The organism is Thiocapsa rosea (assembly GCF_003634315.1).
GTDB classification, from domain to species: Bacteria; Pseudomonadota; Gammaproteobacteria; order Chromatiales; family Chromatiaceae; genus Thiocapsa; species Thiocapsa rosea.
This window is the reverse complement of sequence record NZ_RBXL01000001.1, coordinates 2,904,423-3,134,017: the sequence shown is the minus strand read 5'-3', so window position 1 is coordinate 3,134,017 and position 229,595 is coordinate 2,904,423. Positions and strand designations below refer to the sequence as shown.

General features: G+C 63.4%; 215 protein-coding genes, 5 tRNA genes, 1 other RNA gene, 8 pseudogenes and 1 riboswitch (1 of these 230 only partly in view). Of the genes and pseudogenes, 68 read left to right on the top strand and 161 right to left on the bottom strand.

Annotation, left to right across the window (positions count from 1 at the left end; translation table 11 throughout):
* From BDD21_RS14045 to BDD21_RS14035, 3 genes are all read left to right on the top strand, one after another.
* A protein-coding gene (locus BDD21_RS14045) for a phosphoketolase family protein (protein ID WP_120797676.1) crosses the window boundary here: on the top strand, positions 1–1,545 show its 3' portion. 852 nt of this gene lie to the left of the window's left edge; only the last 1,545 of its 2,397 coding nucleotides appear in the window; its start codon lies beyond the left edge, outside the window; the stop codon is at positions 1,543–1,545.
* 224 nt (positions 1,546–1,769) lie between these two features.
* Positions 1,770–4,298: a glycogen/starch/alpha-glucan phosphorylase gene (locus tag BDD21_RS14040; protein WP_425470250.1), complete on the top strand. Its 2,529-nt coding sequence runs from the start codon at positions 1,770–1,772 to the stop codon at positions 4,296–4,298.
* An 829-nt stretch (positions 4,299–5,127) separates the two neighbouring features.
* Entirely contained in the window at positions 5,128–5,559 is a 432-nt protein-coding gene (locus BDD21_RS14035; protein ID WP_120797675.1) for a PIN domain-containing protein, read from the top strand.
* A gap of 133 nt (positions 5,560–5,692) precedes the next feature.
* On the opposite strand, the gene BDD21_RS14030 is transcribed toward BDD21_RS14035, so the two are convergent.
* Positions 5,693–6,478 carry a hypothetical protein gene (locus BDD21_RS14030; protein ID WP_120797674.1) on the bottom strand — a complete coding sequence of 262 codons (786 nt, stop codon included), beginning with the start codon at positions 6,476–6,478 and terminating at the stop codon, positions 5,693–5,695.
* Between the two features lie 452 nt (positions 6,479–6,930).
* Here BDD21_RS14030 and BDD21_RS14020 point away from each other — a divergent pair, with 452 nt between their 5' ends.
* The 4 genes from BDD21_RS14020 to BDD21_RS14005 are packed head-to-tail and all read left to right on the top strand — an operon-like array spanning position 6,931 to position 11,754.
* Positions 6,931–7,131, top strand: coding sequence for a hypothetical protein (locus tag BDD21_RS14020; RefSeq protein WP_120797672.1), 201 nt, complete (start codon positions 6,931–6,933; stop codon positions 7,129–7,131).
* A gap of 20 nt (positions 7,132–7,151) precedes the next feature.
* Positions 7,152–9,899, top strand: a complete 2,748-nt coding sequence (locus BDD21_RS14015; RefSeq protein ID WP_120799927.1) for a sensor histidine kinase — start codon at positions 7,152–7,154, stop codon at positions 9,897–9,899.
* The gene (locus tag BDD21_RS14010; protein ID WP_120797671.1) at positions 9,892–10,263 is read left to right on the top strand and encodes a response regulator transcription factor; all 372 of its coding nucleotides are present in this window, start codon (positions 9,892–9,894) and stop codon (positions 10,261–10,263) included. Before BDD21_RS14015 ends, BDD21_RS14010 begins: the two co-directional genes overlap by 8 nt.
* Positions 10,264–10,281: 18 nt before the next feature.
* Entirely contained in the window at positions 10,282–11,754 is a 1,473-nt protein-coding gene (locus tag BDD21_RS14005) for a DUF294 nucleotidyltransferase-like domain-containing protein (RefSeq protein WP_120797670.1), read from the top strand.
* 177 nt (positions 11,755–11,931) lie between these two features.
* Here the strand turns inward: BDD21_RS14005 and BDD21_RS14000 are convergent, their stop codons facing one another.
* The 8 genes from BDD21_RS14000 to BDD21_RS13965 form a co-directional block, all read right to left on the bottom strand.
* A complete protein-coding gene (locus BDD21_RS14000; protein WP_120797669.1) occupies positions 11,932–12,687 on the bottom strand; it encodes an adenosylcobinamide-GDP ribazoletransferase in 756 nt (251 codons plus the stop codon).
* On the bottom strand, positions 12,688–13,269 hold the full coding sequence (locus BDD21_RS13995) for a histidine phosphatase family protein (protein WP_120797668.1): 582 nt from the start codon (positions 13,267–13,269) through the stop codon (positions 12,688–12,690).
* A complete protein-coding gene (cobT, locus tag BDD21_RS13990; protein WP_120797667.1) occupies positions 13,269–14,324 on the bottom strand; it encodes a nicotinate-nucleotide--dimethylbenzimidazole phosphoribosyltransferase in 1,056 nt (351 codons plus the stop codon). Before cobT ends, BDD21_RS13995 begins: the two co-directional genes overlap by 1 nt.
* On the bottom strand, positions 14,321–14,866 hold the full coding sequence (cobU, locus tag BDD21_RS13985) for a bifunctional adenosylcobinamide kinase/adenosylcobinamide-phosphate guanylyltransferase (RefSeq protein ID WP_245969598.1): 546 nt from the start codon (positions 14,864–14,866) through the stop codon (positions 14,321–14,323). Before cobU ends, cobT begins: the two co-directional genes overlap by 4 nt.
* 14 nt (positions 14,867–14,880) lie before the next feature.
* Positions 14,881–15,486, bottom strand: coding sequence for a cob(I)yrinic acid a,c-diamide adenosyltransferase (cobO, locus tag BDD21_RS13980; protein WP_120797666.1), 606 nt, complete (start codon positions 15,484–15,486; stop codon positions 14,881–14,883).
* The gene (locus BDD21_RS13975; RefSeq protein ID WP_120797665.1) at positions 15,483–16,070 is read right to left on the bottom strand and encodes a hypothetical protein; all 588 of its coding nucleotides are present in this window, start codon (positions 16,068–16,070) and stop codon (positions 15,483–15,485) included. Before BDD21_RS13975 ends, cobO begins: the two co-directional genes overlap by 4 nt.
* 371 nt (positions 16,071–16,441) lie before the next feature.
* On the bottom strand, positions 16,442–18,292 hold the full coding sequence (gene btuB / locus BDD21_RS13970; RefSeq protein ID WP_211335056.1) for a TonB-dependent vitamin B12 receptor: 1,851 nt from the start codon (positions 18,290–18,292) through the stop codon (positions 16,442–16,444).
* A 219-nt stretch (positions 18,293–18,511) separates the two neighbouring features.
* A riboswitch (cobalamin riboswitch) is annotated at positions 18,512–18,734 on the bottom strand.
* A 328-nt stretch (positions 18,735–19,062) separates the two neighbouring features.
* Positions 19,063–20,034, bottom strand: a complete 972-nt coding sequence (locus BDD21_RS13965; RefSeq protein ID WP_120797663.1) for a calcium/sodium antiporter — start codon at positions 20,032–20,034, stop codon at positions 19,063–19,065.
* Positions 20,035–20,367: 333 nt separating this feature from the next.
* On the opposite strand from BDD21_RS13965, the gene BDD21_RS13960 reads away from it, so the two are divergent.
* The 5 genes from BDD21_RS13960 (at position 20,368) to BDD21_RS13940 (ending at position 25,088) form a co-directional block, all read left to right on the top strand.
* Complete coding sequence (locus BDD21_RS13960) at positions 20,368–21,423, top strand: 4Fe-4S dicluster domain-containing protein (RefSeq protein WP_170164756.1); 1,056 nt, start codon at positions 20,368–20,370, stop codon at positions 21,421–21,423.
* On the top strand, positions 21,420–22,274 hold the full coding sequence (locus BDD21_RS13955; protein ID WP_120797661.1) for an FAD/NAD(P)-binding protein: 855 nt from the start codon (positions 21,420–21,422) through the stop codon (positions 22,272–22,274). The genes BDD21_RS13960 and BDD21_RS13955 overlap by 4 nt, the downstream gene beginning before the upstream one ends.
* Entirely contained in the window at positions 22,271–23,026 is a 756-nt protein-coding gene (locus BDD21_RS13950) for an NADH-quinone oxidoreductase subunit B family protein (protein WP_120797660.1), read from the top strand. Before BDD21_RS13955 ends, BDD21_RS13950 begins: the two co-directional genes overlap by 4 nt.
* Positions 23,023–24,309, top strand: coding sequence for a Ni/Fe hydrogenase subunit alpha (locus BDD21_RS13945; protein WP_120797659.1), 1,287 nt, complete (start codon positions 23,023–23,025; stop codon positions 24,307–24,309). Before BDD21_RS13950 ends, BDD21_RS13945 begins: the two co-directional genes overlap by 4 nt.
* A 269-nt stretch (positions 24,310–24,578) precedes the next feature.
* Positions 24,579–25,088 (top strand): hydrogenase maturation protease, encoded by a 510-nt coding sequence (locus BDD21_RS13940; RefSeq protein ID WP_170164755.1) that lies wholly within the window; start codon positions 24,579–24,581, stop codon positions 25,086–25,088.
* On the opposite strand, the gene BDD21_RS13935 is transcribed toward BDD21_RS13940, so the two are convergent.
* Positions 25,049–25,285, bottom strand: coding sequence for a thioredoxin family protein (locus BDD21_RS13935; RefSeq protein ID WP_120797657.1), 237 nt, complete (start codon positions 25,283–25,285; stop codon positions 25,049–25,051). The genes BDD21_RS13940 and BDD21_RS13935 overlap by 40 nt on opposite strands.
* Positions 25,286–25,508: 223 nt before the next feature.
* Between BDD21_RS13935 and BDD21_RS13930 the strand changes: the two genes are divergently transcribed.
* Positions 25,509–25,853 (top strand): winged helix-turn-helix transcriptional regulator, encoded by a 345-nt coding sequence (locus tag BDD21_RS13930; protein ID WP_120797656.1) that lies wholly within the window; start codon positions 25,509–25,511, stop codon positions 25,851–25,853.
* A gap of 39 nt (positions 25,854–25,892) precedes the next feature.
* The gene (locus BDD21_RS13925; protein ID WP_120797655.1) at positions 25,893–26,495 is read left to right on the top strand and encodes a MarC family protein; all 603 of its coding nucleotides are present in this window, start codon (positions 25,893–25,895) and stop codon (positions 26,493–26,495) included.
* On the opposite strand, the gene BDD21_RS13920 is transcribed toward BDD21_RS13925, so the two are convergent.
* The 9 genes from BDD21_RS13920 to BDD21_RS28290 form a co-directional block, all read right to left on the bottom strand.
* Positions 26,425–26,946 (bottom strand): type II toxin-antitoxin system RelE/ParE family toxin, encoded by a 522-nt coding sequence (locus BDD21_RS13920; protein WP_245969596.1) that lies wholly within the window; start codon positions 26,944–26,946, stop codon positions 26,425–26,427. The two genes, BDD21_RS13925 and BDD21_RS13920, sit on opposite strands and share 71 nt — an antisense overlap.
* A gap of 10 nt (positions 26,947–26,956) precedes the next feature.
* Positions 26,957–27,292 carry a type II toxin-antitoxin system HicB family antitoxin gene (locus BDD21_RS13915; RefSeq protein WP_211335055.1) on the bottom strand — a complete coding sequence of 112 codons (336 nt, stop codon included), beginning with the start codon at positions 27,290–27,292 and terminating at the stop codon, positions 26,957–26,959.
* A 509-nt stretch (positions 27,293–27,801) separates the two neighbouring features.
* Entirely contained in the window at positions 27,802–28,569 is a 768-nt protein-coding gene (locus BDD21_RS13910; RefSeq protein WP_120797654.1) for a YqaJ viral recombinase family nuclease, read from the bottom strand.
* 74 nt (positions 28,570–28,643) lie between these two features.
* On the bottom strand, positions 28,644–29,429 hold the full coding sequence (locus BDD21_RS13905) for a recombinase RecT (RefSeq protein WP_425470249.1): 786 nt from the start codon (positions 29,427–29,429) through the stop codon (positions 28,644–28,646).
* A gap of 262 nt (positions 29,430–29,691) precedes the next feature.
* Entirely contained in the window at positions 29,692–29,931 is a 240-nt protein-coding gene (locus tag BDD21_RS13900; protein ID WP_120796898.1) for a hypothetical protein, read from the bottom strand.
* Entirely contained in the window at positions 29,928–30,728 is an 801-nt protein-coding gene (locus tag BDD21_RS13895; RefSeq protein WP_120796897.1) for an ExeA family protein, read from the bottom strand. Before BDD21_RS13895 ends, BDD21_RS13900 begins: the two co-directional genes overlap by 4 nt.
* On the bottom strand, positions 30,728–32,086 hold the full coding sequence (locus BDD21_RS13890) for a DDE-type integrase/transposase/recombinase (protein ID WP_120796896.1): 1,359 nt from the start codon (positions 32,084–32,086) through the stop codon (positions 30,728–30,730). Before BDD21_RS13890 ends, BDD21_RS13895 begins: the two co-directional genes overlap by 1 nt.
* Positions 32,087–32,133: 47 nt before the next feature.
* Positions 32,134–32,754: a hypothetical protein gene (locus tag BDD21_RS13885; RefSeq protein ID WP_120796895.1), complete on the bottom strand. Its 621-nt coding sequence runs from the start codon at positions 32,752–32,754 to the stop codon at positions 32,134–32,136.
* A 139-nt stretch (positions 32,755–32,893) separates the two neighbouring features.
* Positions 32,894–33,115 carry a hypothetical protein gene (locus tag BDD21_RS28290; protein WP_211335054.1) on the bottom strand — a complete coding sequence of 74 codons (222 nt, stop codon included), beginning with the start codon at positions 33,113–33,115 and terminating at the stop codon, positions 32,894–32,896.
* A gap of 227 nt (positions 33,116–33,342) precedes the next feature.
* On the opposite strand from BDD21_RS28290, the gene BDD21_RS29225 reads away from it, so the two are divergent.
* Both BDD21_RS29225 and BDD21_RS13870 read left to right on the top strand, forming a co-directional pair.
* Positions 33,343–33,618, top strand: a complete 276-nt coding sequence (locus BDD21_RS29225; RefSeq protein WP_120797653.1) for a PBPRA1643 family SWIM/SEC-C metal-binding motif protein — start codon at positions 33,343–33,345, stop codon at positions 33,616–33,618.
* A gap of 71 nt (positions 33,619–33,689) precedes the next feature.
* Positions 33,690–34,940, top strand: a complete 1,251-nt coding sequence (locus BDD21_RS13870) for an ISL3 family transposase (RefSeq protein ID WP_120795416.1) — start codon at positions 33,690–33,692, stop codon at positions 34,938–34,940.
* A gap of 82 nt (positions 34,941–35,022) precedes the next feature.
* Here BDD21_RS13870 and BDD21_RS13865 read toward each other — a convergent pair whose 3' ends face one another.
* The 7 genes from BDD21_RS13865 to amrS all read right to left on the bottom strand — a co-directional run bounded on the left by BDD21_RS13865 (position 35,023) and on the right by amrS (position 43,787).
* Entirely contained in the window at positions 35,023–36,198 is a 1,176-nt protein-coding gene (locus BDD21_RS13865) for a DNA methyltransferase (RefSeq protein ID WP_120797652.1), read from the bottom strand.
* Between the two features lies 1 nt (position 36,199).
* Positions 36,200–36,337 (bottom strand): hypothetical protein, encoded by a 138-nt coding sequence (locus tag BDD21_RS27840; protein ID WP_170164754.1) that lies wholly within the window; start codon positions 36,335–36,337, stop codon positions 36,200–36,202.
* Positions 36,334–36,519, bottom strand: a complete 186-nt coding sequence (locus BDD21_RS13860) for a type II toxin-antitoxin system VapB family antitoxin (protein WP_245969594.1) — start codon at positions 36,517–36,519, stop codon at positions 36,334–36,336. Before BDD21_RS13860 ends, BDD21_RS27840 begins: the two co-directional genes overlap by 4 nt.
* A 31-nt stretch (positions 36,520–36,550) precedes the next feature.
* A complete protein-coding gene (locus BDD21_RS13855; protein ID WP_120797650.1) occupies positions 36,551–39,631 on the bottom strand; it encodes a BPTD_3080 family restriction endonuclease in 3,081 nt (1,026 codons plus the stop codon).
* Positions 39,632–39,785: 154 nt separating this feature from the next.
* Entirely contained in the window at positions 39,786–41,150 is a 1,365-nt protein-coding gene (locus BDD21_RS13850; protein ID WP_120797649.1) for an NAD(P)/FAD-dependent oxidoreductase, read from the bottom strand.
* Between the two features lie 223 nt (positions 41,151–41,373).
* Positions 41,374–42,579 (bottom strand): DinB family protein, encoded by a 1,206-nt coding sequence (locus BDD21_RS13845; protein WP_147431080.1) that lies wholly within the window; start codon positions 42,577–42,579, stop codon positions 41,374–41,376.
* Between the two features lie 110 nt (positions 42,580–42,689).
* Complete coding sequence (amrS, locus tag BDD21_RS13840; RefSeq protein ID WP_120797647.1) at positions 42,690–43,787, bottom strand: AmmeMemoRadiSam system radical SAM enzyme; 1,098 nt, start codon at positions 43,785–43,787, stop codon at positions 42,690–42,692.
* 205 nt (positions 43,788–43,992) lie between these two features.
* On the opposite strand from amrS, the gene amrB reads away from it, so the two are divergent.
* The 5 genes from amrB to BDD21_RS13815 all read left to right on the top strand — a co-directional run bounded on the left by amrB (position 43,993) and on the right by BDD21_RS13815 (position 49,123).
* Positions 43,993–44,778, top strand: coding sequence for an AmmeMemoRadiSam system protein B (amrB, locus tag BDD21_RS13835; RefSeq protein WP_120797646.1), 786 nt, complete (start codon positions 43,993–43,995; stop codon positions 44,776–44,778).
* Positions 44,765–45,385, top strand: coding sequence for an AmmeMemoRadiSam system protein A (gene amrA / locus BDD21_RS13830; RefSeq protein ID WP_245969592.1), 621 nt, complete (start codon positions 44,765–44,767; stop codon positions 45,383–45,385). Before amrB ends, amrA begins: the two co-directional genes overlap by 14 nt.
* A gap of 70 nt (positions 45,386–45,455) precedes the next feature.
* A complete protein-coding gene (locus BDD21_RS13825) occupies positions 45,456–47,891 on the top strand; it encodes a Lon protease family protein (protein ID WP_120799923.1) in 2,436 nt (811 codons plus the stop codon).
* On the top strand, positions 47,888–48,694 hold the full coding sequence (locus BDD21_RS13820) for a hypothetical protein (protein WP_120797644.1): 807 nt from the start codon (positions 47,888–47,890) through the stop codon (positions 48,692–48,694). The genes BDD21_RS13825 and BDD21_RS13820 overlap by 4 nt, the downstream gene beginning before the upstream one ends.
* Positions 48,695–48,763: 69 nt before the next feature.
* Positions 48,764–49,123: a DUF1640 domain-containing protein gene (locus tag BDD21_RS13815; protein ID WP_120797643.1), complete on the top strand. Its 360-nt coding sequence runs from the start codon at positions 48,764–48,766 to the stop codon at positions 49,121–49,123.
* A gap of 257 nt (positions 49,124–49,380) precedes the next feature.
* Here BDD21_RS13815 and BDD21_RS13810 read toward each other — a convergent pair whose 3' ends face one another.
* A complete protein-coding gene (locus BDD21_RS13810; RefSeq protein ID WP_120799922.1) occupies positions 49,381–52,146 on the bottom strand; it encodes an AMP-binding protein in 2,766 nt (921 codons plus the stop codon).
* Positions 52,147–52,315: 169 nt separating this feature from the next.
* Here BDD21_RS13810 and BDD21_RS13805 point away from each other — a divergent pair, with 169 nt between their 5' ends.
* The 3 genes from BDD21_RS13805 (at position 52,316) to BDD21_RS13795 (ending at position 58,805) form a co-directional block, all read left to right on the top strand.
* On the top strand, positions 52,316–55,180 hold the full coding sequence (locus tag BDD21_RS13805; RefSeq protein ID WP_120797642.1) for an EAL domain-containing protein: 2,865 nt from the start codon (positions 52,316–52,318) through the stop codon (positions 55,178–55,180).
* Between the two features lie 77 nt (positions 55,181–55,257).
* Entirely contained in the window at positions 55,258–57,846 is a 2,589-nt protein-coding gene (locus tag BDD21_RS13800; RefSeq protein WP_120797641.1) for a circularly permuted type 2 ATP-grasp protein, read from the top strand.
* The gene (locus BDD21_RS13795) at positions 57,843–58,805 is read left to right on the top strand and encodes a transglutaminase family protein (RefSeq protein ID WP_120797640.1); all 963 of its coding nucleotides are present in this window, start codon (positions 57,843–57,845) and stop codon (positions 58,803–58,805) included. The genes BDD21_RS13800 and BDD21_RS13795 overlap by 4 nt, the downstream gene beginning before the upstream one ends.
* A 127-nt stretch (positions 58,806–58,932) precedes the next feature.
* Here the strand turns inward: BDD21_RS13795 and BDD21_RS13790 are convergent, their stop codons facing one another.
* On the bottom strand, positions 58,933–59,484 hold the full coding sequence (locus BDD21_RS13790; RefSeq protein WP_120797639.1) for a gamma carbonic anhydrase family protein: 552 nt from the start codon (positions 59,482–59,484) through the stop codon (positions 58,933–58,935).
* 188 nt (positions 59,485–59,672) lie between these two features.
* Entirely contained in the window at positions 59,673–60,560 is an 888-nt protein-coding gene (locus BDD21_RS13785) for a GNAT family N-acetyltransferase (RefSeq protein ID WP_120797638.1), read from the bottom strand.
* Between the two features lie 217 nt (positions 60,561–60,777).
* Here BDD21_RS13785 and BDD21_RS13780 point away from each other — a divergent pair, with 217 nt between their 5' ends.
* Positions 60,778–61,104 carry a hypothetical protein gene (locus tag BDD21_RS13780; protein WP_120797637.1) on the top strand — a complete coding sequence of 109 codons (327 nt, stop codon included), beginning with the start codon at positions 60,778–60,780 and terminating at the stop codon, positions 61,102–61,104.
* Complete coding sequence (gene cls, locus BDD21_RS13775; protein WP_120797636.1) at positions 61,101–62,525, top strand: cardiolipin synthase; 1,425 nt, start codon at positions 61,101–61,103, stop codon at positions 62,523–62,525. The genes BDD21_RS13780 and cls overlap by 4 nt, the downstream gene beginning before the upstream one ends.
* Before the next feature lie 190 nt (positions 62,526–62,715).
* Here cls and BDD21_RS13770 read toward each other — a convergent pair whose 3' ends face one another.
* On the bottom strand, positions 62,716–62,892 hold the full coding sequence (locus tag BDD21_RS13770; protein ID WP_120799921.1) for a PLDc N-terminal domain-containing protein: 177 nt from the start codon (positions 62,890–62,892) through the stop codon (positions 62,716–62,718).
* Positions 62,893–63,224: 332 nt separating this feature from the next.
* Here BDD21_RS13770 and BDD21_RS13765 point away from each other — a divergent pair, with 332 nt between their 5' ends.
* Positions 63,225–63,776, top strand: a complete 552-nt coding sequence (locus tag BDD21_RS13765) for a hypothetical protein (RefSeq protein ID WP_425470247.1) — start codon at positions 63,225–63,227, stop codon at positions 63,774–63,776.
* A gap of 61 nt (positions 63,777–63,837) precedes the next feature.
* Here BDD21_RS13765 and BDD21_RS13760 read toward each other — a convergent pair whose 3' ends face one another.
* From BDD21_RS13760 to BDD21_RS13745, 4 genes are all read right to left on the bottom strand, one after another.
* Positions 63,838–67,293: a mechanosensitive ion channel domain-containing protein gene (locus BDD21_RS13760; protein ID WP_120797635.1), complete on the bottom strand. Its 3,456-nt coding sequence runs from the start codon at positions 67,291–67,293 to the stop codon at positions 63,838–63,840.
* Between the two features lie 209 nt (positions 67,294–67,502).
* On the bottom strand, positions 67,503–67,814 hold the full coding sequence (locus BDD21_RS13755; RefSeq protein WP_120797634.1) for a hypothetical protein: 312 nt from the start codon (positions 67,812–67,814) through the stop codon (positions 67,503–67,505).
* A gap of 80 nt (positions 67,815–67,894) precedes the next feature.
* Positions 67,895–71,044: an efflux RND transporter permease subunit gene (locus BDD21_RS13750; protein WP_120797633.1), complete on the bottom strand. Its 3,150-nt coding sequence runs from the start codon at positions 71,042–71,044 to the stop codon at positions 67,895–67,897.
* Entirely contained in the window at positions 71,041–72,243 is a 1,203-nt protein-coding gene (locus BDD21_RS13745; RefSeq protein WP_120797632.1) for an efflux RND transporter periplasmic adaptor subunit, read from the bottom strand. The genes BDD21_RS13750 and BDD21_RS13745 overlap by 4 nt, the downstream gene beginning before the upstream one ends.
* A gap of 148 nt (positions 72,244–72,391) precedes the next feature.
* On the opposite strand from BDD21_RS13745, the gene BDD21_RS13740 reads away from it, so the two are divergent.
* A complete protein-coding gene (locus BDD21_RS13740) occupies positions 72,392–74,635 on the top strand; it encodes a patatin-like phospholipase family protein (protein ID WP_120797631.1) in 2,244 nt (747 codons plus the stop codon).
* Positions 74,636–74,680: 45 nt separating this feature from the next.
* On the opposite strand, the pseudogene BDD21_RS13735 reads toward BDD21_RS13740, so the two are convergent.
* The 6 genes and pseudogenes from BDD21_RS13735 to BDD21_RS13710 all read right to left on the bottom strand — a co-directional run.
* A pseudogene (locus tag BDD21_RS13735) lies at positions 74,681–75,118 on the bottom strand (hydrogenase maturation protease); the annotation flags it as partial.
* 22 nt (positions 75,119–75,140) lie between these two features.
* On the bottom strand, positions 75,141–76,376 hold the full coding sequence (arsJ, locus tag BDD21_RS13730) for an organoarsenical effux MFS transporter ArsJ (protein WP_120797630.1): 1,236 nt from the start codon (positions 76,374–76,376) through the stop codon (positions 75,141–75,143).
* Positions 76,377–76,656: 280 nt separating this feature from the next.
* Positions 76,657–77,658 carry an ArsJ-associated glyceraldehyde-3-phosphate dehydrogenase gene (locus BDD21_RS13725; RefSeq protein WP_120797629.1) on the bottom strand — a complete coding sequence of 334 codons (1,002 nt, stop codon included), beginning with the start codon at positions 77,656–77,658 and terminating at the stop codon, positions 76,657–76,659.
* A complete protein-coding gene (locus tag BDD21_RS13720) occupies positions 77,655–78,203 on the bottom strand; it encodes an arsenate reductase ArsC (protein ID WP_120797628.1) in 549 nt (182 codons plus the stop codon). Before BDD21_RS13720 ends, BDD21_RS13725 begins: the two co-directional genes overlap by 4 nt.
* Positions 78,204–78,336: 133 nt before the next feature.
* A complete protein-coding gene (locus BDD21_RS13715; RefSeq protein ID WP_211335053.1) occupies positions 78,337–78,702 on the bottom strand; it encodes a metalloregulator ArsR/SmtB family transcription factor in 366 nt (121 codons plus the stop codon).
* Positions 78,703–78,841: 139 nt separating this feature from the next.
* A complete protein-coding gene (locus tag BDD21_RS13710; RefSeq protein WP_120799918.1) occupies positions 78,842–79,348 on the bottom strand; it encodes an LEA/WHy family protein in 507 nt (168 codons plus the stop codon).
* Between the two features lie 172 nt (positions 79,349–79,520).
* Between BDD21_RS13710 and BDD21_RS13705 the strand changes: the two genes are divergently transcribed.
* Positions 79,521–80,642, top strand: a complete 1,122-nt coding sequence (locus BDD21_RS13705; protein ID WP_120797627.1) for an anthranilate phosphoribosyltransferase — start codon at positions 79,521–79,523, stop codon at positions 80,640–80,642.
* A gap of 10 nt (positions 80,643–80,652) precedes the next feature.
* Positions 80,653–80,967 carry a non-heme iron oxygenase ferredoxin subunit gene (locus tag BDD21_RS13700; RefSeq protein ID WP_120799917.1) on the top strand — a complete coding sequence of 105 codons (315 nt, stop codon included), beginning with the start codon at positions 80,653–80,655 and terminating at the stop codon, positions 80,965–80,967.
* Between the two features lie 458 nt (positions 80,968–81,425).
* Here the strand turns inward: BDD21_RS13700 and BDD21_RS13695 are convergent, their stop codons facing one another.
* Genes BDD21_RS13695 through BDD21_RS13685 form a run of 3 tightly spaced genes read right to left on the bottom strand, consistent with a single transcriptional unit; the run spans position 81,426 to position 83,791 of the window.
* A complete protein-coding gene (locus BDD21_RS13695) occupies positions 81,426–82,226 on the bottom strand; it encodes a DUF2726 domain-containing protein (RefSeq protein ID WP_120797626.1) in 801 nt (266 codons plus the stop codon).
* 12 nt (positions 82,227–82,238) lie between these two features.
* Positions 82,239–82,697, bottom strand: coding sequence for a hypothetical protein (locus tag BDD21_RS13690; protein ID WP_120797625.1), 459 nt, complete (start codon positions 82,695–82,697; stop codon positions 82,239–82,241).
* 26 nt (positions 82,698–82,723) lie between these two features.
* On the bottom strand, positions 82,724–83,791 hold the full coding sequence (locus BDD21_RS13685; RefSeq protein ID WP_120797624.1) for an ABC transporter substrate-binding protein: 1,068 nt from the start codon (positions 83,789–83,791) through the stop codon (positions 82,724–82,726).
* 155 nt (positions 83,792–83,946) lie between these two features.
* Here BDD21_RS13685 and BDD21_RS13680 point away from each other — a divergent pair, with 155 nt between their 5' ends.
* Entirely contained in the window at positions 83,947–84,273 is a 327-nt protein-coding gene (locus tag BDD21_RS13680; RefSeq protein ID WP_120797623.1) for a hypothetical protein, read from the top strand.
* A gap of 157 nt (positions 84,274–84,430) precedes the next feature.
* On the opposite strand, the gene mgtE is transcribed toward BDD21_RS13680, so the two are convergent.
* The 7 genes from mgtE to BDD21_RS13645 form a co-directional block, all read right to left on the bottom strand.
* Complete coding sequence (mgtE, locus tag BDD21_RS13675; RefSeq protein WP_120797622.1) at positions 84,431–85,873, bottom strand: magnesium transporter; 1,443 nt, start codon at positions 85,871–85,873, stop codon at positions 84,431–84,433.
* A 227-nt stretch (positions 85,874–86,100) separates the two neighbouring features.
* Positions 86,101–87,018, bottom strand: coding sequence for a general secretion pathway protein GspB (locus BDD21_RS13670; RefSeq protein ID WP_120797621.1), 918 nt, complete (start codon positions 87,016–87,018; stop codon positions 86,101–86,103).
* Entirely contained in the window at positions 87,015–88,856 is a 1,842-nt protein-coding gene (locus BDD21_RS13665; RefSeq protein WP_211335052.1) for an ExeA family protein, read from the bottom strand. Before BDD21_RS13665 ends, BDD21_RS13670 begins: the two co-directional genes overlap by 4 nt.
* A gap of 436 nt (positions 88,857–89,292) precedes the next feature.
* Positions 89,293–89,368 (bottom strand) — tRNA-Lys (locus tag BDD21_RS13660).
* 50 nt (positions 89,369–89,418) lie between these two features.
* Positions 89,419–89,494, bottom strand: a tRNA-His gene (locus tag BDD21_RS13655).
* Between the two features lie 77 nt (positions 89,495–89,571).
* Positions 89,572–89,648: transfer RNA gene (locus BDD21_RS13650), tRNA-Arg, on the bottom strand.
* A gap of 72 nt (positions 89,649–89,720) precedes the next feature.
* A tRNA-Pro gene (locus BDD21_RS13645) sits at positions 89,721–89,797 on the bottom strand.
* Positions 89,798–89,961: 164 nt separating this feature from the next.
* Between BDD21_RS13645 and folD the strand changes: the two genes are divergently transcribed.
* Positions 89,962–90,831, top strand: a complete 870-nt coding sequence (folD, locus tag BDD21_RS13640) for a bifunctional methylenetetrahydrofolate dehydrogenase/methenyltetrahydrofolate cyclohydrolase FolD (RefSeq protein WP_120797619.1) — start codon at positions 89,962–89,964, stop codon at positions 90,829–90,831.
* A 193-nt stretch (positions 90,832–91,024) separates the two neighbouring features.
* Here folD and BDD21_RS13635 read toward each other — a convergent pair whose 3' ends face one another.
* Together BDD21_RS13635 and BDD21_RS13630 are read right to left on the bottom strand one after the other, a co-directional pair.
* Positions 91,025–92,356 (bottom strand): class II 3-deoxy-7-phosphoheptulonate synthase, encoded by a 1,332-nt coding sequence (locus tag BDD21_RS13635; protein ID WP_120797618.1) that lies wholly within the window; start codon positions 92,354–92,356, stop codon positions 91,025–91,027.
* Positions 92,357–92,566: 210 nt separating this feature from the next.
* Entirely contained in the window at positions 92,567–94,015 is a 1,449-nt protein-coding gene (locus BDD21_RS13630; protein WP_120797617.1) for a tryptophanase, read from the bottom strand.
* Between the two features lie 254 nt (positions 94,016–94,269).
* Between BDD21_RS13630 and BDD21_RS13625 the strand changes: the two genes are divergently transcribed.
* The 3 genes from BDD21_RS13625 (at position 94,270) to BDD21_RS13615 (ending at position 97,073) form a co-directional block, all read left to right on the top strand.
* Entirely contained in the window at positions 94,270–94,911 is a 642-nt protein-coding gene (locus BDD21_RS13625) for a small multi-drug export protein (RefSeq protein WP_170164752.1), read from the top strand.
* Positions 94,912–95,325: 414 nt separating this feature from the next.
* Positions 95,326–96,513, top strand: a complete 1,188-nt coding sequence (locus BDD21_RS13620; RefSeq protein WP_120797615.1) for an AAA family ATPase — start codon at positions 95,326–95,328, stop codon at positions 96,511–96,513.
* The gene (locus tag BDD21_RS13615) at positions 96,510–97,073 is read left to right on the top strand and encodes a DUF4276 family protein (RefSeq protein ID WP_120797614.1); all 564 of its coding nucleotides are present in this window, start codon (positions 96,510–96,512) and stop codon (positions 97,071–97,073) included. Before BDD21_RS13620 ends, BDD21_RS13615 begins: the two co-directional genes overlap by 4 nt.
* 96 nt (positions 97,074–97,169) lie before the next feature.
* On the opposite strand, the gene BDD21_RS13610 is transcribed toward BDD21_RS13615, so the two are convergent.
* From BDD21_RS13610 to BDD21_RS13595, 4 genes are all read right to left on the bottom strand, one after another.
* A complete protein-coding gene (locus BDD21_RS13610; RefSeq protein WP_120797613.1) occupies positions 97,170–97,898 on the bottom strand; it encodes an oxygen-binding di-iron domain-containing protein in 729 nt (242 codons plus the stop codon).
* 231 nt (positions 97,899–98,129) lie between these two features.
* Positions 98,130–98,375 carry a type II toxin-antitoxin system Phd/YefM family antitoxin gene (locus BDD21_RS13605; RefSeq protein WP_120797612.1) on the bottom strand — a complete coding sequence of 82 codons (246 nt, stop codon included), beginning with the start codon at positions 98,373–98,375 and terminating at the stop codon, positions 98,130–98,132.
* A gap of 199 nt (positions 98,376–98,574) precedes the next feature.
* Positions 98,575–99,321, bottom strand: coding sequence for an SAM-dependent methyltransferase (locus BDD21_RS13600; RefSeq protein WP_120797611.1), 747 nt, complete (start codon positions 99,319–99,321; stop codon positions 98,575–98,577).
* A gap of 145 nt (positions 99,322–99,466) precedes the next feature.
* Positions 99,467–99,652 (bottom strand): AbrB/MazE/SpoVT family DNA-binding domain-containing protein, encoded by a 186-nt coding sequence (locus BDD21_RS13595; protein ID WP_120797610.1) that lies wholly within the window; start codon positions 99,650–99,652, stop codon positions 99,467–99,469.
* 76 nt (positions 99,653–99,728) lie between these two features.
* On the opposite strand from BDD21_RS13595, the gene BDD21_RS27835 reads away from it, so the two are divergent.
* Positions 99,729–99,887, top strand: coding sequence for a hypothetical protein (locus BDD21_RS27835; protein ID WP_170164644.1), 159 nt, complete (start codon positions 99,729–99,731; stop codon positions 99,885–99,887).
* Positions 99,884–100,057: a helix-turn-helix domain-containing protein gene (locus tag BDD21_RS13590; RefSeq protein WP_281269180.1), complete on the top strand. Its 174-nt coding sequence runs from the start codon at positions 99,884–99,886 to the stop codon at positions 100,055–100,057. The genes BDD21_RS27835 and BDD21_RS13590 overlap by 4 nt, the downstream gene beginning before the upstream one ends.
* 498 nt (positions 100,058–100,555) lie before the next feature.
* Here the strand turns inward: BDD21_RS13590 and BDD21_RS29220 are convergent, their stop codons facing one another.
* Entirely contained in the window at positions 100,556–100,735 is a 180-nt protein-coding gene (locus BDD21_RS29220; RefSeq protein WP_425470282.1) for an addiction module protein, read from the bottom strand.
* A gap of 216 nt (positions 100,736–100,951) precedes the next feature.
* Between BDD21_RS29220 and BDD21_RS13575 the strand changes: the two genes are divergently transcribed.
* Entirely contained in the window at positions 100,952–101,233 is a 282-nt protein-coding gene (locus tag BDD21_RS13575; RefSeq protein ID WP_120797608.1) for a helix-turn-helix domain-containing protein, read from the top strand.
* Between the two features lie 1,002 nt (positions 101,234–102,235).
* Here BDD21_RS13575 and BDD21_RS27470 read toward each other — a convergent pair.
* Positions 102,236–103,261 (bottom strand): hypothetical protein, encoded by a 1,026-nt coding sequence (locus BDD21_RS27470; RefSeq protein WP_147431079.1) that lies wholly within the window; start codon positions 103,259–103,261, stop codon positions 102,236–102,238.
* Positions 103,262–103,349: 88 nt separating this feature from the next.
* On the bottom strand, positions 103,350–103,967 hold the full coding sequence (locus tag BDD21_RS27465) for a hypothetical protein (RefSeq protein WP_147431078.1): 618 nt from the start codon (positions 103,965–103,967) through the stop codon (positions 103,350–103,352).
* 401 nt (positions 103,968–104,368) lie between these two features.
* Here BDD21_RS27465 and BDD21_RS13560 point away from each other — a divergent pair.
* Positions 104,369–105,411: pseudogene (locus BDD21_RS13560) on the top strand (IS630 family transposase).
* A gap of 739 nt (positions 105,412–106,150) precedes the next feature.
* Here the strand turns inward: BDD21_RS13560 and BDD21_RS27830 are convergent.
* The 14 genes from BDD21_RS27830 to BDD21_RS13495 form a co-directional block, all read right to left on the bottom strand.
* Positions 106,151–106,312, bottom strand: a complete 162-nt coding sequence (locus tag BDD21_RS27830) for a hypothetical protein (RefSeq protein ID WP_170164751.1) — start codon at positions 106,310–106,312, stop codon at positions 106,151–106,153.
* A 50-nt stretch (positions 106,313–106,362) separates the two neighbouring features.
* Positions 106,363–107,526 (bottom strand): restriction endonuclease subunit S, encoded by a 1,164-nt coding sequence (locus BDD21_RS28640; protein WP_245969919.1) that lies wholly within the window; start codon positions 107,524–107,526, stop codon positions 106,363–106,365.
* Between the two features lie 191 nt (positions 107,527–107,717).
* Positions 107,718–107,867, bottom strand: a complete 150-nt coding sequence (locus BDD21_RS13550; RefSeq protein ID WP_211335051.1) for a restriction endonuclease subunit S domain-containing protein — start codon at positions 107,865–107,867, stop codon at positions 107,718–107,720.
* Positions 107,864–109,330 carry a class I SAM-dependent DNA methyltransferase gene (locus BDD21_RS13545; protein WP_120797604.1) on the bottom strand — a complete coding sequence of 489 codons (1,467 nt, stop codon included), beginning with the start codon at positions 109,328–109,330 and terminating at the stop codon, positions 107,864–107,866. Before BDD21_RS13545 ends, BDD21_RS13550 begins: the two co-directional genes overlap by 4 nt.
* 198 nt (positions 109,331–109,528) lie before the next feature.
* Positions 109,529–110,014 carry a PIN domain-containing protein gene (locus BDD21_RS13540; RefSeq protein ID WP_120797603.1) on the bottom strand — a complete coding sequence of 162 codons (486 nt, stop codon included), beginning with the start codon at positions 110,012–110,014 and terminating at the stop codon, positions 109,529–109,531.
* A 1-nt stretch (position 110,015) separates the two neighbouring features.
* The gene (locus tag BDD21_RS13535; protein ID WP_093190196.1) at positions 110,016–110,261 is read right to left on the bottom strand and encodes a UPF0175 family protein; all 246 of its coding nucleotides are present in this window, start codon (positions 110,259–110,261) and stop codon (positions 110,016–110,018) included.
* Between the two features lie 347 nt (positions 110,262–110,608).
* A complete protein-coding gene (locus BDD21_RS13530; RefSeq protein ID WP_120797602.1) occupies positions 110,609–110,890 on the bottom strand; it encodes an antitoxin in 282 nt (93 codons plus the stop codon).
* Positions 110,887–114,279 (bottom strand): type I restriction-modification system endonuclease, encoded by a 3,393-nt coding sequence (gene hsdR, locus BDD21_RS13525; protein WP_120797601.1) that lies wholly within the window; start codon positions 114,277–114,279, stop codon positions 110,887–110,889. The genes BDD21_RS13530 and hsdR overlap by 4 nt, the downstream gene beginning before the upstream one ends.
* A 22-nt stretch (positions 114,280–114,301) precedes the next feature.
* Positions 114,302–114,928: a 3'-5' exonuclease gene (locus tag BDD21_RS13520; protein ID WP_120797600.1), complete on the bottom strand. Its 627-nt coding sequence runs from the start codon at positions 114,926–114,928 to the stop codon at positions 114,302–114,304.
* A 24-nt stretch (positions 114,929–114,952) separates the two neighbouring features.
* The gene (locus BDD21_RS13515) at positions 114,953–115,456 is read right to left on the bottom strand and encodes a DUF6398 domain-containing protein (protein WP_120797599.1); all 504 of its coding nucleotides are present in this window, start codon (positions 115,454–115,456) and stop codon (positions 114,953–114,955) included.
* A 42-nt stretch (positions 115,457–115,498) separates the two neighbouring features.
* On the bottom strand, positions 115,499–116,056 hold the full coding sequence (locus BDD21_RS13510) for a hypothetical protein (protein WP_147431076.1): 558 nt from the start codon (positions 116,054–116,056) through the stop codon (positions 115,499–115,501).
* A 411-nt stretch (positions 116,057–116,467) separates the two neighbouring features.
* A complete protein-coding gene (locus tag BDD21_RS13505; RefSeq protein ID WP_120797597.1) occupies positions 116,468–117,010 on the bottom strand; it encodes a ferritin-like domain-containing protein in 543 nt (180 codons plus the stop codon).
* Positions 117,007–117,843: a 2-oxoacid:ferredoxin oxidoreductase subunit beta gene (locus BDD21_RS13500; RefSeq protein WP_120797596.1), complete on the bottom strand. Its 837-nt coding sequence runs from the start codon at positions 117,841–117,843 to the stop codon at positions 117,007–117,009. Before BDD21_RS13500 ends, BDD21_RS13505 begins: the two co-directional genes overlap by 4 nt.
* Before the next feature lies 1 nt (position 117,844).
* A complete protein-coding gene (locus tag BDD21_RS13495) occupies positions 117,845–119,599 on the bottom strand; it encodes a 2-oxoacid:acceptor oxidoreductase subunit alpha (protein WP_120797595.1) in 1,755 nt (584 codons plus the stop codon).
* Positions 119,600–119,842: 243 nt separating this feature from the next.
* Between BDD21_RS13495 and nifV the strand changes: the two genes are divergently transcribed.
* From nifV to nifM, 5 genes are all read left to right on the top strand, one after another.
* On the top strand, positions 119,843–121,003 hold the full coding sequence (gene nifV / locus BDD21_RS13490; RefSeq protein ID WP_120797594.1) for a homocitrate synthase: 1,161 nt from the start codon (positions 119,843–119,845) through the stop codon (positions 121,001–121,003).
* Between the two features lie 19 nt (positions 121,004–121,022).
* Positions 121,023–121,565, top strand: coding sequence for a hypothetical protein (locus BDD21_RS13485; RefSeq protein WP_120797593.1), 543 nt, complete (start codon positions 121,023–121,025; stop codon positions 121,563–121,565).
* A gap of 288 nt (positions 121,566–121,853) precedes the next feature.
* Positions 121,854–122,198 carry a nitrogenase-stabilizing/protective protein NifW gene (gene nifW / locus BDD21_RS13480; protein WP_120797592.1) on the top strand — a complete coding sequence of 115 codons (345 nt, stop codon included), beginning with the start codon at positions 121,854–121,856 and terminating at the stop codon, positions 122,196–122,198.
* Positions 122,182–122,673 carry a nitrogen fixation protein NifZ gene (locus tag BDD21_RS13475; RefSeq protein WP_120797591.1) on the top strand — a complete coding sequence of 164 codons (492 nt, stop codon included), beginning with the start codon at positions 122,182–122,184 and terminating at the stop codon, positions 122,671–122,673. Before nifW ends, BDD21_RS13475 begins: the two co-directional genes overlap by 17 nt.
* Before the next feature lie 44 nt (positions 122,674–122,717).
* Positions 122,718–123,554, top strand: a complete 837-nt coding sequence (gene nifM, locus BDD21_RS13470) for a nitrogen fixation protein NifM (protein WP_245969591.1) — start codon at positions 122,718–122,720, stop codon at positions 123,552–123,554.
* A 464-nt stretch (positions 123,555–124,018) separates the two neighbouring features.
* Here nifM and BDD21_RS13465 read toward each other — a convergent pair whose 3' ends face one another.
* Together BDD21_RS13465 and BDD21_RS13460 are read right to left on the bottom strand one after the other, a co-directional pair.
* A complete protein-coding gene (locus BDD21_RS13465; RefSeq protein ID WP_120797589.1) occupies positions 124,019–124,465 on the bottom strand; it encodes a hypothetical protein in 447 nt (148 codons plus the stop codon).
* A 247-nt stretch (positions 124,466–124,712) separates the two neighbouring features.
* On the bottom strand, positions 124,713–126,344 hold the full coding sequence (locus tag BDD21_RS13460; RefSeq protein ID WP_120797588.1) for an alpha/beta hydrolase family protein: 1,632 nt from the start codon (positions 126,342–126,344) through the stop codon (positions 124,713–124,715).
* A gap of 653 nt (positions 126,345–126,997) precedes the next feature.
* On the opposite strand from BDD21_RS13460, the gene BDD21_RS13455 reads away from it, so the two are divergent.
* The 4 genes from BDD21_RS13455 to tsaA all read left to right on the top strand — a co-directional run bounded on the left by BDD21_RS13455 (position 126,998) and on the right by tsaA (position 129,253).
* Positions 126,998–127,222, top strand: a complete 225-nt coding sequence (locus BDD21_RS13455) for a Trm112 family protein (protein WP_120799916.1) — start codon at positions 126,998–127,000, stop codon at positions 127,220–127,222.
* 52 nt (positions 127,223–127,274) lie between these two features.
* A complete protein-coding gene (locus BDD21_RS13450; RefSeq protein ID WP_245969590.1) occupies positions 127,275–127,853 on the top strand; it encodes a Slp family lipoprotein in 579 nt (192 codons plus the stop codon).
* A 111-nt stretch (positions 127,854–127,964) separates the two neighbouring features.
* On the top strand, positions 127,965–128,498 hold the full coding sequence (locus tag BDD21_RS13445) for a Slp family lipoprotein (RefSeq protein ID WP_170164750.1): 534 nt from the start codon (positions 127,965–127,967) through the stop codon (positions 128,496–128,498).
* Positions 128,499–128,773: 275 nt separating this feature from the next.
* Positions 128,774–129,253 carry a tRNA (N6-threonylcarbamoyladenosine(37)-N6)-methyltransferase TrmO gene (tsaA, locus tag BDD21_RS13440; RefSeq protein WP_120797586.1) on the top strand — a complete coding sequence of 160 codons (480 nt, stop codon included), beginning with the start codon at positions 128,774–128,776 and terminating at the stop codon, positions 129,251–129,253.
* A 177-nt stretch (positions 129,254–129,430) separates the two neighbouring features.
* Here tsaA and BDD21_RS13435 read toward each other — a convergent pair whose 3' ends face one another.
* The 4 genes from BDD21_RS13435 to BDD21_RS13420 form a co-directional block, all read right to left on the bottom strand.
* Positions 129,431–130,141: an SDR family oxidoreductase gene (locus BDD21_RS13435; RefSeq protein WP_120797585.1), complete on the bottom strand. Its 711-nt coding sequence runs from the start codon at positions 130,139–130,141 to the stop codon at positions 129,431–129,433.
* Between the two features lie 15 nt (positions 130,142–130,156).
* On the bottom strand, positions 130,157–130,768 hold the full coding sequence (locus BDD21_RS13430; protein WP_120797584.1) for an NAD(P)-dependent oxidoreductase: 612 nt from the start codon (positions 130,766–130,768) through the stop codon (positions 130,157–130,159).
* Positions 130,769–130,893: 125 nt separating this feature from the next.
* Entirely contained in the window at positions 130,894–131,409 is a 516-nt protein-coding gene (rfaH, locus tag BDD21_RS13425; RefSeq protein ID WP_120797583.1) for a transcription/translation regulatory transformer protein RfaH, read from the bottom strand.
* Positions 131,410–131,424: 15 nt separating this feature from the next.
* Positions 131,425–132,489 carry an undecaprenyl-phosphate alpha-N-acetylglucosaminyl 1-phosphate transferase gene (locus BDD21_RS13420; protein WP_120797582.1) on the bottom strand — a complete coding sequence of 355 codons (1,065 nt, stop codon included), beginning with the start codon at positions 132,487–132,489 and terminating at the stop codon, positions 131,425–131,427.
* Positions 132,490–133,209: 720 nt separating this feature from the next.
* Between BDD21_RS13420 and BDD21_RS28280 the strand changes: the two genes are divergently transcribed.
* Positions 133,210–133,569, top strand: a complete 360-nt coding sequence (locus BDD21_RS28280; protein WP_211335050.1) for a hypothetical protein — start codon at positions 133,210–133,212, stop codon at positions 133,567–133,569.
* Here the strand turns inward: BDD21_RS28280 and BDD21_RS13405 are convergent.
* From BDD21_RS13405 to BDD21_RS13385, 5 genes are all read right to left on the bottom strand, one after another.
* Entirely contained in the window at positions 133,566–135,242 is a 1,677-nt protein-coding gene (locus BDD21_RS13405) for a hypothetical protein (protein ID WP_120797581.1), read from the bottom strand. The two genes, BDD21_RS28280 and BDD21_RS13405, sit on opposite strands and share 4 nt — an antisense overlap.
* 7 nt (positions 135,243–135,249) lie before the next feature.
* Positions 135,250–136,548: a tetratricopeptide repeat protein gene (locus BDD21_RS13400; protein WP_120797580.1), complete on the bottom strand. Its 1,299-nt coding sequence runs from the start codon at positions 136,546–136,548 to the stop codon at positions 135,250–135,252.
* A gap of 203 nt (positions 136,549–136,751) precedes the next feature.
* Entirely contained in the window at positions 136,752–139,079 is a 2,328-nt protein-coding gene (locus BDD21_RS13395) for a GumC family protein (protein ID WP_120797579.1), read from the bottom strand.
* Between the two features lie 23 nt (positions 139,080–139,102).
* Positions 139,103–140,146, bottom strand: a complete 1,044-nt coding sequence (locus tag BDD21_RS13390) for a polysaccharide biosynthesis/export family protein (RefSeq protein ID WP_120797578.1) — start codon at positions 140,144–140,146, stop codon at positions 139,103–139,105.
* A 201-nt stretch (positions 140,147–140,347) separates the two neighbouring features.
* Entirely contained in the window at positions 140,348–141,109 is a 762-nt protein-coding gene (locus BDD21_RS13385; RefSeq protein ID WP_120797577.1) for a hypothetical protein, read from the bottom strand.
* Positions 141,110–141,362: 253 nt separating this feature from the next.
* Between BDD21_RS13385 and BDD21_RS13380 the strand changes: the two genes are divergently transcribed.
* Positions 141,363–142,166 (top strand): tyrosine-protein phosphatase, encoded by an 804-nt coding sequence (locus BDD21_RS13380; RefSeq protein WP_120797576.1) that lies wholly within the window; start codon positions 141,363–141,365, stop codon positions 142,164–142,166.
* Here BDD21_RS13380 and BDD21_RS13375 read toward each other — a convergent pair.
* Both BDD21_RS13375 and BDD21_RS13370 read right to left on the bottom strand, forming a co-directional pair.
* On the bottom strand, positions 142,066–143,532 hold the full coding sequence (locus BDD21_RS13375; RefSeq protein ID WP_120797575.1) for an O-antigen ligase family protein: 1,467 nt from the start codon (positions 143,530–143,532) through the stop codon (positions 142,066–142,068). The two genes, BDD21_RS13380 and BDD21_RS13375, sit on opposite strands and share 101 nt — an antisense overlap.
* A 216-nt stretch (positions 143,533–143,748) precedes the next feature.
* Positions 143,749–144,498: a glycosyltransferase family 2 protein gene (locus BDD21_RS13370; RefSeq protein WP_120797574.1), complete on the bottom strand. Its 750-nt coding sequence runs from the start codon at positions 144,496–144,498 to the stop codon at positions 143,749–143,751.
* 357 nt (positions 144,499–144,855) lie between these two features.
* Between BDD21_RS13370 and BDD21_RS13365 the strand changes: the two genes are divergently transcribed.
* On the top strand, positions 144,856–145,386 hold the full coding sequence (locus BDD21_RS13365; protein WP_120797573.1) for an REP-associated tyrosine transposase: 531 nt from the start codon (positions 144,856–144,858) through the stop codon (positions 145,384–145,386).
* A 495-nt stretch (positions 145,387–145,881) separates the two neighbouring features.
* Here the strand turns inward: BDD21_RS13365 and BDD21_RS13360 are convergent, their stop codons facing one another.
* On the bottom strand, positions 145,882–146,850 hold the full coding sequence (locus tag BDD21_RS13360; RefSeq protein WP_120797572.1) for a UDP-glucuronic acid decarboxylase family protein: 969 nt from the start codon (positions 146,848–146,850) through the stop codon (positions 145,882–145,884).
* A gap of 741 nt (positions 146,851–147,591) precedes the next feature.
* Here BDD21_RS13360 and BDD21_RS13355 point away from each other — a divergent pair.
* Positions 147,592–148,092 carry a hypothetical protein gene (locus BDD21_RS13355; RefSeq protein ID WP_211335049.1) on the top strand — a complete coding sequence of 167 codons (501 nt, stop codon included), beginning with the start codon at positions 147,592–147,594 and terminating at the stop codon, positions 148,090–148,092.
* 810 nt (positions 148,093–148,902) lie between these two features.
* Here the strand turns inward: BDD21_RS13355 and BDD21_RS13345 are convergent.
* From BDD21_RS13345 to BDD21_RS13330, 4 genes are all read right to left on the bottom strand, one after another.
* Entirely contained in the window at positions 148,903–149,346 is a 444-nt protein-coding gene (locus BDD21_RS13345; protein WP_120797571.1) for a DUF29 domain-containing protein, read from the bottom strand.
* A gap of 161 nt (positions 149,347–149,507) precedes the next feature.
* A complete protein-coding gene (locus tag BDD21_RS28635) occupies positions 149,508–149,651 on the bottom strand; it encodes a hypothetical protein (RefSeq protein WP_245969586.1) in 144 nt (47 codons plus the stop codon).
* A 401-nt stretch (positions 149,652–150,052) separates the two neighbouring features.
* Complete coding sequence (locus BDD21_RS29375) at positions 150,053–150,268, bottom strand: PIN domain-containing protein (RefSeq protein ID WP_120797570.1); 216 nt, start codon at positions 150,266–150,268, stop codon at positions 150,053–150,055.
* Positions 150,253–150,591, bottom strand: coding sequence for a UPF0175 family protein (locus tag BDD21_RS13330; RefSeq protein WP_120797569.1), 339 nt, complete (start codon positions 150,589–150,591; stop codon positions 150,253–150,255). The genes BDD21_RS29375 and BDD21_RS13330 overlap by 16 nt, the downstream gene beginning before the upstream one ends.
* Positions 150,592–151,007: 416 nt before the next feature.
* On the opposite strand from BDD21_RS13330, the gene BDD21_RS13325 reads away from it, so the two are divergent.
* A complete protein-coding gene (locus BDD21_RS13325) occupies positions 151,008–151,220 on the top strand; it encodes a transposase (protein ID WP_211335048.1) in 213 nt (70 codons plus the stop codon).
* 251 nt (positions 151,221–151,471) lie between these two features.
* On the opposite strand, the gene BDD21_RS29215 is transcribed toward BDD21_RS13325, so the two are convergent.
* On the bottom strand, positions 151,472–151,816 hold the full coding sequence (locus tag BDD21_RS29215) for a HEPN domain-containing protein (RefSeq protein ID WP_211335047.1): 345 nt from the start codon (positions 151,814–151,816) through the stop codon (positions 151,472–151,474).
* Positions 151,809–152,129: a nucleotidyltransferase domain-containing protein gene (locus BDD21_RS13315; RefSeq protein WP_120797568.1), complete on the bottom strand. Its 321-nt coding sequence runs from the start codon at positions 152,127–152,129 to the stop codon at positions 151,809–151,811. The genes BDD21_RS29215 and BDD21_RS13315 overlap by 8 nt, the downstream gene beginning before the upstream one ends.
* 162 nt (positions 152,130–152,291) lie before the next feature.
* On the opposite strand from BDD21_RS13315, the gene BDD21_RS13310 reads away from it, so the two are divergent.
* Both BDD21_RS13310 and BDD21_RS13305 read left to right on the top strand, forming a co-directional pair.
* The gene (locus BDD21_RS13310) at positions 152,292–152,540 is read left to right on the top strand and encodes a type II toxin-antitoxin system Phd/YefM family antitoxin (protein WP_120797567.1); all 249 of its coding nucleotides are present in this window, start codon (positions 152,292–152,294) and stop codon (positions 152,538–152,540) included.
* Positions 152,540–152,947, top strand: a complete 408-nt coding sequence (locus BDD21_RS13305) for a type II toxin-antitoxin system VapC family toxin (protein WP_120797566.1) — start codon at positions 152,540–152,542, stop codon at positions 152,945–152,947. Before BDD21_RS13310 ends, BDD21_RS13305 begins: the two co-directional genes overlap by 1 nt.
* Before the next feature lie 281 nt (positions 152,948–153,228).
* Here the strand turns inward: BDD21_RS13305 and BDD21_RS13300 are convergent, their stop codons facing one another.
* From BDD21_RS13300 to BDD21_RS13290, 3 genes and pseudogenes are all read right to left on the bottom strand, one after another.
* The gene (locus BDD21_RS13300) at positions 153,229–153,645 is read right to left on the bottom strand and encodes a putative toxin-antitoxin system toxin component, PIN family (RefSeq protein WP_120797565.1); all 417 of its coding nucleotides are present in this window, start codon (positions 153,643–153,645) and stop codon (positions 153,229–153,231) included.
* Positions 153,632–153,901: a type II toxin-antitoxin system Phd/YefM family antitoxin gene (locus tag BDD21_RS13295; RefSeq protein ID WP_120797564.1), complete on the bottom strand. Its 270-nt coding sequence runs from the start codon at positions 153,899–153,901 to the stop codon at positions 153,632–153,634. The genes BDD21_RS13300 and BDD21_RS13295 overlap by 14 nt, the downstream gene beginning before the upstream one ends.
* Positions 153,902–154,150: 249 nt before the next feature.
* Positions 154,151–154,357: pseudogene (locus BDD21_RS13290) on the bottom strand (NAD-dependent epimerase/dehydratase family protein); the annotation flags it as partial.
* Between the two features lie 272 nt (positions 154,358–154,629).
* Here BDD21_RS13290 and istA point away from each other — a divergent pair.
* The 4 genes from istA to BDD21_RS13270 all read left to right on the top strand — a co-directional run bounded on the left by istA (position 154,630) and on the right by BDD21_RS13270 (position 158,326).
* Positions 154,630–156,171, top strand: coding sequence for an IS21 family transposase (gene istA / locus BDD21_RS13285; protein ID WP_120795811.1), 1,542 nt, complete (start codon positions 154,630–154,632; stop codon positions 156,169–156,171).
* 57 nt (positions 156,172–156,228) lie between these two features.
* Positions 156,229–156,984, top strand: coding sequence for an IS21-like element helper ATPase IstB (istB, locus tag BDD21_RS13280; protein ID WP_120795810.1), 756 nt, complete (start codon positions 156,229–156,231; stop codon positions 156,982–156,984).
* A gap of 726 nt (positions 156,985–157,710) precedes the next feature.
* Positions 157,711–158,025, top strand: coding sequence for a type II toxin-antitoxin system RelE/ParE family toxin (locus tag BDD21_RS13275; RefSeq protein WP_120797563.1), 315 nt, complete (start codon positions 157,711–157,713; stop codon positions 158,023–158,025).
* Entirely contained in the window at positions 158,012–158,326 is a 315-nt protein-coding gene (locus tag BDD21_RS13270) for an addiction module antidote protein (protein ID WP_120797562.1), read from the top strand. The genes BDD21_RS13275 and BDD21_RS13270 overlap by 14 nt, the downstream gene beginning before the upstream one ends.
* 337 nt (positions 158,327–158,663) lie before the next feature.
* Here the strand turns inward: BDD21_RS13270 and BDD21_RS13260 are convergent, their stop codons facing one another.
* The gene (locus BDD21_RS13260) at positions 158,664–159,143 is read right to left on the bottom strand and encodes a PIN domain-containing protein (protein WP_120797560.1); all 480 of its coding nucleotides are present in this window, start codon (positions 159,141–159,143) and stop codon (positions 158,664–158,666) included.
* Between the two features lie 1,881 nt (positions 159,144–161,024).
* Between BDD21_RS13260 and BDD21_RS13250 the strand changes: the two genes are divergently transcribed.
* A complete protein-coding gene (locus BDD21_RS13250; RefSeq protein ID WP_120797559.1) occupies positions 161,025–161,276 on the top strand; it encodes a type II toxin-antitoxin system Phd/YefM family antitoxin in 252 nt (83 codons plus the stop codon).
* Positions 161,277–161,283: 7 nt separating this feature from the next.
* Complete coding sequence (locus BDD21_RS13245; protein ID WP_245969585.1) at positions 161,284–161,595, top strand: type II toxin-antitoxin system RelE family toxin; 312 nt, start codon at positions 161,284–161,286, stop codon at positions 161,593–161,595.
* A gap of 849 nt (positions 161,596–162,444) precedes the next feature.
* Here BDD21_RS13245 and BDD21_RS13240 read toward each other — a convergent pair.
* From BDD21_RS13240 to BDD21_RS13175, 11 genes and pseudogenes are all read right to left on the bottom strand, one after another.
* Positions 162,445–162,897: a PIN domain-containing protein gene (locus BDD21_RS13240; protein WP_120797557.1), complete on the bottom strand. Its 453-nt coding sequence runs from the start codon at positions 162,895–162,897 to the stop codon at positions 162,445–162,447.
* Positions 162,890–163,114, bottom strand: a complete 225-nt coding sequence (locus tag BDD21_RS13235; protein ID WP_120797556.1) for a UPF0175 family protein — start codon at positions 163,112–163,114, stop codon at positions 162,890–162,892. Before BDD21_RS13235 ends, BDD21_RS13240 begins: the two co-directional genes overlap by 8 nt.
* A gap of 418 nt (positions 163,115–163,532) precedes the next feature.
* Positions 163,533–163,853, bottom strand: coding sequence for a PIN domain-containing protein (locus tag BDD21_RS13225; protein ID WP_120797555.1), 321 nt, complete (start codon positions 163,851–163,853; stop codon positions 163,533–163,535).
* A complete protein-coding gene (locus BDD21_RS13220; protein WP_120797554.1) occupies positions 163,834–164,913 on the bottom strand; it encodes a helix-turn-helix domain-containing protein in 1,080 nt (359 codons plus the stop codon). Before BDD21_RS13220 ends, BDD21_RS13225 begins: the two co-directional genes overlap by 20 nt.
* A gap of 103 nt (positions 164,914–165,016) precedes the next feature.
* Positions 165,017–165,199 carry a hypothetical protein gene (locus BDD21_RS13215; protein ID WP_245969583.1) on the bottom strand — a complete coding sequence of 61 codons (183 nt, stop codon included), beginning with the start codon at positions 165,197–165,199 and terminating at the stop codon, positions 165,017–165,019.
* A 1,425-nt stretch (positions 165,200–166,624) separates the two neighbouring features.
* On the bottom strand, positions 166,625–167,194 hold the full coding sequence (locus tag BDD21_RS13205) for a hypothetical protein (protein ID WP_120797553.1): 570 nt from the start codon (positions 167,192–167,194) through the stop codon (positions 166,625–166,627).
* A 95-nt stretch (positions 167,195–167,289) separates the two neighbouring features.
* Positions 167,290–167,979 (bottom strand): annotated as a pseudogene (locus tag BDD21_RS13200) (GDP-mannose 4,6-dehydratase).
* A complete protein-coding gene (locus BDD21_RS13195) occupies positions 167,979–168,764 on the bottom strand; it encodes an SGNH/GDSL hydrolase family protein (protein WP_120797552.1) in 786 nt (261 codons plus the stop codon). The pseudogene BDD21_RS13200 and the gene BDD21_RS13195 overlap by 1 nt, the downstream one beginning before the upstream one ends.
* A 477-nt stretch (positions 168,765–169,241) precedes the next feature.
* A complete protein-coding gene (locus BDD21_RS13185) occupies positions 169,242–170,141 on the bottom strand; it encodes a glycosyltransferase family 2 protein (RefSeq protein WP_120797551.1) in 900 nt (299 codons plus the stop codon).
* 163 nt (positions 170,142–170,304) lie between these two features.
* Positions 170,305–170,883: an LbetaH domain-containing protein gene (locus BDD21_RS13180; RefSeq protein WP_281269158.1), complete on the bottom strand. Its 579-nt coding sequence runs from the start codon at positions 170,881–170,883 to the stop codon at positions 170,305–170,307.
* A gap of 28 nt (positions 170,884–170,911) precedes the next feature.
* Complete coding sequence (locus tag BDD21_RS13175; RefSeq protein ID WP_211335046.1) at positions 170,912–172,216, bottom strand: glycosyltransferase; 1,305 nt, start codon at positions 172,214–172,216, stop codon at positions 170,912–170,914.
* Between the two features lie 155 nt (positions 172,217–172,371).
* On the opposite strand from BDD21_RS13175, the gene BDD21_RS13170 reads away from it, so the two are divergent.
* Complete coding sequence (locus BDD21_RS13170) at positions 172,372–173,664, top strand: IS701 family transposase (RefSeq protein WP_120797548.1); 1,293 nt, start codon at positions 172,372–172,374, stop codon at positions 173,662–173,664.
* Positions 173,665–173,848: 184 nt separating this feature from the next.
* Here BDD21_RS13170 and BDD21_RS13165 read toward each other — a convergent pair whose 3' ends face one another.
* The 41 genes and pseudogenes from BDD21_RS13165 to ybgC all read right to left on the bottom strand — a co-directional run bounded on the left by BDD21_RS13165 (position 173,849) and on the right by ybgC (position 211,324).
* Entirely contained in the window at positions 173,849–174,913 is a 1,065-nt protein-coding gene (locus tag BDD21_RS13165) for a glycosyltransferase family 4 protein (RefSeq protein WP_170164749.1), read from the bottom strand.
* A 205-nt stretch (positions 174,914–175,118) separates the two neighbouring features.
* A complete protein-coding gene (locus BDD21_RS13160) occupies positions 175,119–176,108 on the bottom strand; it encodes a glycosyltransferase (protein ID WP_170164748.1) in 990 nt (329 codons plus the stop codon).
* Positions 176,109–176,385: 277 nt separating this feature from the next.
* Positions 176,386–176,607 (bottom strand): DapH/DapD/GlmU-related protein, encoded by a 222-nt coding sequence (locus BDD21_RS29050; protein ID WP_281269179.1) that lies wholly within the window; start codon positions 176,605–176,607, stop codon positions 176,386–176,388.
* A 672-nt stretch (positions 176,608–177,279) separates the two neighbouring features.
* Positions 177,280–178,614 (bottom strand): O-antigen ligase family protein, encoded by a 1,335-nt coding sequence (locus BDD21_RS13150; protein WP_170164747.1) that lies wholly within the window; start codon positions 178,612–178,614, stop codon positions 177,280–177,282.
* A 701-nt stretch (positions 178,615–179,315) separates the two neighbouring features.
* Complete coding sequence (locus BDD21_RS27460) at positions 179,316–180,170, bottom strand: hypothetical protein (RefSeq protein ID WP_211335045.1); 855 nt, start codon at positions 180,168–180,170, stop codon at positions 179,316–179,318.
* A gap of 284 nt (positions 180,171–180,454) precedes the next feature.
* On the bottom strand, positions 180,455–181,723 hold the full coding sequence (locus BDD21_RS27455) for a hypothetical protein (RefSeq protein WP_147431071.1): 1,269 nt from the start codon (positions 181,721–181,723) through the stop codon (positions 180,455–180,457).
* A 440-nt stretch (positions 181,724–182,163) separates the two neighbouring features.
* Positions 182,164–183,255, bottom strand: a complete 1,092-nt coding sequence (pseI, locus tag BDD21_RS13145) for a pseudaminic acid synthase (RefSeq protein WP_120797543.1) — start codon at positions 183,253–183,255, stop codon at positions 182,164–182,166.
* Positions 183,248–183,892, bottom strand: a complete 645-nt coding sequence (locus tag BDD21_RS13140) for a formyltransferase family protein (protein ID WP_120797542.1) — start codon at positions 183,890–183,892, stop codon at positions 183,248–183,250. The genes pseI and BDD21_RS13140 overlap by 8 nt, the downstream gene beginning before the upstream one ends.
* Positions 183,889–184,995, bottom strand: a complete 1,107-nt coding sequence (pseG, locus tag BDD21_RS13135) for a UDP-2,4-diacetamido-2,4,6-trideoxy-beta-L-altropyranose hydrolase (protein ID WP_120797541.1) — start codon at positions 184,993–184,995, stop codon at positions 183,889–183,891. Before pseG ends, BDD21_RS13140 begins: the two co-directional genes overlap by 4 nt.
* A complete protein-coding gene (locus tag BDD21_RS28275) occupies positions 184,992–185,333 on the bottom strand; it encodes a pseudaminic acid biosynthesis-associated methylase (RefSeq protein WP_211335044.1) in 342 nt (113 codons plus the stop codon). The genes pseG and BDD21_RS28275 overlap by 4 nt, the downstream gene beginning before the upstream one ends.
* Positions 185,245–185,613 carry a class I SAM-dependent methyltransferase gene (locus tag BDD21_RS28270; protein WP_211335235.1) on the bottom strand — a complete coding sequence of 123 codons (369 nt, stop codon included), beginning with the start codon at positions 185,611–185,613 and terminating at the stop codon, positions 185,245–185,247. The genes BDD21_RS28275 and BDD21_RS28270 overlap by 89 nt, the downstream gene beginning before the upstream one ends.
* Before the next feature lie 2 nt (positions 185,614–185,615).
* The gene (gene pseF / locus BDD21_RS13125; protein WP_120797540.1) at positions 185,616–186,314 is read right to left on the bottom strand and encodes a pseudaminic acid cytidylyltransferase; all 699 of its coding nucleotides are present in this window, start codon (positions 186,312–186,314) and stop codon (positions 185,616–185,618) included.
* On the bottom strand, positions 186,311–187,468 hold the full coding sequence (pseC, locus tag BDD21_RS13120; protein WP_120797539.1) for a UDP-4-amino-4,6-dideoxy-N-acetyl-beta-L-altrosamine transaminase: 1,158 nt from the start codon (positions 187,466–187,468) through the stop codon (positions 186,311–186,313). Before pseC ends, pseF begins: the two co-directional genes overlap by 4 nt.
* 3 nt (positions 187,469–187,471) lie before the next feature.
* Positions 187,472–188,482 (bottom strand): UDP-N-acetylglucosamine 4,6-dehydratase (inverting), encoded by a 1,011-nt coding sequence (gene pseB, locus BDD21_RS13115; RefSeq protein ID WP_120797538.1) that lies wholly within the window; start codon positions 188,480–188,482, stop codon positions 187,472–187,474.
* Between the two features lie 23 nt (positions 188,483–188,505).
* Complete coding sequence (locus BDD21_RS13110; RefSeq protein WP_245969581.1) at positions 188,506–190,215, bottom strand: ABC transporter ATP-binding protein; 1,710 nt, start codon at positions 190,213–190,215, stop codon at positions 188,506–188,508.
* A 445-nt stretch (positions 190,216–190,660) separates the two neighbouring features.
* Positions 190,661–191,468, bottom strand: a pseudogene (locus BDD21_RS29210) (nucleotide sugar dehydrogenase); the annotation flags it as partial.
* Positions 191,469–191,470: 2 nt separating this feature from the next.
* Entirely contained in the window at positions 191,471–191,686 is a 216-nt protein-coding gene (locus tag BDD21_RS13090) for a hypothetical protein (RefSeq protein WP_120797532.1), read from the bottom strand.
* A gap of 40 nt (positions 191,687–191,726) precedes the next feature.
* A pseudogene (locus BDD21_RS28265) lies at positions 191,727–193,158 on the bottom strand (nucleotide sugar dehydrogenase).
* A 171-nt stretch (positions 193,159–193,329) separates the two neighbouring features.
* Complete coding sequence (locus tag BDD21_RS13080) at positions 193,330–193,557, bottom strand: hypothetical protein (protein WP_120797535.1); 228 nt, start codon at positions 193,555–193,557, stop codon at positions 193,330–193,332.
* 317 nt (positions 193,558–193,874) lie between these two features.
* On the bottom strand, positions 193,875–194,243 hold the full coding sequence (locus BDD21_RS13075; protein WP_245969916.1) for a UDP binding domain-containing protein: 369 nt from the start codon (positions 194,241–194,243) through the stop codon (positions 193,875–193,877).
* Positions 194,244–194,465: 222 nt separating this feature from the next.
* Positions 194,466–194,678: pseudogene (locus tag BDD21_RS13070) on the bottom strand (UDP binding domain-containing protein); the annotation flags it as partial.
* A 205-nt stretch (positions 194,679–194,883) separates the two neighbouring features.
* Entirely contained in the window at positions 194,884–195,477 is a 594-nt protein-coding gene (locus BDD21_RS13065; RefSeq protein ID WP_342769624.1) for a DUF2887 domain-containing protein, read from the bottom strand.
* Positions 195,478–195,956: 479 nt separating this feature from the next.
* A complete protein-coding gene (locus BDD21_RS13055; protein ID WP_120797534.1) occupies positions 195,957–196,238 on the bottom strand; it encodes a type II toxin-antitoxin system YafQ family toxin in 282 nt (93 codons plus the stop codon).
* Positions 196,225–196,491, bottom strand: a complete 267-nt coding sequence (locus BDD21_RS13050) for a type II toxin-antitoxin system RelB/DinJ family antitoxin (RefSeq protein ID WP_120797533.1) — start codon at positions 196,489–196,491, stop codon at positions 196,225–196,227. The genes BDD21_RS13055 and BDD21_RS13050 overlap by 14 nt, the downstream gene beginning before the upstream one ends.
* Positions 196,492–196,599: 108 nt before the next feature.
* Positions 196,600–196,845, bottom strand: coding sequence for a hypothetical protein (locus BDD21_RS13045; RefSeq protein ID WP_120799913.1), 246 nt, complete (start codon positions 196,843–196,845; stop codon positions 196,600–196,602).
* 318 nt (positions 196,846–197,163) lie between these two features.
* Positions 197,164–197,358, bottom strand: coding sequence for a DUF2887 domain-containing protein (locus BDD21_RS13040; protein ID WP_425470244.1), 195 nt, complete (start codon positions 197,356–197,358; stop codon positions 197,164–197,166).
* A 651-nt stretch (positions 197,359–198,009) separates the two neighbouring features.
* Positions 198,010–198,231 (bottom strand): annotated as a pseudogene (locus tag BDD21_RS13030) (nucleotide sugar dehydrogenase); the annotation flags it as partial.
* A 257-nt stretch (positions 198,232–198,488) separates the two neighbouring features.
* Complete coding sequence (locus BDD21_RS13020; protein ID WP_120797531.1) at positions 198,489–199,931, bottom strand: nucleotide sugar dehydrogenase; 1,443 nt, start codon at positions 199,929–199,931, stop codon at positions 198,489–198,491.
* 1,372 nt (positions 199,932–201,303) lie between these two features.
* Positions 201,304–201,633 carry a MarR family EPS-associated transcriptional regulator gene (locus tag BDD21_RS13015; RefSeq protein WP_120797530.1) on the bottom strand — a complete coding sequence of 110 codons (330 nt, stop codon included), beginning with the start codon at positions 201,631–201,633 and terminating at the stop codon, positions 201,304–201,306.
* A gap of 247 nt (positions 201,634–201,880) precedes the next feature.
* Positions 201,881–202,087, bottom strand: coding sequence for a hypothetical protein (locus BDD21_RS13010; protein WP_120797529.1), 207 nt, complete (start codon positions 202,085–202,087; stop codon positions 201,881–201,883).
* Positions 202,088–202,496: 409 nt separating this feature from the next.
* A complete protein-coding gene (locus tag BDD21_RS13005) occupies positions 202,497–202,937 on the bottom strand; it encodes an RpnC/YadD family protein (protein ID WP_120797528.1) in 441 nt (146 codons plus the stop codon).
* A 976-nt stretch (positions 202,938–203,913) separates the two neighbouring features.
* The gene (locus BDD21_RS13000; protein WP_342769606.1) at positions 203,914–204,234 is read right to left on the bottom strand and encodes a nucleotidyltransferase domain-containing protein; all 321 of its coding nucleotides are present in this window, start codon (positions 204,232–204,234) and stop codon (positions 203,914–203,916) included.
* Complete coding sequence (locus BDD21_RS12995) at positions 204,227–204,661, bottom strand: nucleotidyltransferase substrate binding protein (RefSeq protein ID WP_120797526.1); 435 nt, start codon at positions 204,659–204,661, stop codon at positions 204,227–204,229. Before BDD21_RS12995 ends, BDD21_RS13000 begins: the two co-directional genes overlap by 8 nt.
* Positions 204,662–205,184: 523 nt before the next feature.
* Positions 205,185–205,260, bottom strand: a tRNA-Lys gene (locus BDD21_RS12990).
* Positions 205,261–205,361: 101 nt separating this feature from the next.
* Complete coding sequence (gene ybgF / locus BDD21_RS12985; protein WP_120797525.1) at positions 205,362–206,225, bottom strand: tol-pal system protein YbgF; 864 nt, start codon at positions 206,223–206,225, stop codon at positions 205,362–205,364.
* Positions 206,226–206,426: 201 nt separating this feature from the next.
* Complete coding sequence (gene pal / locus BDD21_RS12980) at positions 206,427–206,966, bottom strand: peptidoglycan-associated lipoprotein Pal (protein WP_120797524.1); 540 nt, start codon at positions 206,964–206,966, stop codon at positions 206,427–206,429.
* A 55-nt stretch (positions 206,967–207,021) separates the two neighbouring features.
* The gene (gene tolB, locus BDD21_RS12975; protein WP_120797523.1) at positions 207,022–208,344 is read right to left on the bottom strand and encodes a Tol-Pal system beta propeller repeat protein TolB; all 1,323 of its coding nucleotides are present in this window, start codon (positions 208,342–208,344) and stop codon (positions 207,022–207,024) included.
* Between the two features lie 15 nt (positions 208,345–208,359).
* On the bottom strand, positions 208,360–209,709 hold the full coding sequence (gene tolA / locus BDD21_RS12970; protein WP_120797522.1) for a cell envelope integrity protein TolA: 1,350 nt from the start codon (positions 209,707–209,709) through the stop codon (positions 208,360–208,362).
* A 21-nt stretch (positions 209,710–209,730) separates the two neighbouring features.
* Complete coding sequence (tolR, locus tag BDD21_RS12965) at positions 209,731–210,174, bottom strand: protein TolR (protein WP_120797521.1); 444 nt, start codon at positions 210,172–210,174, stop codon at positions 209,731–209,733.
* Between the two features lie 20 nt (positions 210,175–210,194).
* Positions 210,195–210,869, bottom strand: coding sequence for a protein TolQ (gene tolQ / locus BDD21_RS12960; protein ID WP_120797520.1), 675 nt, complete (start codon positions 210,867–210,869; stop codon positions 210,195–210,197).
* Positions 210,866–211,324: a tol-pal system-associated acyl-CoA thioesterase gene (gene ybgC / locus BDD21_RS12955; protein ID WP_245969580.1), complete on the bottom strand. Its 459-nt coding sequence runs from the start codon at positions 211,322–211,324 to the stop codon at positions 210,866–210,868. The genes tolQ and ybgC overlap by 4 nt, the downstream gene beginning before the upstream one ends.
* Positions 211,325–211,742: 418 nt before the next feature.
* Between ybgC and BDD21_RS12950 the strand changes: the two genes are divergently transcribed.
* The gene (locus BDD21_RS12950) at positions 211,743–212,234 is read left to right on the top strand and encodes a methyltransferase family protein (protein WP_120797518.1); all 492 of its coding nucleotides are present in this window, start codon (positions 211,743–211,745) and stop codon (positions 212,232–212,234) included.
* A gap of 213 nt (positions 212,235–212,447) precedes the next feature.
* On the opposite strand, the gene BDD21_RS12945 is transcribed toward BDD21_RS12950, so the two are convergent.
* A complete protein-coding gene (locus BDD21_RS12945) occupies positions 212,448–213,332 on the bottom strand; it encodes a methyltransferase domain-containing protein (protein ID WP_120797517.1) in 885 nt (294 codons plus the stop codon).
* A gap of 146 nt (positions 213,333–213,478) precedes the next feature.
* The gene (locus BDD21_RS12940; protein WP_120797516.1) at positions 213,479–215,554 is read right to left on the bottom strand and encodes a thioredoxin domain-containing protein; all 2,076 of its coding nucleotides are present in this window, start codon (positions 215,552–215,554) and stop codon (positions 213,479–213,481) included.
* A gap of 254 nt (positions 215,555–215,808) precedes the next feature.
* Here BDD21_RS12940 and BDD21_RS12935 point away from each other — a divergent pair, with 254 nt between their 5' ends.
* Both BDD21_RS12935 and BDD21_RS12930 read left to right on the top strand, forming a co-directional pair.
* Positions 215,809–217,005 carry a class I SAM-dependent rRNA methyltransferase gene (locus tag BDD21_RS12935; protein WP_120797515.1) on the top strand — a complete coding sequence of 399 codons (1,197 nt, stop codon included), beginning with the start codon at positions 215,809–215,811 and terminating at the stop codon, positions 217,003–217,005.
* A gap of 149 nt (positions 217,006–217,154) precedes the next feature.
* Positions 217,155–217,757, top strand: a complete 603-nt coding sequence (locus BDD21_RS12930; protein ID WP_120797514.1) for a L,D-transpeptidase family protein — start codon at positions 217,155–217,157, stop codon at positions 217,755–217,757.
* A 237-nt stretch (positions 217,758–217,994) separates the two neighbouring features.
* Here the strand turns inward: BDD21_RS12930 and minE are convergent, their stop codons facing one another.
* The 8 genes from minE to ffs form a co-directional block, all read right to left on the bottom strand.
* On the bottom strand, positions 217,995–218,264 hold the full coding sequence (gene minE / locus BDD21_RS12925; RefSeq protein ID WP_120797513.1) for a cell division topological specificity factor MinE: 270 nt from the start codon (positions 218,262–218,264) through the stop codon (positions 217,995–217,997).
* Positions 218,265–218,267: 3 nt separating this feature from the next.
* Positions 218,268–219,077, bottom strand: coding sequence for a septum site-determining protein MinD (gene minD / locus BDD21_RS12920; RefSeq protein ID WP_120797512.1), 810 nt, complete (start codon positions 219,075–219,077; stop codon positions 218,268–218,270).
* A gap of 49 nt (positions 219,078–219,126) precedes the next feature.
* Positions 219,127–219,918, bottom strand: a complete 792-nt coding sequence (gene minC, locus BDD21_RS12915) for a septum site-determining protein MinC (RefSeq protein WP_120797511.1) — start codon at positions 219,916–219,918, stop codon at positions 219,127–219,129.
* Between the two features lie 258 nt (positions 219,919–220,176).
* Positions 220,177–220,521: a histidine triad nucleotide-binding protein gene (locus BDD21_RS12910; protein ID WP_120797510.1), complete on the bottom strand. Its 345-nt coding sequence runs from the start codon at positions 220,519–220,521 to the stop codon at positions 220,177–220,179.
* Between the two features lie 34 nt (positions 220,522–220,555).
* Positions 220,556–221,152 carry a recombination mediator RecR gene (gene recR / locus BDD21_RS12905; RefSeq protein WP_120797509.1) on the bottom strand — a complete coding sequence of 199 codons (597 nt, stop codon included), beginning with the start codon at positions 221,150–221,152 and terminating at the stop codon, positions 220,556–220,558.
* Positions 221,153–221,167: 15 nt separating this feature from the next.
* On the bottom strand, positions 221,168–221,491 hold the full coding sequence (locus BDD21_RS12900) for a YbaB/EbfC family nucleoid-associated protein (RefSeq protein WP_040731662.1): 324 nt from the start codon (positions 221,489–221,491) through the stop codon (positions 221,168–221,170).
* A gap of 211 nt (positions 221,492–221,702) precedes the next feature.
* Entirely contained in the window at positions 221,703–223,409 is a 1,707-nt protein-coding gene (dnaX, locus tag BDD21_RS12895) for a DNA polymerase III subunit gamma/tau (RefSeq protein ID WP_120797508.1), read from the bottom strand.
* A 130-nt stretch (positions 223,410–223,539) separates the two neighbouring features.
* An RNA gene (gene ffs / locus BDD21_RS12890) (signal recognition particle sRNA small type) lies at positions 223,540–223,636 on the bottom strand.
* 297 nt (positions 223,637–223,933) lie between these two features.
* Between ffs and BDD21_RS12885 the strand changes: the two genes are divergently transcribed.
* Together BDD21_RS12885 and BDD21_RS12880 are read left to right on the top strand one after the other, a co-directional pair.
* Positions 223,934–225,208, top strand: a complete 1,275-nt coding sequence (locus tag BDD21_RS12885; protein WP_120797507.1) for a coiled-coil domain-containing protein — start codon at positions 223,934–223,936, stop codon at positions 225,206–225,208.
* A 36-nt stretch (positions 225,209–225,244) separates the two neighbouring features.
* Entirely contained in the window at positions 225,245–226,060 is an 816-nt protein-coding gene (locus BDD21_RS12880) for a fumarylacetoacetate hydrolase family protein (protein ID WP_120797506.1), read from the top strand.
* Between the two features lie 211 nt (positions 226,061–226,271).
* On the opposite strand, the gene BDD21_RS12875 is transcribed toward BDD21_RS12880, so the two are convergent.
* Complete coding sequence (locus BDD21_RS12875; protein WP_120797505.1) at positions 226,272–226,826, bottom strand: hypothetical protein; 555 nt, start codon at positions 226,824–226,826, stop codon at positions 226,272–226,274.
* Between the two features lie 368 nt (positions 226,827–227,194).
* On the opposite strand from BDD21_RS12875, the gene BDD21_RS12870 reads away from it, so the two are divergent.
* Positions 227,195–227,641: a hypothetical protein gene (locus BDD21_RS12870; RefSeq protein WP_245969578.1), complete on the top strand. Its 447-nt coding sequence runs from the start codon at positions 227,195–227,197 to the stop codon at positions 227,639–227,641.
* A gap of 358 nt (positions 227,642–227,999) precedes the next feature.
* Here BDD21_RS12870 and cysS read toward each other — a convergent pair whose 3' ends face one another.
* Positions 228,000–229,400, bottom strand: coding sequence for a cysteine--tRNA ligase (gene cysS, locus BDD21_RS12865; protein ID WP_120797504.1), 1,401 nt, complete (start codon positions 229,398–229,400; stop codon positions 228,000–228,002).
* Positions 229,401–229,595: the final 195 nt, after the last annotated feature.

The following is a 229,595-nucleotide window of genomic DNA, read 5'->3' as shown; positions in this document are numbered from 1 at the left end:
GGCCATTGGCCGATGATCGTGCTGCGCACACCCAAGGGCTGGACCGGCCCCGCAGAGGTCGACGGCAAGAAGGTCGAGGGCTTCTGGCGTGCCCATCAGGTGCCGCTGTCGGGCATGCACGACAACCCGGCCCATCTCAAACAGCTCGAAGACTGGCTGCGCAGCTACAAGCCCGAGGAGCTGTTCGACGGCGCGGGCAGGCTGATCCCGGAGCTGCGCGCGCTGGCCCCGGAGGGGACGCTGCGCATGAGTGCGAATCCGCACGCGAACGGCGGACTGTTGCGCCGGGCATTGCGCATGCCGGACTTTCGCGACTATGCCCTTCAGGTGGCCGCGCCGGGGAAGATCCGCGCCATGAACACCAAGCCGACGGGTGAGCTGCTGCGCGACGTCATGGCCAAGAACATGGACAACTTCCGTGTCTTCGGCCCGGACGAGAACACCTCGAACAAGCTCGACGCGATTTACGAGGTCTCCAAGAAGCTCTGGCTCTGCGAATACAAGGAGGAAGACGCGCAAGGCGGGGAGCTCTCCCCGGACGGTCGCGTGCTCGAGATGCTCTCCGAGCACACCTTGGAGGGCTGGTACGAGGGCTATGTCCTGACCGGTCGGCACGGCTTCTTTGCGACCTACGAGGCCTTCGTCCATGTCATCGACAGCATGTACAACCAGCACGCCAAGTGGCTGGCGATCTGCGAGGAGATCCCCTGGCGGGCGCGCATCTCCTCTCTAAACCTCTTGATCACCTCGACCGTCTGGCGCCAGGACCACAACGGTTTCACCCATCAGGATCCGGGCTTTCTGGATGTCGTGGTGAACAAGAATCCGGAGGTCACCCGCATCTATCTGCCGCCGGACGTGAACACCCTGCTCTCGACAGTCGACCACTGTCTACAGAGCCGCGACGACATCAACGTGATCGTGGCCGACAAACAGAACCATCTCCAGTACCTGGACATGGACGCCGCCATCAAACACTGCACCAAGGGCATCGGCATCTGGGATTGGGCGAGCAACGACCAGGGTGTCGAGCCCGACGCCGTCATGGTCGGCTGCGGCGACATCCCGACCAAGGAGGCGCTGGCCGCCACCGCCCTGCTGCGCGAGCACTTCCCCGACATCCGACTGCGCTTCATCAATGTCGTGGATCTCTTCCGGATGCAGCCGGCCGGGGAGCATCCCCACGGACTGAGCGATCACGACTTCGACAGCCTTTTCACCAAAGACCGGCCGGTGATCTTCAACTTCCACGGCTATCCCTGGTTGATCCATCGCCTCGCCTACCGCCGCACCAATCACAAGAACCTGCACGTGCGCGGCTACAAGGAAAAGGGCAATATCAACACGCCGCTGGAACTCGCCATCGAGAACGAGATCGACCGCTTCAGCCTGGCCATCGACGTCATCAACCGGGTGCCGCGTCTGCAGGTCGCGGGTGCGCATGTGAAGGAGAAGCTGCGCGACATGCAGATCGACTGCAGAAACTACGCGCACGAGCACGGCATCGACAAGCCCGATGTCGATGACTGGATTTGGCCATTTTAAACCGCGCCCGGTGCGGTATGCGTCATTTGTTGGAATGGCTTGGCCGCGCCAGCTCCGACGACTGTCGGAGCTGGCGCGGTTTAAAATATTGAAAAAATTAAATTTTAAACCGCGTCGCACCGAGATCGAGGATATCTCCAAAGCCAAACGAAAAGTGAAAATGACGCATATCGCTCTGAACGCGGTTTAAGCCCCAACCCCTGGTCTGCCGACGAGACGCCGCCATGAACATAGCAGTCGCCCACGACCCCGAGGCCCCGGCCGAGACCGAAACCGAGGCCCCGGCGACGTCTCACGAGCATACCCGCACGGGCATGTCGAAGGCGTCTCTGAAGCAGGCCTACATCGACAACCTCTTCTATATTCAAGGGCGTTTCCGCGAGGTCGCCACGCCCCACGATCTCTATATGGCCGCCGCCTTCACGGTGCGCGATCGCATGTTGGAGCGCTGGGTGAAGTCCGCCCAGGTCTACAAGTCATCCCGGGCGCGCACCGTTTGCTATCTCTCGGCCGAGTATCTGCTCGGCCCGCATCTGGCCAACAATCTGGTGAATCTCGGGATCGCGGAGGTCGCCCAGCGCGCGGGCGAGGAGTTGGACCTCGATTTCAAGGCCATCCTGGAGGAGGAGGAGGAGCCGGGTCTGGGCAACGGCGGACTGGGTCGGCTGGCCGCCTGTTATATGGATTCGCTGGCGACGGTCCAAATCCCGGCGATCGGCTACGGGATTCGCTACGAGTTCGGAATCTTCGACCAGATCATCGAGGACGGCTGGCAGGTCGAGCGCAGCGACACCTGGCTGCGCAACGGCAACCCCTGGGAGATCCCGCGGCCCAAGATCAGCTTCCCCGTCATGTACGGCGGCCATACCGAGCACTATCGCGACCAGGCGGAACGCCCGCGTGTGCGCTGGATTCCGGATATGGTGATCAGCGGCGTTGCCTACGACACCCCGGTGCTCGGTTACGGGGTCGGCAACGTGAACCTGCTGAGGCTCTGGAAGGCGGAGGCAACCGAGTCGTTCGATTTCCAAACCTTCAATGTCGGGGACTATTACGGTGCAGTCCACGCCAAGATCGAGGCCGAGACCATCTCGAAGGTCCTCTATCCGAACGACGATCCCGAGGCCGGCAAGGAGCTGCGTCTGAAGCAACAATATTTCTTCGTGTCCTGCTCGATTCAGGACATGATCCGGCTGCATCTGAACACCGTCGGCCCTCTGGAGACCTTCCACGAGAAGTTCGTCGCCCAGCTCAACGACACCCATCCGGCGATCGCCGTGGCGGAGCTGATGCGTCTGCTCATGGACGATCACGCCGTGACCTGGGACGATGCCTGGGCCACCACGCGCGCGACCTTCTGCTACACCAACCACACCCTGCTGCCGGAGGCACTGGAGACCTGGTCGGTCGCACTCTTCGAGCGATTGCTGCCTCGCCATCTGGAGATCATCTACGAGATCAACCGACGCTTTCTCGACGAGGTGCGCGTGCGGTATCTCGGCGACGAGGAGCGTGTGGCGCGCATGTCGCTGATCGACGAAGCCGGCGGGCGGCGGATCCGGATGGCCCACCTGGCCGTGGTCGGCAGCCGTGCCGTGAACGGGGTCGCCGCGCTGCATTCGGAGCTCATCAAGACCACGCTCCTCAAAGATTTCTACGAGATGGCGCCGGAGCGCTTTCACAACGTCACCAACGGCGTGACGCCTCGTCGCTTCATCGTGGTCAGCAACCCGCGTCTGGCGGAACTGATCACCGAGGTGTGCGGACACGACCGCTGGATCCGCGATCTCGACTCGCTGCGCGAGCTCGAAGCCCACGCCGACGATCCCAAGCTCCAGGCGCGTTGGCGCGAGGTGAAAACCGCCGCCAAGCGCGATCTGGCGGTCTGGCTGAAGCGCCATGCCGGGGTCCTCCTCGATCCGCAGACCATGATGTTCGACATCCAGGCCAAACGGCTGCACGAGTACAAGCGTCAGCACCTGAACGTTCTGCACATCATCCGCGTCTACCAGCGCCTGAAGCAGAACCCGAATCTCGGCATGGTCCCGCGCGCCTTCATCTTCGGCGGCAAAGCGGCGCCCGGCTATTACATGGCCAAGCTGATGATCAAGCTCATCAACGCGGTCGCCGAGGTGATCAACAACGACCCGCAGGTCAACGGCTATATCCGCGTCGCCTTCATGCCCGACTTCAACGTCAAGAACGGGCAACGGTTGTATCCGGCCGCGGATCTCTCCGAGCAGATCTCGCTCGCCGGCAAGGAGGCGTCGGGGACCGGCAACATGAAGTTCTCGATGAACGGCGCGCTCACGGTCGGCACGCTCGACGGGGCCAATATCGAGATCCGAGAAGAGGTTGGAGCGGAAAACTTCTTCCTGTTCGGCATGACGGCCGAGGAGGTCCGCCGCAAGCAAGACGAGGGCTACCGGCCTTGGGACTACTACCACGGCGACCAGGAGCTGAAATCGGACATCGATCTCATCGCCTCGGGGCTATTCTCGCACGGCGACACCAACCTCTTCCGCCCACTCACGGAGCACCTCATCCATCAGGATCCCTTCATGGTATTGGCCGACTATCGCGCCTATCTGGAGTGCCAGGACAGGATCAGCACGGTCTACGACCGGCCCGCGGAGTGGGACCGCATGTCCATCCTGAACGTCGCGCGGATGGGCAAGTTCTCCTCGGACCGATCCATCCGCGAGTATGCAGAGCGGATCTGGAGCATCGAGCCGCAGCCTCTCGGGGCCTGAACCGCGCCCGGCGCGGTATGCGATGTTTTTGGATGGGATCGGCCCCGGCAGACTTGACGGCCGCTGGAGCCGGCGCGCGCACGACGCTTCTCCGGCGTTATCTCGTGTACCCTCGGCGCTCTGTGCGACCTGCAGGCCGGGCGGAGGTGATGCGCAAGGCCACTCCCGACATAGAGGACGTCGACGAAGCCACATTCAACAAAAACGAAGAACATTTTTAATATCATGCCGCTCCGTCTCGAGGGATCGGGCATTGAGACTGCCTATTTTCACTATCGTTGATCCCGGACAAGAGAAGCTGAAACAGCGGGGTTCTCCGATAGTAATGATACGGACACCTCCGCATACTGACGCGGACACGCAAAGCCAAGATCGAAAGACGACGAGCAGAGAAGATGGAGACGCTCAACAAGGTCGCCGACGTACCGCATGGAATGCATCTCTGGGCGACAGACGTCTCGCCGCGTTGCAACCGGTCACTCCGAGCGGCACCCTGGTACTCGATGCGGTCTTGCTCGGATCGGGCTTGTTTTCACGACGAGGCCGCCGACATTCAGTCCCCGCGCAGGGTGTTCGATGCCCGACTGCCGAGCGACGCAGCCGGCGCCGCTCGAAGCCACGTCCGTGATGATCCCCGCTTCATCTCGACTCGCAGCGATTCCGGAACACACCTCAGCACCCCGACTCCCGAGACGGCGGTACCCCGCCGACCACGCTGCGGCCGTGTCGCATCCGGCCGCGCAGGAGGCGATTCCGAACGCCTTCAATAGAGGGCTCCCGATTCGGACACCCAAGGATTCAAACAACCAACGAAGCAAGGAGGAAGGCGATGATCGCAACGCCCAAGACAATTGTCGATATCACGGTCTTGATGGACGCACTCAACAACGAGCAGGAGCCCGACAACGCATCGAACGCCATCCTCTCTCTCGCGGCCAAGGGCCGCATTCAAGGCTATGTCTGCGCCGCAGCCATCGACCCGCTCCATTCCCAGCTCGCACGCAAGCTAGGCAGAACCCGCGCGCGATCGGCGATTCAGCGCGTTTGTACCATCCTGGCGATCGCTCCGGTGGATGCCGCAGTGATCGACGGTGCCATCGGTCTCGGCTGGCAGGACCTCGACGATGCCCTCACCTTCGAGAGCGCGCGCAGGATCGGACTCGACTGCCTCGTCACCCTCAACGGCCCCGATTTCGACCATCCATCATTCACCATTCAGGAACCCGCAGAGTTTATCCAAGCCATTGCACAACAACCTTGAGGCCCAAGAGGGCTAGCGAGCCGCAGAGGCTCAACCCACGACCCGGATCCTCGACCGTGTGCGTCACTGCGGCGATCACGGCACGCGGCGCAGAGCGCCACCAGGATGCGTGACACCAGGGACCGGAAAGCCGTTACTGCGAGCACTCACTGACCGCCAGCTCGCAGTCCGAGGAACCGGTCTCGCAGAAGTCCAAACAGGTGAAGAGCCGCCCTTCGAAGGCGGCATCCACCGCGACATGCCCGGATTCGGCACGCACCTCGAATCCGGGCTGGGAAGGCGGTTGGTGCTGCACCAGTGCAAGTCGATCGGCCGGGTAAGAGACGTCCAAGGCCACCTGCATGGGGTAGTAGCCGTCGAGAAAGCGGCGCATATAAGGGCCGTTGCGCAGCCGGTAACGCCCGTCGCCGAGAGCGAACAGGGCGCGGGTCTCGGCGCGGATGCAGAGTGTCGCCTCGGGCGTGATATCCGTGAGCTGGACCGAAGGCCCCTCCACCCAGGCACGCCCGATCCCGTGCGCGCTGACCACCTCCAGACTGCGGATCCGCTCGGCGCTGAAGAGGATCTGTGCCGCGCGGACCGCGTCGAGATTCTCGTGACACTGGGTCAGCTCGATCCATCCCTCGCGCAGACTCTCGGCCCCGATACGAATCCGATTGACGTGCCGATGGGTGTCGGCGGCACGTTCGGGTCCGACGAATCGAAGCTCGCCGTCACTGACCGCCGCGATACGCGCCTCGAGGTCCATCTCGGGCCAATCCTCTTCGTCCGCCAGCGCGGACTCGGTGAGCGCGAATCCTCCTGTCAGGCTCCACAACAGCAGCATGCAGGCCCAACTCGGCGCTCCGGATGGACGCACGCGCGCGGGGTTCCGCGATTCGGCGATCGGGATCATGGTCGGTGTCATGGATTGCAGCATGCTCGCTCCTCATCGCACGGGGACATCGAAATTGGTGTCGGGTTCGGGTTCGGGTTCGTTCGACGGAGTGTCACGCCACGTTTCCTCGAAAAGGTCGTGAAAGCCCTGCTCGCTCACGGAGGTTTTCAGCAGCGTGCGATTCCCCGACGCCGCACCCGTGATGGTCGTACTCAAGATATGTGAGAGCGGACTGAAGCAATCGAAACCCGTTCCCGTGTCGACAGACCAGACGACCGGTTGTTCGCTCACGATACCGCGCGCACGTGGTTTTTTCGTAAACCCGGGCGCGTCCCGCACCCGTCGGGGCATGGCGCGCCGACGAGGCGGATTGCCCCCGGCGAGGAAGTATCAGGCCGGCCCGGCGTGCGCGGGGCGTGCAATGCGCCGAAAAACCCGCGTGTGCTCGGTATATACTCCGCAAGCATGCCCGAACCTCATCCGGTCACCGGCCTATGCCCCGTGCAACCTTGCTGCGACAACGCCTGCTGCTGCTCTTCCTGGGCGGGATGCTGCTGCTGTTCTCGCCGCTGGTCATGCAGTTCGAGACGCTCGGGCGCTGGCTCGGGATCCCGGTCCTGTTGATCTATCTCTTCGTCACCTGGGCCGCGTTGATCGCCATCGCGGCCTGGATCGTGTCGCGCACACGCGATTGATCCGCGCGAGCACCGGCGCAATGATCAACGGCCCGCTGATTATCGGGATCTCGTTCGCCTACCTGGGACTCCTCTTCGCGGTCGCCTACTGGGCCGATCGGCGCGCCGAGCAGGGACGCTCGGTCATCGCGCGCCCGACGATCTATGCCCTCTCGCTCGCCGTCTATTGCACCGCCTGGACCTTCTACGGCAGCGTCGGACGCGCCACCGAGAATGGCCTGGGATTCCTGCCCATCTATCTGGGTCCCACCCTGATGGTGATCCTGTGGGGCTCGCTGCTGGTCAAGATGGTGCGGGTCAGCAAGGCCGAGCGCATCACCTCCATTGCCGACTTCATCGCCTCGCGTTACGGCAAGAGCCAGGTGCTAGGCGGCTTGGTGACCGTCATCGCCGTGATCGGCGTGGTGCCCTATATCGCGCTGCAGCTCAAGGCGATCGCCTGGAGCTTCACCATCCTGTCGCATTATCCGCAGGTCCGAATGCCGGTGCACGGCGACGGACCCTTTTGGGGCGACACCGCCTTCGTAGTCGCACTCCTGCTGGCCGCCTTCACCATCCTGTTCGGCACCCGGCATCTGGATGCGAGCGAGCGCCATGAAGGGCTGGTCGCGGCCATTGCCTTCGAATCCATCGTCAAGCTCGTCGCGTTTCTCGCAATGGGACTCTTCATCACCTTCGGTCTCCTTGGATTGGGCGGGCCGGCGTTGCCCCCGATCCCGGACAGCCCGCTGCTGCTTCCGTTGCTCGAGCCGAGCATCTCGCCCTTTGCCGACTGGTTCGCCATCTCCTTGCTGGCCGGCCTGGCCGTCATTCTGCTGCCGCGCCAGTTCCAGGCCGCGGTCGTGGAGAACAGCGACGAGCGCCATCTGCGCCGTGCCATCTGGCTGTTTCCGCTCTATCTGCTGCTCATCAACCTCTTCGTGGTCCCGATCGCCATCGCGGGACTCCTGACCTTCCCGGACGGCACGGTCAACGCCGATACCTTCATGCTGACCCTGCCGATCGCCTTCGAGCAGCCCTGGCTCGCGCTCCTGGTCTACATCGGGGGGCTCTCGGCGGCGACCGGTATGGTGATCGTGGAAACCATCGCACTCTCGACCATGGTCAGCAACGATCTGATCCTGCCCGCGCTGCTGCACCGCTGGCGCCGACGCCCGCCGGCCGCGGATCTCGGGCGTCTGCTGCTCACCATTCGGCGCGGCGCCATCGTGGTGATCCTCCTGCTCGGTTTCCTCTACTACTGGCTCGCCGGCGAGGCCTATGCCCTGGTCGGAATCGGTCTGATCAGCTTCGTGGCCGTCGCGCAGTTCGCACCGGCCGTGATCGGCGGGCTCTATTGGCGGGGCGGAACGCGCGAGGGCGCACTTGCGGGCTTGTTCGCGGGCTTTTTGGTCTGGATCTACACGCTCCTGCTGCCCTCGTTCGCGAAGTCCGGTTGGCTCCCGCCGGCCTTCATGGAATCGGGTCTCGGCGGGGTCGACATCCTGGCTCCGATGGCGCTGTTCGGCCTCACCGGCTGGAACGAGATCACACATGGTCTCTTCTGGAGCCTGACGGCGAACATCGGCGCCTTTCTATTCGTCTCCTCCCTACGCGCACCCAATGTCGCGGAGGCATCCCAGGCCGGGATCTTCGTGGATGCCTCGCGCCGCACCGCGCTCGCGAGCGCGCCGCTGTGGCGCGGGAGCGCCGAGATCGCGGAGCTGATGAGATTGGCCGAGCGCTTCCTCGGATCGGTACGCACCCGCGCGGCATTCATCCAGTACGCCCGATCGCGCGGCGCGGTCTCGCCCGAGGCGCTTCCGGCCGATGCTGAAACCGTCTATTTCGCCGAGACACTCCTCTCGGGGGCGATCGGCGGCGCCTCGGCCCGGGTGATGGTCGCCTCGGTGACCGACGAGGAGCCGCTCGGGCTCGACGAGGTGCTGAACATCCTCGACGAGGCATCCCAGATCCGGGCCTACAGCCGCCAGCTCGAGCAGAAATCACAGGCGCTGGAAGCCGCCACCGAGGAGCTTCGCGCGGCCAACATCAGGCTCCAGGATCTGGACCGCATGAAAGACGATTTCATCTCATCGGTCACCCATGAGCTGCGCACGCCGCTCGCCTCCATCCGCGCCTTCTCCGAAATCCTGTTCGACGACCCCGACATCGACCTCGAGCAACGGCGCCGCTTCCTCGGCATCCTGGTCAGCGAGACCGAGCGACTCTCGCGCCTGGTCAACCAGGTGCTCGATCTGGCCAAGATCGAGTCCGGCCATGCCGATTGGCGCACCGAGGTGGTGGAGCTTCAGACCGTCATCCACCAAGCCGTGTCGGCCACCGAGCAATATGTCGAGGAGCGCGGCTGCCGCGTCCATCTGGAGCTGCCCGGCGAGTCCGCCATGGTCTGGGGCGACCGCGACCGCATCGTTCAGGTGCTGGTGAACCTGCTGTCGAACGCCGCCAAGTTCGCCCCGACCGGATCGGGCGAGGTCTGGATCGGACTCGCGCGCGCCGACGCGGCCTGGCGGGTCTGTGTCGAGGACAACGGTTACGGCATCCCCGAGAGCGACCTGGAGCTGGTCTTCGAGAAGTTCCATCAGACCGCCCGGGGCGGCGCCAAGCCCGGGGGGACCGGGCTGGGTTTGCCCATCAGCCGTCGAATCATCGACAATCTGGGCGGTCGCATCTGGGCGGAAAGCGCGCCCGAAAAAGGTGCTACCCTTTGCTTCGAGCTGCCCGCCCATCCGGGTAACCCAACGGACCGTAGGCCTGACCATGAATAAGCGGATCCTGATCGTCGACGACGAGCCCAACATTGTCATCTCGCTTGAGTTTTTGATGATGCGCGAAGGACACGAGGTGCGCGTGGCGCGCGACGGCGAGGCCGGTCTGGCCGCCGTGCGCACGCATCGCCCTGACCTGGTGGTGCTCGATGTGATGATGCCCAAACTCGACGGCTTCGCCGTACTCGAAGCGGTGCGCGCCGATCCGGGGCTGGCCGGAACGCGAATCCTGATGCTGACCGCAAAGGGGCGCGATGCGGAGCAAAACAAGGGGCTCGCCCTCGGTGCCGACGCCTACATGTCCAAACCTTTCTCGACCCGTGACCTGGTCGACAAGGTCAAGGAACTGCTCGAACGCACCTGACGAGGACGGAGTAACCGCATGTCCGAGACCGAGCACCCGGTGAACGAAACGTCGGATCTCCCGGCCGCGGGAGGAACCGACCAGGATCTTCTGCGCAGCTTGGCGCGGCGACAGCCGTTGATCGTCGGCCCGGGGACCAGCCTGCGCGAGACCCTCTATCATTTCAGTCAGGATCATTTGGACGCCGCCGTCGTCTGCGATCCCGCGAGCGGCCTGCCCTTGGGCCTGATCCGGCTGCGCGACATGCTGCATGTGATCGGCTTCGAGGGCGGCGGGCTCGACGATCCTGTCGCCGTCCACATGATCGGCGCTCCACTCACACTCACCGCGGACGCACCCGCGCATCGTGCACGGGTCATGATGGCCAAGCGCGGTGCCGAGCACCTGCTCCTGACCGAGCATGACGGGCGTCTGTTCGGCCTGGTCAACCAAACCGACCTGCTCGGGCTGCGCGCCGGCGGGGCGGAGGTTCTGATCGCCGGCATCAAGTCGGCTCGCGACGTCGAGGCCATGGCGTTGGCCGCCGATCGGGTGCGGCGGCGCGGCGCGGAGCTCTTCCACTCCGGCATGGGCGTGGAGACACTCTGCTACTGGATGTCCGGTCTCAACGACCTGATCGCCATGCGGGTGATCGAGCTGATCGAAGACGAGTTCGACCTCCCCGCCGTGCCCTGGTGCTGGATGGCCTTCGGATCGGAGGGTCGCCTCGAGCAGACCTTCTCGACCGATCAGGACAACGGACTGCTCTTCGTGCCGCCGGACCCGGACAGCACCGAGTCGGTCCGTCAGTCCTTCCTGCCGTTCGCCCAAGCGGTCAACCAGGCGCTGCATTTCTGCGGCTTCGAGCGCTGCCGCGGCAACATCATGGCCGGCAACCCCGCTTGGTGCCTGAGTGCGGACGAGTGGCGCAAGCACTTCAAGACGTGGCTGCGCGAGCCCGAGCCCGAGGCCCTGCTCAACGCCGTCATCTTTTTTGATTTCCGCCCGCTCTACGGCAGCGACGAGCCGGTCGACCGATTGCGCGACTGGCTGAGCCGCACCGCGCCCGAGCAGACGCGCTTCTTCCACTGTCTGGCCGAGCAGGCGCTCGGCGTCGCCCCGCCGCTCGGCTGGGCCGGGCAATTCGCCTTCGATCGCAATCGGGACTTCCCGCACACCATCGATCTCAAAACCCAAGGCGCACGCTTCTTCATGGACGCCGGCCGGCTCTGGGCACTCAAACACGGCATCTGGGCGACCAGCACCGCCGAGCGTCTGCGCCTCGCCGGTGCGGCAAAACGACGTGACCCGGAGGAGATCGCCGCCGAGATCGAGTCCTTCCACTTGATCCAACGGTTCCGCATCCACCAACAGCTCACGACCAAGGACCCGGAGGCCGTCAATCGCGTCGACCCCGACGACCTCAACGAGCTGCACCGATTGATGCTCAAAGAAGCCTTCAAGCAGGCCAAAAAGCTACAGGCGCGAATCAAACAGGAATTCGCTTCGTAGGTTGCGCTGAGGCGAGTGCAGCACGACAGATGTGTCGAGACCGTTCGTTGTCGTTGTCGTTGTCGTAATCGTATGATGGTCGATTACGACAACGACAACGACAACGACAACGAAAATGATCTCGGACGGTCTCGGAATCGCTACACTGCACCATTAGCATCTCGCTCTGGACGCGGTTTAAGGGGTAAAGACCGCTGAGAGGACAACAACGACGAGCAGCAGCACCGTCTCCGTAATCTCGACGAGGGCACCGGCGGTATCTCCCGTGAACCCCTCGATCCGGTTCATCATGGTTCGGCGCGATAGCCCGAAGACCAGAAGGGTCACGGCGCATAGCCCGAGTCCGATCCAACCGGCGATCGCGATACAGGCAATCCCCGCAATCAGGGTTGCCGCCCACGCCGCGCGACGCGGCAATTGTGCCATCTGCTCGGAGGCCATCCCCCGGTCACGGGCATAGGGTGTGGTCAGCATCAGCAGCGGCAACTGTGCCCTTGCCAACAGCGGAATCAGCAGCAAAATCCAGACGGTGCCGCCGGCAATCAGGGCCTGGAGCCCGGCCCATTTGGCGATCAGGACGAGCCCGATCGCGGTCACGGCCGCAGGTCCGCAACGCGGGTCCTTCATGATCTCCAGGGTCCGCTCGCGGCTCGCAAGCCCGCCGACCCAGGCGTCTGCGCTGTCGGCCAGACCGTCCAGGTGCAACGCCCCGGTGGACCAGACCCAGAGGATCAGAACCAAGGCCGCCGCGACACCCGGATCCACGGATGCGAGCGCGGTCGCGGCCAAGGTCAGCAACACGCCCAACAGCCCACCGATCGCGGGATACCACGGCACCGACAGGCCCGAGAGTCGCGCCTCGAAGGGGCTCGGCTCGGGAAAGGGCAGACGCGTCAGGAGACGTCCGGCAAGCCAGAGCGGACGCAGGTCCACTCAGGGAGGCCCGTGGCGCATGAGACTGGGTCGCCCGGGAGACTCCGGCACGCGCAGGCGGGACAGACAGGCCGGGGGGACCTCGATCAGGAGCGATGCCTCGGACGGCATCCGCAGCACCTCGGCGAGGACGACCCGGATCACGCCGCCGTGCGTCACGGCCAAGGTGAAGGGCTCGCACTCATCGCACACCTGACGCCAAGTCGCCATGACCCGCTCGCGGAAGATCTCGAACGGCTCGCCGCCGGGCGGCGCGTAGCCGACCGGATCGTCCCAAAAGCGCGTCAGCTCCTCGGCCGGGATCTGGTGCGCGGCCATCCCTTCCCAAGCACCGAAACCACGCTCGCGCAGCCCGGACAGGATCACCAGGGGGATTTTGTTGCTCTCGGCGAGGCGCTGGGCGAACGCGCTGCAACGCCGCGACGGCGAGCAGACGACCCGCGTCCAATCCGGATTCACGGCGGTCGCACGGGTCATCTGATCCCAGCCTTCGGCACTGAGCGGGTCGTCGTGTCCGCCCCGAAAGCGCGCGCCGCCCTGCGCCTCGCCGTGGCGCAGCAGATCCACGAAGCGATCCTGCATCAGGCCTCGCTCACCCCGGCCTCGCCGAAGGTCGCCATCTGCTGGTGCAGCGTACAGGCCAGACGCAACAGGGGCACGGCGACGGCCGCACCGCTGGCTTCGCCGAGCCGTAGACCTAGATCCAGCAGCGGGTCGGCATCCAGCGCCGTCATGATGCGGCGATGTCCGGGTTCCGCGGAGCCGTGCGAGAACAGCAGCCAATCGCGCACCTCGGGTTGCAGGCGCACGGCCGCGAGGGCCGATGCGCTCACGATGAAGCCGTCGACCAACACCGGGAGTCCGCGCTGGGCGGCCGTGATGAAGGCACCGACCATCGCGGCAAGCTCGAAACCGGAGAGCCGGGCCAGCAGCTCCAGCGGGCTCCGATCGGAAGTGACATGCAATGCCAGCGCCTTGGTGATGACCTCGGCCTTGCGTGCGACCCCGGGCTCATCCAGCCCGGTGCCGGGCCCGACGAGCGCACCGGCCGGCAGATCCAGCAGCGCGCAGGCCAGGGCCGTGGCCGGGGTGGTATTGGCGATCCCCATCTCCCCGCAAATCAGCAAGCGCGCCCCGCTGTCAACGGCACGCTCGGCCGCGGCGCGGCCGGCATTCATGGCCGCGGCGAGCTGCTCGTCGGTCATGGCCGGCTCGCGCGCGATGTTGCCGGTTCCCGCGCCGATGCGCTCGGGGCGCACGTTTTGAATCGGCCCCGGATCCTCGACCGTCCCGAGATCCGTGATCTCCATGCGCGCATCCAGTGCACGCACGAGCACCGAGATCGCGGCACCGCCCCCGGCGATGTTGCGTACCATCTGGTTGGTCACGGCCTGCGGAAAGGCCGAGACACCCTCGGCCGCAACCCCGTGATCGGCCGCGAACAACAGGACCTGCACAGGATCGGGCGACGGTGTGGGGGTGCCCTGCAATCCGGCGAGCCGGATCGCGATCTCTTCGAGACGCCCCAGCGAGCCGCGTGGTTTGGTGAGCTGATCCTGCCGGCGCCGCGCCGCATCGGCGGCCATGGCATCGATCGGCAGACAGGGCTGGGTGATCCAGCGTAGACCTTCAATCATGCCGCTTCTCCTTTGAGCACGAGGGGCAGACCGGCGACGCTCAGGATGACCTGATCGCAGCGTGTAGCCAGATCCTGATGCAGTACACCGGCCAGGTCACAGAACCGACGCGAGAGATCGCCGAGCGGCACCACGCCCATGCTCGTCTCGTTGCCGACCATCACGAGGCGCCCGGGCGCCCGTGCAACGACATCGAGCAGCGCCCGGGTCTGAGCGTGCAGACCCGATTCATCCATTTTCATAAGCCAATTCGTCAGCCAGAGTGTAAGACAGTCGACCAGGATACAGCGATCGGGCGCACATTCGCGCGCCAGTACCTCGGCCAACAAGAGCGGTTCTTCAATGAGACCCCAGTCACGCGGGCGGCGTTCGCGATGCCCGGCAATCCGCCGGGTCATTTCGGCATCCCCCGCCCGGGCGGTCGCCACATAGACAACCGGCAATGCGCTGTCGATGGCCAGACGCTCGGCCAGGCGGCTCTTGCCCGAGCGCACCCCGCCGAGGATCAGGCTGCGTCCGCCCAGTTCGGAGCCAGGACCCAACGGATCTTCCGTGCTCAGAGTTCGACCCCTTTCTGCGCCATAATGCCGGCATCGAAGGCATGCTTGAGCGGGCGCATCTCGGTGACCGTGTCGGCGATCTCGATCAACTCCGCGGGCGCCGCGCGACCGGTGACGACTGCATGCTGATGGATCGGACGGTTCTGCAAGGCATCGAGAACCACGTCGAGCGGGACCAAGCGGAGCTTGAGCGCGATGTTGAGCTCGTCCATCACCACCATGCCGAAGGCCGGATCGGCGAGGAAGGCAGCGGCTTTGTCCCAGGCCGCCATCGCCGCGCGCCGATCCGCCTCGGCGTCCTGGGTCTCCCAGGTGAAGCCCTCGCCCATCACGTGATACTCGAGCTCGGGAAAGCGCCTGAAGAAGGCCTCCTCGCCGGTCGCGAAGCTGCCCTTGATGAACTGGACCACGGCGACCTTCATGCCGTGGCCCATCGCGCGGGCGACCATCCCGAAGGCCGAGGAACTCTTACCCTTGCCGTTGCCGGTATTGACGACCAGGACACCACAGTCCTGGTCCGCCCGCGCAATGCGGGCATCCACCAGCTCCTTCTGGCGCTGCATGCGCCGGCGATGGCGCTCCTGTGCGCTGTCGTCGGTCATTGCGAACGCGCACGCTCAGAGCGAGCACCGGGCAGGGCGCGCGCCAGGGTGAGATGAACGATCGCCGCCAGGCCCACGTAGACCATCAGATGCAGCAGGGTCGCGGGCATGTAGGTCGCGAAGCGCCCAAGCAGCTCAAGCGCACTCAGATCGGCGAAGCGACCGGAGAAGAGATAGAAACCGCCGCTGGCGAAGACCTCGGACAGGACACCGCCGATGAGCAGCGCGCCGAAGAGCAAGGGCAGGCTTTCCTTGGTCAACTCGAGACGACCGGCGGACCAGCGCCCCATCCCCCAGACCACGCCATAGGCCGGAACCAACATCCAATAGGCCGGAGTCAAACAGTAACCGCTGACACCGCCCCAGCCGATGGCGGTCAGGTCGATGACGGTCGCCAGACCGAACAGGGCCGGGAAGCCCCAAATCGAGCGCAGATACAGACCGGCAAGGAAGAAGACGGCCAGCGAGGCATCCGGAAGATGATGCGCCAGCGGGGCGAACTGCTGTCCGCGGGTCGCCGCCATGAGCGCGGCCAAGGCAAGGCCGATCAGAATACGGCTTCGAGCGTCGGTGATGGGGGTCATGAGGTCGAGTCTCCTGGTCGCGTCGCCGGGGCGACAATGTGGTGTTGCTCAAGTCCCGTGCAGCCATTGTAGGCGGTCGCACGGGGTGTCGAAAGCGGGTCGATTGCGGGGGAGCCTCCTGCCTCCTGCCTCCTGCCTCCTGCCTCCTGCCTCCTGCTTCCTGCCTCCTGCTTCCTGCCTCCTGCCTCCTGCCTCCTGCCTCCTGCCTCCTGCCTCCTGCTTCCTGCTTCATCCCGCCAGCCATCAGCCTTCGTCTATTCGCTGGTGGCTGGTGGCTGGTGGCTGGTGGCTGGTGGCTGGCGGCTGGCGGCTGGCGGCTGGCGGCTGGCGGCTGGCGGCTGGCGGCTGGCGGCTGGCGGCTGGCGGCGATTCTACGGCTCGTATCGCAAGGTCAGGTAAAACGCCCTCCCCGGCTGGTTGAACAGAAACGCGGTCTGGTAGTCCTCGTCGAGTGCGTTCTCCAGTCGCCCCTGAATCCGCACCGACGGGGTGAAGGCATACTCGGCACGCAGACCCAACAGGGTATAGCCGTCCAGGCGCTCGTTGTTGGCCAGGTCGTCGAAGCTACGCCCTGCGACATAGACACTCAGACCGGCCGACCAGCGCTCGAACTGGCGGTCGAGGTCGAGCTGAAGCATCTGCTCGGGGCGTCGCGGCAACAGATTACCCTGATTCGGGCCGTTCGAGCGGTTTTCGGGATCCAGCAGGGTGAGACTCGCGCCGAGATCCCACTCTTGGATTTGGACGATCCCGGACGCCTCGAAGCCTCGGATACGGGCCGAGGCAATGTTGGCCGGCGCGAACGTCGCCGCATCGAAGGCGATCAGGTCGTCGATGTCGGTCTCGTAGAGACTCAGCTCCCAGCGACCGAGCGGGAGGGTTCCGGTCAAACCCAGCTCGACACTGGCCGACTCCTCCGGGGACAGATTCGGGTTGCCGAATCCGGGATAGTAGAGATCGTTGAAGGTGGGTGCCTTGAAGGCGGTGCCGTAGGACAGCGACACGCGAATCCCCTGATCGAAGAGATAACCCCACGCCAGATTGCCGGTCGTCTGTCCACCGAACTGCTGGTAGTCGTCGTATCTGAGGCTGGCGGCAAGCTCGTTCGCGCCGATGGAGCCGAGATACTGTCCGTAGACGCCCGTGTTGCTGCGCGAGTCGTCCGTGTAGTCCACCGTGCCCGCGACGCGGTCGACCTGATAGTCCAGACCCAAGGTGAAGAGCTGGTCCGGGATCAAGGCGAGATCGTTCTGGATCCCGAAGCTGTCGCGCTCGGTCTCGAAGCTGTCGACGAAGCGCTCGGGGACGAAGGCGTCCGCATAAAACGCCCGGTATGTATCCTGACTGCGACCGGCCGAGAGGATCAGGGTCCAGGCATCGAGCGGACGCAAGGTGCCCTCCACGCCGAAGACCTGCTGCTCGGAGCGCGAGAGGTTGCCCGAGAAGATGGAGCCATCGAAGTCGGTGCGGTTGTCGGAGGTGAGGAGACTGAAATCGACCTTGGCCTGGTCGCTGAACTCATAACCGGCACGCGCACTTAACCCCAGATTGCGATAGCCGTCGCGATCCGGCTCGTCCACGCCGCAGCCGGCGAAGGGAAAGGCGCGGCCCTCGCAGGCGTCGATCCCGTCGGTCTGCTCCATGTTGGCGCCGAGGTCGAACCAGCCACGCTCGCCGCCGCCCGAGATGCCGCCCGAGATGCTCGCGGTGTCGAAGCTCCCTGCACCGACGCTGAAGCGCGGTCGCAATTCGCCGCCGCCGCGGCGCGTGAAGATCTGGATCACACCGCCGATCGCCTCCGAGCCATAGAGGCTCGAGCGCGGGCCGCGGACCACCTCGATACGCTCGATCTGAGCGATCGGAAGATCCTGCAGGGGCGCGGTGCCGAGGGTCGCCGACCCGACCTTCACGCCGTCGATCAGGACCAGCACATGACCGGCATTGGTCCCGCGCAGAAAGAGCGACGCGGGCTGACCGGCCCCGCCGCTGCCCGAGATCGAGACACCCGGCAGGCCGCGCAGCGCATCCGGAACCGAGCGAAACTGACGGCGCTCGATCTCGTCGCGATCGATCACGCTCACGGAGGCCAGGGTTTGGCCTTCGGTCTCCGGCGTTCGCGTCGCCGTCACCACCAAGGGGTCGAGGATCAGGGTCTGCGTGTCCGCGTAGACAGGCAAACCGAGGGGCAGCGACACAGCCGCCGCCATAACAGGAAATCTCATCGACAAACTCCGACAGAGGCCCGAGCGCACCCGCATGGGCCAACAGAAGAAGGGGTCGAGAGAACGACGTCGGGCGAGAGCGGAGCCGTAGACATGCGACGGGGCCGGCATCCCGGCCGGCCGCCCCGCGCGACCCCGGTTCGAGGCTCCGTTCGATCACTCGAAGACGACACGGGCCGACGTCAGGTCGGCCCGTGCACGCATGCGAGACACATCGAAACGGTCCCCGATCATCCGGCCGGTCTCCGGGCTTACGAGCGGGATCGGATCCCGGACGCGGCGCCTTCCCGTGATGACTCACAGTGGCATTTCGCCGCGTCTTGACTCGTCTACCGTTGCGGGGGCAGCGCCGGCTTTGCGGGTCCCGAGGGCACCGCGCACCGACTTCCCGTTTAACCCCGAAGGCGAAAGCCTTCGAGGCACCGGACAATCAACGCGGGACTGTAGGGTTTTCGCGAGCGCCACGTCAATGTGTCGACACGCGACCCGACATCAAAGCCTGACCTGGATCAATCCAGACCCTGTCCTCGGCTGACTCACGACGCACTCAAGCGGTGTTGCCCCCGCGCGCTCGAGGCGCTTAAACCGCGCCCAGCGCGGTATGCGATGTTTTTGGATGGGACCGGCCACGGCAGACTTGACGACCGCTGGAGGCGGCGCGGTTTAAAATATTGAAAAACATTAAATTTTAAACCGCGCCCCACCGAGATCGAGGACATCTCCGAAGCCAAACACACCATGAAAACAACGCATATCGCTCTTGACGCGGTTTAAACCCCGAAGACGGTGCCGATCAAGTAGGCGGTATAGCCGACGTAGCAGGCCAGAAGCAGCATGCCTTCGACCCGGTTGATTCGACCCGGACCGCGGAACCCGTAGCCGATCACGAACAAGGACAGCGTGAGCAGCCCCATCACCATCATGTCGCGTGAGATGACCTCCGGCGGCACGAGCATCGGATGGATGGCCCCCGCGATCCCGACCACGGCGAGCGTATTGAAGAGATTCGACCCGATGATGTTGCCCAGGGCGAGATCATGCTCGCCCTTGCGCGCGGCGATGACGGAGGAGGCCAGCTCCGGGAGCGAGGTACCCACCGCAACGATCGTCAGACCGATGATGAGATCGCTCACGCCCAAGGCATGGGCGATCTCGACCGATCCCCAGACCAGCATGCGCGAGCTGATGATCAGGAAGACCAAGCCAACGCCCAGCCAAATCAAGGCTCGGCGCAGCGGCATCCGCGCCTGATCGAGCTCCTGCGTGACCTCCCCGGCCAAGGCATCCGAGCGTTCTCGCAGACCTTGCCAGATGGTCCAACCCATCAATGCCGCAAAAACGCCCAGGAACGCCCAAGCGTCCATGCGGGTCAGCTCGCCGTCCATGAGCAACACCACGGCGAAGAGGGTGACACCGGCAAGGATCGGCAGCTCCTTGCGGAGCACGCTGGAGTGAACCGCGATGGGGCTGATGATCGCGGTGAGACCCAAGATCAGCGCAATGTTGGTGATGTTCGAGCCATAGGCGTTGCCGAGCGCAAGCCCGGGGTTGCCCTGAAAGGCCGCAATCGCCGAGACCACCATTTCCGGGGCCGAGGTGCCGAACCCGATGACGACCATGCCGATCAGCAAGGGCGGCATCCCGAGATGCTTCGCGGTCACCGCAGCGCCTTCGACGAAGCGATCGGCACTCCATAGAAGCAGCGCCAGACCGAGGACGACCGAGAGTGATGCTAGGACCATAAGACGCGTGACGCCTCGAACGTGTGATGTGGGGATTCAAAGGAAGCGGAGTCTACAACGCCGACCGAGGCATGCGAAGCAGCGCAGCAGCGCAGCAGCGGCCGATGAGGAGCTCTCCATCCGCAACGCACTCGAGCACCCTCGCAACGACAAGGTCTTGCGTCGCTTGCGCTGCATCCCCCGGATGGTTACCCTGCGCGCATTTTCGTAATCCCGTAGTCATCGCATGGTCGTTTTACCCGAGGGCGCCGACCGCTCCGGAGCCCTTCAGCTCCACCCCGACCGATGCCCCCGCCGGGTGCACCGGATCCTCCGTTGTCGAGGGACACCCCGTTGAAAATACTTCCCAAGCACTCGCTCAAGGCGTGGGTCGAACGCCTGCGTGACACCCACCGCGTCGTGGCGCCTCGAGAGACCTACGGTCAGTACATCTTCGAAGAGATCGAGAACGCGGACGACCTGGTGTTCGATTACCACACCAGCGTTCTCCCGCCCAAGAAGTACCTCCTGCCGCCGCGCGAGGATCTCTTCGCCTTCAACGCGAAGACGATGGAGATGTCGCCGCTGATCGAAGAGATCCAGCCCACGGTGATCATGGCCCTGCACACCTGCGACCTGCACGCCATCACCCTACTGGACAAGATCCAGGGCACCGGCCACACCGATCAGCACTATCAAGCACGCCGGCGCAAGACGACCCTGGTCAGCATCGAATGCCTGAAACCCTGCATGGACCACGCCTTCTGCAAGAGCATGGGCACGTTGGCCGTACCCGAGGGTTTCGACATTCACCTCACCGATCTGGGCGATCGCTATGCGGTGGACATCGGCTCGGAGCAGGGCGAGCAGTTGATCGAGGGGCTGAGCCTGTTCTGGGAGCCTATCGAGGCCGACTACGAGCGCGTGAACCAGGTGATGGCCGGGAAGTGGCCGAACTTCGATTATCGGCTGGACTGCGACGTGACGGATCTTCCGGATCTGCTTGCGGCCAGTCAGGACAGTGCGCTCTGGGACGAGGTCGGCGACACCTGCCTCGCCTGCGGTCAATGTACGAAGGTCTGTCCGACCTGTTACTGCTTCGATGTGCTGGACGAGATCGATCTGAAGCTCGAGCACGGCAAACGCGTGCGTGTCTGGGATTCCTGCTTGATCGAGAAATTCGCCGTGGTCGCCGGCGGACACAACTTCCGCAGCTCCCAAGCGCGACGACTGCGCCATCGTTTCCTGCGCAAGGGCAAGTATCAATTCGAGTCCTACGGTCTGCTCGGATGCGTGGGTTGCGGACGCTGCGCGCTCTCGTGTCCGGCCCACATCACGCCGATCGGCCTGCTCAACACCCTGGCCGAACGCCGCCGGCCCGCCACCGAGGAGGCCTCGTCGCGGTCATGACCACACTCCTGCGCGAAACACTCACCCATTCGTCCATCTACATGCCGACCCCGGCGCGCATCGTCGAGGTCGAGCAGTTCACCGAGGTGGAGAAGTGGTTCCATCTTGAGCTGCCGAGCGGCTTCACCATCGCCCACAAGCCGGGGCAATTCGTCGAGGTCTCGATCCTGGGGATCGGCGAGGCTCCGATCAGCATCTGCTCCTCGCCCGCGCGCAGCAACGGCTCCTTCGAGCTGTGCGTGCGTCGGGTCGGGAAGCTGACCGATGCGCTGCATCGGCTGGATGTCGGCAGCATGATCGCGGTCCGCGGACCCTTCGGGCACGGATTCCCGATCGACCGCTTCCACGGCAAGGACATCATCTTCATCGCCGGCGGGCTCGGGCTCGCACCGCTGCGCTCGCTGATCACCGAGGTGCTGGACGAGCGCGGCAAGTACGGGCGTGTGGCCCTGCTCTACGGGGCGCGCACGCCGAACGACTTTCTGTTCCCGGCCGACCTCGCGGCCTGGGCGGACCGCGAGGATGTCGAGTGCCATGTCACGGTGGACCGTCCGAGCGAGGGATGGGACGGCCCGGTGGGCGTCATCACCACCCTGCTGCCGAAGGTGAAGTTCCCGGCACGCAATACGGTCGTCGCGATCGTGGGGCCGCCGGTCATGTATCGCTTCGTCCTCGACGAGCTGCTCGCCGCCGGGATCGCCGAGGGCAATATCTGGCTGAGCTTCGAGCGGCAGATGAAATGCGGGGTCGGCAAGTGCGGGCACTGTCAGATGCATCACATCTACACCTGCCAGCAAGGCCCCGTCTTGTCGTACGCCGAGGTCAAGAACCTCGAGGAGGCGTTGTCATGAAGCCGAAGGTCGCCTTTTTCGAGTTCACGAGCTGCGAAGGCTGCCAGCTCACCGTCCTCGACACCCTGCAACGCCATCCCGAGCTCCTCGAGGTGATCGAGATCGTCCAGTTTCGCGAGGCGATGAGCGAGCGCAGCGACGACTATCAGATCGCCTTCATCGAGGGCTCCTGTACGCGAGCGTCCGACGAGGAGAAGATCCGCGAGATCCGCACGCAGGCGCAGATCGTCATCGCGGTCGGCGCCTGCGCCCATCTGGGCGGCATCAACGCCATCCGCAATCGCATGCCGCTGGAGAACGTGCGCGAGTACGTCTACGGCGAGAAGAAGGACTGGTTCGAGACCTACCCGGCCCGTCCGCTGAGCGCCGTGATCAAGGTCGACGCCGTGATCCCGGGCTGCCCGATCGACCGCGACGAATTCGCCATGGCGGTCACCCATCTGTTGCAGGGCCGCATGCCGGCCATCCCCGATTACCCGCTCTGCATCGAGTGCAAGCTCACCGAGAACGTCTGCATGTTCCTGCGCGGGCAGACCTGTCTCGGACCCATCACGCGTGCCGGCTGCGACGCCATCTGCCCGTCCTGCGGGCAAGGCTGCGAGGGGTGTCGCGGGCTTATTCCCTCGCCCAATCTGGGGGCGATCAAGGATGCACTGCGCGAGCGAGGCATGACCGAAGAGCAGATCGATGCCCGATTGTCGCTGTTCCTCACCTATCAAACCATGCAAATGGAAGGAGTGACGCCGGCATGAGTACGCTCAAGGTCGATGTTCATCATGTCACACGCGTCGAGGGGCACGGCAACATCGTCGTGGATGTCGAGAACGGCGAGCTGACCCAATGCGATCTGCAGATCGTCGAAACGCCGCGCTTCTTCGAGGCGATGCTGCGCGGTCGCGCCTACGACGAGGCATCGCACATCACCTCGCGCATCTGCGGGATCTGTGCAGTCGGGCACGCGACGGCCTCCCTGCGTGCGACCGAGCAAGCGCTCGGCGTCACCCCCAGCCTGCAGACGACACTGCTGCGCAAGCTGAACTTTCACGGCGAGATCCTCGACAGCCACGTCCTGCATATCTACATGCTGGTGGCACCGGACTATCTCGGCCTCGGCAGCGTGATCCCGCTGGCCAAGAGCGCGCCGGATATCGTGCTGCGCGCATTGCGCATGAAGCAGCTTGCCGGGGATCTCTGCGCGACCCTCTGCGGACGCCATACCCATCCCATCTCCATGACGGTCGGCGGCTTCACGCAGTTTCCCAAGCCCGCGGAACTGCGCGCCCTGCGCGAGCGCCTGGTCGCCTCGCGTGCGGACTGCGACGCGACGATCCAGCTCCTGCAGGGTCTGGAGTTCCCGGCATTCGAGCGCGACACCGAATATGTCGCACTGCATCGGGATGACGAGTACTGCTTCATCGACGGATCCATCGCCAGCAGCGACGGCGGGATCCGGCCACTCGACGAGTATCGCGAGGTGACCAACGAGACCATCGTCGCGCATTCATCCGCCAAGCACACCCGCCATCGGCGCGAGTCCTACATGGTCGGGGCGCTCGCGCGCTTCAACATCAATTACGATCTGCTGCACCCCCGCGCGCAGGCCGCGGCTGAGGTACTCGGGCTCCACCCCAAGACGATCAACCCCTACCTGAATGCGGCGGCCCAGGCGGTCGAGGTCGTCCATTGCACGGAGGATGCGATCCTGCTGATCGACCAGTTGCTCGACCTCGGGATCAAACCCGAAGAGCCGGCCGCGCCGACGCGCATGTCGGGCGAAGGTGTCGGCGCCGCCGACGTGCCGCGCGGGACCCTCTTCCATCACTACAGGATCGAGGACGGGACGATCGTCGGGGCGAACTGCATCATCCCGACCGGGCAGAACCTGGCGAACATCGAGCTGGACATGCGCGCGCTCGTCCCCGGGATCCTCGACCGGACGCAGCAGGAGATCACCCTGGCGCTGGAGATGCTGGTGCGTGCGTACGACCCCTGCATCTCTTGCTCGACGCACATGCTCGACGTGAAGTTCGTTTAAACCGCGTCTTCGAGTGACATGCATTGACCGGCGCCGGCTCGCGGACGCGCAGAGACAAACGAACGTCGGAGTCGACGCGGTTTAAATGTGATGGATTTTTTGCTGAACTGCGTTATGCCGAGGGTCCAGGGAATTCGCTTTTCTCTTCACGACGCCGTTGGTCCTACCCAGCCTCTCGGCCTGCTCGTGACAAGGCTCCTGCGGTGTCACGCAGCTCCCGGCGCTCCGCCCCGAGCGCCGGCGTGGCCGCAAGGATGACAAAAGCCCCCATGACCACGCTCATCTTGGCGTTGGGCAATCCATTGCGCGGAGACGACGGGGTCGGCGCGGCCGTCTTGGACGCCCTGCCCGCCTTACCCGCGGGCGTGACGGGCCTGGATGGCGGCACACCCGGGCTGGGATTGGTCCTGAGCCTGCAGGGCTACGATCGCGTCATCATCGTCGATGCGGCCGAGATGGGCGAGGCGCCCGGGACTTGGCGACGCTTCACCCCCGACTGCCTGCGGACCCCGAACTCGGACCTGCGCGGAACCCTGCACGATGCCGGTCTGGCCGAAGCCCTTGTGCTGGGCGAGGCGCTCGGGGTGCTCCCCTCCGAGATCATTATCTTCGGAATCCAGCCGGAAGAGATCGGTTGGGCACCCGGCTTGACGCGGGCCGTCGCCGCGGCAATCCCCGGCCTCTGCGAGGCCATCACGGGTCTCGTGGCGCTCCAGCCGCGTCAAGCCGCAGGCGACGGTTATCTCAAGGCATCGATGCCGGCACCGAAGTTGACGTGAAACGCCGACCCGTCCATGACCAGGGCCGGCACGGACTTGACGCCGAATGCCTCCGCCTCGTCCAGGCGCGCGCGGTCGGTGCCGAGATGAACAACCTCGACCTCATACCTTGCGGGGTCGATGGCGTTGGCTAAACTTTGCTCGGCCGCGATGCAGACAGGGCAACCGGCATGATAGAAGATCGCTTTGCTCTTCATCCTGGTCTCCGTTTTGATGGGTAGCCAAGGCGGGATGCCGAAGCCTGACTTGGATAGTAGGAGCAACAGGACCGCTCGAATAGCGGGCACTTTTCGGTAAGCCGGGCACCTTTTGGTGTAATTTACTGATTTTAAAACGCGTCTCCGCTAAGGGGCCGTGGATGCACCAAACCTCAAGCTCACTCGAAAATAAGCATTTCGCTCTGGACGCGGTTTAAAGACAATGAAAGAAACAGCCTCGCCACTGCGCTCGACCTACAAGAAACTCGAAGACGTGGTCGGCTGCAAATGGTCGGTCTCGGTTCTGCAAGCCGTCGGCGCCGGCATCGCGCGACCCGGAGCACTGGAACGTCATATCGACGGCATCTCGACCAAGGTCCTGTCGGAACGGCTGCGCAAACTGACCCACTACGGCTTGCTGTCCAAGCAGGTCTTTGCCGAGTCCCCGCCGCGCACGGAATACGGACTGACCGAAAAGGGGCAGAAACTGGTGAGCATCATCGATCAGATCAGGACGCTCGACTCGGTATCCGAACCGGCCGAGCAACGCGATCCGCCGAACGGCTAGGGCAGTCTCTGCCGTTCGGACAGCGTCTAAACTGATGGCATGGATCTACTCTCCGCCGCCATCCTGCTCGCCATCATCATGGACCCCCTGGGGAATATCCCGGTGTTCCATTCGCTGCTCGGACGTTATCCGCGTCCCCGGCGCATTCGGATCATCGGGCGCGAGCTGCTGGTCGCCTACCTGGTGCTGCTGGCTTTCCTGGCTGCAGGCAATGCGGTCCTGCATTACCTAGGGCTGAAGCAACCGGCGCTCGGCGTGGCGGGCGGCGTGGTGCTTTTCATCATCGCACTGCGGATGGTCTTTCCGGATCAAGAGGCGGCCGAGCGGCGCGAGCTCGACGAGGAGCCTTTCATCGTCCCGCTGGCGGTACCCATGATCGCCGGACCCTCTGCCCTCGCCGCGGTGCTGCTGCTGGTGAGCCGCGAGCCCGATCGGTTCTGGACTTGGTTTGCGGCACTCACCGCCGCTTGGTGCGTCAGCGCCGCGATCCTGTTGGCCTCCGGGCTCCTGATGGAGAAGCTGGGACCGCGTGCGCTGCGGGCGCTGGTCCGACTCACCGGGATGCTGCTGATCATGATGGCGGTGCAGATGCTGATGGATGGAGTCGCCGTCTATGTCGAGGAGATGCTCGGCGCAGGCTGACAGGCCGACGGCCTCCTGCCGTCGGCTTCGTTTCCGAGTCCGAGCGTTGGGCAAACAGAAGCGGCCTAGCGGGCGTGGGTTGTGCGATCTCGACGTAGACCGGCACGGCAATCTCTTCGATGCGCTCGCGAATCTCGACCAACTGTGCGGCACCGGTTTGCGGATGGACCTCCAGTTTGCGGCGCTCGGCCCAGGCGTAGGCGTGGTCGTGGTGATCCACGTAGCACAGCAAGAGACTCCCCGCGGCCCGATGGACAATCAGGCGGATATCGCCGCTGACCCGGACCGACCAGAAGTTCTTATCCCGCGCCTTGTCGAGTTTGTGGAACGAAGGGCCGGGGTTGGCCGGGTTGATCTGCAAGTCGAACGCGGTGGTCTTGACGGCCTTCTGCTCGTCGCCCGCGAGGCGGGCGAGACTGTCGGTGAAGGTGTCGGCGATGCGGAAGTTCAACGATCAAACCCTACGCAGGATAGCCGCCGACGCATCCGACCAATCTGTCCAGGATCCAGGCGTCAAGGCTCTTCTGCTCACGCGTCGCCGCGCGGATCATCGCGGTTTGCAGTTCCGGGGCGATATCCAACACCAAATGCCCCGCGTCCGGGCGATCGGGATCCTTTCCCTGCTCTGCGCAGAAGTCCAGATAGACATCAATCGAGGCTTGAAACTCACGCTTGACCTCCTCCGCGCTGGTGCCCTGGAAGGTGATGACGTCGCGCGCATTGATGACCTCACCGTGAAACAAACCGGCCTCGTCATCGAGAGCAACGCGTCCGATATAGCCTTTGTATTCCATCATGGCGTGATACCTGCGTCGGATAAAAAGTCGGCGGGCGAACGTGATCGGTCTGCCCGGACAGGTTCGCATTGTGGCCGCCGGCTTTTCCCATGCACGTCATCTTGCAGGGCATCGATCGAACCGAGATCGTCTGCGGCGAGGGCGATGATCGGCAGCTTTCGGGCACCCTGGCAGCGTTCGCGCAACGCAAGTCGGTTCGCGTCCACGCCGATGTCCGACTGCCCAATCCTATCCATCTGCTGATGACGCCGGCAACCGACGCTGGACCGGCTCAGCTGATGAAGGGGCTACGCCGACGCGATCCAGCAGGATATGGTGAAGGATCGTCGAGACATGTCCATCGGTGGCTTCGTCCCAGGTCGTCGACGCGTTCAAGACTAGAACGCGACAATAGTCGGTCGGCGCACGTGGCCCGGCGCTTCTCTGGCCGACCGAGGACTGAGCAAGCGGATACCAATCAACTCGATCTGCCAGCCTAGCCGGGAAACCGTGGTCCGTCCCCTGTTTGTTTACATGAGTCGGACGAAGACGGCCTCGGCGTGCGCGAGCCGGTCCTTAATGGACTTAAGCCGGGCGTCCAGTTGCCCGCGGTCCTCCAGCAGTGCGCGGTAGGTCCGGGCGGCGTCCTGCCACTGCGCCAGTTCCGCATCGGCGAGAACGTCGAGATCCCGTTCCCGATCGGACTCCGGCGCTTGGCCGCCGGTGATGCAGTCCCAAAAGGCCAGACACGCCGGCACCAGCGCATTGGTCAGAAACGGCTCGTCGCGTGCGAGGGCGAACTCCAGCGGCGGGGATCCCGACAGACAGGGGTCGAAGACCAGCCACCCGCGTGGTGCCTCGGTGACGAAGAGCTGAAACTGAAGCTGCACCCAGGCGAGCCGGTAGGCGGTCGCCCGTTCGCGCTCACGACCGAGCCGTCGGTAGGTCCGCTCGGTCGGTACCTTCAGCTCGACCGGCTCGCCGTCGTCGTTCAGACCATCGAGCGAACAGCGCAGGGCGGGATGCTCGCTGGACTCGGCACAGAGCCGCAGGAGCAGTGTCCCGTGGCGGTCCTCGAAGCCCCGGCGGACCTGATCCTCCAGGGCGATGCCGCGCTGTACACAGGGCTTATTGGAGAGATCCTCGGGCGCGACCACCCCGGTGCGCTCGGCCCAAAGGCGCCAGAGTGTCTTGTAAGGCGAACGCCCGAGAATGACCGGCGCTTCGGACGCGGTGACGCCTTGGGAGCGCCATGCCTCCCACGCCGGGGTGCGTTGTTTCAGGGAAATCAGTTTCATGACGTGCTCCTGAATCGACGGGGCACGGTCGCCCGTCGGGGCAACCGGCCCCGTCGGGGTAGATGGGATGGCGGCTACGCGGCCTGCGCCTGAATGGACGCGGCGGCAGCCTTGCCCAGTTCATCGAGCGCGAAGCCGAGCTGTTCGCCGGTGAAACGCTCGTGCAGGTAGTCTTCGGCCTGTGCCCAGGCGCCTGCACCCGCGGCCCGTTCGATGAGCTTGGCGAGCTTGTGTTTGAAGGCGGCATCCAGCGCCGTCGTCGGGGGTGCCGGTTCGGGTTCCGGTTCCGGCTCGGCGGTCGGGACATCGAGCACGGGGCGCTCGGGAGTGCTTTCGCGGATCGGAACCACGTCATCGGGTTCGATGGTCTTGCCCGCCATCTCCTCGGCCGTGTAGCTCGCCTCCTCCGGGAACGCAGCTCTGAGACTGGCGGCCTTGGCGCACTTGAGCAGTTGCCCGCGTGGACGCTTGATCCACATGGCGGTCGGTACCTCCCCGCCGGCCAGGCGCGCGTAGGTCTCCTCCCAGAAGACCGTTTCGGTAAAGGCGCAGCGCACGCCGTTGACCAGCCGATAGACGGTGACCTCCGCCCATGCGGGGAAGGTGACCTCGACGCGGGCATCCTGCCAGCCGTGCTCGGTCTTGGCCCGCCCCTGAAAGAGCCGCGTGGTTTCGGGGCCATAGCGTGCCGGATCCAGACCGGCCCATTGACCGGTACGGGCTGCGGTGATCTGGACCTCGTTGATGCCGGGCCAGACGGTCTCGACCTCGTGACCGAGGGCGCGGCTGTACATCGGAACCACATGCACGGGGCGCTTGAGGACATCGAGCCCACGGGCTTGGCAGTAGCGGACCGCCAAGAGGATGCCCTCGGCGGTTTTGGCACTTGTTGTCGCTCGCTTTATTTCACCGGCCGATTCCCGAATTGTTTCGCGCGGAATGCTCGCGGTTTTCCCGCACTGATCACCCCGGTGGCGCAGTGTCGGCAGGTGGAGGAGTGCGAGGAGCCCGAGGAGCGCGAAGGCGGTGTGTGGAGTGCGTCGCGGCGGTGTTCGACGCGCCCGGGTCGGGCGCCTGTAGGGAGGGTGCCCGGCGGGTGGCGACCCGCCGGGCAAGGGTCGCTCAGAAGGGCAGCGGATCGTCGAAGTCGTTCTCGAAGAGGTCCAGTTGGGTGACGGCGTCGGGCGGCGGGTCCGGATCCGGATCGGTGTCCTCGCCGTAGAGCCACTGCTGCACGGCCGCTCCGTAGCGCGCCTGGATCTGCACGAGCAGTTCATCCAAGCAATCCTGGACGGCCCAAGCCTGCTCGGGCGTCCAGTCCTCGGGCAGGAGGATGGTGAAGGGTTCGGGGAGCCGGCTCATGGGGCGACCTCCTCGCGGGCAGTCTGCACGTGCTCGGCGGTGACCTGGCGGGCCTGTTCCAGGGCCGCACCGGTGAGCGCGTAGTGGGCCAGACGATTGACCTTGCGGGGCATGCCGCGGGTGGCCTGGAACAGCGCCTCCACGGCGGGTGGTTCGAACAGCGGCAGCTCGCAGCCGGCCAGGCGCAGACGGTGGACGAGGTAGTCGGGCAGCTCCTCGCGGGTCAGCCCGGTCACGTGATGGCGTACCACGATGCGCTGGGCGAGCGACTCGTGCACCGCCATGCTCAAGCGCCGGCGCAGCTCCGTGAGTCCCACCAACAGCAGACACAGGCGATTCTCCGAATCCATCTGATAGTTGGTGAGCAGACGCAGATCCTCGAGCACCTCGTTGCGCAGATGATGGGCCTCGTCGATGATCAGGACGGGGCGTTGCTTGGCCTCCAGACTCAAGCGGGTGATCTCGGTGCGGATGGTGCGGAAGGCCGCCGCGCGGTTGCGCTCCACCGGCAGGCCGAGCTCCCAGCCGATGGTCTTGTACATGTCCATCACGTTGCCGGTGGACAGCGGAATGTAGAACACCCGATAGAGTCCCGGATGCAGATCGGCGGCGACCTTGCGGCAGACCGTGGTCTTGCCCGAGCCGGCCTCGCCGGTGATCAGGCCGATGGCACGCAGCTCCAGCAGATGCTTCAGACGTGCGGCGGCCTCGGTGAGGCTGGCGGCGGCGAACAGCGCATCCGGCGGCGGGGTCAGATCGAAGGGAAAGGCCGTGAGGGCGAAGTGTTTGCGGTACATCAGCGGCCCTCCAGGGTGTCGGCATCCGCCTCGGGCAGTTCGCGCAGGCGCAGCGCCGAGGGTGCGGGCTCGGGGACCGGTCCGTCCACGGCCAAGGTGCGCGAGGGACGATCGCGTTTGACGAAACAGTTCGCATACGTCTGGACCGGACGGGCCGGGTCGTGCGCGCGGCCCTCGAAGCAGACCTGAATCGGCCGCTCGGGCGGTGCGTCCGGATCGTAGCGCAGGGTGATGTTCTCCCCGACCAAGGCGGCGTCGACCTCGTAGACCACCCCGTGGAGGCTGACCGTGCGGTCCTTCTGCACCTTGCGCACCGCCTCGTGCAGGAACAGATCCGCCAGGTCCAGGCCGGGCTCGGGAAAGCGCACCGCGGCCCCGGTGCGCGCCCACTGCTCGAGCGGCGTGGCGCCGTCCAGGCCGCGATGCGGGGTGTGGTGATACTCGCCCTCGATCCAGCCGGCGAGGCGGCGGTTGAGCGCCGCGAGGCTGGCGGTATCGGCATCGGTCAGCCGGGTCAACAGCTGCGCACGGACCGTTTTGAACCAGCGCTCGATCTTGCCCTTGCCTTGCGGTTGATAGGGCCGGGCATGGATCAGCGCGATGCCGAGCTTGGCGCAAACCAGGGCCAGCTGCTTGGAGCGATAATTGGCGCCGTTGTCGACATAGAGCTTCTGCGGCAAGCCACGGCGCAGGATCGCCTGCGCGAGCACCGGCAGAAAGGTCCGGGTGTTCTCCGAGAGGGCGAAACTCGCGTAGGGAATCACCCGGGTCGCATCGTCGATGAAGGCGATCAGGTAGGTCTTGCGTTTGACCCGCTCCCCGACCACCACGGCCGGACCGTGCATGACGTCGCTCATCCACAGCTCCCCGGCCTGCTCGAAGGCAAAGCGGCGCCGGTCCTGCGTCTGACTCGCCGTCTTGGCCGTGTCCATCAGGCCATGACGGGCGAGCAGGCGATGCACGGTGGAGGGCGGCAACGGCAGATCGGGCGGGACCTCGGGGCGCCGGCGCACCGCGCGGATCACCAACTGCACCGACAGCTGCGGGTTGGCCTCCTTGGCGGCGAGCAGCGCCTCGACCACGTTCGCGGGCAGGCGGCGCACCTGACCGCGATCGGCACGCGGCTTGGGCAGAAGGGCCTCGAAGCCGCCGCGCCGATAGGCCTTGAGCCAATCGCGGATGGTCTCGGCGGCGACCCGGGTGCGGGTGCTGCCCGGAATGGCGTAGTCGCGCTCGGCCTTGGTCTGGATCGCCTCGTAGAGGCCTTTCTCTTCCTTGGGCCACTGCACGAGTTCGGCAATCACCCCGTAGCGAAACAGGGCGATGTCGTGCTGAAGATCGGTCTGCGGATCGGTCATGGACGGGCGCTCCGGATCACGCAGGCGGTTTGCCTGCGCCGCCGACCCTACGCCGGGCAGCCCGGCGGGTCAGGCCCCGCACGGTGTTGGAGGCGGGGGAGCGCACTGCGGCCCCGGCGGCGCCGGGGCGCGAATCCGAGCGGCTTGGGCAGCACGTCAAGCCAGGCCGCGGCGATCCCGCGCAACGCCACCAGAACCGGCTCCACCTCCAGGTGGTCGGCGAACGCCGTCAGCGTCGGCGCCACGTTCGCGAACGTGTCCCCGAGAACACCCTTGATACGATGCAACGCGCCGTGCACGTCCTGCACACGCCGACGGACCCAGCGCAACGCCCCGGGCAGTTCGATGTCCAGACGTTGGTGCTTGCACAGCGCTTCCAGACTCGGCGCCTGCTCGGCCGCACGCACCACCGCCTCGACCTCGCTCAAGGTGCCCGAGAGGCGCGCCGCCAGACAGTCGGGGAGCAGACTGAAGGTGCGATGCCCCTCGGGACAGTACCAGCGCGCCACCCGCGTGCCGGGCGGGGAGACGCGCTCATAGGTGCCGTGACGCGCAAAGCCGCAATCGCCATGCGGATGCAGCGGACAGCACGGAAGCGTTGCGCTCAACCAGCCTTGTTGCGTAACGTAGTCCGCGCCGGTGAGATGACACTCGAAGCGTAGTTGCACCGGCCATCGGCCCGCACGGTTGCACCCGTGGCGGGCCTTCTCATGTGGAGGAGGGTGAGGCGATTGTGCCGGGACGACCGCGAGGATGCACGCCGGTGAAGCGTGCGGGACATCCGCGCTCCGCGCCTACCGCATTGCCTCACCGGAAAATGACATCACCGGTGGAATACTTCCTGCAAAAACTGCCGGTGGTTTGCGGATCAGGATGGGAAACAACAGCACTCGGGAAGATGCTCTCGGTGAGCACGCGCCAGGTGCCGTGATCGAGGTTCAGCTCGGCGAGCGTGGCATCGGAGATGGCCAGGCGTGCCGAGGGTTGCGGGACTGCGGGTGTCGGTTGCGTGCGGGGTTTGGTTGCCATGATGATGCTCCGGGTCGGCGAATCGATGAATGAAGAGCCAGCCACAGCCGGCTGTGCGCAAGCGCCTTGAGGCGACATGTTCAGCTCGGAGTCGATGAAGCCGGGGGGTTTGGGGGTTTCCGGGGGTTGTTTCCGGTCCATGGAAAATCGCTTGATGCGTGCTGGCAGCTGACTGGATGCTGCGAGTCCGTGCACTTGAACTTAGGACGCAGGTCCTTGAGGCTTAAATGGCAAAGTTAGGCACAGAGAAACGCCCGATTATTTGTCGGGTTCACAGCAATGAGAGAGCGCAGTACGTGGCAGAGATCTGCGCAGAACATGGATGGCATTACATCATTGGGTTTGAGCAAGATAAGCCCGAAGATATTTCAGATTTGGAGCGAATGCTGAATCCAATCAAGCAAGTTCATACCGATAAAGTCGGACGCAATGATCCTTGTCCGTGTGGAAGTGGAAAGAAGTACAAGAAGGCTCTCCCGGATCTCAGGGAACGCCAAGTTTAGTAAAATCAGTGTTCTACGCAGCCAATCTTGGTAAACTTCCATTCGAACGCTTTTAACTCAATGGAAAACCGATGATTGACCAGAGCCAACTCCTGCGCCTGCTCGGACTGCCGCAGATCGCCATCGACCGCGTCGAGATCACGGACGCCGCTGTGCTGGAAATTCATGTGCACAGCACCGAGGAGGGCACGCAGTGCCGGAGCTGCGGCCGACGCATCACTGAGCCGCATGGACTCGGTGAAGAACGGCGGTTGCGCCATCTGTCGATCTTCGAGCATCGCACCGAAATTCTCATTCGTCCCAAACGGTATCGCTGCCCCGATTGCCGGGATCATCCCACCACCACCCAACGGGTGGACTGGTACGACCCGCGCAGCGGCTTCACCCGTGCGTTCGAACACAGCCTGATGCGCGCCCTGATCAACAGCACCCTGGAAGACGTCGCGCACAAGGAGGCCGTCACCCCGGAGCACCTCGACGGTATTCTCGATCGGTGCGTCCCGAGCCAGATCGACTGGACGACGCTCACGGCGCTGCCCGTGCTCGGGCTCGACGAGATCGCCTTGACCAAAGGCCACGGCAATTTCGTGGTGATCGTCAGCGCCAGGGTCGAGGACACCCTGAGCATCCTCGCCGTGCTCAAGGACCGTAAGCGCGCGACCATCGAGGCGTTTTTGCGCACGATCCCAAAATCCTTGCGGCGCACCGTTCGCGTCGTGTGCACCGACCTGTACAGCGGCTTCATCGGTGCGGCCAAGGCCGTCTTCGGCACGCACGTCGCCATCTGCGCCGATCGCTTCCATGTCGCGCGTTTGTATCGCGACGCCGTGGAGACGTTGCGCAAGACAGAACTGCGCCGGCTCAAGCGCGACCTGTCGAAAACCGAGTACGGCGGGCTCAAGAACGTCCATTGGATCCTGCGCAAGCGCGAATCCGACTTGAGCGCCGAGGAACGGCGGATCCGCGCCCGGTTGTTCGCCTATTCCCCGCAACTCGCGCAAGCTCATGCCCTCAGCCAAGCCCTCACCGAGGTCTACGACATGCCCCTGTCCAAAGGTCAGGCCAAGCGCAAACTCAGTGGCTGGATGCGACGGGTCAAGAACGCCGAGATGACGTGTTTTCAATCCTTCCTGAAAACGTTGCGCCGTCATTGGGACGAGATCACCAATTATTTTACCGAACGACACACGAGCGGTTTCGTCGAAGGTCTCAACAACAAGATCAAAGTATTAAAACGGCGGTGCTATGGCTTGAGCAACCTGCGCCGGCTCTACCAGAGGGTGTACCTCGATCTGTGCGGTTATCGGGTTTTCGCGCGCTGATCAATGAAAAACAACCGCTTAAAAATGGCTTGGACGGGGTGCGTCCAGCGATATTTTCAACCAACGTGTTCGGTCAAAATGACTACAACGTCATGTTTTTAAATATTTTAGCGCTTTCCCTGAATTCCGGGAGAGCCATCGTTTTCACCTCAGGTGACGCGCCCATCGATGACAATTGCTCGTGTTTGCATAACTGAGGATGCGGAGTCTCTGGCCTCATCTCGTCAGCCTCTGCCGACCGCAGCCCACTCGTCTCGCAATTAAAAATATGCTTGAACTGCGTTGCACCAGCCTCGCCAGGAGTGCGACGGAGATATAATTGACGATACTTCGCAGCATCTGCGTCCTTTGCATACCACAGCAGAATGTCACATACCGACGAAAGATAGTTGCTGCTTTGGCCGCCAGTTGTGACAAAGGATATCTGCGCGATGAAGTTGGTATCGCCGAAGACCTCATCCATAAGTGCCCGGACCCGATGCACATTCTCATCCCCAATCTGCACAAAGACCGAGCCTGAAGCGCTCAATAGATCACGCGCAACAGTCAACCGATCACGCAAATAAGTCAGATAGGAATGAATGCCATCCCGCCACGTATCCCGAAACGCCTTGACCTGCTCCGGCTCGCGGGTGATGTGTGCGACATTGCCGTCCTTCACATCGCGGCTGGTGGTGGTGCTCCATTGGAAGTTGCTGTTGAATTTGATGCCGTAGGGCGGGTCGATGTAGATGCACTGGACCTTTCCGCGTAGACCCTCGCGCTCGGCGAGGCTGGCCATGACCTGAAGCGAGTCGCCCAGGATCATGCGGTTCGACCAGTTCTGGTCGTGTCGATAAAACTCGGTCTTGTCGGCGTCCTTGGGGATGCCGTTGAAGTCGGCGAAGAGGTCGGCGGTGCCCATGCCGGCGTCGTGCTGGCCTTCCTTGGTCCGGCGCAAGAGATCATCGATCAACGCCTTGGGATGGACCTTCTCTTGGATATAGAGCGGCGGCGCATGGACGACGAGGTCGCTCCAATCCTGTTGATCTTTGCCGCGCCAGATGAGCTGTGGGTCGAGGTCGCGGTTGCGCTGCGCCTTCTCGTCGGCGAGCGCATCGGGCTGCTCGGCGGGACCGCGCGCGTAGGTCACCCGGACCGGGGCCTGCTCGTCCTTGCGCATCATCGACTGGTATTCGGCTGTCGGGATGTTTTTTCGGGTGGCCTCGTCGTGAGTGAGGGTCTCGACGACCATTGGCGGGGCTGGTTTGCGGGCCATGTCAGTGGATTTCCGGGACAAAATGCAGGTTGAGAGTCGTTGCGAGGTTCGCGAGCCGCTTGTCCCGCGTCCAGATCCGTGTGGAATGCGCCAAGGCCGTCGCGGCAAGCAGAAAGACGGAGGTATCGACCAGGATCATTGAGGGTCGAAGCGATGGCGCTGGATCGGTTCGACCTGCGGCTCGCTGCCCCCTAAACGTGCGAGACGACGGGCGCTCTCACGCGCAATCAGAGCCTTCAAGCCTTCTTGGATGAGATCCTTCCGTCGGGTCAAACCGGTCAGCCGTTGTGCTTCTTCGAGCAAGTTGTCATCCAGGGTCACGGTTGTACGCATCGCGGTCTTGTCTCCCCTGTCATGTCGGTGTTTCTAGCCCGCCGACGACGCGTTTAATCATGCTGTTGAACGCGCTCTCGACCTTGGCCTTGAAGTCGGCCTCGATCTGGTAGACATCGGCGAATTCGGCGAAGGCCCAGCGGCCGTGCGTGCCGAGGTTGTTCACGCCGGGCACCCAGTAGACATCCATGGTGGTCTTCTTCTCCTTGGCATCCTCGCCGCGATAGCCCTTGATCTCGACCGTGAGGTTCAGCAGATCCTCCTCGCCGTGGCCGTCGTCGAGCTGCACGATGAAGTCGGGTCGGTAGCGGCGCATCTCGGAGCCGTACCGGTAGGGGACCTCGAATCCCAGGTTGTGGTTTTTGACATAAGCCCTGACCCGCGGATGGGCCTCGGCGACACGGCAGAATTCGGCCTCCCAGTCGCTGTCGAGGATCACCCAGTTGAGGTGACAGCGGCGCGCGTCGGTCTCCCATCGCTCGGTCTTGGAGGTGTTGAAGTTGACATGCGTGGTGGAGCCGACCGGGTTGTAGGGGTCGAGCAGGGCCATGATGGGCCGCTCGCCGATCTGGGCGCGGGTGATGCCGGCGGTGATGCGCTCGCAGGCCATGTCCGCGAGGGTCTTGTATTTGAGCTGAGCCGGATAGGTGCCGCCCTTGCATTGCAGGTAGCCGTCGAGCCATTGGCGCGCGATGCGCTTGAGCTGGCCGAACAGATGGAGTTGCGGCTCGCCGTCGGCGTCGCGGAAGCGACTCAGCAAGAGATGGGAGGTCAGCTCGTAAAGGACCTGGGATTGGCGCACGTCGCCCGTATGGACCAGGTTGAGATCCACGGTCGCGCCGATGATGCCGGAATTGCGGGTCTCGGCGGCGCCGACCAGCTCGGGGGAGATGACCAGGATGGAGTCGGCATCGAACTCGGCGGTCAGGCGGTCCTGCGGCAGCTCGGTGCGATAGCCGGCGACTCGGGGGAAACGGATCTCCAGGGCGTCGCGCTCGGGCCGTATCGCCTTGACCTGGATGGTCTCGCGCGGCGGCTGCGGCGGGGCGACCGTGGGGGTGGCGTTGAAATCGAAGGGGATGCCGAGCACGTCGGCATACTCGACGTTGAAAAGCCCGTCTTCGTTGAGATCGTAGGACTGGCGGCGCAGCGCCCGGCCGATGACCTGCTCGCACAGAAGCTGAGTGCCGAAGGCGCGCACCCCGAGGACGTGCGTGACGGTGCTGACGTCCCAGCCTTCGGTGAGCATGGAGACGGAGACGACGCAGCGAATCTCGGCCCCGAGTCGGCCGGGCTTGCCGACGGTGTTCATGACCTCGCGCAAGAGGTCCTGGTCGGTCAGGTTCTCGGCCTGACGGGCGTCACCGGTGCGCTCGATGATCTCGCGGCGGAAGCGCTCGATCTCGTCCGATGCGATGGCGCGGAAGTTGGCATCCAGCGCCTCGCCCGATTCCAGTTGCTCGCTGTCGATCAAAATGGTTCGGGGGCGCGGTAGCGGGTTGCCGTGCTCGTCGTGATTGCGGAACAGGGCCAGGCGGCCGGGCTCCGGCTTGGTGCTGCCGTCCTGTTGCTCGCGCTGAAATCCGGAGATGTAGTCATAGACCAGCTTGGACGTGGCGGTGTTGTTGCAGACCACGATGAAGCAGGGCGGAACCGTGACCCCTGCCGCCGTCCAGAGATCAAAGGTCTTTTCGTAGTGGCCGTAGAGCGCCTCCAAGGCGGTCTGCAACTGCGGCGGAAGGTCGAGCGGATTCAGCGAGGCCGCCTTGCCGCGTCCCTTCTTGGGCATCTTGGCGCGGATGTGCTCCCAGAGGTTGCGGAACATGGGCATCTCGCCGCCGGGGATGTTGTCCGCAATCGGCACGCGCGGGAGCTTGACGATGCCGCACTCGATGGCATCCATCAGCGAGAAGTCGCTCATGGTCCAGGGGAAGAGCGTGCCTTCGGCATAGCCCGAGCCGCGCAGAAAGAAGGGTGTGGCGGAGAGGTCGAGGACACGCGCCAGCCCGAGCGTGCGATTGACGGCCTCCAGTCCGGAGATCCAGAGCCGGGCGGCCTCGTTGTTCTTCTCGGCCTCCTTCTTGTCGTCGCCCTTCAGCTCGCCTTCGGGGGCGCCCCCCTTGGATGCGTTCGATTTTTCGCGGTAGCAGTGGTGGGCCTCGTCGTTGATGGCGAGGATGTTCTTCAGTCCCATCAGGTCCGGCATGACGCGCTGGAGCATCTGGCCTTCGGTCTCCAGCGTGTTCAGTGCCTCGCCGCCGCGGCCTTGCAGCAAAAGACGTCCGCCCTTGGACAGCTCGACACGCTCGCGCCGCTTGAAGGCGTGGTAGTTGGTGATGACGATCTTGGCGCGGTTGACCTCGTCGAGGAGGTCCGTGGGCACCAGCTCGCGACTGGCGTAGTAGCTGTCCGGGTCGTTGGGTTGAAGGACGCGCAGGCGGTCCTTGATGGTCAGACCGGGCGCGACGATGAGAAAGCCACGGCTGAAGCGCTTGCTGTCCGGACGGCGGACGGCATTGATGGTCTGCCACGCAATCAACATGGCCATGACCGTGGTCTTGCCGGCGCCGGTCGCGAGCTTGAGGGCGAGCCGCATCAGCTCGGGGTTGGCGTCGTGGTTGGCGTCCGCCAAGTGGGTTAGGAATCGCTTGCCCGCCTTGCCGAATTGGGGCGCAACCTCGGTCAGCCAGATGGCCGTTTCGACGGCTTCGATCTGACAGAAGAAGGGACGAAGACTGCTGAAGGGATGGTGGCGCCAGTGCTGCAGCAGGCGAGCGGTCTCGGGGGTGACGCGCCAGTGGTTGGGGTCGGGATCCATCCGCCAGCGGTCGACCTCTTGGCGGACCGCGTTGATGACGGCGGTGTGATCGTAGCGCTGAGCCTCGGTACTGAGACCCTTGCCTTCCTCAAACGCAAGTTCGGCCTGCTTGGGGGCGCCCTTCTGCTTCTTCGGCTTGGGGATGGGCGTAATGAACTCGGCGCGACGCCGGGCTTCAAGGATCCGGTGTGTCGGCTGACCTGTCTCGTCCAGCTCCCAGTGGCGCGCTGGATAGGCGTAGGGCGAGTTGAGAATCGGTCGGTCGAAGAACGGGTGCCCCATGTATGTCTCCTGACGATGGGTGCTGAAGTCCTGCGTCGCCCCGCGCGCTGCCGCTTCGGCATCAGACGGGTCAGACACGCTGTATGGCGTGGCGCGGTGGCCGCTGTCTCGGGGGAGGCTAGAGCATTGCGGGGGCGATGACAAACGTTGCGGTTCAGATTCCGACCCGTCGCAGAACCCCCTCCGCCGCCATCATCCCGTTGACCGCCGCGCCCACGATGCCGCGCGACTTGCCGGCACCGTCGCCCGCGACGAAGAGTCCGGGCACATCCGTCTCCAGCTCGCGGCTGGTCGGGTAGCGGACATCGTAGAACTTGATTTCGGGGACATAGATAGTGGTCGATGGATGGGCAACGCCCGGGATGACGCGGGCGAGCAGCTCGATGCTCTCCTGTAGATTGCGCACGATCCGGCCGGGATAGGCGAAGGAGATGTCGCCCGGCGTCACGCCGGGGCCGGGCGGCAGGGTCGGCATCAACTTGTCGAAGCCCAGATCGGCGGAGAAGAAGCTCTGCGCCTTTGAGCGACGACCGGCCATGAGATCGCCCCAGCGCTGGACGACGAGACTGTTTCCGCCGCCCCAGAAGTTGGCGAAGCGCGCGACCTGCTGTCCCATCTCGGTGGTGTCCTGCAGTGGCTCGGTCATGCCGACGGTGTTCAGGATCGCGAAGTTGGTGTTCGACGTCTTGGATGCCTTCAGAGCATCGCCGTTGACGAGTCGGAAATCGCCATGCTCCTCGATTCGGACATGGCCGCCCGGATTGGTGCAGAAGGTCCGCGTGCGATCCTGATGCGTCGGGGTACAGAAGATGAACTTGGGGTCATAGAGGACATCGGTGATCTCCTCGTAGACCGCAGAGGCGATCTCGACTCGGCAGCCGATGTCGATCACGCCGTGGCCGGTGCGCACCCCGAGTGCACGCGCCTTCTCGCGAAACCAGTAGGCGCCTTCGCGCCCCGGCGAGCAGATCAGATTGGGCGCGCGGAAGTCGCCTGCGGCGGTTTCGATCAGGAAGCCGCCGTCGGTCTCGCGGCGGATCTCGGTCACCGCGGTGCCCAGCATCAAGATCCCGCCGCGTTGCTCGACCGTGTCGGCCATTGCCTTGGTGACCCGATGCGCGAAGTCGGTCCCCATGTGACGCTGCACGACCGGGACCAGCTCGATATCCCAGCGATCCTTCGATGCCGGCCGGCGGACCCAGGAGACGCGGTCGAGCCACCATTGAATGCGCCCCTCGTCCAGACCGTGCAGTGTCGGGTCCGCGCCGTGGTGGAGAAAGATCCGATCCACCTCCTCGATCCGACGCGTTGCCTCCTCCTCCGACAGGCCGAGCTCAGCGAGATCCAGCCCGATATGCGGCGAGAGGTTGAGCTTGCCGTCCGTGTAGCCGCCGGCTCCGCCCGGGCGCGGGCGGCGGTCGATGACCAGAACCTTCATCTTGCCCGCGAGCCGCATGGCCGCGAACAGACCGGCGGGCCCAGCCCCGATGATGACGACGTCGAACGCTTTGGCTGGCATGCTCGCCTCCTTAAACCGCGCCCGGCGCGGTATGCGCTGTTTATGGATGGGATCGACCCCGGCAGACTTGACGACCGTTGGAGTCAGCGCGGTTTAAGATATTAAAATATAAAAGTTTTAAACCGCGCCCCCGCTAAGGGCTATGGATGCGCCAAAGGTCGAACTGACTCGAAAATGAGCATCTTGCTCTAGACGCGGTTTAGATCCTCGGTTATCGACGGGGTTACTCCGGATTCAGCTCCACGGACGGCACGCGAAACAGCGCACGCTTCACCTCGTCGAAGTAGTCCGGGAGATATCGCTCCCAGAGTCGCACGGGCAATCGTTCGAGTCGAGCCTCGGGTGCCGAGGGTAGCGCGAAGAGGTACTCGAGCAGGAACTCAAGGTTCTGCGACAGGTGTCCTCGGTAAGCACACCCGAGGCGCTGGCGGATGATGCGATCCTCGTGCATGCAGCGGCCGATCTCGCTCTCCAGGGTCTCCTCGGCGCCGGAGCAGATGATCTCCACACGCACGCCCGGCTCGCCGCGGCGCACGAAGCTCTCGAAACGGCGGCGGGTTTCGCACGGCGAGATGCCATGGGCCCGAAAGACCCGCACGATCTTCTCGGGGAGCCCCTGCGCCAAGATCCAGTCCTTGTCCGGGTCATAGTCGACGAGCAGATTCACCGCACTGTAGTCGCCTCGGTGGACCTCCCGCTCCACCAGTCGACACCCCAGAGCCCGGAGGACCTCGACCGGACGGTCCTGCGCGTCCGGCGCGATGATGACCTTGATCCCGGCGACGTCGTTGATCTGGATGTCATGGGGCCATCCCGGCGCCGGCATTGCGCGCAGACGATGCAAAAGGGCGCGCCCGTGTGCTTCGAGGCGGTCCAGGTCGCGGGCGAGAGCGGGTTGGGCCGCTCCGGCGAGGTCGCAGAACGCCGGGCCGAATTCCAAGAGCCGCTGATCCGATCGCGCCTGACGCAGGATCTCGGCATAGAGCCAATCGACAACCTTCCTCGCGGACTTCTCGGCGAGTCGCCGAATGCGTTTGATTCGGCTCGAGCCGACATAGCGGCGTTGTCCATCTGATTCGCTGAAATAGAGCGTGCCCTGAAACGGGGTCTCGCGATAGAAACGTCCGCGGTCGGCGCGATAGTCGGCAACCAACACGCTTGACCGCTCGGAGGTGCTCGGCAGGTAGGCGACGAGCTGGTCCTTGATGTCACCCTTGGTCAAGCAGGTCCGGCGCGTGATTCGGCCGCCGTGCACGCCCTGCAGCAGACCCTCGGCAAGCAGCGGAAGGTAACGGGCGACATAGACGGAGTTGAAATGGACCAATTCCAACAGCGCCGTCGGATCCGACGGCTCGAGTCGATCGAGCATCCAGCGTCCGATCAGCTCATGCAGTGCTTCGCGATGGATGAATCCAGTGATCCTGATCATCGTAACCTGATGATCGGCAAAGCGATCCACTCGCCTGCCGATCCGGCACCCTCGTATCGATGCGACATGCGCTCCATCCGTCCGCTCGACTGTCCCGGTCCGGTCACCGCTCAGGCGGCGAAATCGCGCAGACGAACCGGCTGGCGCCGATCGCCCCAGCGGCCCGGTGTCGGCTCGAAGACGCCGGCACAGACCGTCCCGCAACCGTTGCAGCGACCGTCCGCGGTCAGATTCCAATCCGACAGCCGATACCAGTTGCGGCCGATGAGCTTCTGTCCGCAGGCGTGACAGTAGGTGCTCTCGCCGTCCTCGTCATGAACGTTGCCGGTGTAGGCATAACGGACGCCGTTCTCGAGCGCGATGGCGCGTGCGCGCGTGAGGGTGGCAAGCGGGGTCCGCGGATAGTCGAGCATCTTGTAGTCGGGATGGAAGGCGGTGAAATGCATCGGGACATGCGGCCCGAGATGCTCGACCACCCATTGGGTCATGGATTGCAACTCGGCATCCGAGTCGTTCTCCCCGGGGATCAGCAGGGTCGTCAGCTCGACCCAAACCTTGGTCTCGCGCACCAGGTATTCCAGCGTCTCCAAAACCGGCTGCAGGTGACCGCTGCAGAGCTTGTGATAAAAGTCCTCCGTGAAGCCTTTGAGGTCGACGTTGGCGGCATCCATCCACCGGAAGAATTCGACCCGAGGCTCCGGACAGATGTAGCCGGCGGTCACGGCGACCGACTTGATCCCGCGCTCGCGACACGCCTTGGCCACGTCGATGGCGTATTCGTGGAAGATCACCGGGTCGTTATAGGTGTAGGCGACACTGCGACAGCCGAGCGACTCAGCCGCCTGTGCGATGGTCTCCGGCTCGGCCGCATCGGCGAGCGTATCCATCTCGCGTGACTTGCTCATGTCCCAGTTCTGGCAGAACTTGCAGGTCAAATTGCAACCGGCGGTCCCGAACGAGAGCACCGGTGTGCCGGGGAGAAAGTGGTTCAGCGGCTTCTTCTCGATCGGATCGATGCAGAAACCGGATGATCGTCCGTAGGTCGTCAGGACGATCTCCCCACCGTGGCAGGCCCGCACGAAGCACATGCCGCGCTGTTCTTCCTTGATGCGGCACAACCGCGGACAGAGGTCGCATTGGACGCGATCGTCATCCAAGGCATGCCAGTAGCGCGTCGGGACGACGCGATCGATCCGCTCGCCGTTCATCGCAACCTCCTGCTCGGCAGATACCGCTCTCTTCAGTGTGGAAGACGCCGGCCCGATTGCAACCCCGGATCAGGTCCCGGACGCGGTCATCCGTTCCGCAGGACGCATCACCCACGCCGACTATACTTCTGGTATGAGACCGCGCTTCTCCGAGTCCTGTCCCGAGCCGGTCCTCACGGCCCTCATCCGTTAGGAGGAAACAGCCATGTCACTCTCTCGCAGCCCGGCGGTCGCCGGTCTCTTCTATCCGGGCGACCCACGCGTCCTCAAGCGGACGGTGGACGACTACCTCGCCGAGGCGAGCCCGGACGGCGCCCCCCCGAAGGCCCTGATCGTCCCCCACGCCGGCTATGTCTACTCCGGCCCCATCGCCGCCAGCGCCTATGCCACGCTGGCCCCGGCCCGCGCGAGCGTGCGCCGGGTCGTTCTGCTGGGTCCGGCCCATCGCGTGCCCCTGCGCGGCCTTGCCGCGAGCAGCGCCGATCGGTTTGTCACGCCGCTCGGAGCGGTCGAGCTGGACCGTGACGCGATCGACCTGGCGCTCGCCCTGCCGCAGGTCAGGCTGATGGATGCGGCGCACGCCCAAGAGCACAGTCTTGAGGTGCAGCTGCCCTTCCTGCAGGAGGTCTTGGAGCAGTTCAGCCTGGTGCCCTTCGTGGTCGGCGACGCCAGTCCGGACGAGGTCGCCGAGGTGCTCGATCTGCTGTGGGGCGGTCCCGAAACGCTGATCGTCATCAGCTCGGACCTCAGCCACCATCACGCCTACGCGACCGCCCGAGCGATGGATACAGCCACCTCCGCGGCCATCGAGGCGCTCCGACCACAGGACATCGGATACGACCAGGCGTGCGGGCGGATCCCGGTGAACGGCCTGCTCGAGACGGCACGCCGCCGCGGGATGCAGGCCCGCATGCTCGACCTGCGCAACTCCGGCGATACCGCCGGCTCAAGAGACCAAGTGGTGGGGTACGGCGCTTATGTCTTCCACTGAAACGCAAGGCATCTACCGGGCCGAGGAGCGGCGTATGCTCTTGGGCATCGCGGCCCAGTCGATCGAGCACGGGTTGAACCACGGCCACCCGCTGGAGCCGGATCCGCATGAGTATCCGGCCGCGCTCCAAGCCGAGCGCGCAACCTTCGTCACGCTGCAGATCGACGGTTCGCTGCGCGGCTGCATCGGCGTGCTCGAGGCGATCCGGCCGCTGGTGGTCGACGTCGCCCGCAACGCCTTCGCCGCGGCCTTCGAGGATCCGCGGTTTCCGCCGTTGACCCGCGCGGAGCTGCCGCGACTCGACATCCATCTCTCGGTGCTGAGTCCGTCGGAGCCGATGCACGTCGGGTCGGAGTCCGAGCTGCTTGAACAGATCCGACCCGGCATCGACGGGCTGATCCTCGAAGACCGCGGGCGGCGCGGGACCTTCCTGCCTTCGGTCTGGGAGCAGTTGCCGGACCCGCGAGAGTTCTTCGATCACCTACGCCACAAGGCCGGCCTACCGACGGGGCACTGGTCGGATACCCTCGAGGTCTTGCGCTACACGACCGAATCATTCGGCACCTCGATTGCGGAGACCTTCGGCGAGGATCGCCGGACCGCATGACGACGTCGTTTGCTCGACGTTCGTCTCGATGCCGCGGGGCATCGATCTTCACCCTGACGCGAGCTCGATCATGGCCATTGCTTCACTCGAATCGACCGACCTCTATCGACCCTGCGACCTCGGGCAGCTCGACTTCGAGACCACGGCGGATCTGGATGTGCGCGATGGACTGATCGCACAGGATCGAGCCATCGCAGCACTTCGTTTCGGCATCGGTATCCACCACGAAGGCTACAACCTCTTCGCGCTCGGTCCCTCCGGGACCGGGAAATACGCCTTGATCCGCAGCGCGCTGGAAGCACGCGCCCACGGCGAAGCGGTACCGCCCGACTGGTGCTACGTCTTCAACTTCGAGGATGCCCATCGCCCGCGCGCACTGTGTCTGGCCCCGGGCAAGGGGACGGAGCTCAAGCGGGACATGGATCAGTTGGTCGCGGACCTGCACCGGGCGATCCAATCGCTGTTCGAGAGCGACGAATACCGCACCCGTACTCAGGCGCTCGAAGAGGAGCTCGAGGAGCGACAGGAGCGGGCCATGGGCGAGATCCGCGAGCTGGCCAAGGAGAAGGACGTCATCCTGCTGCAGACGCCGACCGGCTTCACGCTTGCGCCCGTGCGCGACGGCAAGCCGCTCGGCCCGAACGAGTTCCACGCCTTGCCCGAAGAAGAACGCACCCGGATCGAGGAGGACATCAACAGCCTGCAGGCCGAGATGCGCAAGGCATTGCACCAGATGCCGCTCTGGAAGAAGCGCTCCGACGAGCAGATCGAAGCGCTCAATCGCGAGATGGCCGCCGCCGCCATCGAGAGCCTGATGGAGGGTCTCTGCGAAAAATACGGCGATCTCCCGGCCGTGGTCGACTATCTGAACCAGGTCCAGGAGGATGTCGTCGAGAATTTCCGCCAATTTCTTCCCGATCACGACAAACAACCGCAGCTGCTCGGCATCTGGATCCCGACGACTCCCGACGGCCCGCCCTGGCATCAGCGCTACCGCATCAACGTCCTCCTCGCACACGACAAGAACGGCGGCGCGCCGGTCGTCTATGCGGATCTCCCGGCGCATCATCAGTTGGTGGGGCGCATCGAGCACCGCGCACACCTGGGCGCGCTGGAAACGGACTTCACCATGATCCGCGCCGGCATGCTGCACCAGGCCAACGGCGGCTATCTCATCGTCGATGCACTCAAGCTGCTCATGCAGCCTTTCGCCTGGGAGACCTTGAAGCGTCTCCTCCAGGCCGGCGAGATCCGCATCGAGTCGCTCGCCCAGATCACCAGTCTCATCAGTACCCTGTCGCTGGAGCCCGAGCCGATTCCGCTGGATGTCAAGGTCGTGATGCTCGGGGAGCGTCACATCTACTATCTACTCTGCGAGCTTGACCCGGAATTCAGCGAGCTGTTCAAGGTCGCGGTCGATTTCGAGGATCAGCTCGAGCGCGGCCCGGAGAGCCATCTGATCTATGCGCGTTTCATCGCCTCCGAGGTGAGACGCGCGGGCCTGTGCCATTTCCACCGCGCGGCGGTTGCACGCGTGATCGAGCACAGTGCCCGCCTCGCCGACGACAACGAAAGGCTCACCAGCCACATGCGCTCGATCGGCGACCTGGTGCGCGAGAGCGAGTACTGGGCCAAGACGGACGGCAGCGAAACGGTCGGCGCGGCGCATGTCCAACGTGCCATCGACGCCAAGATCGAGCGCGCCGACCGGATCAGTCGACGGCTACGCGAAGAAACCACCCGCGGGACCATCCTGATCGAAACGAGCGGCGCCAAGATCGGACAGGTCAACGGGCTTGCGGTCATGAGTCTGGGTGGCTTCGCGTTTGGACATCCCAGCCGGATCACCGCCCGGGTCCGACTCGGCAAGGGCGAGCTCATCGACATCGAGCGCGAGGTGAAACTCGGCGGCCCCATCCATTCCAAGGGCGTGCTCATCCTCCAGGGCTTCATCGCCGGGCGCTATGCCTTGGACCATCCGCTGTCGCTCTCGGCTAGCCTGGTCTTCGAGCAGTCCTACGGCGGCATCGAGGGCGACAGCGCCTCCTCGGCCGAGCTCTACGCCTTGCTCTCCGCGCTTGCCGACCTGCCGATCCGCCAATCGCTCGCCGTGACCGGCTCGGTCAATCAGCTCGGCGAGGTCCAAGCGATCGGCGGGGTCAACGAGAAGATCGAGGGCTTCTTCGACACCTGCGCGGCGCGCGGACCGGTCGAGGCTCAGGGTGTCCTGATCCCGGTCTCCAACGTCAAGCATCTAATGCTGCGTGCCGACGTGCGCGAGGCGGTCGCGCAGGGCCGGTTCGCGGTCTATCCGATCGCGCACATCGACGAAGGAATCGAAATCCTGACCGGAACGCTGGCCGGCGAGCGTGCATCCGACGGAGGCTTCCCGGAGGGCAGCGTCAACGCGCGCGTCGAGGCACGCCTCATTGGCTTCTCCGAGCGCCTGCGCGCCCTGCACGCGCAGGACGGCCAGACCCGACCCGCGGAGAGGGCCGAGCCATGAGCGCTGCAGATCCGGGCGGACGGATCCGGCGCATCGCAGTCGCACTGGACGCCTCCCCGCACAGCCTGCAGGGCTTGGCGTTGGCCGCAGGCATCGCCGCCGCCCTGAACGCCGAGCTGGAGGGCGTCTTCGTCGAAGACACCGAGCTGCTGCGTCTCGCCGGACTGCCCTTTCTGCGCGAGCTGCGGATCGCGACCCTGTGCGAGAGCACCCTGGACGTGGACCGGCTCCAGCGCGAGCTGCGCGCCGCGGCACGCGGCGTGCGCGAACGCCTTGAACGCACTGCGGGCGAGCTGGGTGTGGCTTGGTCGTTCCGGGTCTGGCGAGGTGATCTCGAGGCCGAGATCCTGGGTGCCGGACTCGATGCGGAACTCTTCGCACTGGGGCGGATCGGACGCTTCGCCCCGCTGCGACGACGCCCGCGACCGACCGCACCGAGAACGACTCTCGGCGGTCTCGTCGTCGGCGTGCTCTACACCGGGAGCGAGGGAGCGGAGCGTGTCCTCTCGATCGCCCTGGAGCTGGGGATCCGACATGCCGCAAGCCTCGTCGTCATCCTGCAATCGGCGATATCCGCGGATGCGGCGACGCTGCGCGACCATGTGCTCGAACAGCTCGGAACCATGCGCGAGCAGTCCCGCTTGGTGCCGCTGGAGGCCACCGATACCGCGGGGCTCGCGGCGACGGTCCGTAACCTCGGCATGGATCTGCTCATCCTCGACGAGACCAATCCACTCCTGGCGCGCGCCTCGCTCTGGACCAGTCTGGAGACCCTGGGCTGTCCGGTGGCGATCGGGCGCTGATACACGGATCGATCCGAAGCGCCGAGTTTCGGACTTGCGTCCGTACGGATTGCACTCCATAGTCGCCCTATGTCATCCAGCGTCGCACTCTACGAAGCCCTGACCACGGCCACCGACGACCGCACCCGTGCGCGCGTCATCGCCGAGGCCTTCGAGCGCCTAGAGGAACGCTATCCACATCTCCCGGATATGGTCACCCAGGGCCATCTGCGCGAAACCGAGCTGCGACTCCAAAAGGAGATCGAGCTGGTTAAGGCCGAGACTGTCCAAATGCGCGGCGAAATCAGAGAAACCGAGCTCCGCCTTCAGAAAGAGATCGAGCAGGTTCGAGGAGAGATCGTGCGTTCCAAGGTCGATCTACTCAAGTGGCTCATCCCGCTGATGTTCGCCCAGGTCGCCGCGATCGCAGCGTTGGTGAAGCTCCTCTGAGCAACGCGCCTGCATGACCCGGCATGCAACACGAAGCGTTCAGCCGCGGGATCTAAACTTAAGCCGCGCCCCACGCGGTATGAGATGTTTTTGGATGGGATCGGCCACGGCAGATTTGACGACCGCTGGAGCCGGCGCGGCTTAAGAGATTAAAAAATATAGATTTTAAACCGCGTACCTGCTAAGGGCCGTGGATGCACCAAACGTCGAGTTCACTCGAAAGTGAGCATCTCGCTCTGGACGCGGTTTAATAACCCTCAGCCGGTCACATGCTCCGCAATCCAGGTACGCGCACGGTCACGCAGTCCGATTGCGGCTTCCCAATCGTCTCCGTCGGGCTGGATGGGCGGGCCGATCAGTACCTCGGCATGTCCGGGACGCGGTGAAAAGCGGTCGCCGGGCATGAGTTCGCGCGTTCCCCGCAGAGCCACCGGAACAAGCGGCACGCCGGCCTGAGCGGCGGCGGCGAAGGCGCCCATCCGAAAGGGCAAGAGCCCGGGTTGCTCGCGGAAGGTGCCTTCGGGGAAGAATGCCAGGGTCTCGCCGCGGGCCAGCACCTCGTTGATACGGGCGGACTCGGCACTCCCCGCGCGCGGATCGAAGCGGTCGACGAATTTCGCGCCCATCCGCCGCATGAAGGCCGCCACGATCGGCCGCGCGAGCAGCTCGCTCTTGGCGACAAAACCGATCGGACGCTCCACCGCCTCCGCCAAGGCGAGCCCATCGAGATAGCTCTGATGATTGGCGACTAGGACGAAGGGATGTCCCGCGGGCGGAAGATGCTCCCGGCCCGTGACGGTGAGTCGTACGAAGGTCAGCCGGCGCAGGAGCCGGATGCCGACCCGCGCCATCGACCACCTCAGGCGTACGCTCGGGCTCGCCATAATGCCGATCCAGAACCAGGGTGCGATCAGATAGAAGACCGCCCAGGCGTACCCGGCATAAAGCCGCCCCGGCAGGCTCAGGATCCGAGCGCGAAGCCCGGACGCCGTAGCCCGCATCAACTGCCAGACGGGACGACGCACCTGCTCGGAGAGCTGGCCGGCGAGATAGCGATCGCGCGTGGCGGCTCGGCGCAGCTTACCGCTCGAGGTCTTGAGCACGGCACGCGGCGGGACCAGCAACAGCTCATCGGGTGGAAGGCCGAGCGTATCGGTCGCGCGCTCGCGCAGCTTCCGGGCCAGCTCGGTACGCCGTGCCGGGTCGCGTTCCTTGGTCTCGGCCAGGATCACCAACCGTTCGCTGCCCAGCTCCGGATCCTTCGCCGCGAACGCGACGACGCAACCCTTGCGCACGCCGACGACCTCGCCGAGGGCCTGCTCGACCTCGTAGGGATAGAGGTTGCGTCCGCCGCGGATGATGAGATCCTTCACACGGCCCGTCAGATGGATGTCGCCGCCCGCAAGATAGGCGCGGTCGCCGGTCGAGTGCCAGCCGTCGTGGATCAGCGCCCGCGTGGCCGCCGGATTGCGATAGTAGCCGCGGGTCGCCGATGGCCCCCGGAACTCAAGCAGACCCTCATGGCGTTCCGGCCGCTCGCGACCCGCGTCGTCGACCACACGCACCCGATAACCGGGGAGCGCGCGACCGCAGGCCACCACTTCCATCGCCTGTGGATCCTCGCAATCGACCGCCAAGGCATAGCCCGAGCGGGCAAATCGATCGCGATCGATACAATCGATCCGAGGCCCGCGCCCCGCCGGGGGAAACGCCAAACCGACCGCCGCCTCCGCCAGACCGTAGACGGGAGCAAGCGCATCGGCGCGCAGACCGGCGGGGGCAAAGCGCTCGGCGAATCGACGCAAGGTCTCGGGACCGACGGGCTCGGCACCGTTGAGCGCCCAACGCCAGCAGCTCAAGTCCAGACCGGCGATCTGGGCGTCGGTGATGCGGGTCAGACACAGCTCGTAGGCAAAGTTGGGGGCGGCCGAGATGGTCCCGCCGTGGCGATGGATCGCCTCCAGCCAGCGGACCGGACGCGCCAGGAAGGCAAGCGGAGACATCGACACCAATGGAATGCCGTAATAGAGGCTGCCGAGCCATGCACCGATCAATCCCATATCGTGATAGAGCGGGAGCCAGCTCACGAAGACGTCATCCGGCCCGACCTGCACGACCTCGCCCATGGCGCGGATGTTCGCAAGAAGGTCCGCATGGCTCAGCACCACGCCCTTGGGGTCGCCGGTGCTGCCCGAGGTGTACTGGAGAAAGGCGATATCATCCGGCGCGGGGCGCGCCAGGGTCTCGCTCGGGGTCTCCCGATCGAGACCCTCGAGCGTCACGATGCCGCGCAGCGAGCGGACCTGAACCCGCAGGACGCGGCCGATGGCGCGCGCCTCGGGGACCGTGATCAGATACGCTGCGCCGGCGTTGTCCAGAATCCGGGCATGGCGACGCAGATGCTCCTCGATCTGCTGCGGTCGGCTCGGCGGGTAGATGGGCACCGGCACACCGCCGGCCATCAGGACGCCGAAGAAGCTGTAGAAGTAGTCCGGCCCCGTCGGAAGCATCAAGGCCACGGTCGCGCCGGGGCGCAATCCGGCGGCCTGCAGACGCGCGGCGACCCGCGCGGCACCCTCGGCGAGCGACCGATAGCTGATCGGCTGCGTGCGCTCTTCCGAACCCTCGTAAAAGATATGGATGCGGTCCGCGTGGTCTTGGAGATGCCGGTCCAGGACATCCAAGAGGGTCGCCGCGGAGGCCGGATGATCCTCGGCGCTTCGCGCGCGTGCGACGGCAAACCGAACATCGGGAGCGGCCCCCGGTTCATCGAGCAGCAACCCCAGGAGGTCTCGGGCCGTCGGCGCCGAGAGCGCCTGCTCCGAGAGTCTCGCCCCGAGGCCCTTCTCGACCCGCGCAATCAGCTCGGAGCGGCTCAGGCTATCGAGCCCGAGGTCTGTATCCAGCCGCGTATCCAAATCGATCCCGTTCGGAGGATCGGGTACACGAGACTCGCGCGCAAAGGTCAACAGGATCGAGAGCAGTCGCTCCGCGCGCTCGTCGTCCCGTGTAGCTCCCGTCATGGACGATTCCGGATCTTGGAAAGCCTTGATCTTAAGCATTACACAATAACCATGCGAGCATCAGCCTCCGACGAACGGTCCGAGAAGGTCAATCGTTACGGTATCCCTACCGATCTTCGCGCTTATAATCGCAGAATAACCCCCATCGCATTTCGAAACGTCACCGCGCATGCACAGACTTCAACCGACCGAGGAGCACACCACGCGTGTCGACTCCGCGCGGCGAGACACCGTTGATCTCGTTCGACTGCTCGACGCGTTGCCCTGCTGCGCCGTGGTGCTCGACGCCGACCAACGCATCGTGGCGGCGACCCGGGCCTTCTCGGCGCTCCTGGGCTACCCCCGAGGTTTTCCGACCGATCTCGCATTCGGAGATCTGCTCGAAGACGAGGACGCATCCCGGGTCAGCGACTTTCTGGCCACCGGCGAGACCGAGACCAATCGAACCGTGCGTCTGCGGACCCGAGCGGGCCCTCCCGTCATGACCATCATGCGCCTCTTGCGCCTCGCTCCGGGCGAGGCGCCTGCTGCTCCGGTGGTCAGCATCGTCATCGAGCCGCGCGCTATCCCGAGCACCCCGCTTCGGTTGGAACTCCCCGGAGACGAGGCGCAGGCCTTCGCGGGGGTCGCCAACTGGGAGATCGACGTTGCGACCGGGCGCGTCCTGGCCTCGCGCACCTGGTATGACATCTGGGGCTTCGAGCCGGACACGGACGTCACTCTGGACGCCGTGCTGGCGCAGATCCATCCCGACGACCGCGATGTCGCGAACACCGCGGTCAAGCACGCCATCGAGGATGCCGTCCCGTTCCGCTTTCGCCATCGCATCATCCGCCCCGACGGGACGCAGCGCTGGGCGGAGAGCGCTGGCCGCCTCGAGCCCGCAGGCTCGGACGGCGCACCCAAGCTTTCCGGCGTCGTCCTGGACATCACGCAACGCCGTGCCGCCGAGGAGGCCCTTGCCCGCTATTACGACATCGTCTCCGCCTCTCCCGATCGCATCGCCTTCCTGGACCGCAGCTGCTGCCTGCTCGCCGCAAACGCGGCCTTCCTGGCGGCGATCCAACGGACGCAGGACAATGCCGTCGGGCGTCCTTTGCAGGAGGTCGCGGGTCAGGGCCCGCTCAGCGAGCTGGTGTATCGCAACCTCGGTCGCTGCCTCGACGGGGGGCACCCGGCGGTGGACGACATCTACGAGACCGGCCCGGACGGTCAGGTGCGCGAGTCCGAGGTCAGACTCTTTCCCCATCGCGACGACGAGGACAAGGTCACGGGTATCGTCGTCAACATCCGCGACGTGACCAGCGTGCGGGACTCCGAGCGGCGTCTGCTGCAATCCGCGGTCGTCTATGCCGCAACCTCGGACGGCGTCTTGATGACGGACGCCGACGGGCGCATCGTCGCCGTGAACGCCGCCTTCAGCCGGATCACGGGCTATGCGGAGGCGGAGGTCCTCGGACGCAAACCCAGCCTGCTCAACTCCCACTGGCACACCAAAAGCTTCTTCACCCGCATGTGGCGTCGGCTGGTCAAACAAGGTGTCTGGGAAGGCGAGATCTGGAACCGGCGCAAGGACGGCGAGATCTATCTGCAGAGACTGCATCTGCGACGCATCCTCGATGGCCGCGGCAAGGTCACGAATTTCGTCGGCGTCTTCGCCGAGCGTCCCGTCTCCGCCAACGGCCCGAAGCACGTCGAGTTTCTTGCCCACTACGACCCCTTGACCAAACTACCCAACCGCCTGTTGTTCGACTCGCGCCTGGTCTACGCGATGGATCCGGCGCGACGCAATCGCACCCCGGTTGCGCTCTTCCTGCTCGACCTCGATCGCTTCGCGAACATCAACGCGAGCCTCGGCCACCAGATCGGCGACGAGCTGCTGCGTGCCGTCGGGCTGCGCCTGCGCGAGACCATTCGTCCTGCCGATACCCTGGCACGCCTGAGCGGAAACCAGTTCGGGCTGCTCTTCGAGGGTATCCAAACCCCGACGGAGGCGCAGGAGATCGCACGACGACTGCACTCTGCCCTGCGAGCACCGATGACGGTGCGCGGACATCAAGTCTTCGTCACCATGAGCATGGGGATCGCCTTGGAAACCGGTGCGGGCATCGACACCGAGGTCATGATCACGCATGCCGCAACGGCGCTCGGCAACGTCAAGCAAGGCGGACGCAATGGCTTCCGGATCTATTCCGAACCGCCGGTCGGCACATCGACAGCGCGTCAGCGCCTGACCGAAATGCTGCGCGTCGGGCTCGAAACAGGCGAATTCGAGCTGCTTTACCAGCCGCGCGTCGAGTTGGAGACGGGGCGTTGGCGGGGTGCCGGTGTCCGGGTGCGCTGGCATCAGCCGGACCTGGGACTGGTCGCACACGATCGACTCCTGCCCCTGATCGAATCCGGAGGCATGATGATCGACCTGGGTCAGTGGGTCCTCGCCGAGGCGTGCCGTCAGTTGCGGGACTGGAGCCTCAAGGGCATCCCGATCGGGATCCTTGACGTCAGCATCTCCGAGAGCCAGCTGACGCGTTTCGATCTGGTACCGTCACTTGAGCGGTTGCTCCAAAGCAACGAGATCGACCCCGCGCGCCTCGCGCTGAGCTTCGCCGAGCCGCTCCTGTTCAAACACCCGGAACGCGCCCGCGAGGTCCTGGACGGATTGTACCGACTCGGCGTTGGCCTGACGTTGAGCGAGGTCGGCACAAGCTGGCTTGCACCGCAGGTTTTGCGTCGACTCCCGATCCGCAGACTCGAGATTCATCGCAGCTTCGTGGACGCCATGCCGAACTCGCCGGACGACCTGGCGGTCGTCCAGGCCCTGATCGCCATGGCCCAAGCGTTGGACATCGACATCACCGCCGACGGGGTGCGCGACGACCGTCAGCGCTTCATCCTTCTCAACATCGGCTGTCTGGATGCGCAGGGCAGCCTTTTCGCCCCGCCGCTGACGGCGCCCCACTACGAGCGCTGCCTGCTCCAAGTCTCCGCCCCCCCGCCCGACACACCCATCGAGCCTCGACTCCACATCATATGACGCCCTAATCGCACCTTGCGACACCCGGACATGACGTGTCTAATCCAGACCCAATGTCCCGGAAAGAGCCCAGGCCCATGTCTGTCCCCGACCTGGCACCCTTACTCGAGCAGTCGGGTTTGGTCGATGCCTATACGCCCCTACCCGAGCGCTACGACGAGATGCGCACGGCCGAGGGCGAGGTACGCCCCCACTGGCAATATGTTCTCGACGCCTTGCGCACGCTCGGACCGAGCGGCATCGAGGCGCGGTGGCGCGAGGCCACCCGCATGGTCCGCGACAACGGCGTCACCTACAACCTCAACGCCGAGCCGCGGGGCATGTCCCGCCCCTGGGAGTTGGATCTGCTGCCGCTGCTCATTCGCAGCGAGGAGTGGGCCGAGCTCGAGCGCGGACTGATCCAGCGCGCCGACCTGCTCAACCAGATCCTGCTCGACCTCTACGGGCCGCGCAAACTGATCCGCAGCGGCCTCTTGCCGGCGGAGCTGTTCGACGCCAGCCCCGCATTTCTGCTCCCCTGTCACGGCGTGGAGGTCGCGGGTCATCGCCCCTTGATCCAGTACGCCGCCGATCTGACCCGCACGCCGGACGGGCACTGGCGGATCATCGGCGACCGTACCCAGAGTCCGCTCGGGTTCGGCTATGCGCTCGAGAACCGCGTCGTCCTCTCGCGCGTGCTGCCCAGCATGTTCCGCGACTCGCATGTGCATCGTCTCGCCGGGTTCTTCCGCTCGATCCGGCGCACCTTGACGCGTCTTGCGCCGCGACGGGCGGAGCATTCGCGTGTGGTCGTCCTCACGCCGGGGCCGGAGAACGAGGCCTATTTCGAGCACGCCTATCTGGCCAACTATCTCGGCTTTACGCTCGTCCAAGGCGGGGATCTCTCCGTGCGCGACGGGGCACTCTGGCTGCGGACACTCGGTCGGCTAGAGCGCATCGATGCCGTCCTGCGTCGCGTCGACGACGGTTGGTGCGACCCGCTGGAGCTGCGCGAAGACTCGTTCCTCGGCGTGCCGGGCTTAGTCCAAGCGGTGCGGGCCGGCAATGTGGTGATCGCCAACGCGCTGGGCAGCGGTATCCTCGAGCACCCGGCGCTCCCGGCCTTTCTGCCGAGCCTGTGCCGAGAGCTGCTGGGCGAGGAGCTGCACATCCCGGATATCCCCACCTGGTGGTGCGGCGATCCGGAGTCGCTGGTCCAGGTCTTGGACCGTCTCGATCAGCTCGTCATCAAGCCGCTGAACAAGCGTGACGGTCTGCGTTGCCTCTTCCCCGACACCATGGATGCGCCCGCACGCGCGGCGCTCCTGCAAGCCATTCAGAAACGCCCGGACAGCTACATCGCACAGGAGCGGGTGAAACCCTCGACCGCTCCGGCGCTCATCGGTCGACACCTCGAACCCAGACCCAGCGTGCTGCGAACCTTTTTGACCGCCGAGGAAGAGGGCTACGCGGTCATGCCCGGCGGACTCGGGCGGGTCACCCCGAACAGCGACGCCGCGCTCAACTCCAATCAGCTCGGCGGGCTGGCCAAGGACGTCTGGGTCGTCGCCTCCGAACCGGAACGCCAGGAAAGCCTGCTGGTCACGACCGAGATGCACACGCCCGCGGTCACGCAGGAGAGCGAGGTCTCCAGCCGGGTCGCCGACAATCTATTCTGGATCGGTCGCTATGCCGAGCGCGCCGAGGGACTGGTGCGGCTGCTGCGGATCACCATCTTCAAACTCTCCGAGCGCAGCGATTATGCCGCCTCGACGGGCGACTCCTGCTGTCTGCGCTCGCTCCTGGAGGCGCTGACCAATCAGACCCAGTCCTTCCCCGGCTTCATCGGAACCGGCGCGGCCGAACGTCTGCGCAACCCCGTGCCCGAGATGCTCTCGCTCATCTCCGATCCCGCACGTCTGGGCGGTCTCCCGCAAACGCTCCAAGCCCTGGGTCAGGCCGCCTATTCGGTCCGCGACCGTCTCTCCGCCGACACCTGGCGCATCGTGAGCGACATCGAGGCCCATCTCGGCAACCTCACCCATGAACCACCCGGTCAGCTCTCGCTCGCCCTCGACGAGCTGGACCCTTTGATCACCTCGTTGGTGGCATTTTCCGCTCTCACCCAGGAGAACATGACCCACAACGAAGGCTGGCACTTCCTCGAGATCGGACGTCGGCTCGAGCGCGCCGCCTCCACCGCGAGCCTCCTGCGCTCCATGCTGGTGCCGATTGCGGGCGAGCAGGACGAGAACATGGTCATCGAGGCGGTTCTCGGCGTGACCGACAGTCTCATCACCTACCGCCGACGCTATCGCGCCGGCACCCGGATCGGCGCACTCCTGGACCTGGTCTTTCAGGACGAGGGCAACCCGCGCGCCCTGGCTTATCAGCTCGTGCAGCTCGAACGCCTGATCTCCGAGCTGCCGCGCGCCGACATGACCGTCGGGCGCACGGCGGTGGAAAAGCACGTCCTCAAAGGTCTCACCGGCATCCGCCTGGCCGAGATCGACAACATGGTCCAGCCGGACAAGGCAGGCGCGCGCCGCGCCGCGCTGGCCGCCATGCTGGCCGAGCTGGATCGGCAAAGCGCTGCCATCTCGGACGCCATCACGGCCCAGTATTTCAGACACGAAGAGCAGCCGCACAGCCTGCTGCGCCGAGCCGCAGCGCGAGGCGCCTCATGAGACTCCGGATCAATCACGTCACCCGCTACGAGTACGCCGAGCCGGTGTCGCTGTGCCACAGCATCGCGCATCTGAAACCGCCCCAGACCGCGCGCCAGCGCTGTCTGTCCAGCCAGATCCGGGTCGATCCCTGGCCTGCGGTTCATCGCGAGCACGAGGATTTCTTCGGCAACCGGGTGAGCTATTTCTCGATCCAGCAGGCCCACGATGCACTCGAGGTGCGCGCCCAGAGCGAGGTGGAGGTGGTCGCCCCGACCTTGCCGAAACCCGAGGCGACACAGCCCTGGGAGCGGATCGTGGATCGTCTGCACGATCGCTACGATGAGCCCATGACCGACCTGCGCATCTTTACCCTCCCCTCGCCGCTCGTCCCGTCGGATCCCGACGCGCGCGCCTACGCCGCCGAATCCTTTGCGCCGGGGCGCCCGATCCTGGAAGCGACCATCGAGCTGATGGGGCGCATCTACCGCGACTTCGTCTACGACCCGACCTCCACGACCATCGCCACCCCACTGACCGAGGTGATGGAGCAGCGCAAAGGTGTCTGTCAGGATTTCGCACACGTCGCCATCGCCGGTCTGCGCGGACTCGGACTCGCGACCCGCTATGTCAGCGGCTATCTGGAAACACTCCCGCCGCCGGGCCAGGTCAAGCTCCAAGGCGCGGACGCCTCGCATGCCTGGTTCTCGGTGCTCATTCCCAACCTGGGCTGGATCGATTTCGACCCCACCAACGATCAGATCCCGGGCGAGCAGCACATCACCACCGCCGTCGGCCGCGACTTCCAAGACGTCACGCCGCTGCGCGGCATCTTCTACGGCGGGGGATCCCACGAGCTGCGGGTGGCCGTGGATGTGAATCGCGTATCGCCTGCAGGCAGCGAAGCCTCCGATGTCGGAGAGCCACCGGCCGCCACCCCCCGGCCCCCGGCCCCATCGTCCCAATCACAGAGCGGATAACCCCCCACCTCCCCCGAACGTAGGATGGGTAGAGCGCAGCGAAACCCATCCTCCCAGCGCCAAGCTTCCGCCTCACCGGCGCGAAACCCATCCTCCCGATGCAGTCATGCGGCCTGTCGCTGCCGCCCTATTGCGGCGATGCAGCGGTCGATCCCGCCCGATGCCGGGCAGCCAGCCGCACATAATTCTCAGCCACATAGTCCAGATATTCGCGCTCCCGATCCGTCAGCATCCGCACCCGCCGCGCCGGCGCGCCGAGCCAAAGCCAGCCGCCCTCCAGGGCCTGCCCCGGCGTCACCAGGGACCCGGCACCGAGCATCGTGAAGGGCTCGAGCACCGCACGGTCGAGCACCCGAGCACCGATTCCGATCAGACAGTGATGGCCGATCTCGCATCCATGCAGGACCACCTGATGACCGACGGTGACATCCTCGTGGACGATCAGCGGTGCCCCTCCGGGCATGAAGCGGCTGTCGTGCGAGACATGCAGAACACTCCCGTCCTGAATGTTGGAGCGCGCGCCGATCTCGATGCGATGGATATCCCCTCGGATCACGCATCCCGGCCACACGGAGACAGACGCACCGAGCGTGACCTCGCCGATCACCACCGCGGTCTCGTCGACCCACGCGGACGCATCGATCCTTGGATGTTTCTCTTCGAACGCGCGAATGTTCATATTCCTCAACCGCGCCCAGCGCGGTATGCGATGTTTTTGGATGGGATCGGCCCCGGCGGATTCGACAACCGCTGGAGACGGCACGGTTTAAACCGCGCCCGGTGCGGTATGCGTCATTCGTTGGAATGGCGTGACCGCGCCAGCTCCGACGACTGTCGGAGCTGGTGCGGTTTAAAATATTGAAAAAATTAAACTTTAAACCGCGTCTCGCCAAGATCAAGGAAGCCCCCGACGCTGAACACAGCGTGAAAACGACGCATGTCGCTCTGGACGCGGTTTAAATCCTCGATGCGACTCGGTAGAACACGATCGTACCAAACTAGGGCAGCGGTCTCGAAGAAGGCGATCGAGACATTGGCCGCGCGCTCCCATGAGCTGGTCCAGACGTCCGTCACCGCACCCGCGCCCCGCCGAGGAGCGGTTTCCGGGGAGCCCGGGATCCCCGGCTCCCACAGCAGGCCCGTTGCCCGGCCTTGATCCAGCCCCGAACCGCTGTGGATCGAGACGGTCTCGGGAAGCGCGCAGTCATATTCGAGCGTGCCGTCGTCCAACCAAACCGGATGGCCACCGAGCCGTCTGGCCAGAGCGCGCATCCCTTCGTTGTCGGCGAGGACCTCGCAGCGAAATCGGCGGATCCCCTGCTCCCGCGCCGCCTCGATCAAATGCTCCAGCAACGCGCTCCCCACGCCGTTTCCTTGAGCCTGGTCGACAACGGCCATCGCCAGCTCCGCCGTTTCGGATACGGGCTCGGATCCGGACTTGGAGCGGATGCATCGGGCCACGCCGAGCACCTCGTCGCGCCCTCCCGACACCGTCCGGCGAAGCGCCGCGAAGGCGAGATGATCGTGTCCGTCCGCACCCGTCAGGTAGGCCAGATCCGCTTCGGTCAGCGCGCGCTTCGCCCCGAAAAACCGCAATCGACGCGACGCATTTGAAAGCCCGTCGAAACAGGCCGTGACGATCTCCGGATCGCCTCGCTCGATCGGGTGAATCCGACAAAAGGTACCGTCTTTCAGGCGCACGGCCTCGCCGCGGGGCGAGGCTCGGCTGCGGGCACGCTCGATACTGATCTTCATGGCAAGGCTCTCCGGATTCTGGACGCACCGACTCGTCGCGCCGCCACGGCCGGCTTTCGAGGCCGACAACCGGGTCGCCGAGACGTTTATTGTGCACTGCAGCATAAGATGGCAGCGCTCGGCAATGGTTCAATCCGAACCGACACGACGACAGGGCATCGCCGTCGGAGGATAATCCTCGACCGGGCTCTTGGAAGACACGGAGACGAGGACGCGCATGAGCAAACGATTCCCTTTCACCTGGGCTGCGGCAGGCCTCGGCCTGATTCTCGCGCTCGTGCTTGCGTTGGGCAGCGGACCCGGCGGCGCAATCGAGACGCAGGCACCGCGCGGGATGCCCTTGCTCACCCGACTCTTCATCGGCGAGTTCGGTTTTCTGATCACGGCCGCCGGTGCGTTTTGGGGCTTCAAGCACCGCCGCAGTCAAGGCGCCGAAATCGCGACCCTGATCGCGGCGATTGCCTGTGTCGTCCTGGCCGTTGCCTTTCTGGTCATGGGCATCGGGCTCTGGACCGAGACGTTCCCGAGCAGGCCGAATCCATGATCATCCTGTTCCTGCATCTGCTCATCCAAGTCGGACTGGTCGTGCGTGTGCTGCTGCGGCCGAATCGGCAGCCGGCATCCCGGATCGCCTGGGTGGTGGTGATCCTGGCGGTCCCGGTGGTCGGGGCGGTTGCTTACGTCCTGCTCGGAGAGGTCAATCTGGGGCGACATCGCGGCGAACGGATGCGGCGAATCTTTGCGCGGGTTCCCGAATTGGCGAATGATTTCGATCGCCGGCTTGCGCCGCCCGAGATCCCGGACACCTATCGGCACCTGTTCCGGCTCGGTGAATCCATCAGCGGCTTTGCCCCGGTGGGCGGAAACCGGGCGACCCTGATGGCGGACTCCAACGCCGCGATCGACGCCATGGTCGCGGACATCGACGCCGCAACCGATCATGTGCACCTGAACTTCTACATCTGGCTGCCCGACAACAATGGGCTGTCGATGGTCGCGGCCTTGGAGCGTGCCGCCCGGCGCGGCGTCACCTGTCGGGCCATGGCGGACGATCTGGGCTCGCGCCGGCTGATCCATTCGATCCATTGGCAGCGGATGGCCGACGCGGGCGTGCGCTTGGCGCGCGCGCTGCCGATCGTCAACCCCTTGCTGCGCCCGCTCGGGGGACGCATCGACCTGCGCAACCATCGCAAGATCTTGGTGATCGACGACAGCATCACCTATTGCGGCAGCCAAAATTGCGCCGATCCGGAGTTCCGGATCAAGGCCAAATATGCCCCCTGGGTCGACGCCATGATGCGCTTCGAGGGGCCGATCGCACGCCAGAATCAGATCCTGTTCGCGAGCGACTGGCTGGCACATGTGGACGACGGCATCGATGCACTGCTGCGCCGTCCCGTGCCGGCGGCGAACGCGGGGTTCGTGGCACAGGTGATCGGCACCGGACCGACCGTGCGCGCCTCGGCGATGCCCGAGCTGTTCGCGTCCTTGATCTACAGTGCACGCGAGGAGCTGGTGATTTCGACACCTTACTATGTCCCCGATGAAGCCATGCAGAGCGCACTCTGCGGGGCGGCCTACCGGGGCGTGAGGACCAGCATCGTTTTTCCGGCCCGCAACGATTCGTTCGTCGTGGGCGCGACCAGCCGAAGCTATTACGCCGACCTCCTCGCTGCCGGGGTGCGGATCTTCGAGTTCGAAGGCGGGCTCCTGCACACCAAATCATTGACCCTGGACGGTGCCGTCACCCTGATCGGATCGGCCAACATGGACCGGCGCAGCTTCGAGCTCAACTTCGAGAACAACATCCTGGTCTACGATCCGGCGCTCACGGCGACCATGCGCGAGCGCCAGGACAGCTACATCGCCCGCTCCCGCCCCGTCGACGCCAAGACCGTCGCGGCCTGGGGACCGGGCCGGCGCCTCCTGAACAACAGTATCGCCATGTTGGGGCCGATCCTCTAAACCGCGCCCGGTGCGGTATGCGTTGTTTTTGGATCGGATCGGCCTCGGCAGACTTGACGACCGTTGGAGTCGGCGCGGTTTAAAATATAAAAAGGTTAAAATTTAAACCGCGTCTCGCCAAGATCAGGGAAGTCTCCGACGCTGAACACAAAATGAAAATGGCGCATCTCGCTCCGGACGCGGTTTAAGCTCAGCTCGGGCCGAAAAGAAACCATAGAATCAGGCCCAAGACCGGCAACAAGAGGACAAGAACGATCCACAGCACCTTCGAGCCGGTACCGGCGGAGCTGCCGACGATCTTGACGATGGCGTAGATCGTCAGGATCAGGTGAATCAGGCCGAGAATGCCTGTGACTTCGATCTGCATCGATGAACTCTCCATGAAGGTGCGATATCGGGGTGCGAACGGCAGGAGTGGACTCTTCGCCAAGAGCCATCATCGATGATAAACCGCGTCCGGAGCGAGATGCGCCATTTTCATTTTGCGTTTGGCTTCGGAGGTTTCCTCGATCTCGGCGAGACGCGGGTTAGAATTTAATTTCTTTAATCCTTTAAACCGCGCCAGCTCCGACAGTTGTCGGGACTGGCGCGGCCAAACCACTCCAACAGATGGCGCATACCGCACCGGGCACGCACGCAGGAGGCATGGCCGAGACGCCCGGTTGCGCTTCCCGACATTTTGAAAGAGGAGATTCTCCAGTGTCCAGCCTCCCGGAACGGCGCGAGCAGATTCGACTGGTCCATGCGGCCTTCATCCGCCAAGTGGTCGCGTTGACCCAGCGCCCGGAGGGTCGAGCCGAACTCAAGGCCCTGCTTGCCGAAGCCGAGCAACAGGGTTGGAGCACGCTTGTCGCCGTCCTGCGACGCATCGCCAATGGCGAGCGCTCGCCCGCGCTCCTGAGCGGTCTCGACGAAGAGGACGGGGTCATCGCGGAATCCGTCCTGCGCGGGCTTCAAGACCCCGCCAGTCTGCCGGATCCGAGCCGAGCACAGGATCCAACCCTTGCCGCACCGGGCCTCGCACACATGATCCACGCCGCGCGCAGCGATCCGCAGGCGCTGGTGCTGATCGGCAATATGGCCGATCAGATGAGCAAAGTCGGAGGCAGTATGGCCCGCCTGGCCGGTGTTGTCCGCCCGCTGATCAACGGGGAGCGCAACCCGGACCAGCTCTGTCGCGGGATGGATACGCAGACCCGGCAACTGGTGCTGGAGATCCTCGGCGAGCTGGGCAAATTGGAGACGCATTGAGACGGGCTCGCCCGCCTGGACACGTCCACCCGCGCTGCCTTCGCACCTCGACGTCACCCGATCAACGTCCGGCGAGACCCTCGCCGTCAAGGTCGCGGTATTCCGGTCGATCCGCTTCTTCGAGCCTGACCCGTAAGGGTCCGCGCGTATCCAGGTGCAGATCACGCTGCGGGTAGGCGATAACGATGCCCGCCTCTCTGAATGTGCGGTTGATCGCCATGTTGAGCTCGGAGGTGATGGCAACCCGATGCTCGATATCTTCGATATAGGCCCGCAGCGACAGGGTCAGGGCGTTGTCGCCGAACCCTTCGAGGTTTACCGCAGGCTTGGGGTTGGCAAGCACGCGCGGATTCTCCCGCGCCGCCTCACGCATCAGGGCATGGGCCAGGTCCACATCGGTGTCGTAGGCCACACCCACGACAATCATGATCCGCGTCACCGGGTCGGACAGGGACCAGTTGAGCAGCCGACCGGTGATCAGCTCCTTGTTCGGGACCAGCAGCTCCTTGCGATCGTAACCGCGGATCGTCGTGGCGCGGATGCGGATCTTGGTCACCACGCCGTCGGTTCCGTCTACGGTGATGACATCGCCGACCCGCACCGGGCGCTCGAACAGGATGATCAGGCCGCTGACGAAGTTCGCGACGATCTCCTGCAGGCCGAACCCGATCCCCAGCCCGATGGCCGCCACCAACCACTGAAGCTGAGACCACTGAGCACCCACGGTATTGAGCGCCAGCACGATACCCAAGGCGACGATGACGTAGGTCGTCAGCGTCGTCACCGTGTAGCGGTTGCTCGAGGCCACATGCAGACGCTCGCTCAGGATGATCTCGAGCATCGCGGGCAACCGTTTGGCGAGCACGCCGATCGCAACGAGGTAAAGCAGGGCGAGCCCGAGATCGGCCAGGGTGACGGGCAGCGCCGTCTCCTCCCCGTCCAGGATCCGGGTGGTGTGCCAGAGGGTCACCTCGTCGAGGATGCCCAGTGCCGGAAAGACCGGCGACCAGATGGCGTAAAGTCCGACCAGGGCGAGGACGACGGCCGCCATCCCCAGAAGCTCTCGACCGGCCGCGCTTGCCGCCGCGAGATCGATGTTCGCGTCGTCGGACGGCGCGGCGCCAAGCTCCCCGCCGTCCGTCGCCTCGTGCTCCGCGACGGCGGCCGCTCGGCGCTCGAGCGCAACCCGGCGAGCCAAACGGCTGCGTGCGTGCATCAGCCAGCTCGACGCCAGGGCATGGAGCAAGAGCAAGGCAACGCTCAATCCCAAGGTGAGCAGATAGGCATCCCAGAGGACGAGCGCCGAATAGGCGTAACCTTCCAAGACGAGAACCAAGATCACCAAAGGCACGGCCACCAACACTGGATACCAGATCGGATAGGCACGGGCCAACAGACCGGCGCCAGGACCTTGCCGCGACGCCTTCAGAAGACCGCTCCCGGGGTGAAACAATCGGAAAAAGAACAAGGCGATCGCCGCGACGGAGACCAATGCGGTGAGCCGCGCGACCAGTCCGACAGCGGCATCCGGGTTGAGGCTGATCGCCTTGCCGAGGATCAGCATCGCCGGAACCAGGACCCAAATCAGCCAGCCGATCTCCGACCTAAGCCGTTGCGCACCGGCCTGCGGCCACCGGAAATGCCCGATCGCCAGACCGCACGGCAGACAGATCCCGCGCAACAACAGCAGGACATAGAGTACGACCGCGATGCGGACCAGTTGAACCCCGGCCGTCTCGGACACCTCCGTACCCTGTGCGGCGTTCTGAAGCGCCACGCCGAGCGCGCCGAACAACAGGGGCAGGGGCACTGCAAGGATCAGGGTGAGCATCAGCGCCCGAAACGTTTGCCGCGTGCCCCCGACACCCGGCGGTTGGGGTCGAACCGAGGCGCGCTCGATCTGCGCAATCAAAGCGCTGCGCTTCCACAGCAGCACGCCCGACACCAACGCCACGAGCCAATACAGGGGCGAGGTCGCGAGCGGCCCTGCGAGGCTGCGGCCAAGCTCCGACCAGACCGAGGGCGACAGCAGGCGCCCGATCTCGGGTTGAAGATTCGCCAACTCCGCCGGACGGGTTTTGGCCCCCGTACCGAGCCAAAACAGGTGCTCTTCGAGAAAGTAATCGTAAGCGCGCGCGACATCCAGCATCCGACCCTCGGCGGCCTTGAGCCTCTGCAGCGCATCGAGCTGTACGCCCTCGGCCTCGAGCTGCTTGGCGAGCAACACCTGGCGCCCCACGATCAAGGTGCGCAGGGTGTCGAGATCCTGCGGTTTCGAGTCGGCCGAGAGCTTGGCGGAAAGCTCGGCGAGGGTGCGATTCGGATCGGCGATGCGGGTCGCCTCGTCGAGGTGCTGCAGCCGGCTGACGTTGACCGCGGCGATCTGCTGCTCAAGCGCACGCAGATTGCGGGTATAAACCTCGAAATCGGGCAGGTCCGCACGGTGCTCGAGCAAGAGCGGGCCGATGCCTTCGGTCAGTCCGCTGACCTCCCGAGCCGCCCGCACGCGCTCGAAATTGGCCTGGATCCGCTCGGCCAACCGCAGTGCCTGCGCTTCGTCCTCGTCGTGTTCGTCGAGCCGTCCGGCGATGGCCGAGAGCTGTTCCGTCAGCTCAGCGTTCTCGCGCGCGAGCTGGCTCAGCAACGGGTCTGACCCCTTGGTTAACTCCAGCATCCGCGCAGCCTCGGCCTTCGCGAACGCAGCCTCGGTCTCATGCGTGTCGTTGAGCAGCACCTTCAGTGCCTCGACCTGCGTGCGCAGACGCGCGACACTGGCGGCCTCCTCGTCGCGCCTGGCCGCGAGCAGCTCCAACCGCATCGGCTGACTGATCAGCTCTTGCTCGAATGACCGGATCTCGGTACTCAAAGCGACGTAGCGGGTCTCCAGCGCCCACCATCGAGCCTGTACGAGTGAAGAGCCTGCGCCCGAGACCGGAGAGACATGCTCGCCGCCGCCGGGCTCCACCCGCAAGGCCGCGGCGATCCCGTCCTGCTGCTCCTGCGCCGCCGTCAAGCGCTGGCGGATCATGGTCGGGCGGTTTTCGTGGAAGACGCGCTGGCGCTCGAAATCGGCGCGCCGCGCCTCTGCCGCGGCGAGGTCGGCTTGGGCCTTGCGCAGACGCAGCGCGATCTCCCCGCGCGGCGTCTGCGAACCGACGCCGAGCCCCTCGAGCGCATCGACTGAGCCGGCCTCCAGCGTACGTTCGCGAATGCGGCGCGTCTCCTCCGGCGCCGCCTGCGCGACCTCCTCGAAGGCCGTGGCACGGTCCCTATTGACCTCGGCCTCTTTGAGGTTGGACAGGGCCTCACGGTAGCGGGCGATGACCTTGGTCTTGAGGTCGGCATCCAGATCGGTGCTTGTCTCGGCCCGGGCGATCTTCGCCTCCAGGCCCTCCGCCGACATCAGCGACGGATTCAACGAGCCTATGCCGCCGTTTTCGGCACCAAGTGTCGACGACAACAGCGTCAGGCAGAGCCCCAAAGCAAGCGTGCAGCCGACAATCGGATGTCTCATCATCGAAGCTTCCGACCCGGGCCGAACCTGCGGACCGCCCTAAAAGGGCGGGCTGATCGGGTCACGACGCCGAAGGAGCGTTTCAACAATGGGTCAGAGAACTCGACGAGGGGATACCTTTGCCCCTGTTGTCGTTGTCGTACTCGATTACGACAACGACAACGACAACGACAACGATTGGATTCGGAGCTCAATGTATTTCTGAGGCGTTTCTAATCGATGGTCTCGGGGATATACCCCGGCGCATTGGGTCCCATGTTCTTCTCGCCCTCCTCGGCCTCCTCGTAGGGATTGCCGATCGCGTAGGGTTCGCCGGATGCAATCCCCGCGGCATCCGCCGCCGGATTGTCGATGACGCTGTCTCCGACGAGATCCCCGTCGGAGGCGTTCACGCCCTCGACGATGACCTGGTCGCCGCAGCCGGCAAGGAGCAGGAGCGTGAGGCCCAGAGTCAGAGTCAGAGTCAGAGTCAGAACCGGAGACGAAAACCGGCGATGTTTGGAAAGGGTATCGGCGTCGATCATGTTGGCTCCATTGTGTTTAAACCGCGCCCGATGCGGGATGCGTCATGTGTTGGAGTGGCTTGACCGCCCCCCTTCGGACGTCATGAGACCGATGCCTCGTGGTCCGGACCCGGATCCCGAACCTTGACGCCCCCGTGGAACTTCTCGCGAAACCGCTGGAAGACCACGTAGAGCATCGGGATCAGGAAGATCCCGATCAGCGAGGCGGCAAGCATGCCACCGAAGACGGCCGTGCCGACGCCGCGCTGACTCGCCTCGCCGGCACCGCTGGCGATGATCAAGGGGACCAGGCCGAGGATGAAGGCAAAGCTGGTCATGAGCACGGCGCGAATCCGCAGACGTGCCGCCCGGGTGGCCGCATCCAGGATCGAGGCCCCGGAGGCACGCTGCTCGATGGCGAACTCGACGATGAGGATCGCGTTCTTGCTCGCCAGTCCGATCAGCACCACGATGCCGACCTGGGCGTAGAGATCGTTGGAGAGACCCGCGACCCAGAGTGCGCAGAGCGCGCCGAGCACCCCGACCGTGACGCTCAGGAGCACGACCGCCGGCATCGACCAGCTCTCGTAGAGCCCGACCAGGAAGAGGTAGGCGAACAAGACCGCCAGCGCCAACACGATCGGCGTCTGACCGCCGGCCTCGCGTTCCTGAAAGGCGGTGCCCGTCCACTCGAAGCCGTAGCCCGCCGGCAAGGTCGCCGCGGAGATCCGCTCCATCGCCGCCAAGGCGTCGCCCGAGCTGAATCCGGCCGCAGGCTCGCCCTGAATCGTGACGCTGCGATAGTTGTTGTAACGCTGCAGGAGCTGCGGCCCCAGAATCAGCTCGGGGGTCAGCAGTGCGCGCAGCGGGACCATCTCGCCTTGGTCGTTGCGGACATGGATCCGGTAGATGTCCTCGACGCTCCGACGATCGGCCTCGCGGCCTTCCACCTGGACCTGCCAGACCCGTCCGAACCGGTTGAAGTCGTTGACGTAGTAGCCGCCCAAGGTCGCCTGCAGCGCGTTGAAGACGTCGCTGATGCGCACACCCAAGGTCTGGACCTTCTCGCGGTCGATGTCGAGGAACACCTGCGGGTTGTCGGTCGCCCAGGTCGAGAACACGCGCGAAAAGGCCGGATCCTGATTGGCGGCGAGGATGAGCCCGCGCATCACCCCGGCGAGCGCCTCCGGGGTACGACCCTGCAGGTCTTCGAGCTGGTACTGAAAGCCTCCGCCGGTCCCCAGACCGACGATCGGCGGGAGATTGAAGGGCATGACCCGCGCGCTCGGGATACCGATCGTTTGGGCCGCGATCCGATCGATGACGGCATCGACCTTCAGATCCGCCGTCTTGCGCTCCTCGAACGGCTTTAAGCGCCCGATGACGGCCGCTGAGTTGGAGAGCACCGCACCGTCGAGGATGCTGAAGCCCGTGATCGTCACCACGTGCGCGACCGCGGGATCGGCCTTCACCAGCGTTTCGAGCTCCTTGACCACCTCGAAGGTGCGGTTCACCGAGGCGCCCTGCGGCAACTGCACATGGGCCATGAAGGCGCCTTGATCCTCCTCCGGGAGGAATCCGGTCGGCGTGATCTTGAACAGCCAGCCGGTCGCAAGCCCGATGCCCAGGATCAGCACCAAGACCAGCATCGAAAAACGCACCAGCCGCGTGACGATCGCGGCATAGCCGTCGCGAACGCGGTCGATCCCGCTCATGACATAGCGCATCGGACCGCGCCGATGACCGCCCGGCTTGAGCAGCACGGCGCACAGCGCGGGCGAGAGGGTCAGGGCATTGACGGCCGAGATCAGCATCGCGAAGGCGACGACGGCCGCGAACTGCTGGAAGAGCTGTCCGGTGATCCCGGGGATGAAGGCCACCGGCAGAAAGACCGACAGCAACACCAGGGTGATGGCGATGATGGGCCCGGTGATCTGACCCATCGCCTTCTTGGCGGCCTCGCGCGGCGGCAGACCCTCCTCCTCCATGATGCGCTCGACGTTCTCCACCACCACGATGGCATCGTCGACCACGATCCCGATCGCCAGCACCACGGCCAAGAGCGAGATGGTGTTGGCCGAGAAGCCGATCGCGAGCAGGAAGGCGAAGGTCCCGATCAGGGCCACGGGCACCGCGATCAAGGGGATCAGTGTGGCACGCCAGCTCCCGAGAAAGAGGAACACGACCAGGATCACCAGGACGAAGGCCTCGAGCAGGGTATGCACGACCTTCTCGAGACTTGCGTTGACGAAGTCCGTGGTGTCGTACACCAAGGTATAGCCGAGATCGTCCGGGAACCGCTCGGCGAGCCGATCCATCGCCGCCTCGATACCGTCGGCCACGGACACCGCATTGGCACCGGGCGCGAGATAGATCCCGATGGCGGCCGCGTCCCGTCCGTCCAATCGGCTGAAAGAGTCCGACTGGCGCGCGCCGAGCTCGACGCGCCCGATATCCGAGACCAGAACGGTGGAGCCGTCCGGGTTGGCCCGCACGACGATGCGCTCGAACTCGGCAGCATCGCTCAAGCGCCCCTGAGTCTGGAGCGTGATCTGGAACTGTTGGTCGGCCATCATCGGCTGCGCGCCGATCCGTCCCACCGCGGCCTGGATGTTCTGGCTCTGGATCGCCGCGATCACATCGGCGGGCGTAAGCGAGAGCGCGGTGAGACGATCCGCGTCGAGCCAGATCCGCATGCTGTAGTCGAGCGGCCCGAACAGCGACGCCTGTCCCACGCCGGGCACACGCGCCAGGGTGTCGACGACGTTGATGGTCGCGTAATTGCTCAGGAACAGCCCGTCGTAGGCACCCTTCGGCGAATACAGCGCCACCACCTGCAACATGGCGTTGGATTTCTTCTGAACCGTCAGCCCCTGCCGCTTGACCTCCTCCGGGAGCTGGGCCATCGCCAGATTGGCCCGATTCTGCACGTTGACCGTATTGATGTCCGGGTCGGAGCCGAGCGCAAAGGTGACGGTGAGCGAGTAGCTGCCGTCGTTGCCGCTGGTGGACTGCATGTAGAGCATGTTGTCCACACCGTTGACCTGCGACTCGATCGGCTGAGCGACCGTCGACTCCACGACCGACGCGCTCGCGCCGGGATAGGCCGCGCTGACCGAGACCTGCGGCGGGACGATGTCGGGAAACTGAGCGACCGGGATGCGGGTGATGGCGATCAGGCCGGCCAGCGTGATGACGACCGAGATGACGATCGAGAGCCGCGGCCGGTCGATGAAGACATCGGAGATCATTGCTCGAGCTCCCCGGCAGCGCTCTTCGCAGGCGCGGCGCTCACGGCCTGACCGGGTCGTACCTGCTGAATCCCTTGCGTGATGATCAGCTCGCCGTCGGTCAGACCCTTGGTGACGACGATATCCGGCCCCTTGGTCTGCCCCGTCTCGATGCGACGTGTTTGGGCCTTGCCGTCGGCATCGAGGATCAAGACGTAGACGCCTTGCTGGTCGACTTGCAATGCCGATTGCGGGATCAGGATCGCCGATTCAGGTGCGCCGGCTTCAAGCAGGACCCCGACATACTGGCGGTCGACGAGGATGCCGTCCGGGTTCGGCAGCTCGGCGCGCAGGGTGACCGAGTCCGTCCCCGGATCCGTGGTCACGTCGACGAAATCCAGACGCCCGGCGTACTCGTAGAGTGTGCCGTCCGGGAGGCGCACACGGACCCTCACATCGCGAGCATTGCCGCCCTTGTCCTCGATGGTTTGGCGCGCGCCGAGCAGATCACGCTGTGTCACCGGAAACTGGACGTAGATGGGATCGCGACTCACGATCGTCGCCAAGGTGCCCGAGGCGGGACCGACCAGGTTACCCACCGTGTAGCTCGCAAGCCCGATGCGGCCGGCCACCGGCGCCGTGATCTTGGTATAGCTCAGGTCGAGCATGGCCCGGGTCAGGGCCGCCTGCGCAAGCGTAATGCCCGCCTTCGCGATCGAATCCGCCGCCTGCAGCTCGTCGACCGATGATTGCGAGATGTTCTTGGCCTTCACCAACTCCAGTCCGCGCGCCAACTGGGCGGCGGTGTTGAGTTGATCGGCCCGCGCCTTTTCCAGATCGGCTTGGCGTTGCTCGACCGCAGCCGCGTACTGACCGGGCTCGATCACGAAGAGGACATCGCCGACCTTCACCTCTTGGCCTTCGGTGAAACGACGTTCCTCGAGGAAGCCCTCGACCCGGGCACGCAGATCGACCCGGTTGACCGCGATCACCCGCCCGACGAAGGACGCCTCCTCGTCGACGACGCGCGACTCGGCCGGAACCACGATCACCGAGGGCGGCGGCATCTGCAGCGCAGGGGCGTCGGTCTCACCGCAGCCCGACAGCGCCAAACCACCGATAAACAAGGAGCAGACCAGTGGCCCGAGTCGACGCGAGACGCGCCGGGTTTCGAATAGTCCATCCGAATCAGGCTCCGAGACACGCATGCTGCAGGACATCGTCAAGCATCCTTGATGAGGGTTCGACGGCCGAAGTCTAGCCGAAAAGGCTCGCCCACGGCCGATCCTTGCATTGCAGCGCTGCGAGCCGACGCGGTGTGTCGCGGGCATGCTAACGTAGCGCTTTTTTTCCACGAGGAACGACATCGTGCCTGTGCGTGCTCTGAAGCATCCGCTGCGGCTGGCGCTGCTGCTGATCCCCCTGCTCGGACTTGTACTCCCGAGCGCTCCGCCGCAGGCCGCCGAGCGGCCGACGATCGGCCTGGCGCTCTCCGGCGGCGGGGCACGCGGCGCGGCACACGTCGGGGTTCTGAAGGTGATCGAGCGCATGGGTATCCCGGTCGACTATGTCGCCGGCACCTCGATGGGTGCCGTCGTAGGCGGGCTCTATGCCATGGGCATGTCGCCGGACGAGATCGAGGCCACCATCGAGGAGATCGACTGGACAGCGCTCTTTCAGGACGAGCCCCCGCGCCAGGATCGGCGCATCCATCGCAAGCTCGACGACAACGACTTCCTGTTGAGCGCCAGGCCGGGGGTGAACGAGGAAAAGCGCGAAGTAAATCTCGTCCCGGCCCTGATCCAAGGCCACCGGCTCGACCTCGCGCTGCGCCGCTACACGCTTCCCGCAAGAGCGATCCACGATTTCGACGACCTCAAAATTCCCTTTCGCGCCGTCGCCACGGACGCGGTGACCGGGGAGGCGGTGATCCTCGCCGGCGGCGATCTCGCGACCTCGATCCGCGCCAGTATGGCGGTGCCCGCGGCCTTCGCTCCGGTGGAGATCGACGATCAACTCCTCATCGACGGCGGTCTAGCCATGAATCTGCCGGTCAGCGTGGTCCGCGACATGGGCGCGGACATCATCATCGCCGTGGATGTCGGCGGACCCCGTCGCGATCGCGAAGAGATCAACAATGTGCTCGAGATGCTCGATCAGGTGATGGGCCTCGTGACCTGGCGCAACACCCAGGAGGAGATCGCCAAGCTGCGCGGGCGCGATGTCCTCATCACCCCGCCCCTCGGGCGCAAAGTCACGGCTGCGGATTTCAACAGGATGCTGGAGGCGATCGCCATCGGGGAGCTCGGTGCTCGGGAGCAGGAGGCCGCGCTGGCGGCGATCGAGATCCCGACGGCCCGCTATGCCGCCTATCTCGACCGGCAACGGCTCGGAGGCGGACCGATGCCGATCATCGATCGCGTGCGCGTCGAGAATCACTCGCGCCTGGCCGACGCACTCATCACCGAGCGCTTGGACGTGCCGCTCGGCGAGCCGCTGAACACGGATGCATTGGAGGCGCAGATCGACCGCATCTTCGATCAAGACAACTTCCAATCGGTCCACTATCGCGTCGAGGAGACCTCCGAGGACGAGACCGAGCTGGTGATTACCGCGACCGAGAAATCATGGGGTACCAGCTCCCTGCAGTTCGGCATCGAGCTGTCATCCGCCTCCGGGGGCGACTCGCAATTCAACGTCGGCGCGGCCTACACGATGGCGCCCGTGAACGCACTGAACGCCGAGTGGCGGACCTTTCTGCAGGCCGGCGAGGAGCCCGGCCTGACCACCGAGCTCTATCAGCCGCTCGACCCCTTGGAGCGCTGGTATCTCGAGGCGACCGCAGGCTACTTCACCCAGAGTCTGACCCTGTTCGAGCCGGAGAAATCGGATAACCCGACGGCAAAATATCTGATCGCGCGTCTCGGCGGCTCACTCGAAGGCGGCCGGAATTTCGGCGACTGGGGACGGCTCGGGCTGAAGTACAGTCGCTACGCGGGCGACGCCGACCTGCGTTACGGTGAGCCCGGCATGCAGGGGTACGGGTTCGACGAAGGCTCGCTCGGCCTGAGCTTCTATCTCGACACCCTCGACAGCGCCAATTTCCCGCGTCGCGGCTGGGTGGGCAGCGCATTCGCGTTGACCTCACGGACCGAGATCGGCGCGTCCGAGAACTACGATCAGGCCGGGTTCAACCTCGTGAACGCCCACAGCTGGGGGAAAAACACCCTCCTGACCGGCTTCAGAATGGCCGGCAGCTTCGGCGGGCAGGAGCCGGCTCAGTCCTTCTACCGACTGGGCGGCTTCCTGAACCTCTCGGGCTTCAATCAGGACGAGCTCTCGGGTGGAAACCTCGGACTCGCGCGCGCCGTCTACATGCGCAACCTCACCTCCGGACTGGTCAGCACCTATGCCGGGGCCTCGCTGGAGGCGGGCAACGTCTGGGACCGACGCTCGGAAATCGGATTCGACAACCTGCGCTTCGGCAGCAGCCTCTTCCTGGGCGCGGACACCTTCATCGGCCCCATCTACCTCGGATACGGCTACGCCGACGGCGGCTTCGGAGCGCTTTACCTCATGCTCGGTCGACCCTGGAACACCCGGGCCCACTAATGAGCCTCCGACGCCTCCGTCGGAACGCAAGAGCCGGATCAGAAAGCGTGCCGCCCGGTCCAGATTGGCCGATGCACGCTCGCTCAGGGGTTCGCCGAGCGCGAATCCGTAACCGCGGATCGCCAGCAGTCGGGCCGGCGGGGGCGTTTGCCCGGTGACCTGCCGAAACAGGGTCAGCAAGACACCCGGCTCGAGTGCATGCGTGCTGAACGACGCATCCGGACTCGGACACAGGGGACGAAAGGTGAAGGGCTCCGGGCCGCTGACGGCGGCATCCACGAAGATCACCCGCTCACGGTCCCGAAGGTCGAGGACATGCTCGATCTGCAGCTGAAAATCGGTCAGCGTCTCGATGCCGCGCCGCGCGAAATCGGGTTCCAGGTCCAGGCGATCGATCAGGAGCGGCCCGAGTGCGTCGTCACCGCGCGAGGGGTTCCCGCAAGCCAGGATCAACACCCGGCCGACACCCGATTGGGATGTCATGGAACGCCCATCACGTGCGACATCAGGCGGCAACCCGGACCGGTTTGGACTCGGAGACCTCGGGCAGACGCAGCGAGAGCAGGAACGCGGCTAGCACGAACCCGGCCGACCACCAGAGACACCCCTCGATCCCCTGCGTCTGATAAACCAGACCCGAGAGCACCGTCCCCGCGAGCCGCCCGCCGGCATTGGCCATGTAATAAAAGCCAACGCTCATCGAGACCTTCTCGAAGTCCGAGTAGGCCAGAATCAGATAGGAATGCACCGCCGAGTTGATGGCGAAGAGCACACCGAACAGCATGAGACCGGCGATCAGCACCTCGCCCGACGGCCAGCCCTGGTGGAGCGCGAAGGCCATTCCCGCCGGCACGATCGCCAGCAACAAGGCCCACCGTCTCGCCGTGCGACCGCCCGGATGACGTCGAGCCACCTGATTCGACCGCCCGAGGTGCATCAGTCGCGGGGCTGCGGCCTGCACCATCCCGTAACCGATCACCCACGCTGCCATGAAGGTGCCGACCTGGGTGAAGCTCCAGCCCAGCGCCGAATACAGAAACACCGGCAGACCCACGACAAACCAGACATCGCGCGCGCCGAACAAAAAGAAGCGCGCCGCCGAGAGCCAGTTGATCGCAGGCGTATTGGAGAAGACCTGCGTGAATTTCGGCTTGGACGCCATGCGCCCGACGCCCGAGGGCAACAGGATCGCAGTCACGATCAGCACGATCAACAGCATCCCCGCGAGCACGGCCAAGGCCCCGCGAAACCCGATCAACTCCAGGAGCGCCGCACCGATGAAGAAGCCGGCACCCTTGAGCGCATTCTTCGAGCCGGTGAGAATGGCGACATACTTAAACAGCCGCGATTCCCCGCCCGCACCGACCAGCGTCTTCACCGTCGCCTTGGCCGACATCTTGTTCAGGTCCTTGGCGATCCCGGACAGTGCCTGCGCCAGCATCACGTAGGCGACCGTCAGCCAGGCATCCGGCACCGTGAGCATCGAGAGCGCCACCACCTGCAACCCCATGCCGATGTGCATGGTGAGATTCAGCCCGATCCGCGCACCCAGCCATCCGCCGACCAAATTCGTGACGATGCCGAAGACCTCGTAGAAGAGGAACAGCATGGCCACCTCGAACGGCGAATAGCCCAGCAGGTGGAAATACAGTACCACCAGCATCCGGATCGCCCCGTCGGTGACGGTAAAGGCCCAGTAGCCGGCGGTGACGGTCAGGTAGTTGCGCGTATTGGTATCCATGGCCCTCCCGGGGCTCGCTCACGGCAAGACAAGCCGGCCTCGTTCATCAGACAGGCCGGTAGGGTGGACGAGCGACAGCGAAGTCCACCGAGCCCGGCGACGGCGCCGGTGGACTGCGCTGCGCTTGTCCACCCTACCAGCGCGTGTCCCACCCCACCGCTCCGATCAGAGCCGTAGGATGGGTAGAGCGCAGCGAAACCCATCCTCCACGCTCCGACGCTCCAGTCCCAGCACCGAAAGAGCGCAGCGAAACCCATCCTCCACACTCCGACAGCACACGCTAAAGCCCCTCGCCCAACATCTGCGCAATGTCCATCATCCGATTCACATAACCCCATTCATTGTCGTACCAGGCCAACACCTTCACCTGAGTCTCGTCGATGACCATGGTGGAGAGCGCATCGATGATCGACGAACGCGGATCATCCTTGTAGTCGACCGAGACCAACGGGCGCTCCTCGTAACCGAGGATACCCGCCAGATCGCCGTCGGCCGCGGACTTGAAATACCCGTTGACCTCATCGGCCGTCACCGCCCGCGCGGCCTCGAAGACGAAATCGGTCAGCGAGGCGTTGAGCAAGGGTACGCGCACGGCCAGCCCGTTCAACTTGCCCGTGAGCTCCGGAAAGATCTTGGTGATCGCCTTCGCCGATCCGGTGCTAGTCGGGATCAGGGACTGGCCGCAGGCACGGGCGCGGCGCAGGTCCTTGTGCCCGAGATCGACGATCCGCTGGGTGTTGGTGATGTCGTGGATGGTCGTCATGGTGCCGTGGCGGATCCCGATCCGCTCGTGCATGACCTTCACCACAGGGGCCAAACAATTGGTCGTACAGGATGCCGCCGTGACCAGATGGTGCTCGGCCGGGTCGTAGAGGTGATGGTTGACGCCGTAGACGATGTTCAGGGCGCCGTCTGTGGGCGCCGCGACCAAAACCTTCTTGACCCCTTGGTCAAAGTAGCCCCGAAGGGTCTCGGGCTTCTTGTGGTGCTTGCCGGTCGCCTCGATGACGATGTCGCAGTCCGACCAATCGGTGTCGGCCAACGCCGGGTTGCGGCTGTAGGCAATCGACCGGCCGTCGATCCGGATCGCATCGCCCTCGCCCGTGCAATCAGGGCCCCAAGTCCCGTGGACCGAGTCGAACTTCAGCAGATGCGCCGATCCGGCGGCATCGGCCGCGATCTCGTTGATCCGGACAAACTCAAGCCCGTCCCGACCCCGGGCCGCGCGCAGACCCAGTCGCCCCATGCGGCCGAAGCCGTTGATCCCGACACGAACACTCATCGCCCCTCCGATCCCGATTCAGCGGCTTCGATCGGCTCCGACGCGGGGAGCGGCGTACGCCCGATCGCGTCGAGTTCGCGTTGCAGCTTGAGCCGATCCAAGGACGCGAGCGGCAGACTGAGAAAGATCTGGATCCGATTCTGAAGCGCGGCGAAGGCTTGACGAAACGCCATCATGCGCGCGACCTCGTTGCCCTCGACCTCGGCCGGATCCGGCACACCCCAATGGGCGGTCATCGGCTGTCCCGGCCAGACCGGGCACATCTCCGCCGCGGCACGGTCGCAGACCGTGAAAACGAAATCCATCACCGGCGCACCCGGCTCGGCAAACTCGGCCCAGTCTTTGCTGCGCAGATCATCGGTCAGATAGTTGTTGCGCCGAAGGACCTCGAGGGCCAGCGGATGCACCTCGCCCTTCGGATGACTGCCGGCGCTGTAGCCATTGAATTGGCCACGGCCGAAGCGGTTGACGATACACTCGCCGAAGATGCTGCGTGCCGAATTGCCGGTGCACAAAAACAGCACGTTGTAAGGTCTCTCGACCATGGGTTGGTCCTCGGTAGGATGAAACCTCGCCGGACGAGCGTCCGGTAATTGACCTCGACGGATCGTCGAGCGCCTTTGCCACGCGCGCCGTCATGACCGCGTCACCACGCCCCCAGAACGGCGAGACACCCGGTCAGGCGCAGCGGGGCACACCCGGCCGATTCGGCATCCGGGCCAGCACCCGATCGTCCTCCACGAAGGGCCGCTCGCCGCACACGGCGTCGAACGTCTCGCGCAGGACGGCGGCGACCCACTCCGGGAGCACCGGACTGACGCGGTAGAAGATCCACAAACCCTCGCGTCGATCCGTCACCACACCCAACTCGCGCAACTGCGCAAGATGTCTCGACACGTGCGGCTGAACCGCGCCGATGGCATGCGTGAGCTCGCAGACACAGAGCTCGGGATGACGCATCAGCAGGATCAAGCAACGCAAGCGCGTCTCGTGAGCCAGCGCGGCAAACAAATCGGTCGGTTGAATCGTCACGGCTGAAAACATACCCCAAAACGAATATTGAGCAAAATGAAGGTTTGATGACGGTTGCGGATTGGCCCCCTAAACCGCGTCCGGAGCGATATGCGTGATTTTCACGTTGTGTTCAGCGTCGGGGGCTTCCTCGATCTTGGCGAGACGCGGTTTAGAACCCTGCGCCCGAGACCAATGCCGCGGGCGCAAGTGTTCCGCTGTGCCGATAGGGCACGGGCAGACGCACGCCGCCGGCATCCACGTAGGCGATTCCGCTGACCGTCCAGGCGAGCGTGTCTTTGGTGAGCAGCAGTCCGGGCAAGGTCGGCATCAAGCCCAGCAGGTTGCTGTTGACCTCCACGTCGACCCGCTCGGTTCCGCCCGCAGGGATCAGGCGTGCAAGCTCGCTTGAACCCTCGGCGAGCTCTTGACCTTCAACCACGACCCGGTAGCTCAGGCCCTTGATCGGAAGCGCGCGATCGTTGGGGTTCGTGACCCCCAGATTGACGAGGAAAGACTGACGATCGAGCCCGAGGAGCTTCGGCTGTGCTCCGAGCAGCGCGACCTCGGGCGCCGTCCAAGGCGCCGTCAGGCTCGCGCAGCCGGCGAGCAACTGCAGGACGAGCAGGGCAAGGATGCTGACCGGGGCAAACCCCGACAGACGGAACGAATGGGCCATGTGTGTCGACTCCGCAAGGTGAACGACCGTATCTTGCACCAACCCGGACCCTTCCCGCGCGTTGAGATCCCGCGCCCGAGTCGCCAGAATGGCGGGCAGGTCGTTAGAGACCCGGTCCGAGCAAGGCATCTGCAGGTCGGCACCGAAAACAATCAGGTCCCGGAGGACAATCATGAGTAGTCAGACCAGCGCATCGAGCGACGTCAAGACCCAAATGCGCTCGATCATCCAGCGCATCGCGACCGGTCCGGAGCTCTCCAAAGACATCTCCACGGAGGAGGCCCGTATCGGCATGGGCGCCATCCTGGACAACGCGGTCGACCCGGTGCAGGCCGGCATCTTCCTGATCGCCCTGCGGATGAAGCGCGAGACCGACGAGGAGCTCAAGGGCATCCTGGACGCGGTGCGCGAGGCCACCGGCTATGTCGTGGCGGGTGTGGACGACGTGGTCGACATCGCCGATCCCTACGACGGCTACAACCGCTGCCTACCGGCGTCGCCCTTCTTGATGCCGGTGCTCGCCGAGTGCGGTGTCCCGGCGATCAGCCACGGCGCGCACGCGGTCGGACCCAAGTTCGGCGTGACCCATCGGCATATCCTGGACGCGGCCGGGGTTCCGGTCGATCTTTCGCCGGTGGAGGCCGCGGAGCGACTGTCCGATCCCGCGCTCGGCTGGAGCTATGTCGACCAACGCGCCTTCTGCGCCCCGCTGCATCACTTGGTCGATCTGCGCTCCACGATCGTCAAGCGCCAGGCGATCACCACGGTCGAGGTCTTGGCCCGGCCGATCCACGGTCGCAAGCACACCCACCTGGTCACCGGGTACGTCCACAAGCCTTATCCACGCATCTACGCGATGTTGGCGCGTCATGCCGGTTTTCATTCCGCACTCCTGATTCGCGGCGTCGAGGGCGGCGTGATCCCCTCGTTGCGCCAGAAGGGCACCTGTTTCAATTATCAGCAGATGTCGGAGGAGCAGTCCTTCGAGGTCGACCCGACCGCTCTGGGGATCGCGCAGTCGGTGCGCGCCGTCCCCTTGCCCGAGGATCTGCCCCAGACCACCCGACCGGGCGACGAGATCGCCGTGGCGGTCGATGTGTTGGCGACCGCGCAGGCTGCGGCGCAGGCGGGCATCGCCGCCCTGGAAGGCGCGCAGGGTCCGACCTACGACAGCCTGGTGTTCGCGGGCGCACTGATCCTCTGGCATCTCGGGCGCGAAGGCTCGCTGGAGGTCGCCGCGGATCGCATCCGTGACGTGCTGGATTCGGGCAAGGCTGCGAAACGGGTGCGCTGAGGAGATGCCGATGGACAAACCCTATGTCGCCGTCGCCGGCACCGATGCGATCGCGCCCGGCAAGTTCCTGAAGGTCGTCGTGGACAACCAGGCGTACATCGTCGCCAACGTCGACGGACACTTCTATGCCGTCGAGGACAACTGCAGCCACGAGGACTATCCGCTCTCCTACGGCTGTCTCGACGGGGATCGCATCAAGTGCTCGCTGCACGGCAGCCGCTTCAGCCTGAAAACCGGCGAGCCGATGGACGAGCCGGCCGACGAGCCGATTCGGACCTATCGACTCATGGTGGCGGAGGGGCAGATCTGGATCGATCCGAGCTGAACCGCGTCAGGAGTGATTCGGGTGACGGCGAGGTGCCTTCGACCTCGCCGCTCATTTGAAAACTCGGTGGGACGCGGTTCAGGAGATTGCGTGAATCGGTGATGGGCCAAAAATAAGTCGAGCCCCGAATCCTATCGTTGTCGTTGTCGTTGTCGATGACGCCAACGACAACCGAGTCGTTTTCTTTTTTTGAATCTTCCTAAATCGCGTCCAGAGCGAAATGCGTCATTTTCACTTTGTGTTTAGCGTCGGAGGCTTCCTCGATCTTGGCGAGACGCGGTTTAGAATTTAATCTTTTTAACACTTTAAACCGCGCCAGCTCCGACCGTCGTCGGAGCCGGCGCGGCCAAGCCATTCCAACACATGACGCATACCGCGCCGGCTCCAACGCTTGTCAAATCTTCCGGGGCCGATCCCATCCGAAAACATCGCATACCGCGCTGGGCGCGGTTTAGGAGTTACATCCTGGCTCGCCTCGGGCGGTCTTCGTCGAACTCGACCTCGATTCGGGGCTCGGGCATCTCCTCCTCGTGGCCGATGTCGAGTTCCTCGTCGATGTGCAGCCGGGGCTCGGTGCGGGTACGCGGCTTGATCGGGGTCGGAGCACTCGGCGTTGTTCGACCGCTAGAGGGCGCCGGCGGCGTCGGATGGGCCGGGCGCTTGATGCGGCGCGGCTCGGGAACGGTATCGACGATCACGTCCGAGAGGTCACGCAACGCCTCGCGAGTCTCCTGCGCCGAGAGCTCCTCGGCACGGGGGTGAGTTCGGATCGTCTGCATGGCCGAGAACACCTGCTCTTCGATCTCCACGACCGAATAGACGTCGCTCTCGCGAAAGCGCACGAAGGGGAGCTTGGCCGCGGCACAGATGCGGTCGAGCCGGTTCTTCGGCGGGCGTCTAGACACGCGCGAGCGCCCTGCAAGATTGACCGCGCAGGCGATGGCGCTCGACTCCCGGGTGCAGATCACGAAGTCGAAGACCTGCTCGGCGAGGCGATCCTCCGCACGTTCGCGGGCGCGCCGATCGAGCCGGCGCTCGACCTCGATGATGTCCGCCGCCCGGACCTTGGCGTAGACCCGATACTCTTGCCCGACGGCACGCTCGAGCACCGTGCAGAAGGCACGCTGCGGCGGGGAGAGGAGAAAGGCATCGACACGGTAGGGTAAACGATTGCGCTGCCTGAATCGGCGCCACAGGCTGAACAGGAAGGTGAGCGCGACGAGAGCGCCTAGACCGAGTAAAAAATAGAAATGCTGCATGAGCCGTTCGCCCTACATCGACCCGCCGAGTGCGGGATTCGGGGCCGGGAACGCGATCCCCCGACGATTGAGCCAAGCCCGATCCAGCGACCACACGATCGAGCCCACGTCGGGCTCGGCAAGCATCAGACTGATCGCGTGAAACTCGGTGCGCTGAAGCCGGTCGCGCGCGGCGGCGAAGGCCGGATCATCGGCGGGCTTGCCGGCCAGTGTCGGGTCGATCGCCACGAGGACCTCGTTCACCGAAACGTCCGCATCATAGGGGCGTGTCAGGGTCACGATGCCGTTCAAAAAAAGCAGCGCCTTAAACGCGTAGGGATACTCCGCGAGGATCGGATCCCGTTCCAAGACGGCATTGAGCTGCCAGATGCGCGGTCCGAACGCCATCCCGCCCCACGGCAGCAGCGACAGGATCAACAGCACGACCAAGACACCCGAGCCGATGACGGCGTTTCGCGTAAAGCGATCCATAATAAAACCTCGATCCGGAACAGGGGTTAGGCGCCGTCGCGGGCCGGCTCCGGGTTGAATCCGAGCCACAGCCAACCGCCGACAAGAAGCAACAGGATACCGGCCAGCACGAACCGGTACCAACCCGGATAACGCACCGCACTCAAACGATAAACAGCGCCGGCGCTGACCATCAGGCCGTCCCCCGCCACGGGAAGGATCCAGCTCACACCCGTCTCGGGCGGCTCCCAGAGTGCATCGAAGGATCGCAGCGGGCCGGCCACCGAGAGCGCGTCGCGCGTCTCCGCAAGATCGAGCGCGGACAGACCATCATCCGTGCCGATCCACAGCCGCTGCAGACCGCGCGCGTCCGGCGGCGCACGATACAGCGCGAGGACGCGGCGCTCGCGCGGGAACGGCGCCAACGCCTCCCACGTCTCGCCCGGTGCGGCCTGCCGATAGAGGCCCCGATCCGTCCCGACGAGGAGCATGCCGCCCTCGGTCACGGCGAAGCAAAGCGCCTTCACGCCGTCGGGGAGCCCGCGACTGTTCGCTGTCCAGGGCGACAAGAGCGTTTCGATCGAGGCGGAGTAGACGCCCTCGCCGATCGTTGCGGCGTGCAATTGGATGCGACCGTCGCGCCGCTGCTCGGCCAGCCGATACAGCGGGACGTCCGAGAGCGGACGATGCCAGGTGTCGTCGGCATGCACCCACAGACCCTCGGGTGTCGCCGCCAAGAGGCCCGACGCGGTTCCCAGGACATCGCTGACCCGCGGGTTGCCGGGCGGCACAAGGCCGGACGCGGACACGAGTCCGGTCGCCGTCCCGATCGGATGACGGCTACGGCTCGGCTCCCCGCGCAGCGCCAGCACCAAGCGCCCTCCGAGTCCGGCATCCTCCTGCTCCCAACCGGTGCCGTCGAAGCGCCAGATCTCGCCGGCTTGGGTGGCGGCCAGGATAGTCCCGTCATCACCCGGCGCGAGGACCGTCACATGCGTCTCCAACGGCAGATTCTCGCGGATCAGGCGCTCGCCGCCCGGCAGCATGAATCCGAGCGCGATCAGTGCGAGCCCGATCAGCAGCAGCGATACCACCGCGATGCGGCGTAGGGTCATCTCGGGCTCCGGTTGATGCGATGGACAGGACCGAACGCCATCCCTGCCCTGGGCTCCGCCGCACGGAACAAAGAGACCGCGGAGCGTTCAGCGAAGGTTCAGCTTGGATCTGCAACCATACTCGCGACCCAATCGACCGACGAGGAGAATCGAGTATGTCCAATCGCAAAGCTGCACTGTTGATCGCTCCGGCCTTCGCGCTGCTCATGGCGGCAACCCCGGCGCCGGCAGACCAATTGAGCACCCGCGCCGCCGTCGGCGGCGGCCTCGGTGCTGCGCTCGGCGCCTTTGTCGGCGGCGAACTCGGCGGGCGCAACGCCGCCATCATCGGCAGCGGACTCGCGGGTGCCGTCGCCACGGCGATCGCCACCGACGGCTACGACAGACCGGTCTATTCCGACCCTCGCGGCGCATCCTATCCCTGCCCCCCCGGCCTTTGGAAGCAGGGGCGTTGCAGGGATGAGTATGCCTATGGCAATTGACCTGACCTCTCCGGTCGGGCCGAGGGACGACAGCCGCGAATGCGGCTCCGTCGCCGACCCCGATTGGACCCGGTGATCAGCCGCGTCCAGAGCGAGATCATGATTTTCGACTGCGTTCGACGTTTGCCGCATCCACGGCCATTAGCCGGGACGCGGTTTAAAGCAAGAACAGGGTCGCCAGCCCGAGAAAGATGAAGAAACCGCCCGAGTCGGTCAAGGCGGTGATCAACACGGAGCTGCCGAGCGCCGGATCCCGGCCCAACCGCTGGCGGATCAAGGGAATCAGCACCCCGGCGGTCGCCGCAAGGAGCAAATTGAGCGTCATGGCCGCGGTCATGACCAGACCCAGCTCGTAATTGCCGTAGAGCAGCCAGGCCGCCACGCCGACGACCCCGCCCCAGACGATGCCGTTGATCACGGCCACGCCGAGCTCCTTACGCAACAGCCGCCACAGGGCGGACGGCTGAACCTGTCCCATCGCGATCGCGCGCACGATCATGGTGATGGTCTGGTTGCCCGCGTTGCCACCGATGCCGGCGACGATCGGCATGAGTGCGGCGAGGGCCACCAGCTTCTCGATCGAGCCCTCGAACAGATCGATGACGCGCGAGGCGATGAAGGCGGTCACCAAATTGATGGCCAACCAGGCCCAGCGGTTCTTCACCGAGCGGATCACGGGCGCGAAGATGTCTTCCTCCTCGCGCAGACCGGCATTGCTCAGGATCTCGGCCTCGGACTCCTCCCGGATATGGTCGACCATCTCGGCGACGGTCAGGCGACCGATCACGCCCTTCTCGCTGTCCACCACGGGGACCGAGACCAGGTCGTAGCGCTCGAAGGCGTTGGCGGCCGAATCGGCGCTGTCGTCCGGAGAGAAGCTCACGATCGACTTGGACTGCATGACCTTGGAGACCTCCGTCTCGGGGTCGTTGATCAGCAGAGATTCCAGGGTCAGAACACCGCGCAGACGCTCCTCCCGGTCGATCACGAAGATCTTGTCGGTATGATCCGGCAGCGCATCGAACCGACGCAGATACCGCAGCACCACCTCCAGGGTGACGTCCTCGCGCACCGTCACCATGTCGAAGTCCATCAGGGCGCCGACGGTGCCCTCCGGATAAGACATGGCCGCACGGACCTGCTCCTGCTCCTCTTCATCGAGCGAGGCCAAGACGTCCTGCATGATCTCGGGCGGCAGATCGGGGGCCAGGTCCGCCAGCTCGTCGGCATCCAGGGTCTCGGCAGCGGCCCTGATCTCCTCGGCGTCCATCGTCCCGAGCAGGGTCGCGCGGACCGCGTCGGAGACCTCGAGCAGGATGTCCCCGTCCTTCTCGGCCTTCACCAGATCCCACACGAACAACCGATCCTCGACGGGCAAGGCTTCGAGAATCCAGGCGATATCCGCCGGATGCAGACGGTCGAGCTTGCGGCGCAACCGACCCAGGTTCTGCCTGTGGGTAATGTTCTCCACCAGCTCCTGATGCGGCATCTTCTGGCGATGCACCAGGGTGTCGACCAGCCGAAGGCGTGCCAACAGTCGCTCGACGTCGCGCAGATGGCGATGCATGGCGTCGGTGTCGCGAGCCTTAGGTTGTGTCATTGGAACGGCGCCGGGGTCGGGGTTGAGGAGGTCGCGGAGCTGCGCACTTTACGGAATTCGCGGGCCGGTTGCGAGTGCAGGTGGATAGACACGACATCCAACACGGAGACTCGACGCCTCAGGTCACTCGATATTGCCCAACGCGCAGACCCTTCCGCCTTACGCCAACTAACTTACTGTTTATAAATAATTTCCAACCACTCACCACTCACCACTCACCACTATCATCAGCGACGCACAAAGAAGGGATTGCCCAGATAGCTCAGGACCGCACCCTCCGGGATGATGCGCTCGATGCGAATGCCGTCGCGGGTCTCCTCGCCTTCGACATAGCGCAGTGCATTGATGTGCACAAAGCGCTTGGCGACATCCTCGTCGTAGACATGCACGGTCATGAAATAAGCGGGCAGCTGCGCCTGCTGCAATGGCGTAAGGCGCAGCTTGGTGGGGTCCCCGCGGATGTCCGCCGGCTGGCGTTGCTCCAAAGGGGGCGGAATCCCTTGCTCGCGACGCACCTGCTGCTTGAAGCTTTCGATGTCTTCGACCAGGTCGGGCGGCACGGCCGCACGCTGCGGCCGGCGTCTAGGCGCGGGCGGCTCCGCATAGGCCGCCTGCTCGGCATCCAACTGACGCTGAAGCTCCTGTTCCAGCCAAAGATCCGGCTCTGCCGGGAACAACGGAGCTTCGCCCGGAAACAGCCCCGGATCAGGACCGGGGACGCGCGGCTCACGCGCTGACGCGTCCGCCACCCCCGAGCGATGCGGCGATGTCTGAGCCTGCGAGGACCCGGGCGAGGAAGCGGGCAAATCGGCGCCATCCGGGGCGATCATCGGTTGCGCATCCGCAGGGGCTTGCCCGGAGTCTGCCGCCGAGAGTGCCGGTGTGGATGTCGACATCGGCGCAGCGGCCGCTTCCGGCTCGGCGCCGGCCTGCAGGGGCAAGGGCACCGGCGGGGGCGTTCGCAGCACCGCATAGAGCGCGATGACCACCGCCACCGCCGCCAAGCCGACCGCGAGCAAGCCCCAATGACTGGTCGGCACCGGCTCCTTGTCCTCGGTGAACATGCCGCTGGTGTCCAGCGTCGGCACACGCCCGAGTTCGCGCTCCTGCTGAGACTTCTTCAACGCCTCCAGGATATAGCTCATGGCTCCGTGGGCTCCGTACTCGCGGGCTCGGACGCGTCGGATGACCGGACCAGCCTGGGGACTCCGGGTAGATCGACAGCGTTGTGCAATTGCATGAGTGTGCGCGGACCGGCGATCCCGTCCGCGACCAAGCCGCGCGACGCCTGGAACGCCCGGACCGAACGTGTCAGCTCCGTATCGTAATAATTGGAATCGCTGGCCGGAAGCCCCGAGGCCGGTACCTTCGCCAACAGATCCCGCAACCACCGCACCGACTCCCCGGAGGTGCCCGGACCGATCAGCGCCGACCCGGTCGGCGGCGGCTGCCACACCAGGATGTAATCGCCGGTCCAGACGGACTTCAGCCGATCAAGCGGCGCCAGCTCGTCCCCGCTCGGCAGGGCAAGCGTACCGAACGACTCATCGAGCGCGCTCAGGGCGAGGAAACGCCGAGCGCCCCCCGCGTCCTGGACGCGGAGCAAGGCCGGACGATCGAAAAGACGCAGCTCGTCGAGGTCGCCCTGCCCGCGCTCGCACCCGAGTCCGAACGAGGCGACACGCGCGCAGGGGTCGCCGGCCGGGAGACTCTCGACCTCCACACCCCAACGCAGCAACAGCAGGCGCAGGGCGTCGGACTCGGGCATGGCGATGCGGGCAAGCGTTTCGGCAAGGGCGTCCGGCTCGAAGCGCGCAGGGTCGATCTGCGGGAGGGTGTCCGCCGAAGCGGCGTCGATCGGCGCGTCTTCGCCCGGAACCTCCTCGCCGGAGGCCGCAAGACCGACCGACCCGGGCGGCGCCCCATCCGCAGCCCCGTCGGACGCAACGAGCAGCGAAATCGGCGATTCCGGGGCAGCGCCCTCTCCCGGCCCCTCGCCGGCACGCGGCGCTGCGGCCGAGAGGGTGCGCTCACCCGTGAGAAGATCGGCCAGGAGCCCCGCGGCGTCCTCGGACACCCAGGCATAGCCGAGCCAGCCTGCGATCATCGCGAGGACAAATGCGGCAGCGGCGGCGAATCCGGGGCGCACCGCCGGGCGAGGCGGCTTATCGATCGACTCGCCTTGTACCTCGCGCGCCGCTCGCTTGACGATGGCCGGTGTCACCTGAGAGCTGCGCGTCACGCAGGCACCGAGCAGCGCGCGATCGCAGAGGATATTGACCAGGCGCGGGACACCGCCGGAGCAGCTGTAGATCCGTCGAATCGCCGCAGCGCTAAACAAGGGACGATCCACACCGGCAACCGCGACCCGATGGCGGATATAGTCGCCGGTCTCCTCGCGCGTGAAGGGCCGCAGGTGAAAACGCGCAGTCACCCGCTGGTTGATCTGACGCAGGGCATCGCGCTCGAGCAGACGCCGCAGCTCGGGTTGGCCGATCAGAAAGATCTGCAGGAGCTTGTGCTTGCTGGTCTCCAGATTGGTGAGCAGACGCACCTGCTCCAGGACCTTCGGACGCAGGCTCTGTGCCTCGTCGATGATCAGCACGGGTCGACGACCCTTGCCGTGCGCGTCCAGCAAATAGACGTTGAGCCGATCGACCAACGCCTTCACGGAACGCTCGCCCTCGGGCACCGGAATCCGAAACTCGTCGCAGATGTTGAGCAGCAGCTCGTTGGCGGTGACCGCGGGATTGAGGATCAAGGCAACCTCGACCCCCTCCGGAAGCTGCTCGAGGAAGGCGCGACAGACGGTCGTCTTGCCCGTCCCCACCTCGCCGGTGAGAAGAACGAAGCCGCCGCTCTCCCCCGCCCCGTAGAGAAGATGCGCGAGTGCCTCCTTATGCTGCTCGCTCAGGAACAGATAATGGGGATCCGGCGCAATAGAGAAGCTGGGCTCTTTAAGCCCGAAATACTTGGGATACACGCTGGCTCTCGATGAGGTAATGGCGGCGGGCAAAGCGTCGCGCGCAGCCCGACCGATCGAGCGATACACCGGGGTATCGGCCGTGGGCTCGGGCCTAAGAATAAGGCGATCATGGAGCGACGGCCATCGACGAGGCCGACAGGAGGCCCGACTGACCGCCCGTTGCCGTACCGATGCATGTTGCGGGGTTTACGTCGCTCGCGCGAGGGTAGTCAGGCAGGCGGGGGGCGTCAAGTCGATGAGCGCACCGGCAAAATGCACCGCTGCGCACCCTGCAGCGTCGATGATGACGGCTCGACGGCTCGACGACCGCCACGCCACGCTCATCGCCGGCCAGGCTTCGGTCGAGCATCGGCATGGCCTGCTCTACAGATCCTGCATAAGGATCGCACCAAACAAAAAGGGCTTGAGCGATTTGCGCTCAAGCCCTTGATGATGGTGGGTCGTGTAGGATTCGAACCTACGACCGATGGATTAAGAGTCCACTGCTCTACCAACTGAGCTAACGACCCGAGACGTGTGTCAATGCGATCGGTCCAGACCGATCGCAGAGCCTGAAGGGTGGGGTGGACGATGGGGCTCGAACCCACGACCACAGGAATCACAATCCTGCGCTCTACCAACTGAGCTACGTCCACCATAGCAAAACATCGATCCCTGGATAGCGCTCATCCGCGCTTACATTTCCCTGCTGACTGCCTGTCGAGCCTGATTTTGGCGCGCTCGGCAGGACTCGAACCTGCGACCCACGGCTTAGAAGGCCGTTGCTCTATCCAACTGAGCTACGAGCGCCGATCGAGTGCGCATCGAAGCCGGCGTTCGGTCGCCCTGAGAGACGTCACCGTAAGCGACCTGTCGGGCAATTGGTCGGGGTAGAGGGATTCGAACCCCCGACATCCTGCTCCCAAAGCAGGCGCGCTACCAGACTGCGCTATACCCCGGTTTCGGGAAAGACATCCCGAAATCGAAGAGCCGGAACTATACGCCGGATGAAGAACGGAGTCAATCCACCGCGAACCCTTGCTCGCCGGGCGACGGCGGCCGCGTTTTCATACGCACCGGTGCTCGCTATGATGCTGCCCAACGATCGCATGACGAGACCACGATGAGCGCACACATTTTGGACGGCAAGGCCGTCGCCGCGGAGATCCGCGTCGAGATTCGCAACCGCGTCGACACCATCCTGGCGGCAGGCGGACGCCCGCCGGGCCTCGCCGTCGTGCTGGTCGGCGAGAACCCGGCCTCTCAGGTCTACGTGCGCAACAAGCGCAAGGCCTGCGCCGAGGTCGGTTTCTACTCCGAGATGCATGAGCTGCCGGCGACAGTCGACCAAGCGGACCTCATCGATCTCATCGACCGACTCAACGCCGACCCGAAGATCGACGGCATCCTGGTCCAGCTCCCGCTGCCCGAGCAGATCGATGAGGCCGCGGTGACCGACTGCATCCTGCCGACCAAAGACGTCGACGGCTTCCACCCGGACAACGTCGGCCGCTTGGTGCTGCGCCGGCCGCTGCTGCGCCCCTGCACGCCGAAGGGCGTGATGACACTGCTCGAGCGCACCGGACGACCGATCGAAGGACTGGACGCCGTGATCATCGGACAATCCAACATCGTCGGCCGCCCAATGGCCCTGGAGCTGCTTGCCGCGCGCTGCACCATCACCGTCTGCCACAGCCGAACCAAGGATCTCGCCGAGAAGGCCCGCGGGGCCGATATCCTGGTCGCGGCACTCGGACGCCCGCGCTTCATCCCGGGCGACTGGATCAAGGACGGCGCGATCCTGATCGACGTCGGCATCAACCGCACCGCCGAGGGCACCCTGGTCGGGGATCTGGACTTCGCGCCCTGCGCCGAGCGCGCCTCCTGGATCACGCCCGTGCCCGGCGGGGTCGGACCCATGACCATCGCCAGTCTGCTCGAGAACACGCTCCAGGCCGCGGAGCTGCATGCCGCGCTGGTGATAAACGCGTAGGATGGGTAGAGCGCAGCGAAACCCATCCTCCAAACCGCCAAGTTGCCGGGTTTCGGTCCGATGCCCTTGGCGCGGGCTGGAAGGCATTGAGTCCCCGATGCCGTCAGTCTTGAGCAAACCCTCGCAGAATTTGTCGTTGTCGTTGTCGCGTTCGTCCGGAATCCGATTACGACAACGACAACGACAACGATGATCAACTGCGCAGTTTGCGCACGACGGCCATCGCCATCTCCAGGGCCTGCTCGTAGTTCAGACGGGGATCGACCTGGGTGACGTAGGCGCGCTCCAGGCCGACCTCGTCCAATCCGCGAGCACCTCCCAAGCATTCCGTCACATCGTCCCCGGTCAACTCGAAATGGACGCCGCCGAGGCGGCCTCCCGACTCGCGATGGATGTCGAAGGCCAGGGACAACTCCTCCAGTATCTTCTCGAAGCGCCGGGTCTTGTAGCCCTTCGCCGTCGTCTCGGTGTTGCCGTGCATGGGATCGCAGACCCAGAGGACCGGACTGCCGGTGCGCCGGACGGTCTCGATCATCGGCGGCAGCTCATGCTCGATCCGATCGGCGCCGAAGCGATGGATCAGGACCAAGCGTCCCGGCTCACGCTGCGGATTCAGCCGCTCCACCAATGCCTCGAGCCACTCGGGCGAGAGCTCGCCGCCGAGCTTGACCCCGACCGGATTGGCGATACCGCGCATGAGCTCCACGTGCGCACCGTCCGGATCGGCGGTACGCAGACCGATCCAGGGCATGTGGGCGCTCAGATCGAACCAGCCCGGAAACTGCCTGACCTGCCGTGTCAGCGCCTGCTCGTAATGCAGATGCAGGGCCTCGTGACTGGTGAAGAACTGCACCCGCGCCAGCTCGCCCGAGCCGGCACCCACCGCCTTCATGAACCGCAGTGATTCCCCGAGCGACTCGACCACCTTGCGGTAGTCCCGCGCGCGCGGTGAATTGGCCATGAAGGCCAAGTCCCAGTTCTCGGGATGCTGCAGATCGGCAAACCCGCCCTCGGAGAGGGCACGGATGAAGTTGAGGGTCAGGGCCGCTCGGCCGTGACCGAGCAAGAGGCGCCGAGGATCGGGGGTTCTCGACTCCGGGGTGAAGTCGGGACCGTTGATCAAATCGCCGCGATAGCTGGGCAAGGTGATGCCGTTGCGGGTCTCGGTATCCGCCGAGCGTGGTTTGGTGTACTGCCCGGCGATGCGCCCGACCCGGATCACCCGCTGCTTGAGCCCTTCCACCAGCACCAGGCTCATCTGGAGCAGGATCTTGAGCTTATTGGCGATGATGTCGGATTGGCAGTCGGCGAATCCCTCCGCGCAGTCGCCGCCTTGAAGCAGAAAACCATCGCCGTTCGCCGCCTCGGCCAACTGGCGCTTGAGCGACTGGATCTCCCAGGAGGTCACCAGCGGAGGCAGGCCGCGCAGCTCCGCCAGGGCGGCCTCGAGTGCCGCCGGATCCGGATAGGTCGCCTGTTGCAGTGCCCTGTGCGACTGCCAGGAGCTTGGAGACCAGTCGTTCATCGCGGTGGGAGCCCCCGGCCACCAGCCTCCAGCCCCCGGCCTAGCGGTGGCGATGAATCAACAGGCATCGGGAGCACATCGCTCCTCGCCTGCCGGTCGGCCGCACCGACATTTGGTCGCCGGAACACAGACCCGCTGGGGGCCGGCGGCAGGGGACTCGCCGCCTCCTCGGGATTCGAGGTCGCACTCTGCGAAGACATGGTTGGCCCCCTACAAGCTGTCGCCCAGATCGGCGCGGAATTTGGCCACCAGCGCCTCCTGCCAGCCGGAGGTCGGAACGAGACGTCCGAAGAAGAAGCGCAGGATGCTCGGCTCCTCGACGAAGCGCAGACCGCCCACCAGATGGCGGTTCTCGTACAGCCAGACGATGCGGTCGACGGCGTACTTCACCTGCGACATGGTGAAGACCCGGCGCGGCAAGGCGAGCCGCAGCAGCTCCATGTCGGCGAGCTTCTCGCTTCCGTCCGGATTGCGCTGCTCGGAGAGCGTGCCGCGCTCCATACCGCGAACGCCGCCGACGAGATAGAGGGCGGAGCCCAGCGCACCGGCGGGATACTCGGTTTGGGGGACGTGCGAGAGGAAGGCCCGCGCGTCGATGTGACAGCCCAGTCCGCCGGGCGGCGTGATCACCGGCACGCCCTTGCGGGCCAGCTCCTCGACCATGAAGCGAATGAACTGCGGACCCTGGCTGACCATGTCCATGTCCATCGTCTCCTCGAGACCGACCGTGATGGCCTCGATCTCGCGGACCGACATGCCGCCGTAGGTGAGGAAACCTTCGTAGAGGGTGATCTTCTCGCGGATCGTCTTGTAGAGATCCTCGTTGTTCATGCAGATCCCGCCGCCGCGCGCGCAGCCCAGCTTGCGGGCGGAGAAATAGATGAGGTCGTACTGGTCGGCCACGGCACGGGTGATATCGCGCAGGCTCATGTCACGACACTCGGGCTCGCGGATCTTGTTGAAGTAGAGGTTGTCGGCCAAGAGGCTGGCATCGAGCACGGCCAGGATGCCGTGCTCGCGGCAGATCCGGCCGACATCGCGCATGTTCTTCAACGACACGGGCTGTCCGCCGATCAGGTTCGTGCCCGCCTCGCAGCGCACGAAGGCGATCCGCTCGGCACCCTGCTCCGCGATCAAGGCCCGGAGCTTCTCGAGGTCCATATCGCCTTTGAAGGGCTTTTCGCTGGTCACCTCCAGCGCATCGGACGTGAAGATCTCCTCGACCGTGCCCCCGTTGAGCGTGATGTGTGCCTTGGTCGTCGTGAAGTGGTAGTTCGTCGGCACGATCGTGCCCGGCCGCACGAGCACCTGGGAGAGGATATTCTCGCAAGCGCGCCCTTGATGGGCCGGCAGGAAGTAGCGCGTCCCGAAGATCTCCCGGATCTTATCCTCCAAGCGATAGAAGGTCTCGGAGCCGGCGTAGCTGTCGTCGGCGACCATCATGGCCGCCTGCTGCCGATCGCTCATGGCGTTGACGCCGCTGTCGGTCAGCATATCCAGGAAGATGTCGCGGTTCTTGAGCAGAAAGGTGTTGTTGCCCGCCTCGGTGATGGCCGCATGACGCTGCTCGATCGGGACGAGATGAAGTTTCTGGACAATGCGGACCTTGTGCATCTCCAGCGGAACGGATTCACCGGAGTAAAATTTGACTTCGGACACGGACGTTCTCCCTGATATCGTTATCGGATCGCCTGGTTAAGACGGCGCCCCAACGATACCACCGCGCCGTGTCGCGATCGACGGCGGGACCGGCGGTCGGCCATGCCGTCCACGCGAAGGCATCCCTTTCGCGATCGGCAAACCTCGGAACCGGACCACCGCTCCCTTCAGGCAAAAGGTAAGATCAAACCCGGGTGCGCACCATGTGCTCGTCGTGGAAATCCGTCCTGCGGACGTCCGAAGGTCTGGTCCTGATGGCGGCACTCGGCCTGTCTCTTGCGGCCTTGGCCGCACTGGCGGTAGCCGCCGTGTGGTACCCGGGGTACGCGCAGTTGCTCGCGGCCGTCATCGCGACCAACCTGGTCTTCGGGCGCGTCACGGCCATGTCGCTCGGATACGCCACCGGACTGGATGACCTCACGGTGGTTCTGGCCAACCTCCTGATCGAGACGATCCTGGTCTTGATCTTCTACCCCTTGTTCGTCTTCAGCTGGCGCGGGCTGTTGGAAGTGAGAACCCTGCGGCCTTACCTGCGCGCAGTTCGGGAGACCGCGGAACGCCATCACGGGACGATTCGCCGTTACGGGCTCATCGGCCTCTTCATCTTCGTTTGGTCGCCCATCTGGATGACCGGACCCGTCGTCGGCTGCGCCATCGGCGTCTTGCTGGGTCTCAGCATGCGGGTGACCTTGGGGGTCGTCTTGGCCGGAACCTACCTCGCCATCCTGGGCTGGGCGTTCGCCATGCGGCAGCTACACGACCAGGTCGCAGGATTCAGCCCCTTCGGCCCGGTGGCCTTGTTCGCCGTCATGGTGGTGATCATTCTCGGAGGATATCTGCTGAGCCGCCTGGTACGCCGCCGACGCCGGACATCGGGGCGCGAGGGTGTCGACTAGCACCTGGCCCGGCGACCCTCGGTGAAGCAGGCGGGCGTCGGATCGGTCTCGCAGGTGCGCATACGTACATGAACACCTCTAATAGCGTCGTCGGGCGTAGGGCGTAGGGCGTGGATATCGGACAGCAACGGATTCACGCATCGGTGTAAGATCGGCAGCGCATGCATGGCGGGTGCCCTGTCGGGCTGGTCACTTGCCAGATAACCACAACCCCCATGCACGCCCCACACGCGTTACAAAGATTACGCAATACGCTGCCATAAAAAATGATTTTCAGGGAGTACTGCAGGGTCTGCCTCAAGTCCCCGTATCTCGGCGCCCAGGCCGAATTGGAGCTTTGAAACCGCAAGGCGCCCTCGCTACACGGAGACACCCCATGCCGGCCGAAAAACGGATCTTGGAAACGAGCGAGACATGAAGATCGAATCGATCCGACTCAAGAATTTCAAGAGCTTCCAAGACGCCGAGTTCCTGGATATTCCGCGTTTCTGCGTACTCGTGGGCGCTAACGGCACAGGCAAATCGACGCTGTTCAGCGTGTTCGGGTTCCTAAAGGCAGCACTTTCAAGCAATGTCCACACGGCCTTGGTGAAGCTCGGTGGAAGCCGAGGTTTGAGCGAGGTCCGCAGTCGGGGCAAAGACGGCAACATCGAGATCGAACTGAAGTTCCGCGAACGAGACGACAGCCCGCTGGTAACCTACGCCCTGACGATAGGCGAGCGTAATGGCGCTCCAGTGGTTGAGCGTGAGGTTCTAAAATATCGTCGAGGTAGCAGCGGACAGCCTTGGCACTTCCTCGATTTCTCCTGCGGTTACGGCTACGCGGTCACCAACGAGCTGGATGCCGTCACGGTTGTCACTCAACTCGACCGCCAAGAGCAACGGCTGAAATCTCCGGACATCCTCGCTATCAAGGGGCTCGCCCAGTTTGAGCGCTTTCCTGCGGTGGTAGCACTCGGGAATTTGATCGAAAACTGGCATATCTCGGACTTCCACATCAATCGTGCCCGGCCTGAGCAAGAGGCCGGCTTTGCCGATCACCTCTCCACGGAGGGCGAGAATCTGTCCCTGGTAACAGAGTATCTCTATGCAAGGCACCGGAAGGTATTCGAAACAATCCTCAGTAAGCTGGCCCAGCGCGTTCCTGGCATCAGCAGCGTTGAGCCCAAGACCACCGAGGAGGGTCGCGTCCTGCTGCGGTTCCAGGACGGCGCCTTCGAGGACCCGTTTCTCGCGCGCTACGTCTCCGACGGCACCATTAAGATGTTCGCATACCTGGTGCTGCTCTACGACCCGCAGCCCCATCCGCTCCTGTGCATCGAGGAACCGGAGAATCAGCTCTATCCGAAGCTACTTTGGGAATTGGCCGAGGAGTTCCGGGATTACGCGAACCGCGGCGGACAGGTGTTCGTATCGACCCATTCGCCGGACTTTCTCAACGCCGTCCAGATCGACGAGGTTTTCTGGCTAGTCAAAGACGGCGGGTATACCAAGGTAAAACGCGCCAAGGACGACCCGCAACTTGTCGCCTTCATGCAGGAAGGCGATCAGATGGGTTATCTGTGGAAGGAAGGATTCTTCGAGGGGGTCGATCCGTTGTGACCCAGCTTGTGTTGTTTTTGGAGGAGCCATCGGCACGGGAGATGTTGACTGGGCTTCTACCTCGGATGCTACCGCCCGGGATCGCCTTCCGCTGCGTTGTATTCGAAGGCAAGCAGGATCTGGAGAAGCGCCTGCTGCCCAAACTGCGGGGCTGGCAAGCAGCGGATACCTTGTTCGTCGTTCTGAGGGACAAAGACCAGGGCGATTGCACCAAAATCAAAGGCCGCCTGACGCAGCTTTGCAGCAATGCCGGCAGGCCTGAGACCCTGGTACGCATTGCCTGCCACGAGTTGGAGAGCTGGTATCTAGGCGACCTGAGAGCGGTTGAGCGGGGATTGGAAATCAACGGTCTAGCTCCCCAGCAGGGCAAAGCCAAGTATAAGAATCCCGACCGGCTCGCGAATCCCTTTCAGGAACTCCAGCGGTTGACCGGTAACCGGTATCAGAAGGTTTCGGGCTCGCGCAACATAGGGCCCCACCTCTCCTTGGAACGAAACTCATCCCACAGCTTCTCCGTGTTCGTTAGCGGCATCCGTCGATTGATCTGCGAGGCCACGTAACTGTAAAGCACTGAAAAGGCATCGCCACACACCCGAAGGCACGGGACCAGGCCCCAGGTGTCACCTCCAGCCCGACCGAACCAAACCTAGAACCCATCATACCGAAAGCGCCTCGGAAAGCGCGCGAAGCAATGCGGCCCCGTCGCCACGCCATGCGCTGCCGTGCATGCACGCGAGTGTTGCCGGATTCGTCGAGGCAAGCTTCTCAAGCATGAGATGCGCGTTCTTCGTGTGCGAGAAGTAATCCATCTCGTGGCGGAATGCCTCGCTCGGTCCGAGAATGTCGGACTCGGTGACGGGCGGAAGCTGACTGCCGCCCTGGGTGAAGAGGTCGCCGCAGAGGAGTGTCGAGGTTCGCTCTTCCATCAGAAAGCCACACTCCCATGCGTGCGGCAAATGGGGAGCGTCGAGCCAACGCACGACATGATTGCCGAGCGAGATCGCCTCTCCGTCGGCGAGGGCTCGGGGTGCCCGATCGGCAAGGTCGCCGATCGATACCATGGCCGCAACGGTGCCGCACAGAGGCGAGGACTGCGGGGCGGAAGCAAGCCACTCGTTCAACGAGCCGCACTCGTCGGCTTCCACGTGGGACAAGGCGATATAGCGCAGGCTCTCGACCGGCAGAACACGGGTCACCGCTTCTCGCACCAGGGGAAACATCCTTCTCGGACCCGTGTGAAAGAGCAGTGGCTCATCATCGACGATCAAGTACTGATTGAATGAAAACCCGCCTGCACCCTCGATGTTCACAGGCGTATTGATGCGATAGATCCTGTCGGCAACCTCGTGGACGTTCGTCCCGGACTGGATGTTGGTCACGGTCATTGGACTCTCCTCGGCATCCCCGACCTACTCGGGTGCAATGCGAGCGCCAGGCGGCAATGCCGTAGTCTGTCCCTGATAATCGTGCGGTTGCACGCAATTCGCTCCAGGGATTGAGCAGCTTGACGCTGATCGCGATCGTCCGCTCGTCGCCATGCGAGAGCCAACGCAGGACACCGGGGTTCACCTCGTCCTTGGCAAACTCGGACACGACATTCGTGTCGAGGAGGAATCTCACAGATCCAGAGCCCGTTCGAGAGCCTGGTCCCGTTCGATGCGGATACCGCTCCGACGCAACGGCGAGTCCATCAGGAAATCCGCCAGCGTGTCGGAGGGAGATTGCAACCGACGGTATTCCTCGATGGAAACGACCACGGCGGTCTCTTCGCCGTTGGCGGTGATCACCTGAGGCCCTGCGCGAAGGGCCTCTTCCACCACTTGATTCAGTCGATCTTGTTGCTCTTGAAGCGGCCAGTTCATGGAAGCCTCCTGTCGTTCGCAGCTTGCGGATGGTAAGAGGTTAGACGACGCGCCGGGTTGGCATGGCGGGTATCCAGATCCGGGCCGCGCTCAATGTGCTTCCGCGCATGGCGATGGGTCAGCATCGGGGTCACGTCTTGACGAGCCACCAACTGTTGCGCGGCACAGCCGTTGACGATCCGCCGGATGTGCCACCGCATCACCGCGGCATGAGCGCGAACACACCCCACCCCAGGTATTCACGCGTGTAAGCGGCATAGCGCTCGGGTTCCGCGGTCAGCTTGGCTCGAACCTCTTTCGCGAGTTCGTCGCCGGGATTGGCGTCCAGCCACCGGCGCATGGTGAGCCATTTGGCCGCCTCGTATCTGTCCCAGCCGTCTTGGTCAGCCAAAACCATTTCAACGACGTCGTAGCCGAGGTGGCCGAAAGACGCGAGAAGGTCTGGAAGCATGAGAAAGTCGGAGATTGAGTTGGCAAGACACCCCTTGGCAACCTCTTCCGTCGGCGGTAACTGCCGCCAGTAGGGCTCGCCGATGAGGATGATCCCTCCGGTGCGCAGGCTCCGCCCCAGAAGCGCGATCGTGCCGGAGACTCCCCCGCCGATCCAAGTAGCGCCGACACAGGCTGCCACACTGACCTTCTCGTCGGAGACATAGCCGGCAGCATCGCCATGGATGAACTTGACTTGATCGGCGACACCGAGCTCTTCAGCACGGCGCTTCGCTTGGTCCGTGAACAACTGGCTCATGTCGATGCCTGTGCCGATGACGCCGTGATCGCGCGCCCAGGTGCACAGCATCTCCCCCGAGCCGCTGCCAAGGTCGAGAACTCGGGCCCCCGATTCCAGACGCAGCGCCGCGCCGAGCGTGGCGAGCTTATCGGGTGTGATCGGGTTGTGGATGCGGTGAGCACTCTCAGTGATGTTGAAGATCCGCGGAATGTCCATTGTGAAAAAACAAATGTCCTTACGGGAGTGAATAGATTCGGACAGGGCATAACGTCACCCATAAGCCGCGCCATACTGCGCCACGACGTCATGACCGGAAAGCCCATAGCTCGACGCGCAGTATAGTCTCGGCTTGATGGCCGTGTTAGGCGATTTCGTCTCTTCGATTTAGCGGGGGGATTTCGGAGTTAAGTAAACTGCGTCGGGCCTCGAAACGGCGCTCGTCGGCGACGACGATCTCGATGTCGTCGCCCTCCTTGAGTGCCAGCGCCTCGATCACTGCTGCGGGCAGACGCACGGCGAGACTGTTGCCCCATTTGGAGATTTGCATGGATCTTGAAGCCCGGCCTGGCTATACAGGTAAGCGATAGTATATCCAGCGTCGCGAGGGGGCAATTGGGAGGGCCTTGAATCTACTTGAGCTGGGCCTTGGCAAGTTGTTCTCGAAGGGGAATCGGGGTCGGCGCCGCGGCAGCGCACTGGATGACCTGCGCGCCTTCCCCGTCGGCGCGCGCCGGGAAGCGGGGTATCAACTCGACCAACTCCAGCAGGGTCGTCTCCCCTGACCCAGGCGGGCCTCACGCAAGCGCAAGCCGCGAAGCAACTAGGGGTCACCCAACCGCGCGTGTCCGATCTCCTGCGCGGGAAGATCCACCTGTTTAGCCTGGATACGCTGGTCAACATGGCCGCCTCGGCGGGCCTGCACATCGAACTGCATCTGCGTCACGCGGCCTAATCGGAATCCTGCGCGCCGTGGCGATCCAGACCGCGTTCATCGTTTCCCGAAGGCTAGACGTGCAACATCCTCCCGGCATCCTTCAACAAGAGGCATCGGGGGTTTTGATTGGGCTGGGCACTCCGCGAGCTCCCTTCGCATTGCGTGATTTCAAGATCCCATGTTCCGCTTCTCTTTATCTGCTGTTAGCTTCGTTCTTCGAGTTTTCCTCTGATCTACTTGGGATCAGGAAGCATTGGGAGAACAGCAACGACGTAAGCACTATTGTTCTTTAATCTCATAGTAAACGGCATACGGAAAGCGCTTTGAAAGCATCCGATAACAGCCCATTTCCTTAACGTGGATTCCACCATAAACGATTAAGGACTCCACGTCCGACAGTAAGGTGCCCCAGAAAAAGTCGCCCAGACCGGGTCGCTGTTCTTCATAGAATAGTCGGCCACTCTCAAGATCAGCTACAGCTGCCTCTAGAAGGAAGACATCTCTTATTTCCATCGTCTACTGATGTCTTTCTTTTACTTCTTCAATGGACAAAAAGGTCGCCGATCCATCATCGATTTTTTTCTTCCTTTCTGCAAGGATACTCCCGTGCCACGCTGGTGAAGGCATATTGGCGTCGTCATACAAAAGCGAGTCCCATATCGCTTCCATTGTCCGGAGACGCTCAGATATACTCATTTTCTTAATGTCTACTGCCATCATTTCTATGCGACCTCTGTGAGAAGCTAACGTGTAGACAGCGGGTAGACAGGGATAGACCATGTTTTCTAGAAAGCAGAAAACGTGGTCTGTCCCCGTTTCCCTTGCCTTCCAGAAAAAAACGCAGAAAACCAATCAGGCGGACCTACAGCTAGCCTAACAACGCTATCGGGATCTCATTCAGGAGCGAACCCCATGAGCCACGACCGTTTCACCAGTGTCTGGGATGCCCTGGAGGACACGCCCCAGGAGGCCGAAAACCTGCGGTTGCGCTCCGCCTTGATGATGGCCTTGAAAGACCATCTGACCCAGGCGGGCCTCACGCAAGCGCAAGCCGCGAAGCAACTGGGGGTCACCCAACCGCGCGTGTCCGATCTCCTGCGCGGGAAGATCCACCTGTTTAGCCTGGATACGCTGGTCAACATGGCCGCCTCGGCGGGCCTGCACATCGAACTGCATCTGCGTCACGCGGCCTAATCGGGATCCTGCGCGCCGTGGCGATCCAGACCGCGCTTATCGCCTCCTAAAGGCTAGACGTGCAACATCCTCCCGGCATCCTTCAAAGAGAGGCATCGGGGTTTGGAGTAGGCCGGCCACTCCCCGATCCGCCCCCTCGCATTGCGTGATTTCAAGACTTGACCCCATGCTTCCCTCGGCTGCAGCCGCCTGTTGGGCGATATGTGCACCTATATGCGTGTACTCAGAGCATCGCGCGCCTTCTGGGGTAGATCCAGAACAATAAATCCCGCCGAGGGGTATAGGTAGTCTTCTGCAGACTCGTCGACGACCCTTAGCAAGCCTTCCTCCTCTGCGCTGCTGTCCGGGAGGATTTGATACACTTTACCCTTTTCAAGGTCTTCAGCGCCGGCAGGATCGATACACAGGGCGAAGTTCGTTGTGGTATTAGTCATGGCTGCAAATTAGTCGATAAATCGCTTGATTTTCATCTTTCGTTTTCCAATCCCGTGCGCTTCGCACCAATGTACTTCGGCTCTTCGAATGTGCCCGTTGTCAAGTTTGACGTTTGCGACTCCTTTGAGTTTCCGCCACCTGCCTGAACCAAACTGTTTCTTCAGTCTAGAAAGTTCCTGAATTCTGTTGCCAATTGCTATGGGCTCGATGTCCTCGATGTTTCCCTGAATCTCGAAGTACATTTACCAGTTCTCACTTGCGGCGATGCCTACTCGCTCAACGTTCAGAATAACGCACCCACAAACCTCGCTCGACGAACTCGAACTTGGGCACAGAGCCGGCCGCAGTTCTTGGGTCGCCGTTTATTCACTTGCTGGGCATCTTCATTGTTTGGAAGGGCAAAAAGCAAGACCTGACTGCGCTTTCTGCGCTTTCTGCGCTTTCTGTATGTGACAATAAACGTATAAGATTTTTTCGTGGGGATACCTCAGGGTCTGTCCCGGTTTTACCCTGCAATTTCAGGACTTGACCCCATGTTCCATTCAAGACTTGACCCCATGCTCCCTGTTAGGCGTTTTGCTTGAAATCCCTCGACAGCATCTGAGATGCGGCAGACGCCTCGTACATGCCGACTCCCTTTATTTGCCGCGCAATTATGTACCCCTCTTCACGAAACTGGGTTAACATGTGGGAAAGCGAAGCTAGTTTACTAGTGTTTAGCACCATACGAACAACGGTGCCTTTACAATAGTGCTTTAGCTCCATATGTGTTTTCCCGTGGTCATTTAACTTTATCCCATGGTAACCGCTGCAAATTATGAAACTTCCTCCGAGACGACATAGCCTGTTTATCATATAGAGCCCAAAACCAGAGTTATGCCAAGGATCATTGCGATCCACCCTTATTCCTTCGTAATTCTTACTAGAAACTGCTGGCATCAGGGCTTGCTGTATCGCGTCTGCGTCGCATTGAACTTGTATGTAAGGATTGCCTTTCAGTGACTCCATTAGTCCGATGCCGCTATCCGCGATCGCAATTTCAACTCTGTGATAAGTTGGCCAATATTGCGCGCAATATTCGATGCTTCTCGATTTGCTATGCTCAAATACATTTCTCATAACTTCCCTAATAGAAAATGTCAGGGCATCAACTAAATCACTGGTTTCGTCTTGCGCTAATATTCTCGCAAGTTGCGCAGATCGAGTCTCGATTATTTCTTGTTCGGCCTTCCATTCACTGGATGCTTCGTCAACAATTGTCTTCATTCGCAAAATAGTAAACGGAACAAACCTATCATTTCCGTCTGTACAGTTAGGCTCTCTGCCATGCTTCAGTCCAAAAGCGCGGAAGAATGCCATATTTGCGGGATATTGCTTGTATTGAAAGCCGCAGCAGGCAACTGTGGTACCAGGGTTGTTTCTGTTAAATTCCCTTATAACCTTGGCCACGTAGACCATCGTAAATGGCTCAATTCTCCCCATTGATGAAAAGTCGATTATTAGCTCGTCGCATCCCGCATGTGTAGCAACTTCATCGCAAAATCTGAATATTGCCTGAGAGCCACAGTTGTTTGGATAGTAGATTTTCGGCACTAGCGTTCCAGATATGCCTAACGCCAAGCTAGATGGCGTAAATGGAGCGCAGCGGAATTTGCGTCCAATTTGAGCGCCGTGTTAGCTGTCATGCGATCGACCGATAAAAATGCGGATAGGGAGTATAGTCAAAAGCCACTCCTAGTGCAGCATCGCAGCGTTCTTTGACCATGCGGTGATGGCTACGTGCACCTCTCCGCCCATATGTTTGGTCATTTGCTTCAATTTGACCGAGCAGATCAATTAAGTCGTCGCCTCCATATCCATGAATGTACGGTTTAATAGCTAGCGAAAAGCGCTCATCAGATTTGTCGTATGACCCGCTTCTTCCGTAATAGGCATTCAGCAATTTATTCCTAAGACCATCCCATTCAGGTGAGTCAGACAAGTTTCTTAAAGCAGGTATCGCATCCTCTGGCAAATCCGGGCATTCATCGCCAGTTAACCAAGCCATTAGATCATCTGCGTGAACTCGCAAAGAAGGTTTTACAAACCAACCTAAGCATCTCGCAGTTACAGTGGTTGTCACAGCATGACCAATAATAACTTTAGCAGCCTCTGTGAGTTCTGAATAAAATGCTGGATGGTTTGAAAGCAGGTATACAAGATAAACGACCGGATCGCCCGAATGAGCGATATTGCTAAAGTAATCTTTATCTGCCCCTATAGCCGCAACCATTTCTGGTGCATTTCTTTTAATAAGCAACTCCAAAGCACGATAGTTAATGCTACGATTCCTGTCGCAGTCCGAGTTTTGCAATCTAAACACTAACTTCCAAAGAGAGCGAACTAAGCTTTGTTCTAATTTTTTATCGGTGCGCGATAAGTATTTGCTTTCAAGATATGATTTTAGAGTCTCGTCCTTTATCAAAATGCTAGAGGAGGCTGCAATATCAGCAACAAAATCTTCAAAAACCTTCCTGGTGTATATTGGTGGCTTTGTTAGTATTCCATCTAATGTGTTACGTATTAATGCTCGAACGGTATACCTCTTATAGGCATGAACTGCACTTTCCTCATGTCGACTCTCATCAATGCTCGATAACGTTTTGACTCCGAGTTAAACTTGTCGCTACCGACGAGCCACCTTGTAGTTTTTTTACGACGATGATCAGAATCGAGTTCTCCGAGCAGGATCTGAAGAAAATACAGCAGTTGCGTTACGCGCATCCACACCCAAGGGTGCGCAGGCGAATGGAGGCGCTGTGGCTGAAGAGCCAGGGCCTTGCGCACCGGGAGATTTGTCGGCTCGCGGGAATTTCCAGCAACACTTTACGGCAGTACCTCGGAATGTTTCAATCCGGCGGTATCAAGAGGCTGACGGAGCTCAACTTCTATGCCCCGACGAGCGAGTTGGAGCAGCATCGCTATCGACTCGAAGTCCATTTCCGCAAGCATCCGCCTGCGACCATCAACGAGGCGGCGACCATGATCGAGGAGCTGACGGGAATCAAGCGCAGTCCGAGCGCCGTGGGGCGGTTTCTCAATTCGCTCGGCATGGCTCCGAGAAGAGTTGGAACCATACCCTCGAAAGCCGACCCTGAGGAGCAAGAGCATTTTCGTATCAACAAGTTAGAGCCGCGACTCGAAGAAGCGAGACAGGGCAAACGCGCTATTTTTTTGTCGATGCTGCTCACTTTGTATTGGGTGCCTTTCTCGGTATTCTGTGGTCATTCTCCCGTCTCTTTGTAAAGACTTCCGCCGGGAGGAAGCGTTTCAATGTGCTCGGTGCGCTGAACGCGATCACACATGAACTGGTGATGGTGACGAACGATACCTATATCACCGCAGAAAGCGTCTGCGACTTGTTACGACGCATTGCTATGCTGAATCTCGACGTGCCGATCACGTTGGTTATGGACAATGCGCGCTATCAGAAGTGCAATATCGTCACAGCGCTGGCTTCGCAACTGAATATCGAATTGCTTTATCTTCCCGCCTATTCACCGAATTTAAACCTGATCGAGAGGCTGTGGAAGTTCGTCAAGAAAAAAGTCCTCTACTCGAAATACTACCCCAATTTCGCCGAGTTCCGAGATGCAATCACCGACTGCCTAAAACAAACGCACACCACGCACAAGAAGGAGCTGGACTCTTTACTCACGCTGAAATTCCAGGCATTCAAGAAATGCGAGCTTGTGCCTATATGAGGTATATCTCTATTTGGGCGATGAAGCTCTAGGTCGCTAGATAATACTGGATGAGCAGACAGGTGTCGTTGTTGCTGAAGATGCGCAAGATGATCAATGTCAGACGTTTCTAGAAGATTTGTACGATCTGATATCAGTTCGACCAGCTTAAATTCCCACTCGGATGATCTTGGATTACCTGTCTGAATGCGTTCAACTTCATCCAGGATTCCTTTTGCTACGGGATCTGCATACATATCATGCATTTGCTTTAGCTTGTACAACAGATCGCATATTGCCACGGACCAAAGCATGACAGTGGCAGAACGATAATTCCCCTGCTGATAGGAGCTAAGAATTTCAAGGAAATATTCTTTTGTTTTCCTGTCGAAGATTTTTTCTGTTCTAGTTTCTATTGAGTACTCGTCCATCTGCAAATCTCTAGTGCCAGCTAACAGTGGATTAGACAGAGTGTCGGTCAGGTGAGATAGACCGAATATGTCTATCTCCGTCGGGACAGATTCTGTCTAGCCCGTGTCTCACTCTTATGGCCGTCGTCTCGTCACGTGCCCAATGACCATACACGATATCCGGTATCGAGACGCTAGCAGATGATGGGCGTGCCAACAACTCCGACGGTCGATCCTGGTGGCGCTGTGCCCACGGGCTGGATTGAGCGAGGGGACAGATCTGACGCCGTGGCCCTTGCTCCAGATGGCGGCTCCCGCCCGGTCGCTTGGGGGATGAGGAGATCGTCCGTTCATCGGCCTGCGCCAACTGGACGTTCGGGCTGCTCCAGCGATCCGGGTGCAAGCTGCGCCTGGATGCCGTCTGGATGCTCCAGCAGGATTTTGAACAGGGTGCGCATCAGCTGACCGACCCGTTGGCGGGTCACCCCTGCGATCTTCTTTCCTTTGTTCATGCTCGGTCTTATTGCTCCTTTGGGGTTTGGTTGGCATCAACGGGGAGCGGCTAGGCGGCGACTTTCGCGTTGGCAGTCTTGCCGCGCCCTTTGCGGGTGTCCTTGGGCTGCTTTGCGCGCGCGGCGCAGATGCGCTCCAGGAGGACGGATGCCGGCTCGTCGTTCGGGTCCTGGGGGACGAGCTCGCCACGGAAGGCTTTGGCGAGGTTGGCTTGATCGAGATGATCGAGAAGCTTTGCACCCACTGATTGCTCAAACTTTATCCTCTCAATCGCTTCCGTACTCGACTCGATGCGCCGAAGTATCTCATGCCTTTCTGGTTCGGTTGGCCAAGGACATGCGATAGCGCGCAATGCGGACTGAGAAACGTTTCTCATGGATAGTTGGTTGCCAGTCGATGCATTCTCTAGAAGTTCCCGTCCTTGCCGACACCGGAGAAACCACAGCACCCAGGGTTTTGCTGCGTTCGGCATGTCCAAGCGCAAGACTTTATCACTGAGATATAGGTTGTCCGGAGCGTCCTCGACAATGACGCAAGAGCCAACGAGATCAATAGTGTTGGCTCGGGAAAACAGGAAATCTCCGCTGCGGATCAACGTGTCTGGAGATGGATTAAAAACAGTAGGCAATGTCTTAGCCTGGCCCTTATCGAAGGTCCCCCAAGTCACAGCACTGACCTTTACGACGCCTCGTTCGTGTTCACGTGGTGGGCGTTCTTCGCAGCGCAGATTTCTTCCGGCTCTTATTCCGGTGAGGAGGGTGTCCAAAGTACGGTTACCCCAGGATTCCACAAGCACATCGTGAGCGTCACGCCAATCCCTCGTCAAATCCCCCCGAAACGCCTCCTCCAAAATCGCCTTCTTGTAATTCTCGATCAGGCGTGGGATATGGGACAGTTCCTCGCGGGCGCGGCGGGTGCGCTCGAAAAGACTGTCCAGTTTGGCGACGATACGGTGTTGTTCATCTAGGGGAGGCAGAGGTATCTCGGTATTCTCAAACTTCCCTTTGGTAACATGCCGCAAACCAACTCCGCCATGCGCCAAGTCAATTAGATATTGCAGCTTTTGGTTGATGGCATAGCGGAAATATCGCTTATCCAGATGGGTTTCATTGAATTCAACTTTGAAGATGTGCTGGTTAAGGACCGCTTTTCCTCCTTTCCAGACGTGAGCGCCAAAGGATGTTCCTGGAGTGCCAGACCACGCGAAGAGCAGCTGGCCTTCATCTATGAGGAATTGTTGCTGGATTTCGCCGTCGAAATGGTTAAACGGTGCGTGCGGGGGCCTCGATCATCGTTTGGTCCACCTAGCCGGCGAGAGTACGGCGCCCAAGCGTAAGATTCTGATTTGCAAGCCAAGACCGCAGCTATTCTCGCTCTTGCGCTGGGTTTTGGACCAAACGATGATCAAGGCCCGTGCGGGTTGTTGAGGTTTTGAATTCGCACTATTGGCAAGCCGGATTCGCGCCAATCAGATGGTTTGAAAGCCTTGCCGTTTACCAAGCCACAGAGATCTCCGATCTTGGCGCCACACCAGCCGCGCGGCAGTTGAGTCATGCGAGCTCCTCGCTTGTGACTGCATCGGGCTCCATCTCCTCCGTCAACCCCTCAATCTCCTCAAGCGCAGCACGCAAATGCACAATAATGGCAGCAGCGATGTCGTCTGGATCGCTCAACCGCTCCTCGATGTCCTCGCTCTCGTCGCGCAACCAGGCGATATCGAGGTTGTCGTTCCGTTCCTTGATCTGCTCGCGCGTGAAACACCGAAACCGCCCGGCCTCGCCCTGGTCGGTCCGCGCCGCCTTGCCGTAAGGATCATCACCGAACGCCGCTTCGAACTCCGCGAAGTCAGCCACGGTGAGCGGTCTTGTCTTCCCAAACGCAGGCATGTTGGCCCGCAGGTCATAGACCCAGACGGTCTTGGTGTTGGCCCTGTCGGTCTTCCCCCGCGTGAAGAAGAGCACATTGGTCTTCACGCCCTGTGCGTAGAAGATGCCGGTCGGCAGGCGCAGGACGGTATGCAGGTCGCATAACTCCATGAGCCAGGTCCTCAAGCGTCGCCCGGTGTTGTCCTCGAACAGGACGTTGTCGGGCACGACGACGGCGGCGCGTCCTCCGGGTTTCAACGCGCGGACGATGTGCTCGACAAAGGCGAGCTGCTTGTTCGAGGTGTCGTTCGTGATCGAGAAGTCGGAGCGGTTCGGCCTACCCCCGCCCTTCTTGGTGCCGAAGGGCGGATTGGTCATGATGAGATCGGCCTTGCCGAGGGCCTCGCCGTCCGGCGAGAGGGTGTCGGCGCAGGCGACGCTGCTTTCGATGCCGTGCAGCATCAGGTTCATCAGACACAGCCGATGTGCGTCCGGAACCAGCTCGGCGCCTCGGTAGGCGAGATGGCGTTGAAAGAACGCCTGGTTCTCGGTCAGCTCGAACAGATCGTCGGTGCGCACCTTGATGTCGTGGTCGGCGGCGACGATGAAGCCCGCCGTCCCTGCCGCCGGGTCCTGGATCACCTCGCCGGGCTGCGGCTTCGTCAGGCGAACGATGCAGTCGATCAGCGGGCGGGGCGTGAAATATTGCCCCGCACCGGATTTCTTCTCGGCGGCGTTCTTCTCGAGCAGGCCCTCGTAGAGGTTGCCGAGGCCCTCCTCGCGCGCCGAGAACCAGTCCAGCTTGTCGATGGCCATGGTCAGGGATTTGAGGTTCGCGGGCTTGCGCAGCTTGGTGCCCGCGTCGGCGAAGATCGCGAGAATGGTGGGGTCCTGCGTCTTCTTGGTGTCGCCCAGATCCAGCAGCAGGCGGCGGTAATATTCGAGCTGGTCGAGGCCCTCGCGCTTCGACAATGCCTCCCAACCGTACCCGTTCGGGATGCGGTCTTCATGCCCGGTCTCCTGCATCATCTTGAGGAAGAGCAGGAAGGTCAGCTCCGTGACGTATTCGTTGTAGGTCACCCCGTCGTCGCGCAGGATGTGGCAGAGGTTCCAGAGCTTGGCGACGATGTCGCGGGTCGCGTTCTCGGTCATTGTGGGGTTCGGGTCGATCCTGAGATAAAGAGGGGTGGGTGTCGGTCAAGCGTCGCGCTCTTACCTGGCAATTCCAGATTTGCCGCCTACCACGGTGGCCCCAGGGTGTCGGATGGGCAAAGCCCGCGCGATGTGTTCGACGGTCGCCAGCGACGCGGGACGGGAGCGCCCATCCTGCAAGTCCCGGCGCTTAATCTGTCATGTTTCGCTCGCTTCCTCCATTACCCGTGCGTAGAGCGCGTCGGTGATCCAAAATCCCGCAGTGTGCCGAAGTGCATCCAGCAGAGGGCGAATGTTCCCGATGATTCCCCGTTGCTTGGCCAGCAGGAGAACACCTGGCAGTCCCATGACTGGCACCCCTAAGCGCTGTGCCACGCTCCGCCCGCGTCGCTCATCGATCAAGAGCAAGCTGGCTTGGCGCTCAAGTGCGCAGGCGATTGCCTCCGACTCTCCAGGGTCAAGCTCAAGACTCAGGGCGGCGACGAGCGGTCGATTGGCGACATTCCAAGTTTGGACCCAGGGCGCGCGGCGAATCTCCGCAGCGCCTGGCGCTTCCGGATCGATGACGGCGATTTCATGAAAAACCGCGGCAGGTATCGCGATCTGGCCATATAACGCGGGCAGCAGGTTCAACCGACCGATGCAGGCCAAGTTGATGATGGGCGAAGTATTCGAGACAACCACGTCAGGCGGGTCCGTGGCTGCTCAAGGTCTTCAAATCTTGCTCGAATTCCGGCACGTCGTAATGCGGTCCGATGCCCCGACCGGCGAGAAGATGCTGGAAGGGCAGCGGGCGCATCCCGGCGAGGGCAGCGGCCTGAACGAGGGTGAGGCGGTCTTGCGCAAAGAGCAGGATCGCCAATTCCTGCTTGAGCTCGGCAGCCGTCAGGTGCGCGGCGTGCAGTGTTTCATCAGAGATTACGAGTGACATGCGCGGTTCTGTCCTGCTCAACTCTCGAATGCTGTTGAGAATGCGGCCGATACGTTTGCGGGCGAAGCGGCGGTGGCCCCAGAACGTGGGATAGGCAGGCCCGTCCACCGTCGCGGTTCTTCTGCGAGCGGGCCTTGCTCGTACCTCCGGCCATCGTGGCTCGTGGCGCAGAGCGCCAGGGGCATGCGTGACACCGCAGAGCGGGTGTCACGAGCGAAAAAGGAGTTTCCGATTGGCTTATCCGTTCGCTATCTTCCTCTCCTTCCAGGCTTTGCCTGGCGCAACGGTCTTACGAGCGAGGCCTGCGAGCGCATCGTGCAGGCTTTGCCCAACCTACTCGCTGCATTCTACTTCTTCGCCGATTTGTCGACCAATCGGCCGTCGACGAACTTGTGCAGTACGCTGGATACCAGCGTTTGGCATGGGATTCCTTCTTGCAACGCCCGTGCTTGTAACGCACGAAGATCCTTGGAGGAAAGGCGAATGCTGATACGTGCGTCCTTCCTGAACGTGGCGTCCGCAATGGCTTGATGAGTCTTCTTCTCGTCAACGGCACTTTTTGCCCTTTTGAGATTTCCGGACTCAAATGCCTCCAGAATTTCTTTTTCCTCGGAATCAAGCCTGATCATCCTGCCTTGCTCCAGAGCGCCTCGTTCAGCTCGCCCAGAACGGCTTCGAGCTGGCCGTCAAACACCTTGTTGAGACGGCTGAAACCGCCATGCGCCTGGAAGGGCTCACGGTCGAGCGCCGCGCGATCCACCACGATCTCGCGCTCGACCTGTTCGGCAATGCGCTTGAGCCATTTGCGCTGCGGGTCGCTCCAGGGGTGTTTGGCGAGGATCCGCTGCATGGCGGCGCGGACCCGTTCCTCGAAGGGAATCAGCGCGTCGCCGAGGGCGGCCTGACGGACGAACCCGATGATCGAGGCGGCGATCTCTTCGTTCCGGGCATCCTGCCACGCCCGGCGCAGGTTGGCATCGGAATAACCCAGTTTGTCGAGCGCAAGGCGCAGCTCGCGAAGCTTGGCGCGGGTCAGCTCGCGCGGGCGCTGCACCACGACCGTCAGGGCGGCGATCTTGTTGACGTTGTTGCGCACGTAGCTGGTGAAGCCGTCGAGAAAATCCTCGGGCTTGTCGGCGGACCCGTAGCCGCGCACGACCTCGGCAATCCGATCATCGTGAGACGAGATCGGGATTCGCCGTGACGCATACGCCTCCGGTTCCCAGTCGAGGATACGGCCAAGACCGGGCCTTGACGTGATCCAGACGACGCTCGTATCGAGCGGCTGCTCCGCCAAGCGCTTCAGCGTCGCCTCGGGCGTTTCGCCTGCATGCGCCTCGTACTCGGCACGGGCCTCGTCGGGAAGCTTGCCGAGACGCCGGCGCAGCTTGACCAGGATTTGGTCGAGGATCTCCGCGCGGTGCCCGTCCGTCTCGACCTTGGCGAGCTCCTCGAAGAGCTGTTCCAGGCTGATCGAGGGGTTGACCACGACCGGGCGCATATCGGTCAGGTTCTGGAGATGCGGATAGAGATCGACGGCATCGAAGATGCGGAAGGTCTCCTTGCCGATCTCGTCGCAACGCCGGGTCGCCCGGCCCAGCATCTGCTCGTAGAGGATGCGGCTGTTGACGCGACGCAGAAAGACGAGGTTCGTGATCTTGGGGACATCAATCCCGGTGGTCAGCAGATCGACTGTGACGGCGATCTTCGGCAGGTCGTCGTTGCGATAGGAGCGGATCAGGCCGCTGACCTGATCGACGCTGCCGGTGATCTTGCGGATGGCGGCGTCCTCGATCTCGCCGTAGCGCGCCTTGAACGCCTTCTTGAGCTGATCGACGACGATGTCGGCATGGGCGTCGGTGGCGGCAAAGACCAGGGTCTTGCCCGGCAGGTCCGGATCGATGTGCTTGGTCAGCTCCTCGGCCACGACCTTGTTGAAGTTGACCGTCACGACCTGCTTGTTGAAGGCTTCGACCTCGAAGTCGATCTGGTCCGGGACATGAGACAGGTCGATCTTGCCGGTCTTGGTATCGAGCAGCTCGATCTGCTCGCCCTTGCCGAAATGAATCCCTGCCTGCGAGAGGGCGGTGGTGATCTGGATCGGCGGCTCATGGTCGATCAGGTAGCCGTCGACGACCGCCTCGCGGTAGGAGTAGGTGTAAACCGGATCGCCGAAGATCTGCACCGTATGCAGTGCGGGCGTCGCGGTCAGGCCGATCTTGACCGCGTCGAAGTGCTCCAGGACCCGGCGGTATTTGGAGATGTAGTCCGCCTCGCTGCGGAAGCTGAGTTCGCCGTCGGACAGCTCGCGGTCGAGGAGATAGCCCCGGTGGCACTCGTCGATGACGATCAGATCGTACTGGTCGATGGGCAGTACATCAGCCGGATCGGCGTTGTAGAGCACCCGGCGCACCAGGCCCTGAATGGTGCAGATGTGGACCTTGGTTTCCGGCTCGGGACCGGTGGCGTCAAGTCCTTTGAGATCGAAGATGTCGGCGAAGGTCTTGGTCCCGACCACCTTGGTGGACGAGAACTCCCCGCCGGTCTGCTGCCCCAGGGCGCTGCGGTCCACCACGAAGCAGACGCGGCGAAAGCGCTTCGCGTTGAGCAGGCGAAAGAGCAGGGCGATGGCGAGCTTGGTCTTGCCGGTTCCGGTCGCCATGGCGACCAACAGGGACCGCAATCCTTCTGCAATGCCCTCCTCGACCGCCTTGATGGCCTGTTGCTGATAGGGCCGCAATGGGAAGCCGAACACCATCGGCTGAATCTTGAGGGCCGCTTGGGCGGCCTCGATGTCGATCTCCAAACGGGCCTTGAGCCCATCCGGCGTCGGCCAGTCGTTCAGGGCGCGGCGGTGATGGGTGGCCCTGCGGGTATCGCGAAACCAGATGCCGCTCTCGGTCTCGATCTGCTTGAGATAGGGCCGTCCATTGGTCGCGAAGACGAAGGGGACCCGGTAGGCGTCCCACGGCCCCCCGCTCGCCTCCGCCTCGCCGTCCTCGAGGATAATGTCGCGCGCGTAGCGCTCGGACTGATCGACGGCGGCGGAGACGTTCTTGCGTTCGCGCTTCGCCTCCACCGTGCCGAGACAGGGTAAGCCGTAGAAGAGCGCATAGTCGGCCGGACCGCTCGCGGTCGGCCACTCGGCAATCGCCATCGCCCTGCCCTTGACCGGGCGCGCGCCCTGACTGTAACGCAGGACCTTGGTATCGGCTTCCCAACCTCGGATGCGCAGTTGCTCGTCGATGATGGCGCGCGTCGCGGCCTCGTCGAGATCGATCCCTTTGGCGGCTTGCTCGGCCTGTTGCTGCCGGCGGGCCTTCTGCTGCGGCGTGGCTTGGGCGGCGGCCGTCTGGAGGACAAGCAGGTCGGCCAGTGCTGCGTTTTTCTGGTCCTCCGCGTCCTGCGCAATCACGGCCCACAACTCTCGCTCCTCGTCGATCCGGCGGGCGCGGGCCTCGGCGGTTTCATGGGCGACCCTCGCCGCCTTGGCCGCTTCCCGCGACTTCTCGGCCTTGCCGAGCAGTTGAGCCCGTTCGGCGCGCAACTGTTCCAGCTCCTCCATGAGTGATTCCGAAGCCGCCTGCGGCGCGGTCGGCGGCACGAAAGGGCCGGGCTTGAAACCCGCATCTTTTCCAAACGTCCGGTGAAACCAGATCGCCAGTTGCCGGGCGATCTTGAGCGTCGTCAGGGCATCCCGGTGATCACCGTCCCCATGGTGCGTCGCGCGGTTGCCGACAATCCGGACCTGATGAAACAGATCGAGGACCTCGGGAGGCACCGCACGCTCGAACTTGAGACGACGCAACAGGTCCGATTGCAGCTCGTCCGGGGTCGCGAGAAGACCGCTCCGAGCGGCCACTTGGCGGGCCAGCTCCTCGCCGAACTGGCGGAGCTTGATGAGGCAGGTCGAGGGATCATCGGCGAAATAACGTTCCGCCAGGGCGCCGAGGCGATCAAGCTGTTGCTCATAGGCCCGAAGAAATCCGAAGTTCCGTGATACGCCCTCGGTTGGCATCAAAACACCCCTGTCGCAACGCTCATCCGCTTCCCGCTGCCGCCCCGCCGTAACGCGCGATGCAGTTTTCAAGCTGCGTCTTCGCCGTCCGCTGAATCCTGCCAAGGAGATCATGCGAGACGGCCTGAAGCCCGAACCGCTCCATCAAGGCCCGCTCCAGATACAGGGTCAGATACGCCGCCATCTCGGCGTCGGCCTGCGCTCGATGATAGCGGCCGGTGACCGGTAATCCGGCGTACTCGACCAGGGTGCCGAGCTTGTGATTGGGTGCTTGAGGTAAGACGCGACGGGAGACCAACATGGAGCAGGCGAAGGCTTGGGGTGTCCTGCGCCCGATGCGTGCCAACTCGGCATCCCAGAACTTGCGGTCGAACGAGGCGTTGTGGGCGACCAGGGGATAGTCGCCGACGAAGTCCGCGACCTCCGCCATGACTTGGCTGGCCGGCGGTGCCTCGCGCACCATGGCGTTGCTGATCCCGGTGAGGTGCTCGATAAAGGATGGGATGCGAACACCGGCATTCATCAGGCTCTGGTACTGATCGACGATGCGCCCGTCGCGGATGAAGACGGCCGCGATCTCGGTTGCACGGTCGCCCATGTCCGGCGACAGGCCGGTGGTCTCGAAATCGATCACGACAACCGGATCCATCCCTCTTCGTCTCCTCGTTGCCGCTCACGGCAGATAGGGGATCAACCCAAGCCGAAACGCTTCTTCTTGAATCTCGCGAGGGGCCGTCCGAGCATCGAGGATAAAGCCTTTCACCTGAATCATCCAGGCCAGCGGGTTGTCGCCAATCCGGCTGGGGAGTGTCCAATTGGGATCGCCTTGATGGGAATTGAGCCATTTGAGGATCGCGGTCGATTTCGCCGAGCCTGTGCTCTTACTGACGCCGAAGGGTGAGCACAGCTCCTCGGCAGTCATGGTCGGTGTCTGGCTTTTGTCGAACAGAAAGTTGACGCGTCCAGCCGAGTAAACGACCCCGCAGGCCCAGGTGCTCGGTTTGCCCGTGGCAAGCGGCGAGGGTCGTTTCCGGCAGAGTTTCGCGACCATCCGTCGACAGAGATCCCTGTACTCCGTATTCAAATGGGCCTCGCAGAACGGGTCGGTCAACGCGGTGATCGCGTCGTACTGACCCTGGAGCGCGGTCGGCACCCGCTCTGTTTGTTGTCCTGTCATCTCGTTTCACCTCGTTGGACTTGTCGTTGCATCGCAAACCAATCAAGTCGACCAGTCACACCACATCTGGGCTCTGCCGTCTTCGACCTTGAGACCCGTCGACGCCTCGATATCGTTGTCGGGATCGTCGGCCATCTGTGTCGCCGATGTCTCGATCCGCGTCTGGAAGACCTTCAATGCCGGTTCACTCGGGGGCGAAAAGATCACGGCCGTGCCCGCAATCCCGTTGGACTTTCCAAGCCAGAATTGGATGGATTCCACGGGAACCTCACGCCAGGTTCCCGTCACATCCACCTCGATCAGTTGATACTCACCTGTCTCTTCGACGATCCGAATATCACCGATCGCGGATCGAATCGGCGCGTCGAGAACTGCTTTCGCCGCCGCAGGCGTCAAACGATACACCTCGCCTTCATGCTCTCTTAGTGCCCGAAGAAATGCATCGAATTGCGCACTGGCGGTGCATTGCGCATCCAAGCCGGAGAGGAATGCGTCGAGTGGACGAGCCGGCATGTTCCCGACAGTCGTCGCCAACGCAGCCCCCGCGCTCATTGCCGTGAGCATCGCGACCGGCAATACCGAGTTGAAGCGTCGATTCAACACATCGATTCCAAACATCTTCACGTGCGTTGCCCTCCAATTGCGTTCGTATCAACTGCGGGGGTTGTCGGCGGGGCTCGGCGGCGGGTTGATCACCCCGCACCCTTGCCCGCTTCTCTCTCGCTCTCGTCGAGCCGATTCTCGGCCTGCTCTCGCGTACCGACCAGGCACTCCGCTTCGAACCGGAAAAAAAGGATGGTCTTAAACCGCGTCCAGAGCGAAATACGTCGTTTTCACATGGTGTTCAGAGTCGGGGGCTTCCTCGATCTTGCCGAGACGCGGTTTAAAATCTAATTTTCTTAATAACTTAAACCGCGCCAGATCCGACAGTCGTCGGAGCCGGTGCGGCCAAGCCATTCCAACGAATGACGCATACCGCACCGGGCGCGGTTTAATCCCGAGGGTCGGACTTCAGCCCAACTGATTGGGCGGATCCAGATCTTCGGGCGTCCGGGTCGGGGCCAGGCGCTCGCGCTCGACCCAGGTGGCGACCAGCTCGACGTGCTCGTTCTCCTCGGCGGCCATCTCCGCAGCGAGCGCGCGGACCCGCGGCTGCGGTGAGTCGGTGGCGACGAAGGCATAGAAATCGCGACCGCGGATCTCGTTGAAGAGCGCCAGCTCCAAGGCTTGAAGCGGGGTCATCAAATAGCTGACGTCGAAGTCGTCGCAATCGACCTCGGGGCTGCCGGGGCAGGCCCATTTGAAGTCCCAGGGGGCGATCTCGGGGAGCCGGAGGCCCTCGGCGCGGGCTGTCACCTCGGAGGCATGTGCGGCGCTCATGTCGGCGAGGAGTCGAAAAACAGCGGCGACCGTGTGGTTGTGGTGCACGGTCATGGACTCGGCGAGCTGGCGATAACGCTCGGCGGATTCGTGCTCGAGCTCGAGCGCATGCACCAAGAACTCGGCGACGGACTCGATCCGCTGCGTCGATGGCGTGCTCGATGGCGTGCTCATAAGGCAAACTCCCGTTCCAGATCCGCGGTGGTCGCGGTCGCCTGGTTTTGCGGCTGCCAGACCGGGAGCCGCCGGACATAGAGCAGGCCGAGCGCCATGCCGTCGTCGGCCTGGATAAAGCGGGCGGCCTCGACCGGATCGTCGGTCGGCGCCATGTCGCTCGGGTGGACCAGGTGCTTCCACTCCTTCTGCTCCGGGCGGAAGGTCTGGCAGGGACTCAAGACCTGCAGAAAGGCGAATCCGGGATGCTCGATCGCCTCCACCAGCAGCTTGGTCAATCCGTTGGGATCACCCGCGAAACCACGGGCGATGAAGCTCGCACCGGCCGCGAGCGCGATCGCCGTGGGCAGGAAGGGGCGCATGCCGGTGCCGTGCGGCGTGAGCTTGCTCTTGGCCCAATCCGGCTGTGTGGTCGGCGAGGCCTGGCCCTTGGTCATGCCGTAGACCTCGTTGTCCATGACGATGTAGGTCAGGTCCATGTTGCGTCGGCAGGCGTGCAGAAAGTGGTTCCCCCCGATCGAGAAGCCGTCGCCGTCGCCGCCGGCCACGATCACGGTGAGGTCAGGCCGGGCCGCCTTGAGCCCCGAGGCGATCGGCAGCGCGCGGCCGTGAATGCCGTGGAAGCCGTAGGCATCGACATAGGCCGGCAAGCGCGACGAGCAGCCGATGCCGGAGATCATGGCGACGCGCTCCTTGGCGAGCTTCAGATGCGCCAGCGCCTTGGTGACGGCGGACAGCACCGCGAAGTGTCCGCAGCCGGGACACCAGACGGGTGCGACATCGGACTTGTAGTCCTTGGCTCGGAGGGTCGGGGTGATACCGGCAACATCCATCTCAAGTCTCCTGGCGCTCATGACGCTCGGTCAGCGCGCGCATGATCTCGGCGGGTCGCAACGGCAGAGGGCCGGGTCGGGCAAAAGACCGGGCATGCGTCGGGAGCGCGCGTTGTGAATGGAGATAGGCGAAGCATTGTGCGGTCTGGTTTTGCTCCACGACCAGGATCGAGCCGGCCGAGCCGATCGCTTCGAGCAACGCCTCGCGTTGCAGCGGTGCGAGCAGGCGCAGGGCGATCGCCCGCGTCGGAATCCCCGCGTCACGCAGACGCTGCGCGGCCTCGAAGACCGGACCCGCGGAGGAACCCCAGGTCAGAAGCAAATGGTCGCCCTCGCCCCGGATCTCGGCCCAACCCGGCCCGTAGTCGAATCCGGTCAGCTTACGCAGACGCTTCTCGAGCTGCTCGGCGTGGTCGATCGCACGACTCGAAGGCGCGCCGCCCGGGCCGTGCTCCAGACCCTCGCCCGTATACATCCCGCCCGCCAGTCCGGGGAGCGCCATCGGCGAGACGCCGTCCGGCGTCGGCCGATAGCGACGATGATCGGGGTCCGCCTCCTGCGCGATCAGGCGTTGCAGATGCGGCCTCTGCCCTGCCCCGAACGGCCGGTCGCCGGGCGGGTCGATGATCGCGCGCGACTGGCCCAGCATCTGATCCGACAGCACGATCGCGACCGTCTGCAGGTGCTCGGCCAGACCGACCGCCCATTCAACCGTGTCGACGCAATCGCGGATCCCCAAGGCGGCCAGGACCAGATGCGGGGCGTCCCCGTGCAGTCCGTGGAGTGCAATGTTCAGATCGGACTGCTCGGACTTGGTCGGGATGCCCGTCGAAGGACCGCCGCGCTGAACGTTGACCACCACGACCGGGGTCTCGCTCGCCACCGCCAGACCCAAGCCTTCGACCATCAGGCTTAAGCCCGGGCCGGAGGTCGCCGTCAGCGAGGGCACGCCGCCGAAGGAGCTGCCGATGATCATGTTGATCGAGGCCAGCTCGTCCTCGGCCTGGAGCAAGGAGCCGCCGAGCAGCTCCAAGCGGGGCGCGAGCCATTCCAACACCTCGCTCGCCGGGGTGATGGGATAGGCCGCGACGAACCGCACCCCGCCGCGCACCGCACCCAGTCCCGCCGCCTCGTTGCCGCTGATGTTCCAGCGCGCGACGGCCGGGGCGCTTGCCGATGAGGGCACGCTCGAGGCGTCGGCGGCGGCATAGCCGGAGCGGACGCAATCGAGCGAGTGGCTCAACACCCGAGCACTCTTGCCGCCGAGCGTCGCACGCGCGCCTGCTTCGAGCGCATCCAGCGGCAGACCGAGCATCGCGCCGACCATGCCGAGCGCGACCATGTTCACGCGCCCCTCGGTCTGGGCATCGGCGAGCGCCTTCCAGGGCAGGCTGCGCACCTGCGCGCCCGAGCGCAGGAGAATCTCGGGGATCGGCTCGGCCTGCGCGTCCGTGAGGATGAGACTGTTGCGATCCAGCGGCAGCTCGTCGGCAAAGCGGGCGACGTTCTCCCAGTCCAGACCGACAAGCAGGTCGAAGCAATCGCCCATGCACTCGATCGGCTGCGTCCCGAAGCGCAGCATGGCCGCGGACTCACCGCCGCGAATCTGCGGACCGGCCGAGCGGCCGAGCAGACCGTAATAGCCGGCGCGCCCGACGGCGGCGAGCAGGATGAGCCCCGCCGTGACCGCTCCGCTGCCGCCGGAGCCCGTGATGGCGAGGGTGGCGCCCCCGGCGAGGGTCGATCGTTCGGTCATCCGCACTCCGCTCGTTGAAATGTCGCCGACTATTGGAACCGCAAAGGCGCGACCGGCGCAAAGGCTTTCGCGGTCCGGGGTGCGGCAATGCCGTTGAATCTGCGACAGCACCCCGGCAGGGCGCTGTCGCAAAGGCTCCATTGCGAGACCCGGATACGCGCAAGACTCTGTTCATGCAGACTAATATCAAATGGCCCGGTGTTTGCTTAGAAAAGAATTCAAACGTCCTTCGAGGAACCGGGCATGGAACCGCAACAGATCACCCGACAGGTCACGATCAACGACACCACGCTGCGCGACGGCGAGCAGTCCGCCGGCGTCGCCTTCTCGATCGATGAAAAACTCGCGATCGCCCGCGGTCTCGATGCGCTCGGCGTGCCCGAGCTCGAGGTCGGCATCCCGGCAATGGGAGACGAGGAGCGCGAGTCGATCCGCGCCGTCGCCGCGCTTGGGCTGCGCGCACGCCTGATGGTCTGGACCCGGATGCGCCCCGGCGATATCGCACAGTGCCGTGATCTGGGCGTCGACATGGTGGATCTGTCCATCCCGGTCTCCGATCAGCAGATCACCCACAAGCTCGGACGCGACCGCGCCTGGGTCATCGCGCAGATCCAACACCAGGTCGCGGTCGCTCTGGACATGGGGCTCGAGGTCTGCGTCGGTGCCGAGGACGCCTCGCGCGCCGATCCGGAGCTGCTCTGGCTCGCCGCGGAGGCCGCCCAGAACGCCGGGGCCCGTCGCTTTCGCTTCGCCGACACGGTCGGCCTGATGGATCCCTTCGCGATCTACGAGCGCATGCGGGACCTGCGCGCCATCGTGGACATCGAGATCGAGATGCACGCCCACGACGACCTCGGGCTGGCCACCGCCAACAGCCTGGCGGCGGTGCGCGGGGGCGCGACGCATCTGAACACCACCGTCCACGGGCTCGGCGAGCGCGCCGGCAACGCCGCGCTGGAAGAGGTGGTGATGGGGCTCAAGCACATCCACGGCATCGACAGCGGGATCGACCTGCACACCTTCGCGGAGCTCTCCGGGCTGGTCGCGCGGGCCTCCGGCAAACCGGTCGCCTGGCACAAGAGCCTGGTTGGAGACGGTGCCTTTACCCATGAGTCCGGGATCCATGTCGACGGGCTCCTGAAGGATCCGCGGAACTATCAAGGCATCGATCCGGCCGAGGTCGGGCGTCGGCATCACCTGGTGCTGGGCAAGCATTCCGGCCGCCACGCGGTCCGCCAAGCCTATGCCGATCTCTTGCGCTGCGAGCTGGGTCTCGACGATGCCGACCGGCTGCTGCCCTTGGTCCGGCGCTTTGCGACCGAGAGCAAACGCGCGCCCGAGGCACCGGAGCTGATGGGCTTCCTCGCCGAGATCGGCAATCCTTGGGCCGTCCGGGTCCAGTAGGCCGGAGAGGAGACGCCTTATGGATTTCTTGGATTTCGACGGCGAGGCCATGTACTTCGACGAGCCCGTCTCGCCGGAGGTGGAGCGACTCCTCGAGGAGGCCGCGGAGGGCTACGGCGAAGACACCGCCGAGGATCGCCTGCTGCTCGCCTATTTCCTCCAGCCCGAGCACCTCACGGTTCTGGTCGCGCTCTATCGCTATTTCTACTACCGACATAGATACCGCGAGGCCCTCATCACCGCCGAGCGTGCGATCGCACTCACCGCGGCCCGGCTCGACCTGCCGACCGACTGGCGCGACCTGCGCGAGTCCGATCTCGGGCAGTCCGTGCTGATCTCGATGAGCCTGACGCGATTCCTCTTGCTGGCGCTCAAGGGCTCGGGATACCTCCTGTTTCGCCTCGGCGATGCAGCAGGGGCACTGAAACGCTTCGAAAAGATCGCCGAGGTCGACACCAGCGATCGGCTCGGCATCGGCGAGCTGCATGCCATGGCGCGGTCTGCGGTGACGCGATCCGCGCTCGAGGGCGCGGGGGGGAATGTGCGGTACTTCAAGGGCTAAATCGCGTCCTGTGCAATGGTCGATGTCGCGCTTACCCTGACGCCCGGTGCACCCCGGTTGGTCTGCGCCGGACGCGATTTAGGATTGAAAGGATTTTTCAGAGATTCGAACAGCCACGTCGCCGATCGGATCGGATCGGATCGGTAGGGTGGACAAGCGCAGCGCAGTCCACCAGCGCCGGCGCAGGGCTCGGTGGACTTCGCTCTCGCTCGTCCACCCTACCGGCCGGTTTTATGAAAAGGCCCGCGACTCAATCATGCCACCGTGACGTTAATGAAGGAGACGACCATGACCGACAATGAATTCGACCTCGACCTCGAGGAGCTCTCCAGCGCCGAGGACTTTCTGACCTACTTCGAGATCGATTTCGATCCCGCCGTGGTGCATGTCAATCGTCTGCATATCCTTCAGCGCTTCCACGATTATCTGGAGCAGGTCGACGAGATGCCCGATTCGGGGATTGCCCGTCGCGCCCTGTATGCGGATCTCCTCGAATCGGCCTATCACGATTTCGTGGTCTCGGATGCCGCCACCGAGAAGGTCTTCCGCGTCTTTCGAATGAACGAGCCCAAGAGCGTGCGGGTCGCGCTCAGCGACCTGACGGAGCAGATGCCCAATGCGGCCCGGCTTTGACTATGGCGACGAGGTGCGCGTCGTGCGCAACGTGCGCAACGACGGCACCTTTCCGGGGCGCCAAACCGGAAACCTCTTGATCCGGCGCGGCAGCACCGGATTCGTGCGCGACATCGGGACCTTTCTTCAAGACCAGATCATCTACTCGGTGCATTTTCTGGAGCATGACCTGGTCGTGGGCTGCCGCGAGGAGGAGCTTCAAGCCGCCGCGGCACCCTGGACGCCGAGCCGCTTCGAGGCACGCGAGAAGGTCGCCAGCCGCATGCCGCTCGGGATTCAGGGCAAGGTCTTGGTCGAGGCCGGCGAGATCGGCGAGGTCATGCGTGTCCTGCGCGATCATCCGGCCGGAGTCGTCTACGAGGTTCATTTCGCGGATAGGCCGACGCTGCAGGTACCCGAATCCGCATTGATCGAGTCCGCCCCCACCGAAGGCGTGACACCGGACACGCCGGAGCGGGAGGCCGAAGCGCCGTGACCACGACATCTCTTCGACAACCGCCGGTCGCACCGGTCGCGTCAATGGACGACGAATATCGCTATCACCTGCTGCGCGCGGCCATCGAGCGGTTTCAATGCGATCTGGTCGGCTTGGATGCGCAGCGTATGGCCGAGGTCGAAAGCCAGGCACGCCGGACATTCGATCTGGAAAGCCTGGTGCTCTCCTCGTGCGAGGCGCTGGATGCGGTCGTGCCGGAGCAGCGGATCGAGGAGGCGCTGCAGGAGCTGCGGGGCCGTTATCCCGACACGGACGCCTTCGAAGAGGACATGGCGCGCAACGGTCTAGCCGAGGACGTCATGCGCCGCGCCCTCCAACGCGAGCTGACCTTCGACGCCGTCATGCAGCGGGTCGGCGCCTATGCCGAGCCGATCACCGAGATCGAGGAGCGGCTCTTCTACGAGCTGCATCGCGAGCGTTTCCAGACCCCTGAGCGCCGCGCCGCCCGCCACATCCTCATCACCGTCAACGACGATTATCCAGAGAACGCCCGCGACGCAGCGCTCGCACGGATCGAACGGATCGCGGCCGAGCTGAAGGGCCATCTCGAGCGGTTCGGCGAGCTGGCCCGTCGGCATTCCGAGTGCCCGACGGCAACAGAGGACGGCAACCTCGGACTCGTGAGACCCGGCCAACTCTTCCCGCAGTTGGACAAATGCCTCTTCGGATTGCAGGCGGGAGACGTGAGCGGACCCCTGGAGTCCGACCTTGGCTTTCATCTGCTGCTCTGCGAGCGTATCGAGCCGGCAAGTTCAGTAGACTTCGACCAGGCTCGGCAGAAGATCCGATCGGCACTCGAACAACGACGCCGACGCGAGGCCCAAAAAGACTGGATCGCGTCCTTACGCCAAAGCGAGTGACGATTCTCAAAGACAGTAAACCACTTAGGCGATTTCCGGGAATCGACATCCCAACTGCGCAGACGATCGGTCGGCAGTGACGCCAACGGTCGTCGCGAAGCGGCGACACCTCCCGGGGGCACGCCGCTTCGCGACCTTGGTCCTCGCTCATTGACCCGGCCACGTTGCTGACCGCACCGGTAGGATGGGTAGAGCGACAGCGAAACCCATCCAGCCCGCACCAAAGGCATCAGGCGAAACCCGGCAACGCAGAGGCGGCAACGCAGAGTTTTGGAGGATGGGTTTCGCTTCGCTCTACCCATCCTACGTGTTTGGTATGTTTTTTGTCTCCGGCCGATTTCCGGAACAGGATCCACCGGCGTGTAGGGGCGCGTAAATTCGCCTCTACCGGTTTTCCGAGCATGCCCGGCCGGATATCAACCCGAGCGCACACGCGACCGGATACCGGCCGAAATCACCCCCCGCTACGCCACCTTCTTATCCGACCCTTCGAGCTTGCGGATCAGCGGATAGAGATGCTCCGTCTCGCGCTGAATGCGGTCCATCACCAGCGCGAACATCTGCTCGGTATCCTGCAGAAACGAAGGGTGATCATCGATGGTCAAGGAACGACGCTTCTGCGAACACCACTGCTTCACATAGGAATTGAAGATTCGTTTGATCTCGGTCGATCCGGAAAGAAAACGATTCGCAGTGTTCTTGACCTTCTGATCCGGATTAGAGATGAGCTGGCTGCAGATCTCCCGATCGACAAGCTCCATATGTTCCTTGACGCGATTGGTCAGATCAAAGAAGACGTCGCAGGTGACATCCGTATCGCACATCGAGCGGTCTCGAACCAAATAGAGAAAGACATTCGAGAGCTCCGTAATCTTGTGGTTCTGCGCGTGTAATTCGGCGAATGCGACCATGTTAAGACTCCTCCGGTCGATAGGTAACAAATTTGGTGGTTCGAGGCAGTTCGGCCGGGCGGCCGGATGCTCTTGTAGTGACCTATGGTACAGGCTGCGGTCGATGTCGCAGCTCCAGTAAACCATAGCGCTTTTGGTAGTTTACGCGAAACGACAACCCAAGAGTAGTCTGCGCCGGATCAAAAAAAGATCCGGCACCGGCCTGTCGGCAGGGCCAGCGTCCACGCTATAAACAGGGTTATTGGGGTCATCGAACCGCGACGAGCGGAAAGGTGACAGCAACGGCGCACGCGAATGCAATCGCATTCGCAACGGCGGCGACGGCCGGATGGCGGGTGCGACGGTACACCCAACCGCTCAGGAGGCCGTAGATCAAGAACAGCACCAGTATCGCCGGCACAATGATGACCAGAAAGAACAATTCGTTGAGATTCAGCGCCACCGCGGCGAGCAGCGAGAATAGAAACAGGAGTTTGGTCAACCAATATCCGCCCCGTGCCGCACCGGATCCACGAGTCGCCCACTCGTCCGCGAGACAATAGACGAGTGTGCCGGCAAAGATCGCAAGCACCAGGTGCAGACGCTCCAAACCCGGAATCAAGGCGGTCACGAACCGATCCGTCGGCACGGCAAACGCGAGTGTCGCATAGACCGAGGCCGCGAGGATCGCGATCGCCGTCGCCGATCGGCTTACCGATCCGTGCGGAGCCGGCACCGCCGGGCGCATCAACCACACGCCGATTGCGGTCAGGATGCCGTAGACCCCGAAGTGGAGCGCCAGATAGTCCCCAAGCATGATCGAGAGGAAATCGCTCGGGACACGCCACAGGACGAGCGGCGTCAACACGGCCGGCGCGATGGCGACCGGCAGCAACCGCCGCCAGCTCAGGCCCGCGCCGAGGGGCCGGTCGGCCACCCGAGGCAGGAGTCGGGACAAGGGCCACGCGAGTGCGAGGATCCCGAGAAAGAGAAGCCCCAGGCCCGCTCCGCGCCGGTCGAGGAAGCCGCTTCCGCTGCGCGCAAAGGCCGCGTCCAGCCACGCCAGCGACTCGGCCAGTGCACGCTCGGCATACAACACCCCGATGTGCTCGACGCCGGGCGCGAGCACCAGACGCCGCGCACTGCCGTCGCCCGGATCGCCGTAGGTCTGTCCCGCCTCCACCTCGCTCCCCGTCGCCTCGGCGATCGCCGCCCGCCCTTGCCCATGGAGCATCTCGGGCTCCAGATCACCGTAGACGAAGAGCAGATTGCGCAGGGATGCCGTGTCCGTGTCTGTCGAGAGATAGGGCGAAACGAGCACGGAGGCGGCAACCGGCATATCGGCGGACTGGGAGGACTGGGAGGACTCGGCGGACTGGGCGGACTGGGCGAAACGCACCAGGACGTCACCCGCCATCGAATGCCCGAGCAAGGCCAGGCGGCCGTCCGCTCCGGGCTGCCGCAAGCCCAGAGCCACCGCGGGCTCAAGCGCATCCGTCAGTATGCGCAAGCGCGTTGCCTGGTCTTCCAGGTCGGCAACGAACGGCGTGGCGTTGCGCCCATGTCCCGGAAAATCGAAGGTGACGGCGATATAGCCATTACGCGCCAAGGTGACCGCGTACGCCTGCATCATCTGACGAGACCCGGCAAACCCGTGCGCGATGACCACGACCGGGGCAGGCGCCTCTCCTGCGGGGCGATAGAGGGTCATGGGCACGCCGGCCTCGCGCACCTGGACGATCGACAGCCCATGAGTGGCGGACTCGAGCTTCAGAAGTCCGGCTGCCAACAGACACACGGCAATCACGGCAACGATCACCGGAGCGACCACCGGAGCGATCATCACGCCGAGGATGCGCTCGCGCTTCTGCCCGACGGGGGTTGTGTCTGAAGGAGGCATAGGATCTCGGGCTGAAAAACGATCGGGGCGGATCCCCACGCGGCGGATCGGCCGACATCGAGCGCGGATTAGATGTTTTGGAACGGGATCGGCCCCGGCGGATTTCACGACCTCTGGAGTTGGCGCGGTTTAAGGCGATTTCCGGGGTACGACAGACCCATTGCGGGTCGGGCTTCAGCCCGACAAGAACGCATCAGGATGGCGAAACCGCCGGGTCGGACTCAAGTCCGACCCACAGTGGGTCGGGAAACGTCGTTCGAGGCGACAAGTTTACTGTGGTCGGGGTCAAGATTCTCAAGAAATCGCCCAAGACATTGAAATATATATTATTCTAAACCGCGTCCCCGCTAACAGCAGCGGGTGCAGCAGACGTCGAACTCACTCAAAAGTGAGCATCGCGCTCTGGACGCGGTTTAGAGCGCTACGTTCGGCAACACGCGTTTGTTTCCGGGAGATGCAGGGACACCGTCGGCTTTTCAACGCATCGCGGACAACCACTGCTGGTTGTGTGTCCTTCCGGAGCGGTAGAATCAAGGATCGACCTAAACCGCGTCCGGAGCGAAATGCTCGCGTTCCAATGCGCTCGACGTGTGCTGCATCCACGACCCTCAGTGGGGACACGGTTTCATTACAGCCTTACGGAGATCCACATGCTGGACAAACAATTGCTCGACATCCTCGTCTGCCCGATCACCAAGGGTCCGCTGATCTTCGACAAGGCGCGCGGGGAGCTGATCTCGATCTCGGCGCAGCTTGCCTATCCGATTCGCGACGATATCCCGGTGATGTTGGAGGATGAGGCCCGGCCACTTTCGGCCGACGAGCTGGAGGTCTACCGTGAGCGCCGCTCCGGCTCGGCCAGAACCAGCCATCCGTGACGCCGGGGGCGCGACCGGCTCCGAGGGGCCTCCCGATGCGGTTTCGGCTCGGATGGCCGACCAGGGTTCGGCCCGGGACCTGATGTCCCGCCTGCGCAGACTCCGGATCGCCGGCCTCGCCCTGCTCGTGCTCGGCGGATGCGCCACCGGCCGCGTGCCCGAGGCGATCCGCGACTCGGCACTGCCCTCGCCCGCCGTGACCGAGGTCCAGCAACGGCCGGAGACCTTCATCGGACAACGCGTGCGCTGGGGCGGGAACATCCTGAACGTGCACAACGCGCCGGACTCCACACGGATCGAGATCCTCGCCCGCACCCTGAACAGGAGCGGCGAGCCCGACGCCGCCCGCGGCCAGGGTCGCTTCATCGTCGAGCTACCCGGCTTCAAGGACCCCGCGGAGTATCCGAAACAACGTCGTTTGACGGTGGTCGGCCCGCTGGTTCGGATAGAAACCCGCGATGTCGGCGAATACCCCTACCCCTATCCGGTCGTCGCGGGCGATGTCTGGTATCTCTGGCCGGACCCGCCGACCGTCGCCACCCCGTCGCCGTACGACTATCCCTGGTATCGACCTTGGTACGGCCCCTGGTACGGGCCTTGGTCGGGTCCCTGGTACGGCCCCTGGTATTGAGGTGACGCACAGATGAGCACACACCCACGATCAAGCCCGGCTTGGCCGACGCGATCCCGGCCGAAAAGACGCCTGTCCGCGCGCGGAAGCGCCGCCGGGCGGACGCTATGGATGCTCGCAGGGCTTCTCCTCGTGCTCGCCGTGCTCGGCGGCTGTGCAAGCCGGCAAGGCTGCGTCGAACCGGTCGGCGCCTCGGGACTGACGCCCGAGGGCGTCGGCGCGCTCGGTCAAGGCGAAGGCGCCGTCGTCACCTGGGGAGGCGTGATCGCCGCCACCCGCAACCTCCCCCGAGAGACCGAGATCGAGACGATCGGCTACCGGCTCGATCGCTGCGGGAAACCGACGACAAGCGGACAACCCATCGGTCGGTTCATTGCCAGCCAAACCGGCTTCTTGGAGCCATCGGACTATCGCCCCGGCCGCCGTATCACGGTCACCGGCCGCATCGCAGGCGTGCGCGACGGTCAGGTCGGCGAAGCAAGCTACCGTTTTCCGGTCTTGGAGGACAGCGTGGTGCGCCTCTGGCCCGACGAGGCCGGCGACGACGGCGGCGGATGGACGCCGCGCCTGAGACCTTATCTCGGGATCGGATTCGGCAGCGGAGGCTTCGGTGGCATCGGCGGCGGCATCGGCCTCGGCTTCTGAATCGCGTCCCGAGCGGTCGATATCGGTTCGCCGTGGGGCGACGGCACCAGGCGACCAAAAGGTATCGACTGGACACCATTCAAAAACACCCGAAACACGTAGGATGGGTAGAGCGAAGCGAAACCCATCCAACCCGCGCCAAAGGCATCGGACCGAAACCCGGCAGCGTAGCGGTTTGAAGGATGGGTTTCGCCGAGGCTCTACCCATCCTACGCCGCTGGACACGGTTTAAATCAGGCCGCTCAGGTAGACACGGTCACCGTCATCGAGGATTTATGACTATCGAATACACGCCGATCGGCACCATCCACTCTCCGTTTGCGGAGCCCACAGAGATGCCGATTCAACCGACCGGTGCGCTCGGCATCCAGGGAACGATCGAGATGCTCGAGGCATACCGAGAGGGCCTGAAGGATCTCGACGGCTTCTCGCACCTGATCCTGCTCTACCACTTTCACCACAGCCGCGGATTCACGCTTCGACCGATCCCGTTTCTGGATCGGGAGCCGCGCGGGCTGTTCGCGACCCGCGCACCCAAACGCCCGAACGCGATCGGCTTGTCGGTCGTGCGATTGGACAAGATCGAGGGCAGTGTGCTGTTCATCACGAACGTGGATATTCTCGACGGAACCCCGCTCTTGGACATCAAACCCTATGTCCCGGCGTTCGACACGCCGAAAGACGTGCGCACCGGCTGGTTCGAGAACGTCACCTCGGCGGTCTCCAGCCACCGATCGGATGACCGGTTTCAGTAGGGTCTGATGGCCCGGCGCCTCGTGCGGTGAACACCGACGGACCGGATCGCCGAGCCCGGGCTAAACCGCGTCTCGCCAGGATCGAGGAAGCCCCCGACGCTGAACACAACGTGAAATCGTCAAGTCTGCCCGGGCCGATCCCATCCAAAAAACATCGCATACCGCGCCGGGCGCGGTTCACCAGGGAATCGGCTCTCCATGCCGGAAAAAGCCGCCGCTCGGCCCGTCATCCGGCAGCGTCGCCGCCCAGACGATGCCCTCCGCCCCTTCCTCGACCGACAGGGGTGCTCGTTCGCCGCCCAAGTTCGTGCGGACCCAGCCCGGACAGACCGCGTTGACCTTCACGCCCGTGTCGCGCAACTCGTCGGCGAAGATCCGGGTGAGTGCATTGAGCGAGACCTTGGAGAGTCGGTAGCCCGGGCAGCAGCCGTTCATCTCGTCGAGCTGGCCCATTCCGGACGACACATTGACCACGCGGCCTCGGCCGTTCATCAAGGGGATCAACACCTGGCAGAGCCTTAGCGGCGCCAGGGCATTGGTCTCCATCCCGCGGCGCACCGTCTCGAGGTCTGCCACAAAGACGCTGGCCTCCTCTGTTCCGGGCTTGGGATCGGGGACGATTCCGGCGTTGTTGACCAAGACGTCCAGCCGCCCGATGCCGCGAACCGTTTCGGCGAGGGCCTGAACGGATGCTTCATCGGTCACGTCCAGCGCTTGAAAGCGGACATCCCCACCCGCCGACGCCAGGGACTGCGCGGCGGCGTGGCCCTCTTGCTCGCGCCGGGCGGTGAGGATCACGGTATAGCCCAGGGCCGCCAGTCGACGGCTGGTTTCAAGGCCCAGGCCGCGATTGGCGCCGGTGACGACGGCGACGGGTTTCTCGGACATCGTGTGCTCCTGCGGTCAGCTCACCGCGGGTGTCTGGTGAATGAAGGTCGGGTCGGTCAACTGGCGCAACACGAAATCAGCCACGTCGGCGCGGCTGATGCGCCCGCCTTTGATCGAACGGTCGCGGCCGAAACGGTAAGCGCCGGTGCGGGGACCATCGGTCAATCCGCCGGGGCGCACGATGGTCCAGTCGAGCCCGCTCGCCTTGATGAGCCTCTCCTGCTCTTCCTTGGCCATCATGATCGGTTTCAATGTCAGGTCCATGATGACGCGGAACGCCCAGCCGATCTGCTCGCGACTCTCTCCGACGCCCAGCGAGGTCACCGCCACGAGACGGCGCACACCGGTTTCGCCCATGGCGTCGAGAATGGTTCGAGTGCCGATCGCCTCGATCGGTTCTCGGCTCCCGCGCGAGCCCAGCACGCAGATCACGGCGTCGGCACCTTGGATGCAGCGCGTTGTCGCAGCCTGATCCAGGACATCCCCAACGACCAAGGTCAATCCTGTCTGCTCCGCAAGCTTCGAGGGGTCGCGCACCAGCGCCGAGACGTCGTGTCCCTGCGCAAGCGCTTGATCCAAAACCTGGCGTCCGGTTCCCCCGGTCGCGCCGAAAAGAGCGATCTGCATTCGATTGTCCTCGTGAAGCCGTCGTCGATCCGCCGAGACGACAGGTTACACCCTACCCGTCCCGCGCGGCAGCCCGCATGGCGGGCGGGATTCCCGGGGATGGGGCGTGGGTGATCACCGAGGGCTCAGGCGGAGCGGCGGATGTCTGCGATGGGTATCGTCAGGGTGACTTCGCGATGCAGCAGCTCGATCAGGAGTTGGGCTCGGCGCTCGCCTTGGTGGACGTTGAAGATGGCTTCAAGCCCGCGGAAGGGGCCTTCGATGATCTCGACCTTCTGCCCCGGACAGAGTTCGGACTGCAGGGTACGGACGTCGAGACGACGCTGAATCTCCGCGATCATGGCGTCTTGGACGGGTAAGGGCTCGCGGCCGAAGGCAACCAGGCGTGCGACACCGCGAGTGGAGCGCAACGGATACCAGTTGTCGACCCAACGACGCAGGGAGATGAACAGATAGTTGGGGAAAAGCGACTCCTCGACCACCACGCGCCGCCCGCGATAGATACGTTCGACCATCCATTGCGGGTGAAAGACCCTGTAGCCCTGCTGGACGAGATTCACCTCGGCACGCTCGGCCTGCCGCGGCTTGGATTGCACCAGATACCATTGGGGCGCGGCTTCCACGCCGGTCTCGCCGTTCATCTTATCGCGCCTCGATCAGGTCGCCTCACCGACCATCTGTCGGCTTTGCTGCTCCAATGCCTGCGACAGACTGTGCACGTAGCGCGCAACCAGCAGGTAAGCGACGAAGATCGACAAGGCCGCGTAGAACATGACCGTTTCCCCGATCTGATTCAGAAGGCCGAAGACACCGACTCCGGTCAACAGGATCGCGGTGGCCAGCATCACGAGCAGGGCCTTGCGTGTACTGTGGAAGACGCGGGATAGGAAGTGGTGGAGATGCCCGGCATCCGCACTGAAGGGAGAGACCCCTTGCAGGATCCGCCGACCCATCACGCGCAGGGTATCCATCAGCGGGATGGCGACGAGCCAGAGTGCCGTCACCGGATCGATGCTCCCGGACGGCCCTGCGGCATCGACCAAGGCCCAGACCAGGATGTAGCCCAGCAGGAGGCTGCCCGCGTCGCCGAGGAAGATCTTGCGCCCGGTCACGCCGAAAAGCTCCAGATTGCAGACCAAATAAGGAATCAGCGCCGCGATCGTGGTAAGCAACAGGATCTGGATCGGTCCGATCTCGGGTGCGAGGAGCAGCAGCGTTCCGAGCGCGATCAGGATCAGACCGCCGGCCAAGCCATCGATGCCGTCGATCATGTTGACGGCGTTGATGACGCCGACCATCGCAAACACCGTGAAAGGCACCGAAAACACTCCGAGGTCGATCGGTCCGAAGCCCAGGAGATTACCGAGCGAGGTGAGCGTGACACCGCACCCGAGGGTCAGCAACAGTGCTGCAGCGACTTGGGCCACGAGGCGCACCCTCGGACCGAGACCGAAGCGGTCGTCAAAGGCACCGACCACCACCAGGAGCGCGGCACCGGCCATCCCGTAGAGATGCGGCGCGGTGAACGGCAAAGCGAGCAGGGTGCTCGCGGCGAGACCCGAAAAGATCGCGATCCCGCCGATCGGCGGAACGGAATTGCGGTGGACCTTGCGACGTTCGCCCGGGTGATCCATCAAGCCGATCATGGGCGCCAGGGGGTAGAGTGCAGCGAGAACGACGCTGCAGATGAGAAACGCGACAACCATGTCCAGAATCGCCATCACCGGATGCACTCCTGCGTGCATCCGGGAACCGCCTTCAGCACATGCGCGACCATATCCGTCTCCTTGCTAAATCCTTCAACACGTTTCCAAGAACCCGCCCATCAATAGCCTCGAATACTCCGTTTCGATCCCGTCCTCGCGGCGACGGGGATCAGGTCCCCGGAACACATCGTCGGCATTTAACCGTGTTCAGGGAAAAACCACAAGTCGTGAATTATTATTGCGAATACGCAATGATCGACCCGCTGGGAGGGTCTTGTTGACGCTGCGCTGCATTCAAGCTGATTTCCGGAACAGGAACTACCGGCAGAGCCGGAACCAGGAAAAGTGGTCGAAGGCTCTGTTCGTTGCTGTTGCTGACGTTGTTGTCGTTGTCGTTGTCGTTGTCGTTGTCGTTGTCGTTGTCGTTGTCGTTGTAGTCGTTGTCGTAATCGGATTCCAGACAGCAACGACCACGACAACGAGGCTTTGGTCATCCTCTCGCCCATCCCTCTTGTATTCCCCGACCGAACGCAAAACTTCGGCCCCAGACCCAGGTACGCCGACTTCAGTCGGCACCCAGGTACGCCGACTTCAGTCGGCCCCCGGTACGCCGACTTCAGTCGGCCCCGGGGGCGGGCGACTTCAGCCGCCCGAGTGGGCCGGCACGGCGGACTGAAGTCCGCCTCCCCGGGGGCCGACTGAAGTCGGCGTACCCGGGCGGTCGCGGTCGGCGACTTGGATACTGCCGATGTGGCCGAAACGATGATCGAGGTTCACTTCGGCTTCGGCTTCGGCTTCGGCTTCGGCTTCGGCTTCGATTACGACAACGATTACCGTAACAACAACAACAACGACAACAACGACAACAACGACAACAACGACAACGACAACGACAACGACAACGACAAACTCTGTGATTGTTTACCTGGAATTTACGGCGTAAGGGAAAAGTCGATCCTTTCCCGTCAATCACCTAAGCGCAGATCCGTATCCGCCGCTGGAAAGACGTTAAACCGCGCCGGCTCCGACCGTCGTCGGAGCCGGCGCGGCCAAGCCATTGCAACAAATGACGCATACCGCACCGGGGCGGTTTAATACGAGATCCGTACAATCCGAGCGTCCTCCCCGCGGCCGTCGAACAGGATGGCGATGGTGCCTGTGCGTTCGACGCTGCGGCCCTGGGTGTCGCGATAGCTCACGCTGAACCCCGCCCGCGCGCCGCAACGCTTTTTTCCTTCCGGAACGATGCGGATGCCGGAAAAAGTGATTCGGCGATCGCTGGTTTCATCGAACCAACGCAGGTAGAGCCGGCGGATCCCCGACCAGCCGCGCGTCTCGTTCTCTTGCGCATCCGGACTGTAGAGGGCCATGAGGATCTCGAGTGAACCTTGATTGTAAGCCCGGCGGAAGCGATCCAGTGCACCGGCTATCGGTTCGCAGCCCACCGCCTTGGAGGACTCGGGTGCCGGGGAGAACGATCTGCCCGGTGGCGATGGAGCGCCCTTGGACGTGTCCGCAGCGGGAGACGTCTTGGCGGCCGCCTTGATCGATGTCTCGTCGACCGAAGGGGGGCGATTGCGAAGCGGCTGGACGGGCGCGTCGGGGGAGGCATTCGCTCGCGCCGATGCCGGCGCTGCGGCGCTCGCCGGCGGACTGATCCGACGCGCCCTTTCGGTTGCGGCGAGGCCGGTAGGATCCTCGGCCGTTTTGGTCATCGCAACCGGCGGGATCACGGGTGTTGCCGCCGACGCGTGCATCGTCGCGTCAAACTCTGCGATGGACGGGGCGATGGACGGGTCGGTGGAAGAATCCGACGAGCGGGTCAGAGCTGGCGCGTGCTCGATCGCCTGCACCGGGGGAATCGGCGCGATCCGGACCGGCAGAGCCGGTACATCGGGGAGGCTTGCCGCTTCGGATCGGGATTGACCGAGCAGCGACGGGGGCGATACAGCGAGCAGGCGGGGCGGCGTCTGTACCGGGGCGATCGCCGTCGGCCGCGCAACGAGGCGCAGCTCCGCAGCATCCGACGGGGCTTGCGCTCGCTCGACGCCGTCGAACCGTGCCTCGGACGCCGGCAGCGCCGGCACATCGAGCCTCGCCAAAAGCCTTTGCGGAGCCGGCTCGGGGTAGAGCAGCGATGCCAGCAGCAAGGCGCAGAGCAGGATCAGGCCGACGAAAAAACGTGCTTGGAAGGACTCGGCACCACCCAGCCATCGGCGCAGCCGCGCCCCGAATACTTGGCGCGACGGTGCTGCACCCAAGGGGTAGGGATCGACCTGTTTCGGAGGTCGACGCCGACGAGCGCGGGGCGTTTTTCGCGTCGAGCCGGGGTGGGGCGCCGCGGCGCCGCGCGACGCCGATTCGCGCACGCCACGCTCGAAGGCAGCATAGGCGATGTTGATCTGCTCGGTGCGCTCGTTGTGCACGAGGACCCGCGCGGGATGGCGATCCGGGTGGTAGGCCTGGATCAGACACCGGTAACGCAGCTTCGCGGCAGCGAGGTCGGCCGTGTCGCGCAGGCCGAGGATCTGTTCGGGAGACCCGTTCGGCACGGCGAAGAGAAAACGATCCAGGATGTCGTAGGCACGGCCCGCGGCTTCCAAACGCGTGAGCCCCGTGCCTGCGATTGCCTCGTCGAGGACAGCGACGTTCGGGTTGTCCGGGTTGCCCAGCCAGATGAGGAGCGCATCGAGCTGTTGCTCGAGCGTGGCAGTGGCCCTACCGGACACCAGGGTCCGCGCCAGATGTCGTGGCCAGTCGTCGTTCATCCCGGAATCATGGTTGCGTGGGCTGAAATTCCAGCGTATCGAGCCGGAGTGTCCCGCTCAAGAGTCGGTCCAGCGCGGTGGTCGCGGTGCGCCGGACCCTTACGGCGACAAGCAGACCGTCTTCCGGAATCTGGATGTCGAGCTCAAAGGGCTCCCGAGCCCAGCTTCCCCAGCGCGAGGGGGTCCGCACCCGGACAACCGGGTTTGTCTCAACGGTGTAAAGCTCCACGAAGACCCCCGAGCGCGTCGTGATGCCCTCGCCCGCCCAGTAGCCGTGGAGACGGTAGGAGGTGCCCGGCCGCACGCGCATGATCTGGCTGGGTTGAGCGAGGTCGACATTCGCGGTGCCGAGAAAGTCGATGCGCAGACTGCTGTATTCAGCATCGCCCTGCGGCCCTTCGACGCCGATCCTGAAACCGTCGCCGCTCGCGTTGTAGCGCCAGCCGGGCGTGGCCCAACCGGGCCTGAAGTCGGGACCGAGCGGAACAAGCGGCTCCTCGAAGCGGCCGTTGACGAGTCCCGGCGGCTCACCGAGCGCATCCTCCCAAACCGCATCGGCCTGCGCGTGACGCCCTTGGGCCGCGAGGATTTGCAGGTAGGGAAACAGGAGGTCCTCCAGGGCGCGACTCTCATCGTCGAGCCGAGCCCAGAGGGCCTGCGCCAACGCCGGATCGCGGGCCCGGCGAGCGACGTCGAGGAGGCCACGCTGATACACCAAGGCGTCGTGCGGCCCGCTCGACCAGACCTGCGCCGCAGCATCGACCAATGCCTCGGGCGCCGGCTCGAAACGGCGTGCAAGCCCCAATGTCCGCAGCCCGTCCTGCGGGGCAACCGCCCAATAGTCCATGAGCGCGGCGAGTGCCGCGTCCGGGGGTCCCAAAGCGACCTGCATCCAGGCGGCGCGCTGCTGCAAGGTCGCACGCTCGGGCCACAATGCGCGTGCGACGCGGATGCTCCGTGCGGCGCCCTCCCGATCGCCCGACGAGGCGAGCAGCTCGCCCAGGTCGAGCCAGGTCGGGGCGTAGAGGGGGCGTTCGCGCAGGCTCACCTCCAACAGCTTGCGAGGCTCGGACGCGTCTCCGGACAGGGGCAGAAGGCGGCGCGCCCACTCGCGTGCGGCGTCGCCGCCGCTCCAAGGCAGACGCGGCGGGATCGGCAGCATCGCAGGGTCGACGAGTGCATCGCCGGGGAGAGTGCCATGCGTCGACCCGCCCGCCAGGCGACCCACCCACCAACCCTGAAGGGCGGCCGTCGCCCAGAGCAGGCTAACGACGGTCAAGACAACGAGGGCGAGAGCGCGAGACACGGGTTACGGAAGCCTTGTCGAAGGGGATGGATTCAGAAAGACTCGATAGCCGTCGTGCCGACACTAAACCGCGTCTCAGCGAGGCGGTTCAAGGCGATTTCCGGGAATCACCTAAACCGCGCCAGCTCCGGCAGTCGTCGGAGCTGGCGCGGCCAATCCATTTCAAAAAATGACGCATACCGCACCGGGCGCGGTTTAAGTGGTCAAGCCGCCTCGCGGTGCAGGGCCGTCTCGGCGGACGAACCGTAATTGTAGTAGTAACGGTTGTAGTAGCTGTACTCGCTGCTGTGCGGCTCGACCATGTTGAGCACGGAGCCGACCAAAGGCGCATCCACCGCCCGCAAGCGCTTGACGGCCTCACGCAGAGCGCCGCGGCTCACCACCCCTGCAGCCGAGACCAAAAGCACACCCTTGACCTTGGTCGCAAGCACGATGGGGTCGGCGAGACCCATGACGGGGCTGCTGTCGATGATGACGTAGTCGTATCGGCGCGACATCTCCTCGAGCATGCGATCGGTCGCGCCCGAGCTCAGGAGCTCGGCGGGATTCGGAGGCGGCGTTCCGGCGACCATCAGGGTCAGATTTTCGACGGGCGTCGAGTAAAAGGCGTCGGAATCGCCCTGCACTAGATACTCCGTCAGCCCCGGGCCGCGCGGCACGCTGAAGATCTTGTGGAGACGCGGTTTGCGCAGATCGCCATCGATCAGGAGGACGGAGGCACCGGTCTGCGCCAGGACGATGCTCAGACTGGTCGCGGCGGTGCTCTTGCCTTCGCCCGGCACGGCACTGGTGATCATCAGCACCTTCGGTGCACCCCCGGGTGTCGCGAACATGAGGCTGGTGCGGATGGACCGAAACGCCTCGGAGAGACCCTGGTCGCGTTGCAGATGGGCCATCAGCTCGATCGGCACGGCGGGTGCTGTCCCCTTGGGATCCACGCGCGGCAACAAACCGAGACTGGCCAGATGCACCAAGCGCTCCACCTCCTCGGGGTCTCGGACACTGTTGTCGAGAAGATTCAGGAGCAGCGCGAGACCGATCCCGCCCATCAGACCCAGCACGGTCGCGATCGCGAGATTACGACTGAGACTGGGCGCGAAAGGACCATAGGGCACGAGCGCACGGTCGATCACCGAGGCCGTGTCCCGCTCCATGCCGGCGGCGACTCCGACCTCCTTCATGCGTTCGAGCAGACCGCTGTAGAGCTGGCTGTTGGTTTCCCATTCGCGCTTGAGGATGTTGTATTGCACCGCGCGATCCTGGAGCTCCAGGAGATCCTGCTTCTGCTGCTCGACCGCCAGGGTCAGCCGCTCCTCGCGATCGGTGAGCTGGCGGAAATTCACCTCCAGACTCTCCACGAGATTGCCGAGCTCCTTCTCCAGGGTCACGCGAATATCGTCCATCTGACGCCGCAGCTCCTGCATACGCGGGTACTCGGAGGTGTAGGTCTGGCCCAAACGCGCATACTCGGCGCGCAGGCTGGAGAGTTGCCCCCTGAGATCCGTGATACGGCTATCCTGCAGGACGGTCGGCAGACTGTCGACGTTCGCCTGCGCCAACTGCTGGTAGAGCGACTCGGCCGCAATCCTCTCCCCCTTCACCTTGGAGAGGTTCATGTTGAGCTCGGTCAGACGGGTCGAGATGATGTTGTTGCGGTCCTCCAGATCCACGACCTGATTTTGGCGCGCGAAGGCGTAAAGATCCTTTTCGGAGGTCTCGAGCTTGCCCTGTAGGTCCTCGATTTCGGCCTTTAGATAGGACTCGGCACCGCTCGAGAGTTCGAATCGCTTGCGAGCACTGAGCGCGAGATAGGCATCGGCAACCGCGTTGGTCACCGTGGCCGCGAGGTGACGATCGAGGCTCTCGAAACTGATCTCGATCAGATTGGAGGCGCGGATCGGGTTCACCGTGAGCCCACGTTGGACCTGGCCCACGAGGGCACGCAACTCGGCGTCCTCGGGCGGGGTCGCATTGCTCCCGAGCCCATCGGCGTCCGCGGCCTGATCCTCTGCCCCGCCGAAGAGCGCGGATAAGCCGTCTTTCAGCGGATGAAGCAGCATCCCGGAGATCTCGCGGAGCCCGGCCGCGAGATCGCGTTGCCGAAGCTCGCCGTTGAAGGCCGGGTGCTCGCCGAGATTCAACCGCTTCACCACGGCCTCGGCGACGACTCGGCTCTTGATGATCTCGATCTGGGTACGCTGGAAGGTGGCCGAGTCTTGTTGGGTGCTCTGAACGTTCTGGAATTGAACGATTCCCTCACTCTTCGGCGAGACCTCGAGCACCGTCGTGGCCCGATACATCGGGCGCATGATCAGGGTCGCGGACACCACGGTCACGATGACGATGGCGGCGAACAGCAGGATGGTGCGCCGATACTTGAGCGCGATCCGCCAGAGTTCGCGCAGATCGAGACCGTCGTCGTCGACCGCCTCCGGGTAATGCGGCGGCTCGTAGGTCGCCAACCGATCCGGCTGGCGCAACTGAGGGACCCGCGCCGAGGCGGATGGACTGGGCGGCGGCAATGGTTTCACGCGATCATCCTGTTTCGGGTGGCCTACTGATAAAGAATGCCCAACGAGAGCACCCTAAGAGCCTGATTCCACATGACAACGGCGCCCTTCTTGGCATAGTTGGTGTCGACCACCACCACGTCGCCGTCCTGGAGACGCATGTCCTCCTGCCCGAGGTCGCGGATCGCCACCAGATCGACCGGAAGCTCCCGCGGCGATCCGGTCCCGTCGTGGCGGATCACCCGGATATTCTTCTCGACCGAGGTCCAGTCCGTCCCCCCCGCCATGGCGATCGCCTTCAGGACGGTCATGTCCGGGCGCAGCGGGAAAGATCCTGACTTGGCAACCGCACCCTCGACGAAGAAGACGCCGGCCTCGGGGACATAGACGCTGTCGCCCCCGCGCAGCGCCAATGCCTGCGCGCTCGGATCCTTCACCAGGTCGCGCAGGTCGACGATAAGATTATGGGTCGCGACCTGGCCGGTTTGCGGATCGGGTACCCCGGTGCGCACACTCACGGTCGAACCCGCATTCGGCGCCAAGCCTCCGGCCATGGAGAGCACCTCGAAGAGGGTTCGTGGACGCTGCATCGGATAAACGCCGGGTCTTCCGACGGCACCCGTCACCGTCACCTCCTGCGAGGCATATTCGTTGATGAAGATCGCAACCTGGGGCGAATGGATGTACTTGCTCAGGCTCTGCATCAGTGACTGCTCGGCTTGGGCGGTGGTAAGACCGCCCAAGCGAACCTCCCCGACCAGGGGCAGATTCACGGTGCCCGGACCCGTGATGCGCACGCTGAGACTATTGATCTCCGGCGCCTGAGGGGCCTCGATCTTGATGACATCGCCCGGACCCAGACGATAGTCGTGAGTGGAGAGGTTCGAGGATTGCGACGTGGCCGCCAGTGTGAGCTGGCGATTGAGATCCATGACCCGCGCCTGCTCCGCGCGGGCCTGCGCCTCCGCAGCGATCGACCCGGCCGCGGCGGCATCCGATCCATCGCTCCGGGGACTCGCGCAGCCCATGAGCGCAACCACCAACACCAGCAACACGCCAGACCACCGGGCGAAGATCAAACGACTCATAAATTCTGACACCTAATAGCAACCTCCTAGACCAGATGTTCTCGGAACGGATGCGTCGGAGCGGCAAGGCACGCCGAGGGACCGGCAGTACAGGACATCAAAGGACCCGGAGGACGTAAAGGCGGTCGAGTCGATCACCCGCAAGGGGCGGCGCGCCAGCGCGATCGACTCCGGATCACGCGAACGCCACCCCGCCTTGACTCAGTTGATTGGCGGGGTCACGGGGCTCGCCGGGCCAACGTCGTCGCTCGTCCTGCGAAATGCGGTCGTATTCGTGTCGATGACCGCGAGTGCTGCAAAGATCGACGCCAAGGCCGCCGGCAAGGCAGCCGAACCAGCACCTCCGAGACCCGCGAGGAAGCCTGCACCACCGAAGCCGCCGACACCGCCGACAACGCCACCGGTACCACCGACTTGAGCCTCGATCAACTCCAACTTCGGCTGGCCTTCGTAGACCAAGGCACTCGTTTGCAGATAAACGATCCGGACGCCGCCGGATGCATCGACCAAGACCAGGTAACCCCCCTCGCCGTTGGCGGAGGCGGTCACGGCACCCTTGCCCGTACCCTGCCCCAGGTCGATTAGCTCCTCACCGTTCACGAGAAAGACCTTCGCGCCCGGTACGAGGTCGAATCCGACCTCGCCGCGCGCGACCGTGAGCAGATACCGGCCGTCCGAGCGCTCGACGGCGGCCGCGGAATCCGCAGAGAGCTTGATGATCCCGGTCTCCGGGATGGTCAGAACGGACGACCCCTCACCCGCACTGGATCGAATATTGTCACCGGAGAACACCACGTAGTCCTGACCGGGTCGCACCTGGACCTCGAGACCCTGCCCTGTCACGGTTGCCGCCTGATCGGTCGACAGGTTGCCGATGATCTCCGCAGCCCCGATGTTCAGGGACAAGCCGAGGGATACGAGAAGCGCGACGACCGACAGACCGCGGGATTGACGCGTAGACATCTCAAATCTCCTTTCCGTGTATTTGTATTCGCGAGCTTACGTGAAGAAGTGCTGTCTTCCAAGTATAGCCGACGAAGTGTCTGGTTTGAGTGCGTTGCGCACCGGCACGCAGCCTTTCCGATCCTCGAGGCATGTCGCGCACCGGCTAACCGACGACCGGTCAGAGGCGATGCGCGACGATCGCGACCGCTGAGTCCTATGGATCCGCACATCGGGCGGTTGCCCACAACACATTCGACAAGAATCGAGACCGATGATCGATTGCCACTGCCACATCCTCCCCGGCATCGACGACGGCGCGCATACGCTCGAGGTCGCCCTCGACATGGCCCGCGCCGCGTCGGCGAGCGGGATCGAAAATCTCGTCTGTACCCCACATCACCTGAACGGGGTCTACAGCAACTCCGCCGACGCGATTCGGCAAGCCTCGGGAGACCTGCAGGAACGTCTTCTCGAAGCCGGGATCCCGCTTCGGCTCTACCCCGGCGCAGAGCTGCATCTGGTGCCCGAGCTGCCGAGCCAGCTTTTGGACGGCACCGCGCTGACCTACAACGACCTCGGCAAGGCCGCACTGGTCGAACTCCCCAAGACCACGGTCCCGATCGGCGCGGAGACCATCCTCGAGCAGCTCCTCTATCGCGGCGTGACGCCCGTGATCGCCCACCCCGAGCGCAATCAGACGCTCGCGCGCCGACCGGAGCAACTGGCGGAATGGATCGGCTGGGGATGTAAAGCGCAGCTTACGGCACAGAGTTGCAGCGGCGATTTCGGCGAGCGCATGCAGCGCCTGTGCCGTCGCTGGCTGGAGTCGGGATGGGTACACCTGATCGCCTCGGATGCGCATCGCCCCGCGGGGCGCAGCCCGGACACCCTGGCCGCCGGGCGCGCAAGCGTCGCCGAATGGCTGGGCGAGGACGCAGCGACCCTGCTGACCCGCGACAACCCGCGACGTTTGCTTATCGGCGAGGATCTCGTGAGCCTCGCGCCCCGCGCCGCCCCTCCCGCAAAGGCGCAGACCCGACGCCGCTGGCTCGGCTTCCTGCGTCCGCGCCCCTGAGCGCGACGTCTTCACGCTCGAGCGCGCGGTTGCACAACACCCCCACGACCACCCAGAACGCAAAGGCGGTCCCCGGGATCTGCAGATTGAAGTCGCCCCAGCTGTGCAGGGCGATGGCGACGATCCCGCCGGCCGCGCCGGCGCGCAGCCGATTGAGCCGACTCGGTCCCGCCCGGCGCCACCAAACCACCGACGCCGCCGTCACCAGGACGGACCCGAGCACGCCGAATTCAAGTACGAACTGCACCCAGTCGTTGTGCAGATAATCGAAGGTCGGGGCGAGCGAAGCCGGCTGAACCAGCTTGAAGATGTCCTCGAACCCGCCGGCGCCGACGCCGGCGATCCAGCTCTTCGCCGGCAGATGCGCAAGGGGAAGCAACGCCTCCAGACGCCCCGTATCGGTCACGACCGCCGAGTACCTCAGCAACAGGGGTGCAAGCCCGAAGGCGATCGCCAATCCCAAGGCCACCAGACCCGCCGAGAACAGCCAGAACCGCTCCAATCCGGCCACCCGCCCGACCCGATTCGCCCGCGCCAGCAGCACGAAGACGAGCAGCCCGAAGAGCGCCGAGGCCGTCCCCAACCGCGACAAGGAATTGAACAGGGCCAAGGCCAAGACCAGACTGAAAACGAGGACAAGCAGGTAACGCACCTCATGGACACGCACCGGGCGCATCCGGGTGCCGAACAAGAGATACGCGATTCCGAGTGACCAGCCGAGCGCCAGGAGTCCTGCCAGGTGATTGCGGTTCCAAAAGGTGCCGACCACGACAGCATGATCGGCAGGCGCCGGCCAAAGCCCAAGGACCGTCTCGAACCTCCCCATGTGGGCGATGAAGCCGTAGAGGGCCTCGGCGAAGACCAACCCGACCAGAATCCCGACCAAGACCGCCAGATGCCGCCGCGGCAGCTCCGCCGCCAGGTAGGCCGCCGCCCAATAGGTTGTAAACATCCCCCAGAATCCGAGTGTTGCGGCGATATTGGGCGAAAGCCGGGTGATCGGCAGCTCGGGATACTGCGCAAGCAGATCCGGCGGATAAACCCCGATCCAATCGAAGACCTCCCGGGGCAAGGGCAGAAGCTGCAACCCGATCCACCCGGAAACCGCCAGCCACACCCACAACCAACCGCGGTCCCGGGCATCCGCCCCCTGGCCGCGCGCAAGACGCCAGAACCAGGTCAGGAAGAACAACCCGGCGATCGCCGCCCCCGCCAAGGCACGCGGACCCGGATGCACCCCACCCATCATGACCATCAAGACGGCCGCGACCGAGCCGATGACCCAGACCTGCAGCCAGGCCAAGGCGTTCGCGGCGGGGGTCGAGTCGATCGGGATTGCGGCCTTAAACCGCGTCGAGAGCGCCATGCGTCATTTTCATGTTGCGTTTGACTTCGGAGATGTCCGCGACCTCGGTGAGACGCGGTTTAAAAGCGGGCTTACCGTTGCGGCGTGTCGTCATGGATCCCTGTGCGAGCGTTGTAGACGATGACCGGGTCAGCTGACGGGATCGCGCCGGACGTACTCGTCATCATCAACCGGCCGAAGGATCCGTCGGCGAAGCCGAGTATAACCGCCCACCCGTTACCCCCGCCGAAAGAACTGCGGCACCTTCGACAGGTTCTTCCACGCGAGCGCCCCCAGCCCGCCGACCCGGTTCGCCCGCAGCGCGCGGTAATCCTCCCAAGACTTCCGCAGGATCTTGCCCACCGAGCGATTGCTCACCCCACCCACGCGCATCCGCACCAACAACTCAGGCACATAGACCACCCGTCCGGTCATCCGGGTGAGCATCCGCAGCATCAGGTCGTAATCCGCCGCGATGCGATAGCGGGTATCGAAGACACCAAAGTCCGCGTAGAGCGAGCGGCGCAGATAGAGCGTCGGATGCGGCGGCATCCACCCCCACCGCAGCCGCTCGGGCCGATACGCCCCGGACCGCCAATACCGAATCATCCGGCCGGTATCCTCCTTGGCCACATACGCCAGATCCCCGTAGACCGCTTCCACCGTCGGATCCGCAAAGGCATCCGCCACGCGCGCCAACACCCGGGTGTCGGCATACACATCATCCGCATGCAGAAACCCGACGACATCCCCGCTCGCCAGGCCGATTCCCTTGTTCAGCGCATCATAGATCCCCCCGTCCGGCTCGCTGACCAGCACCGCCAGCCCGGCGCGATGAGCCTCCAGCACCGCCAAGGTCCCGTCCGTGCTCCCCCCGTCGATCAGGAGGTGCTCGCGCTCCGCATGCGTCTGCCCGGCCACCGAGGCCAGACAGTCGCCCAGCGTCCCTGCACAGTTCCAGGTCGCCGTGATGACCGAAATCTTCATAAGCGCAAACCAATTCTCCGAAGCCCAAAACACAAAAACCGAGCCGAGGCCCGGTTCCGTCCCTGCACGTCATCAAGAAACCGCAACAGGTCGATGACTCGCTCCCACGCCCCGCACCACAACTCGCTCCCACGCTCCGCACCACAACTCGCTCCCACGCTCCGCGTGGGAGTGTAGTTTGGACGCTCCGCGTCCCGTCTCACCACCACCGCATGACCACGCCGATTGGAGCCGCCTGCGCACTCGCGACGCGGAGCGTCGCGGCGACACTCCCACGCGGAGCGTGGGAGCGAGCTACGCGCTACCGCGCGCGAAACGGCAGATGCCAAATACATCCGAATTGTGTACGCTTCAGCCATGGGCCGTGACCGATACCATTTCCTCGAGCCAGACGCGCCGCATTTCCTTACATGCACAGCGCTCAAATGGTTGCCGCTTTTCGCTCAACCAGCCAACGCACTGATCTTGCTGGATTCCCTGCGGTTCCTCCAACGCGAGCGCGGTCTCATGATCCACGGCTACATCATCATGGAGAACCACTGCCACCTGATTGCCGGTGGACCGGGACTCGCGCGCTCGATCAGTAGCTTCAAATCATTCACCGCTCGGAAGATGGTCGATCGGATGCGCGAGCGGAACTCTCCGGCGCTCTCTCTCTTGGTCTGGTACCGGAGCCGGCACAAGCGCGATCGCGAGCACCAAGTGTGGCAGGAGGGATCGCACCCCGAGCAGATCGAGGGCGAAACCATGATGCGGCAGAAGCTCGATTACATCCACAATAACCCGGTGAAGCGGGGTTATGTCGATGATCCCTTATGTTGGCGATACTCGAGCGCGCGGAATTACGAAGGGCTGGAGGGATTGCTTGACGTGGTGACGGATTGGTAGAGCCAGGCTCCGCGTCCCTGCCGCCGATACCGCGGATCCTGCCGGGCGAGGTGCCTGCTTCGGCCACGAGACGCGGAGCGTCGGGGCGACACTCCCACGCGGAGCGTGGGAGCGAGCTACCAACTGGCTCCCACGCTCTGCGTGGGAGCCTCTTCGGGACGCTCCGCGTCCCTGCCGCCGACACCGCGGATCCTGCCGGGCGAGGCGCCTGCTCCGGCCACACGACGCGGAGCGTCGGGGCGACACTCCCACGCGGAGCGTGGGAGCGAGCTACGAGCTATCACGGAGCGTGGGAGTGAGCTACGAGCTATCCAACTGGCTCCCACGCTCTGCGTGGGAGCCTCTTCGGGACGCTCCGCGTCCCTGCCGCCGACACCGCGGATCCTGCCGGGCGAGGTGCCTGCTTCGGCCACGCGACGCGGAGCGTCGGGGCGACACTCCCACGCGGAGCATGAGAGCAAGCAACGCTCCTCCCCAACACCCAAGTGCCGAGCCTCAAGCATCCCCCCGCACCCCCCGCAAAAACCCATCAAAATACTCAATCGTCGACGTCAATCCATCCCGCAACGCCACCCTCGGCTCCCACCCGAGCCGCGCCCGAGCCAAGCCGATGTCCGGTTGTCGCTGCTTGGGGTCATCCTGCGGCAACGCCACATGCACAAGCGCCGAGCGCGAGCCGGTCAGCTCCAGAACGGTCTCGGCCAACTCGATCATGGTGAACTCGCCGGGGTTGCCGAGGTTGACCGGCCCGGTCAGATCATCGGGGCTATCCATCAGCCGGATGAAGCCCTCGATCAGGTCGTCGACATAGCAGAAGGAGCGCGTCTGCGTCCCCTCGCCGTAGATGGTGATCGGCTCGTTGCGCAGCGCCTGAACGATGAAGTTCGAGACCACCCGCCCGTCGTTGGGGTGCATCCGCGGCCCGTAGGTGTTGAAGATGCGCGCGACCTTGATCTTCAGGTTGTTTTGGCGGCGGTAGTCGAAGAAGAGCGTCTCGGCGCAGCGCTTACCCTCGTCGTAGCAGGAGCGCGGACCGATGGGGTTGACGTGACCCCAGTAGTGCTCGGGCTGGGGGTGAATGGCGGGATCGCCGTAGACCTCGCTGGTGGAGGCTTGAAAGATCTTGGCCTTCACACGCTTGGCCAGGCCGAGCATGTTGATGGCGCCATGCACGCTGGTCTTGGTGGTCTGCACCGGATCGAACTGATAGTGGATCGGGGATGCCGGGCAGGCCAGGTTGTAGATCTCGTCGACCTCGACGTAGAGCGGAAAGGTGACGTCGTGACGCATCAGCTCGAAGTAGCGATTCTCAAGCAGATGGGCGATGTTGTCCTTGGTCCCGGTGAAGAAGTTGTCCAGACAGATGACGTCGTGGCCTTCGGCGAGCAGACGCTCGCAGAGGTGGCTGCCGAGGAAACCGGCGCCGCCGGTGACCAGGATGCGTTTGCGCAGTGAGTAGTTCATCGTACCGTCCTTTACCTTTCCATCACATATGATTGGCTTGGCCACGCCGGCTCCGACGACCGCCGGAGCCGGCGCAGCTTAACGTTATGAATAATATTAACTTTTAAACCGCGCCTCACCAAGATCGAGGACATCTCCGAAGCCAAACGCCACGTGACAATGACGCATCTCGCTCTGGACGCGGTTTCGTTCTGATGCCTTCGCCTCATGTCGACGACACGGTGAAGGATACCCGGTCAGCGCCGTAGAAGGGGCTTGAGGCGCCAGCGTGGGATGGAGGCGTCATCAACCCGGAACCCGCCGACAACTCGCTCCCACGCTCCGCGTGGGAGTGTCGTTTGGACGCTCCGCGTCCCGTCTCACCACCACCGCATGACCACGCCGATTGGAGCCGCCTGCGGGCTCGCGACGCGGAGCGTCGGGGCGACACTCCCACGCAGAGCGTGGGAGCGAGCTAAACGAGCCCGGGTACGCCGACTTCAGTCGGCAACCTGGGGAGGCGGACTTCAGTCCGCCGTGCCGGCAAACTCGGGCGACTGAAGTCGCCCGTCCCCAGGTGCCGGATGAATCCGGCGGACCCGGACGGTCGGCGACCCGGTCACTGGCGCCGCGTGACCACACCGATTGGACCCGCCTGCGGGCTCGCGACGCGGAGCGTCGGGGCGACACTCCCACGCGGAGCGTGGGAGCGAGCTAGATCACGACGACCTCTGGGGCTGTGCGCTCGACTTTCGCTTCCCCGTGGTCAAGCTCATCGACTGGGACACCCCCGAAGGCTGGCCCGCGCTGGAGGCCAGCGAGAACCCGTTTGCCCTGGTCGTCATGGCCCAGATCCGCGCCAAGGCCACCACGGATGCCGAAACCCGTAAAGCCTGGAAGTTTCGCCTGATTCGCCTGATGTATGATCGTGGCTACGCGCGCAAGACCATCCTGGAGCTGTTTCGCGTCATCGATTGGATGATCCAATTACCCGCAACCTTGGAAACCGCCTTCCGCCAAGAGATCTTCACCTACGAGGAGAGCAAACAGATGCCGTACGTCACCACCGTCGAGCGCGCCGGGATCGAGAAAGGGTATCGCCAGGGCGAGGCCGACCTCCTGCTCTGGCTGATCGAAAACAAATTCGGTGCCGACTCCGCCGAGGCCCTGCGCGAACGGATCGAAGCGGCCGACAGCGACACCTTGCGCCGCTGGTCCGTGCGCATCCTGACCGCCGACACCCCGGATGCGCTCCTTCAGTGAGCCGTTGCCCAGCCTCGGACTCGGCGATCTCCCGGCGGTTGCCGGCGCGCGCCCAGCCACCAGTACTCGCTCCCACGCTCCGAGACCGTGCAAGAATTCCTTGTGGGTTGGGCCGAGGAACGAAGCCCGATCGATGAGGTTGAGGTCACCGCTGGATTGTTGGGCCTCCTGCGTCGGCCCAACCGACGCGGAACCGTCGTCTTCGATCCCGAGCGGGAATACTTGCACAGTCTCTCCGCGTGGGAGTGTAGTTTGGACGCTCCGCGTCCCGCCTCATCGCCACCGCATGACCACGCCGCTTGGAGCCGCCTGCACGCTCGCGACGCGGAGCGTCGCGGCGACACTCCCACGCAGAGCGTGGGAGCGAGCTACACGAGCCCGGGTACGCCGACTTCAGTCGGCACCCGGGGAGGCGGACTTCAGTCCGCCGTGCCGGCAAACTCGGGCGACTGAAGTCGCCCGTCCCCAGGTGCCGGATGAATCCGGCGGACCCGGACGGTCGGCGACCCGGTCACTGGCGATGTCAACTCACTCCCACGCTCCGCTCCGCACCACAACTCGCTCCCACGCTCCGCGTGGGAGCGAGCTACAAGATCCGCTCCTCGCCCACACCTGGGCAGCCTCATCGCTCTCGCCATGGGCCATGCACCCGGGGAGCCCAGGGACTTCAGCCACGTCGGCTTGGTCCTCTTCACTCCAGTAGATCATCGTCTCGTACTTGCACATCACTCTCCGACTCCAAGCAGTCGAAATGATGTGACTCGCCAGGGGATTGAGGTCGGATTCAGCGAGGGGACGCAGGGTGGCCTGTCAGGTATCTCCAGGCAACCAATCGTCCTCCAGCAAACGATCCATCGCGTAAGGCAACACCTCGGGGAAGTGCGCCGGCGACAATCCGGTTTCCTTGCTCGCCAATGTCGCACCATCTCGATAGGCGGACGCGGCAGCCTCTGCGAACAGAGGCTTGAGGCTGGGAGAGTCCTGAAGCAGGTCGCGTATGCGTAGCCTTTGCTCCAGGATGGAACCTCGCCAGGAACTGGACCGATGCGCTGGCTGGTACTGCCATTTGAGCAGATGCCCCAGGAGAATTTTCAGTCGACTGACCAACTCCTGGCGATCGCGACGCCCCATCGTTTCCAGCTCCTCGACTAAATGCTCGATGTCCAACTCCTGGAATCGGCGTTGCCGGAGCAGCTCCGCCGTCTGTTGTGTCCAGGCATGAATGTCGTGGTCGTAAAGATTGGTCATCGTCATTCAGCAATCCTCGTCGTGTCGGCTCCCCTCGTTCCTCTCGTTCCCAAGCTTCGCTTGGTACCGCGGTCCGCAAAGCTCCGCTTCGCGAATCCCCGCGCCACCTCATCAGACATCGCTCGGGCACGTGAAGCAAGCGAGAATCTTCGCAAGCGTGCTGGCGCCTACGGCTGCGCGACCTCGATCGCCACCCGACTGACCTCCAGAATCTCCTCCAGCGGAATCGGCGCCGGACCGCCGTTGCGCAGCGCTTCGACGAAGGCGGCGGCGCAGGCTTTCTGTCCCTTGTCCTGATGCCAGAGTTTCATGGACTTGAAGCCGGGCCAGCCGTAACCCGTTAACCGACGGTAGTTGTCCAATTGCAGCCCCCGCCCGGCGGCGAAGACCTCAAGCCGCTCCTTCGGGAACGCCTTGCTACCGTTGGCGGGGCATGCACCGTGCCGATCGAACCGTCGGCAAAACCCAGACTGATGCTGACCGAATCACCGGTGCACGAATCCATCGCCAGCGCCTCGGCCCGCGCAATCGGTACGTCGGCCAGAAACCGCAACAGGTCGATGAAGTGGTATCCGAACTCACCCCCAAGCCAGTATCCGAACTCGCTCCCACGCTCTGCGTGGGAGTGTCGCCCGGATGATCAGCAATGCATTCTCGGGATCCTCCAGAGCTAGTCGGATCGAATCGCTTTCACCAAGCCCGAGGCTGGGGGTCAGGGGAACTGATTCCGTTCCATGCGCCTCGACGACCAGCCAGCCCGGATAGCGGCTGCAATCCGTTGCGCGTCCACTCCATCGGTCACCAAGCATTCGTTCCGTACCGAACCGGTAATTCGGACCCGCGAAAACAACCCCCGCAGGACAAAAAGCCCGTTGATACCGGCAAAGGCGATCAGTGGCCCCGCGTCGGCGATTACGACGCGAGCCATCGATCCAGGTCAGCGACATCGTGCCCGGTGGTTTCGTCGCAGCGGACGACGTCGATACCCAGATCTCCCAGGTACTGGAGAAACGCCGGCAGAACCATACCGCTCAGACGGACCGCACCGCCCAGCGAGAGTGTCCCGTCTTGGAATAGCGTCGCGGCCAAGACCGGTCTCACCGACTGTTCCCCCTCGGTCATCGTCTTGTCGAGGTGCACGATCAGCGCGTTAGGCTCATCGCCTTTCAACACCAGCACGGGCGACTCTTCTGCCTGGCGCAGCGCGAGGGATGGATTCTTTTTCAGGTTTCTGACATTCGTGGCGTGCATGGTTAACCTAGGGGGACCGGCTGTTTAGACCTTTTACTGTAGTCTACGCCGCGTAGTCCACGATGTCGCCGAGGCGTCGCGATGCAACGCCATCTTTCCCGACTCACCCCCACGCTCCGACCACCATCTCACTCCCGCGCTCCGCGACATAACTCATACAACTCGCTCCCACGCTCCACTCCCATCCTATCCCAACTGGCTCCCACGCTCCCCCCAACTGGCTCCCAAGCTCTGCGTGGGAGCCTCTTCGGGACGCTCCGCGTCCCTGCCACCGACACCGCGGATCCCGCCATGCGCCGAGGCGCCTGCTCCGGCCTCGCGACGCGGAGCGTCGGGGCGACACTCCCACGCAGAGCGTGGGAGCGAGCTAAACCGCCTTCCGCCAAGAGATCTTCACCTACGAGGAGAGCAAACAGATGCCGTACGTCACCACCGTCGAGCGCGCCGGGATCGAGAAAGGGTATCGCCAGGGCGAGGCCGACCTCCTGCTCTGGCTGATCGAAAACAAATTCGGTGCCGACTCCGCCGAGGCCCTGCGCGAACGGATCGAAGCGGCCGACAGCGACACCTTGCGCCGCTGGTCCGTGCGCATCCTGACCGCCGACACCCCGGATGCGCTCCTTCAGTGAGCCGTTGCCCAGCCTCAGACTCGGCGATCTCCCGGCGGTTGCCGGCGCGCGCCCAGCCACCGCTTCACCACCCAACTGGCTCCCACGCTCTGCGTGGGAGCCTCTTCGGGACGCTCCGCGTCCCTGCCGCCGACGCCGCGGATCCTGCCGGGCGAGGTGCCTGCTCCGGCCACGCGACGCGGAGCGTGGGAGCGAGCTAGATACACGAGCCCGGGTACGCCGACTTCAGTCGGCACCTGGGGAGGCGGACTTCAGTCCGCCGTGCCGGCGAACTCGGGCGACTGAAGTCGCCCGGCCCCAGATGCCGGATGAATCCGGCGGACCCGAACGGTCGGCGACCCGGTCACTGGCGCCGCGTGACCACACCGATTGGACCCGCCTGCGGGCTCGCGACGCGGAGCGTCGGGGCGACACTCCCACGCAGAGCGTGGGAGCGAGCGAAAAGCCTTGAGTGCCTTTTCGCCCGCTTGCTGACAGAGATAGACCGCTGTATCCGGATACGGGAGCGTACCGTCCAACAGTCGTGAGGCCGAAGCAAGGTCTCGCTCAGCCTTTGCGATCCAAGCATCAACCACGACGGCTGCGGCGTCAGCCATACAAGACGATCCCACGGGACAGCACGTCGCGATCGAACGACGACGCCACACCGGCCTGACGGTCCGATTCCGTGCGGGTACGCACAACCACATCCACGGGGACATTCACGCCATGCAAGGCATGGTAAGCACGCCGCGCCAAGCGATAAGACGGCTCCGACTGATCAGGCACAATCACATACAAGTCCAGGTCGCTGTCGCTGTCGGGTTCTCCCCAGACATAGGAACCAAACAACACGACCCGGACCGGCGCGAGCGCCGTGACGATCCGATCAGTGACTTCCCGGATCTTCGTCTCGTCAATGAGTTGCATTAGGAAACCGTCAGAAAATACGCCCGGAGCCAAGTCTGCAAACCGATCGACTGAGTGTCAACCACATGATGTGCGAGTCTCCCTGACCCCGACCGTGCCGCCCGACTCTTGTCGCGTCGGCCGTGCACCTTTATCCTCCGATTAGCTAACCGGAGACTAACCATGCAAACCCAGTTCAACATCCACGAGGCCAAGTCACACTTGTCCCGGCTCATCGAACAGGTGGAGGCCGGTGGCGAGGCCGTCATCGCCCGCGCCGGCAAGCCGGTCGTGCGCCTGGTGTTGGTCGGTGAGGCACCGCAGCGGCGCGTGCTCGGTCGGCTGGAAGGCTGCTTCAAGCTGCCCGACGAACAGGCACCGCCGATCCCGGAGACCCCGGTTGACTTCATCGACGCCGTCGAGGGCCGCTGATGCGGGTGCTGACCGACACCCACATTCTGCTGTGGGCCTTGTTGCGGCCCGCGCAACTCGATGCAGCGTGCAGGGACGTGCTGGAATCACCCGATCATCGGATCTTCTTCAGCGCCGTCAATATCTGGGAGATCGCGATCAAGCGCGCCCTCGACCGCCCGGATTTCGACGTGGAGCCTGATGCGATCCATCGCGCGGCACTGGAAACCGGCTTTCGCGAGCTACCGATTTCCGCCGTCCATGCCGCTGCCGTCCGTCACTTGCCGGTTCACCATCGCGATCCGTTTGACCGCCTGCTGATCGTCCAGGCGCAAACCGAGCCGCTGCTGTTGATGACCGATGACCCGCTGATCAGCCTTTACTCGGTTCAGCGGCTTGGCGGGGTCGCAGCCGGCAAGATGGCGTAGGCAAACGCTCAGGTCTCATCTCCGGGGCCTTGCTCGTCACTCCGGCCATCGTGGCACGTGGAGCAGAGCGCCAGGGGCATGCGTGACACCGCAGAGCGGGTGTCACGAGCGAAGCACCAACCACGACGGCTGCGGCGTCAGCCATACGACACGATCCCACGCGACAGCACGTCGCGATCGAACGACGACGCCACACCGGCCTGACGGTCTGATTCCGTGCGGGTACGCGCAACCACATCTCCGGGATTACGCCGTTTGTCCCGCATGGGAGCGCGGCGACCCTAGCGAATCCCGACGAGGAACGCGGCCGGCAGGAGTATGGGAATCCCATGCCAGGGATGCAGATTTGTCAGGTGTGGATCGCTGGAAACGATCAGGTCCGCCTCGGCCGTCTCGGCCAGTGCCAGAAACATGTTGTCCTTGGGGTCGACGCAATCCGAGACCGTCGTCGTCACCTCCACGACAACGGCCCGAGCGCGAAACCCCGCCGCGAAATCTTCCCGTTGCCGTGGCGGCGCATAGCGATCGAACTTCGGCCGACTCAGCACAGTCACCAGCTCGGCGAGGGTGTCCCGGCTGACGCACACGTCAAAGTTGAGCAGGGCCTTCTCCAAGGCCAAGGCCGGGACGGAATCCGGGCGAATCGCGGCGCTCACCAGAACACCCGTGTCCAGAACGATCCGCCTAGCGAAGCTCATGGACGAGTCGATCGATATCCTCGTCGGTCAGGGCCGCTGCCTCAGGTGAGGCGGCGGTCGCTCGCCGATAGCTTGCATACCATCGCACCGCTTCTTCCCTGCGCCTGCGCACGTCGCCCAGCTCTCTGAGGTCGTGTTCCGAAACCACGTAGGCTACCGGCCGCCCGCGTCGCGTAATCTCGATCGGCTCCCGCTGCGCCCGATCGATCAGCTCCCCGAAACGGCTCTGGGCTTCGACCGAAGTCACCACGATCATGCTGCCCCCCTAAATGGGTGATTTGGCTAGAACGGCTATTTTAGTGAGGATTGTCCTTAGCTACAACAACGGCGCTGGGGCAGGCCGATGCGCCGTCTCGTTAGTGCTCGCGCCGGCGGCCCGATTCAACGCCGCCACCTCACTACACACACGGAAATCACCCAGCCCAAACCAAAAAAACCGAGCCTAAGCCCAGTTCCGTCACCGCAAACCCCTAGCCGACGATCAAGCCGGCACCCAAGATCAGACCATCAGCCGGACGTAGCCCTCGATCAGATCGCCGACATAGCAGAAGGAACGCGTCTGCGTCCCCTCGCCGTAGATGGTGATCGGCTCGTTGCGCAACGCCTGAACGATGAAGCTCAAGACCACCCGGCCGTCGTTGGGGTGCATCTGCGGCCCGTAGGTGTTGAAGATGCGCGCGACCTTGATCCTAAGATTGTTTTGGCGGCGGTAGGCAACCGTTCAATAACAAGTGATCAACCTTAGCCCCCCTCCCCTCGCGGGAGAGGGGTTGCGGAGAGGGGGAGAATGAACCGCAATTGCGTATTCCGGCCCAATCCGGCCACCCATTCTGATTGAAAGCGGCCACCCATTCTGGTTCAAACCGGCCACCGATTCCGGCTGAATCCGGCCACCGATTCCGGTTGATCCGGCCACCCCGGCCGGGGTCTCGCCACACGGGATAACCCTGCGTAGGGTGCCTCCTCTTTTCAGGAGGTGCTCAGATGCCAAGACAGAGGTTATCCATGCGAAAAGTCGAAGAGGTGTTGCGGTTGAAATGGGGTTCCGGGCGGTCGGTGCGGGAGATCGCCCGTGCGCTCGGTATCGGGCGAACAACGGTGTCGGAGTACTTGGATCGGGCCGAGGCGGCAGGGCTGTCCTGGCCGTTGCCCGAGGGTCTGAGTGCGGGCGAGTTGGAGCGGCGGCTGTTCAAGCCGGGCGGGCGCCCCGCCGAGCGCGGGCTGGTCGAGCCCGACTTCGATGTCGTTCACCGGGAGCTGCGGCGCAAAGGCGTCACGCTGTTCCTGCTCTGGCAGGAGTACCGCGAGCGCCATCCCGAGGGCTATTCCTACAGCCAATTCTGCGCCCGCTACAGCGTCTGGAAGGGTCGGGTGGATGTGGTCATGCGCCAAACCCATCGGGCCGGGGAGAAGCTCTTCGTCGACTACGCCGGGCAGACGGCGGCGGTGATCGACCCCGACAGCGGGGAGATCCGCACCGCGCAGATCTTCGTGGCGGTGCTCGGGGCCTCCAACTACACCTATGCCGAGGCGACCTGGACGCAGACGCTCCCCGACTGGATCGGCGCGCAGGTGCGCGCGCTGAACTTTCTCGGCGGTTGCCCGGACATCATCGTTCCCGACAATCTGAAAAGCGCCGTCAGCAAGGCCCACCGTTACGAGCCGGATCTGAATCCGACCTACCAGGATTTCGCCGCCCATTACGGGCTGGCGGTGATCCCGGCACGGGTGCGCAAACCTCGGGATAAGGCCAAGGCCGAGGGCGGCGTGCTGTTGGTCGAACGTTGGATCCTGGCGCGCCTGCGCCATCAGGAGTTCTTCTCCCTTGCCGAGCTCAACGGGGTCATTGCCACCCACCTGCAGGCGCTCAATACCCGTCCCTTCAAAAAGCTCGACGGCTCGCGCCTGAGCCAATTCGAGGCGATCGATCGCCCGGCCCTGCGCGCGCTGCCGGCAACTCCCTACGAGTACGCCGAATGGCGCAAGGCACGGGTGGCGCCGAACATTCACATCGAGGTCGACGGGCACCACTATTCGGTCCCGCACGCCCTGGTCAAGCGCCAGGTCGACGTGCGCATGACCACCACCACAGTGGAGGTCATGCACCAAGGCCAGCGGGTCGCCAGCCATGTCCGCAGCGCCCGTCGGGGCGGCTATACCACGGTGACCGACCACATGCCGGAGCGCCATCAACGCGCCCTGGAGTGGACCCCGGAACGCCTGCAGCGCTGGGCGCACACCATCGGCCCGGCCACCGCTGCCGTCACCACGCAACTGCTCGGCGCGCGGCGCCATCCACAACAGGCCTTCAATGCCTGTTTCGGGGTGCTGCGCCTGAGCACGGCCTACAGCGAGGCCCGCCTGGAGGCGGCCTGTGCACGCGCGCTCACCCTCGGCACCGTCAGCTACAAAAGCCTCGCCACGATCCTGGAGAAAGGGCTTGATCAGCGGCCCTTGCCGACCCCCGATCAGCAGAGTTTGCCGCTGGATCACGCCAATCTGCGCGGCGCCGACTACTACCACTAACCGTCACCATGACCCCGTCGAACGACGGGGTCCTCACCCGTTACGGAGACCAGCGCCATGTTGCTTCACCCCACCCTGGAGACCCTCGCGCAACTGCGCCTCGACGGCATGCTCAAGGCTCTGCAGGAACAACTCGAGATGCCGGAGATTCAAACCCTGAGCTTCGAGGAGCGCCTCGGCCTGCTGCTCGATCGCGAGCTGAGCACGCGCGAGAATCGACGCCTCAAGACCCGGCTGAAACAGGCCAAGCTGCGTGAGCCGGCCGCCATCGAAGATCTCGACTACCGCACGCACCGCGGCCTGGACAAAGCCCTGATGAGCCGCCTGGCGACCGGTCAGTGGATCGGCGAGCACCTCAACGTCATCCTCACCGGGCCGACCGGCGTCGGAAAAACGTGGATCGCGTGCGCACTGGCCCACAAGGCCTGCCGCGACGGCTTCACCGTGCGCTATCTGCGCCTGCCCCGGCTGCTGCAGGATCTGGCGATGGCCCGCGCCGAGGGCCGCTACACCAAGCTGCTCGCCGAACTGGCGCGCACTGAGCTGCTGGTCCTGGATGACTGGGGATTGGCCCCTTTGAACGACGAGCAGCGGCGCGATCTGCTCGAAATCCTCGACGACCGCTTCAAGACGCGCGCCACCCTGGTCACCAGCCAACTCCCGGTCGCCCTTTGGCATGACTACCTCGGCGATCCGACCCTCGCCGACGCCATCCTCGATCGCCTCGTGCACTGCGCCTACAAGATCAATTTGACCGGAGACTCGATGCGCAAACACTCCACCGGGTTGACAGACGATCCCGCCCTCGCGTAACTACACCCATCCCGTGTCGCGGGGCCGCTTCGGACCGGCCGCTTTCCTTCGGACTGACTGGCTGGATTGAATCAGAACCAGTGGCCACTTTCCTTCGGACCGGGTGGCCACTTTCGCCGGAATACGCAAACCGCAATGGCAAAGTGGCTTCTGAACCGTTACTACTGCAAGCCGGGTAGGGGCGAATTCATTCGCCCCTACCCGACGGTAAATTCTTCCCCCGAAATCACCTGAGGCGATTCCCCGAGAACCCTATACCCACTGAGGGTCGGGCCTCAGCCCGACAACGCCCGCAGTGTGGGTCGACTTCAGCCCAACAAGGACGCCGAGGGACGGCGATACCGTCGCGTCGGACTGAAGTCCGAACCACAACGCGTCGCGGACCATCGACCGAGGCGACGAGGTATGCGATAGGATTCTCCGGAAATCCCCAGAACACCTGAAACCTAAATCTGTAACTCGCTCCCACGCTCCGCGTGGGAGTGTAGCCCCGACGCTCCGCGTCGCGATCCCGCAGGCGGGGAAACCGGGCCCGATCGAGACGCCGACGCTTTCATCGGGCGTCGGACGCGGAGCGTCCACACCACACTCCCACGCGGAGCGTGGGAGCGAGCTAAAGATCGGTTACCGGCTCGTCTACGCCCTTGAGGATGATGTGAACTCGGCTGATCCGATGACCTGATAACTAGAGTTGACATCTTGGGGGTTGCCAACTACAGTTGACAAATGATCGAGTTGATCAAAACGGATGTCTTCGATCGATGGTTGCGGGACCTGCGTGACACACGGGCTCGTGCCAAAGTTGCCGCCCGCATAAAGCGCCTGAGCCCGGGTCATCCGGGAGACGTCAAGCCCGTAGGCGAAGGCGTCTCGGAGATGCGCATTCCCTACGGCCCCGGGTATCGCGTCTACTACATCACCAAAGGGCCTATTGTCGTCGTGCTCCTTTGCGGCGGCGACAAGAGCACCCAGTCAAACGACATCGAACAAGCCAAGGCCATTGCCGCGCAATGGAAGGAGCGAACCCATGACCGACCATAAGGTGACTTTTAGCCACTACGATACCGCTGACTACCTTCAGACAGAGGACGATATTGCCGCTTACCTGGAGGCCGTCATGGAAGTTAATGACCCATCGCTACTGGCCGCCGCGTTGGGCGATATCGCCCGGGCGCGCAACATGAGCCAACTGGCGAAAGAGGTCGGCATGAGCCGCGAGGGCCTCTACAAAGCGCTCTCCGGTGAAGGCAACCCGGCATTTTCCACAATCAGCAAGGTCGTCACCGCGTTGGGACTGCGCCTGACCGTCGAACCACTCGTACGCCCTCACGCCGGCGGCTGACTCAGCCGGCCGCCGGCCCGAAACAGGCCATGGGCTAGAAAACGCAGTAGTCGAGCACTTCAAATCGCTGGCGGGAGAGCGCGGCTATCAGACACCCATCAACGCCACGCTGCGCCGCGTGATCGAGATCGGACACCTGGAAGCCGACCTGCGTCAGATCATCCGTGAAGAACTGCGCTCGGTGGCTCACGATTAGAGCCGCGCCGAGATCGGGCTGAACCCCAACCCACGGCACTGCCGCACACCGTAACCCGACATGCGGCGCCGTGATATCGGGTTACGCTGCGCTAACACGACTACGGCGAATACTTGCACAGTCTCGGAGCGTGGGAGCGAGCTAACCGGATCGAATCTGCTCCAACAGGTGCAGGGAGACTCGATAGCCGAAATCCGACATCTGCCGAATGCACCCTTCCGCGCTCGGGATCAGCCCTCTGCGTTCCGCCATATCGAGCAGCCGAACCGATCCGACGATATTCAGCCCCTTGCGTAAGGCATAGCGCCTCGCTAACCGGTCATCCATGATCAGCAATGCATTCTCGGGATCCTCCAGAGCCAGTCGGATCGAATCGCTTTCACCAAGCCCGAGGCTGGGGGTCAGGGGAACTGATTCCGTTCCATGCGCCTCGACGACCAGCCAGCCAGCCCGGATCGCTGCTGCGATCCGTTGCGCGTCCACTCCCTCGGCCACCAAGCATTCGTTGCGTACCGAACCGGTGATCCGGATCCGCGAAAACAATGTCCGCAGGACAAAAAGCCCGTTGATACCGGCAAAGGCGATCAGTGGCCCCGCGTCGGCGATTACGACGCGAGCCATCGATCCAGGTCAGCGGCATCGTGCCCGGTGGTTTCGTCGCAGCGGACGACGTCGATACCCAAATCTCCCAGGTACCGCTTCCCCCCAACTGGCTCCCACGCTTCCCCCCCAACTCGCTCCCACGCTTCCCCCCCAACTGGCTCCCACGCTCTGCGTGGGAGCCGCTTCGGGACGCTCCGCGTCCCTGCCACCGACATCGCCGATCCCGCCATGCGCCGAGGCGCCTGCTCCGGCCTCGCGACGCGGAGCGTCGCGGCGACACTCCCACGCAGAGCGTGGGAGCGAGCTCGCGCTGGGCTCCCACGCTCCCCCCCAACTGGCTCCCACGCTCTGCGTGGGAGCCTCTTCGGGACGCTCCGCGTCCCTGCCACCGACACCGCGGATCCCGCCATGCGCCGAGGCGCCTGCTCCGGCCTCGCGACGCGGAGCGTCGGGGCGACACTCCCACGCAGAGCGTGGGAGCGAGCTCGCGCTGGGCTCCCACGCTTCCCCCCCAACTGGCTCCCACGCTCCCCCCCAACTGGCTCCCACGCTCCCCCCCAACTGGCTCCCACGCTCTGCGTGGGAGCCGCTTCGGGACGCTCCGCGTCCCTGCCACCGACACCGCGGATCCCGCCATGCGCTGAGGCGCCTGCTCCGGCCTCGCGACGCGGAGCGTCGCGGCGACACTCCCACGCAGAGCGTGGGAGCGAGCTAGCGCTGGGCTCCCACGCTTCCCCCCCAACTGGCTCCCACGCTTCCCCCCAACTGGCTCCCACGCTCTGCGTGGGAGCCGCTTCGGGACGCTCCGCGTCCCTGCCACCGACACCGCGGATCCCGCCATGCGCCGAGCCGCCTGCTCCGGCCACGCGACGCGGAGCGTCGCGGCGACACTCCCACGCAGAGCGTGGGAGCGAGCTAGCGCTGGGCTCCCACGCTTCCCCCCCAACTCGCTCCCACGCTCCACCCCCAACTGGCTCCCACGCTCTGCGTGGGAGCCTCTTCGGGACGCTCCGCGTCCCTGCCACCGACACCGCGGATCCCGCCATGCGCCGAGGCGCCTGCTCTGGCCTCGCGACGCGGAGCGTCGGGGCGACACTCCCACGCTCCCCCCCAACTGGCTCCCACGCTCTGCGTGGGAGCCTCTTCGGGACGCTCCGCGTCCCTGCCACCGACACCGCGGATCCCGCCATGCGCCGAGCCGCCTGCTCCGGCCTCGCGACGCGGAGCGTCGGGGCGACACTCCCACGCAGAGCGCGCTTCCCCCCCAACTGGCTCCCACGCTTCCCCCCAACTGGCTCCCACGCTCTGCGTGGGAGCCGCTTCGGGACGCTCCGCGTCCCTGCCACCGACATCGCCGATCCCGCCAAGCGCCGAGGTGACTGCTCCGGCCTCGCGACGCGGAGCGTCGGGGCGACACTCCCACGCAGAGCGTGGGAGCGAGCTCGCGCTGGGCTCCCACGCTTCCCCCCAACTGGCTCCCACGCTCTCTCGGCCAGCTCGATCATGGTGAACTCAACCGGATTGCCGAGGTTCAGCGGCCCGGCCAGCTCATCGAGGCTGTTCATCAGACGAACGAAGCCCTCGCTCAGATCGTCGACCGAACAGAAGCACCGGGTCTGCGACCCCTCGCCATAAGTGCTGAACGGCGTACTCCCTCGTTTCTCTCGTTCCCTTCCCTCGTTCCCAAGCAGAGCTTGGGAACCAGTGCTACCAGTGCAACTGGGCCAATCTAGAATCGGCACGGCGGCGGGGCGCCTCTTCGTCTTCAAGGGCCTCTAGCGTGCCGTTGTTCCGGTGCCTGCAATATCGCCTCATAAGCTCCTGCGGTTCTCTCGTTGCGCCTAGATCTCATCAGACCTAAAATGAGAGCCTATCTTGTAGCTTATTCTGGAGCCAACGATGGACACAATCTACGCTGACCAAACCATCAGCATGTCCGAGTTCAAGAAGAATCCGGCTCAAGTGCTGCGCACGGCAGGCGATAAGCCCGTGGCGGTTCTCAGCCACAACCGCCCCGCCTTCTACATGGTGACACCCAAGTTGTTCCAGCTGCTCGTCGACGAACTGGCCGACCACGACTTGGTGGAGATTGCCCGGGAGCGCTTGACGCGCAGGCACACGGCCATTGATGTCGAGATCGACCAGATCTGAAGCCGTTGTGACTTACCGACTTCAGTTCTTACCCGAGGCGCTCGAGGAATGGCGGACGCTTGATGGAAGTGTCAAGACCTTGCTGCGCAAGGCCCTCAAAAAACGGCTGGAGCAGCCGCGTGTCCCGGGTTCTGAACTTCACGCAGAGCTTCGCGACTGTTACAAGATCAAACTGCGCAAGATCGGCTACCGGCTCATCTACGCCGTTGAAAATGATGTGCTGGTCGTCCTGGTACTCTCGGTCGGCAAGCGAGAGGAGATGGCGGCCTACCTGCAAGCCATTGAGCGGCTTCTAACCAAGAACAGAACTGATCGCTGATTCGATGCGGAACGGGGTTTGACCCACGTCCCGTACACGTTCTCGCTCCCACGCTTCCCCCCCAACTGGCTCCCACGCTTCCCCCCAACTTGGCTCCCACGCTCTGCGTGGGAGCCTCTTCGGGACGCTCCGCGTCCCTGCCACCGACACCGCGGATCCCGCCATGCGCCGAGCCGCCTGCTCCGGCCTCGCGACGCGGAGCGTCGCGGCGACACTCCCACGCAGAGCGTGGGAGCGAGCTACCGCTGGGCTCCCACGCTTCCCCCCAACTCGCTCCCACGCTTCCCCCAACTGGCTCCCACGCTTCCCCCCCAACTGGCTCCCACGCTCTGCGTGGGAGCCTCTTCGGGACGCTCGGCGTCCCTGCCACCGACACCGCGGATCCCGCCATGCGCCGAGCCGCCTGCTCCGGCCTCGCGACGCGGAGCGTCGGGGCGACACTCCCACGCAGAGCGTGGGAGCGAGCTAGCGCTGGGCTCCCACGCTTCCCCCCCAACTGGCTCCCACGCTCCCCCCCAACTGGCTCCCACGCTCTGCGTGGGAGCCTCTTCGGGACGCTCCGCGTCCCTGCCACCGACACCGCGGATCCCGCCATGCGCCGAGGCGCCTGCTCTGGCCTCGCGACGCGGAGCGTCGGGGCGACACTCCCACGCAGAGCGTGGGAGCGAGCTCGCGCTGGGCTCCCACGCTTCCCCCCAACTGGCTCCCACGCTCTGCGTGGGAGCCGCTTCGGGACGCTCCGCGTCCCTGCCACCGACAACGCGGATCCCGCCATGCGCCGAGGCGCCTGCTCTGGCCTCGCGACGCGGAGCGTCGGGGCGACACTCCCACGCAGAGCGTGGGAGCGAGCTAGCGCTGGGCTCCCTGAGGTTCCCCCCAACTGGCTCCCACGCTCTGCGTGGGAGCCTCTTGCTTCAGACGGGTCATCACGTTGTCCACCGACTCGATCACGCCCATCTGTTTGCCCTTGATCGCCACCCCGAGGAGTCCCGTAAAGGACACACCGAGCCGCTGAGCGGCCTTGCGCCCCTTCAAATCATCCAAAATCACGCGTGCATCCTGGCGTTCCATCGCCAGAGCCAGGGTAGCTGATTCCCCGAGGTCGATTGAAAGTTGCAAGGCACGGATAAGATTGCGGTTTTGAACAGGCACCACATCGATCCAGCCAGGAAGCCCGGAACCAAACTCGTTGCGCACCTCCTCGGCAACGAGAACACGGCCGTAAACGCCTTCAAGCAGCCCCAACAACCCGATGTTATCCAGCGCGATCAGGGGGCTCGTGTTACAGATGGTGTCAGGCACGTTCGATATCCCGGGCCAAGTCCTCCGCCGGGTAATTGAACAGAGCCACTTGCTGACTGCCAAGCAGTTCAACAAACCCGCGTTTTGACAGTCCCGCCAACTGCGCAGCCTGACCAGCCGACAGACGGCCCTGCTCGTATAACCGAGCAGCCAGGGTCAGGGCGAGGTCAGACGGTGTAAGGTCGATATCATCGGGAAGTTGTAACACCGCGTTCATCAAAGGCCTCCTCGGTCATGCTTCCACACCAGGAATCACTCAGGCTCGCCGATCGCTTGAATACCATCGCACCGCTTCTTCTCTCCGCCTGCGTACGTCGCCCAGCTCTCTGAGGTCGTGTTCAGAAACCACGTCGGCAACCGGCGGCGCGCGGCGCGTCATCTCGATAAGCTCCCGCTGCGCCCGATCGATCAACTCTCCGAAACGGCTCTGGTCTTCGACGGAAGTCGCCACGATCATGGTGCCCCCTAAATGGGTGATTTGGCTAGAACGAAGGTTGATTCTCCCCGGGTGTTGAACCGCGAGGCGCGGCGGTTGATGCCGTGGACTTCGTCGCCCTTCTCGAGAACGTCATTCTACCGAGGCCGTCTTTCCGGATCGTGGCGGTTCCTGAGTAGCCACAATCCGCAGGTTGGCATCACCCGTTAAGCAACGTGCAGGATTCCTGTTTCGCCAGTGCCAGCGCCAAGTAGTCGTGGTAACTCGGTTTGGCGCCCCTCTTGGCGGGCAGCTGATGATTGTACTGGCCAGGCAACTGTTCAGCGTATTTCACGAAGTCACCACTGACCTCCATGATCTGCAGGCCGAGTTGCTCAAGCCCAGGGCTGCCCTCTTCAATCTCTTCGTAATACAGCAAATCCGGGATGCCAAACTCCATTGGAAGCCGAAACAGCCTTTCCAGCAACGCCCCAGCCTCCATGTCGATCAGGACATTGGCATCACTGATCAGCAACCGCATCCGATGACTCCAGCTGGCGTTGTTTGTGGAAGCGCATCATCGGGATGCCCAACAGCTCCGCGGCCTTGCCTTCGGAGATGTACTGCTCGGCCAAGGCTCGATAGACTAACTGATCGAAAATCTGTGGATGTTCCTGTGGTAAGCAGTCGCCCGGCTCATTTTTGCGCCAGCCCTTGGCTGAAAACCACTTGAACATCGACAGATGAACCGCTTCGCTGATCACGCCACACTGCTTCGCCCGTTGCAGCCACCCAGTCATCGACAGTCCGAACTCGTGCTTGAGCGCATAGAGCTCTTGCCATTCCAGCGCCTGACGCTGTTGCCCCAACAGGTGAAGCACCGCGACACGCGGGGCCAGGAAAGCCCCGGCGAATCGGTCACAGGCCTTCTCCTCGTCGAGGCCGTCGACCAGCCTGTCGGCCAGCAGTAGATGCCCAAGCTCGTGGGCCAGGGTGAAACGCTGGCGATCTCCGGGCCAGCGCTGGGACACCGCCACCACGGGATAGACGCGACCGTCGTCGGTACGCGCCTTGGCGGTCAATCCTGAGAACTTGGGGTTTTCTTCATCAACCACGATGACCAGCAAGCCGACCGCTTCGAGGGTGCCGATCAGATCAGTAATGGGATTCATGCCCAGTTGCCAGGCATTGCGCACCTGATCCGAGAAGGCCTCGATCTCATCGAGCGACGCGATGCGTTCGGGCAACCCTTCGGGCGCAGAGAACGCCAGCAGCGGCGACTCAGGAAAGGCACCGAGCAACTCGACACGCTTTTCCACCAACTCCACGACCTTGAGCTTGAGCGCCTCCTGCGCCTTCTTGCCAAAGGAGGAGAGCTTGCGGAACTCCGGCTGCAGCAGCTCGACCCTGTGCGTGCGAAAAAAATACTCGGTGCGGATGCCGCATGCACGCGCCAACTTGAGCAGCTGAAACGAGGATGGCGTTAGCAGACCCTTCTCGTACTTCTGGATTGCGGTGTGCGATACACCGACCTTCTCGCCCAAAGCACCCAGCGTCAGACCTGCCGCCAGTCGTGCTTGACGGATGCGATCTGAAATCATGGCGCCTCCTTGGGTTTGGTTTAAATAAGGGCGTATCCTAACAAAATTTTAAACCTATGAGTTGGCCTTATCGCGCTCGGTGCCGGCCGCAATGACCAACGCCTCACCGCCGCACAAACTGCGGCAGCTTGGAGAGGTTCTTCCACGCCAAGGCGCCAAGCCCACCGACGCCATTCGCCCGCAAGGCCCGGTAATCTTCCCAGGACTTGCGCGCCATCGTGCGCAGCGAGCGATTGCTCACCCCGCCCAGGCGCATGCGCACCAGCACCCGCGGGGGATAGTGCACCCTGCCCTCGCCTGCCCCATTCGGCGGCGCGCAGAGCGTAGGAGCGAGCTAGCGCTGGGCTCCCACGCTTCCCCCCCAACTGGCTCCCACGCTTCCCCCCAACTGGCTCCCACGCTCCCCCCCCAACTGGCTCCCACGCTCTGCGTGGGAGCCTCTTCGGGACGCTCCGCGTCCCTGCCACCAACGCCGCGGATCCCGCCATGCGCCGAGCCGCCTGCTCCGGCCTCGCGACGCGGAGCGTCGGGGCGACACTCCCACGCAGAGCGTGGGAGCGAGCTCGCGCTGGGCTCCCACGCTTCCCCCCCAACTGGCTCCCACGCTTCCCCCCCAACTGGCTCCCACGCTCCCCCCCAACTGGCTCCCACGCTCTGCGTGGGAGCCTCTTCGGGACGCTCGGCGTCCCTGCCACCGACACCGCGGATCCCGCCATGCGCCGAGGCGCCTGCTCCGCCCTCGCGACGCGGAGCGTCGGGGCGACACTCCCACGCAGAGCGTGGGAGCGAGCTAGCGCTGGGCTCCCACGCTTCCCCCCAACTCGCTCCCACGCTTCCCCCAACTGGCTCCCACGCTTCCCCCCAACTGGCTCCCACGCTCCCCCCCAACTGGCTCCCACGCTCCCCCCCAACTGGCTCCCACGCTCTGCGTGGGAGCCTCTTCGGGACGCTCCGCGTCCCTGCCACCAACGCCGCGGATCCCGCCATGCGCCGAGCCGCCTGCTCCGGCCTCGCGACGCGGAGCGTCGGGGCGACACTCCCACGCAGAGCGTGGGAGCGAGCTCGCGCTGGCTCCCACGCTTCCCCCCCAACTGGCTCCCACGCTCCCCCCCAACTGGCTCCCACGCTCTGCGTGGGAGCCTCTTCGGGACGCTCCGCGTCCCTGCCACCGACACCGCGGATCCCGCCATGCGCCGAGCCGCCTGCTCTGGCCTCGCGACGCGGAGCGTCGGGGCGACACTCCCACGCAGAGCGTAGGAGCGAGCTAAGTCCTGCCTTGGGCGGCCGAGCGTCAAGCCATTCTGCGGCCATCGCGTCGACTGGATCGAGGACGAACTCGACCTCGGGGCGGCGACTCTGCGCAACCTTGCCGTCGAACAGGCTGGCGGTATCGGCCACGAGCGCATCTGGACTTGGCTGCACGACACCGGGCTGACGCTCGAACAAGCCGCCGAGGCATCGGGGATCTCGCGGCGCATGCTGATCGACTACCGCAATGGCGAAAAGCCCATCCCGCGTTCCATCTGGCTGGCCTGCTTGGGCTGGGAAGCCGTTCGACCGCAGGGACGCGAGCTGCCCATGCGCGTTTCCTCATGAAGACGGCGACCGGGGGAGCTTGACTCCGCGTCATCTCCATGCGCAAGGCAACCAGCGATGAAACAGACCTTTTCTTCCAAAACGCAGGCTACCTCGGACGACGAGGCTCCGGCGCTCAGTCAGGCTGATGTCGATCAAGCACGGCTGCGCGTTGCCGGCAAGGACGTGAGCCGCGCCGAGTGGCAGGCTGCGGTCCGCGCACGCGTGACAAAGCAGCGCATCGATGCCGATGCGCGCCGCGGCCTGATCGCGATCCAGCCCGTAGGTCGCAAGCGGTATCGTGCAGGAGGCGATCGGGGTCGAACTGCGCGCGGAAGCCTTTGCGGCCGCCGAAGCACAGCCGCACGGTGTCGGTATCCTGGTCGGACTGCATTCGCGCGAGCCGTGCCGACTGACGTGCCAGCCGGCGGCACTTCCGGTGACGCTTGGCCCGCAAGCGCCGCCGCTCGGCGTCGTGATCCGCCCGGGTGATCGCCAGGTCGAGCTTGGTGATGACCTGCTTGGCTTTTTTGATCCGCGCTCGCGCTTCGCTGATCAGCCCGACGCAGCGCGCCTTGATCGCGTCGATCTTTCCCTTGAGGTTCATCGCGATGGTGTTGTACTGCCGCGCCGTCAGACCATCGCGAATCAGGTCCTCGGACTTGAGTGCGGCCGGATCGGCGCCGCGCGCGATGTCGGCGAACAATGCGCGCTCGACCTGCCCATACAGCCCCGCATGCGCACCGAGCGAGGCATCGAGTGATCCGTCGGGATCCTAAACCGCGCCCGGTGCGGTATGCGTCATTTCCGCAACGCCACCCGCGGCTCCCACCCGAGCCGCGCCCGAGCCAAGCCGATGTCCGGTTGCCGCTGCTTGGGGTCATCCTGCGGCAACGCCACATGCACCAGCGCCGAGCGCGAGCCGGTCAGCTCCAGCACGGCCTCGGCCAGCTCGATCATGGTGAACTCGCCGGGGTAGCCGATTAAGATTGTTTTGGCGGCGGTCGTCGAAGAACAGCGTCTCGGCGCAGCGCTTACCCTCGTCGTAGCAGGGGCGCGGACCGATGGGGTTGACCTGACCCCAGTCGTGCTCGGGTTGGGGGTGAATGGCGGGGTTGCCGTAGACCTCGCTGGTAGAGGTTTGAAAGATCTTGGCCTTCACCCGCTTGGCCAGGCAGAGCATGTTGATGGCGCCATGCACGCTGATCTTGGTGGTTTGCACCGGATCGAACTGATCGTGGATCGGGGATGCCGGGCAGGCGAGGTTGTAGATCTCGTCGACCTCGACGTAGAGCGGAAAGGTGACGTCGTGACGCATCAACTCGAAGTAGCGATTCTCAAGCAGATAGGCGATGTTGTCCTTGGTCCCGGTGAAGAAGTTGTCCAGACAGATGACGTCGTGCCTTCGGCGAGCAGACGGTCGCAGAGGTGACTGCCGAGGAAGCCGGCACCGCCGGTCACCAGGATGCGTTTGCGCAGTGCGTAGTTCATCAGTTGTCTACCTTTCGAGTGACCTCCCGGCCCGCCAGCGCATCAAAAAAAGCATCCGCTAAGATCGCCTGACCCAAATCATTGATATGGATATTGTCCCGGTACGGATTCGCACCCCTGTCCAACGCAGCCTTCATCTCCGGGAAAACGGAAATAACCTCGACCCCGCTTTCCTGAGCGATAGACTTGACCAACTCATAGCCGGGCTGGAGGCCACCTGCCCCGAACTCGGTGTGATCCGGAAATTGGACCACCAAGACCCGCGGCACCTGCGACCGGGCAAGGTCCAGAAACGTCCGCAAATCCTCACCGCCTTGCGCGACGGCCTGATCGTCATTCGTAACAATCGGTTGTGCCATTGGGTCTACCACGGCAACCTTCGTCGGCCCAGAAGCCCAGGCAGGCAGATACCTCGGCAGATAGCGCCCAATCCCCTCTGCCAGCGCCGACAAAGGCTGCTTTTGAGGGTGGGTGTTTGGATCCAAGGGTGCAAAGGTCGGGTTGTCACCAATGTCGTGACTGGAGATCAACAAAAGGACAACGTCGGCGTCGAAAAACCCAAACTCGCGCGCATAGGCCAACCAGTTACCCGGCCCCCAGCTCCCTGCCGAAATGTTGCCGACTGCCACCGGCCTGCCCTTCGCCGCCGCCAGCCGATCGGCAACCAGGGTCGTCGCCAGCTTGCCGTGATCGGTCAGGTTACCCCCGTTCAGGACCGAGTCGCCAAAGACCATCACTCGAAACTCGCCAGCCGGCTTCTCAGCAGCGAAGTTCGCGCTGCGCATACCATACCATATGCGTTGACCAAAACGCGGTTTCCGAAGCGCTGAACGTCCTGATTAGGTGCGAACAAATACTCGATCTCGGGATGCGCCAGAGTCAAGGGCGGCGTACCCAAGCCCAGCCCATAGCGGGCAAACAACTCCCCCGCCCCGAGCAGGATCACAACAACTACGACCAAAAAAAAGATGCGCTTAGGACCCATGGTCAGAATTACTCTCATGACTCAGTGAGGTGCCCCGGAATTTCAACTCAATCTCCAGAACTCGTTCGATGGCCGTGACCACATCGCACCCTGAATCCATCATAAAGCGCCTCAACTCGGAAACCTTGATATCAAGCAGATGGGTGATGTTGTCCTTAGTCCCGGTGTCGCGTCCTTCGGCGAGCCGACGGTCGCACAGGTGTGACTGCCAAGCAAGCCGCCGCCGGTCAGAAGGATGCGTTTGCGCAGTGCGTAGTTCAATTCGGTACCGCTTCCATTACTGACGTGAACTCTCGGTCTTACCAGAGAGCACCCGCAATTCATAGATTTTCGCCCGCACCTGCGCGATATAGCTCGCGCGAATCTGGCAGGCGATCAGCCCCGGTCGTCCCTCCAGAAAGCCCAGCCGAATGACGTAGTGATAGATAAACCACATCCAATGTTCGAACGGCAGCCGGATGATCACGGCCTTGATGAAGCGCCGCCGCTCCTGCGAATTGCCGAACAATCGCGGCGCGATGGTGTCCTCGCCATAGCGGCCAGTAGTCAGATAGTGATGGCGTACCCGCGCCTCCCATGTCGAATACTTGTTATGGCGGGTGATGTAGGCCTCCAGTCCCTTGAAGTCTTCGTGGATCAAAGGTGTCCTAAGACCCCCGATCCGACCCTTCACCACCACACGCTCGTGGATTTCCATATCCAGACTGTCCGCCGCATCGTCGAAGAGATGCTCGAAGCGCCCCTTGCCGGTGCGAAGGAGCAGCACAGCCATGTGCGAGAAACCGCCATACCGCATGCGTCGGCCGAAAAAGTGAAAGCCCTTGCGGATGAGGTAGGCGTCGCAGGCGTCTGGCTGGCGGATGACGGCAGCGATCTCCGTCCACAGCGCATCGGGCACCACCTCATCGGCATCCAGGAAAAAGACCCAAGGCGTGTCGATGGTGACGTGATCCAGCGCCCATTGGCGCTTTTTTGGATATCCGCCGTGGTAGTCGAATTGCACCACCTCGGCGCCATAATCCAGCGCGATTACGGCGGTAGCGTCCGTACTGTGCGAGTCCAACACAAGGATACGTTGTGCCGGCTCAAGCGCAGCAAGACAACGAGGCAGGTTGACCGACTCGTTCTTTGCTGCGAGTAGGATGGTTATTGGCAGTTTTTCGACCGAATCTGTCATCTCGAATCAAGGCTTCCTCACCATCGCAATCATCGAATTCACCAACGTCGGAAACCTTCCAACTCGCACGCCGTAAGGGATGTTTAAAGACCCAGTGTCTCGTAACAACTCAACCAGCGATAGCTTCGACCTGACCTTGACCCACCCGTTATCCCAAAGTGCATTACCCTTCATTCCTGCCTGCTCCTGTCGGTGGATGCATCTCGCGTCTCTTCACGACCCGCGCCGGATTGCCTGCAACAATTTGCCAGGGCGGGACATCATGGACGACGACTGCGGCCGCACCGACGATGGCACCTTCGCCGACTCGGCTGCCGGGGCCGATAAAGGAATCGGCGCATACCCAGGCTTGGGCTCCGATCTCGATCGGCAGGCGTAACAGCGGTAAGCTTGGGTCGCGATAGTCATGCGTGCCGGCGCACAGATGGGCGCGATGGGAGATGGTTGCCCGATCGCCGATTGTCACCGGGCCGAGGTTGTAGATCAGCGCCCACTCGCCGATGCTCGCATGCTCACCAAGCCGAAGGTTCCAGGGGAGGTAAATACGTGCGCTTGGGTAGACATGGGCATCACGTGCCACCTTTGCGCCGAAGAGCCGAAGCAGTGTGCGCCGCCAACCAAACAATGGCCGCGGGCTGAACCGAAATAGTGGGGTTGTTAACGTCCAGAGGACGCGACCGAGGTACTCGCTGCGACTGTAAGGCCGACGGCCACGACATGTTTCGATATCGAGCTCGTTCAAAGAGCGCCTGAGGGTCATAGTGGCCAGTCTATTCCGAGTCCAACTGCACGCATTCGGGCCGATCGCCCTGCCCCAACATCCACCGATACACCGCCAACATCTCCTGCGCGATACCCGGCCAGCCGAACTCACCCTCAGCATAGGCGCGCCCGCGCTCGCCCATCTCGTGGAGGACCTCCCGGCGAGTCCTCGTCGCCTCTTCCAAAGCGCTGACCAGAGAATCAACACCCAAGTCAACCCACCAACCGCACCGATGCTGAACCAACCCGGCCCAAGGCGTACCCTTAGTCGCAATGACCGGAACCCCGGCGGCCAATGCCTCCGCCGCCGCTACGCCGAAATTCTCGGTGAAACTCGGCAGCAAGAACAGCTCGGCACTGCGGTAAAGTGCCGCCTTCTCGGCACCCTCCACTGGACCCACGAGTTCGAAGGCGGCGGACAAATCTGCGCCCTGTATGCGCTCTTCAACCGCCGCGCGATGTCCGCCCTCGTCTGGTCCGGCGATGATCATCAGCCAACCTCTAGGTCGAACCCGGCTCCACGCATCGACTAGCGGAATCAAACCCTTGACCGGATGGATACGCCCAACGAAAAGCGCAATCCGCGGCGACGAAATTGGCTTAGCCTCTTCGGTCGAAGCAAAAAGTTCGACACCGTTCGGGATCAAGGCAATCGGTTGGCGTAGCCCCAATCGACGCAGACTATCCGCCTCCTGCTGTGCAGTTGCGTGCAGCACGCGCGCTGTAAGCAAATCACGTTGTTGATACAAAAACCAAGCCAAGCGTTTCTTCCAGGCACGATGACTCAGAGCCCAGGGCTCAAGCATTCCGCGTGTACTGATGATAAGCGGCAGACCCCGCTCCTTCGCGACATCTGCGGCGGCATGATTGGTTGGCAGCCAGAGCCCATGGTTGTGAAAAACCTGGGGTCGTCCTGCCTCGCAGCGCTGCCGCAACGCGGTGCGGTATACCCTGGAACGCAGGGTCCTGATAAAGGGCGCGGAATGTGCCTGGACCAACGTAGTCGTCACCCATTCGCTTGGCGGGAGCAGGTTCACGTCGGCTCCTAGGGGTATCCAGTTCTCGGTCACGAGATCAACATGCACTCCACGCCGGCCGAGTTCACTACACAGCGCTGTGACGGTCCGCGTAGGACCGCCGGCACTCCTAAGCAAGGAGGGAACCGTATGGATCACGCGTACCCCATGAGCCGAAGGTTCGGCGTTACGCGACATGCTCTTCTCTCCATTCAGCGAGCACCTCAACAGCAGGGTGCGCGACCAGGTCGGTTCTTTTTTGTCGTCCGGAAAACACCACAACAGCAGACGTTCCATGTCAGCTTTACAAAACGCGGCTTTGGCCATTTCCGAGCCCAGGCGAGAGGACCGCAAGGTGCCCCGAGCTACAGGGACGGACCTGATTGATTTGGCGGCAGAGGGCCGCGGGCGGTATCGTCCGCTGTCGACCAAAACCTCGGACCTGCCCGCGGATGCTCCCTCTACCAGCCTCGAGTGTATCTGTTCTGCAGCCCTTTGCCTGCCTGTTCACCGCGCCGACCCTGGCGCATCTGCACGTCTTGCTGGCGGGAACGCTGCTCGCGCAGGGGCCGCGCACGGTGACGGCGGCGCTGCGGGCGATGGGGCTGAGCGCGGAGCAGCGCTTCGAGCGTTATCATCGGGTGCTGAATCGGGCGCGCTGGTCGTCGCGGCAGGGGGCGCGGATTCTGCTGGGGCTGTTGCTCGGGATGTTGACGGCGCAGGTGCCGATCGTGGTGGCAGTCGACGAGACGCTGGAGCGGCGCAAGGGTGCGCGCATTCGGGCGAAGGGGATGTATCGCGATGCGGTGCGCTCCTCGCGCAGCACGGTGGTGACCTGCTTGGGGCTGGAGTGGATCTGCATGGCGGTGTTGGTGCCCGTGCCGTGGAGCACGCGGCCTTGGTCGCTGCCCTTTCTCACCCGCTTGGCACCATCGAAGCGGGCCGACGAGGCGGCCGGGCGGCGCCATCGCACGGTCGTGGAGCTCACCATCGGGATGGTCTGGCTGGTGTCGCGCTGGCTGAAGCAACGCCGCTGGATCCTGCTGGGCGACGGCAGCGACTCCTGCATCCAGCTGGGTTGGGAAGTGCTGGCCGCGCAGGTGACCCTGATCACGCGCCGGCACCTGGACGCACGCCTGTTCGCCTTTCCCGAGCCGGTGCCCGCCGGGCGGCGCGGTCCCAAGCCCAAGAAAGGCGGCGTGCTGGCCAAGCTCGCCACGCGCGAGGAGGAGGCGCGCAGCCGGGGCGAGGAGGTCGCGGTTCGATGGTATGGACGGCCCAAGGCGCTGCGCCTGCTCAGCGAGGTGTGTCTGTGGCACACCCCGGGATGGCCGCCGTTGCCGATTCGCTGGGTGCTCGTGGTCGATCCCGAGGGCCGGCTGCCGACGCAAGCCTTCTTCACCACCGACCTGAACATGGCGCCGGCGCGCGTAGTGGAGCTGTTCGTCCAGCGCTGGTCGATCGAGGTCACCTTCGAGGAAGTCCGCCGCCACCTGGGCGTCGAGACCCAGCGCCAGTGGAACGATCTGGCGATCGCACGCACCACGCCGATGCTGATGGCGCTGTTCTCGCTGGTCTGTCTCATGGTCTACCGGTGGCGCGAGCGCTGGGAGACGCTGCCGCGCTCCACCGGCTGGTATCTCAAGTCCCATGCGACCTTCTCCGATTGCCTGGCCTTGGTACGGCGCACGATCTGGGCCGGGGAGAATGATGCCAACTCATGGCCCAAGGGGAGATGGTCCTAATTTCGTCCAAGCGCCTCGATCGCCTGCTGGAGCAACTCGCGGCGACCGCCTAAGATTGGCCAAAGTCGAGTTGGGGGGGTGCCGAGATTCGCGCAAACCCTGTCGAAATCGCAGCCTTCCCCCAGTACCACTGACGCCTGACTGCGCTAGAATCCGGAAGCTTCCGCGTTATACCACCAAAGCTCTAATCGATTGCCCATGGCGGCGTTGGACGGGAATGCTCAGTATTACTCGCGGCAAGAATCTCCTGAAGATATTCCCCCCCCCTGGTAGCACCGAGGCACCGCGCCCATGCGGCCAATGCGTGACGCTCTTCGTCAATCAGGCGCCCCCTCGAAATAACGGTGCGCAGCAAGCAGACCAAGCCTCTATAATCATCCGTGCCGAACACTCCTCCATATCCGCTTGAAGTGACAACAGCAGCACACCCGCATGCATCGCTACACACTGCAGGAGTTCCGACCATCAATGCCTCGGAAACGACCGCTCCCCACCCGTCGTGTGCACTCGGAAGAACCAAGCAATCAGCCCGAGCGACATGATTCAGTACGTCATCCATAGGCACAACACCAATCCACTCGACGCGATCACCGAGCATTTTTAACCCCATTCTCCTAAGTTCCATCTCTAAAGGCCCTGCTCCGATGACTTTTAACCCAAAATCATAATCTCGTAGTTCTGACAAGGCATCTAGAAGAAGCGATAGCCGCTTTCGCTTAACAAACTGTCCGACGAAAACAAAGTTATACCGAGCCCCGACCCTAACACCACTTATGTCCAAGCACACATCTTTCAGAAAATAGGCGAAAGGCACGATACGTGCTGTAGCGATGCCTCGGTCGCCGACCCAGTCTGGTGTACGATGCCCTATCGCCAACACGCCTTGGATCCCGCTTTTCTTTACAAAAAATGAATACTGATATGCGAGCCTTCTCAGCAGCCCACTTATCCCGCTATCTTTAACAGTTTCCATCAAGACCCATTGCTGTAACCCTCGTTTCGCTAACCTTGACTGAGCATAGGCTACCATTCCGTTCCTCATTAATCCCTGACACAGATGAACCGAGCCCGCGGCTGCTCCTTCAATGAGATCCCGAATTTGCGGCTTAGTTGGTGCGACAACAAGGCGTACATCCCTTGGCTCAAGCATCGGCCAACCCTGCCTTTCACGGTCTTCAGCGAGTGCAATTTCTGTCACATAGACAACATTGAATCCGCGTTGTGCCAGTGCCTCCGCCAGATATGCCATATGTGGAGACACCGCTCTCTGCCAAAACCACACATCATCAATTGCAGCCGCCCCCTCCCCCCCTCGACTGACCGACAAAAAAGCATCCCGCAGTTGTGGGAATCTCATAAACCCTCAAACTTCATTGAACGGGTAGGCAGGTTGGAGGAGGATGTTGTAAGATCGGAACCGCCTGCACAGACAGCCATGTTCTCCAAAGCAAACCTCACACCAAACGACTGCCCTGCGCGATTTTCTCGGAAACGCGTCTCTTGGAAACTCGACGACCAAGAACGAAATCCGATACCATGAGCCCTACCGCCTTCTGCCCGAAAAGGTCATAAGCACGATCGCGTCCGCGGATTGCAACACCTGCCATGTCGGCAGCATTGTTCAGAACGGAACAGATCGTACTTGCCAGCTCTGAAGCTGAAGCCTTACTCAGCAGTACCGCGTTAGTTCGATCAAAAAGCTGAGGTACATCGCTAACGGAGGTTGAAATCAAAAGCAGTCCAAGGCTAGTAATCTCGACAACCTTTGAGGGAAACGTTGTCTTACCCATTTCGGAATCCGGTAACTTCAAAGCCAATGCAGCATGACATGATATCATAAGACGAAGATACTCAGGCCGTGTAAGTTCTCCGTAAAACTCGACACTAATACCTGTGTGCTTAGAAAGAGCCTGCAACTTCTTTATCCGGTCAGAACTACCAAAACCACCAAAACCCGTCACAACAATGCGTAGATAACAGCGGTCACGCGGAACAACTCGAAACAAGCGCTCCACAGCTCCACAAAATAAATCCAATCCCGTTTCCACGCATAGAGACCCGCCATAATGTAGCGACAGTGGTGCGCCACCGGCAACCTGGCTCCAGTGCGACGCAACATCAATCTGCCTACTCACCGGAACAGACTCAATAGCGCCATAAACAACGCAATAATCCTTAAGATGTAAATCTTTTGCTAACCGTTCTGAGACTACGAGCTTTCTTGTTGCTGTAATTCGGCAGAAAAGAGGAAATAGTATCCGGTTCACCGCTCCTCTGAAGCCAGTCTCGTCAATACGCGGACTATCCTCGATATCTAGGATAGCTGGCTGCCTCCTAAAGTACAGGACCATCACTCCCAAAATGTACTCGAACGCGAAATTATAAACAACTATATGATCCGAAGGACGCACACGAAACAAGCAATACAAACCGAAGAGAAACAAAGATGCAATTTTCCTGAAATACCTATCACGAATCCCAGGAAAGTATAACTGAGGGATTCCCCCACCCCTGAGCCTCACAGTACCGGTTACACTAATTTTCGCCCCTCTTCCTAACACCGGAAAGGAAACTAGGTAGCTTCTCACCCCGACGCTTCGCATCGCCCTGATAACGCTAGTCATTTTATTTGAACCTGGCCCCACGTGCAGAGGCAGGCCGATATGATCGCAGTAAGCCGTCGTATTAACCATTCCGACATAGATTATTCTTGCTACCGACTTATTGCTCATAGTACTTCGCTATTCTTGCGGGGTTTCCAGCCAGAAGAACATTCGGAGGATAATGCCCTTTCAGAACAACCGTTGCCGCAGCCACAACGCAGCCATCACCAATTGAAACGCCCGGCAAAAGCATGGCGCCCGCCCCAATCCAGGCCCCGTCACCTACCTCGATATCCTCACTCGCGCCAGGACCAGCACGTCGACTACTATCCCCAACCATATGAGTGCCGCATAGGAATCTGACCCTCGGCGCGATGTCACAACATCGCCCGATCAGTACCTTCTTTCCGGCTGGAACTTGGAATTCTGTGCCGACACCGATCCAGGTCTCGTCACCTATTACGACACTTCCGCGCCCGAACACCTTCATCTCTGATGTGATCTTCACCTTTTGACCAAGATCAAGGCCAGCGGATTTAAACAACCACCGCTTCAACCAAAACGCCCTGGTGGGAGGCATAATGGTTGAGATTAGATTTGCAGCGTAACGAGGAAACATAGGCAACTCCCAATTGGAGAATTTAGCTCATCTGAAAAATCCCCTGACTTGTGACTAGCGACAAAGTTTTTAAGGGCGACGTAACTCCCTATTCAGACGAATTTTCACCTCCGGGAAAGTGTATATCGCGGTCGGGATATTCATTTCGCCAAAAACCTTATTCACAAGTAGGTCGCGACAACGCATTGCGTTGCGGATCGAAATGTTAACGTCTGATGCCGCCTGACTAACCCGCAGGTGGTCCAAACGCTGATAAAGTCTAATATCGCTTTCGGCTAGTTTGGCAAAAAATTTGGAGCGTCAAATAGAGTAGAGTTATCGACTGATTTAATCACAATCGCATCTATTATATACGTCTGCGGGATCGCTGATTCCGGCACTACTATCTCGTATTCAGATAACGCTTGCCTTCCACCTGTTTGAATTTACCAAGCGCCCCCCAGCTGAGAGTCCATATACGTAAATTCTGACATACGCGACATGCAACGAAAGACCGACTACAAAGAAGTATGTCATCTGTGTGTGATACGCTGCGGCATTCGGAGCGCCAGACACCGACACCACGTAGAAAACAAGCCAAAGGAGCAAGCTTTTCTCTACGAAGGAGATTCTACAACCTCGAAAAATGAGCAGCCAAATGCAATAAACTCCCGGAAAATAGCGAATTACTAAACCCGCAAGACCTGCCTCAGAAAAGCTTTGGAAGAAGGAGCTTTCGTAATGCCCTGTAGAAGTGAAGCCGTCTTGGATCATCGCTAAGCTGCTACCTACCCCGTTACCCACCACATAAAGCTTTGCGTCCTGGAACAACGCAAGACCCTCTTGCCATACGACATACCTTAAGTCGTTGCCAAGAGCGGACTGATCCAACGCGTTAGAGTATCGCGCCATTAACATGTCCGCCTGAAAAACAAATGAACTTGCGTATGTCATGACAAATGGAAGGGCGGCAGCGGCATATATGAAGAATTGGAATTTTTTGCTGAGGGATAAACCTTTGAAGGCAAGTACCGTCAATATCATCGCGAACGAAATTAACAGCATAATGGAAGAGCGACTGCCGGTCAAATAGGTCCCAAGAATCAATACAAGCAGGAGGGAAGAATAACGCAAAAGCGCTGCACTATTTCTGCGCTTCTTCAGAACGAGTGCCGCTGCAACGAGACAAAAGCTCAAAAAAGGGAAACCGACATTAACGGACCCGAGAAAAAATCCTACACGACGCAAATGCCCGCCATCTAACTGCTCCGTAATACTTAGGTCTGCCGCCCTCGGCAGAAACGACAGATAGGAGGTAAAATAGTCAAAAATGAGACCGCAGCCAATAAATAAGCCCAAAAAGACAAATGTATTTAGTACAGTATGGAGCATCTTGCGTTGCACAACTAAGCTCGCAAAGACCATCATTCCCATAAAGCCAACGTATGCGATAGAACCATATGCAACGCGAATCAATGAAAGGCCATTCGCTAACCCGAGCAAGGCTGCAAAAACGATAAGATAAATAAGAATGCTTCCTAGCTTTCTTACACTGGAACTTCCAATTAGCGAATTTGCCATTCTGCTCGCATATTGAATTGACGTGACGAGCAGCATGAACGCTAAAGCCTGCTTCCAGATAAATAGAGGAGTACCTTTGAAAAGGTAGTTAAAAATATCGTGATTGGGCAAAAGAATGATGGATGCGAACCCCAACCACAAAAGCAGCTTTTGGTTGTTTACTACCATTTGTCGAACGAATAACATCCGGCGGATTGATGGGTTAATTCAGCGTAGTCGCGGTGATTTTTCACATTTACAAGTACGATCTTCAGCGTCGTCGTCCCCGAATTTCCGGTTGTGCACTTTTGGATGTCAGGTTACGGGGCGAGCGGGCCTTTAGGTTCGGGTGCCGAAGTTGCGCCGTCATCGATTGGGCGCTCATAGGGAACACTATGGCGGGCCGACTCGTGCGTGATCGGCAAGATGTCCTTTTTCTGTACCATTCTTGGGGCGCAGGGCTAACATCATGGCATCTAAAGGGCGCACGCGGCCTACAAATAATATGGGTATCGGATGCAGTCGGCGGTGTCATCGCGCCAGCACTTTTGCCAATCGTCGCCTTGCTCGGTCTAGCTTGCTCAGACTGTCGCAACGCCTCGGTATGCGGTTGCACCACTGACAGCGGCGACACACTACTAGCACCGACGCTATTACCGATGACTTCCGTTGGTGTCGCTCTGCGCCTGTAGCGCGATAACGATATCAGCGGAGCGTTGCAAGCCGATCCCAATCGTTTGCAGCACCCAGAAGCGGTCGCCTCTGCGGTTAAGGAAACCGCCGAGGCCGGCGACGAACCGCACCATGGTATCGAGCGAGGTCGGCTCGGTCGACGGGGAGCAAGCGCCGAGCCACCATGCGTGGTTGGAAATCCAGGTGAACGGTTCCGTTCAAATGCGCAGAAAAGGATACTCACCTCCCAGGTTAGGGGGCGAGAATACCGTACCAGTAGTACTTTGAGGGAACAACATCCCGTCAATGTCCGTTAGCTTCCGATAAATATTGACACCGTAATTTTCCAAAGAGCAACCTGCTATATACTCAATATTCAAGAAAACAGGTACCCCTGATAGATTTAACTCGACGATACGGGTCAGAAATCCAGTAGTCGGAGGCTGATATAGGACAACGGCGTCAATCTCTACCAAAAGATCATGAAGCATTTCGTCACTAAGCGTCCCATGAACTTTGATTCTTGGTGTCGCCATATTCCGCAATTGTTCCGTACCGTACCCCACAACATCAAGAAGGTACTTAGTCGCTAAATGTTCTTTGAACTGACTAATAAGCTTTATAGTTCCCTCCCTGGTAGGAAAATTCACCACTGAACCTAAAAAAAGCAGCCGGTTAGTTGCTTGCCTGCCAAGTCGCTTCGAGTAGATACTTTGGCACTTCATCACATCCTGTGAGACAGGATAATAAGGTAGCGTGACAGCCTTGGCTGATAGTGCCGACAAGATGAAGGTGTCTAATGGACTGATTGTAAAGCATGCCTTCGCTCCTCGACTGCTCCGGATGTCAAGCGAAAACTGATTTACTGCTTTTATGTAAGAATTCATACCTCGATAAACGAGGGACTCGATATTGTGTGGGAACAAATAGTAATCTGCTTTCGCTTCTGCGAGATAGGCTGCGATATGAGTAGACGCACCCGATGCTGTCTCAAGCAAGAAAACTGTGTTTTCTAGCGAAATTTTCGCTTTACCGAGTGCTCGATTAAACCATCCGACGTAAATGGCTGACATTACAAATGACTTTCCGAAGCCACTAATAGGAGCATTACGCATGCCACTCAGAAAGCTCAAAAGATGACTCCACCAACTCGTAGCGTCAGAGCATGGTGGAGCAAGCATTACATCGTATCGTAGTAGGCTTTCAATCTGTTGAGTGCGCCGAATTCCGCCGTTTCTTTGACGCAAGTTGCGAGTAGCGTTTATGTCAGATGCAGGAAGATAAACGACGCTTTTGCCCATATGCTCCACCAGTCGACACTTAACACTTACGGTCACAGTTTGAGCTGCTGAGCGAGCTATCTCGATGGCAGCGCAATTCGGATCATTTCTGCACACTCATTAATATCATAGGTGATTTCAGATTTATCTTGAAGCATAAGTCCAACTAACGAAGAGATGTCGGAGCGTCGGATTTCATCCAGCGACTGAGGCCGCAGTCCAATCTCGAGTTCGCAATACGGGGATATAACGCGCTTTTCAACAGACGGCTTCGCGCTACATGCTGCAAACAGAAGCACAAGATCAATTTGCGGAACTCGATTAGCGGCCATTTCGAACTTTGCTGTCGAAGCGTAGTGCATTCCAACAATGGAGGTTGTAGTGAAAATGTCTCCTAGCCGCTTTTCGACTGGGATTATTTCAACTTCCCCAGGAAGAAGTTTTCTCAAATCTGAATCGGAAAGACTATTACCCCTTTTCTTAAAGGAAAGCTTTACGGAGCCTTGGAGTTTTTGGTTCAAAATTTCGTACACTTCGATGCTCAGAGAGATCATAGTGCAATACAGTTCATAGCTGATGGATTTAGACAAGCCCCAGTCCAATATTACCAGGCTACTAATTCTTCCCGAAGCGTTTAATCGATTCCCTCGCCAGGTTTCAATGGGATTACCTATAATACGTTCAGTCGAACTTTTATTAAGACAAAGTGATCGGCTTTTAGCGAACGATGTGCTTTTCCGCATAAGCTCGGGGAATGCCTCTATCGATACTCCCCAATCGTAGTTATAGGTAGGCAGGCGGCTGTTAATAAAGTAGCAATTTAGGATGATCGATGTATCGGTCAGAGGTATGAGTGAGTGGAATTCAGCCGCATCCAATGCTCGTACGAATTCGATTAGCCCGATGATTTTAGAGGTCTTCTCGAACCTTAGAAAATATTCAGTGACTGGCGAACATACATCTCTGCCTGATTCAAACGAGACTGGGTCGTAAAGAGAGAGAATGTGGAAGATTATCCGCAACCGCTTCACTAGCCGTAATAAACTTGCCAACGACGGCCTTTCAGCTGTAAGGTCAGCGTCGTCGAATATGATAGACTTAACATTCGCGCCGAGTGCCATTTGTACTGCCTTTAAATAGTCGGATGTCTTTCGCCTTTCCCCAATGTAAATCACAACGACAGGCCCTGATTCTTCAGGCTTTATTGTCTTAACTAGTAGGGACTTGACAAGCCGTCGCAACATTTCTCCAAATGACGGATTATCCAAATGGGGTGATTCAGCAGACTTAATCTCCAGCGTCTGCAATATTTGCAGGTAAATCTCGGGGTTAAGGAATTTCATCATTCATCACTCAATCGCTGGACAGAAATGCTTTGAGCTCAAGTTATGAATCTGCTGATAGATTGCTTTCCTGTAGGAGTGCACCGAGTAGTTACCGGTTTATCACGAAACGGGCTAATCAGCGGACAACGGTTTACAGCTTAGCAATTAACAGATACGCCATCAGCATAAGTGGCAGTTCACGTTCATAGGGCACCAGGGACGCCGGTTTAAGATACGGTTTTAAATGAGAAGCGCAGAACCCTTCGGCTTACCTTGGAGGTGTAACGAAAAACGGTGCCGATCCAGTCGCGGGGAACGGTGGCGCCGGACCGGTTCGCGCCCGTTCCCTAATGGGGCTATGCCACTCCAAGGGTGTGTGGGCCTGCTGGTAGAGCTTGTGCATGGAGGGCCCCACCTATAAGGAAATCGGATCACTGATGAAGAAGTCAATGCTATCGGATCTAAGTGTCATCGTGTCCGGGGTGTAGGAACTCATTCCATACACAGACAAGAACATCTGTAGTCACGGGCGTATTACAACCCACATTGGCCGACAGCCGTCGACCCACAACCGATTCCAGACATTTTGGCGGCAGGCCAAATCCCGGCCTCACGCTCCTCACTGCATCGGCCGTGATCAAGTCTCCCGCCTTCAAATCCTTCACGAAATAGAGTGACCGTCGAAACTTCACGTTCCCCTGCTCGCTCGACTTGCGCCCGTAATCCACGTCGCCAAGCGCAGCCCAGGCTGTCTTGGTGTCGCGACAGAGTGCTGCGAGTTCGGCCGGTTCCTGGGAAAAGCTGTCATCAGGGCCACCACCCGTGCGGTCGAGGGTGAAGTGCTTCTCGATGATCGAGGCTCCCATGGTGATACTAGCGATCGCTGTGGTGTTGTCGAGGGTGTGGTCGGACAGGCCGGTGACCAAGCCGAAGCGCTCGATCATGTCGGGAATGGTGCGCAGGTTGTAGTCTTCCGCCGGGGCCGGGTAGCCGCTGACGCAGTGGAGGATGGCAAGCTCCTTGCAGCCGCCGGCGTGGGCGGCATCGATGGCTTCCTTAATCTCCTCGGCGTCGGCCATGCCGGTTGAGATGATCATGGGCTTGCCAGTACTGGCGACGTACCTGATCAGTGGCAGGTCGATCGCTTCGAAGGATGCAATCTTGTAGGCCGGGGCGTTGAGGTCTTCGAGCAGGTCGACCGCAGTGCTGTCGAAGGGCGAGCTGAAGATCGTGATTCCGAGCTTGCGTGCGTGCTCGAAGAGGGGCTTGTGCCATTCCCAGGGGGTGTGTGCCCACTCATACAGGTCGAAGAGGGTCCTTCCGGCCCACAAGCCATCCGTGATCTGGAAATCAGGCAGATCCGATTTGAGAGTAATGGTGTCGGGCCGGTACGTCTGAATCTTAACGGCGTCGGCACCAGCAGCCTTTGCAGCTTCGATAATCTTGAAGGCAGTATCGAGGTTTCCGTTATGATTGGCGGACATTTCGGCGATGACGTAAGGCGGGCACGCTAGCCCAATCGGACGCTTTTCAATGGCGATCTGTTTACTCATCAAGTTTTTCCAAGATTAACTTGTAGCGATGACCGTTGAGGTCAAAGAACGCAGGGAAACGATTTGGGTCGCAGACGCGAATACAATCGAACTGCTCGGCGACGCTTATCATCGGATCGATCCGACTGTCGTTTGGGGTGCGGCGCCGGTAATACGTTGATTCGATCGTTGTGTCCTGCGGCTGAGGATCGACGTGGGCAAAGTTGTCGACTGCATAACTAATCAAACCAATTTCAGCGTTGAAAAGTGCCTCGTTGATTTCGTCCCACAAGGCATCCTTGGGAATGGGGATTCGAACCTTATGCCAGATCCTACCGCTGTCGACCCTGTCTGCTGCCTCAAGCAAAGTCAGTGTGATGATATCTGCGCCCTGCGTGATTTCCCAGATATGTGGACTCCAGCCACGACCACGTGGCAAATCACTGGCGTGTAGCACGAGGCATGCACGGTATGCACCACGATCGCTTGCACGAATGATCTCCGAGCAGGAAATCAGGAACAAGATATCGCCGCCTTGGAGGTTTGCCTTGCAGCGCGCAAGTTCGATTTCGTGACGTGCTGCGTTTTCGCGCATCCATCGTTCGAGATGGGCATTGACCGGATGCGCTGCATCGCTACACAAAAGGGAAATTCTCACTGACAACGCTGCTCCATGATTTGGGCCGTAACTCGCAAAGCACCCAGACCATCGGTAATGGCAGGGGCGCCAGTGCGCACATTGGTAAGCGTCGCTTCGATACTGGTCAATTCCTGGATGAAAGCGGAAAGCTCCCTGCGTAACGTGCTGAGTTCAGCCAGTCGGGCTGCGCCATTGGCTTGCAAGGCGTGTGCAATGACTCGTTGATTGTCTGCAAGGACGAGGATCATTGAGGGAAGAGCGAGGCAGCATCGCTCCCATGAGCTACTACCAGCCGCGCCAATTACAAGATCGCTTTCGGTCATCAGGCGTGCCATGTCGGCTACATTGGTCAAGACAGTGGTCGACCAAGGCATGCCGTGACCTTGTGCCTTGATCTTTTCGAGCCACGGTGCGTGCGGCCCCATCACCACCGTAATCTCGCAGCCTGCCGGGAGTGCGCAGTCCTTCAGGGCGTCGAGTACCTGGCCCGTTGCATTGTCCTTATCCACGCCGCCCATCGTGATCAACAAGCGCTTGAATTGGGGCTTCTCCCTGCGCGCAAGGCTTTGCGCGCGCAGAGCGGCGAACTCGGGCCGAAGCAAGGCGTAGCGCGGGCCGATGAGTAGGGTGCAGTCACGCGGGACCTGCGATGCGTAATCGCCCGCGTTGCGGCCGAGGTTCTGGTCGAGCAGCAGATCGCAGTCGTGGGGGCGGTCGGCCAGGTCATCGATGACCATCAGGCGTTGACAGGCCGGGCGCAGTAGGTGTTCCCAGCGGGCGTCGAGGGCGTAGTGGTCGACGATGATCCAGTCGAACGGCGCATCGGCGAGCGCATTGGCGGTCTGGCGGGCGTCGGTGGCCCAGTCGGTGCCGAGCCACCGGGCGTGGGCGGGTGCGCTGGCGGTGACGGAGGCAGGCGGCAGGTCATAGGATGCGGCAGGCAGGTCGACAACGGTGTGGCCGCGGTCACGGACGAGATCGATTAGGTTGCCCGGATGGGCGCGGCAGATGAACCGGCAAGCGGCACCGCGTTCGCGCAGGGCGTCGGCCAGCGTCAGGCAGCGCATGACATGTCCGGTGCCGATGTCGAGCGATGCGTCAGTGCGAAAGGCTACGATCACTGCTTTTTCATCAGGAAAAAAGTGATGTCATCTTGCGGGAAGTTGGGGTCGCGGTGGTAAACGAAGCCATAGTCCACAAGTTGCAGCTGCGGGTGGCGGTCCATGACCTCGCCGGCAAAATCGCGCTTAAAGAGACGGTCGGTGTGGCCGCGATAGGGAATAGCCACCGGCACCGGGTTGTAGTACTCCGTCACCATCAGGTAGCTCCCGCACGCCGCGAAGAGCTTGTCGTAGACTTGGGGTAGCGCCTCAGGGTTGATGTGGATGAGCACACCCTTGATCAGGGTCAGGTCCCACTGCCGTGATGGAACGAAATCGAGAATGGAGCTGTTGTGCACGTGTTGGGGGGGGGATCACCTCGCCCAGGTGTTTCGCGGCTTCGGCATTGATTTCGATGGCGTGGGCGTCAATCCCAGGGTACAGCAGCTTGAGTGCCTTGAGGTTCATCCCGATGTTGGCGCCGAACTCGATGCAGCTCTGAATGCCGTGAGCTTGGTGTAGCGCGTTGGAAAAGAAGGCGAGGTTGGATGCTAGCAGGCCATCGCCCTGGTTGCGCTGGATGTACTCGGTGCCGAAATTTCCGGCCCAAAACGTTTCCTGCGTTGTTTTGAAGCTCATGGCTATTTTCCTCGCGATTGATTGATAACCTTGAACATTAATTCCGCACGTACCCAGTCTTCCTCAGTGTCGATATCCTGCACCCGATGGCTCGGCAGCAGTACCGGGACGGCGTCGTGGGAGAACAGCGGTTTGGCCGCCAGCCAGGCTGTGGCGCGGCCCCAGTAGAACTGTCCGGCGTCGTGAAAGGCTTCTTCCAGGTCCTGCGAGCGGGTGTTGAAGCGCTCGGGGTTGAACATTTCCACGCGCTGGTCGGCGGTGATGCGGATGGCGCGCTGGATGGGAGAAGCGTAGCTGGTGACGGAGAAGGCGTAATCGGCGCCGCTTTGCTCCAGCACGTCGAACCCACGACGCAGGTCTTCGGCCTGGAGGAAGGGGGCGGTAGCGTAGAGGCAGCAGGCGTGTTCGACGGGCGTGATGTTCGTGCTCATCCAGTCGATGGCGTGGGCGACAACGGGGATGGTACCGGTGTAGTCGTCCGAGAGCTCGGCCGGGCGCTTGAACGGAACATCGGCGCCGCAGGCGCGCGCGACTTCTGCGATCTCATCGTCGTCGGTCGAAACGATGACCTGGTCGAAGCAGTCGCTGACCTGGGCGGCCTGGATCGACCAGGCGATCATTGGCTTACCGCAGAAGGACTTGATGTTTTTACGCGGGATGCGCTTGCTGCCGCCGCGGGCGGGAATGATCGCGACCTTCATGTCAACACCGATTCGAGAACTGCAATCACCTGATCCTGCTCGGCCTCAGTCATCGTTGGAAACATCGGCAGGCTGATCGCCTCGGCGTAATAGCGTTCTGCCTCCGGGAAGTCCCCCGCCTTGAAACCCATTTGCTGGTAATAATGCTGGGTATGCACGGGGATGTAGTGCAGGTTCACGCCGATCCCCTGCTCTCGCAGCGCGTCGAACACCTCCCGGCGCGTTTTGCGGATCTGGTCGAGTTGCAGCCGGATGACATAGAGGTGCAGGCCGGAGTAGCTGTCGGGATGCTGCCAGGGGCGGGTGACCGGCAGGTCTACGAGCAACGCGTCGTAGCGTGCGGCCAGTTTGTGCCTGCGGGCGACGTAGTGGTCAAGGCGCGCCATCTGGCTGACGCCGAGCGCGGCCTGCAGATCGGTCATGCGGTAGTTGAATCCGAGCTCTATCTGCTGGTAATACCAGGGGCCGTCAGGCGCGCGCGTCATCTGCGCTGGGTCGCGGGTGATGCCGTGGCTGCGCAGCAGGGCCATTTTGTTTGCGAGTTCGGCGTCGTTGGTCAGCCCCATGCCGCCTTCGGCGGTGGTGATGATCTTGACCGGGTGGAAGCTGAACACCGTGATATCGCTGTAGCGGCCATTGCCGATGGACTCGCCCTTATATTTGCCACCGATGGCGTGCGAGGCGTCTTCGATGACGTGGAAACCGTAGTGCTGGCCGAGGGCGTGGATGGAGGGCATGTCGCAGGGTTGGCCGGCGAAATGTACCGGGATTACGATCTTAGGCAGCCGGCCATCGTGCTCGGCCTGTTCCAGTTTGGCGGCTAGGGCCTCGACGCTGAGGTTGTAGGTGCGCGGGTCGATATCGACGAAATCGACTTCGGCGCCGCAATAGCGTGCGCAGTTGGCCGAAGCAACAAAGGTGTTGGGGGAGGTCCAGAGCCGCTCGCCGGGTCCGAGATCCAGTGCCAGGCAGGCGATGTGCAATGCGCTGGTGGCGCTATTGACGGCGACGCCATAGGCCGCACCACAGTAATCCGCCACGGCTTGCTCGAAGCGAGGAACAGCAGGCCCCTGGGTCAGGTAATCCGAGCGTAGAACATCTGTGACTGCGGCGATATCCGATTCGGTGATGTCTTGGCGACCATATGGAATCATGGATTAGGCCGTGAAGTCCGGATCGACATGTTCGCGGATCAGATCACGGATTTGACCGACCGTGAGGAAATCCGGGTTGGTACCGCTGTTGTACGCATAGCCTTCCTGCACCGGCTTACACCCGTTGAGGTCGCAGTATTGCTCACGACTGTACTTGGCCGACTGCGGCAGGATGGCAAAGTAGCGGCCGAGGTCGACGGTGTTGAAGCTATCGCTGGCGGTGATCATCTCTTCGTGGATCTTTTCACCCGGCCGGATGCCGATGATCGGACGCTCGCACTCCGGACCGATGGCCTCGGCGACGTCCATGATGCGATAGCTGGGGATCTTGGGGACGAAGATCTCGCCGCCGTGGGCGTTTTCCAGCGCCCAGAGGACCATGTCGACACCGTCCTGAAGGCTGATGTTGAAGCGTGTCATCTCCGGGTCGGTGATGGGCAGGATGCCGGTCTTGCGCCGCTCCAGGAAAAAGGGGATGACCGAGCCTCGACTGCCCATGACGTTGCCGTAGCGCACGACGGCGAAGCGGATATCGCGATGCCCGCGAACGTTGTTGGCGGCGGTGAAGAGCTTGTCCGAGCAGAGCTTGGTGGCGCCGTAGAGGTTGATGGGCGCGGCGGCCTTGTCGGTGGAGAGCGCGATGACCCGCTTCACACCGCTGTCCAGACAGGCGTCGACGAGGTTTTGGGCGCCGAGGATGTTGGTCTTGATGAATTCGAAGGGGTTGTATTCGGCCGCCGGGACCTGTTTGAGCGCGGCGGCATGGATGACGGTGTCGATGCCTTCCAGGGCGCGCTTGAGGCGGTTGTAGTCGCGCACGTCGCCGATGAAATAGCGGATGCCGGGGTAGGTCTTGGGGTCGAAGACCTGCGACATCTCGAATTGCTTGAGCTCGTCGCGGCTGAAGATGACCAGTCGCTTGATATCGGGGTGGCGCTCGAGTACGGTCTTGACGAATGCCTTGCCGAAGGAGCCGGTACCGCCGGTTATGAGGATGGATTGCGTTTCTTTCATGACGTTTATCTTTGGTTTGTGGGTCACAGAGCCTGCATGGCCACCAGCTTGCCGAATCGGGAGTCATTTGAATCGCGCAATTCCTCGTAAGGCCCATGCTCCACCAGTCGGCCCTGGTCGAAGACGTAGACGTGGTCAACATTGCGGATGGTGGAAATGCGATGGGCAATGATGACAACGGTAATGCGACCCTTGAGGGCGTCGATGCTTTTCTGGATGAAGAGTTCGGACTCTGAGTCGAGCGCGCTGGTCGCCTCGTCCAGGATCAGTAAGTTCGGTTTGCGAAACAATTCGCGGGCTATGAAGAGGCGCTGTCGCTGACCACCGGAAAGACGCACACCGCGGTCGCCGACCAGGGTCTGGTAGCCTTCCGGCAAGGTCTCGATGAAATGGTCGATATGTGCCTGGCGCGCGGCCTCGCGGACACTGTCCATTAGACACTGGTCTTTGCTGATGTCGCCTGCCCACATGCAGATGTTGTTGGCGATGTTGTCGTCAAAAACGACAGTCTCTTGGGAAACATAGCCGATCTGCCGGCGCCAACTAGCCAGTTGGATTTGATCGCCGGGAACGCCATCAATTAGGACCTGCCCGCGTTGCGGCTTGAGTATAAGGGTGAGCAAGTCAACGATGGTGGACTTACCGGCACCGGACTCGCCGACGAGCGCGACGGATGTACGCACCGGAATATCGAGACTAATGCCTTTAAGCACGTCGCCAAGAGATGACTCATAACTGAAGTACACATCACACAAGCTCATACCTTGCCTAAGAGGCTCTGCGAACTGGGTGCCGTCGGAGACGCGATGCTTGTCCTGGGCGATAAACTCATCACGAACCAGTTCCAAGCAACCAATCAGATTAAGTGTCTGCTGCCAATTTCCCTGCAATGCAACGGTGGCGCTGAGGGATCGGTAAAATAAAACTAAAGAGACCAGGATCGGCGCTAGGGGCTGCTGAAGGAGGACAAGCTGTATTAGTACGAGAAGCATGATGAAGATCACCACGATCGGTTCGCGCACCGCCTGGGTGAAACTAGCCGCGACGCCAGTACGTATCTGATAGCCGGTGAGGCGGACAACAGATATTTTAATTTTGCTACGTATTGGACCGACCTGATCAGTTGAGGTTAGGTATTTGAAGGCGTGTAGAAACTGAATGAGTAGCTTAGCCAGGTTGCCGTTTTCAACCGCGGCTAGTCGCGAGACCTGGCGGACGTAGATATTGATCCAACGAAATAAAAAGAGTAACATTAAGCCGAGGATCAGCGCCATCAAACCAAAGCGCCACGCAACAATGAAAGCCAAGGCAGCATAGATAATGCTATTGATCAACTGCGAGCCTAGTTGGGTTAGAAACTGGAATGACTGCAGCGTCTGAGTGATCTGCTCGTTGATCAGGTTTATGAAATGGCCGGTATCATTATGGGCGTAGTAGCCATAGCTCATGCGGCTGTAGTCGTCGAATAGACGAACTTTCAGCTCGCGCAGCAGTTGCCCACGCAAATAAGCGTTGAAGCCCAATGCACCGAAGGTGAGTGCGCCCTTGGCGATAAAGGCAACGGTGATGACGAGTAGGATCACAACGGTGGAGTTTGCCAACCCCAGGCTGGCGAGCAAATCGTGCAGTAGCTTGGCGGCACCGGTTGTGGGCTCTGCGGCGGTACCGGTATCCAGCCCCTGCAACAGCGGAAGCAGCATGAGAATGCCGACGCCTTCGGCGAGGGCCGCCATAAGGGTGAGCCCAAAGACCAAGTATATCCGGGGGCCCAAATAGGTCTGGAAAGTACTTAAGTAGTGGGGGATGTCGCGGAGAGGATTTTGGTGCATTACGCGTTTTTCTAGTTACAGCCTTAGGGTTTCAGTGAGCTGGCGATATTCGATTTCATCATCATCAAACCTGATTCGTTCAACTTGAATTCGCGTAGAGACGGCCTTCAACGCGTTTAACCGGCAGAACGGATTCAGATCGTAGAGGATCGACTCGGGTTTGGCCCATCATCGGATCCCGATCACGCCCATTTCGATGAGATCGCGATGGGCGACGGCGAAGATAACGGCGTCGTAACTGCCGGGCGCCGGAGCCTCGGGTAGACACTCAAGGCCGTATTCGTGCTTGGCCTCGGCGCGGTCGATCCAGGGGTCGTAGCAGTCGGGGTGACGATTCTCGGAACTGACTTTAGAGGCGCCCGTCGACCGTATCGACGATAGAACAGATTTCACGTCATAGAGGATCGACTTGGGTTTGGCCCAACGGCGGATCCCGGTCGCCCCCATCGCGATGAAGTCGCGGTGCGCGACGGCGAGGATGACAGCATCGTAGCTGCCGGGCGCCGGGGCCTCGGGCAGACGGTCGAGGCCGTAATCGTGTTTGGCCTCGGCTCGGTCGATCCAAGGGTCGTAGCAGTCCACCGCGATTTTTTAGTCGCGCAGGGCCAGGACGATGTCGATGACGCGGGTGTTGCGCAGGTCCGGGCAGTTTTCCTTGAAGGCGAAGCCGAGGACCAGGATGCGGCTGTTGCAGACGCCGACGCTGTTATTGAGCATGAGTTTGACCACGGTCTCGGCGACATGGGCGCCCATGCGGTCGTTGATACGTTGCCCGGCGAGGATGAGCGCGTTCTCGTTCCCAACGTTCGTTCGCGTCGGCGTGTAGGCCCGACGTTCCGCGCCGCACGACGCATGGCTGGCGGGGCGCGTCGACGTGGTGGCAGGGACGCGGAGCGTCCCGGCGACACTCCCACGCGGAGCGTGGGAGCGAGTTCTACTCCGATGCAGTGTCCGCCGACCAGGCCGGGGCGGAAGGGGAGGACGTTCCATTTGCTCCCGGCGGCTTCCAGCACTTCGTGGGTGTCGATGCCGAGCTTGTCGAAGATCAGGGCCAGCTCGTTCATGAGGGCGATGTTGAGATCGCGCTGGGTGTTCTCGATGACCTTGGCGGCTTCGGCAACGCGGATGCTGCTGGCCGGGTGGGTGCCGGCGGTGACCGTTAGGCGCTCGGCTTCGTGTCGAGATCGGCCGACAGTTGGTTCGCACATGCTGCGATTTGCTCGATGCTCAAATCGGGCAAGCCTTTTTGGCGCCACGTCGTGTAATCGAACCTTTCTCGGTTGATGGAGACCACGAATCGCTCTGCTTCGACCAGACCGAGCGCTTCAATGAGGGCTCGCATACCCCGTAAGCGGATTTCAGTTTCAGTTGTCATACCAGTGCTCCAACATGGCGAGAGCCTCTCCGGGCGTTGCCTAGAGCCGGCCGTCCACCGTATTGACCGGAAGAACGGATTTAACGTCGTAGAGGATCGCCTTGGGTTTGGCCCAGCGGCGGATCCCGGTCGCGCCGGTCTCGACGAAGTCACGGTGGGCGACGGAGAGGATGACGGCGTCGTAGGTGCCCTCGGCCGGGGGCTCGGCGAGGCAGTCGAGGCCGTATTCGTGCTTGGCCTCGGTGCGGTCGATCCAGGGGTCGTAGCAGTCCACCGCGATGTTGTATTCGCGTAGGGCCAGGATGATGTCGATGACGCGGGTGTTGCGCAGATCGGGGCAGTTCTCCTTGAAGGCGAAGCCGAGGACCAGGATGCGGCTGTTGCAGACACCGATGCCGTTTTGGAGCATGAGTTTGACGACGGTCTCGGCGACATGGGCGCCCATGCGGTCGTTGATGCGTCGCCCGGCGAGGATGAGCGCGTTCTCGTTCCCAACGTTCGTTCGCGTAGGCGTGTAGGCCCGACGTTCCGCGCCGTACGACGCATGGCTGGGGGAGCGCGTCGACGTGGTGGCAGGGACGCGGAGCGTCCCGGCGACACTCCCACGCGGAGCGTGGGAGCGAGTTCTACTCCGATGCAGTGGCCGCCGACCAGGCCGGGGCGGAAAGGGAGGAAGTTCCATTTGCTCCCGGCGGCTTCCAGCACTTCGAGGGTGTCGATGCCGAGCTTGTCGAAGATCAGGGCCAGCTCGTTCATGAGGGCGATGTTGAGATCGCGCTGGGTGTTCTCGATGACCTTGGCGGCTTCGGCAACACGGATGCTGCTGGCCGGGTGGGTGCCGGCGGTGATGATCTCGGTGTAGAGGGCATCGACGATGGCGGCGATCGCGGGGGGTGGAGCCGCTGGTGACTTTTTTGATGGTGGTGAGGCGGTGTTCGTGGTCGCCGGGGTTGATGCGCTCGGGGGAGTAGCCCAGGAAGAAGTGGTGAGTGGTGAGTGGGGGCTTGCGGCTGGTTGGACGCACGGTAGCTCAAGCCCGAGATTCGTTCCAGGACGGGGACGCAGTCTTCCTCGGTGCAGCCGGGGTAGACGGTGGATTCGTAGATGACCAGGTCGCCGAGTTTGAGCACCTTGCCGACGGTCTCGGAGGCCTTGATCAGGGGCGTCAGATCGGGCCGCTTGTACGCATCGACCGGGGTGGGCACGGTGACGATGAAGATGCGGCAGGGGCGCAGGGCTTCCAGATCGCTGCTGTAGGTCAGGTGGCGGGCGGCGGCGAGGTGTTCGGGGCTGGTCTCGCGGGTGCTGTCGCGACCGGCCTCGAGTTCGGCGATGCGGGTTTGGTTGATGTCGTAGCCGACCACGGGGCGGTGTTTGGCGAACTCCACGGCGAGCGGCAAGCCGACGTAGCCCAGGCCGATGATGGCGATGGGGGTGTCGGGGTCCGTCAGATGGGCGAGGGCTTGGTCCATTTGGGCTCGGGGGTTTGGCTGTGGGTTTGCGTCAGGGTTCGGGCTCTTGACGCGGAGCGTCGGGGCTACACTCCCACGCGGAGCGTGGGAGCGAGTTACGGGGCGACTTCAGTCAATCCGACCACCTCGCCGGGGGCGCCAACTCGCTCCCACGCGGAGCGTGGGAGCGAGTTAACGTGCGCACGGTATGCAAACCTTGGCCAGCGTGTCGGCATGGCGCCGGCCGGACTCGGCATCGCGTTCGACCCGCTGCAGCTCCTTGTCGAGAGACTCATGGCCTCTCGACCAGTCGATCGCGGTATGGATCCGCGGAAAGAGGAGCGTAAGAAAGTCCGGGAAGTCGCGCTCCAGCGCTTCCTTCCAGGGGCTGTCGTCGTCGTCGCGCGAGGCGTCGGTCATCGAGCGGGGCGTCCGGTGGTCGGATTCACGCACAGGGGAAGACCGCGAGGTTATTCGGTCCGCGTGGGAGTGAGCTCGAGCCGGCCTTGTTCGTTTCGTCCGGCTTCAGCATGTTCAGCGCGGTGCCTGGGATCGCGGAGTTGAGCTCGACCCCGCCGGCCGTCAGGGCAGCGGAAGAGGACGACTGCAAGTCGTCGATCCCGGGGGGTGTTGCTGTTTTGCGGCAATCGCCTGTGGCTCTTGCGGCAGTCTCTTGTACAGCGCCACGCACGGAGAGGCGGAGCGTACCGGTCGCTTCAGGCTTGCGTCCCGGTTTTTTAAAGGCGCCCGTCGACCGAACCGACCGGAAGAACGGACTTCACGTCGTAGAGGATCGACGTGGGCTTGGCCCAGTTGCGGATCCCGGTCGCGCCCATCGCGATGAAGTCGCGGTGGGCGACGGCGAGGATGACGGCGTCGTAGCTGCCGGGCGCCGGGGCCTCGGGGAGACAGTCGAGGCCGTATTCTTGCTTGGCCTCGGTGCGGTCGATCCAGGGGTCGTAGCAGTCCACGGCGATGTTGTATTCGCGCAGGGCCTGGATGATGTCGATGACGCGGGTGTTGCGCAGGTCGGGGCAGTTTTCTTTGAAAGCGAAGCCCAGGACCAGCACGCGGCTGTTGCAGACGCCGATGCTGTTATTGAGCATGAGCTTAACGACGGTCTCGGCGACATGGGCGCCCATGCGGTCGTTGATGCGTCGCCCGGCGAGGATGAGCGCGTTCTCGTTCCCAACGTTCGTTCGCGTAGGCGTGTAGGCCCGACGTTCCGCGCCGCACGACGCATGGCTGGCGGGGCGCGTCGACTTGGTGGCAGGGACGCGGAGCGCCCCGGCGACACTCCCACGCGGAGCGTGGGAGCGAGTTCTACAGTCCACCGCGATGGTGTGTTCGCGCAGGGCCAGGATGATTTCGATGACGCGGGTGTTGCGCAGGTCCGGGCAGTTTTCCTTGAAGGCGAAGCCCAGGATACGGCTGTTGCAGACACCGATGCCGTTTTGGAGCATGAATTTGACGACGGTTTCGGCCACATGGGCGCCCATGCGGTCGTTGATGCGTCGCCCGGCGAGGATGACCTCGGGTTTTGTCGCAGATGGCCGGTGGGCCTTTGTCGCGCATCCGTCTGGAGTGGCTGCCGGGGGGTGTCGGATTACGCTGTCGCTAATCCGACCTACGGCTACGGCCTACGGCCCGCGATGAGCTCGGCGAGGCGGTTGCTGCCGGCCGGGTGGGGGCCGGCGGCGATGATCGCGTTATCGAGGGCGTCGACGGTGGCGGCGATCGCGGGGGTCACCCCGCGTCGTGTCCGATCAGGTCCTCCAGGCTGGCGGCATCGAAGATGCCGTCGAGCCAGGCATCCAGTTGCGCGACCGGCGCCGTGTCGATCCGCTGCTCCGCCACTGCGGGTAATGGGCCGAAGCGGCGCGTGAGCAGACGCTTGAGGCTTTCGGCCTTACCCTCGGCCTTGCCTTTGGCCTTGCCCTTGGCCTTGCCCTTGGCCTCGCCCTTCGCCTCGCCCTCGGCAAAGATCGATTGATACGCCTTTGTCTCCTGAATCGGGGTCACTAAATTCAGCATCGCCCAGATCTCCTTCGCAGTCAGTCCGCGAAATCGCTCGAAAAACCAAAACTCCAACACCTGCCCCAGAATCTCACGCACCTCGGGGGCAAGCGACACGTCCTGAACGGTGCGCCATAAGCCCTGCGCACGGGCACGCAGGTCGTCGTCGTCCTCGATCAGCAGCGGCGCGAAGACCGCCACATAGGGGTTGTCCGGCTCGCGCGCCAGCCAGTCCGGCAAGACGCGCCGCAGCGCAACCTGCAGCAACGGTGCTTCGGCCTGGTTCGCCCAGCGCGGAAAGCGCGGACGGTCTTGGTTGGTGATCGTCGTGCTCCGCTGCGCGATGACGGTGTTCGCTGTCGTCAGGCATGGCCCGCACCCGGCCGTGTGCTTGATCTTGATGCTCGGTGATGGCCCGCTTTGCGGCGGCAGCGACGCTGAGCCGGGATGTCGGGTTACGCTGCGCTAACCCGACCTACGGCGTCGACCCGACCTTTGCACTTAGAGACGACCGTCGACGACATCGACCGGCAGAACGGACTTCACGTCGTAGAGGATCGACGTGGGCTTGGCCCAGCGGCGGATCCCGGTCGCGCCCATCGCGATGAAGTCGCGGTGGGCGACGGCGAGGATGACGGCGTCGTAGGTGCCGGGCGCCGGCGCCTCGGGCAGACAGTCGAGGCCGTATTCGTGCTTGGCCTCGGTGCGGTCGATCCAGGGGTCATGGCAGTCCCCCGCGCTATGGCTGGTCCAGTCCCGCAGACGCCGTGCAACGATCGAGGAAGTCGGACGGGAATCTGCGTTCAGCCGAAGAGCTCGCTGTGCGAACCGAGACGGGCGAGAATGAGTAAGTCTTCGCCAGACTTGCTGTAGATCAACAGCAGATCTGGCTTGATGTGGCATTCGCGGTAGCCGACCCAATCGCCGCTCAAGTCATGGTCGCGGTAACGCGGCTCCAGTGCCTGGTCCGCCACCAGTGCCTTCAGCACCGGCACCAAGTCTCTGTCGAGCGTTACGCCGTGCTTACCTTTCGCTTCGCGCTTGTAATCGCGTTTGAAGGACCTGGGGCGGTCAATCGTCCGCATGCAGATCAGCCATCAGATCGTCCACGGTCGCAAAGCGTTCGGCCTCACCAGCGTCGATCTCGGCCAGAGCCTGACGGCTACTGGCGCTAGGAGCTTTCACTTCGAACGGAAGGCAGCGATCTTGGGCCACGCGCAGCATCAAGAGGCGAATGGCATCAGATACCGACAAGCCCATCGCATCGAGCGCAGCCGCAGCGCGTTCCTTGGTATCGGCATCAATGCGGGCGCGAACATAGGTGTTGGCAGTTGCCATGGCTTGCTCTCCTCAGTGTGCGAGGCTCTATTGTAGTCACGTTAAGACTACAAACCTGAGGCTAAGTTCGATGCCACGAGTTCGCTGTTTGCCGCTGACTCTAAGTGTTCATCCGTCCTGCAATTCCAGACGACGCTCGATGCGTTCGATTCGGGCGACGAGTTGGTCGGTGTGTGTGTGCTGCTCGACGATTTCGCCATACATGTGCGCCAAATCACGCCGCATACCGGCAACCGTCAGTTCCAAGTTGCCCATGCGCGATTCGATTCGGGCAAAGCGCTCGGTATGTTTGTCCTGTGTCCCACGAATCGCGCGTAGGTTCTCAAGTACGAGGCCTTCGATGGTGTCGGTCATGGCCCACTCCCGGTTATGCTCTTGGTCCTGATCATCGGTGATGCCAATCTGCCCTTTGGCCCCGTGAATCAACGGGATCCTAGAAGCATTGCGCAGTTTGCGCTAGCGCGTGTCGGATCGTTGAATCGTTGAGGCCGCTGCTCCACCAGGGTGGCGATGACGTGTTCAGGAGTCTGGCCGCGGGCCCTGGCCAGTCCGGCTAGCGCCGTGGCGGCCCGATCAGGGATGGGGACGGTGAGGTTCATCGTGTGGTTTCTCCGACGATCGAGATTGCCATGCCGGTCCTAGGTTGGGCCGTGAGGGTGCGATGGTCATCGCTCAGCGCGGAAAGCGCGGACGGTCTTGCTCGCGCAGAAAGATCCCAATGCCGATGACGTCCCGATGCGGATGCTCCTCGCCGTACAGACCGATCTTGGTCACCAGATTGTACCAAGCCTTCTCCGAGTGCTGACCCTGGAATTCGACCACGTAGACCGGCCCATCGTGCCCGTCGGGCTCGAAAATCCCGTCCAAGCGCCGCTCCAGCCCTTTGATCGTCAGGGATGATGGCGATGACGCGGGTGTTGCGCAGGTCCGGGCAGTTCTCCTTGAAGGCGAGGCCGAGGCCCAGGATGCGGCTGTTGCAGACACCGATGCTGTTATTGAGCATGAGCTTGACCACCGTCCCGGCGACATGGGCGCCCATACGGTCGTTGATGCGTCGCCCGGCGAGGATGAGCGCGTTCTCGTTCCCAACGTTCGTTCGCGTAGGCGTGTAGGCCCGACGTTCCGCGCCGCACGACGCATGGCTGGCGGGGCGCGTCGACTTGGTGGCAGGGACGCGGAGCGTCCCGGCGACACTCCCACGCGGAGCGTGGGAGCGAGTTTCTGCACAATCTCGGCGCGTGGGAGCGCGTTCGAACACGAGGTGGCTGGTGCTCTGCCAACTCGCTTCCACGCCCTGCGCCAACTCGCTCCCACGCCCTACACCAACTCGCTCCCACGCCCCACACCAACTCGCTCCCACGCTCTGCGTGGGAGTGTAGGCCCGACGCTCTGCGTCGCGGGGCAGTGCGCCCGGGCGCTGGTGAGGCCTGCACCGTCGGGGGGTGCGCATTGACCTGGTAGCAGGGACGCGGAGCGTCCCGGCGACACTCCCACGCGGAGCGTGGGAGCGAGTTCTACTACTCCGATGCAGTGGTCGCCGACCAGGCCGGGGCGGAAGGGGAGGACGTTCCATTTGCTCCCGGCGGCTTCCAGCACTTCGAGGGTGTCGATGCCGAGCTTGTCGAAGATCAGGGCCAGCTTGTTCATGAGGGCGATGTTGAGAACGGGCTGGGTGTTCTCGATGACCTTGGCGGCTTCGGCGACGCGGATGCTGCTGGCCGGGTGGGTGCCGGCGGTGACCGTCAGGCGCTCGGCTTGGTGTCGAGGTCGGCCGACAGTTGGTTCGCACAGGCTGCGATTTGCTCGATGCTTAAATCGGGCAAGCCTTTTTGGCGCCACGTCGTGTAATCGAACCGTTCTCGGTTGATGGAGACCACGAATCGCTCGGCTTCGACCAGACCGAGCGCTTCAATGAGGGCTCGCATACCCCGTAAGCGGATTTCGGTTTCAGTTGTCATACCAGTGCCCAACATGGCGAGAGCCTCTCCGGGCGTTGCCTAGAGCCGGCCGTCCACCGTATTGACCGGAAGAACGGATTTAACGTCGTAGAGGATCGCCTTGGGTTTGGCCCAGCGGCGGATCCCGGTCGCGCCCGACTCGACCAAATCGCGGTGCGCGACGGCGAGGATGACGGCGTCGTAGCTTCCGGGCGCCGGGGCCTCGGGTAGACAGTCGAGGCCGTATTCGTGTTTGGCCTCGGCGCGGTCGATCCAGGGGTCGTAGCAGTCCACGGCGATGTTGTAGTCGCGCAGGGCCAGGATGATGTCGATGACGCGGGTGTTGCGCAGGTCCGGGCAGTTCTCTTTGAAGGCGAGTCCCAAGACCAGGATGCGGCTTTCGCAGACATCGATGCCGCTCTTGAGCATGAGCTTCACCACGGCCTCGGCGACATGGGCGCCCATGCGGTCGTTGATGCGTCGCCCGGCGAGAATGATCTCGGGGTGGTAGCCGATGGCGACGGCTTTGTGGGTCAGATAGTAGGGGTCGACACCGATGCAGTGTCCGCCGACCAGGCCGGGGCGGAAGGGGAGGAAGTTCCATTTGCTCCCGGCGGCTTCCAGCACCTCGAGGGTGTCGATGCCGAGCTTGTCGAAGATCAGGGCCAGCTCGTTCATGAGGGCGATGTTGAGATCGCGCTGGGTGTTCTCGATGACCTTGGCGGCTTCGGCGACGCGGATGCTGCTGGCCGGGTGGGTGCCGGCGGTAATGATCTCGTTGTAGAGGGCATCGACGACGGCGGCGATCTCGGGGGTGGAGCCGCTGGTGACCTTTTTGATGTTGGTGAGGCGGTGTTCCTGGTCGCCGGGGTTGATGCGCTCGGGGGAGTAGCCGCAGTAGAAGCCGTTGTGGTCGGGTGGGGTTGGGGCTTCGTCCGTGGCCTCGGCGGGGTGTCGGATGTCGCCGGCGCTCATCCGACCTGCGGCTGAGGCGGATGCTCGGCGGTCGGGGTTGGGGGGTGTCTCGGGTGCTGCGGTGCGGCGGTCGGTGTGGAGGTAAGTCAGACCGGAGGCGCGGGCGAGCACGGGGACGCAGTCTTCCTCGGTGCAGCCGGGGTAGACGGTGGATTCGTAGATGACCAGGTCGCCGGGTTTGAGCACCTTGCCGACGGTCTCGGAGGCTTTGATCAGGGGCGTGAGGTCGGGGCGCTTGTAGTCGTCGACCGGGGTGGGCACGGTGACGATGAAGATGCGGCAGCGGCACAGAGCGCCGAGGTCGCTGGTGTAGGTCAGGTGTCGGGCGGCGGCGAGGTCTTCGGGGCTGGTCTCGCGGGTGGTGTCGCGACCTGCTTTGAGCTCGGCGATGCGGGTTTGGTTGATGTCGAAGCCGACCACGGGGCGGTGTTTGGCGAATTCCACGGCGAGCGGCAGGCCGACGTAGCCCAGGCCGATGATGGCGATGGGGGTGTCGGGGTCCTTGAGATGGGCGAGGGCTTGGTCCATTTGAGCTCGGGGGTCTGGCTGTGGGTGCGGGTTCGGGGTTCGGGGTTCGGGCTCGTGACGCGGAGCGTCGGGGCTACACTCCCACGCGGAGCGTGGGAGCGAGTTACGGGGCGACTTCAGTCAACCCGACCACCTCGCCGGCCGGGGGCGCCAACTCGCTCCCACGCTCTGCGTGGGAGTGTCGATGCGACGCTCTGCGTTCCAACTCGCTCCCACGCTCCGCGTGGGAGTGTCGATGCGACGCTCTGCGTCGCGGGTCAGTAAGGCCGGGCGCCGGTGAGCGATGCACCGCCGGGGGTGCGCATCCACCTGGCTGCAGGGACGCGGAGCGTCCCGGCGACACTCCCACGCGGAGCGTGGGAGCGAGTTACGGGGGCGACTTCAGGCAACCCGACCACCTCGCCGGCCGGGGGGCGCCAACTCGCTCCCACGCTCTGCGTGGGAGTGTCGATGCGACGCTCTGCGTCGCGGGGCAGTGCGGCCGAGCGCCGGTGAGGGATGCACCGCCGGAGGTGCGCATCCACCTGGCTGCAGGGACGCGGAGCGTCCCGGCGACACTCCCACGCGGAGCGTGGGAGCGAGTTACGGGGGCGACTTCAGTCAACCCGACCACCTCGCCGGCCGGGGGGCGCCAACTCGCTCCCACGCTCTGCGTGGGAGTGTCGATGCGACGCTCTGCGTCGCGGGTCAGTGCGGCCGGGCGCCGGTGAGGGATGCACCGCCGGGGGTGCGCATCGACCTGGCTGCAGGGACGCGGAGCGTCCCGGCGACACTCCCACGCGGAGCGTGGGAGCGAGTTACGGGGCGACTTCAGTCAACCCGACCACCTCGCCGGCCGGGGGGCGCCAACTCGCTCCCACGCTCTGCGTGGGAGTGTCGATGCGACGCTCTGCGTTCCAACTCGCTCCCACGCTCTGCGTGGGAGTGTCGATGCGACGCTCTGCGTCGCGGGTCAGTGCGACCGGGCGCCGGTGAGGGATGCACCGCCGGAGGTGCGCATCCACCTGGCTGCAGGGACGCGGAGCGTCCCGGCGACACTCCCACGCGGAGCGTGGGAGCGAGTTACGGGGGCGACTTCAGTCAACCCGACCACCTCGCCGGCCGGGGGCGCCAACTCGCTCCCACGCTCTGCGTGGGAGTGTCGATGCGACGCTCTGCGTCGCGGGTCAGTGCGGCCGGGCGCCGGTGAGGGATGCACCGCCGGGGGTGCGCATCGACCTGGCTGCAGGGACGCGGAGCGTCCCGGCGACACTCCCACGCGGAGCGTGGGAGCGAGTTACGGGGGCGACTTCAGTCAACCCGACCACCTCGCCGGCCGGGGGCGCCAACTCGCTCCCACGCTCTGCGTGTCTCGGGGCGACTCAAGTCGCCCCTACCCGTTCGGGTTGGATCCGACCTCTTCTGCGAGCTGCTCGATCTCGGCCTTGAGGGCTTCGTATTCGGCGCGTTTGCGTTGCAGGAAGCGCGCGGTGATGCGGGTCTTGGCCTCGATGCCCTGCGGGGTCAGCAGGTAGGCGTAGGCGAGCTTGTTGTCGCTCCTGCGAAAGTTCTGGACCTTCACCCACCCTTGGTCGATCACGGCGCGCACGCAGAAGTTGGTGCTGCCCAGGCTGATGCCGAGGGCCTTCGCCAGGTCGCGCTGGGTGGCTTCGGGATGCGTCTCGAGGTGTTTGAGGACGCGGTAGTGAAGGTCGTCGGTCATGGCGGTGTGCGTCGAGGGTGCCGGGGGGCGACCGGTGGTGTCGGGCGTCGGGGTTCGCGACGCGGAGCGTCGGGGCGAGTGCCCAGTCTCGGAGCGTGGGATTCAGTGCCCGGTCGCGGAGGGTGGGAGTCAGATCCACACCTGCGAGGGCCTTGCCTGGTCGTCCGAGGCGGGCTTGCGGCAGCGCTTCGGAGACGCTACCGCCCTACCCTGTCGTTTTCGGGGTATGGGCGTGGGGGCGATATGTTCAGGCGTTGTACGGCAGCGGTAGGGTAACGGGTCGGGCGCGGCGGGGCAAGTGGGCAGGCGTTGTCCTGGCCCTCGCATCGAATATGCCCTGACTGCCATCGGAAAAGAGCACTGCGATGCGTCCGGCGCCGAGATACCGTGCTTCGTTGAGCTTCATCACGATCTTCCCCTTGGGTAGGCTGGCCTCGATCATCGTTTCGGCCACATCGGCAGTGTCCAGGTCGCCGCTTGGGTACGCCGACTTTAGTCGGCCCCCCGAGCATGCCCGCACGGCGGGCTGAAGTCCGCCTCCCCGGGGGCCGACTGAAGTCGGCGTACCTGGGTGTGGGGCCGAAGTCTCGCGTCCGGTTGGGGAACCCAAGAGGCATGGACGAGAGGATGACCAAAGCCTCGTTGTCGTTGTCGTTGTCGTTGTCGTGTTCGTCCGGAATCCGACAACGACAACGAAAAATTCTGCGACGCTTTGCTCAAGACTGACGGCATCAAGGACTCGATGCCTTCCAGGCACTCGCTGTCGGGATGACTATTCCCGGAAATCACCTCAGGTCATTTCCGGGAAAGGACGCGGAGCGTCGGGGCTACACTACCACGCGGAGCGTGGGAGCGAGTCAGAGTCAGCGTGGGAGCGAGTCAAAGTCCAACGCGCAGCCCCAGCGCTCGCGGGCGTAGGCGCTCGGGCGGAAGCGCACGGTGGCGTCGGCCAGCACGGCGAGGCTGACGATGTCGGTCCGGTACTTGTCGAAGATGCGGTAATTGTAGACGTACATGCGCTCGGCAAAGCCCGCCTCGGCATCGCCCTGAACCTCGACGTGGACCAGCACCCAGGTCTCGGCACCCTCGCGTGTGAAGACTCTGGCCAACTTGTCGGCATGGCGCCGGCCGGTCTCGGCATCGCGCACCACCTGTTGCAGCTCCTTGTCGAGAAATTCATGGCCTTTCGACCAGTCGATCGCAGTATGGATCCGCGGGAACAAGAGCGCGAGAAAGTGCGGGAAGTAGCGCTCCAGCGCTTCTTTCCAGGGACTGTCGTAGTCGTCACGCGAGGCATCGGTCATCGGTCGGCTCGTCCGGTGGTCGGATTCACGCGCCGGGGAAGGCCGCGGGGGGCGCGGCCGTGCATCGGCGCGGGACGCACCGGCGGGGGGGCGCGTCGGCATGGCGGCAGGGACGCGGAGCGTCCCGGCGACACTCCCACGCGGAGCGTGGGAGCGAGCCGGTAGGGCAACTCGCTCCCACGCCCCTCCAGCCAACTCGCTCCGACGCTCTGCGTCGCGTGGCGGCGCGGTCGCGTGCCGACACGGGTCGCAGCGCCGGGGGTGCGCGTCGGCATGGCGGCAGGGACGCGGAGCGTCCCGGCGACACTCCCACGCGGAGCGTGGGAGCGAGTAAGCGCGCCGGGGAAGGCCGCGGGGGGCGCGGCCGTGCATGGCGCGGGACGCACCGGCGGAGGGGCGCGTCGGCATGGCGGCAGGGACGCGGAGCGTCCCGACGACACTCCCACGCGGAGCGTGGGAGCGAGCCAGTAGGGCAACTCGCTCCCACGCTCATCCAGCCAACTCGCTCCCACGCTCCGCGTGGGAGTGTAGTCCCGACGCTCTGCGTCGCGTGGCGGCGCGGTCACGTGCCGACACGGGTCGCAGCGCCGGGGGTGCGCGTCGGCATCGCGGCAGGGACGCGGAGCGTCCCGGCGACACTCCCACGCGGAGCGTGGGAGCGAGTAAGCGCGGAGCGTGGGAGCGAGCCGGTAGGGTGGACGAGCGAGCGCGAAGTCCACCGAACCCCGCTCGAGAATATGGCCTTAATTCGCCCAGCCTCGATCATCGTTTCGTCCACATCGGCAGTGTCCAGATCGCCGACCGCCCGGGTACGCCGACTTCAGTCGGCCGAGCGCGACCGCGCGGCGGACTGAAGTCCGCCTCCCCGGGGGCCGACTGAAGTCGGCGTACCCGGGGTGGGGCCGGGGTCTCGCGTCCGGTTGGGGAACCCAAGAGGCATGGACGAGAGGATGAGCAAAGCCCCGGGTGGGTGCGATCATCGTTGGTAAAACACCCGACCCACACGCCGAATGTGCTCCAGAAGCGCTGCATTTTCGATCGCGGCAAGGCGTGAAAGGTCGATCTGGTAGGGCAGCAGCAAGTCGTCGAGCTGGGTTTCCAGTGTCAACACTTGGATGTCGTCGAGTTGCTCTCCCTCCAGGACAAGGTCGATATCCGAGCCACGGCGGTAGTTCCCCTTGGCTCTGGATCCGTAAAGCAGTGCCCGCTCGACCGCGGGACAGGCGTCGAGCAGGGTGCGAATCCGGTCGATCACCGATTCGGACAATCCGCAGGTGTCCGGGGTGATGTCATCCAACGGCATCGTCGGCCAGCCCTTGCATGCGGGTTTGGAAGGCGTCGAACAGGCTCATGTAACGTGTGCCGATGATCTCGATCAGTTGCTTCGCGGTATTCTCGTCATAGGTGTGCGAGGAGCGGTTTCTGCTCTTGATGGTCTCCATCCAGGTCTCGCCGTCGGTGACAAGACCGCGGCGGAAGGCTTCCCGAATGGCGTCGCGCGATCCGGTGATCGCGGTGTTGCCTTGGTACTCGAAGTAATCCTTCATGACATTCCAGGCGAGCTCATGGGTGAACTCGAACGCCTTGATGAGCCCTTGTTGCTCGAGCGGGCTCAAGGATCGTTCCGCGGCAAGGCTCACGGCATCGCTCAGTTGCAGAAAGGCGCGCCGGTAATTGGCAAAGCGTTGCTTCCAGCGAACATCGATACCCGGTTCGGATGTCATGGACGCGTACCTGATTTCCGTTTCCGTGCAAAGTGTCTGCTCAAACAGCCCTTTGGGAAGGCGCTGGAGCCGACGGCGTTGTCCGTGGGACCGGCCGCGAGCTCCCGGATAACGGCTCCGACGGGCGCCTCTAACGAACCATTCAAAAACAACCGAAACACGTAGGATGGGTAGAGCGAAGCGAAACCCATCTACCCCGCGCCAAGCAGTACAGGATGCACTGAAGTAGCGATAGGCCGCAGAGCGAAGCGAAACCCATCCAGCCCGCGCCAAGGGCATCGGACCGAAACCCTGCAACGCGGTGGTTTGGAGGATGGGTTTCGCTGCCGCTCTACCCATCCTACGCGTTCACGAAGGTGTCACCTGTCTTTGCTCTCGATCGTCCACTCTACCGGCTACTGGCTCACTCCCAGGCTCCGCGTGGGAGTGAGTTCACGGGGAGCGTGGGAGCCTGTGCGCACATTTTTCCGGCACACTCCGGAAACGAACAAGGCCACCGAAGTGGCCTTGTTCGTTGTTTTTATGGTGCGCCCTGCAGGGCTCGAACCTGCGACCACCTGATTAAAAGTCAGATGCTCTACCAACTGAGCTAAGGGCGCGAAAGCCGGTCAGTATAATGCGGCGCGCGGTCTTTTTGAAGGGCTACGACGTACGCCCGTCGAAACGGGTGTCGTCGCGGCCGTGCGCCGGCCCGGATCGCTCAGCGCAACTCTTGGCCGATCCGCTCCAGACGGCTTCTTGCGAGGCGTGCCTCGGTGCTGGCGGGGTAGCGGCTGACGACCTGTTCGAGCGTGGCGCGCGCCTGGTCGAACGCCTTTTGCTCGAATTGGATGTAGCCGATCTTGAGCATGGCGCCGGGGACCTTCGGGCTGTCGGGGCTCAGTTGCACCAGACGATCGAGCTCGGCCAAGGCGGCTGGGTAGTTGCGCTGGACATAGTAGGTCTCGCCGAGCCAGTAGCGGGCGTTGTCGGTGAACTGGCCCTGCGGATAGCGCCGGAGCAGGTCGTTGAAGCCGGCCTGGGCCTCGTCGTACTTGCGCTCTTTGAGGAGCTCGAAGGCGGCGGCGTAGGCATCGCGCTCGCTGCCGCCGGTCGTCTCGGGCGAGGGCAAGGAGGGGATGCCGGCGGCACCGCTCGAGGAGGGGACCGGCGCGGCCATCGGGGGCGGCGGCTCGGGGGTCCCCGCGGGGGCGTCGAGATCGCTTCCGCTGACGTCGATGGATCCGGTTCCGAGGCCGCCGTTGGGGTCGCCCGGGGCGGCGGAACCCGCGGGATCGCCGCGATCGGAACCGAGACGAGAGTCGATGTCGAGAAATTGATCGCGCTGCTGGCGCTGCAGCTTTTGGATCTCGAACTGCTGCATCTCGACCAGACCGCGCAACTCCTGCATCTCCATCTGGAACTGCTGCATCTGGAGCAGGAGCTCCGAGCCCGCCTGATTCTCGAGGATGCGCTCCATGCGGGCGAGCCGTGCTTCGAGGGCGGGGTTTGCAATGCTCGTCGCCGGCAGGGCCGCAGCGACCAGCGCCGCAGCCACAATCAAGACAATCGGTCGGATACCCATTGAGTGCACTCCTAAACCCTGCTCCCGGCGACACCCGAGACCTTCTCGCTCGGCGGTCGACAAACAACCTCAAACACCAGGGAAATCAGGGTTTAAATTGAAATTTCCAAAAAGACTTGAGTCGCGTCGACGCCGACGCCCGCAGACACCCGCCGGAACCCGATCCCACCGGAAAAGCCCGCACGTCACACGAGACGCGATTCAATACTGGATCACGACACGCCGATTCAACCGCCACGCCTGCTCGCTGTGACCGGGATTGGCCGGGCGTTCTTCGCCGTAGCTGAGCGTGGACAACTGGTTCGGCGGCACACCGTCGGCGACCATGAGCCGCCGCACCGACTCGGCACGCTGGTCGCCCAGTGCGAGGTTGTACTCGCGTGTGCCGCGCTCGTCGGTGTGGCCTTCGAGTGTCGCCTTCACCCCTGTATTGGTACCCAGGTAACGCGCGTGGGTGCGCAGCAGAGGGAGAAACTCGGGTTTGATCTCGGCCGTGTCGTAGTCGAAATAGATGGTCCGCTGGTACAGCGGGTTGCTCGGGTCCTCCCAGGGACCGGCATAGACCGGGCGCGTGGTTTCAAGCGGGGCGGTCGTGGTCGGTGCCGTCGGCATCGGCTGAGGCGCGACCTGCTCGGTCGACTGCTTCGGCGCGCTGGTGCAGCCGACGGCCAAGACAGAGGCGAGCACGACGGCAGTGAGGGCGAGCGCGGGCGCCCGGATGCCCTTGCGGTTGGTTGTCATCACAGACTCCTTCACCCCTGCCTCGGGGATTGGACGTTGATCCGGAAAGGTCGGGTCATTTGATGAACGGCGACCAGGCTGGCTCGCGGACCTCGCCGGAATCCTGAGAGAGGCGCTGGTTGCCGCCGCCGTCGATCGAGGCTGCCGCCAAGACGCCTCGGCCGCCGTGGATGGTCGCGTAAATTACCATGCTGCCGTTCGGCGCGAAACTCGGCGACTCGTCCAGGCTGCCGTTGCTCAAGACCCGCATGAAGCCGCGGTCCAGATCGATCACGCCGATGCGAAACCGCCCGTTGGCACGCGACACCAAGACGATGGAGCGCCCGTCGGGCGAATAGGATGCACGCGCGTTGTAGTCGCCCTCGGAGCTGATCCGCTGGGCAGGTCCGCCGCCCGAGCCCATGCGGTAGATCTGCGGGCTGCCGCCGCGATCGGAGGTGAAGATGATCTGTTGACCGTCCGGCGACCAAGAGGGCTCGGTGTCGATGGCGAAATGGTCGGTGAGGCGCACCAGCTCGCGGCTGGTGAGATCCAGGACATAGATGTCCGGATTGCCGTCCTTGGAGAGCGTCATCGCGAGCTTGCGCCCGTCCGGGGAGAAGGCCGGCGAGCCGTTGATGCCGGGATGGCTCGCGACCAGCTCGCGACGCCCGCTGGCGAGCTCCTGGATGTAGATGGCGGCGCGCTTGTTCTCGAAGGAGACGTAGGCGATGCGGCGTCCGTCGGGAGACCAGGCGGGCGACATGATGGGCTCGCCCGAGGAGACGATGGTCTGGGGGTTGTAGCCGTCGGCGTCCGCGACGCGCAGGGTCACGGTCTGGCCCTCGCCCTGGCCGGTGGCGGTGACGTAGGCGATGCGGGTCGCCGCCACGCCGCGCTGGCCGGTGAGCTTCTGATAGATGATGTCGGCGATGCGGTGCGCCGTGTTGCGCATGCCGTCCTTGGTGGAGACGAGCGTGCTGCTGGCGAGCTGATCGCCGCGGAAGACGTCGTAGAGGATGAAGCTGACCCGGTAGCCGGCGCCGTCGGCCTCGACCCGGCCGATGACCAGGTTGTTCATCCCGAGCAGGCGCCAATCGCGCAGATCCACGTCCTCGTGACGCGCCGGCATGTCGAGCATGTCGCGCGTCGGCATCGCACGAAAACGGCCGGTGCGCGCGAGATCCGCGCTGATGACTGCGGCGATATCCACCGGAGGGATGAGCCCGTCGCTCACGCCGAAAGGGACGACGGCGATCGGTTGGGCTGCCTCGACACCGCCCGTGACCTCGATGTTCAGACGCGCCTGTGCCGGCCCGGTCCCGAATCCGAGCCCGATTCCGAAGAGGACGACGGCAAAGGCCATGAGGATCGAGGGGCGGCGCTGGTGTCGGGGCATAGGGGTCTGTCCTGGCTAGGGCTTGAAGGTGAAATCGAACTCGCGAAAGCGCTCGAAGACGGGACCTGACGGCACGGGCAAGGGCGATGCCTGATTGACCGCGGCAACGACCGATTGATCGAAGGCGGTGTTGCCGCTGCTCTGAACCACCCGAACACTGTTGGGCACCACGTCGCCGCCCGGGATGAGCCGCACCGAGACGACGGTCGCGAGATCGCGACCGGTCGCCGGCGGCCGGACCCAAAACTGACGCACCCGATCGCGGATCACTGGGACGTAGCGATCGGCCTCGCGCGCGAGTTGCGCGGTCGCCAACGACGAGCTCGGGTCGGCCTCACGCGTACGCTGCGCCTCTTCCGCGGCGAGCCCGCGCTGCCTGTCCTCCTCGGCGAGCCGCCTGGCCTCCTGCTCGATGCGCTCCTGCGCGAGCTCCTCGACGAGACGGCGCTCCTCGAAATCGGCCATCAGGCGGGCCTCCTCTTCGAGCTGCCGCTGCCGCGCGAGGACGGCCTCGGCGTCGGCTTGGCGCTGCGCCTCCGCACGGCGTTCGATCTCGGCACGTCGCTCGGCCTCGGCGCGGGCGCGGCGTTCGTCTTCGGCACGGACCGCCTCGGATCGGCGTTGCGCCTCGGCACGGGCTGCGGCCTCCGCGGCAAGTCGCTTCTCTTCGGCCAGACGCTCGGCCTCGGCCTTGGCGGCTGCGGCCTCGGCGGCAAGACGCTCGGCCTCGGCGCGTCGAGCGGCCTCTGCACGGCGCTCGGCTTCTGCACGGCGTTCGGCTTCGGCCCTCGCAGCGGCCTCCTCGGCCTCTCGTTCGGCCTGCGCTCGGCGTTGAGCCTCGGCCCTACGCGCGATGTCGAGCTGACGGCGGGCCTCGGCCTCGGCTGCCGCTGCTTCGGCCTCCGCGGCCAGGCGCTCGGCCTCGGCAGCGGCACGAGCGGCCTCCTCGAGACGCTGCGCCTCCTCGCGCTCGGCGTCGGCCAGACGTTCCGCATCGGCGGCCTCGGCCTCGAGCCGCTCGGCCTCGAGCCGTGCGGCCTCGGCCGCGCTCAAGTCGTCCTGGTTCGACTCCGGCGGGGCCACTACGTCCGGCGGCACCTCGACTCCGGGTCTGATCTCGCCACTGATCTCGGGGCTGATCTCCGGTCCGGCCGGACGCCGCGCCTGCTCGGCCTGAAACTCCGCCACCATGGCTTCGAGCGCGGCATCGCCGACGATGGTCGCCTGCACCACCCGCGGCTTGCTGCCGGCCTCCGTGATGGGCCGATCGATCTTCACGCCCACGAAGAAGAGCAGGGCGAAAAAGACATGCAGACCCAGCGACCAATAGAAGGCCCGCGGGTTATGCCTCAGGATGTGCCACATGTCCGGGCTCGTGCCGCAGCGTCAGCGCTCGCGGCGCTCCGGGGGCACCACAATGAGCCCGACCTCCCGAGCGCCCGCTTTTTGAGCTCGGACCATCGCCCTCACCACGCGACCGTACTCGACCCCAAGATCCGCTCGGATAAGGACGGGCGTCTCAGGCCTATATTCGAGCACGACCCGAATTCGATTCGTCAGGATCTCGTCACTTGCCGGGACGCCCTTGTCGGTCCCGACGTCGATGTAGAAATCACCGAACTGATCAACCGTGATGACCACCGATTCGGCCGGCGTATTCGAGACAGGTCCTGCCGTCTCCTGAGGCAACGCCACCTTCACACCCTGCGTGATCAAGGGCGCCGTCACCATGAAGATGACGAGCAGCACCAGCATCACGTCGATGTAGGGCACGACATTGATCTCGGCCATCGGCCGGCGACGCTGCCTGGAACGGGTGCGCTTGAGCATCTATCGGATTCCTCGAGCGCTCAGTTGCGGCCTTGGCGTTGCAACAGGGTCGAGAACTCTTCCATGAACTCCTCGTAGCGACTGTTCAGACGCTCGACCTGATAGGAATACCGGTTGTAGGCGATGACGGCGGGGATGGCCGCAAAGAGACCGATCGCGGTGGCGACCAGTGCCTCGGAGATGCCCGGCGCAACCAGCGCGAGGGTGGCCTGCTCGACGTTTCCGAGTGCTTGGAAGGCATGCATGATGCCCCAGACGGTGCCGAAGAGCCCGATGTAGGGGCTGGTGGAGCCGACCGTCGCCAGGAAGGTGAGGCTGGTCTCCAAGCGGTCCATCTCGCGACTGAGGGCGACGCGCATCGAGCGCTCGCTGCCCTGCAGGACGGCCATCAGGTCATTGCCCTCGATCTTGCGCAGCCGGACATACTCCTTGAAACCGGCCCGGAAAATGGACGGCAGTCCGTGGTCGCCCTTGCGATTCTCGCTCAAGTCTTTGTAAAGCGTACTGAGATCGCCGCCGGACCAGAAGCGTTCCTCGAAGGCGTTGGCGCTCTTGCGGGCATTGGAGAGCACGCGTCCGCGGTCCAGGATCATGGTCCAAGATGTCACGGAGGCGATCACCAGCACCACCAGAACCAACTGAACCACCAGGCTGGCCTGGAGGATCAGGTTAAACAAGGACAGATCGGACGTCATGACAGAGGCTCCGCTGGGCCGCTCGCGAAAGGCAACAACTCGGACAAGAGATCGCCGGGCAGGCGCGCCGGACGCAGGGTATCGGCATGCAGGCAGGCGATCTTCACGGCGCCTCGGCAGCAGCAGGAAGCGTCGCTGTCGCGCATCACCTGCTGGTCGAACTCCAGACTCGCACCACCCGCCCGCACCAACCTGGAGGTCACGCTCAAGCAGTCATCCAGACGCGCGGGCGCCAGATAATCGATGGTCACGCGGCGCACGGCGAAGAGGATCCCCCGACGCTCGCGCAAGACATCCTGCTCGTAGCCGACGGCGCGCAGCCACTCCGTGCGCGCCCGCTCCATGAACTTGAGATAGTTGGCGTAGAAGACCACCCCGCCCGCGTCGGTATCTTCGTAGTAGACGCGTACCGGCCAGGTGAAGGTCAACAACCGGGGATCGCTCGCTGTCGGCACGGCATGGACCGCATGTTTGGACTTGACTCAAACCGCGGGAGTGTACCGGAAAGCACCTGAGCGGGCACCCTGCATCGAAGGATCATCGCCTCGACCACATCCGTAGTCTCCAGACCGCCGACCGCAACCACCCAGGCACGCCGACTTCAGTCGCCCCCGGTACGCCGACTTCAGTCGGCCCCGGGTACGCCGACTTTAGTCGGCCCGGGCGCGCCCTCGCGGCGGACTGAAGTCCGCCTCCCCGGGCCGACTAAAGTCGGCGTACCCGGGCGTGGGGCCGGAATCTCGCGTCCGGTTGAGGAACCCGATTGGTTGTGCCTCGCGATGCTCGGCACAACCTACGCCGGTATCAGACGATGCCGGTCTTCACGATCCGACCGACGGTTGACGGCGCTCAATTAACGACAAGGACCTCGACATGACCCGTTTCTCCTTCCTGAAGGGCCACCGCGGCGAATACCTCGTCGTGCTGCAGTTCGTGCTCTTCTTCGCGTTTATCTTCACCCCCGCGTGGAATCCGCTCGCAACCCCGGCGCTGATGGATACCCTCGCGCCCGTGCGCTGGCCGGTACTGATCGCCTTCTGGGCGGCGGCCCTCGTCCTCGGCGGGTTCGGCTCGATCCATATCCGGAAGTATTTGACTCCACTGCCCTATCCGGTCGATCACAGCCAGTTGGTCAAGCACGGCGTCTACGCGCGGGTTCGTCATCCGCTCTACAGCAGCCAGCTCTTCGCGGCGGCGGGCTGGGTGCTCTTCACGCTGAGCATCCCGCACCTTGCGATCCTGGTCGTCGGTTTCTTCTTCTTCGATTACAAGGCAAGCAAGGAAGAAGGCTGGTTGACCGAACGCCATCCGGAGTATGCGGAGTACGCGAGGGGGGTGAAGAAGCTCGTCCCCTTTCTTTACTAGCACTAAACCGCGTCCGAGCTTTTTTGCTTGCTCGTCGCCCGAGGTCGGCTTTGGATAACTCCAAGACCGTTTGAGTCGACGCGGTTTAGGAAACGAAAAGAGTTTATGTTTTTCAGTTTTTTAAACCGCGCCGGAGATAAGCCGCTTGGTCGTCGTGAGGGTGATCCCCCGTCAAGACCTCGCATGTCACACAGAGGCGCGGTTTAAAGCGGTTTAAAGCGGTTTAGAGGCATAGGCGAGCACATAATCCAAACCCCCGTAGACACTCTCGGCGCTCATGCCGAGTGCGAGTCGGGCCGGGAGTCGGGTTGCGGGATGGAGTCGGTCGAGGGTCTCCGGGTGTCTCGAGAGATAGTCGTGCAGGGGGGTGTAGACGCGATCGCGGATGGAGGCGACCTCGACGTTGCCGAACCCGCAGGCTTGGAGCTTTTCAGCGTAGTTCTCGCGGGTGTAGACATTCTCTGTCGGGATCACGAACTTGCTCGCGACCATCTTCCAGGACCAGCGCTGTTTGAGGCGGGTCCGCCAGTCCTCCGACAGCGGCATAGGAATGATGTCGGCCGTCACCAATCGACCGCCCGGGCGCAGGACGCGGAGGGCCTCCTCGAAAAAGCGTTCGCGGGTCTTGAAGTGGAAGGCGCATTCGAGGGCGACGACGGTGTCGACCGAATGCGACGGCAGCGGCATCTCGGTCGCGGAGCCTTCGCGCAGGTCGATACGGTCTTCGAGCCCGAGGTCTTTGACCCGCTCGCGCGCGACGGCCACCTGAGAGGCCGTGATATTGAGGCCCTGGATGTGATCCGGCCCGTAGGTCCGAAGCCAATAGATGTCCTGGTCGGCGAAACCGAAGCCGACGTCCAGCACCCGGTCGCCCGGCCCCATGCCTGCGCGCTCCGCGACCAAGGCGGCGAGCGCTTGGCAGGCCTCGTCCAGCGTCTGCTCCGCGCTCCAGTAGCCCAGGTTGAGATAGAGCCCGTTTTCGGTGGCAACGTCCGTCGACAGGAGGTCGTAGACGCGGGTCACGTCCCATGACCTGAAGGGGTTGTAGAGCCAATCGAGATAGGCGAGATGCCGTCGAAACGGCCGGGAAGTCGGCATCGAGGATGGCCTGCGTGGTGGGTGAGGTTCGCCGGGCGGCGTGGCTGCCCGCGGTCTCGTTGTCGTTGTCGTTGTCGTTGTCGTTGTCGATTACGACAACGACAACGATTCGCCCCGTGGATTGTGCCGAGCCGTGCGAGGCACAACTACGGGGTTGGATTCAAAACATCGCCGAGCGATTCGGTCGGCGGCTCGCAATGGGTGCCGCGGCAGCGGTAGATGCGCGGGCGCTCTCCGGGCACCATGGCGGCGAGCGTGCCGGGGAGATGGCTCTCGTCGGCCGGGATGCCGAGGACGAAGCGACGCGGTCGGTAACCACGCTGGGCCTCTCTGCACCAGGCGTCGAGGCGCTCGTCGCCGGCGCGGATGACCAGGGTCTCGGGCGGTTCGAGCCACTCGTCGAGCGCGAACAGGAGTGTGGCGTGGGCATAGGGCATGCGGCCGATCGACTCGGCCGCCAGCTTCAGGGTCCGTTCGGCCGCGGCGAGATAGCGCGGCTCGCCGAGGAGATGGCCGAGGCGCTGCAGTGCCATGGCGGCGATCCCGTTGCCGGACGGGAGGGCCTCGTCGCCGAGCGGTTTGGTGCGGTGAATCAGGGTCTCGTGATCGCGCCCGGTGAACCAGAAGCCGCCGTCGATCGGATCCTGAAACTGATCCAGGAGCACCTCGGCCAGCGCGATGGCGAAGTCGAGATCCGCCCGCGACCAACGTGTCTGCAGGAGCTCAAGCAGGGCATCGAGCAGGTTGGCATAGTCGTCGAGATAGGCGTTCAGATGGGCGGTGCCGTCTTTGTAGGTCGCGAGCAGCCGACCCTCGCGCCAGAGCGTGCCGCGGATGAAGGCGAGCGCCTGTTCGGCGGACTCCAGATAATCGGGCCGATCGAAGGTGCGCGCGGCACGGGCCATGCCTTTGATCATGAGGGCGTTCGAGGCGGTTAGGACCTTCTCGTCCCGACCCGGGCGAACGCGCCGCTCGCGCGCGACGTAGAGGGTCGCGCGGGCGGCGGCGAGCAGGGCATGCACCTGCGTCGGCTCCAGCCCGAGGTCGGTGGCGACGGCCTCGGGCGTGCGATACCCGTGCAGATGCCAGCGGCCTTCGAAATTGGCGGGGCGATCCAGACCGTAGACGGCGGCGAAGGGCGCATATTCGGCCGGTGCGAGCAGTGCCTGAATCGCGTCGCGATCCCAGACATAGAACCGGCCTTCCTCGCCCTCGCTGTCGGCGTCCAGACTGGAGAAGTAGCCGCCCTGCGGGGACTGCATCTCGCGCAGCACCCAGTCCGCGGTCATCACGGCGGCGTCTCGGAACAAGGGGTTTTCGGTCACGGCAAAGGCATCGCAGCAGAGTGCGAGGAGCGGGCCGTTGTCGTAGAGCATCTTCTCGAAGTGCGGGATCATCCAACGCACGTCGACGGAGTAGCGATAGAAACCGCCGCCGAGCTGATCCGTCAGCCCGCCGCGCACCATGCGCTCGAGCGTCCAAACGACCTTCTCGAGTGCCGACCGATCGGGGGCGCCGGCAAGAGAGGCGTCCGCCGCGTGCCGGAACAGAAGCTCGAGGTTGGTCGGGTGCGGGAACTTGGGTGCATCGCCGAATCCGCCGTGCTCCGGATCGAAGCTCTCGTCGAGCTGCTGCAGGGCCGCATCGATCGCCGCGCGCTCGGGCAGTGCGTCCGACGCGCGCGGCTCGAGCTCGGCAAGGGCCGCCATCAGGCTCTCGTTTTGCGACTCGATCGCGGTCTTCTGCTCACGGTAGGCCCGCTCGACGCTTTGCATCAGCTGCTTGAACGCGGGCAGACCATGACGCGGCTCGCGCGGGAAATAGGTCCCGGCGAAGAAGGGTCGTTGATCGGCCGGCATCAGGAACAGGGTGAGCGGCCAACCCCCGGCGCGGCGCGCAAGGAGCTGGTGCGCGGTTTGATAGATCTTGTCGAGGTCGGGTCGCTCCTCACGGTCCACCTTGATGTTGACGAAGAGCCGGTTCATCAGCTCCGCGGTGCCGACGTCCTCGAAGGACTCGTGGGCCATCACATGACACCAGTGGCAGGCCGAGTAGCCGATCGAGAGCAGGATCGGCCGATCCGTCTCGCGCGCCAGCGCGAGCGCCTCCTCGCACCACGGCCACCAATCCACGGGGTTGTGCGCGTGCTGTTGGAGGTAGGGACTGGTGGTCGCAGCCAGACGGTTGGCGTGGCCGGTCGGGGACGGATGGGCGTTCGACATGGCTGGTCCTCTAGGCGTTGGCGTCAGGAGCGGTAGGGTGGACAAGCGAAGCGCAGTCCACCGACGCCGGTGCAGGACCGGGTGGACTTCGCTCTCGCTCGTCCACCCTACCCGCTGATCACCGGCGGCTGACGGCTCTCACGAGAACGTGGGTCCCACCGAATCCCTTTCCATCCCCGCCCGACCTCGCCCGGTTCTGATAGTCTGTGACCGCGCGAGACGACGAGCGCCCCGACACCACAGGACACCCGATCATGAAGACCCAACCCCTCATCCTGAGCAAAGACCAGGAACGCCGCCTCATCGCCGGACACTGCTGGATCTACAGCAACGAGGTCGATACCAAGGCCACGCCGCTGAAAGACTTCCAGCCGGGTCAGCCGGTCGCGATCCGCAGCGATCACGATCGCTGGATCGGCCACGGCTATGCCAACCCGCACTCCTTGATCTGCGCCCGCGTGGTCAGCCGCGATCCCACCCAGCCGCTGAGTCCGACCCTTTGGCTCAAGCGCATCCACGACGCGCTCGCCCTGCGCGAGCGGCTCTACACCCGCCCCTTCTATCGGCTCATCTTCGGGGAAAGCGACGGGATGCCGGGCCTGGTCGTCGACCGCTACTGGGATCTGCTCGCCGTGCAGATCACCACCGCGGGCATGGAACGGGTGCAGGGCGAGATCTTGGCCGCGCTCGAGCAGGTGCTGCGCCCCAAGGCGATCGTGCTGCGCAACGACACCTCGGTGCGCGAGATGGAGGGTCTGACTCAGGGCGTCGAGGTGATCCTGGGTTCGCCCGAGGACGCCCTGCCTCTGATCGAGAACGACCTGGAGTTTCTCGTCTCGCCCCTGACCGGGCAGAAGACCGGTTGGTTCTTCGATCAGGCCGAGAATCGCACGCGTCTCGCCCGCTACGGCGTCGGGCGGCGCGTCCTGGATGTGTGCAGCTACATCGGCGCTTGGGGTCTGCGTGCGGCAGCGCTGGGCGCCGAGCAGGTGGTGTGTGTCGACAGCTCGCTGCCGGCGCTCGAGCGGGTCGCCGACAATGCGGCGCGCAATCGGTTGTCCGAACGCATCCAGGGCCGACACGGCGATGCCTTCGAGGTGCTGCGCGCCCTGCGCGAAGAGGACGCTCGTTTCGACACCGTACTGCTCGATCCGCCCGCCTTCATTAAGCGACGCAAGGATGAGAAGGACGGGCTCCAAGCGTATCTGCGGCTGAATCGACTCGGGATGGAGCTGCTCGAGCCGGGCGGTCTGCTGGTGACCTCCTCGTGCTCCTTCCACATGGGTCGCGATGTCTTCGTTCGGACCGTCCAGCAAGCAGCACGCCGCGCCGGGCGGACCCTGCAGTTGTTGGAGACCGGTCAGCAGGGGCCGGATCATCCGGTGCATCCCGCGATCCCGGAGACCGCTTATCTCAAAACGCTCTTTTTCCGTGTCCTTCCCGAATTCTGATCGGCGCTCCTCGGGGCTCGGCTCGGGTTTTCCAGATCGAATAATCGCGAAACAAGATGGCGTTTTGTCATGAGGTTACCTACACTTTCGCGTGTTGCTGATGAGCACGGCCGACGCCGTGGCACCCTTCCAGACACCGGATCAGACCCATGCACACCGACGCGAAAGACCCTATGACCGCCATCGCCGAGCACCCGACCCGCCGACCCGAGCAGGGCGCGCAGCGGGTCCGTTACCTGCTGACGGCGCTCGCCGTTGCAGGCGCTCTGGGACTTGCCGGCTGCGGCAGCGCACCGGAGATGGCGACGGTCGAGCCGAGCCACGCAGACAAGGTGGTCGTGAAGAAATCGCAGCGCAAGCTGGAGCTGCACAACAACGGGCGGGTGATCCGCGAGTACCGGGTCGCGCTCGGAGGCTCGCCGGACGGTCACAAGTTTCGCGAGGGAGACCAGCGCACCCCGATCGGCGACTATCTGCTCAACTGGCGCAACCCGAACAGCAATTTCTATAAATCGATCCACATCTCCTACCCGAGCGAGCGCGATAAGCTCGTGAGTCGCTCGCTCGGCTATTCCAATCCGGGTGGGATGATCATGATTCACGGACTGCCCAATTACATCCAGTCCGAGGCACTGCGCCAGCAATACGCGAACCGGGACTGGACCCAGGGCTGCATTGCCGTACAGAACCACGAGATGGACGAGATCTGGGCGATGGTGCGCGACGGCACGCCGATCAAGATCCTGCCTTAAACCGCGTCCAGAGCGAGATGCTGAATTTTCAAGTGAGTTCGGCGTTTGGTGCATCCACGGCCCTTAGCGGGGACGCGGTTTAGCTCAAAAACGATTCAAAAAAACAAAGCACGTAGGATGGGTAGAGCGAAGCGAAACCCATCCTAAACGCTCCAACATCCCGGTCCCGTATTGTTTCGGTCCGATGCCTTTGGAGCGGGGTGGATGGGTTTCGCTGCGCTCTACCCATCCTACGCGTTAGATCCGTCCTTCGACGGTATCGGGCAGGACGATATTCAGCTCTAGGACCTCGTGGCTGTCCTCCTGTTCGTATTTGACGGAGACGGCGTTCATGTCGACCTCCACGTACTTGCGGATCACCTCGAGGATCTCCTGCTGAAGCTGCGGAAGATACGAGGGTCGGCCACGTTGCGTGCGATCGTGGGCCACCAGGATCTGCAGCCGCTCCTTGGCTACACTTGCAGAGCCCTTCGGTCGCGAGGAGCGGAAGTAGTCGAGTAAGCCCATAGGTCAGCCTCTGAAAAAGCGCTTCAGGAAGCCCTTCTTCTCCACGTGGAGAAAACGGTGCGGCACCTCGTCGCCCAAATAGCGAGCAACCGTATCGGCATACGCCTTGCCGGCATCGCTCTCCCGATCGAGGACCACGGGGACGCCGGAGTTGGATGCGGTGAGGACGGATTTCGACTCCGGAATGACGCCGATCAAGGTCAGCGACAGGATCTCCTGCACGTCGTCCACACTCAACATCTCGCCCTTCTCGACCCGCGCCGGATCGTAGCGCGTGAGCAGCAGAAACTCGCGGATCGGCTCTTCGTTCGACTCCGCTCGACGCGATCTGCTCGACAGGATACCCAACATGCGATCGGAGTCACGCACCGAGGACACCTCGGGATTGGTCACCACGATGGCATCGTCGGCGTAATACATGGCCATGGTGGCGCCGTGCTCGATGCCGGCCGGCGAGTCGCAGACGATGAAGTCGTAACCGTGGGCCAGCTCCTCGAGCACTCGGCCCACGCCCTCCTTGGTCAGTGCATCCTTGTCGCGCGTCTGAGAGGCCGGCAGCACATAGAGGTTGTCGCAACGCTTGTCGCGGATCAGGGCCTGGTTGAGGTTGGCCTCCTGATTGATGACATTGACGAAATCGTAGACGACACGGCGCTCGCAACCCATGATGAGATCCAGGTTGCGCAAGCCCACATCGAAATCGATGACAACCGTGCGATGACCGCGTTGTGCTAATCCCATAGCCAACGCGGCGGACGTGGTCGTTTTGCCGACCCCGCCCTTGCCCGAGGTGATCACAATAATTCTCGCCAAAGTAGCCGCCTCCAAAATGGGATGGTCCGTCGCCCAACCCTGCGTCGGGTCAAAGTTTTTCGATCCTGAGAATCTTCTGGTCCAAATAGATCTGGACGGGAACGCCGCGCAATTCCATCGGGATGTTCTCGCTCACCCGGTAATGCCCCGCAACCGAGACCAGCTCGGCCTGGAGATCCTGGCAAAAGATCCGCGCATCCGTGTTGCCTTTCATGCCGGCCAGTGCACGACCGCGCAGCGGGCCGTAGACATGGATATTGCCGTCGGCCATCAGCTCGGCACCCGAGCTTACCGCGGCGATGATGGACAGATCCCCACCGGCGGCGTAGACCCGTTGCCCGGAGCGCACCGGGCGGGTCACCAGGGTGAAGGCTGCACCGGCGCCTGCACGCGGCGTTGGCGCGGGCTCGGCCTGCTGCACCGACGGAGCAGCCGCGGCGGGCGCGCTCGGCGCGGGCTCCTCGGGCGCGACGCTGCGCTCGGCGCGGGTCGCACGGGTCTCGTGCTCGCCGAGGATCGCCAGCTCCATCGCCTCCGCGGCCTCGTTCTGGGCCTTGTTGCCGCCACGTACGCCGAAGGGAATCATCCCGTAGCCGCGCAGCAGGCCGACCAAGAGCGGAAACTCGACCTCGCCACCCCCTTCGGGAAAGGCGCTCAGATCGATCACGACGGGCGTATTGCGAAAAAACTCCGGCGCCTGCTCGACCCGGGCACCGAGTTCGGCGGCGACCGCCTCGATGTCGGCCTCGAGCAGACGAATGATCGGCAGCGTGAAACCGGCCGCCTTGAGCTCGAAGACGGCGGGGCGATCCCCGACAGACGTGCGTTGATACCCTGCCATTTTGCTGCTTTCGGGGCAAACGCCCGCCGATCTCCGCTGGAATGAATCAAAAGAATCAAAAGGCCGCCGTTCATCGACGACGTCCGGTTCCGGGTCCTAGTGCAGCACGGCCGATGTGTCGAGACCATTCGTTGTCGTTGTCGTTGTCGACCATCGATTACGACAACGACAACGACAACGACAACGACAACGAAAATGATCACTCGGGATCTTTGCTCAGCTCCAATCGCCGTGACGCGACGTGCCCTGCTACATCGATCAGCCCGGCGGCCACTGCATGGGACGCCCGCCCAGGATGTGCAGGTGCAGGTGATACACCGTCTGCCCGGCGCCCGCGTTGCAGTTGATCAAGGTCCGGTAGCCGCTGGCGGCGATCCCCTCCTGCTCGGCGATCTTGGCCGCGGCCAGGAACAGCTTGCCGATCAGCTCGGCGTCCTCGGGCTGCACCGCGTTCAGGGTTGGGATCGGCTTGCGCGGGATCACCAGGATATGTGTCGGCGCTTGCGGGTGAAGGTCTCGGAAAGCGACCAGGTCGTCGTCTTCATAGACGATGTCGGCCGAGACTTCGCCTGAGGCGATCTTGCCGAAAATGGTATCAGACATCGTTGCGATCCGCTCCGTTATGAGACCAGTGGTGTCAGAGTCGGCGCCGACCGTTGAAGGCCAACGCCAGCGTGCCGCCGTCCAGATATTCGAGCTCTCCGCCCAGCGGAACACCGTGGGCGATGCGGGTCGCGCTGACCCCGTGCCGATCGGCGGACTCGGCGATGAAGTGCGCTGTCGCACTCCCCTCCACGGTCGGGCTGATGGCGAGGATCACCTCGCGCACCTCCCCGCCCGATAGACGCGCGTCGAGCAGGTCCAGGCCCAGCTCCTCCGGGCCGATCCCGTCGAGCGGCGAGAGCCGCCCGCCGAGCACGAAATAGAGTCCGCGAAAGTCCGTCGCCTGCTCGATCGCCAGGATCTCGGACGGCTGCTCGACCACGCACACGAGCCCGGCGTCGCGATGCGGGTTGGTGCAGAGCGCGCACAGCTCTTGCTCGGTCAGGGTCCGGCAGCGGCGACAACGCCGGATCCGGGTCATGGCATCGGCCATGATCCGCGCCAAGCGGGCACCGCCCTCGCGATCGCGCTCGAGCAGATGGAAGGCGATGCGCTGCGCCGACTTGGGCCCGACGCCGGGCAGGCACCGCAGGGCATCGATCAACTGACCGAGAAGCGGGCGCTCGGACACGGCGTCGGGCCGCGCCTAGAAGGGCAGCTTCATCCCGGGCGGCAAGGGCAACCCGGCGGTCAGCTCCGCCATGTTCTCCTTCGCCTTCTCGGCCACGCGCTGGCTTGCACCGTTGACGGCGGCGGTGATGAGATCCTCGAGCATCTCCTTGTCGTCGCCCATCACGCCGGGGTCGATCTCCACCCGACTGACCTGATAGCGGCCGTTCATGGTCACCTTGACCATACCGCCGCCGGACTCGCCGACGACCTCTTCCAGGGCGAGCCGCTCTTGGGCCAGCTTCATGTCTTCCTGCATCTTCTGCGCTTGCTTGAGCAGGTTACCGATTCCACCTTTCATCATGCGTTGTCGCGGGAAACCTCGGCCCCGGGGCCGAGGCGGGATAGCGCACGGCGGCGAACGCCGTCCATCTCCCGCATCCTCTCTTCTCGGTTGGCTATCTCGTTGGAAGAATCCGTCGCAGTGCGACCCCAGTCCACCCGAACCTCCGCACGGAGATTCGGCGCAACAGAAACGCCCGGCGCGTCGTTTGCGTGCCGGCACGCCGGTTTCAATCGGTCGGCTCGATACTCCCGGCGATCCAGCTCGCGTCGAGTTCGTCCTGCATCGCGCGCGCAACCGGGTCCTCCTCCATCGCGGAGACCGCCGCCTGACGACGCTCGCCGGTCTCGCGCTCGCGTCGCTGGGCCAGGGTCTCGCGCTGCGGCCGGGCGACCTGGATGTCGAGCTTAACCGCCGTCCCCATGGTCTTTTCCAGCGCGGCGTGCAGGCGCGCTTCCGCACCCGGGGAGCGCAGATGCTCGGCGGCCGGATCCAAGCCGAGCGAGAGTTGCCCGTCCGCCCAGCCTTTCAGATCGCAATGATGGGCGATCTGGCTCGCGATCCCGCCCAGCTCCAGACGATCCACGAGCGCGAGCCATTCCGCGTGCGAGGTGAGCACGACTGCACGCGCGGCGCCCGGAGTCTCGGTCGGCGCGTAGACTGCGGCAGCCGCACGCTGCGCCGGCGCAGGCTCGGCGACGCGCGGCTCGGCAACCGGCCGGAGCATCGATACCGGTGAGGATACTGGCGAGGACGCTGGCGAGGACAGTGGCGAGTTGGCCGCACCGCCGGGCGCGGTCTCGCGCAGGGGCGCGGGGCGCGTCGGCGCTCGCGTGGGTTCGTCCCGATGCGGACCCGGCCGAAACGCCAGGGCGCGCAGCAGGACCATCTCGAAACCGGCGCGCGGATCGGGGGCGAGCGGCAGGTCGGCTTGCCCGGTCAGCGCCACCTGATAATAAAGCTGTAGGTCCTCGGCCGGGAGCGCGCCTGCCAGCGCCTTCAGACGCGCGGCATCCGGATCGTCCGGGGCCAGTGTCTCGGGCACCTGCTGAAGCAGTGCCAAGCGGTGCAGCAGCGTGATCAGCTCGCGCAGCAGCTCTTCGAAATCCGGCGTGAGGGAGGCCACGCGCTCGACCTCGGTCAGCACGCGCGCGCCGTCGCCCGCCGCCAACGCGTCGAGCAGATCCAGCGTCAGATCACCCGGCAGGGTCCCGAGCATGGTGCGCACGCCCGACTCCTCGACCCGCCCGCCGCCGAAGGCGATCGCCTGATCGAGCAGACTCAAGCCGTCGCGCATGCTGCCGTCGGCACCGCGGGCCAGCAAGGGCAGCGCGGAGGCCTGAAACTCAAGTCCCTCGGCCTCCAGGACATGCTGGAGCCGGGCACGGATCTCCTCGGGCAAGAGACGGCGCAGATTCAACTGCAGACAGCGCGAGAGCACCGTGACCGGAACCTTTTGCGGGTCGGTGGTCGCGAGCAGGAACTTCACATGCGGCGGCGGCTCCTCCAAGGTCTTCAACAAGGCGTTGAAGCTGTGGTTGGAGAACATGTGCACCTCGTCGATCAGATAGACCTTATAGCGTGCACGGGCCGGGGCATAGGGGACGTTGTCCAGAAGCTCGCGGGTCTGGTCGACCTTGGTGCGCGAGGCGGCATCCACCTCGATCAGATCGACGAAACGCCCGCCGTCGATCTCACGACAGGACGCGCAGACCCCGCAGGGGCGCGCACTCACACCCTCCTCGCAGTTCAGCGCCTTGGCGAGGATGCGGGCAAGCGTGGTCTTGCCGACACCGCGGGTGCCGGTAAAGAGATAGGCATGATGGAGCTGGTCGCGATCGAGCGCGTTGGAGAGTGCGCGGACGACATGCGATTGTCCGACCAGATCATCGAAGCTCTTGGGGCGCCATTTGCGGGCGAGCACCTGGTAGGACATGCGTGGTTCGAGTCGGAGGAATTCCGTGTGGGGCGGCTGATAGAGTGGCGCGTGGTGAACGGTGATTGGCTGGAAACGAATCCACGAAGACGACGCCCACCCGCCCGACCCGATCGGGTGGGGCGGCGGCCGACGCCAGCCACACCCCGGCACACGCTTCAACCGCTGCGGCTGCTCCCTTCCGGGCCTGACCGGGTTCACGGTTTCGCGTTGCGAGGGGACCGGCGCAAGCCACCATGACATCGACATGCGGGCCGTGGCCCGAATCGACGCGCAAGGTTAACAAAGCGCACGACCGAAGACAAACGCCCGACGCCGGCTCGCTGGCTCGACATTGGCTCGACACTGGCTCGACATCGGCCCGAAACTAGCTCGACAATGGCCCGACACCCGAATCGACCCGACCGCCCGGGCGTGGCAGACTCCACGCGGACGACCCGTGGCCGGGGCCGAGCATCCGACACGGCCGAGCCCGCCGGCTCGGGACCCGCGCAAACAGACCCGCCGAGGCATTCTCATTACCCATGCGTCCTATCGCCCCGCTCATCCTTGTCCTCGGGACGCTCGTCATCGGCGGCGTCGGCGATCTCGCCGCCGAGACCGAGCCCCCTGCAGTCTCAGCCTCCGAAACCCAGCCGGATGTCTGGAACAGAACCCTCGAGACCGCCACCGGGTGGTGGGAGCGCTCGCGCGACTTTGCCGATCGGGCCGTCGCCGATGCGAAAGGACTCTTTGCCGACGATCGGGATTTCGCCCGGGTCTGGGGCTCGGTCGTCCCCACGCTGGACTCGGCATTGGTCCTGGAAGAGCGCCACGGCGAGCTGCCCGAGAAGACCTGGTTCGGGGCCGATCGGCGCTCCAATCGCGAGGAGATCAATGCCCTGCTCGACACGGCGGTGCAGATCCTCTCGACCTCGCCGATCCAAAACTACCGCGAGCGGATCCGGATCCTCCAAGCCCAGATCGAGAAGGCCCGTGCCGGGATCGCCGACGCCCGGCAGAAGCGGATCGCCGCCCCCGCGGAGTCGACGCTCAGAAGGACCGTCGCCGATTACGATCGACTGATTGGATCGCTGGAAGACGACATCGACCGCCTGAACGGCGAGCTGGCCGCGGTGAAGCGGGAATTCGCCGGCGAGCTGCGCGGCATGGGTCTGGAGCTGGCCGACGATCAGCTCGAACTGCTGCTCTCGACCGTCGTCGGCGACAATATGATCGACCTGGGCATCTTGTTCGACAACGTCAAGGCGGTCACCGCCCAGCTCGAGGTGCTGGTCGCCCAAAGCGGCGAGGATCTACAGAGCGCGCGACGCTATTACGGCCTCTATGTCGTCCTGCTGCAGGCGCTCAACCGCATGCACCTGCAGATCGAGGAGGCGATCGGGGAGCAGTATGTCCCGCAGATCGACGCCATCATCGCGCGTGCCCAAGAACTCTCCGGCGAGACCCGAGCCCTGCAGCGCGAGTCGCCGGGACGCCAGGAGGTGCTCGCGGCCAACCTGGAGGCACAGCAGTTGACCGTGCAGGCCGCCGAGATCTATCGCCGCTACCTCGCGGAACAGGCTGCGCAGGTGAAGCAGGCAAGACGCGAGCTCGAGAAGGATATCGCCGCCGCCTGGAACACCTACGAGACCGTCCGGGTGTCCGGCGAGCTGGTGAGCCTGGTGCGATCGAGCCAACAGCTGCTCGACGGCCTGATGAATCGCCAAGTCCCGACCCTGCGCCCCTTCGAGAATCTGGAGATGCAGCGCGAATTCCAAAAACTCACCGAGCAGCTGCGAACCCGCAGCGCCGGCTGAATCCCGTATCCATCCGCTATCGACGAGACCACGAACATGAAGATCGCCCGCTTTCTCGACACCCACTGCACCGTCCACTACGGCATCCCGATCGACGCCGGGCATGCCCGCCGGCTCGGCGGTCACCTCTACGAGGGTCTGACCGAGACCGCCGACGAGATCGCGGTGGCGCGCTGGCTGGCGCCGATCGTCCCGGTCAACGTCTACGGCATCGGCCTGAACTATCGCGCCCATGCCGAGGAGACCGGGGCCGCCATCCCGGCCAACCCGGTCGTCTTCATGAAGCCCACCACGGCGATCACGGATCCGGGCGCGCCCATCATCCTGCCGAACGCCTGCGAGCACGGACCCGAGGTCGACTACGAGGCCGAGCTCGCCGTGGTCATCGGCCGCACCGCGCACGACGTCCCGGTGGCGTCCGCGCTCGATTACGTGCTGGGGTACACCTGCGCCAACGACATCTCCGCGCGACGCTGGCAGAAGGAAGGCGGCGCCGGCCAATGGATTCGCGGCAAGAGCTTCGATAGCTTCTGCCCGCTCGGGCCGGTCTTGGTCACCGCCGACGAGATCCCGGACCCGCAAGCGCTGAGCGTCATCTGCACGCTCAACGGCGAGCGCGTCCAGACCGGCCACACCAGCGACATGATCTTCACCATCGCCGAGCTGATCGCCTTCCTCAGCCGCGACACCAGGCTCTTGCCCGGCACGGTGATCATCACCGGCACCCCGCCCGGCGTCGGCTTCGCACGCACGCCGCCGCTGTTCCTGAGCGCGGGCGACCGGGTGGTGGTCGAGATCGAGACGATCGGGGCGCTGGAGAACCCTGTTGAGCAGGCGCGAAGCCTGGCCTGAGGCGGAGAGGGTCGGTCGGTGATCGTCGGTTGTGCCGAGCCGCGCGAGGCACAACCCACCGTCGGCGCATTGAATTCGATCCCGCGGGCCGCCTGGCCGGCGGAAGAAGACGACTGCAAGTCGTCGATCCCGGGGACATCGTCACTTCGCGACGATCGCAGGCATCGCTTCGCCACTCACCACTCACTACTCACTACTCACTACTCACCACTCACCACTCAGCTCGAAGCGCGTCGTTCCGCCCTCGATCCAAACCGCCGAGGGGCAAATGACCGAAGACGATGTCGCCCTCGGTCCCGTCGTCGAGGGCGATCTTGCCGATGCCGTTGCGGCCGTCGCTCGCGCGGATGATGTCGGCCCAACCGCTGCGACCGTCGTCGCAATAGACATCGAAGACGGCGTCGGCCGAGCCGGTGAAGGCGTTGTAACCGCCGCGGCAGGCGTTTTGGCCGTTGGAGACGCGGAAATCGGCCGCGAAGGGCGAGGAGCGATAATCGCCGGTGTAGACCTCGCCGCCCATGATGACGGCGAAGGGACCGGAGGTTGAATAGCCCGGCGGCAACCGATTCGGCTGGCCGCGGTCGATCTCGTCCAAGACCTCGCTCACGCAGGAGGAGTAAGACTCCGGATCAAGGTGGGCGCAGAGACGCCGAGCATAGTCCATCGGCGAAACGCTCGCGCTGATCCCGCCCAGATGATTCGGCGGCACGAGTCCGCAGGCCCCGAGCAGGAGCGACAATAGGGCAGCGACATGGAAGCGGGTCATAAGCGTTCTCCGCGCACAACGACCGGTAAACCGAGCGGCCGGGACGGGTGAGCCGGACCGGTGATCGTCCCGGTCGAGACCGCCTCGATCGTCTCCTTGCCCGGTGAGCACGCGGTCAGTTTAGGCCCAATCGCGCCGGCCGGGGAGCATTAAACCGCGCCCCGCGCGGTATGCGATGTTTTTGGACGGGATCGGCCCCGGTCGACTTGACGACCGCTGGAGACGGCGCGGTTTAAGACCGAGCGCGCATGAAACCCATGCATCGCACCCTGCACAGCGGGGCGCTTTCGGACTACAGTTCCCGGAACGGCGAGACGCGCAGCGACCGACCCCGATCTCGAATCAACCCGACACGGAGCGACTCAGGGATGCGAACCAGGCCATTCATCCACGGATCCAAGCCAGGCGAGGGGCTGCCCGAGACGACGCGGCTTGTCGCGCGGTGGAGCACGCGTCTCCTCGCACTCGGCCTTTCGAGCCTGCTCCTCGCCGCCCTGTCATCCGGCTGTGCCCAAACGCCGGGCTTGCCCGGACAACTCGCCGAGCTGAGCTGTATCGGCGGATGCCAAGGTGTCCGAGACCAATGCAACGCCGATGCGCGCTACAGCTATCGCCAATGCCAGGCAGGCTACAGCGAGGCGTTCGTCGACTACCGCTGGTGTCTGGCCTCCGCTTTCGAGCGCTCCGAATGCGGTTATCCCTGGTGGTCCTGCGCCGAGAACCTCTTCGGCTACTGCGCCAATCGCGCTACCGAGTGCGAGCAAGCCTGCCGCGCACGCAGCACCGCTCAAGACCAGTGGAGCCGGGACCGGTAAACGGGGTCGAAGGATCTGCTCGTTGTCGTTGTCGTTGTCGTTGTCGCTGTCGTTGTCGTTGTCGTTGTCGTTGTCGTTGTCGTTGTCGTTGTCGTTGTCGTTGTCGTTGTCGTTGTCGTTGTCGTCCGGTATTCGATTACGACGACGACGAATTCCCCGACGGTTTATTCAAGACTGGCGGCGTAAGCGGACCAGCACCACCCGAATACAAGCAAAAAACGTAGGATGGGTAAAGCGCAGCGAAACCCATCCTCCCCGCTCCGACGCCCAAACCCATCCTCTCCCGCCCGCACCCGTGCGCGCAACGATTCGGCCCGCAAACAAAGGGTCTCGGATACCAAAGATCCATTCGCCCCCGTCAAGCCCCGCGCCGCCAAGCCGTCCCGCTCGGTCCGTCCTCGAGACCGATACCCGCCTCCGTCAGCAGCGTGCGCAGCCGATCGGCCTCGCCCCAATCCTTGGCGGCGCGGGCGGCGATTCGCGCCTGAACCAGGTTCTCGATCTCTTCATCCGACAGCCCCCCGTCGTCGGCCCGGCCACGAAGATAGAGCTCCGGATCCTCCTGCAGGATGCCGAGTACGCCGCCGAGCCGTCGCAGCACGGCCGCCGGACCGGCGGCAGCGCCGGGATCATCCGCTCGGATGCGGTTGACCTCGCGCACCAGATCGAACAACACCGCGAGCGCCTCGGGCGTGTTGAAGTCGTCGTCCATCGCGGCATGAAAGCGCTCGACGAAGGGCGCGGCAACGGACGCATCCGGCGTCTCGGACGCGACATCCGGCACGCCGCGCAACGCCGTGTAGAGTCGGGTCAGCGCCGCACGGGCCTGCTCGAGGTGCTCGTCGTCGTAGTTCAGCGGGCTGCGATACTGGCTGGTCAGGATGAAATAGCGCACCTCCTCGGGACGGAAGCGCTCCAGGATCTCGCGCACGGTGAAGAAGTTGCCGAGCGACTTGGACATCTTCTCTTCGTTCACGCGCACGAACCCGTTGTGCATCCAGACGTTCACGAAGGTCTCGCCGGTGGCCCCTTCGGACTGGGCGATCTCGTTCTCGTGATGCGGGAACTGCAGATCCGCCCCGCCGCCGTGGATGTCGAAATGATGGCCCAGTGCGCAGGTGCTCATGGCCGAGCACTCGATATGCCAGCCGGGCCGTCCCGGTCCCCAGGGCGAGTCCCAGGCCGGCTCGCCCGGCTTGGCGGACTTCCAGAGCGCGAAGTCCAGCGGGTCGCGCTTGGCCTCGTCGATCTCGACCCGAGCGCCCGCGCGCAGATCCTGTGGATCCTTCCCCGAGAGCTTCCCGTAGCCCGCAAAGCGCGCCACCGCGTAGTAGACATCGCCGTTCTCGGCGACATAGGCGAGCCCCTTCTCGATCAGGGTGCCGATCATGGCGAGGATCTCGTCCATGTGCGCCGTGGCGCGCGGCTCGTCGGTCGGAGGCAGGATCCCGAGCGCATCGGAATCCTCGTGCATGGCCTGGATGAAGCGCTCGGTGAGCGCCTGCATCGGCTCGCCGGCCTCGGCCGCGCGACGGATGATCTTGTCGTCGATGTCCGTGATGTTGCGGATATAGGTCACCTCGTACCCGAGCGCGCGCAGATAGCGATAGACGACATCGAAAACCACCATCACGCGCGCATGACCCAGATGGCAGTAGTCGTACACGGTCATGCCGCAGACATACATGCGCACCTTGCCGGGCTCGATCGGCTCAAAGGGCTCTTTGCGGCGGGTGAGGCTATTGTGGATCTGCAACATGGAATGCACTCGCGAGTGGGTTGGTCCGGGCCGCAAGGGGTCCGGAGCCGGGTTCCGGCAAGCCCGGCATGGTAACAAAGCCGAGGATGCAGGCGTGAACCCGCCTTTCCCCGACTGCGCAAAGGCCGTACCATTCAACCTAGATCGCGTCCGGAGCAAGACGCGCACTTTCGAGTAAGCTCGACGTTTGGCGCG

Coding starts and splice junctions, on each gene's coding strand:
- BDD21_RS14040 (WP_425470250.1), top strand. CDS start 1,770: ATGAACATAGCAGTCGCCCACGACCCCGAGGCCCCGGCCGAGACCGAA.
- BDD21_RS14035 (WP_120797675.1), top strand. CDS start 5,128: ATGATCGCAACGCCCAAGACAATTGTCGATATCACGGTCTTGATGGAC.
- BDD21_RS14030 (WP_120797674.1), bottom strand. CDS start 6,478: ATGCTGCAATCCATGACACCGACCATGATCCCGATCGCCGAATCGCGG.
- BDD21_RS14020 (WP_120797672.1), top strand. CDS start 6,931: ATGCCCCGTGCAACCTTGCTGCGACAACGCCTGCTGCTGCTCTTCCTG.
- BDD21_RS14015 (WP_120799927.1), top strand. CDS start 7,152: ATGATCAACGGCCCGCTGATTATCGGGATCTCGTTCGCCTACCTGGGA.
- BDD21_RS14010 (WP_120797671.1), top strand. CDS start 9,892: ATGAATAAGCGGATCCTGATCGTCGACGACGAGCCCAACATTGTCATC.
- BDD21_RS14005 (WP_120797670.1), top strand. CDS start 10,282: ATGTCCGAGACCGAGCACCCGGTGAACGAAACGTCGGATCTCCCGGCC.
- BDD21_RS13995 (WP_120797668.1), bottom strand. CDS start 13,269: ATGCAGGATCGCTTCGTGGATCTGCTGCGCCACGGCGAGGCGCAGGGC.
- cobT (WP_120797667.1), bottom strand. CDS start 14,324: ATGATTGAAGGTCTACGCTGGATCACCCAGCCCTGTCTGCCGATCGAT.
- cobO (WP_120797666.1), bottom strand. CDS start 15,486: ATGACCGACGACAGCGCACAGGAGCGCCATCGCCGGCGCATGCAGCGC.
- BDD21_RS13975 (WP_120797665.1), bottom strand. CDS start 16,070: ATGACCCCCATCACCGACGCTCGAAGCCGTATTCTGATCGGCCTTGCC.
- btuB (WP_211335056.1), bottom strand. CDS start 18,292: ATGAGATTTCCTGTTATGGCGGCGGCTGTGTCGCTGCCCCTCGGTTTG.
- BDD21_RS13965 (WP_120797663.1), bottom strand. CDS start 20,034: ATGGTCCTAGCATCACTCTCGGTCGTCCTCGGTCTGGCGCTGCTTCTA.
- BDD21_RS13955 (WP_120797661.1), top strand. CDS start 21,420: ATGACCACACTCCTGCGCGAAACACTCACCCATTCGTCCATCTACATG.
- BDD21_RS13950 (WP_120797660.1), top strand. CDS start 22,271: ATGAAGCCGAAGGTCGCCTTTTTCGAGTTCACGAGCTGCGAAGGCTGC.
- BDD21_RS13945 (WP_120797659.1), top strand. CDS start 23,023: ATGAGTACGCTCAAGGTCGATGTTCATCATGTCACACGCGTCGAGGGG.
- BDD21_RS13940 (WP_170164755.1), top strand. CDS start 24,579: ATGACCACGCTCATCTTGGCGTTGGGCAATCCATTGCGCGGAGACGAC.
- BDD21_RS13935 (WP_120797657.1), bottom strand. CDS start 25,285: ATGAAGAGCAAAGCGATCTTCTATCATGCCGGTTGCCCTGTCTGCATC.
- BDD21_RS13930 (WP_120797656.1), top strand. CDS start 25,509: ATGAAAGAAACAGCCTCGCCACTGCGCTCGACCTACAAGAAACTCGAA.
- BDD21_RS13925 (WP_120797655.1), top strand. CDS start 25,893: ATGGATCTACTCTCCGCCGCCATCCTGCTCGCCATCATCATGGACCCC.
- BDD21_RS13915 (WP_211335055.1), bottom strand. CDS start 27,292: ATGATGGAATACAAAGGCTATATCGGACGCGTTGCTCTCGATGACGAG.
- BDD21_RS13910 (WP_120797654.1), bottom strand. CDS start 28,569: ATGAAACTGATTTCCCTGAAACAACGCACCCCGGCGTGGGAGGCATGG.
- BDD21_RS13900 (WP_120796898.1), bottom strand. CDS start 29,931: ATGAGCCGGCTCCCCGAACCCTTCACCATCCTCCTGCCCGAGGACTGG.
- BDD21_RS13895 (WP_120796897.1), bottom strand. CDS start 30,728: ATGTACCGCAAACACTTCGCCCTCACGGCCTTTCCCTTCGATCTGACC.
- BDD21_RS13890 (WP_120796896.1), bottom strand. CDS start 32,086: ATGACCGATCCGCAGACCGATCTTCAGCACGACATCGCCCTGTTTCGC.
- BDD21_RS28290 (WP_211335054.1), bottom strand. CDS start 33,115: ATGGCAACCAAACCCCGCACGCAACCGACACCCGCAGTCCCGCAACCC.
- BDD21_RS29225 (WP_120797653.1), top strand. CDS start 33,343: ATGGCAAAGTTAGGCACAGAGAAACGCCCGATTATTTGTCGGGTTCAC.
- BDD21_RS13870 (WP_120795416.1), top strand. CDS start 33,690: ATGATTGACCAGAGCCAACTCCTGCGCCTGCTCGGACTGCCGCAGATC.
- BDD21_RS13865 (WP_120797652.1), bottom strand. CDS start 36,198: ATGGCCCGCAAACCAGCCCCGCCAATGGTCGTCGAGACCCTCACTCAC.
- BDD21_RS27840 (WP_170164754.1), bottom strand. CDS start 36,337: ATGATCCTGGTCGATACCTCCGTCTTTCTGCTTGCCGCGACGGCCTTG.
- BDD21_RS13855 (WP_120797650.1), bottom strand. CDS start 39,631: ATGGGGCACCCGTTCTTCGACCGACCGATTCTCAACTCGCCCTACGCC.
- BDD21_RS13850 (WP_120797649.1), bottom strand. CDS start 41,150: ATGCCAGCCAAAGCGTTCGACGTCGTCATCATCGGGGCTGGGCCCGCC.
- BDD21_RS13845 (WP_147431080.1), bottom strand. CDS start 42,579: ATGATCAGGATCACTGGATTCATCCATCGCGAAGCACTGCATGAGCTG.
- amrS (WP_120797647.1), bottom strand. CDS start 43,787: ATGAACGGCGAGCGGATCGATCGCGTCGTCCCGACGCGCTACTGGCAT.
- amrB (WP_120797646.1), top strand. CDS start 43,993: ATGTCACTCTCTCGCAGCCCGGCGGTCGCCGGTCTCTTCTATCCGGGC.
- amrA (WP_245969592.1), top strand. CDS start 44,765: ATGTCTTCCACTGAAACGCAAGGCATCTACCGGGCCGAGGAGCGGCGT.
- BDD21_RS13825 (WP_120799923.1), top strand. CDS start 45,456: ATGGCCATTGCTTCACTCGAATCGACCGACCTCTATCGACCCTGCGAC.
- BDD21_RS13820 (WP_120797644.1), top strand. CDS start 47,888: ATGAGCGCTGCAGATCCGGGCGGACGGATCCGGCGCATCGCAGTCGCA.
- BDD21_RS13815 (WP_120797643.1), top strand. CDS start 48,764: ATGTCATCCAGCGTCGCACTCTACGAAGCCCTGACCACGGCCACCGAC.
- BDD21_RS13810 (WP_120799922.1), bottom strand. CDS start 52,146: ATGACGGGAGCTACACGGGACGACGAGCGCGCGGAGCGACTGCTCTCG.
- BDD21_RS13805 (WP_120797642.1), top strand. CDS start 52,316: ATGCACAGACTTCAACCGACCGAGGAGCACACCACGCGTGTCGACTCC.
- BDD21_RS13800 (WP_120797641.1), top strand. CDS start 55,258: ATGTCTGTCCCCGACCTGGCACCCTTACTCGAGCAGTCGGGTTTGGTC.
- BDD21_RS13795 (WP_120797640.1), top strand. CDS start 57,843: ATGAGACTCCGGATCAATCACGTCACCCGCTACGAGTACGCCGAGCCG.
- BDD21_RS13790 (WP_120797639.1), bottom strand. CDS start 59,484: ATGAACATTCGCGCGTTCGAAGAGAAACATCCAAGGATCGATGCGTCC.
- BDD21_RS13785 (WP_120797638.1), bottom strand. CDS start 60,560: ATGAAGATCAGTATCGAGCGTGCCCGCAGCCGAGCCTCGCCCCGCGGC.
- BDD21_RS13780 (WP_120797637.1), top strand. CDS start 60,778: ATGAGCAAACGATTCCCTTTCACCTGGGCTGCGGCAGGCCTCGGCCTG.
- cls (WP_120797636.1), top strand. CDS start 61,101: ATGATCATCCTGTTCCTGCATCTGCTCATCCAAGTCGGACTGGTCGTG.
- BDD21_RS13770 (WP_120799921.1), bottom strand. CDS start 62,892: ATGCAGATCGAAGTCACAGGCATTCTCGGCCTGATTCACCTGATCCTG.
- BDD21_RS13760 (WP_120797635.1), bottom strand. CDS start 67,293: ATGATGAGACATCCGATTGTCGGCTGCACGCTTGCTTTGGGGCTCTGC.
- BDD21_RS13755 (WP_120797634.1), bottom strand. CDS start 67,814: ATGATCGACGCCGATACCCTTTCCAAACATCGCCGGTTTTCGTCTCCG.
- BDD21_RS13750 (WP_120797633.1), bottom strand. CDS start 71,044: ATGATCTCCGATGTCTTCATCGACCGGCCGCGGCTCTCGATCGTCATC.
- BDD21_RS13745 (WP_120797632.1), bottom strand. CDS start 72,243: ATGTCCTGCAGCATGCGTGTCTCGGAGCCTGATTCGGATGGACTATTC.
- arsJ (WP_120797630.1), bottom strand. CDS start 76,376: ATGGATACCAATACGCGCAACTACCTGACCGTCACCGCCGGCTACTGG.
- BDD21_RS13725 (WP_120797629.1), bottom strand. CDS start 77,658: ATGAGTGTTCGTGTCGGGATCAACGGCTTCGGCCGCATGGGGCGACTG.
- BDD21_RS13720 (WP_120797628.1), bottom strand. CDS start 78,203: ATGGTCGAGAGACCTTACAACGTGCTGTTTTTGTGCACCGGCAATTCG.
- BDD21_RS13715 (WP_211335053.1), bottom strand. CDS start 78,702: ATGTTTTCAGCCGTGACGATTCAACCGACCGATTTGTTTGCCGCGCTG.
- BDD21_RS13710 (WP_120799918.1), bottom strand. CDS start 79,348: ATGGCCCATTCGTTCCGTCTGTCGGGGTTTGCCCCGGTCAGCATCCTT.
- BDD21_RS13705 (WP_120797627.1), top strand. CDS start 79,521: ATGAGTAGTCAGACCAGCGCATCGAGCGACGTCAAGACCCAAATGCGC.
- BDD21_RS13700 (WP_120799917.1), top strand. CDS start 80,653: ATGGACAAACCCTATGTCGCCGTCGCCGGCACCGATGCGATCGCGCCC.
- BDD21_RS13695 (WP_120797626.1), bottom strand. CDS start 82,226: ATGCAGCATTTCTATTTTTTACTCGGTCTAGGCGCTCTCGTCGCGCTC.
- BDD21_RS13690 (WP_120797625.1), bottom strand. CDS start 82,697: ATGGATCGCTTTACGCGAAACGCCGTCATCGGCTCGGGTGTCTTGGTC.
- BDD21_RS13685 (WP_120797624.1), bottom strand. CDS start 83,791: ATGACCCTACGCCGCATCGCGGTGGTATCGCTGCTGCTGATCGGGCTC.
- BDD21_RS13680 (WP_120797623.1), top strand. CDS start 83,947: ATGTCCAATCGCAAAGCTGCACTGTTGATCGCTCCGGCCTTCGCGCTG.
- mgtE (WP_120797622.1), bottom strand. CDS start 85,873: ATGACACAACCTAAGGCTCGCGACACCGACGCCATGCATCGCCATCTG.
- BDD21_RS13670 (WP_120797621.1), bottom strand. CDS start 87,018: ATGAGCTATATCCTGGAGGCGTTGAAGAAGTCTCAGCAGGAGCGCGAA.
- folD (WP_120797619.1), top strand. CDS start 89,962: ATGAGCGCACACATTTTGGACGGCAAGGCCGTCGCCGCGGAGATCCGC.
- BDD21_RS13635 (WP_120797618.1), bottom strand. CDS start 92,356: ATGAACGACTGGTCTCCAAGCTCCTGGCAGTCGCACAGGGCACTGCAA.
- BDD21_RS13625 (WP_170164752.1), top strand. CDS start 94,270: ATGGCGGCACTCGGCCTGTCTCTTGCGGCCTTGGCCGCACTGGCGGTA.
- BDD21_RS13620 (WP_120797615.1), top strand. CDS start 95,326: ATGAAGATCGAATCGATCCGACTCAAGAATTTCAAGAGCTTCCAAGAC.
- BDD21_RS13610 (WP_120797613.1), bottom strand. CDS start 97,898: ATGACCGTGACCAACATCCAGTCCGGGACGAACGTCCACGAGGTTGCC.
- BDD21_RS13605 (WP_120797612.1), bottom strand. CDS start 98,375: ATGAACTGGCCGCTTCAAGAGCAACAAGATCGACTGAATCAAGTGGTG.
- BDD21_RS13600 (WP_120797611.1), bottom strand. CDS start 99,321: ATGGACATTCCGCGGATCTTCAACATCACTGAGAGTGCTCACCGCATC.
- BDD21_RS13595 (WP_120797610.1), bottom strand. CDS start 99,652: ATGCAAATCTCCAAATGGGGCAACAGTCTCGCCGTGCGTCTGCCCGCA.
- BDD21_RS29220 (WP_425470282.1), bottom strand. CDS start 100,735: ATGAGTATATCTGAGCGTCTCCGGACAATGGAAGCGATATGGGACTCG.
- BDD21_RS13575 (WP_120797608.1), top strand. CDS start 100,952: ATGAGCCACGACCGTTTCACCAGTGTCTGGGATGCCCTGGAGGACACG.
- BDD21_RS27830 (WP_170164751.1), bottom strand. CDS start 106,312: ATGAACAAAGGAAAGAAGATCGCAGGGGTGACCCGCCAACGGGTCGGT.
- BDD21_RS13550 (WP_211335051.1), bottom strand. CDS start 107,867: ATGACTCAACTGCCGCGCGGCTGGTGTGGCGCCAAGATCGGAGATCTC.
- BDD21_RS13545 (WP_120797604.1), bottom strand. CDS start 109,330: ATGACCGAGAACGCGACCCGCGACATCGTCGCCAAGCTCTGGAACCTC.
- BDD21_RS13535 (WP_093190196.1), bottom strand. CDS start 110,261: ATGTCACTCGTAATCTCTGATGAAACACTGCACGCCGCGCACCTGACG.
- BDD21_RS13530 (WP_120797602.1), bottom strand. CDS start 110,890: ATGATCAGGCTTGATTCCGAGGAAAAAGAAATTCTGGAGGCATTTGAG.
- hsdR (WP_120797601.1), bottom strand. CDS start 114,279: ATGCCAACCGAGGGCGTATCACGGAACTTCGGATTTCTTCGGGCCTAT.
- BDD21_RS13520 (WP_120797600.1), bottom strand. CDS start 114,928: ATGGATCCGGTTGTCGTGATCGATTTCGAGACCACCGGCCTGTCGCCG.
- BDD21_RS13515 (WP_120797599.1), bottom strand. CDS start 115,456: ATGACAGGACAACAAACAGAGCGGGTGCCGACCGCGCTCCAGGGTCAG.
- BDD21_RS13505 (WP_120797597.1), bottom strand. CDS start 117,010: ATGAGCACGCCATCGAGCACGCCATCGACGCAGCGGATCGAGTCCGTC.
- BDD21_RS13500 (WP_120797596.1), bottom strand. CDS start 117,843: ATGGATGTTGCCGGTATCACCCCGACCCTCCGAGCCAAGGACTACAAG.
- BDD21_RS13495 (WP_120797595.1), bottom strand. CDS start 119,599: ATGACCGAACGATCGACCCTCGCCGGGGGCGCCACCCTCGCCATCACG.
- nifV (WP_120797594.1), top strand. CDS start 119,843: ATGGAACCGCAACAGATCACCCGACAGGTCACGATCAACGACACCACG.
- BDD21_RS13485 (WP_120797593.1), top strand. CDS start 121,023: ATGGATTTCTTGGATTTCGACGGCGAGGCCATGTACTTCGACGAGCCC.
- nifW (WP_120797592.1), top strand. CDS start 121,854: ATGACCGACAATGAATTCGACCTCGACCTCGAGGAGCTCTCCAGCGCC.
- BDD21_RS13475 (WP_120797591.1), top strand. CDS start 122,182: ATGCGGCCCGGCTTTGACTATGGCGACGAGGTGCGCGTCGTGCGCAAC.
- nifM (WP_245969591.1), top strand. CDS start 122,718: ATGGACGACGAATATCGCTATCACCTGCTGCGCGCGGCCATCGAGCGG.
- BDD21_RS13465 (WP_120797589.1), bottom strand. CDS start 124,465: ATGGTCGCATTCGCCGAATTACACGCGCAGAACCACAAGATTACGGAG.
- BDD21_RS13460 (WP_120797588.1), bottom strand. CDS start 126,344: ATGCCTCCTTCAGACACAACCCCCGTCGGGCAGAAGCGCGAGCGCATC.
- BDD21_RS13450 (WP_245969590.1), top strand. CDS start 127,275: ATGGCCGACCAGGGTTCGGCCCGGGACCTGATGTCCCGCCTGCGCAGA.
- BDD21_RS13445 (WP_170164750.1), top strand. CDS start 127,965: ATGCTCGCAGGGCTTCTCCTCGTGCTCGCCGTGCTCGGCGGCTGTGCA.
- tsaA (WP_120797586.1), top strand. CDS start 128,774: ATGACTATCGAATACACGCCGATCGGCACCATCCACTCTCCGTTTGCG.
- BDD21_RS13435 (WP_120797585.1), bottom strand. CDS start 130,141: ATGTCCGAGAAACCCGTCGCCGTCGTCACCGGCGCCAATCGCGGCCTG.
- BDD21_RS13430 (WP_120797584.1), bottom strand. CDS start 130,768: ATGCAGATCGCTCTTTTCGGCGCGACCGGGGGAACCGGACGCCAGGTT.
- rfaH (WP_120797583.1), bottom strand. CDS start 131,409: ATGAACGGCGAGACCGGCGTGGAAGCCGCGCCCCAATGGTATCTGGTG.
- BDD21_RS13420 (WP_120797582.1), bottom strand. CDS start 132,489: ATGGCGATTCTGGACATGGTTGTCGCGTTTCTCATCTGCAGCGTCGTT.
- BDD21_RS13405 (WP_120797581.1), bottom strand. CDS start 135,242: ATGAACGACGACTGGCCACGACATCTGGCGCGGACCCTGGTGTCCGGT.
- BDD21_RS13390 (WP_120797578.1), bottom strand. CDS start 140,146: ATGAGTCGTTTGATCTTCGCCCGGTGGTCTGGCGTGTTGCTGGTGTTG.
- BDD21_RS13385 (WP_120797577.1), bottom strand. CDS start 141,109: ATGTCTACGCGTCAATCCCGCGGTCTGTCGGTCGTCGCGCTTCTCGTA.
- BDD21_RS13380 (WP_120797576.1), top strand. CDS start 141,363: ATGATCGATTGCCACTGCCACATCCTCCCCGGCATCGACGACGGCGCG.
- BDD21_RS13375 (WP_120797575.1), bottom strand. CDS start 143,532: ATGGCGCTCTCGACGCGGTTTAAGGCCGCAATCCCGATCGACTCGACC.
- BDD21_RS13370 (WP_120797574.1), bottom strand. CDS start 144,498: ATGAAGATTTCGGTCATCACGGCGACCTGGAACTGTGCAGGGACGCTG.
- BDD21_RS13365 (WP_120797573.1), top strand. CDS start 144,856: ATGGGCCGTGACCGATACCATTTCCTCGAGCCAGACGCGCCGCATTTC.
- BDD21_RS13360 (WP_120797572.1), bottom strand. CDS start 146,850: ATGAACTACTCACTGCGCAAACGCATCCTGGTCACCGGCGGCGCCGGT.
- BDD21_RS13345 (WP_120797571.1), bottom strand. CDS start 149,346: ATGACGATGACCAATCTTTACGACCACGACATTCATGCCTGGACACAA.
- BDD21_RS28635 (WP_245969586.1), bottom strand. CDS start 149,651: ATGAAACTCTGGCATCAGGACAAGGGACAGAAAGCCTGCGCCGCCGCC.
- BDD21_RS29375 (WP_120797570.1), bottom strand. CDS start 150,268: ATGGCTCGCGTCGTAATCGCCGACGCGGGGCCACTGATCGCCTTTGCC.
- BDD21_RS13330 (WP_120797569.1), bottom strand. CDS start 150,591: ATGCACGCCACGAATGTCAGAAACCTGAAAAAGAATCCATCCCTCGCG.
- BDD21_RS13325 (WP_211335048.1), top strand. CDS start 151,008: ATGCCGTACGTCACCACCGTCGAGCGCGCCGGGATCGAGAAAGGGTAT.
- BDD21_RS29215 (WP_211335047.1), bottom strand. CDS start 151,816: ATGGCTGACGCCGCAGCCGTCGTGGTTGATGCTTGGATCGCAAAGGCT.
- BDD21_RS13315 (WP_120797568.1), bottom strand. CDS start 152,129: ATGCAACTCATTGACGAGACGAAGATCCGGGAAGTCACTGATCGGATC.
- BDD21_RS13310 (WP_120797567.1), top strand. CDS start 152,292: ATGCAAACCCAGTTCAACATCCACGAGGCCAAGTCACACTTGTCCCGG.
- BDD21_RS13305 (WP_120797566.1), top strand. CDS start 152,540: ATGCGGGTGCTGACCGACACCCACATTCTGCTGTGGGCCTTGTTGCGG.
- BDD21_RS13300 (WP_120797565.1), bottom strand. CDS start 153,645: ATGAGCTTCGCTAGGCGGATCGTTCTGGACACGGGTGTTCTGGTGAGC.
- BDD21_RS13295 (WP_120797564.1), bottom strand. CDS start 153,901: ATGATCGTGGTGACTTCGGTCGAAGCCCAGAGCCGTTTCGGGGAGCTG.
- istA (WP_120795811.1), top strand. CDS start 154,630: ATGCCAAGACAGAGGTTATCCATGCGAAAAGTCGAAGAGGTGTTGCGG.
- istB (WP_120795810.1), top strand. CDS start 156,229: ATGTTGCTTCACCCCACCCTGGAGACCCTCGCGCAACTGCGCCTCGAC.
- BDD21_RS13275 (WP_120797563.1), top strand. CDS start 157,711: ATGATCGAGTTGATCAAAACGGATGTCTTCGATCGATGGTTGCGGGAC.
- BDD21_RS13270 (WP_120797562.1), top strand. CDS start 158,012: ATGACCGACCATAAGGTGACTTTTAGCCACTACGATACCGCTGACTAC.
- BDD21_RS13260 (WP_120797560.1), bottom strand. CDS start 159,143: ATGGCTCGCGTCGTAATCGCCGACGCGGGGCCACTGATCGCCTTTGCC.
- BDD21_RS13250 (WP_120797559.1), top strand. CDS start 161,025: ATGGACACAATCTACGCTGACCAAACCATCAGCATGTCCGAGTTCAAG.
- BDD21_RS13235 (WP_120797556.1), bottom strand. CDS start 163,114: ATGAACGCGGTGTTACAACTTCCCGATGATATCGACCTTACACCGTCT.
- BDD21_RS13225 (WP_120797555.1), bottom strand. CDS start 163,853: ATGCGGTTGCTGATCAGTGATGCCAATGTCCTGATCGACATGGAGGCT.
- BDD21_RS13220 (WP_120797554.1), bottom strand. CDS start 164,913: ATGATTTCAGATCGCATCCGTCAAGCACGACTGGCGGCAGGTCTGACG.
- BDD21_RS13195 (WP_120797552.1), bottom strand. CDS start 168,764: ATGCGCAGCGCGAACTTCGCTGCTGAGAAGCCGGCTGGCGAGTTTCGA.
- BDD21_RS13185 (WP_120797551.1), bottom strand. CDS start 170,141: ATGACAGATTCGGTCGAAAAACTGCCAATAACCATCCTACTCGCAGCA.
- BDD21_RS13175 (WP_211335046.1), bottom strand. CDS start 172,216: ATGGAACGTCTGCTGTTGTGGTGTTTTCCGGACGACAAAAAAGAACCG.
- BDD21_RS13170 (WP_120797548.1), top strand. CDS start 172,372: ATGCTCCCTCTACCAGCCTCGAGTGTATCTGTTCTGCAGCCCTTTGCC.
- BDD21_RS13165 (WP_170164749.1), bottom strand. CDS start 174,913: ATGGCATATCTGGCGGAGGCACTGGCACAACGCGGATTCAATGTTGTC.
- BDD21_RS29050 (WP_281269179.1), bottom strand. CDS start 176,607: ATGGTTGGGGATAGTAGTCGACGTGCTGGTCCTGGCGCGAGTGAGGAT.
- BDD21_RS13150 (WP_170164747.1), bottom strand. CDS start 178,614: ATGGTAGTAAACAACCAAAAGCTGCTTTTGTGGTTGGGGTTCGCATCC.
- BDD21_RS27460 (WP_211335045.1), bottom strand. CDS start 180,170: ATGTCAGCCATTTACGTCGGATGGTTTAATCGAGCACTCGGTAAAGCG.
- BDD21_RS27455 (WP_147431071.1), bottom strand. CDS start 181,723: ATGATGAAATTCCTTAACCCCGAGATTTACCTGCAAATATTGCAGACG.
- pseI (WP_120797543.1), bottom strand. CDS start 183,255: ATGAGTAAACAGATCGCCATTGAAAAGCGTCCGATTGGGCTAGCGTGC.
- BDD21_RS28270 (WP_211335235.1), bottom strand. CDS start 185,613: ATGAGCTTCAAAACAACGCAGGAAACGTTTTGGGCCGGAAATTTCGGC.
- pseF (WP_120797540.1), bottom strand. CDS start 186,314: ATGAAGGTCGCGATCATTCCCGCCCGCGGCGGCAGCAAGCGCATCCCG.
- pseC (WP_120797539.1), bottom strand. CDS start 187,468: ATGATTCCATATGGTCGCCAAGACATCACCGAATCGGATATCGCCGCA.
- pseB (WP_120797538.1), bottom strand. CDS start 188,482: ATGAAAGAAACGCAATCCATCCTCATAACCGGCGGTACCGGCTCCTTC.
- BDD21_RS13110 (WP_245969581.1), bottom strand. CDS start 190,215: ATGGCGGCCCTCGCCGAAGGCGTCGGCATTCTCATGCTGCTTCCGCTG.
- BDD21_RS13090 (WP_120797532.1), bottom strand. CDS start 191,686: ATGACAACTGAAACTGAAATCCGCTTACGGGGTATGCGAGCCCTCATT.
- BDD21_RS13080 (WP_120797535.1), bottom strand. CDS start 193,557: ATGACCGACGCCTCGCGCGACGACGACGACAGCCCCTGGAAGGAAGCG.
- BDD21_RS13075 (WP_245969916.1), bottom strand. CDS start 194,243: ATGCTCAATAACAGCATCGGCGTCTGCAACAGCCGCGTGCTGGTCCTG.
- BDD21_RS13055 (WP_120797534.1), bottom strand. CDS start 196,238: ATGCGGACGATTGACCGCCCCAGGTCCTTCAAACGCGATTACAAGCGC.
- BDD21_RS13050 (WP_120797533.1), bottom strand. CDS start 196,491: ATGGCAACTGCCAACACCTATGTTCGCGCCCGCATTGATGCCGATACC.
- BDD21_RS13045 (WP_120799913.1), bottom strand. CDS start 196,845: ATGACCGACACCATCGAAGGCCTCGTACTTGAGAACCTACGCGCGATT.
- BDD21_RS13020 (WP_120797531.1), bottom strand. CDS start 199,931: ATGGACCAAGCCCTCGCCCATCTCAAGGACCCCGACACCCCCATCGCC.
- BDD21_RS13015 (WP_120797530.1), bottom strand. CDS start 201,633: ATGACCGACGACCTTCACTACCGCGTCCTCAAACACCTCGAGACGCAT.
- BDD21_RS13005 (WP_120797528.1), bottom strand. CDS start 202,937: ATGACCGATGCCTCGCGTGACGACTACGACAGTCCCTGGAAAGAAGCG.
- BDD21_RS12995 (WP_120797526.1), bottom strand. CDS start 204,661: ATGACATCCGAACCGGGTATCGATGTTCGCTGGAAGCAACGCTTTGCC.
- ybgF (WP_120797525.1), bottom strand. CDS start 206,225: ATGGGTATCCGACCGATTGTCTTGATTGTGGCTGCGGCGCTGGTCGCT.
- pal (WP_120797524.1), bottom strand. CDS start 206,966: ATGACAACCAACCGCAAGGGCATCCGGGCGCCCGCGCTCGCCCTCACT.
- tolB (WP_120797523.1), bottom strand. CDS start 208,344: ATGCCCCGACACCAGCGCCGCCCCTCGATCCTCATGGCCTTTGCCGTC.
- tolA (WP_120797522.1), bottom strand. CDS start 209,709: ATGTGGCACATCCTGAGGCATAACCCGCGGGCCTTCTATTGGTCGCTG.
- tolR (WP_120797521.1), bottom strand. CDS start 210,174: ATGCTCAAGCGCACCCGTTCCAGGCAGCGTCGCCGGCCGATGGCCGAG.
- tolQ (WP_120797520.1), bottom strand. CDS start 210,869: ATGACGTCCGATCTGTCCTTGTTTAACCTGATCCTCCAGGCCAGCCTG.
- BDD21_RS12950 (WP_120797518.1), top strand. CDS start 211,743: ATGACCCGTTTCTCCTTCCTGAAGGGCCACCGCGGCGAATACCTCGTC.
- BDD21_RS12945 (WP_120797517.1), bottom strand. CDS start 213,332: ATGCCGACTTCCCGGCCGTTTCGACGGCATCTCGCCTATCTCGATTGG.
- BDD21_RS12940 (WP_120797516.1), bottom strand. CDS start 215,554: ATGTCGAACGCCCATCCGTCCCCGACCGGCCACGCCAACCGTCTGGCT.
- BDD21_RS12935 (WP_120797515.1), top strand. CDS start 215,809: ATGAAGACCCAACCCCTCATCCTGAGCAAAGACCAGGAACGCCGCCTC.
- BDD21_RS12930 (WP_120797514.1), top strand. CDS start 217,155: ATGCACACCGACGCGAAAGACCCTATGACCGCCATCGCCGAGCACCCG.
- minE (WP_120797513.1), bottom strand. CDS start 218,264: ATGGGCTTACTCGACTACTTCCGCTCCTCGCGACCGAAGGGCTCTGCA.
- minC (WP_120797511.1), bottom strand. CDS start 219,918: ATGGCAGGGTATCAACGCACGTCTGTCGGGGATCGCCCCGCCGTCTTC.
- BDD21_RS12910 (WP_120797510.1), bottom strand. CDS start 220,521: ATGTCTGATACCATTTTCGGCAAGATCGCCTCAGGCGAAGTCTCGGCC.
- BDD21_RS12900 (WP_040731662.1), bottom strand. CDS start 221,491: ATGAAAGGTGGAATCGGTAACCTGCTCAAGCAAGCGCAGAAGATGCAG.
- dnaX (WP_120797508.1), bottom strand. CDS start 223,409: ATGTCCTACCAGGTGCTCGCCCGCAAATGGCGCCCCAAGAGCTTCGAT.
- BDD21_RS12885 (WP_120797507.1), top strand. CDS start 223,934: ATGCGTCCTATCGCCCCGCTCATCCTTGTCCTCGGGACGCTCGTCATC.
- BDD21_RS12880 (WP_120797506.1), top strand. CDS start 225,245: ATGAAGATCGCCCGCTTTCTCGACACCCACTGCACCGTCCACTACGGC.
- BDD21_RS12875 (WP_120797505.1), bottom strand. CDS start 226,826: ATGACCCGCTTCCATGTCGCTGCCCTATTGTCGCTCCTGCTCGGGGCC.
- BDD21_RS12870 (WP_245969578.1), top strand. CDS start 227,195: ATGCGAACCAGGCCATTCATCCACGGATCCAAGCCAGGCGAGGGGCTG.
- cysS (WP_120797504.1), bottom strand. CDS start 229,400: ATGTTGCAGATCCACAATAGCCTCACCCGCCGCAAAGAGCCCTTTGAG.